Below are 167,484 nucleotides of genomic sequence, written 5' to 3'. Positions count from 1 at the left end.
CCCGCCACCGCCTGGGACGGCGCGGATTGGCTGCCGATCGGCACGCCCGTCGGCGCCCGCACCGCCCACGTCCTCGACGAGACGCTGCAGGAGGTCGGGATCGGCGTGCCGGGTGAGCTTTACATCGGCGGCTATGGCCTCGCCCGCGGCTATGTCGGCGCGCCGGCCGAGACCGCCGCGCGCTTCGTGCCCGACCCGTTCGGGGCCGCGGGCGGGCGGCTCTACCGCACCGGCGACCGGGTGGTGCGGCGCGCCGACGGCTCGCTGAGCTATCTCGGCCGGATCGACGCGCAGGTGAAGGTGCGGGGCTTCCGCATCGAGCCCGGCGAGGTCGAGGCGCATCTGCTGGCCCATCCGCGCTGCCGCGAGGCGGCGGTGCGCGCGGCGAAACGAGGCGCGGAGGCGCATCTCGTCGCCTACGTCGCCGGGCGGGGCGGGGCGGAGGCGGATCTCGCCGCGGTTCTCGCCGCCCATCTCGCGGAGCGGCTTCCGGCGCATATGCGCCCCTCGCTGATCGTGGTGCTGCCGGCGCTGCCGCGTCTGGCGAGCGGCAAGCTCGACCGGGCGGGCCTGCCGGCGCCGGAATGGAAGGCGGGCGCCTACGCCCCGCCGCGGGGGGCGACGGAAGAGCGGCTCGCCGGCCTGTGGGCGTCGCTGCTCGGTATCGAAAAGGTCGGCCGGGACGACGGCTTCTTCGCGCTGGGCGGACACTCCCTCCTCGCCGCCAAGCTCGTCGCCCGTATCCGTGCCGAGTTCGGGCGCGACCTGCCGCTGCGCGCGGTGTTCGAGACGCCGGGTCTTTCGGCGCTCGCGCTCCATATCGAGGCCGCGCCCCCCGTCGCGCCGACCCCGAGCGTTCCCCCGCCCCCCCGCGACCGGGCGGTTCCGGCCACCGACATGCAGGCCGGCCTCTGGCACTGGCAGCGGCGCCATCCTCACAGCGCCGCCTGGACCATCTTCGGGGCGATCCGCCTGTCCGGCCCCCTCGACACCGACGCGCTGCGGGCGAGCTTCGACCATGTCGCCGCCCGGCACGACGCCCTGCGCACCACCTTTCGCGAGGGCGAAGCCGGCCTCGAACTGGTGGTGCATCCGCCCGAACCGTTGCGAATCGAGCGGCTCGACCTGACCGATCGCCCCCGCCGGGACGCCGAGGCGTACGCCCTCGCCTTCGCCCGCGCGCAGGCGAACCGCCCGTTCGACATGGCGGCGGATCGACCGATCCGGATCGGCCTTGCCCGGCTCGGCCGCCAGGACCATTTGCTGACGCTCGCCGTCCACCATGCCGCGGGCGACGGGCAGGCGATGGCCCTGCTGCTCGACGAAGTCGGCACCGCCTACCGCGCCTTCTCGTCCGGCGCGGAGCCCGGGCTACCCGAACCCGCACGGCAGTCCACCGATTACGCCGCGTGGCGCCGGGCACAGGATCGCACCCCGGCGACGGAGGCCCGGCTCGCGCAGGCGCTGGAGCGCCTGTCCGGCGCGTGGCGGCCCGATCCGGTGCCGACCGACCGGCCGCGCACGCTCACCCTCGGCAGCGAAGGCGCCCGCCTCCGCTTCGAACTGCCCATCGCCACGACGGCCCGGCTGGCAGACCAAGCGCGCGCCGTGAACGCGACCCTGCCGATGGCGGCGATGGCCGCCCTGGGCGTCGCCCTGCGCCGCCGTTGCGACCGCAACGCCCTGAGCCTCGGCCTGCTCGTATCCGACCGCGGGGCGCCCGAGCTGGATTCGGTGGTGGGCTGCTTGGTCGCCACCGAGTTGACGGTGCTCGATGTCGATCCGGCGAAGTCCTTCACGCAGCTCCTCATCGCGGTTCGCGACGAGCGATTGGCCGCTCAGGGCGCCGGACCCTTGCCCTACGCCCGCCTCCTCGACGCGCTCGGGAAGCGGGGTCTGCCGGACCGTGCAGGAGCGCCGTTCCAAGTGCTGTTCAGCTACCTCCGGGCCGAGCCCGAGCACCCGGATCTGTTGACGGGCCTCAGGGCGAGCGACCTGCCGGTCGAGTGCGGCGACGAGAGCTTCGAACTGGAATTCGACCTCAAGGAGCGGCCCGACGGACGCCTCGCCGTCTCGATCGGCTACCTCACCGGCCTGTTCGACGCGGCCACCGTCGCGGCCTTGGCCGACGACTTCGCCGCCGTGCTGGAAGCCGCCGCCCGCGATCCGGACCGCCCGGTCGCGTGGCTCCGGCCGCCTCTTGCTGTGCCATTCGCCCGACCCGGCGCCGCGGCCTGAACGACCTCACGACACCGACGGGCGGCGCCGGACGGCGCCTTCCGCACACGCAACAGCCGATTGAGCGGGATGCACATGACCCACAAGGAGAGAGACCTGATCGGCATCGGCTTCGGGCCGGCCAACCTCGCGCTCGCCGTGGCGCTCTCTGAAATTCCCGGCGCCAAGCGGCTCGACTGGGGCTTCCTGGAGCGCCAGGACGGATTCCACTGGCACCGCGACATGCAGATCGAGGGCAGCACCGTCCAGATCTCGTTCCTCAAGGATCTGGCGACCCTGCGCGACCCGACGAGCCCGTTCACCTTCGTGAACTACCTGCACCACAAGGGCCGGCTCGAGAGCTTCATCAACCTGAAGCAGGACGCGCCGACGCGGGAGGAATTCACCGATTACTTCCGCTGGGCGGCAGCCGCCTTCGAGGACCGCGTCAGCTACGGCGAGACCGTCGAGGCGGTCGAGCCGGTGACGCGCAACGGCACCGTCTCGCGGCTGCGGGTCGTGTCGCGCGACGCCGACGGCACCCGCAGCGAGCGGCTGACCCGCGACCTCGTCGTCGCGGTCGGCGGGCGCCCGAGCATTCCGGCGCTGTTCCAGGGCTTCGGTGACGACCGGATCGTCCACACCTCGTCCTACCTCTCGCGGCGCGATGCGCGGATCGGTTCGCGCGGGCCGGTGCGGGTCGCGGTGATCGGCGGCGGGCAGAGCGCCGCGGAAGTCTTCTACGACGTCACCCAGCGCTTTCCCGAGGCGCAGGCCACGCTGATCCTGCGCGACCACGCCCTGCGCCCGGCCGACGACAGCCCCTTCGTCAACGAGGTGTTCGACGCCGCTTTCGTCGATGCGGTGCATGCGATGGAGGCCGAGGCGCGGCGCGGCCTCATCGCCTCCATGCGCAACACCAACTACGCGGTGGTCAACCACGACCTGATCGAGCGCATCTACGCTCTGCTCTACCGCCAGCGCGTGACCGGCACCGAACGGCACCGGGTGCTGTCGGGGCGGACCATCGAATCCGCGCAGGAGCGCGACGGCCTCGTCCTCGATCTGCGCGACGCGGTGACCGGCACGGTCGCGAGCGAGGGCTTCGACGTGGCGATCCTGGCGACCGGCTACCGTCACGACGGTCACCGACGGCTGCTCGCCGGACTCGCCGCCGACCTCGGCGGTTTCGAGGTCGATCGCTTCTATCGGCTCAAGACACCGGCCTCCTACACCCCGCGCATCTACCTCCAGGGCTGCAACGAAGGCAGCCATGGGTTGTCCGATACGCTGCTCTCCATCCTGCCGCTCCGGGCGTCGGAGATCGTCGGCGACATCCTGTCCGGGCGCAGCTGTCGCTCGCTCGCCTCGGCGAGCTGAAAGCGGAGCCGGGGCTGTGGATACACCGTCAGCGGCTCGTATTCTCGACCATTATTCTTGTCGATGTGACGGCAAAGCCACGATCAGCGCGTTGGTTCGGGAAGAATAGGCAGTCTCTCCATTCGTCGCCAAAAATAGAATGGTTCTAAAAACTGTTCTAGATTTGATCTCATGCATTGCAACGGCGTGTGCGACGGAATAACAAGCTCGACCATAGTTCTATTTCTGCTTCGGGGGTGTTGATGCGTATCTCGGAACGATGCCGGATGACGGTGCTGACGGCCGGTTCGGCCGCGATGCTCGGCGCCGTCGGCCTCGTGGCGCCGCTCGGCGCCATGGCTCAGGAATCCACCCGGCTCGACGAGATTTCGGTCGAGGGATCGGGCCAGGGCCGCGGAGCCGGTCGTCCCGGCGGTCCCGGCCGCAACGTCGTCTCGGTCTCCGGCGACCCGGAGGCCGGCGGCAAGGGCCCGGTCGAAGGCTTGGTGGCCAACACCAGCACCGCAGGCACCAAGACCGCCGCGCCGATCATCGAGACGCCGCAATCGCTCACCGTCATCGGACGTGATCGCATCGAGACCCTACAAGCGACGAGCGCCAGCGAAGTCTTCCAGTATACGCCGGGCATCAACGCCGACACCTACGGCAGCAACTCGCGTTCGGACAGCTACATCACCATCCGCGGCCTGCCGGCCAACTTCTTTCAGGACAATCTGCGCCTGCCACTGACCCGCCCCTATGGCGGCTACCGGGTCGATCCGTTTATGATCGAGCGCCTCGAAGTCTTGCGGGGACCCTCTTCTGTTCTCTACGGCCAGGGCGGCCCAGGCGGCACCATCAACTACGTCTCGAAGCGCCCGACCCCGGTGCCCTTCGCCATGGTCGACATGCAGGTCGGCAATTTCGAGCAGCCGCGCATCGGGATGGATTTCGGCGGGGCGCTCAACGGCGACGGCACGCTGAGCTACCGCATGATCGGCGTCGGCCAGAACACCCAGCTCAACGGCGGCAACCCCTTCACCGGCCAACGCATCGCGCTGGCGCCGTCCTTCGCCTGGAAGCCCGACAACCAGACCTCGCTGATCGTGTTCGGTTCGTTCCTGCAGGACGACACCCATATCGACAGCGACTTCCTGCCGGCCCAGGGCACCGTCCTGCCGAACCCGAACGGGCGCATCTCGCGGCGGCTCTATACGGGCAACACGAGTTTCGACAAGCAGATCCGCACGCAATACGCGATCGGCTACGAGTTCGAGCATCGCTTCAACGATGCCTTCGCCGTGCGCCAGAACCTGCGCTACGCCACCGTCAGCACCGGCATCAACACGGTCTACGGTGCCGGTATCAACTTCGACGACCCGACCTTCCGAACGATCAACCGCTATGCCATCGGCGGCAAGGTCGGTGCCAAGGCCTTCACGCTCGACAACCAACTGCAGGCGGATTTCTTCCTCGGCCCGACAAAGCATACGGTGCTCGTCGGCGTCGATTATCTGAACCAGTACAGCTTCGATCAGCAGAACTTTCGTGACGGCGGACTTCTCGACGTGTTCTCCGGCATCGGCCAGCCGATCGCTCCCGGCGCTCCGCTCCTGCTCCAGGACGAACGGCAGACCATCTCGCAGGTCGGCGTCTACTTTCAGGACCAGATCAAGTTCTTCGATCGCCTCGTGCTGACCGGCGGCTTCCGGTACGACTCCGCCGTCAACGACTTCAAGGACCCGGTGAACGCGGACAGTTCCGGCGTCTCCAAGGACTCGGCCCTGTCGCCGAGGATCGGCGCCGTCTACCTCTTCGACAACGGGTTCGCGCCTTACATCAGCTACTCCGAATCCTTCTCCGTCAATCCGGGTGCCGGCCGGTTCGCCCGGGACGGTGATCTGGTGTCGTCGGGCCCGTTCCGCCCGAGCCTCGGCAAGCAGGAGGAGATCGGCCTGCGATACAAGGCGCCGGGTCTGCCGATCCTCCTCAGTGCTTCCGCCTTCGACATCACGCAGACCAACGTCGTCTCGACATTCGGACTGCTTTCCTATGCACAGGATCTGCGCTCGCGCGGCTACGAGATGGAGGCGCTGGTCGAGTTCGGAAACGGCTTCCGGGCGATCGGCACCTACACGCTTCAGGATGTGCGCGTCATCGGCAGCCCGGACGAGCCGATCGAAGTGGGGACGCGTCCGACGGCGGTGCCGGATCGCATCGCCGCTTTGTGGGGCGACTACACCTTCCTCACCGGCGATCTTCGCGGCCTGAGGCTCGGCGCCGGCCTGCGCTACACCGGCGGCTCGGTCGGCTCGATCAGCCTGACGCCGATCCGCGTGCCGGAATTCTTCCTCGTCGATCTCGGCGTGTCCTACGCCTACGAGAACTGGCGCTTCTCCCTCAACATCCGCAACCTCGCCGACAGGAAGTTCATCAGCGCCTGCGGCGACCCGACCTCCTGCTTCTATGGCCAGGAGCGCAAGGTCATCGTCGGAGCCCGTTACACGTGGTGAGTTCGTTGGACCAGGTCTCGATGCCCTTCACCCTCGTCCTCGCCGACGGACGAAAGGTCTTCGCCGAGGTCGAGGACGAGCGCGCCCGCATCGTGGTTGAGGGGGGCGGCGCGCTGGTCTTTGCCCGGCCCGAGCGGCACGTCTTCACCGCTCTCGACGGGTTCGAGGCGGGGATGCCGCCCGAAGCCCTGCTGCCGCTGCTGGCCCACGTCTTCGCCCGGCGCCCGAAGGCCGAGACGGCCGAGATCACCCTGCCGGCCTCAGACGACTGGGCCCGCGAGGCGATCCGCGCGGGCGTGATCCAGGCGGTCGAGCCGGGGGAGGGGGGCCTGCGGCTCACCGCCCAGCGCAGCGCATTCTGGCAGCATCCCGACCTGTGGCTGAAGGGAAGGGCCAGCGGTCGGACGCCGCTCGCCTATGTCATGAGCGGCGACAAGCGCCATCCGAAGCGGCCGGTGAAGCCGGTCGGCGAGGTCTACCGGCGCCACATGCCGCGGTTCAAAGCGGACTTCTCGATCCGCGCGGTCGATGTCGAGGGTGACCTCGAGACCATCAATCGCTGGATGAACCTCGACAGCGTGGCCGAATTCTGGAACGAGCGCGGCGATCTCGACCATCACCGCGCATATCTGTCCACCGTCGCCGCCGATCCGCATATGGCAAGCTTCGTCGGCTGCTTCGACGACCAGCCGTTCGCCTATTTCGAGATCTACTGGGCGAAGGAAGACCGGGTCTCGCCGTTCTACGACGTGCACGATTACGACCGCGGTCTGCATCTCCTCGTCGGCGATCCGCGCCATCAGGGGCCGGGTAAGGTCGAGGCGTGGTTCCGCGCCGTGCTCCACTACATGTTCCTCGACGATTCCCGCACGACCCGCGTGATCGGCGACCCGCGCATCGATCACGTGCGCTGGATCGAGTACATGCAGAAGCAGGGCTTCGTGCGGCTGAAGGAGTTCGACCTGCCGCACAAGCGCTCGGAGCTGATCTACATCGAGCGCGAGACCTTCTTCGGCCCGCCCCATTCCGGGCCGGCCTGACCCGGCGATTCCGGGGCGTCGCGGACGGTTTGAGTTGCGACTCCACAGGTCTGTTGCATATCGGCGCCGCGCATGGGTTGCGCGGCGCGCCGTTCCTCCCCCTTCATGCTCCGGCGCGCCGCTTTGAGCCGGCGCGCCAAGACAATGATCCGGGAGGAGTTTGGATGGGTCTGTCATCCCTGTCGCGCCGTGCGCTCGTCGTCGGCGGACTGATCGCCGCCGCGCTGCCGCTCGCGGCGCAGGCGCAAGCGCCGGCCTATCCGACACGGCCCATCACCCTCGTGGTCCCCTTCGCCGCCGGCGGCTCGACCGACGTGGTCGGGCGCCTCGTGGCGCAGAAGATGTCGGACATCCTCGGCCAGCAGGTCGTGGTCGAGAACGTGGTCGGCGCGGGCGGCAATGTCGGCGCGGCGCGCGTCGCCAAGGCCGAGCCCGACGGCTACACCATCCTGATGGGCACGGTCGCGACCCATGCGCTCAACCCGCTGATCCTCAAGCGCAAGCCCTACGATCCGGTCACCGATTTCAGCCCCGTGGCCCTGCTCGCGGTCGTGCCGAACGTGCTCGTGGTCAACCCGAACCTGCCGGCCAAGAACGTGCAGGAGCTGATCGCCCTGCTGAAGGCCGACCCGACCAAGTACAACTACGCCTCGTCGGGCGTCGGCACGCCGCTCCACCTCTCGGGCGAGCTGTTCAAGAGCATGGCCGGGGTGAAGATGCAGCACATCCCCTATCGCGGCTCCGGCCCGGCGCTCAACGACGTGGTGGCCGGGCAGGTGATGATCCAGTTCGACAACCTTCCCTCGGCCTCGGAATTCATCAAGGCCGGTAGCCTGCGGGCGCTCGCGGTGACGACGAAGGAGCGCGCGCCCTCCTTCCCCGACGTGCCCACCATCGCGGAATCGGGCCTGCCGGCCTACGAGACCTACACCTGGAACGCGCTGTTCGCGCCGCCCAACACGCCGAAGCCGATCGTCGACGCCCTCAACGCCGCCGCGGTCAAGGCGCTGGCCGATCCAGGGCTCGCCGAGCGGATGAAGGGCTTCAGCGCCAAGCTCACGCCCTCGACCCCGGAGGCGCTCGCCGAGCACGTGAAGTCCGAGATCGCCAAGTGGACTCCGGTGGTCAAGGAAGCCGGCATCCAGGCGGATTGACTCGAAAAGCGGCCCGTCGTGGATGGCGGGCCGCCGGCTCGATAATCGGGCACGACGCGCAGGGCGCGCCGTGGCAGAACGATAAAAAAGCCGCCCTCGATGGCGGTCCGGCTTTCTGGAGGAAACAAGGATGGACGCGCCCCTCGACGGCACGTCGGCGCGCCGCGGTCCGGTGCGGGCCCCGCAGAGCCTGGTCGCCGGCCTCGGCCTGATCGGGCTCGGGCTGTTCGGCGTCTGGGCCTCGAGCGACCTTGATTACGGCTCGCTCCGGGCGATCGGCCCCGGCCTGATGCCGTTCTGGCTGTCCGTCGGCGTCGGGATCTGCGGACTGGCTCTGGCGGTCGCCGGCTTCACCCATGACGGGCACCCGCTGCAATCGGTCTCGTTGCGCGGCCCCCTCGTCATCACCCTGGCTGTGCTCGCTTTCGCGGTCACGATCCGGCCCTTCGCGCTCGGGGGCGTCTCGACGCCGGGGCTGGGCCTCATCGTCGCCGGCCCCCTCGCCATCGTCATCGCGGGCTATGCCGGCACCGAGGCGCGCTTCCTCGAACTCCTGACGCTCGCGCTGTTCCTGACGGCGGGCTGCATGCTGCTGTTCGGCGACATGCTGAACCTGCCGATCCCGATCTTCCCCACCGCCGTGGTCCAGGCGATGACCGGCGTGCTGCCGGCCCGCACCCTGTTGCGGATCGCGGCGGGCGTGATGGCGCTCGTGGGCTCGGGCCTCCTCCTCGTCCAACGCCGCTCGAGCCGGCGCGAACCCATCGAGGTCGCGCGCCACTCCCTGACGACCTGATCTCGGAGCGGTTCTTCGTGCCCGACCTTCTCTCCAATCTCAGCCTGGGCTTCTCGGTCGCGCTCAGCCTCCAGAACGTCGCCCTGTGCTTCCTCGGCTGCCTCGTCGGCACGCTGATCGGCGTGCTGCCCGGCGTCGGGCCGATCGCCACCATCGCGATGCTCTTGCCGATCACCTTCGGGCTCGATCCGGTCGGTGCTCTCATCATGCTCGCCGGCATCTATTACGGGGCGCAGTACGGCGGCTCGACCACGGCCATCCTCGTCAACATCCCCGGCGAGGCGACCTCCGTGGTCACCACGCTCGACGGCCACCAGATGGCGCGCCAGGGCCGGGCCGGCATCGCGCTCGGCACCGCGGCCATCGCCTCGTTCTTCGCCGGCACGGTCGCGACCGTGCTGATCGCGGCCCTCGGCGCGCCGCTGACCAAGCTCGCCCTGATCTTCGGCCCCGCCGAATACTTCGCCCTGATGGTGATGGGGCTGGCCTTCGCCGTCGTGCTGGCCCACGGCTCGGTGCTGAAGGCGGTGGCGATGATCTTCGTCGGCGTTCTGTTCGCCGCGGTCGGCACCGATCTGGAGACCGGCCAGGAGCGGATGACCTTCGGCTTCGCCTTCCTCACCGACGGCGTCGATTTCTCGGTGCTGGCGATGGGCCTGTTCGGCATCGCCGAGATCCTGCGCAACCTCGACCAGACCGAGACCCGCGACGTGGTGCGAGCGCGCATCGGCCGCCTCTTGCCGGGTCTGGCCGACCTCAAGCAGGCGACGCCCGCGACCCTGCGCGGCACCGCCATCGGCGCGATCCTCGGCATCCTGCCGGGCAACGGCGCGGTGCTCGGGCCGTTCGCCGCCTACACGATCGAGAAGAAGCTCGCCAAGGATCCGCGCCGCTTCGGCCGCGGCGCCATCGAGGGCGTGGCCGGCCCCGAGAGCGCCAACAATGCCGGCGCGCAGACCGCCTTCATTCCGCTGCTCACCCTCGGCATCCCGCCCAACGCCGTGATGGCCCTGATGGTCGGCGCCATGACGATCCACGGCATCGTGCCGGGCCCCGGCGTGATGACCAAGAACCCGAACCTGTTCTGGGGCATGATCGCCTCGATGTGGATCGGCAACCTGATGCTGCTGATCATCAACCTGCCGCTCGTCGGCGTCTGGGTGCGCCTGCTGAAGGTGCCCTACCGGCTGATGTTCCCGGCGATCCTGATGTTCTGCTCGGTCGGCATCTACTCGATCAATTCGCTGCCGACCGACGTGATGCTGATCGGCTTCTTCGGGCTGATGGGCTACATCCTGATCAAGTTCGGCTTCGAGCCGGCGCCGCTGCTGCTCGGCTTCGTGCTCGGCAAGCTGATGGAGGAATACCTGCGCCGCTCGCTCACCCTCTCGCGCGGCGACCTGATGGTGTTTCTCGAGCGCCCGATCAGCGCCGTCCTGTTCATCGTCGCCTTCGCGATCCTGGCTGCCGCTCTGTTGCCCTCGTTGCGAAAAGGCCGCGACGAAGTCTTCACCGAAGCCTGAATCGTCGGGATTAAAACAGCGGCGGACTTCGTTCCCAAGGGGCGCATCGCTGCAGCTGCCACCAACCCGGCGGCCGACGCGGCGAATGAGACAAGATCAAGCAGGGGGAACACCGTGAAGAAGGCTCTCGCGTTCGGGCTTCTGGCCGCTCTGACCGCTGTCGGCGCCCGCGCCGATTCCTATCCGCAGCGGCCGATCACCATGGTGGTCCCCTTCGCCGCGGGCGGCCCGACCGACATCGTCGCCCGCATCGTCGCCGACCCGATGTCGAAGGCGCTCGGCCAGCAGGTGGTGATCGAGAACGTGACGGGCGCCGGCGGCACCACGGGCATCACCCGCGCCGCGCAGGCCGCGCCCGACGGCTACACCATCATGATGGGCCATATGGGGACCCACGGCGCCGCGCCCGCCCTGTTCAAGGGACTGAAATACGATCCGGCCACGAGCTTCGACCCGATCGGCATGGCGGCGGGCACGCCCATCGTCATCGTCGCCAAGAAGGCCTTCCCGGCCCCCGATCTCAAGAGCTTCGTCGAGGCCGTGAAGGCGGGCGGCGCCTCGATCAACCAGGCGCATGCGGGCGTCGGCTCGGTCTCGCACTCGACCGGCGTGCTGTTCGATTCGCAGATCGGCGCGAAGCCGACGCTGGTGGTCTATCGCGGCACCGGCCCGGCGCTGAACGACCTGATGGCCGGTCAGGTCGATTTCATGACCGACCAGATCGTCAACGTCGCGACGCAGATCACGGGCGGCACGATCAAGGCCTACGCCGTCGCCACGCCGGAGCGGAATCCGAGCCTGCCCGACGTGCCGACCACCAAGGAAGCCGGCCTGCCGGGCTACGAGGTCAGCGCCTGGAACGCGGTCTTCGCTCCCAAGGGCCTGCCCGAGGACGTGCGCAAGAAGCTGATCGACGCCCTCGACGCGGCGCTCAAGGACCCGACCGCTTCGAAGCGCATCATCGAGCTCGGCGGCACGGTGCCGAAGGGCAACGAGGCCGGCCCGGCCGCTCTGCAGAAGCTCGTCGAGAGCGAGGTCGCCCGCTGGACCCCGGTGCTGCGCAGCGCCGTCGAGAGCAACCCGTAAGCGACCACAACCGGGCTCCGCCGACGCGGAGCCCGTCTCAGAACCGCTTGCAGCGGGGCGGCCCGTCGCCCGCGAGCGAGGCCGGGACGATGCGTCCGCCCGCCGCCGCGCAGGCGTCGCGGAACGGCTTTTCCGGGCGGTGGAAGCCCCAGATCGCGATCATCGGCGCCACCATCAGGAACACCGTCGCGCCCATGATGAAGGCCGGAAACCAGCCCGGCACCCGCCGCGGCGGCTCCGGCCGGATCGGCGTCGGCGGGGCCAGGAAGGCCAGGAGGAGCAGTCCGTCGAGGGCGCTCATCGGTCTGTCCTCGCCATCGTCCTATGGGGGTCGCGTCCGCCTCGATAGTCGGGCTCGGGGAGCGGCGCATCAACATGGGGCGGCTGCCGCGACTTGCCGCATGCCACAGCCGCCCTTCGATGCGGCCGACCGCGCCGCCGAACCCGTTGCGACCCCGGCTCAGCTCCGGCCGAGCGCCCGGGCGCCGAGGGCGGCCGCCGCGGCCCGGTTGGCGACGCCCAGCGCCCGCAGCAGGGCCGCGACATGGACCTTCACGGTGCCCTCGCCGAGGGCCAGGGTGCGGGCGATCTCCTTGTTGGAGCGGCCGTCGACGATCAGTTCGAGCACGTCGCGCTGGCGCCGGGTCAGCGAGGCGGCAGGCACGTCGCCCGGCTCCCGCACCGTCGGCGCCGGTGCCGTGCCGGGGGCGGGGATGTCGGCCAGGAACGGCGGAACGTAGATCGCCCCGCCGAGGATGATTTCGAGCGCGCTGGCCACCTCCGGCGGCGGCAGGGTCTTGGGCACGTAGCCGTGGCTGCCGGCGGCGAGCGCCGTCAGGATATCCTCCCGGTCGGTCGAGCCGGACAGGATTGCGGCCTTCACCGCGGGGAAGCACTCGCGCACGGCGCTGAGCGAAGCGGCGCCCGCCATGCCGGGCATCCGCAGATCGAACAGGGCGAGGCTCGCCTCCGGCGTTTCGGCCAGAGCCGCCAGCGCCTCGTCGAGGGAGCCCGTCTCGACCACGCGGGCGAAGCCGAGGCGGCGCACCAGCAGGGTCGTCAGGGCGAGGCGGAAAAACGCGTCGTCGTCGGCGACGACGGCGACGGGCCCGCCGGCGGGCGGCTGGGGCGGTGGGGCGGTGGCGCTGGACATCCTGATCGGGGCTTCGTGTGTCGAGGTGTCGTTGAGCGGTGCGCGACCGCGAGCATCGCACCATATCGTATATCAATCGTCCCGGCTCCCTCGCCGAGGTCGCGAGACCGTGCGATGGGCGCCGAAATCAGAGCTTGGCCGTTAAGCGCGCGGCACTCCCGGTGTAAAGCCGCGGACGCGCGAAACCCGCCGCTCCGCTCAGTACGGGGGCTTGCGAGCGGGACGACGGCCGCCGAATCGGTCCGGCGGAGGCTCACGATCCGGCCGCCGGCATGGTGGGTGCCGTAGGGCGGTAACGACGCCCATCTTCGGGATGGTGAGGTGGACAAGTCCGGGACGGCGGCGCGTCCCTGATCGGACTCGAGCGCTATGCGGCGGCCTCCGCGCGCCGGGACGCCTCCCAGCCGGCCAGCGCCCGCTCGCGCGCCTCGTAGGCGAGCCGCAGCAGGCTGTGGGGCCGGCCGTGCGCCTCGGGGCACTGCGCCAGATCCGGGTCGTCGGTTTGCCGGTCGAGCAGCCGGGCGGCCTCGGTCCGCCACGTGGCATCGGCCGCGACGAACAGGATTTCCGAGCTTCGCGGGCAGTTCTGATACACGGTACGATCTCTCATCGAAGGGTGTCCCCGACATGGGTCGATGACGGCGACACAAGGTAGAATGGGGACCGTCTCCGCCTTCTCGGGACGATCCCATGAAATGTTAGCGAATAACATTCGACTGAGCGGATCACGAAGGTCAAGGCTTCGCCGTACAGGCTGGCTTCGTGCCTGCCAATTCCCTGCGCATATCCTCGCGAGGATGTGCGCAGGGGATGCCGCATTGCGCGCTAAATCTGAAAGATCATTCTCAAAATGCACACCCATTTAACAGAAGGTGTTTTTCCGGCAGCAAGAAGGTCCCACGAGTGGTATTGCCATATCAAAAATCATATTACTTAGATCGTTGCCGCCGACTGTAGCCTGCAAAAAATTACATATGTTTAATTGTTTGCTCGTGCCTCGGTCGTTTCTTCGCGGTGTGTTCACGGCGAGTGTGCGTTCCGATCGTATCGATCTTCGAAGGTGCCTCGTGATGGGGCTTCCGACCAACACTGTGCCCTCGACTCGATGGGCGCAGCGGAAGTCCGTGAAAGGCATTCAGCATTAGGAGCGGATCGCTCAGGTATGCCCCATCCTCAAGTCTTGCGCGACATGGCCCTTTTCGTCGAAGTGGCCAAGCGGCGAAGTTTCAGCCAAGCCGCACTCGTCCTGGGGATGCCTGTCTCCTCGCTGTCCCGGCGAATTACCGTCTTCGAGACGGCCATCGGCCTGCGCCTGCTCGACCGCACCACGCGGCGCCTGACGCTGACCTCCTACGGCGAGGCCTATTTCGCCCAGGCGACCCGCCTCGTGGAGGAGGCGCAACGGGCCTACGACGACATCATGGCGGAGGCGAAGGGCCCGAGCGGCCTGCTCAAGATCGCGGTGCCCGCCGACCGTGGGGTACAGGAGCACCTCTCGACGATCATCTCGGACTTTGCGAGCGGCAACGAGCATGTCCGGCTCCAGCTCGGGGTCGGGCATGGGCCGGTCGACCTGATGGAGGATCGCCACGATCTGGCCCTGACGGTCGAGACGCCGCGGGAGACGTCGCTGATCGTGCGCAAGGTGGCGGAACTCGCCAACGGCGTCTTCGCCGCGCCGTCCTATCTCGAGGATTGGGGCCGGCCGATGAGCCCGCAGGACCTCACCGACCACAACGTCCTCGTCGCCGGTCAGCCGACGAACTGGTCGTTCGTCCGCAGGGGCGAGACGGCCTCGGTCGCGGTCTCGGGCCAGATCGGCTGCAACGCGCCGAGCCTGATGCGCACCTTCGCGCTCGCCGGCCACGGCCTGTTCGCCGCGAATCTCAGTGCCATCCGTGCCGACGTCGCCAGCGGCGCGCTGGAGCAGGTGATACCGGATTGGACGCTCCAGCCGACACCGGTCTACATCGTGACGACCTCGCGGCTGCTGCCGGCCAAGGTGCGCAGCTTCATCGATTTCGCGACGCGGCGCCTGTCTCTCCTGTCGGACGCGGCCGAAGCGCCGGTGCGGGAAGCGGCGGGGTAATTCTTCGGCGAACGACCGCGCCGCCCCGGATGCGGTGTCCGGGGCGGCTGTCGCGTCTCTTGGTGCTGGCGAGCGGGCTCGGGATCACCCGAGCCCGCCCGTCCGTCTCAGGCGACGAGCCGCAGCTCGGCCTTCGCTTCGGTGTGTCCCTTGTCGACCCAGCGCGGCAGGGCGGGAGCGGCGAGGTCGATGCGCAGGAAGAACTCGTCACGGCAGCCCTGCCACAGGGAGGCCGGCACCCGCGCCCGCGCCCCGGTCCAGCGATGGCCCTCGCCCGCCTCGTAAAAGCCTTCCGCCAGTTCGGGACTCCCGGCCGACAGGGTCCGGCGCAGGCTCAACCCGTCATCCGCCGTCAGGGCGGCGAGGCAGATGCCCAGCGCCCGGTCGTCGGTGCTGGCACCGAGATGGGCCGGGACGCTGGTCTCGCATTCGAGCCAGACATCCTTGGTATCGGCGGGAAGGCGGACGCGGGCGCTCAAGCCGTGGCTTTCCGGCCGCACGATCCGCCCGTCGGCCACGATCCGCAGTTCGGCCAGCGGCGTCTCGACCAGAGTCCAGCCGAGCGTCACCGCCTTCGCATCCAGGCGTTCGCGCAGAGCCTCCACCAGCGGGCCCCCCTCGATCAGCGGACGGCAGAAGGCCTGCGGGCCGCTCGGGCGGGCGTCGGGGGCGGCATCGAGATCGATCACGCCGGTATTGGCGAAGAAGCCACGGTTGCCGCACTCGACGTAGCTCTCGGCCGGCAGACCTTCGGCCAACAGGATGTCGTGGCTGTCGAGCTCGACGTGCCAGTAGGTGATCTCATCGACGGCGATCTGCGTGATCGTGGTGCCGTTGATGAGCCGGCAGGCGGGCACGAGGATCTCGCCGAGGAGATCGACGCAGATCGCGTGGGCGGGGGAGACCAAGAGGTCGCGCGCGGGCCGCCCCTCGCCGAAGGCGTCGCGGGCGATGCGCACCGGCAGCACTTGCGCGAGGTCGGTCCGGCCCGTGCAGGCGATGGTGCGATGGCCGAGCCAGCGGATTGCGCGGCGAGCCCCGGAGGACGTCACGACATCGTCGCCGACGCGCAGCTCCTCGACTCGGATATCGCCCTTCGCAGTGCGGATCCGCGTGCCGGAGGCGAAGCAGACGATGGTCTGGCTGTCGGGCGCGGTGACGGTGGGGGTGGTGTTGACGGGCGCGAGCAGGGTGGCCGTCGAGAGCTGACCGGCGCTGACCGCGACGGTGACGGGGGACGACAGGCCGCCCGGCGAGACGCTGAAGTAGTAGATCGGTTCGGTCACGCCCTGGGGCTGGCTGAAGCCGACATAGGTGCCCTGGAGCCCTGCGCCGACGAGTCCGACGAGGTTGGCGTCGACGGTGACGGGGGAGCCCGGGAGATTCACGTTGCCGTTGATGGTGATCGTCGAGGCGCCGCTGGCGATATTCGTGCCCGTGAAAGTGTTGGCTACCAGTACGCCGGTCGCCGCCTGACCTGTACCGAACGATTGATTGACGAAAGTCTCAGACATCTACGTTCCCCTGCACTGTCCATTGCCAGTGCCCGGAACAATTAACGATTTAGAGATTTCAGTATATCGCCCATTAACCAAAACATCTTCCATTTCGCATAGCGAATGTTTGGGAGGCAGTTTCCACGACCGTTTTCGCAAAGAGTTGCGTGTGGCGATGGGGCCACGCCCTGCGCGATCATCGGAAGTTGCGTGACCGCACCGGCAACGCCGTATCCCGGCCGGGCTCCGGCTCCGGAATCGTGCCCTCCTCTTCGATCTGCATGAGGAGATCGGAGCGGTCGAACAGCTCGACGGCGATCAGGTGGACGACCTCGCCGACCCGCTGGACCCGGCCGCGGCAGGCCATCAGCCGGGCGGCGAGCACGGTGCGGCGGGCGCGCTCGAACAGCTCGGGGCGCACGATCAGGTTGGCGATGCCGGTCTCGTCCTCCAGGGTCAGAAACAGCGTGCCCTTGGCCGAGCCCGGCCGCTGGCGCATCAGCACGAGGCCGCAGACCGTGAACCGCGTCCCGTCGCGGGCTTCGGCCAGCCGGGTGCAGGGCCGGGCGCCCAAACTCGTCAGCGTGTCGCGCAAAAAGCTCAGCGGATGGGCCCGCAGGCTGAGGCCGTTGGCGCGGTAATCGGCCACGACCTCGCCGCCCGCGCTCAGCGGCGGCAGGGCGACCGGCGGCTCGGCGATGGCGGGTTCGGCCGAGCCGCCTTGCTCCGAATCGTTTCGGGTCGCGGCGGCGAAGAGCGGCAGAGCGGCCGGCACCAGGGCGCGCACCGCCCAGGCGGCCTCGCGCCGGTTCAGGCCGAGCGAGCGGAACGCGTCGGCCCGCACGAGGCAGGCGAGCGAGGCGGTGGGCAGGCCGGTGCGCTCCGACAACGCGGCGAGCGTCCTGTATCCTATGGCTTCCCGTGCCGCGACCAGACGCGCCCCGTCGCGCTCTGGCAGGCCGCTGACGAGGCGCAGGCCGAGCCGCACGGCGAGAAGCCCACCCCCGACCCGCTCCAGGGTGCAGTCCCACTGCGAAAAATTCACGTCGACGGGGTGGATCGGGACACCGTGCTCGCGGGCGTCGCGCACGATCTGGGCGGGGGCATAGAAGCCCATCGGCTGCGCGTTCAGCAGGGCGGCGCAGAACACGTCGGGGTGATGGCACTTCAGGTAGGACGAGGCGTAGGCGAGCAGCGCGAAGGAGGCCGCGTGGCTCTCCGGGAAGCCGTAGGAGCCGAAGCCTTCGAGCTGGCGGAAGGTGCGCTCGGCGAAGTCGCGCGCGTAGCCGTTGGCCACCATGCCCTCGATCAGCCGGGCCTCGAAGCGGTGGACGCCGCCCGTCATCTTGAAGGTCGCCATCGAGCGGCGCAGCTCATCCGCTTCCGCCGCGGTGAAGCCGGCACCGACCATGGCGACCTGCATCGCCTGCTCCTGGAACAGCGGCACGCCGAGCGTCTTCTCAAGGACTTTTTGGAGTTCGGGCGTCGGGTAGGTGACGTCTTCGTGGCCCTCCCGGCGGCGCAGGTAGGGATGGACCATGTCGCCCTGGATCGGGCCGGGGCGCACCAGGGCCACCTCGATCACGAGGTCGTAGAATTTGTCGGGCTTCAGCCGCGGCAGCATCGCCATCTGCGCGCGGCTCTCGATCTGGAAGACGCCGACCGTGTCGGCCTTCTGGATCATCGCGTAGGTCGGCCCGTCACCGTGCGGAATCCCGGCGAGGTCGAGCGGGATGCCCTTGGCGCTCTCCAGCAGGCCAAAAGCCCGGCGCAGGCAGCCGAGCATGCCGAGTCCCAGGACATCGACTTTCATGAACTTGAGGGCGTCGATGTCGTCCTTGTCCCACTCGATCACCTGCCGGTTCTCCATCGCGGCGGGCTCGACCGGGACCAGTTCGTCGAGGCGGTCGAGGGTCAGCACGAAGCCACCGGGATGCTGCGACAGGTGGCGCGGCGTGCCGATCAACTCGCGGGCGATCTCCAGGGTGAGGCGCAGGCGCCGGTCGGACGCGTCGAGGCCGAGCGCCTTCAGCTCGCGCTCGCCCGCGCCCTCGCCGCCCCAGGGCCAGGTCAGCCGGTTGAGCGCCCCGGTCACCTCTTCGGGGAGCCCCAGCACCTTGCCGACCTCGCGCAGGGCCCCGCGGGCGCGGTAGCGGCTGACGACGGCGGTCAGCGCGGCGCGGTGGCGGCCGTAGGTTTCGAAGATCCACTGGATCACTTCTTCCCGCCGCTCATGCTCGAAATCGACGTCGATGTCGGGCGGCTCGCGCCGCGCCTCGGAGACGAAGCGCTCGAACAGCAGGCTGCCCTGCACGGGGTCGATGGCGGTGATGCCCAGGCAGTAGCAGACCGCCGAATTAGCCGCCGAGCCACGCCCTTGGCACAGGATTTTTTGAGACTCGGCATAGGCCACGATGGCGTGGACCGTGAGGAAGTAGGGGGCGTAGCCGAGCCGGGCGATCAGCCCGAGTTCGTGGACGAGTTGGCGCGCCACCGTCTCCGGCACGCCTTCGGGATAGCGCCGCTCGGCCCCGGCCCAGGTCAGGAATTCCAGGCGCTCCCGCGCGCTCCGGCCGTCGGGCCCGGATTCCGCGGGGTATTCGTAGGCGAGGTCATCGAGCGAGAAGCGGCAGGAATCCGCGATCTCTTCGGCGCGGGCCAGCGCCTCGGGGAAGCGGGCGAACAGGCGCGCGGTCTCCTCCGGGGCTTTCAGGAAGCGGTCGGCGTGGCGCTCCTTGAGGAAGCCCGCTCGCTCGATGGTGACGCCGAGCCGAATGCAGGTCGCCACGTCCTGCAACCGGCGCCGCTGGCGGGCGTGGTAGAGGATGTCGCCGGTTGCGACGAGGGGCACCCGCGCCCGCCGGGCGGCCTCGGCCAGGGCGTCGAGCCGGGCCGCGTCGTCCGGCCGGAACCGGCGGGTGAGGGCGCAGGAGGCGCGCGCGCCGAATAGGGTTTTGAGGCGGGCGAGGTTGTTTGCCAGATGCGGGTCCGACGTCTCGGCCAGCAGAATCGCGAAAAGCCCCTCCTGCCACGCCTCGACATCCCGCCACGTCAGCACGCAGCGTCCCTTGCCGCCCCGCGCCTTGCCGAGGCTGAGCAGCCGGCACAGCCGGCCGTAAGCCGCCCGGTCGGTGGGATAGACGAGGAGCGGGGCTGCATCCTCCGGATCGAGCCGGCAGCCGACGACGAGGCGCACCCCCGTGACCTTCGCCGCCTGATGCGCCCGCACCATCCCGGCGAGCGAACCGTGATCGGTCACCCCCAAAGCCGGGATGCCGAGCAGGGCGGCCGCCGCGAACAGTTCCTCCGGGCTCGACGCGCCGCGCAGGAAGGAGAAGTGCGTGGTGACGTGGAGTTCGGGGAGGCTCACCGGGCGCCCCGCCTCTCGGTGAACAGGATGTGTCGCCTCTCCTCCCCCTTATGGGGAGGAGGTAGGAGGTGGGGGTGGTTCAGGATGGATCGCTGAGCCCCATCCGGCACCACCCCCACCCCGAACCCCTCCCCACAAGGGAGAGGGGACTCGCGCTCAAGCTTCGTCCGACGGCCCGATCGGGATGCCGCCCCATTGCCACCAGGCTTGACGGCGAAAAACCCAAAAAAACTCACGCCTCGCCGAGCCCGTGCAGCCACCAGCGTCCCTCGGCCTCCATCGGCCCGTCGCGAAACAGCCAGAAGCGCTCGCCTCCTTCCGTCTCGACCCGGTAATAGTCGCGCACCCGGTCGGCCTCGTCGTCGGCGACCCACCATTCGCTTAAGATTCGCTCCGGCCCGTCGGCGCGGGCGATCCGGTGGCGGGCGCCGCGCCAGACGAAGAACAGCGGCGGCGCATCGGGAATCTCGGCCATCGCCGTGACGGGCTCGGGGACGTCGAGGAGGCGGGCCGGGCGCGGCAGATCGGCGGGCCAGAGCGCGCCCGAGGGGGCGCTAAGGGGGGCGACGCGGCGCACCGCGCGCTCGGGCAGGTCGCTCTCGACGGGGCTGAGCCGGTAGACGCGCTCGGGCCCGAGGCGCAGGCGAAGCGTGTCGATGAGCGTCGCGAGGTCGGCGATGGCCGGGCCCTGCCCGAGAACCGCGCCCGAGAGCTGGCGCTCGGCCAGGGGCTCGGTGCGGGAGGCGGTCAGGGTCATCTCCTCGATGCCGAAGCCGGGATCGATCCGCGGCAGGCGCTCCGTGAGGAGGCGGGCGAGATGGGCGGCGTCGCGGCTACCCCGCGCGGTGCCGACGCGGATCGCCTGATCGAGGCGATCGACCCGGCGAAACACGAGGTCGAGGCGGCGCGCCCCGAGCCCGGTCCGCTCCAGATCGGGCACCAGCCGGGCACAGAGTTCGGCGACGATTCGTTCCAGCACCTCCGGGCTACTGACCGGCTCGGCGAAGCGCGCCGCGGCCTGCGGCACGTCGGGGGCGGTGAGGAAGGCGAGCGGCTCCGGCTCGGCGCCGAGCGCCCGGTCGAGCCGCAGCAGCGGCTCAGGGCCGAAGCGGCGCCGCAAGGGGGCGCGGGGCGCGCTCGTCAGACCGCCGACCCGCTCGATGCCGACCTCGCGGAGAGCCGCGACGACCTCCGGCGACAGGCGCAAGGCCGCGACCGGCAGCGGCGACAGGGCCGCGTGCAGGCCGCCCGGCGGCACGATCCCGCCCGGCCCGAACCGGGCGAGCGCCCAGGCGCCGCCGGGCGTGTCGGCGAGCGCGAGGCGCGCGCAAAGGCCGGTGCGCTCCAGCCGCGCGAAAAGGTCGGCGATCAGCGCCGCCTCGCCGCCGATCAGATGAGCGGCGCCTGCGATGTCGATCAGCAGGCCGTCGGGCGGATCGAGGGCGACGAGGGGCGCGTAGCGCAGGCACCACAGCCCGAGCCGCATCAGCGCCGCCGCGTCGGCCTCCGGCTCGGCGGGCACGAGGTGAAGGCCCGGCACCATCGCCATGGCCCGCGCCGCGGGCATGCCGGGCCGCAGGCCGGCGCGGCGGGCGGCGGCATCGATCCCGGCCAGCACCCGCCGGGGGCCGTCCTGGCGCACGGTCGCCAGCGGCTCATCGGAAGGCGGCACGGCGGAGGGCGCGCTCCGGCGCAGCCGGTCGGTTGGCCAGGAGACGAGGCACAGCGAGACGACCCTGCGCATCGCAGGCCTCCACGATCCACGAGCCCGGCGCCCCGCCGCGGCAGCGCTGCAGGTCGAGCCGCCATCGCGGGCGGCCGAGGTGACGATTCGTGTCCATGTCGGACGGGGCCGGGCTCACCCGCCAGCGGGTGCGGGCGGCGGACGGCTCGGGCTCGGCCGCCTCGCCGCCGCAGACCCGGTGCAGCACGAAGGCCGTCACGCCCGAGCCCTCGGCGGCGAGCTGGAGCCGGCGCGAGGGCGTGAGCCCCATGCGGGTCAACTCGCCAACGACGCCCGCGAGCCCGCGATGGCGCAGGCCCTCTTCCATGGCGGGCAGCACCTCGGCGTCGCGCCACGTCTCGCAATAGACCACCCGGTCGGGATGCAGGCCGACGCGGGCGAGGGCCGGGGCGAACAGGTCGCGGCTGTGCAGGCACCACAGCACCGGCCCGTCGAGCCGGGCCAGGATGCCGCCCGCGAAGAGCACGGCGGACGCCGCGTAGCGCCCCCGTGGGCCGCCTTCGTGGATCTGGTGCAGTGCGCCGAGCGCCAACCCGCCCCCCGGCAGGGCCTGATCGAGGCCAGGCGCCCCGAACGGCAGCACCGCGCGGTCCGTGCGGGGCGTCGGCTCGGCGAGCCGGCGCAGTTCGGCCAGGATATTTTTTGTATTTGCCGGGGGATGGCGGACTTGTTTCGGGCTCGTGGGAGCAGAGCCACTAGGTTGAGGCCCCCACAGGCGAACAAGATGAGGCGCTTCTCCTCCCCCCAGATCTTGGGCTTGCCCGAGATCTGTACCTTGCTTGCCCAGATCAGGCAGGCCTGATCTGGGTGGGGAGGAGGTAGGAGGTGGGGGTGGTGCAGGATCGAACGAAGCGGTGCCTTCTGCACCACCCCCACCCCGAACCCCTCCCCACAAGGGGGAGGGGACCCGCGCCACATTCGGCTCCTGCCGGGCCTCGGCGGCCTGGGAGTCCGGCAATTCGGCAAGGCGGGGAGGGGGCATGGGCCAGACGGGTTGAGACTCTAGAACAAAGAGTGAACACGCCGGAGCCGCATCGGGTCAACCGCTCAAGCTCCATCCTCCCTGTTGAAAATGCGGATTTTATTCCGGGCGCAGGCTTGACCTTTGGTCCGGCTTCACGACTCGCCGGAAGACCTGCGCACGGCGCGGGCAATCGCCGCAGGCACCCGCGAAAACCGCATGGGCGCCGTGTGCAGCTGCAACAAATTCGCCCGCTGTTGCCGTGGAATGACAGACCTTTGCGCGCGCCGACCTATCGTGTCTCAGTGCCAGAGACTTGATCGGGGTTTATCGTCTCGCGTGGGCTTGAGGCCCGCATTCCCCGGTTCGGGCTCGCAACTGTGCCAGGGCCATGAGTGACGCACGACCCACGGGCCGCAAGCCCGTCATTCTCGTCGTCGAGGATGAGCCCGACGAGCGCTACCTCGCGGCCGAACTCCTCGAGGAGAAGGGCTTCGAGGTGATCGAGGCCGAGACGGCCGAGCGCGCGCTTGAGATCCTGCGCCAGCGCGGCGACCGGATCGACGTGGTGTTTTCCGATGTCCGCACGCCGGGCACGATCGGCGGCTTCGAACTGGCGCGCATCATCGGCGTGACGTGGCCGCGCATCCGCATGCTTCTGACCTCGGGCGACGCGGGCGACCAGCCGAGCGACCTGCGCGTCACCGCGACCTTCATGCCCAAGCCCTGGCGCGCGCCGGAAATTCTGACGTGGCTGGAGGAAGCCGCGGGCCTGCGCGAGTCTTGAAGCGCTTCAGGTCGATCGCTTCGGAGTGACGCGCATCCCCTCGCCCCGCCGTGCGGGGAGAGGGGGAATGCGGCTGATCCGGCACGATTAGCGCATCATCCTGGATATCGGATCCAAGACGATGGGCTAGGCTCTTGTGCCGCATCGGTTTTTTCCGAAAGCCGGCGACCACCTTTCGGACCGATGCTCTAGTCTTACGGCGCAGAAGCCCTGCGCCGTCATCGTCACGCGTCGGACGCCACCCCTGCGGCCGCGTCCTCGCCGCCCTCGTCCTCGCCCTCGATATGCTCGACCGAGACCACGCGCTCGGCCTTGTCGGTGTTGAACACCGTCACGCCCTGCGAGGCGCGGCCGACGATGCGGATGTCGTCCACCGGCACGCGGATGAGCTGGCCGGCATTCGTCACCAGCATGATCTGGTCGGAGGCCTCCACGGGGAAGGAGGCGACGAGGTTCCCGTTGCGGGCGTTGACCCGCATCGCCGTGATGCCCTTTCCGCCACGGCCGGAGGTCCGGTATTCGTAGGACGACGAGCGCTTGCCGTAGCCGCGCTCGGACAGGGTCAGCACGAATTGCTCGCCCGCGCTCATCTCGGTGTAGCGCTCCTGCGAGATCGCGGCCTCGGCGGTGGCTTCTTCGGCCTCCGGAGCTTCCTCGGCCTCGCCCGCATCGCCGATGACGGCGCGGCGCATCTTGAGATAGCCGGCCCGCTCCTCGGGGCTCGCCTCGAAGGCGTTGAGGATCGCCATCGAGATGACGGTGTCGTCCTTGGCCAGGTTGATGCCGCGCACGCCGGTGGAATCGCGGCCCTTGAAGACGCGCACGTCCTCGACGGGGAAGCGGATGCACTGGCCGAGCGCGGTGGTGAGCAGCACGTTCTGGTCGGGCCGGCAGATCTCGACATGAACGATGTGATCGCCCGGATCGAGCTTCATCGCGATCTTGCCGTTGCGGTTCACCACCGTGAAGTCCGACAGCTTGTTGCGCCGGACGTTGCCGCTGGCGGTGGCGAACATCACGTCGAGGCTGTCCCAGGACGATTCGTCCTCGGGCAGCGGCATGATGGTGGAGATGCGCTCGCCCTCGTTCTGCAGGTGCAGGATGTTGACGAGCGCCTTGCCGCGGGCGTTCGGCGCGGCCACCGGCAGGCGCCAGACCTTCTCCTTGTAGGCCTGTCCTTGGTCGGAGAAGAACAGCACCGGCGTATGCGTCGAGGCCACGAACAGGCGGGTGACGAAGTCCTCGTCGCGGGTCGCCATGCCGGAGCGGCCCTTGCCGCCGCGCTTCTGCGCCCGATAGGTCGAGAGCGGCACGCGCTTGACGTAGCCGGCATGGGACACGGTCACGACCATGTCCTCGCGGGCGATCAGGTCCTCGTCCTCGACGCTCGAATCGGAATCGATGATCTCGGTCTTGCGCGGGGTGGCGAACAGCTCGCGGACTTCCGCCAGCTCGCCCTTGACGATCGTCTGGATGCGGGCGCGGGAGCGCAGGATGTCGAGATAGTCGGCGATCTCGTCGGCGAGCTTCTTCAGCTCGTCGCCGATCTCGTCGCGGCCCAGCGCGGTCAGGCGCTGGAGGCGCAGGTCGAGGATCGCGCGGGCCTGCGTCTCCGACAGGCGATAGGTGCCGTCCTCGGCCACGCGATGGCGCGGATCGTCCACGAGCGCGATCAGCGGAGCGATGTCGTGGGCCGGCCAGTCGCGGGCCATCAGGGCCTCGCGCGCCGTGTTCGGGTCCGGCGAGGTGCGGATCAGCCGGATCACCTCGTCGATGTTGGCGACCGCGATGGCCAGACCGCACAACACGTGGGCGCGCTCGCGGGCCTTGTTGAGCAGGAACTTGGTGCGCCGGGAGACGACCTCCTCGCGGAAGTCGTTGAAGGCCTGGAGCAGGTCCTTCAGGTTCATCAGTTCGGGGCGCCCGCCGTTCAGCGCCACCATGTTGCAGCCGAACGAGGTCTGAAGCGGGGTGTAGCGGTAGAGCTGATTCAGCACGACCTCGGCCATGGCGTCGCGCTTGATCTCGACCACGATGCGCATGCCGTCGCGGTCGGATTCGTCGCGGAGATCCGAGATGCCCTCGACGCGCTTCTCCTTCACGAGCTCGGCGATCTTCTCGACCAGCGTCGCCTTGTTCACCTGATACGGGATCTCGGTGAAGACCAGCGCCTCGCGCTCCTTGCGCAGCTCCTCCACATGCGAGCGCGCCCGCATGATGATCGAACCGCGGCCCGTGGCGTAGGCCTGCCGCGTGCCGGCGCGCCCCAGGATCAGGCCGCCCGTCGGGAAGTCGGGGCCGGGGACGATCTCGTTGAGGGCCTCGATGGTCAGGCTCGGATCGTCGAGGAGGGCGATGCAGGCATCGATCAGCTCGCCGAGATTGTGCGGCGGGATGTTGGTGGCCATGCCCACCGCGATGCCGCCCGCGCCGTTGACCAGCAGGTTCGGGAAGCGGGCCGGCAGGACGGTCGGCTCCTCGTGCTCCCCGTCGTAATTGGCCTGGAAATCGACGGTGTTCTTGTCGATGTCCGAGAGGAGCGCGCTGGCGGGCTTGGCGAGGCGCGATTCGGTGTAGCGCATGGCCGCGGCCGGATCGCCGTCGACCGAGCCGAAATTGCCCTGCCCGTCGATGAGCATCAGGCGCATCGAGAAGTCCTGGGCCATGCGGACCAAGGCGTCGTAGATCGATTGGTCGCCGTGCGGATGGTACTTACCGATCACGTCGCCGACGATGCGGGCCGACTTGACGTAGCGGCGCTCGGGCAGGTGCCCGCTCTCGTGCGCCGCGAACAGGATGCGCCGATGCACCGGCTTGAGGCCGTCGCGCGCATCCGGCAGCGCCCGGCTCACGATCACGCTCATGGCGTAATCGAGATAGGACCGGCGCATCTCGTCGGTGATGGAGACGGGCTTGATGTCGGTGGCCGGCGGCGGCGCGCCCGTGCCGGTCGGATCGTTGTCGTCTGCCAACGTCGCTCTCTCAGCTTTTCGTACGATCGCCCGCGGCCGGAGGGCCGACGAGCGGGGAGATGACCCGGCACGGAACGCCCGTGCCCAGATTTCCCATCCACGACCTCATCCCGAGGTGCTGAGCGTCAGCTCAGCCTCGAAGGAGGGCTCCAGAACTTTCAACGTTCCCTGGAGCCCTCCTTCGAGGCTGCTGCGCAACACCTCGGGACGAGGGATGGGGTGGGACCGGCCATCGCCTTCAAAGGCCGTCGTTTCAGTTACTTAAATATGAAGTGCGGGGCTTGCACACAACAGCGGCGCGCCCGCGATCCCCGCTTTGCGGAAGGCTCAGGGCGTCTGCGCCAAAAGAACCTCCGCCGCCGCCAGATCCTCCGGCGCGTTGAGGTTCAAGAACGGGTCGATCGGCGCGACCGGCCAGGAGACGACATCCGCCCCGTGGCGCTCGATGAACCCGCCGACGCGGCGCTCGCCCACCGTCAGCCACGCCCGCAGATCGTGGCGCAGAGACACAGGCCAGAGCGCGGAGGTGAAGTGGCGCCGCTCGCCCGAGGCCGCGAGCGCGATCGGCTTCTCTCCGGCAGCGGACAGGCGCGCGACGAAATCGGTGGGCAGGAACGGTGCGTCGCCCGGCACGCTGGCAACGTGGGTGAGGCCGATCTCCGCCGCGGCGTCGAGCCCGGCGAGGAGGCCGGCCAGCGGGCCGGGATTGTCCGGCACCGTGTCGGGCAGGACCGGGCCGGCGAAGACCGCGCGGAACCGCTCCGGATCGCCGTTGGCGCTGAGCGCCAGTCGGCCCCCGCATTGGGGCCGAAGCCGCTCGGCGACGCGCTCCAGCAAAGTGCGGCCGGCCAGGATCTTGAGCGGCTTGTCGCCGCCGCCCATGCGCCGCGACAGGCCGCCGGCCAGGATCAGGCCGAGAATCGCCAAAGGATCACTCGATGACGATCTTGGGCGCCGCCCGGCCCGCGGGCGCGCCGTTGAGGTTGCCCCAGAGCTTGTCGGCGATGGCGCGATAGACCTTGGCCTGCGGCCCGTCCGGATCGGTCGCGACCACGGGACGGCCGGCATCCGAGGTTTCGCGGATCGCCATGGTGAGCGGGATCTCGCCGAGGAAGGGCACTTCGAGCCGCTCGGCCTCCTGGCGGGCGCCGCCATGGCCGAAGATCGCGGAGGCCGTGCCGCAATGGGGGCAGATGAAGGTCGCCATGTTCTCGATCACGCCGAGAATCGGCACCGAAACCTTGCGGAACATCGTCACGCCGCGGCGCGCATCGATCAGGGCGAGATCCTGCGGCGTCGAGACGATCACGGCGCCCGAGAGCGGCGTCGCCTGGGCCATGGTGAGTTGCGCGTCGCCCGTGCCCGGCGGCATGTCGACCACGAGTACGTCGAGGTCGCCCCAGGCCACGTCGCGCAGCATCTGGGTGATGGCCGACTGCACCATCGGCCCGCGCCAGATCATCGCGGATTCCGGCTCGATCAGGAATCCGATCGACATGGCCTTGAGGCCGTAGGCCTCCATCGGCTCCAGCACCCGACCCTCGATCACCCGCGGCTTGCCCGACAACCCCAGGAGCTTGGGCACGGAGGGACCGTAGATGTCGGCATCCAACAGGCCGACCTTGAGGCCCTGCGCGCGGAGCGCCAGCGCGAGGTTGCAGGCGGTGGTGGACTTGCCGACGCCGCCCTTGCCCGAGGCGACCGCCACGATGTGGCGCACGCCCGGCAGCGAATTGCCCTGGCGCGGCGGCACCGGGGCGGCGCCGGGACCCGTCGCATTCGGTCCGGGAGCGTTGGGCCCGCGCTCGGAGGTGAGGCTCGCCAGCACGCTCGACACGCCGGGAAGGCCGAGCACCCGACCTTCGGCCTCGCGGCGCACCGGCTCGAACCGCTCGGCCTCGCTCGGATCGACCGAGATCGAGAACATCACCCGGTTGCCCGCATCGATCACCACCTGCGACAGGCGGCCGGAGCCGGGCAGCGTGGTGCCGTCGCGATCGACCGTGACGGTCGAGAGCGCCTTCAGCACGTCGTCGCGGGTGATGGCCAAGGGGAAAGCTCCATCGAGCGGATTTGGGGACCTTGGGTCCATCTAACCGCGCTTGCCGGAAACACCAGCCCGAAGACGCGATCAGCGCCGTCGTCCCGGCGGGATGGCGATCAGGTTGCATTCCTCCATCGGCCCGCGCACGACCGAGCCGTCGCCGCGCCGATAGAAACCGCGGCGGACATGGCGGCAGCCGAGGGGCCCGCGCAGCCGCTTCACCCGCTCGATATGGACGCTGCCGTAGCGCCGGTTGGAAAAATCGTGTCCGCCGATGCGCACGCCGGGGCCGAAGCGCACCTCGGCGCCGGCCGGTCCCGCCAGCATCGCCAGGGCGAGCGCCGCCGCCGCAAGCCTCATCCGCGTGGTCCTCCCCCGCACCAATGGCCCTGAACCAACATCGGCCTCGCTCGTTGTCGAGGCAATCGCCGGGACCGCGCGACGCCCGCGCCGTCTCGAAGCGTATCTGATTGTCTGAGTTGGAGAAGGCCCCCCATGCACCAGGGCAACCATCGCGACCACGAGGGCGCGAAGAAGCTCTTCGAGCTGACCAAGGACGTCAAGGTCGCGATGCTGACCACCGCCGACCAGGACGGCACGCTCAACAGCCGCCCGATGTGGAACAACGATATCGACGAGAACGGCGACATCTGGTTCTTCACCAAGCTGCACTCGCCGAAGACCGCCGAGATCAGCCGCGACAATCAGGTGAACCTCGCCTATTCGGACCCGTCGAGCCAGACCTACGTCTCGATCGCCGGCAAGGCCGAGGTGATCCGCGATCAGGCGCTGATCGACGCGAAATGGCAGGAGAGCCTCAAGACGTGGTTCCCCAACGGCAAGAACGATCCCGAGGTCGGGCTGATCCGCATCCATCCCGAGCAGGGCGAATACTGGGACAGCCCGTCCTCGACGATGGTCCACCTCTACGGCTACGTGAAGGCCACGCTGACCGGCGAGAGCCCCAAGACCGAGACCAAGAAGGTCAACCTCGCCTGATCTTTCCGGACGTTTCCTGAAGCGCCCCCGCCGCTCGGCGGGGGCGTTTTCGTGTTTTCAGAACGCGACGACCGCCATTTCTGTGCCGCGGAGCGGAACCCGGAATCCATCCGTGATGCGACGCTGTACCAACTGTCGCGGCCAGTCGTGGCTGCCGGGTTCGGCTGCGGCGTCCCGGAATGGCGGGGGGACGGCCGTTGATCGCGGCGGCGATCCGGCCCAAGCTTGGCCGCTCGCACCGAAGGAAACGTCCAGGCCGATGACCGACCTCGCGACACGGGTCTACAATCACAATTTCCGCATCGATCCGATCGTCCGCTCGCTGCTCGACACGGATTTCTACAAGCTCCTGATGGCCCAGATGATCTTCCGCCGTCACCGCGACGTCCGGGCGAGCTTCGCCATCCAGAACCGCTCGGTCCAGGTGCGCGTCGGCGACGAGATCGATCTCGGGGAATTGCGCGAGCAGCTCGACCATGCCCGCACGCTCCGCCTCAGCCGCGGCGAGTCGACTTGGCTCAGGGGCAACACCTTCTACGGCAAGCGTCAGATCCTCTCCTCCGACTTCATGGCGTGGTTCGAGGCGTTCCGCCTGCCCGATTACGAACTGGAGACCCGCGACGGACAGGTGGCGCTCACCTTCCACGGCCCCTGGGTCGAGACCACTCTGTGGGAGGTGCCGGCCCTCGCGATCCTCAACGAGCTGCGCTCGCGGGCGGTTCTGCGGGACATGGGGCGATTCGAGCTGCAGGTCCTCTATGCCCGCGCCATGACCCGCGTCTGGGAGAAGATCGAGCGGTTGAAGCGCCTGCCCGACCTTTCCATCGCGGATTTCGGCACGCGGCGGCGCCACGGATTCCTGTGGCAGGACTGGTGCGTGCAGGCGATGAGCGAGGGGTTGGGGCCCAAAAGCTTTCTCGGCACCTCGAACTGCCTCATCGCCCAGCGCCGGGAGGTCGAGGCGGTCGGCACCAACGCCCACGAACTGCCGATGGTGTACGCAGCCTTGGCCGGCGACGACGACGCGGCCCTGGCCGCCGCGCCCTACGCGGTGCTGGCCGACTGGCAGCAGGATTACGAGGGCAATCTGCTGGTCGTCCTGCCCGACACCTACGGCACCACCGGCTTCCTCGAAAACGCCCCCGACTGGCTCACCGCCTGGACCGGCATCCGCATCGATTCGAAGGATCCGATCGAAGGGGGCGAGGAGGCGCTGGCGTTCTGGCGCGCCCGAGGCTGCGACCCGCGCGAAAAACTCGCGATCTTCTCCGATGGGCTCGATATCGAGGAGATCGAGCGCATCCACGCCCATTTCCACGGACGGATGCGGATCGGCTACGGTTGGGGCACGCGGCTCACCAACGATTTTCGCGGGCTGGTGCCGGACGGGCGGCTCGATCCGATCTCGGTGGTCTGCAAGGTCGTCTCGGCCAACGGCCGTCCGGCGGTGAAGCTCTCGGACAATCCGAGCAAGGCGCAGGGGCCGGCGGCGGAAGTCGCCCGCTACAAGCGGGTGTTCGGCATCGGCGAGCAGGCGGCCCTGCCGGTCTCGGTCTGAAGCTCCGGCTACCCGGCGGTTCCGTTCGCGGCCAAAATGCTCTAGGCCCCTTCCCGTGACGACCCGCACCGCGCTCTATGCCGGATCGTTCGATCCGGTCACCAACGGCCACCTCGACGTGGTCCGGCAAGCCTGTCGCCTCGTGCCGCGGCTGGTGCTAGCCATCGGCGTGCATCCGGGCAAGGCCCCCCTGTTCTCGGCCGAGGAGCGCGCGAGCCTGCTGCGCGAGACCTGCGGGCCGCTGGCCGATGCCGAGAGCACTGAGCTGGAGGTCGTCACCTTCGACGACCTCGCCGTGTCGGCGGCGCGGCGCTGCGGCGCCAGCCTGTTCATCCGGGGCCTGCGCGACGGCACCGACCTCGATTACGAGATGCAGCTCGCCGGCATGAACGGCGCCATGGCGCCCGAGGTTCAGACCGTGTTCCTGCCCGCTTCCACCGGCGTGCGGCCGATCACCGCCACCCTGGTCCGCCAGATCGCCGCGATGGGCGGCGACGTCACGCCCTTCGTGCCGCCGGCCGTGGCCGCGCGGCTCGCCGCCCGCTTTTCCAAATCCTGATTCCGACACCGGAGTTGAAGCCCAGCATGAACCGTCGCCACGCCGTCCTTGGCCTCGCGCTCAGCGCCGCCCTCGCCTTCGCCCCCGCCGCGCAAGCCGGCGAGAACACCGTCAACTTGGAGACCAAGGACGGGAAGGTCACGATCGAGCTGCGCCCCGAGATCGCGCCCAAGCACGTCAAGCAGCTCAAGACCCTGATTTCGCAAGGCTTCTACGACGGCCTGAAGTTCCACCGCGTCATCGACGGCTTCATGGTCCAGACCGGCGATCCGAAGGGCAACGGCACCGGCGGCTCCAGCTTGCCCAACATCCCGGCGGAGTTCTCCTCGGCCCCGTTCAAGCGCGGCACCGTCGGCATGGCCCGCTCGGGCGATCCGAACTCGGCCAACTCGCAATTCTTCATCTGCCTGGGCGATTCCGAGTTCCTGAACAACAACTACACCGTCGTCGGCGTCGTCACCTCCGGCATGGACGTGATCGACAAGATCAAGAAGGGGTCCAAGTCGAACAACGGTTCGGTGCAGGATCCGGACAAGATCGTGAAGATGACGCTTGCCAAATGACGCGTCGCGGAGGCAGGCCATAAGGCCTTCAGGCCATCGCCGCCACGCGGCGTTTCTGGCTCTCGCCCTGCTCGTGCCGGGCGGGGCCGATGCGTTCGGGCCGCTTGAACCCTGGCGCACCCTGCCGCAAACCCTCAGGGGCACGCTGCGGGTGCCGCTCTTGGCGGGCGAGACCGGGCCGGGCCCGGTCGATACCCTCAAGGGGCTGTTTCCGGCGCTCGCCGCCTGTTGGGAGGCGCCCGAGGGGCTGGCCAAGTTCGAGCGCACCGAGATCACGGCGCGCCTCGCACTCCGCCGGGACGGCTCGGTGATCGGCACGCCGCGGATCACCTTCTCGAAGACGCCGGGCGACGACAAGGCCCGGGAGATTCTGATCCGGGCGACGCTCGACGCGATCGCCCGCTGCACGCCGGTCCGGCTCACGCCGGGCCTGGGCGGTGCCATCGCGGGGCGCCCCCTGGCGCTGCGCTTCATCTACGACGGACCCAGAGGACAGGGAATCTAACAATGGCCGACACCAACGAGACGATCGTCCTCGAGACGACCAAGGGCCGCGTCGTCATCGCGCTGCGCCCCGACCTCGCCCCGAACCATGTCGAGCGCATCAAGACGCTGGCTTCCCAGGGCTTCTACGACGGCGTGCCGTTCCACCGCGTCATCGACGGCTTCATGGCCCAGACCGGCGACCCGACCGGCACCGGCTCGGGCGGCTCGGAGCTGCCGGACCTGAATGCCGAGTTCAACGCCGAGCCGCATGTGCGCGGCACCTGCTCGATGGCCCGCACCAACTTCCCGCACTCGGCCAACTCGCAGTTCTTCATCTGCTTCGCCGACGCCCGCTTCCTCGACCGCCAGTACACGGTGTGGGGCAAGGTGATCGAGGGCATGGACGTGGTCGACACGATCAAGCGCGGCGAGCCCGTGCGCGAGCCCGACCGGATCGTGAAGGCCACCGTCGCGGCGGCCTGATTCCTTTTCTTTTGCGACTTTGCGGCGCCGGGTCTCACGACCCGGCGCCGCTTCTCTTTCAGCCGGCGGCCTGAGCTGCCCGCTCGGCGTCCGCCTTCAACCGCGCCTTCTCTTGCGCCTTCCTGCGCCACGGCGCGTCGGCCTCCCAATCACCGGCCATGATGCAGCCATAGGGCTCCACCGTGTCGACGACCTCCGCGAGATCGTACTTGGCGATCTGCGCCCGCACCGACTTCGCGTCCTTGTAGGCGCCCGGCAGCTCCGACGGGTCGGCCCGTCCGCAGAAGAAGCGCACGTCGATGCCCGCGGGCGGCGTCGGCGCGTTCTCCCGCAGATACGCCTTGCGGCTCATGTTGCGGCCCGCCCCGTGCGGGGCGAAGCCGAGGGAGCCCGCCCGATCGCGATGGCGGGCGATCAGGATCGGCTCGGCCATGTTGAGCGGGATCAGGGTCCGCCCGTCATCGTCGGCGGAGAACCCCGCCCAGGACGGGGTCGCCCCCTTGCCGTGGTAGTAGAGCCCGTCGTCGCGGCGGAAGACGAAGTTGTGCTCGTTCCAGAGCCGGTCCGCGACCGCGTTGCCGATTTTGCGCGCCACGAGGTCGTGGAGCGCGAAGTGGCTGGCCTTGGTCCAGTCCCGCACGATCTGCAGCGCCTCCCAATAGGCCCGTCCGTCGTCGGATTCCGCCTTGATCCAGGCGTTGTGCGCCGGGATCCGCGGGGCGACGATGGACGTATGCCGACGGGCGACCGCCATACCCTTCTTGTAGAGCTGTGCGCCGAGCCCGCGCGAACCGTGATGGGTGACGAGCGCCACCTGTCCCGTGGAGGCGAGGTGCCCCACGGCGGCGAAGTGGTTGCCGTCGCCCTGGCTCGCGAAGTGGCCGACCGCGATGTTGGCGAACTCCGCGAGGAAGCGGTTGCCCGCGACCCCCGCCGTCACCGCGTCCGGCGGCTTGACCACGCCGGTACGCCCGCCCGGCCCGAAATGCGTCACCGCCTGCATGGCATCCAGTACGCGCTTCGGATCGTCGGCGCGGCGAAACACCGTGATCGCCACTGAGCAGCAGATATCGGCCGAGTGGAAGCCCGGATGGATCGCATCCTCGCAGGCGATCGCGCCGCCGACGGGGATCGTGCCTTCGACGAAGCCCGACGGGCAGGCATCGGGCATCACCGCACCCTTCACGATGGTCGGCACCCGCATGAGCGCATCCATGTGGCGGATGACGGCCGCCGCGTTCGCGCGCTCGGCTTCCGTTTCGGCCTCGAGGAAGACGCCGAATTCAAGGGCGTTGGTGCGCATCGGGATCGGGTTCGCCGAGGGCTCGATGGCCCGCAGGTGGGCGAGGATCGCCGCGTCGTCGGCGCCCTCGGCGCGCATCGCGTTGGCGAGGGCAACCGCCCGCCTGAACCATTCGCCGGGCTCGAAGCCCCAGGCGATAAGGTCACGTCCGTTGATGGCGGTCATGTGCCGCTCCGTCTTCTTTCTTTGTCGTCGGGGGCGGGGCAGGCGGCGTTGGGCCGTCCGCCCCTCGGGTCATCCGCCGCGGAGGAAATCCGCGATCAGCGCGGGGGCGGCCGTGTCGAAGCCGACCACGTCGAGCATGCCGGCATCCTCCGGGTCGGCGATGCTGAAGCCGTTGGAGACGAGCCCCACGACCACGAGCTTCGCGGCGATCCCGGTCCGCTCCCGGTACTGGCGCAACGCCTCGACCGGGTGGACCGGGCCGGCCCAGGTCTCCGAGTCCGTGTAGATCACGAACGCGTCGGCCTTCACGCCCCGCTCCAGCGCCCACCGCATCGGCAGCGAGCAGTCGGTGCTGCCGAACGGCAGGTCGGCGGTCGCCGCCACCGCTTGATCGAGCCGCATCGACGGCCCGATCGGCAGCGGGGTCAGCCCCTCGTTGCGGTTCCGGTCACGGGCACCTGTGAAGCCCACGACCTGCCAGCGCTCCTCGGTCGCCGCGGTGACGAGCGCCATCGCGGCGGCCGCCTCCCGCGGCGTCAGGGCCGAGCCCGCCACCGAGCCCATTCCCATCGAGCTCGACACGTCGAGCGCCAAGACAAGGCGCTGGCCCGTCGGCTCCACCGCCGCGAAGGCGGTGTAGAACGCGGCGTTCAGCGCCTCGACGATGGCCCCGACCGGCTCCCAGGAGAGCCGGCCGCGCTGCCCGTGCCCCGACGCGTAGGTCTTGAGCGCGATGAGCAGGGCCATCGGATGCAGGCGCGCCTTCAACAGGCGCTCCCGGTCTGCGAGAACGGACACAACGTGCTCGGTCCCGGCGGTGAAGGGCGCGAGCACCCCCGCCGCGGTGAGCCGGCCGAGCTGGCGCACCAGGGCACCGACCGGCATGCGCTCGATCAGGGCCTCGTTCACCGCACGGCTCGTGAGCAACCCGGTCGGCAAAGCCTCCCAGGGCAGCCCGTGCGAGCGCACCTGCGCCGCCGCGAAGGCGCCGTCGACGCCCTCGGACTGCACGGCCGCGAAGGCATGGACCAGCGCGGGCGCCTCCTCGGAGAGCGTGCCGCGGCAGATCCAGTCGAACAGCGCCTTGCGGGCCGGCTCGTCCGTCTCCGGATGCGCGAGCCGCAGCAGGTCGCGGTGCGACCAGCCCCCACGCTGCCGATACTTCACGGCCTGGTAGGCGAGCGCCTCCACCGGACGCGCCCGGTACCAGTCGCCGACCGCGCGGCGCAGGCCCCGGCCCCAGCCGCGCATCGCCTCGACGGCATCCGCGAACTGAAACAGGTGCGTGCCGGTGCGGCAGATGCGGGGCAGGGCGGCGAGCGCGAGCCGGCGCGTCGCCTCCGAATCCGCGGAGGCCGCTAGCGCGAGGGCGAAGATCGCCGGGTCCTGCTTCGGAGCCCGGCCCGCCTCGCTCACCGCGACGATCGTGGCGACCGCCCGCGCGCCGTCCTGCGCGATGCAGCGCATTACCGCGGCCGCGTTCTCCCGCGTCAGGGTTCGTTCACCCGCGTAGTACGAGCCGCCCTCGCTGCCGAGCACGAGGAAGCGGTCGAGCCGCGCCCAATCGCTGATCGCGAAGGCATGGCCGCCGGCCGAATTCGGCACGGTGCGGGGAATCGGCTCCGACTGCGGATTGCGCCGGAGCGAGAACAGCTTGCCATAGTTCAACATCACTCGCTCCTTCTCTGCAGCGGGGCGCAGGCCATCTGCGTCCCGTGCCTCGTTGCGGACGCGCGGTCGTGGGAGGGCCAAGCAATTCCGGACGCCTCGCGGCGCCCCCGGGAGTCGAACCCCGGGATCCGGCCGACCCTCGCCCTTCGGCCCGCGCGGCCGGATTTCGTCTTTCTCTTCCGGACCTTGCGGCACAGGCGTGCGATCTCGGGCGACGGACCTCACCGGGTGCCTTATGACGGCCGGGGCTCCGGAGAGCCCGACCCGGTCCCACCGATCACCGTCGCCGTCCGGCCCGTGCCGAACCGTCCGGAGTCGCGCGGTCATGGTGTGAGGAAGGGCGTTTGGCGCTCTACCGACTGAGCTACGGGCCTTACGGCCCGGCGGGGATCGAACCCGCGACAACCCCAGGGTGATGGTAACCCTTCCTCTTCGGCCCGCGCGGCCGGACGATTTTCCTAGTGTTGGCTCGCGAGCGGTCCTGCGGGCGTGGGGGCCGGGGACGGGAAGACTGAGCTACGGACCTCGCGGTCCGGCGGAATTCGAATCCGCGACCTCCGCGAGCCATGCCCGCGGCGCTCTACCGATGACCGTCCCCGATCGGCCCGCAGGCCGTCGAGAGGAGGAGATGGGGAAGGGTGAATCCGGCCCGCCGCCTCGCGAGAGGGCGGCGCGGCGGTCACGCGGGCATGTCGTTGCGGACGGGTATGTCCTTGCGGACAATCGAAACTCCCGCTCGGAAGCGTGAGGCTTTCGACTTTGCAGATAACCGTCCGCTATCGGCCCGCGTTGCCGATACTTTTGCCGGATAGTGGCCGCTCGCGACCCGGACGGGCGCAGGCGGCGACGCTGAGGTCGTTCCTATACATGCGATGCACCGTCGAGGCGGGGCCAGAAGGAGACGCGGGCGTGAGAACGGGCGATCGGGGTTTTCGCATTGCAGGCGGATAACCGAGCGCCCACCGGCCCGCGCCGATGGTATCAGGGTCGAACTGCCGGTCATGAACGATCGAGGCGGACTGGGCATTGCACCCTCGCGGCTAGCAGACCGCGAGCGTCCGGTTGGAGCGATAACCCCGGATCACCGGCCCGGCAGGCCGATGGCGAGGTGGATACGGTCACACCCCTCCGGCGTCAACCCGAAACTTGAAAATTCTTTCAGCTTCGACCATCTCCGGGTCATGGACCTTTCCCACCCGATCACCCCCGCCCAGATCCGCGCCGGCCGCGGCCTGCTCAAGTGGACGCAAGGGGTGCTGGCCAGTCGCGCCAGCGTCTCGGTGGTGACGCTCAACATGATCGAGAGCGATCAGGTGGCGCCCAGGACCAAGACTTTGGCCTCGATCCGCTCGGTGCTGGAAGGGGAGGGCATCCGCTTCATCGGCAGCGAGAGCGAAGGTTTCGGCGTTCTGATGCGGCCGAGGGCCGACACCGAAGAGACCTGCGGGAGTCCGGGCGGCAAAAGTCCCAAAAAAGCGACGTCGAGTTCCATGCGGGCGGCCGAGTGAGCGCCCGCATCGATCTCAACGCCGATCTCGGCGAGGGCTTCGGTCCCTGGCGCATGGGCGACGATGCGGGGCTTCTCGACATCGTCACCTCGGCCAACGTCGCCTGCGGCTTCCACGCGGGCGACCCCGACATCATGGTCGAGACCGCTTCCGCCGCGAAGGCGCGGGGCGTCGCCATCGGCGCCCATCCGGGTTTCTTCGATTTGCGCGGCTTCGGCCGCCTGCGCATCGAGGACAATCCCAGAAAAATCGAGCGCGACATCGCCTATCAGATCGGCGCGCTCCAGGCCTGCGCCGCGCTCGCCGGCGCGCGCGTCACCCACGTGAAGGCGCACGGGGCGCTGGCCAACCTCTCGAACGAGGACGACGCCGTCGCCGATGCCCTTGCCCGCGCGGTCGCGGGGGTCGATCGCAATCTCGTCCTCGTGGTGATGCCGGGCCTGCCGGCCGAGCGGGCGGGCGAGCGCGCGGGCCTGCGGCTCGTGCGCGAAATCTACGCCGACCGGGGCTACGCGGCCGACGGCACGCTGATGCCGCGTGCCATGCCGGGCGCGGTCATCCACGATGCCGGAAAGGCGGCAGCCCGCGTCGTCCGCATGGTCTCAGAGGGCGCCGTCTTCACGATCGGCGGCCAAAGGATTCCGGTCACGATCGACACCGTCTGCGTCCACGGCGACAACCCGGCGGCGCTCACGATGGCGCGGGCGGTGCGCACCGGACTGGAGGCCGCCGGCTTCTCGCTCCGACCTTTCGCGGAGTCGTGACGGACGATGCCGCGTCGCGGGATGATCCGAGGGATCGAAACGGCCTCGCTCACGGTTTCTTGAGCGGCGGCGCCCCGAGGGACGCGGCCGAGCGTGGCAGCGTCGGGACATCCGGGCCGATATGAAGAAGTTCACCTCCGGCGACGGTCTCGTCGTCCCGCCCCGTCCCACTCGCATCACCGCCGCCGAGACCCCCGGCGCCCCGCTGGCCTCCTCCATGGTGGTGTTCGCGATCATCGTCGCCGGACTCTATCTCGGCCGCGAAGTGCTGATCCCGCTCGCGATCGCGGTGCTCCTGTCCTTCGTGCTCGGCCCGCTGGTGAACCTGCTGCGCCGGCTGCGGCTCGGCCGCATCGTCGCGGTGCTGGCGACCGTGCTGTTCGCCAGCGGGGTGATCGGCGGCCTCTCGGCCATCATCGGCGTGCAGGTCGCCGACCTCGTGCAGGACGTGCCGCGCTACCAGAAGACGATCGAGCGCAAGGTGCAGAATCTGCGCGAGGGCTCGCTCGGCCAGACCATGGACTACATCGCCAACATGAACCGGGCGATCCACCAGGGCGGCGAGGAGGAGAAGAAGCCCGAGCCGGAGAAGCGCCAGAACCCGCCGGCCAAGGCGGAACCGCCCAAGCCCGTCATCGTGCAGGTCGAGGAGCGCCGCCCGAGCCCGCTCGAACTCGCCACCACCGTGCTCTCACCCATCATGCAGCCGCTCGCCACCGCGGGCATCGTCGTGGTGGTGCTGCTGTTCGTGCTGATGCAGCGGGAGGATCTGCGCGACCGGCTGATCCGGCTCGCGGGCTCCAGCGACCTCCACCGCACCACCGTGGCGATGGACGACGCGGCGCGGCGGCTGTCGCGCTACTTCCTCGGCCAGCTCGCCCTCAACACCGCCTTCGGCGTCGTGATCGGTATCGGCCTCTGGATCATCGGCGTGCCGAACCCGGTGCTCTGGGCGATCTTCTCGGCGGTGATGCGGTTCGTGCCGTATATCGGCGCCGTCCTCTCGGCGATCCTGCCGCTGGCGCTCGCCGCCGCGGTCGATCCGGGCTGGGGCATGATGCTGGCGACGCTGGTGCTGTTCGCCGTCATCGAGCCGCTGGTCGGCCACGTGATCGAGCCCCTGGTCTACGGCCACTCGACCGGGCTGTCGCCGTTCTCGGTGCTGATCTCGGCGCTGTTCTGGACCTGGCTGTGGGGACCGGTCGGCCTGCTGCTCTCGACGCCGCTGACCGTCTGCCTCGTCGTGCTCGGGCGCCACGTCGACCGCCTCGAATTCCTCGACGTGCTGTTCAGCAACCGCCCGGCGCTGACCCCGGTCGAGAACTTCTACCAGCGCATGCTCGCCGACGATCCCGAGGAGGCGCAGGAGCACGCGGAGATGATCCTGCGGGAATGCTCGCTCTCGGCCTATTACGACGACGTGGTGCTCAAGGGCCTCGAACTCGCCGCCCGCGACGCCGCCCGCGGCGTGCTGACCCCGGACCAGAAGGCCGATATCCGCACCTCGATCACGGCGCTCGTCGAGGATCTGGAGGAGCGCGAGGACGGGCTGCCCGAGCCCGACAAGACGCCCAAGCTCATCCCGCCGGCCGAGGGCGACCTCGCCTGCTCGTCCGAGCCGATCCCCGACCCCTCGCCGGACGACCTGCCGGAGGCATGGCGGCAGGAGGGGGCGGTGCTCCTCGTCGCGGGCCGGGGATTCCTCGACGGGGCGGCGACCGCCATCGCCGACCAGCTCCTGCGCAAGCGCGGCTTCGGCACGCGGCAGGTGCCCTTCGCCGAGGTCGCCCGCGTGCGGCTCGCCGCCTGGGATCCCGGCTCGCCGCAGGCGGTCTGCGTGATCTCGCTGGCGCTGTCGGGCGAGCCGGCGCATCTGAGCCGCCTCGTCGGCCGGCTGCGGCGCAAGCTCGAGGCGGTGCCGGTGGTGGCCGGGCTGTGGCGCCTCGACGAGCCGATGCTGTCCGACGAAACCCTGCGGGCCAAGCTCGGCGCCGACGACCACGTCACCTCGTTGCGCGACCTCGTCGAGACCGTTCTGACGCTGGCCCGCGAGGGGATGAGCCTCGCGGAGCCCGAGCGCCGCGAGGCCGCGACCCCGCCGCGTCAGGCGCTGCCCGAGCCCGCATGAGGCCGCACGAGGCCGCTATCCGAGGATCAATCGCCCCGCCGGGTTGACGCGGCGGCCTCCCGGCGGCTTCGATCATCGGGCAACAGGAGGCCGCCCCTTCGATGAGCGTCGTCGATCTCGCCCGGTTCATGGAAGACCTCGCCACCCAGTCCGGAGCGGCGATCCTGCCGTTCTTCCGGGCGCATTTCGGCCTGGACGACAAGTCCCACGGCACCGGCCGCGCCTTCGATCCGGTCACCGAGGCCGACCGCGCCGCGGAAGTCGTGATGCGGCGGATGATCCAGGATCGGTTTCCGGGCCACGGCATCCTGGGCGAGGAGTTCGGCGCCGAGCGGACCGATGCCGAATGCGTCTGGGTGCTCGACCCGATCGACGGCACCCGCGCCTTCATTGCCGGCCTGCCGACTTGGGGCACCCTGATCGGCCTGACGCATCACGGCGTCGCGGTGCGCGGGTTGATGCACCAGCCCTATCTGAACGAGCGCTTCCTCGGCGACGGCAAGACCGCGAGCGTGCGCAGCCTCAAGGGCGAGCGCCCGCTCCACACCCGCCGCTGCGACGCGCTTTCCGGCGCGATCCTCGCCACCACCGATCCGCGCCTGTTCGCGGACGGGGAAGAGGCCGAGCGCTACCGCTCGGTCGAGGGCGCGGTGCGGATGTCGCGCTACGGCGCCGATTGCTACGCCTATTGCATGCTGGCGGCGGGCCAGATCGATCTCGTGGTCGAGGCGGGCCTCAAGCCCTACGACATCGTCGCGCTGATCCCCATCGTCGAGGGCGCGGGCGGCGTCGTCACCACCTGGGACGGCGGCCCGGCGACCGGCGGCGGCCGGATCGTGGCCGCCGGCAGCCCGCGCCTGCACGAGGCGGCACTCAAGCGGCTCAACCCGTAAGGAAGGCCATCAAGCGGCGTGGACGCGGCCCAGGAAGGCCTCGATCGCGATCCGCAGGCCGTGCGAGCCGGCATTCACCTGCAGCGCGCTGTCGCGGACCTGATCCGCCCGCGCCTCGCTGGAGGCCGCCGCCTCCTGCACCCGGCCGATGCTCTCGGATACGGTCCTGACATCGGCCGCCGCCTTGGCGATGGCGCTGGCGATCTCCTGGCTCGCCTGCCCCTGCTGCTCGGCAGCGACCGCGACGTCGGCGGCGATCTCGCTCATCTGCGCGATGGTATGGCCGATCGAGCCGATCGCCGAGACCGTGCCGTCCGCCGCCGACTGGATCGCGGCGACCTGCCCGGTGATCCGGTCGGTGGCCGCGGCGGTCTGGCCTGCGAGTTCCTTCACCTCGGCGGCCACCACCGCGAAGCCGCGGCCCGCAGGGCCCGCCCGCGCCGCCTCGATGGTGGCGTTGAGCGCCAGGAGGTTGGTCTGTTCGGCCACGTTGCGGATCAGGGTGACGACGAGGTCGATCTCGCTCGCCGCCCGCGACAGCGACGCGACCACGGACTCGAGCCGTTGCGTGTCGGTCATGGCGAGGGTGGCGATCTCGCTGGTGTGGCGCACCCGCTCCTCGATGACGCGGGCGGAACTGGACAATTCCTCGGCGGCGCTGGCGACGCCGTGGACGAGGCCCGCCGATTGGTTCGAGGCCGCCGCCACCCGCACGGCTTGGGCGGTGGTGTCACCCGCCACCTCCGAGAGCGCGTCGGCGGCGCCCTGCATCGTCGCGGCGAAACGGGCGAGGTCCGCGACGGTGCGGCCGGTCTCGGCCTCGAACGCCTGCGTCGCCCCGGCGAGATGCCGCGCGCGGGCCGCGTCCCGCGTGTTGCGCGCCTCGGCCTCGGCGTCGAGCGTCCGCTTCTCGATCAGGTCTGCGCGGAACGCCTCGATCGCGCGGGCCATCTCGCCGACCTCGTCGCGGCGGCCGGTGAAGGGAACGGACAGGTCGAGGCGGGCGGCGGCGAGGTCGCGCATCGTCGCCCGCAGGCGGTCGAGGGGGCGCTGCACCTGCGTGGCGATGATCCAGAACGCCGCCGCCAGCCCGATCACCAGCGCCAGCGCGGGCGCGCCGATCAAGGTCAGCGTCGCCTGCCGCTCCGCTGCCGCCGCTGCGTGGCGCTGCACATCCAGATGGGCGAGCACCTCGCGCCCGACCCGGTTGATCTCGGTGACCATGCGCTCGCGGTTCTTCACCGTCGCCTCGTCGGTCGCCTGGATCAGGGCGGCTTTCGGGGAGACCGTCAGGCCCATCTCGGCCGTCTCGGTCTGGTAGGCCAGGAACTCCTTGACCGCGAGATCGAGGCGGCGCTTGCGCTCGGGGGTGAGCTGCGCGTCGGCTGTCGCGAGGAAGGGCCCACGGGCCTGCTCGACCTCGGCCAGCGCCTCCTGCAACGCCGCGAGATGCGTTTTGGCCTCCTCCGTGTCCCCGGCGGTGTAGAGGGAGGTCGCCTGCACCACGGCGTGCTCGATGGCGTGGGCGAGGGTGCGGGCCTGAAGGGCCGCGTCCCACACCGCTTCTGTCGCGGCGGCGCGCTGGCGTGCCTGCTCGGATTGGCTCAGCGCAAAGGCCGAGATGCCGACGGCGACGAAGCCGAGCAGGCCGACGACGACCGCGAGCTTGTGCCCGAGGGTAATGCGCATCGAAATTCCAGGTGATCGTGGACGAGCGAGGCAGCTTTGTGCGGCGGGCGCTTACCTGGATCTTAAATCGAGCCGGCAAATCTATGATTTTCAGAGCAATAAAAGGCTACCTTGGAGAAACAGGTAAGAATTTCAGAAATTTATTTCCCATGATCGCTTTTATACGCTTTAGCTCAGTAATTTTTTTCAGTGATAGCCTGTTCGGCGACGCCATGCCCGCGCGACGCGCCAGCGCGCCTGGGGTTCCAAGAGTTAGAAGGATACGGCGGCCATGCTCGAAGTCGCCAGCACGAACACGGCCTCCCATCGTCCATCGCGCGTGAGGTAGGTCAGAAACGGCAGCCCCCATGGACGTGCTTGAATCCGTAATCCGCAGCAAGCCAAGCGGCGGTCACGAGGAGCGGCGCGGCAACGCACCAGAGTCCGGGACGGGTCCGGACAGAGCGATCAAAGATCAAAAATCCGAGGACCGCGAAGGCCAGGAAGGGCAAGCCGATGAAGGCACCGACCGTGGCTAGCATGAAACTCCAGCCGCCTCCAATGAACGGTGCAGCAAGGCAACCCGTTGCGACGAAGCTCAGGACGTAGCTGATCGCAAGGGCGATCAGCCCGGAGACCGTTCGTACGAACGATTCCTCGGCCGTTATTTCATCAGCCGATCGCCGCATGTCGCGTTTGTGCTGCATCGACAGGGGGGCGAGCCATCTCGTGCCCCGGAATGAACGCATCGAACGCGGCCCAGAAATCCGCCCGCACGGCATCGCATTCCGTCAGGATCTCGTGGCGGGCGCCGGGCAGGACAATGAGGTGGCCGGTCTTGAGGCGGGCGGCGAAGCGCTCGGTGGCCGGCGTGCTGCAGACAGGGTCGGCGCCTGCGGCGACGATCAGGCAGGGGATGCGGATGCGCCGGATCGTGGCGGGTTTGGCCAGGGCGTGCATCGCCCGGAAGGCCGAGGCGAGCCATGCGATGGTCGGATCGCCGATGGCGCCCGCGCCGACGATGCGGGCGGCCGCGGCGTTGCGCTCGTAGCGGACCGGATCGGTCGAGAGGCGGTTGCCGGGAAACGGCTTCGTCGCGAGCGAGTGCGGCTTGCCGAAGGGGATGTAGCAGCGACCGAGGCCGAACCGGTGTAAGCATCGGGCGAGCAGCGAGGCGCCCGCGGGCCAGCGCACCATGCGGATGCCCAGCATCGGCGCCACGGTGACGAGGCGGCGGAACGGCAGCCAGCCCTCGGCCGCGCCGGTCAGCGCCACCGCGCCGCCCATGGAATGGGCCAGCCCGAAATGCGGCTCGGGCATGGACGGCACCAGCACCTGCTCGGCGACCGCCAGGAGGTCGAGCCGATAATCGTCGAAGTGGCGGACATGGCCCTTGCGGGCGTCGCGCACCTGCCGGCCCGAGTCGCCCTGGCCGCGCCAGTCGAAGGCGACCACGCAGAAGCCGCGGGCGCGCAACTCATGGATCGTCTCGTAATATTTCTCGATGAACTCCGCCCGGCCCTGAATCAGGCAGACCGTGCCCTTCACGGTCCGCGTGGTCGGGCGCCAGGTCGCCGCCCGCAGCGGCACGCCGTCGGAGGTCTCGACCGGCACGAGCCGGGCGCCCGGCGGCACGGGCAGGCCAGGGATGGGTCGCAGCGTCAGCACGGCCGGCTCATCCCTGCATGGTCCTCGCAGAATTCTCGAATCCGCGCCCTTGCGCGGTTTTTCCGCCCCACCAATATCACGGATGCGCCGGCCGATACGGCGGCGCGACGGTCCGGCCCTCGGGCGGACCCGACCATACACAGCATGTTGCTTCTTTCGGAGGATATGTGATGCGTCAGTTCGATCTGGCTCCCCTGTACCGTTCCACCGTCGGCTTCGACCGTCTCTTCGCGGCCCTCGACGGGTTCGTGAGCGCCGAGCAGGCCCCGACCTACCCGCCCTACAACATCGAGCGCACGGCCGAGAACGTCTACCGCGTGACCGTCGCGGTGGCGGGCTTCACCGAGGCCGACCTCTCGATCGAGGTGAAGGAGAACGCTCTCACCATCAAGGGCGAGCGTCAGCCGACCGAGAACAAGGCGGAAGTCCTGCATCAGGGCATCGCCGCCCGCGCCTTCGAGCGCCGCTTCCAGCTCGCCGACCACGTCCAGGTGACGGGTGCGAGCCTGGAGAACGGTCTCCTCCACGTCGATCTCGTCCGCGAGGTCCCGGAGGCGAAGAAGCCGCGCCGCATCGAGATCGCCAGCCGCGCGTCGAGCCAGCCGGTGATCGAGGGCAAGGTGCAGCAGGCCGCGTAATCCCGCGGTCTCCCGCTCAGGGGAATGCCCCGGCCGAAAGGCCGGGGCGTTTTCGTTCGTGCGGATCAAAAATCGCCGAAGCGGTCGTTCCGGCTCGGTTCGTAGCAGGTGAAGCCGACGAAGCAGGCCGGGGTGTCGCGGGCCGGGACGAAGGCGCGGCGGCCGATCTCGGTCGGCTCGCAGAAATTGCGGTCGCGCACGAAGCGGTCGTAGGTCTGGCCGCCGGTGCCGAGCACCGCCGCCCCCTGGCGCAGCACCACGTTGCGGGCCTGGGCGCAGGTCATGTCCACGGTCGAGGGGCGCTGCGCCGCGGCCGGGGCGAGGCCGGCGGCGAGCAGGGCGGTGGCGAGGACGAGGCGCATCGGGAAAGGATCCGAAAGAGAGCGAATTGCCGTCTCAACGGCCTCGCCTCACGGATGTATCCCGTCGAGGTGGGGCAGCAGAACGACGCTCTCCTGCTCGTTCGGATCGGTGCGGGCGATGATCGCCGTGCAGGGCTCGGTCGGGCTCGGATTGTAGGGCAGATGCGGCACGCCCGCCGGGATGTAGAGATACTCGCCGGGCTTCAGCTCGGCATGGTGCTCCAACGCTTCGCCCCACCACATCCGCGAGGTGCCGCTGAGCGCATAGATCGCCGTCTCGTGGCCCTCGTGCTTGTGCGCCTTGGCCCGCGCGCCGGGGGGAAGCGTCACCATCTGCAGGTGGATGCCGGTGGAGCCGGCCGATTCCGCCGAGATGCCGGGGGCGTAGAGCAGCGCCTGCTTGCCGGTGAAGGTCTCGCCCGGGCGGACGACGCGGCAGACGGGCTCGCCCATCGTCTCACAGATCCCCGAAGGCGAACTGGCCCTGCGGCGCCGGCTTGCGCGCGGCCGCCTTCGCACCCGCTTTGGCACCCGACTTGGCCGCCGTCTGCCCCGCCGACTTGCCGATGACTCGCGTCGGACGCGGCTTCGGGTCGGCCCGCATCCGCGCCTTGGCCCGGTCGCGGGCGATGGCCTCGGGGGCGTGCGGATCGTCGTCGAGCCACTTGCCGCGCTTCAGCACCTCGTTGACCCGGCCCTGGTTCACCCCGACCTTGAAGGCGATCTCCTGCTGGGTCATGCCGGTGGCGGCGTGCAGCTCCTGAATCTGCCGGGCGAGTTCAGGAGTCATCTTCTGGCCCGTGAGGCGGCGGGCCGGGCGGATGGTGCGGGTCTGCCGGTCGCGCTCGCGCAGCCGCTCCAGCAGGGCGAGCGCCATGTGCATACCGTGCTCGCGCAGGGCCTCCTCGAACTCCTTCAGCGTCGCCATGTCCGGCTCCTCGCCCGATCCCGAAACGGGCCCGTCGGCGAAACGCCGCGCGAAGGCCCGAGGTTGCCGGCCAAGAGACGCGCGCGGGACGGGCGTGACAAGGGGTAAAACGCGAACAGACGTGCCTTTCCACCACGGATGCCGCCTGCGACCCTGCCGGCTTGGCACCCATCGACCCGCTCGGGTAAACCGCTGACGCCAATGGATCGCGCGAGAGCCGTTTCGACATGATCAGCCCCATCCTCCCGGTCTCCCGTAGCGAGGCGAATCCGGGGGCGCCCGGCCTCGTCGAGGCGCTGGAGAGCGGCTCGGTGCTGGTGTTCCGCGATCTCGACTTCCCCCTCGACGCCTTCGAGCAGCGCTTCGTCGAGCGGCCCTTCGCCGACGGCAAGGCCAAGAACGTCTCGATCCGCAGCGAGAGCGCCGAGTTGCGGGGTGCGGCCGGCAGCGACGAGGAGCAGGCGCGGCTCCGCGCCCTGCTGGTGCGCTATCGCCACTTCGCGGAAGCGCTGATCGCCACGTACCTCCCGGCCTATTCGGGCAAGGTGACGCTGGCCGGCACCTCCTACCGGCCGTTCGATGTCGACAAGCGCAAGCTCAGCTGGCGGCGCGACGACACCCGGATGCATGTCGATGCCTTCCCCTCGAACCCGATCGGCGAGCGGCGCATCCTGCGCATCTTCCGCAACATCAACGCCGAGGGGCAGCCGCGCCACTGGCGCGTCGGCGAGGCGTTCGGCGACATGGCGGAAAAATTCCTGCCGAAGCTCCCGGGCTATTCCGGCCTCTCGGCGAGCCTTCTCGCCGCCCTCAAGATCACCAAGGCCAAGCGCTCGGAATACGACCACCTGATGCTGCACCTGCACGACGCCCTGAAGCGTGACCTCGACTATCAGGCGAGGGCGCCGCAGACGGACGTGCATTTTCAGCCCGGCGAAACCTGGGTGACCTTTTCGGACTTGGTGATGCACGGTGCCATGGGCGGGCGTTACATGCTGGAACAGACCGGCTATCTCGCGGTGGCCGATCAGGCCGACCCGGAGAAGAGCCCGCAGCGGATTCTCGCGAAGAAGCTCGGGCGGCCGCTCAAGCACTGAGCGTCACGGCGGTCACTTCGCTGCGGCGGGCGCGTCCTTGGTGCCGGTAAAGTCCCGCCACAGCAGGATCAGCGCCGCCATCACCGCCGGGCCGACGAACAGGCCGACGAGGCCGAAGGTCTCGACGCCCCCTAGGATGCCGAGCAGCACCCAGAGGAACGGCAACTGGGTGGTGCCGCCGATGAGCGCCGGCCGCACGAAATGGTCGGCCACGAAGGTGATGACGAAGCCCGCCGCCGCCACGACGACCGCCGGCACCACGGCCCCCTTCGTCACCAGCAGCAGGGCGGCAAGCCCGAAGGCGAGGGGGGCGCCGAACGGAATCATCGCGGCGACCGCGGTGACGGCGCCGAACAGCACCGGATGCGGCACGCCGGCGAAGTAATAGACGATCCCGAGCAGCACGCCCTCGCCGAGGCCGACCAGCACGAGGCCGTCGACGGTGCCGTGGACGGAGGCCGCCATCTGCCGGGCGACGCGCTCGCCGTGGGAGCCGAACAGGCGCCGGCTGGCGGTGAGGCTCTGTTCCGCCAGGGCCCGCCCGTCGCGGAACAGGAAGAACAGGGCGAGGAGGCAGAACGCCACGAGCACGAGCCGGTGGACGACGCCCTTGCCGACGTTGCGGCCGAGATCGCGGTTCGAGGCGGTGTTGAGCCGCTCGCTCAGTTCCTGCGCCCAGCCGGCATGGGCGAGATGCGCGTTCCACCAATCGGTCACAGCCTGCGCCCCGTAGGGCAGGTGGGCGACGACATCCGGCACCGGAATGCCGTTGCGCTCGGCCTCGCGCGCATAGGCCAGCACGTCGTGGGCCTCGCGCAGGGCCTCGACGGCGAGCGCCAAAACCGGCAGCAGCAGGGCGAGCGCCACGAGCCCGGTGAAGAGCGCCGGCCACAGGATGTTGTGCCGCCCCGGCGGCGAGAATCGAAGCGCCCGCTGGTAGAGCGGCCACAGGGCAATGCTCAGTACCACGGCCCAGACGAGGGCGCGCAGGAAGTCCGACAGGATATAGAGGCCGAGCCCCAGCAATCCGACCGCCAGGGCGGCGCGGAAGAAGCCTTGCGTCCGCTCGCCGTCGGGGGCGGCCGGGGTGAAGGGCCGCGGCCCTGCTTGATTCTTGGGGGGCATGTTCGCCGCCTCGCTCGGCTCGCCGCGACCACGGCGCGGGGCGCAAGTATGGCGGCGGCCCGCGCGGACCAGTCCCGCTTCTCACGCGGCGCGGTCGCGCCCCTGCGCCTTGGCCCGGTAGAGGGCGGCATCGGCCCGCTCGATCGCCTGGGCGAAATCGCGGTCGCCGGCCTCGATCGCGGCGATGCCGAGGCTGATCGTGCAGGGCGGAAGGTCCGGCATGCGACGGAGCCTGCTCCGCAGGGCGTGGCGGAGCTCGTCGGCGAGCCCGCTCGCCTCGGCGTGGCTCCGCTCCGGGAGCACCATCACGAATTCGTCACCGCCGAGCCGGGCGATCTCGGAACCGGGGCTGTGCAGCACGGTGCGTGCGCTCTCCACCAGAAGGGTCAGAATGCGGTCGCCGACGCCGTGGCCGTGTTGATCGTTGATCGTCTTGAAGTGATCGACATCGAGCACGATCACGGCATTCCCCGGCCGCAGCAGACGGGGCGCGAGCGCCGCGAGGCCGGCGCGGTTCCAGGCGCCGGTCAGCGGATCGCGCAGGGCCGCCTCGCGCAAGCGCGCCTGCGCCCGCTCGCCCGGCATGGCGAGGAGGCCGAGATTGAGGACCGGGAGCAGCAACGGATCGCAGAGCATCGGGATCAGCGCCGCCATGTTGACGTCCGCCGAGCCATAGGCCTCTGCGGCGATGGCTGCGAGGAAACCGGGAATGAAGCCGAGCAGCGCCGAGCCGGCGATGCGTCGGCCCGGTCCTTCACCGCCCCGGTGCCCGAAGAAGAGCAGGCCGCCGGAGACCGCCATCGCCAACAGGTTGGCGCAGGTCCCGCCGATCCGAGCCGGTGCGCTGTCGCTGCCGAAGATCTGCGCCGGCACGGCGTAGAAGAGGCCGGACAGCAGGATCAGCCCGATCAGCCAGGGGGGCACGGGAGCCTGCCCGTCGAAGCGCCGCACGCCGGTGAGCACCGAGAGCGTGCTGGTCGAGAGCAGGGCATAGAGAAGGCCGTCCTCGACCGGCGAGTGGTCCGAGACGTTGAAGCCGAGGATCACGAAAGTGTAGAGCAGAGAGCCCGCTCCCCAATGCAGGAAGTAGCTCTCGTCGCGCCGCCCGACCCAGAGGCACGCGAAGACCCCGAAGAAGGCGAGGCTCGCCAGCATGCTGCAGAGGCGCAGCGTCTGGATGTCCGGTAGATCGAGCATGGACCGGGGCCGAAAACCTCTGCGCGCAACTGCCGAATCGGCCGATGCGGCAGGGTAGACCATCATTCTTAAAAAGTCGGGCGCCGCGCTGTCACGCCCGAACCGGAGACCGATAGCCTTCGCTGCCGGAACTCGGCGCGTGGATCGACCGCCGCGTTGCGGTGATGCGCACGGCTCGAACCTACTTGAAGTTCAGGAAGACAGCGCGCGGATCGCCGCGCCGGCGGACAATCGGAACAGATTGAGAACAAGCCCTTGACCGCGTCGGCGCAGGGAGGCACTGTTCATGGAACGTTCCAGACCCGATTCGCCGCCTCTCGGCGGCGCCCAGGCAGGAGGTTTCCGTGCTCGAGATCGGTTTCGACGGCTATACCTTTGAGCGGACCGAGGATGCGGTGCGGCCACCCGTTGCGCGCCCGAGCGTCGATCCCGACTGGCGCCTGCGTGACGACGGACTGGAGCACAAGGGCACCGGCTATGTCATCGCCCGCGAGGAGATCGACTATCGTCGGAGCGACGGATTGTGGACTTGGCCGATGCAGCTTGCCGAGAAGGCGTGGTGCGCGCCGGCCGGCTTCCGCCGCTCGTTCCTGGCCGCTCTCGACCGGTACGGGATCGCGCCCGATGCGGAGCTGGCCCGCTCCTTCGCCGTGGGCTTCGGTCTCTACGATCCGGGCCAGCGCAAGAACGACGGCTTCGTCGCGCTGGGCGAATTGGTGCGGCCCCGCAGCCCTGAGCGCAAACGCGCCTCTGCGGGCGAGCCCCGCCGCCCGGCTCGCGAACGGCCCCGGACCGAGCCGCGGGTGCTGGCGCACGCGACCTGACGTCTTTTCCGGTCGATGATCTCGGCCTCCGCCCCACGATGACGGAGCGGGCGTATGGACCGGCGCGAAGAGCACCGCGCGTAGCGGCCTCGGCGAAGCCGGGGCGTCGAGCGACGCGGGCAGCCTGAGGCTGCGGCCGCCGGCATGTGAGGCCCACGAGGGAGAGAGTTGCCCGGCCTCGGCTGCTTCGTGTAAGGGGTCGCGATCTTTTCAAGAGCGTCATCGGGAACCGGCGGCGACGCGTGAAGCCGCCGACCGGGTCGGGCGCCGTGGGGGCGTGCCGCGCGACGGGTCGGCGACGCCGGACACGAGAACGAGAAAGCGGCCAGCCTCCATGTCCAACGAGACCGCCACCTTCGACCGCGTCGCGGACATCATCGCCGAGACGGCGGACATCCCGCGCGACAAGATCACCCCCGAGAGCCACGCCATCGACGATCTCGGCATCGATTCCCTCGCCTTCCTCGACATCGCCTTCGCGGTCGACAAGGCGTTCGGCATCAAGCTGCCGCTGGAGCGTTGGACCCAGGAAGTGAACGAGGGCAAGGTTCCGGCCGAGGAATACTTCGTCCTCAAGAACCTTTGCGCGCGGATCGACGGCCTCGTCGCCGAAAAGGCCGCCAAGGCCTGACGGCGGGGCGCCGGCCATGCGGCTCGAATATTTCGAGATGATCGATCAGGTGGTGCGGCTCGACCGCGCCGCCGGGCGGATCGAGGCCCGGGCCCTGGTGCCCGAGGCCAGCCCCGTCTTCGAAGGGCATTTCCCCGGTCACCCGCTGGTGCCGGGCGTTCTCCTGACCGAGACCATGGCGCAGGCCTCCGGCTATCTCGTGCTGGCTCATCTCGACTTCGCCCAGATGCCGTTCCTGATGGCGGTGGACAAGGCGCGGTTTCGCTCCTTCGTCGGTCCCGGCGCCGCCCTCGACATCGAGGCGAGCCTGGAGCACGACGGCTCCGGTTACGCCGTGACCAAGGCCGCCATCCGCCACGAGGGCAAGGCGATCTGCGACGCGGAGCTGCGCTTCCGCACCATGCCGTTCCCCGATGGGCTCGATGCGCTGATGCGCGAGCGCATGCGGCGGATCGGCCTCATCGACGGGACCGCCGAATGAGCCGCCGCACGGGTCGTGACGTCGTCGTCACCGGCATCGGCCTCGTTTCCTGCGCGGGCGAGGGGGTTGAGGCGCATCTCTCGGCCTTCGCGTCCGGCGAGGCGCCGCGGACCGATGCCGAGACCTTCGCCCCATACCCGGTCCACCCGGTCGTCCCGCTGACCCTCGACGCGCAGATTCCCAAGAAATCGGACCAGCGGCAGATGGAGCCGTGGCAGCGGCTCGGCGTCTACGCGGCGGGTCTCGCCCTCGATTCGGCGGGCGTGAAGGGGGATGCCGCGTTCAAGTCGGCGCTCCAGCTCGTCGTCGCGGCGGGCGGGGGCGAGCGCGACTATGCGGTCGACGGGGCGATCCTGTCGGGGTTGCGCGAAGCCGGGGATCCCGGCGCGTTCCTCAACGAGCGGCTCCTGAACGATCTGCGGCCGACGCTGTTCCTGGCGCAGCTCTCGAACCTGCTGGCCGGCAACATCAGCATCGTCCACGGCGTCACGGGGGCCTCGCGCACCTTCATGGGCGAGGAGGCCTGCGGGGTCGATGCGCTTCGCATCGCCCATGCCCGGGTCGCCTCGGGGCAGATCGACACGATCATGGTCGGCTCGTCCTACAACGCCGAGCGGCCCGACGTGATGGTCGTCCACGAGATGGGAGGCTTCCTCGACAAGCCGGTCTACCGCCCGGTCTTCGAGCGGCGCGAGGACAAGGACGGCTTCGTGCTGGGGAGTGCCGCGGCCTTCCTCGTGCTGGAAGCCGCCGAGCACGCCGCGTCCCGCGGCGCCCGCGCGCTCGCCCGGCTGATGCCCGTGGCCAACGACCGCGTGGCGCGCCGGCCCGGCAGCGTCTCGGAGAGCCTGACCCGGCTGATCGGCGAGGCCGGGGTCGAGCGGCCGGACGTGGTCCTGTCCGGCGCGACGGGCATCGCCGACCTCGCGGCCGAGGAGGTCGCGGGCATCCAGGCCGCCTTGCCCGGCGCGGAGATCCGGGCCACCGGCGATCTCGTCGGCCATCCGATGGAGGTCGCGGCGCCGTTCGGCGCGGCGCTCGCCGCCGCCCTCTGCGCCGCCGGTTCGGCCGGTGAGGTCGTCGTCACCTCGGTCGGCCATCGCCGGGGCGAGGGTGTGATCCGCGTGCTGGCCGCCTGAACGACGCCTCCTCGGGGATGCCGACCCGGCGAAAATCTGATTGAAGGCCCGGATGGCAGAATCCCGCTCCTCGTCCCCCCGATCGTCGTCCACCCATGACGGGCAGGGCCGTCCCCTCGTCGCGGTGACCGGCCTCGGCATCGTCACCTCGCTCGGCCAGGGCGCCGCCGCGAACTGGGAGGCGCTCACCGCCGGCCGCTCCGGCATCCGCGCCATCCGCCGCTTCCCGACCGAGGGGTTGCGCACCCGCATCGCCGGCACCGTCGATTTCCTCGACACCGATCCGCTGGTGGCTCCGCTCCTGTCCGAGCGCTTCGCCACCGTGGCGGCGGAAGAGGCGGTGGCGCAGTCCGGGATCGGCGCGTCGTTCCCCGGCGCGCTGTTCGTCGCCGTGCCCCCGGTGGAGATGGAATGGCCCCAGCGCGAGGCCCTGGCTGCCGCCGCCGGCTCGAACGACGGCGCGATCACCTACAGCGCGTTGCAGCGGGCCGCAGCGAGCCGCCGGTTCGACGGGTGGCACGACGTGTTCATCTTCGGCACCGTGGCCGACCGGCTGGCCGACCGTTTCGCCACCAAGGGCTCGCCGATCTCGCTTTCCACCGCCTGCTCGTCGGGCGCCACCGCGATCCAGTTGGGCGTCGAGGCGATCCGCCGGGGCGAGATGGACGCCGCCCTCTGCATCGGCACCGACGGCTCGGTGAATCCGGAATCGCTGATCCGCTTCTCGCTGCTCTCGGCGCTCTCGACCCAGAACGACCCGCCGGAAGCCGCCTCCAAGCCGTTCTCGAAGAATCGCGACGGCTTCGTCATGGGCGAGGGCGCCGCCGCCCTGGTGCTGGAAAGCGCCGAATCCGCCCGCGCGCGCGGGGCGACGATCCTCGGTTACGTGCTCGGGTGCGGCGAGAAGGGCGACGGCTTCCACCGCACCCGCTCCAGTCCCGACGGGGCGCCGGTGATCGCGGCCATGCGCGCGGCGCTCGACGATGCGGGCCTGGGGCCGGAGGCGATCGACCACGTCAACGCCCACGGCACCTCGACGCCGGAGAACGACAAGATGGAGGCGCTGGGCTGCTCGGCCGTGTTCGGCGAGCGGGTGGCACGGCTGCCGATCTCGTCGAACAAGTCGATGATCGGCCACACGCTGACCGCGGCGGGCGCCATCGAGGCGGTGGTCTCGCTCCTGACGATCCGCCACGGGCGCATCCCGCCGACCATCAACTACGCCGTGCCGGATCCCGCCCTGATGCTCGACGTGGTCGACAAGACCCGCGACGTGCGGGTCTCGCGGGTGCTGTCGAACTCGTTCGGTTTCGGCGGGCAGAACACCTGCCTGGTTCTGGGAGACGAGCCGTGAGCCGACCCGTCCTCGTCGTCGGCGGCGCCTCGGGCCTCGGCGCCGCCATCGTCCGCGCGCTCGCGCGCGCCGGTCACGACGTCACCTTCACCTACCGCTCCTCCGCCGCGAGGGCCGAGGCGCTCGCCGCCGAGCTGGCCCAGGCGCATCCGGATCGCAGCATCACGCCGCGCGCGCTCGACCTGTCGGACCGGGCCGCCGTCGAGGCGTTCTGCGATACGGTCGAAGGCGAGGGCTTCTACGGCTACGTCCACAATGCCGGCCAGTCGGCGGACGCCCTCGCGGCGATGCTCGACCGGGACCGTTCCGAGGAGGCGATGCAGGTCAATTTCTGGTCATTGACCCGGATCGCCAAGGCGCTGGTGCGCGGCATGATCCGGGCGCGGACCGGCCGCATCGTCGCCATCGGCTCGGTGGCCGCGCTCCAGGCCAATGCCGGCAACGCAGCCTACGCCGCCACCAAGGGCGCCCTGATCGCCTATTGCCGCACGCTGGCCATCGAGTCGGCCAAGCGCGGGGTGACGGTCAACGTGATCGCGCCGGGCTTCATCGACACCGAGATGCTGGCCGCCTACGCCACCCATCGCGCGGGCATCGAGCGGCAGATCCCCCTCGGGCGTTTCGCCGCGCCGGACGAGGTCGCGGCGCTGGCGGCCTTCCTGATGGGGGAGGGCGGTGCCTACATCACCGGAGCGGTGCTGCCCGTCGATGGCGGCCTGACCGCGATGATGGGCATCCACCGAACCTGATCCGATGAACCTGCCTCCGCCCGCCCTCGCCGCGTTCCTCCTCGTCACCGCGGCCCATCCCGCGGGCGCCGCCGAGCCGTTCCGCGTCGAGGGGCTGCCGCGGGACGACAGCCTGACGATCCGCGAGACGCCGGACGGCAGCGCCCCGGCGCTCGGCCAAATCCCGGTCGGCCGCCGCGTCGTCGGCTTCGGCTGCACCAACGACACCCCGAGCGGGCTCACGTGGTGCCGGGTCAAGTTCGGCCGCACGGTCGGCTGGGCGCGGCGACGCTACCTCACGCCGGATTGAGTGCGCGCACGCCGAGCCTCCGCGCGAGCGTTCCGACCACGCGGCGCAACTCCACCGGCTTGTCCAAGCGCGGCACCTCGGCAAAGTCCGGCGGCAGGTCGCGGATCTCGTCGCCCGAGACGAACACGAACGGCACGCCGCGGGCGGCGAGCGCCCGAGCGAGGGCGAAGGAAAGCCGCCCGCCGAGTTCGAGGTCGATCACCGCCCCGGTGGGGGCCTCGCGACCGAGGCCGTCGAGGGCCGCCGCCTCGCCGGCATAGGGGCCGAGCACCGCCGCGCCGACGGTTTCGAGCGCGCGGGCGATGTCGCCGGCGAGATAGAACTCGTCCTCGGCCACGAGGATGCGCTGCCCGCGCAGATCGGCCTCGCTGCGCAGGTCGAGGCTGCCGCCGAACACGGTCGCGAGTTGCGGCGCCTGCGTCTCCAGCACGCTCGCTCCGATCGTGAGCGGGAATTCGAGATGGCAGCGGGCGCCCTCCGCCGTCAGCTCGATCCGGCCGCGCCCGCTCAGTTCGTAGGGGATCATCCCCTCGATCAGCTCGCTGCCGAAGCCCCGGCGCCGCGCCGCCGCCTCGCCCGGCGGCGGTCCGCCGCTCTCGATCCAGAGGAAGCTCAGCCAGGGGCCGTCCGCCCGCTCGATCCGGCGCCAGCGCACCGAGACCCGGCCGCCGCCGCTCGAGAGCGCCCCGTATTTGAGGGCGTTCGTGGTCAGTTCGTGGATCGCGAGCGTCACCACCTCGGCGGCTTTCGGCGCCAATTCGATCTCGGGGCCGGCGAGATCGTACTGGTCCTCGCGTTCGGCCTGCGCGCCGATCTCGTCGCGCAGGATCGCCGAGATCGCCACGCCGGCATCGGCCGCACGGGTGAGGCGGCTCTGGACGCGGGCCAGGGTGACGAGGCGCCCGCCCACGAGGTCGGCATATTCGGCCACGCTCTCGGCCCACTCGCCGGAGCGCATCACGATCGAGCGGATCAGCGCCATGATGTTGCGCACCCGGTGCTGCAACTCCGCCAGCAGTACCCGCTGGTGGTGCTCGGCTTGGCGCATCTCGGTCACGTCGCTGGTGATGCCGCCGATGCGCCTGACCCGACCGTCCTCGTCGAAGAGCGGGAAGCCGTGGTTGCGCATCCAGCGGAACGTCCCGTCGGACGGGCGCAGGATGCGGAACTCGTAGACCACCGCCTCGCCGCCGCGCACCCGCTCCATCTCGGCGAAGGTCGCCGCGCGATCCTCGGGGACGATGTGGGAGGCCCAGAGCCGGGCGTCCCCCACGATCTCCGCCTCGGACAGGCCGTAGATCGCCTTCAGGGCGGGGCTTGCGAATTCGGACGCGAAGGTCTCTGCGTCGGTGATCCACAGCACGTCGGAGGAGGCCTGCGCGAACTGACGAAACCGCGCCTCGCTCTCGCGCAGGCGCAGGGCGTCGCGCTTGCTCAGGAGCGCGTGGCGGATCGCCGGAGCCAGGATCTCCGCGGCCTCGCGATCCTCCGCCCTGTAGCCCCCCGGCCGACCTGCGAGTCCGATCACGCCGACCACCGCCTCGCCCTCCGTCAGGGGAACGCTCAGGGTGGCATCGGGCGCCGCACCGTCGCCGGCCTCGAGCCCCTGTATCGCCGGATCGTGCCGGCGACGGATCGCGCGTTCCAGCGCGGCGGCCTCGTCGGGCTGAGACCCCTCGACCGAAACCAGGGTGGTCAGCCGGCCCGAGCCGGACTCCGTCGTGGCGATCAAGCCCGCGCGGCTCTCGGTGAGGTCGGCGGCGACGTCGAGGGCGACGCGGGCGAGTTCCTTCTCGCAGGTCGCGCTCAGGGTGGCGCTGAAGATCCGGTTGATTCCCTTCAGGATCGCGTTGTTGCGCCTCAGCCGCTCCTCGGCTTCGCGCCGTTCGGTGATGTCGATCGAGATGCCGACGAAGCGGCTCTGGCCGAGCGGCCGTCCGGAATGGGTCATCCAGCGCGCCTGCCCGTCGGCCCGGATGACCCGGGCCTCGTAGAGAAGGGGCCGGCGCCGGGAGAAGGCGTCGCGGTAGGCCGCGATGTAGCCGCCGTCGTCAAGATGAACGAAGCGCTCCCAACCGTCCCGCACCACGCTCTCCAACGTGGTGTCGAAGAAGTTGAGGTAGTACTCGTTGACGTAGACGTTCCCGCCTGGATCCGTGTCCCAGATCAGCACCGGCGCAGTGTCGGCCATGGTGCGCAGCCGGGTCTCGGCCTCCCGCGCCTGCTTCTCGGCCTCGGCCCGCTCGATCGCCGCCCAGATGCGCTCGCCCGTTTCGGTGACGAGGGCGATCTCGGCCTCGGTCCACGAGCGCGCCTGACCGCACACGACGCTGAGGGTGCCGATCAGTTCGCCGTGCTTGACGAGCGGCACGGCGATCCAGGCCATGACGCCGGCCCCAAGAACGCGGGATTTCCTCGATTCGGGGATGAGATCGGTGCTCTGCGTCTGCGCCACCGCGATCGGTCGCCCCTGCCGGTAGAGTGGGACGACCCAATCGAGGGTGTCGAGGGAATGGGTGCCCACAAACGGCGGCACGCCGCGGGCATGGTCCTGCTCGATCACCGCGACGCCCTCCGCCTCCCGGATCGCCACGTAGAAGGCGTGATCGGTTTCCAGGTGGTCGCCAAGCAGCCGGCAGGCTTCGCCCTGGATCGCGGCCGGATCGGTCAGGGAGCGCAGGGTGTCGGACAGCCGCAGGAGAAACGCCTGCTGCGCCTCGCCCTGCCGCAGGGCCCGTTCGGCCAGGACCCGGTCCGTCGTCTCGAACCCGGCCAAGTAGAACCCGACGACCGCACCGTCTTCGTTCCGAAGAGGAGTCCAGCTCGACGTGAACCAGCCGTAGGGCTGCTCGGTCCGGGCCGGGAGCGGCCAGTAGAAATCGGTGGTCTGGTGGGCCCGCCCCGTCCGCATCACCGACAGGATCTCCGCCACGTACGGATCGGGCCACACCTCTCGCAGGGGCCGGCCCAAGGCGAGTTCGGCCCTTGCGCCCATCAGGGTGGCGACCACGTCGTTGAAGAGAACCGTGAAATCCGGGCCCCAGGCGACGATGCCGACTCCGGGAGCATTGAGCATCAGATCGACGATGGTCCGCAGGTTCTGCGGCCAGGCCGTGATCGGCCCGAGCGGAGTTGAGGCCCAATCGTGTGTGCGGACGCGCCCGGCCATGGTACTCGGGCCGTCGGGCCAAGCCGTCATCGAATTCTCTCGTCGTTTCCCAAGATGACGGACGTCCATGCGCGCGGCCGGCGCGGGGGATAGGCCTTCACTCCTTCGAACAAATCTAGCCTGCAAGGCAACCTTTCGAAACCTGAATTGAGTATTTCTACGCTTGTGTCTTCTCGGTTACCTGCTGTGATCGTATCTTAGGTTGCGGTGACCTTCCGATCGATACACGCGGGAGGTCGCGGCGGTCCGGATTGAGCCCGAACCCGTTTCGACCGATAAGCCCTCGGCCCGGCTTGCCCGGACCCCACGGCAGACGAGATCGATCCTGATGCAAGCCCTCCAGCTGTTCGGCGACCGCGACCTTCGCCTGACCGAGGTCGAGCCGCCGCCCGCGCCGGGACCCGGCGAGGTGCAGATCCGCATCCGCGCGGTCGGGCTCAACTTCATCGACGTGTGGGGCTTCCGCGGCATGGCGTTCGCCAAGCGCAAGCTGCCGCTGACGGTGGGCGCCGAGGCCGCGGGCGAGATCGTGGCCCTGGGCGAGGGCGTCGCGGGGCTCAAGGTAGGCGACAAGGTCGTGCCCTACGGCGCCATGACCTGCGGCAGGTGCCGCGCCTGCGTCGAGGGCCGCGACAACCTCTGCGAGGAAGTCTCCGGCGTGATGGGTTTCCATCTCGACGGGTTCAGCCGTGAACTGGTCAACATGCCGGCTCGGCTCGTCGTGAGCGTGCCGCCGAACGTCGAGGCGGTGCAGGCCGCCTGCGCCGGCATCGCCTTCGGCACGGTGCAGCACATGCTGTTCGACAACGCCAAGCTGGAGCCCGGCGAGTCGATCCTGGTCCATGCCGGGGGCTCGGGCATCGGCACGGCGGCGATCAAGATGGCGAAGGCCATCGGCTGCACCGTCTACACCACCGTCGGCGACGACAAGAAGGGCGAGAAGGCCCGCGAACTCGGCGCCGACCACGTGGTCAACTATCGCGAGGAGCGCTTCGAGGGCGAGGTGCGCCGGCTGACCAAGCGCAAGGGCGTGGACGTCGTGTTCGAGCATGTCGGCGCCGAAACGTGGAACGGCTCGCTGCTCTGCCTCAAGCGCGGCGGGCGGCTCGTCACCTGCGGCTCGACCTCCGGCGTTTCCACGCAGATGAACCTGATGCAGCTGTTCCAGCAGCAATACCGCATCTTCGGCTCGTTCGGCTGCCGCATCGCCAACATGCGCGAGAGTCTCGACAAGATGGCGACCGGCCTGACGCCGGTCATCGACACGGTGCTGCCGCTCGCCGATTTCGCAAAGGGGCTGGAACGGCTGGAATCGCGGCAGGTGTTCGGCAAGATCATCGTGACGCTCTGAAGAACCTCACGCGCTGAAGCGGCGTCAGGCAAACAGGCGCCCGCCGCCGCCCGACATCTCCCGGACGCTTGCCGCCACGTGGCCGGCGAGCGCTTTCGCCGCCGGGCCCGCGCCGTCGCGCAGGCGCAGCAGCACGTCGTAGCCGCCGAGCGGGGGCAGATCGGGCAGGCGGCGGAAGGGCGGGCGCGCGACGTTCATCGGCAGGGGGGCGACCGCGAGATCGGCCTCGACCGCCGCGATCTGCCCCTGGCAATGCTCGCTCGCATAGGCGACGCGGTAGGGGATGCCCGCCCCGTCGAGGGCGTCCAGGGCCGCCGCCCGCCACGCGCAGCCGCTGTTGCACAGAGCCAGCGGCAGGGGGCGACGCGCCTGAGCCAAGCCGCCTTCGAGGCCGACCCAGACCAGATCCTCGGCCTGGACGACGGCGGCCTCGCGGTTCGCCCCGGCGGCGCCGGTATAGAGCGCGAGGTCGAGGGCACCCTCGTGACAGGCCTCCCGCAAAGCGGCGCTCGCATCGAGCCGCACGTCGACCTGAACCTGTGGATGGGTGGCGGCGAAGCGGCGCAGCATCGTCGGCAGGGCGAACAGGCCGGAATCGTTGGGCGCGCCGAAGCGGACGCGGCCCTCCAGCGGCGGCGCATCGAAGAAGGCCACCACCTCGTCGTTCACGGCGAGAAGGCGCCGGCCGAGGCCGAGCAGCGCTTCGCCGTCCGCGGTCGGCACGATGGTCCGGGGGCGCCGCAGGAACAGGGCGCGGCCCAGGCGCTCCTCCAACCGCTTTACCTGAAGGCTGACGGCCGAAGGCGTGCGCCCGACCCGCTCGGCGGCCCGCGAGAAATTGCCCGTCTCGCAGATCGTCACGAAGGTGCGGACCAGATCGAGATCGAGCGGGGTGGGAGGGCGCGGGCTCACGGAGCGATCCTCGGGGATTGCTGTGAGCATCACTCATCGCTTTGCTGAGATCAATTCGTTCGACTCAACGATAGGGGTCGCCCATCCTTGTCCCGAGGACGAGGAGGCGACGATGATCGGATGGATCGAGAGGTTGCGGCGACGGTTGGCGGCCGGCTCCGGGGACGCCCTGGCGAACCTCGACGACAGGCTGCTGGCCGATCTCGGGGTGACCCGTTCCGGCGCGCCGCTGCCTCCGGAGCCGCTGCGGGCGGCCTACCGCCGCGGCATCGGCCGCCAGTCCGGCGGGGCCATCTCGAAGCCGGAAAAGTCGAAGCCGGGTGAGACGGTACAGCTCACCAGCGTCCAGGCGCCGAGGCTGGTGGCGGTCTGCCAGTGACCGGCCGGCACCACGATCTGCGGACGCTGTCCGCGCAGCAGGTCGGGGCCGAGATGGTGAGCCGAGGCGTCGTGGCCGTTGGGGCTCTGGGTGATCACCATCGGGGCGCCCGCGTGCCACAGCCAGATCTCGGCGGCATCGACCCGGTGCCAGGCCGAGGTCTCGCCGACGCCGAGCAGGTAATAGATCGCGGTGCCGACCGAGCGCCCCTCGACCGCGCGGGGATCGCGGAAGGTCTCGCGGTAATGGCCGCCTTCCGGATGCGGCGTCAGCCCCAGCGCATCGATCACCTGGGTCGCGGTCAGACTGTCGGCCATGTCGTCTCCGTGGCGCGCACCGGTGTCAGGGAATCGCCCCCTGCGGCAGGGGGACGGCCGGCGCACGGGGCGCGGCGTCCGGGCGCGGCTCGGCCCGGCGGGGCGGGCGAGTGGTCTTCGTCGGGTCCCTGGTCGTGTCCTTGCCCGTCTCCGGCGCGAGCGCGTCGGCCGTGGGCGCGGTGCGGCGGGGCTTGGGCGCGGCGAGCGTCTTGGCCGCCGGCGCCGTGCCGCAGGCCCGGAAGGTGAAGGCGGCGAGGATGTCGCCGGAATCCGACAGGATCGGGAAGGTGTCGGGCAGGGCGATCAGCGAAGCGTCCCAGCGGATCGCGCCGCCGATCACCCCCTCGAGCACCGCCGGTCCGGCGCCCCGGTGCAGGGATTGGAAGTCCGGCCCGTAGGCGGTGGCGACCTTGCCCCCGATCACCACCTGGAGCACGCGGGTTGTGTCCGGCGTGAGCGGGCGCAGCGGGTTGTCGATGGTGATCAGGCCCGAGCGCGTCACCCAGAGTTCGAGGGGCGCGCCCGGGGCCTTGCCGGCGCGGGCATTGCCTTCGTAGCGCACCGCCTCGCCCTTCTCGCAGGCGACCGGCGGCGCGGCGGCGAGCGCGACGGCGGGTGGGGCCGGTGCCAGCGGCACGGCGGGATCGGAAGCCGGCGCTTCGGCGGCCGCCTTCTCCTCCGCGGGTTTCTCCGCCGCCTTTTCCGGCGGCTTGGGTTTCGGCTTCGGGCGCGGCTTGGGCTTGCGCGGAGCGGGCGCGGCCTCGGGCGTCGCCTCCGGAGCCGGCGCGGCGTCCTGCGCCGCCACCGGGCAGGACAAGGCCGCCAGCAGCGAGAGGCCGGCGGCGGACACGAGACGGCGCATCCTCATCCGGCCTGTCTCCGGCGTCCGGCATCCTCCGGCTCGGCGGATCGGCTTCGGTCCATGAGGCGGTTCAACTCCGCGTCGAGCGTCCTGGTGTCGATGGTCTTGAAGTCGATGGCCTTGAGATCCAGCCCGCCTGCCTCGAGGACCGGCGCACGGCGATCGATCGGGCTCCGGGCATCCGGCGTCAGCTTGCGAATCGTCCCCGCCTCGTCGTCCGCCCAATCCTCTTCCTGCGGCAGGAGCAGCGGCGGGCGGCGCCCAGCACGGAACAGCGCCGCCATCAGGACGCAGCCGATCACCGTCGCCGCGACAGCGGCCAGGACAACCAAATTTTCCATACGGGGCCGACCCTAGACCGGATCGCGGCGCCATGCACCCCGTACAACGCCGCGCCCCGCGAACGCCTGGTCCGGCGAACGGCCGGGACAGCCGCCCGAAAACTCGGGAACGGTCCTTGCGTCGTCCGCTCAATCGGTGAGAACCGGCTGCCGCGTTCGAACGAAGTCCGACCCGGTCGCCGGCCGCTCACGTCAGGGATGCTCGATGCCGCTCGAAGACCATCATTCCGGCTCGCCCGCGCTCGACGCGAAAGAGGCCGCGCCGCAGCCCCACGGTCTGCCGGGAGCCGATCTCGAACGCGTGCTGCTCGACCTCGTGGCCCAGAGCCGCGAGCAGGCGAGCGAGGATCCGTTCCGCAATCCGGTCCTGGCGGTGACGCTGGCGATCACCCGCCGGCTCGACCGCGAGGAGATCGGCGAGGGCGACCTCGACGCCCTGCTGGCCACGCTCCGTCGCCGGGCCCTGACCGAGCGCACGGCGCGGTTGCGCCGCTATGTCGGCCTCGACGGCGAGGACGAGAACACGCTCGCCGGCCTCGCCGGGCGGCTCGTCGCGGCGGTGCCGCGGGGGACCTCGGACTTCGATGCCTTCCGCGAGCGGGTCGGCCGCACGGGCTTTGCCGCGGTGTTCACCGCGCACCCGACCTTCGGCATGCCGCGGGCGGTGGCCGAGATGATCGCGCGGGCCGCCTCGCTCCCGGAGGAGGGGGCCCGCGCCCCGGTTCTCGGCGAGGCCGCCGCGCGCTCCAGCCGGCCCGATCCGGGCATCAGCCTCGACGACGAGTTCGAACAGGCCTGCGTGGCCGCCAACAACGGGCGGGCCGCCATCGACAGCTTCAACGCCGCCCTGCTGGAGGCCGCCCGCGAGCGCTGGCCGGATCGCTGGACCGAACTGGTGCCCAAGCCGCTCGCCATCGCCAGCTGGGTCGGCTGCGACACCGACGGGCGCACCGATATCGGCTGGTGGGACACGGTGCGCTACCGGCTGATCTCGAAGCGCATGCAGTTCGACCGCATCCTACGCGACCTGCCCGACGTGGCGGCGACCCGCGTGGTGCGCGACCTCGTCCAGGGGGCACGCGCCGCGGTCGAGCGTCAGCTGGCGGGTGCGCCGCTGCTCGGAACCAAACCGTCCCTCGAATCCGTCCACCGCTTCGCGCTGGCCCTCATCATCGAGCGCGAGCGGGCCCAGACCGATGCCGGGCCGCTGCTCGCCGGCTTGGTCGCCGCCATCGGCTCCGCGACCTCCGACACGGATCGCCGTGCCATCGCGGTGCTGCGCTCGGGCGTCGCCGCGCACGGCCTGTCGAACGCGCTGCCGCATTTCCGGCTCAACGCCAGCCAGATCCACAACGCGGTGCGCCGCGTCATCGATCTGGAAGGTGAGCCGACCGACGCGGCGCAACGCCGTTCGCATCTCTCCGCGATCAACACGCTCCTGAACGACGTGCGCCCCGTGCCGGTCGATTTCGGGGCGCTCGCCGCCGAGCGGGCCTCGGCCGCGCGGCTGATGATGACGATCACGCAGATCCTCAAGCATGTCGACGGCACCCATCCGGTGCGCTTCCTCATCGCCGAGACCGAGACCGGCTACACCCTGCTCGCGGCCCTGTGGCTCGCGCGCCATTACGGCATCTCGGACAAGCTGGAGATCACGCCGCTGTTCGAGACCGCGAGCGCGCTCGAACAGGGCATCCGCGTCCTCGACGATGCCCTGCGCAATCCGCACTGGCGCGCCCACCTGAAGCGGCTTGGGCGGCTCTCGGTGCAGTTCGGCTACTCGGATTCCGGTCGCTATGTCGGCCAGCTCGCCGCGACCTTCTGGATCGAGCGCTTACGCCTGCGCATCACCGAGCTGATGATCCAGAACGGGCTCTCCGACATCGAGCTCGTCATCTTCGACACCCACGGCGAGTCGATCGGGCGCGGCTCCCATCCGACGAGCTTGCGCGACCGCCTCGCCTACCTCGCCCCGGAGGATGCGCGCCGCCGCCACGCCGAGGCCGGGATCAAGGTGCGGCTCGAATCGAGCTTCCAGGGCTCGGACGGCTACCTGATGTTCGGCTCGCCCGCCCTCGCGGACGCCTCGGTGGCGCGCATCGCCGAGCACCTCTTCGCCGACGCGCTGGCCGAGGACGACGCCTTCGACGACTACGCGCTCAGCGACGGCAAGGCCGCCGACCCCGCCGCCGATCCGATCTACGAGGAGAAGGACTTCGCCGCCGAGTTCTTCCGCTCCGTGCGGCAGGACATGGAGGCCCTGGTCGACGACCGCGGCTACGCGGCGATGCTCGGCACCTTCGGCCCGAGCCTGATCGACCGCACCGGCTCGCGCCCCGTCGCCCGCCAGTCGGATTCCGGCGGGCCGGCGACGATCACCCATCCGCGCCAGATGCGGGCGATCCCCAACAACGCCATCCTGCAGCAGCTCGGCTTCCTGGCGAACTCGCTTCACGGCGTCGGCCGCGCGGCGCACCGGTCGCCGGAGACCTTCCGGCACATGCGGGGCTCCTCGGTGCGCTTTTCCCGCGCCTTCCGGCTGGTGCAGCATGCCGCCAGCGTCGGCGATCTCGACGTGTTGCGCGCCTATATCGACACCCTCGATCCGGCGGTGTGGCTGGAACGGGCCCGCCGCACCCGCCGCGAGGGGCGGCGCGAGGAACTGATGACGGTGGCGGCATCCCTCGAGCGCCTGAGCCTCGCCCCGGACCTGCGACGGCTGTTCGGGCGGCTCACCCGCGACTGGCTGTATCTTCAGGCCGCGGCCCCGGACCTCACCGTGATGTCGGCGCGGCTGACGCTGCTGCACGCCATCCGCCTGGCGCTCATCCACCGCATCTGGTTCCTGGCCGCCCATATCCCGGCCTTCCGGCCGCAGGCCGGGCTCACCCGCGAGATGCTGATGGAGCGCTTCCTGCGCCTCGACATCGACGGCTGCCTGAAGATTCTCGACGAGATCTTCCCCGTGGCTCCCGATCCGACGCTCGGCCTCAATTTCGGCGAGCCGCCGGGCCCGCGGGATGTCGGCACCTACGAAACCGAGCACGGCACCCTGTTCGGGCCGATCCGCCGGATGTTCGAGCGGGTGCGGGAGATTTCGGGCATCATCCAGCACGAGGTCGGCGCGTTCGGCTGAAAGCCGCCGCGCCGCTCCCGGTCAGTGCCGCATCAGGCTCTCGATCCCGGCATCCGGCTCGACCTTGCCGGCGAACCGCGACAGGCGCGACAGGCTGGGTTCCGCGAGTCCCCCGGCATTGGCGTAGGTCGCCAGCGCGAAGCTCACGAGGAACTCGGCCTCCGCGTGGGTCATCGCCCGGCCGCTGAGCGTGCTGGCGGCGCCGCGCACGGCGAGGACGGCTTGGCGGAAGGCAGGGTCGTTCTTCAATTCGTCCAGTCGACTCATCGGGCGTCCTCGGGGCCGTGTCTCGGTGGGGTCGGCGTCACCGCGACCTGTGCGGATTTTCAGGTGAACTCCGCCCGAACGAAAACGTCCCGCTCCCGCCGGTTCCACCGCGCGGCATGAAGGTTCGGCCCCCCTCGCCGCGCCGCCGCCGAGCGGTAGATGAGGGCAGGCCGAGCGGGAGGGCACGCCATGGATGCGAACGAAGGCAAGGGCGAGGGACCGGGGACCGCGCAGGACATCACAAAGGACGCGGTTTACGCCGAAGGCCGCGCGGCCGCCGAGCGCCGCGAGGGGGCCGACAAGAACCCTCACTCGGCCGGCTCGGCGGAGTATCGCCGCTGGGCCGACGGCCACGCCTCGGTGACCGCCCCCGACGCCGTCGCCGACGACCTCGCCGACTTCGCCTGACGGGGAGCGCCATGCGCGTGCTGGAGACCCCGGACGGACGCTACATCGTCGTCCATGGCCGGCTGTGGCGCCGCCATCGGCCGGACCTCGAGCCGCTGCGCCGCGACCGGCTGATCCGCGAATTGATGGATGCCCGCCGTTCGGTCCGCGCGGCCAAGCGATCCGGCGAGGCGGAGGCGTTGCGCGCCGCGCGGGACGCGGTCGATGCCGCCAAGCACGGTCTGGGCGAGCGGGGGCCCGTCTGGTGGAGCGACGGCGCGCCCGATCTCAATCGCCGGATGATCGCCAACACCCCCTATGCCGAATGGTATGCCGGCCTGCCGGAGGCGGCCAAGGCCGATCCCGACCGGCGCAAGGCCGTGAGCTGACAAGACGCGGCGCGGCCGCTGAGGGAAGACGGGTGCGCCTGCCGGAATGGGCCGAGACGCGCTCGCGCCCATCATAAGTTATTGTTTTCGCAGCCCTGTCCCTTCGTCCCATCGTTCGTCCGGGCCGCACGGGCCGGGATAGGATCCGCCTCCATGTGCGCGAACGCACAGACCTCCTTTCCGAAACCTCCCGATCTCGCATCAGGAGCGGATCCGGGGCCGGTGGCTCGCCGGATGCGATTGTCAGGACGGCTACTTCTGACTAATTCCAGATAATGCATGCAGGCAGGGCCGCTCACCGGTCCGGATCGGGCGCGTCCCGGCAGTCCTGACATTCAAGAGCCGGGCGGACGCCTCGTCTTGGGTCCCGCCAAACCGGCCGCCACGGCATTCGGACCGCCCGCCCGATCGGCGCCCGGACCGGTCCGGCCACGGCACCCCATGGGGACGGACAGTCACGATCGGCCTCCCGGCGGGCACGGTTTCGCCTGGGCGGCTTCATCCTGAAACGGCAGATGGCAGCGATGATAAAACTGACGGTCAACGGAGCCGAACGCAGCTTCGACGGCGATCCCGAGATGCCGTTGCTATGGTACCTGCGCGACGAACTCGGCCTCACCGGCACGAAGTTCGGTTGCGGCATCGCGCAATGCGGCGCCTGCACGGTCCATATCGGCGGCACCGCCGCGCGGGCCTGCATCACCCCGGTCTCCGGCGCCGAAGGCCAGGAGATCGTCACGATCGAAGGGCTCTCGCCCGACGGCAACCATCCGGTCCAGACCGCGTGGCGCGACCTCAACGTCGCCCAGTGCGGCTACTGCCAGACCGGCCAGATCATGCAGGCGGCGGCGCTCCTGAAGGACACTCCCAAGCCCACCGATCAGCAGATCGACGAGACCATGAGCGGCAACATCTGCCGCTGCGGCACCTATCCGCGCATCCGCGCCGCGATCCACCAGGCCGCCGGTAACGCGCCCGCCAACAAGGGAGAGCGCCTGTGATTCACGAAGCCAAGCTGATGGCCGAACGCGCCGCGTCGAAGGATGAGGCCGGCCCCGTGACGATCGACAACTTCAGCCGCCGCGGCATCCTCGGCGGTATGGGCGCCCTCGTTCTCGCCCTGTCTCTGTCCGACAAGGCAAAGGCGGACGAAGGTCAGACGGAAGAGCAAAAAGCCAAAAAATTCGGCGCCGACGGCATGCCGAACGGCTGGCGCGACGACCCGAAGATCTTCGTCGCCATCGCCAAGGACGGCACGGTGACGGTGACCAACCACCGCTCCGAGATGGGCACCGGCGTGCGTACCTCCATCGCCTTCACGGTCGCCGACGAGTTGGAGGCCGACTGGTCGAAGGTGAAGGTGGTCCAGGCCTGGGGCGACGAGAAGCGCTTCGGCAACCAGGACACCGACGGCTCGCGCTCGCTGCGCCACTTCTTCCAGCACTTCCGCCATGTCGGTGCGGCGGCCAAGCTCATGCTGGTCCAAGCCGCCGCAAAGCAGTGGGGCGTGCCGGAGGCCGAGGTGAAGGCCGAGAACCACGTGCTGACGCACGCCAAGTCGGGCCGCACGCTCGGCTACGGCGACGTCGCCGAGGCCGCCGCCGCTTTGCCGGTGCCGGCCCGCGAGAGCGTGTCGCTCAAGAAGCCGGAAGCCTTCCGCTACATCGGCAAGGGCCAGGTCGGCCTCATCGACAACCACGACATCACCACCGGCAAGGCGATCTACGCCCTCGACGTGAAGCTCGACGGCATGCTGTACGCCGTGGTGGCGCGCCCGGCGGTGTACGGCGGCAAGGTCAAGTCGTTCGACGACACCGAGGCCAAGAAGGTCCCCGGCGTGGTCAAGATCGTGAAGATCGAAGGGGGTGAAATCCCCTCCGAATTCATGCCGCTCGGCGGCATCGCGGTCGTGGCGAAAAACACCTGGGCGGCGATGAAGGGCCGCGAGGCGCTCAAGATCACCTGGGACGACGGTCCGAACGCCGGCTACGACACCGACGCCTTCCGCAAGGAGCTGGAGGCCGCCGCGCGCAAGCCCGGCAAGGTGGTCCGCACCTCCGGCGACGTGGACGCCGCGATGAAGACGGCCAAGACCAAGGTCGAGGCCGAGTATTTCGTCCCCCACCTCGTCCAGGCGCCGATGGAGAACCCGGCCGCGGTCGCCCGCGTCAAGGACGGCGCCTGCGAGGCCTGGGCCTGCACGCAGGGGCCGCAGGCCGCCCATGACCGCCTCGTCAAGCGCCTCGGGCTGCCTGCCGACAAGGTGCGGGTGAACGTGACGCTGCTCGGCGGCGGCTTCGGCCGCAAGTCGAAGCCCGATTACGTGGTCGAGGCGGCGCTCTGCTCGCAGGCGGTGGACGGCGCGCCGGTCAAGCTCGTCTGGACGCGTGAGGACGACATCCAGCACAGCTACTACCACACCATCTCGGTGGAGCGGATCGAGGCTGGCCTCGACGACAAGGGCATGCCGGTGGCGTGGCTGCACCGCTCGGTGGCGCCGACGATCGGCTCGATCTTCGCGCCCGACCCGAAGCACGAGCTGCCGTTCGAACTCGGCATGGGCCTCGTCAACAACCCGTTCAACCTGAAGAACATCCGGCTGGAGAACCCGGAGGCCGCCGCCCACACCCGGATCGGTTGGTTCCGCTCGGTCTCGAACATCCCGCACGCCTTCGCGATCCAGTCCTTCGTGGCCGAACTCGCCCACGCGGCGGGCCGCGACCCCAAGGACTATCTCCTTGATCTGATCGGCCCGGCGCGAAAAATCGATCCGACCGAGATCGGCGACGTGTGGAACTACGGCGAGGATCCGAAGCGCTACCCCGTCGACACCGGTCGCCTGCGCGGCGTGATCGAGGCGGTGGCCAAGGGCGCCGGCTGGGGCCGCAAGCTGGAGAAGGGTCGGGGGCTGGGCATTGCCGGCCACTACAGCTTCATCACCTACACCGCGGTCGCGGCCGAGGTTGAGGTCGATGCCAAGGGGCAGGTGAAGGTCCATGCGGTCGACATCGCGGTCGATTGCGGGCCGCAGGTGAACCCGGAGCGCATCCGCTCGCAGATGGAAGGCGCGGTGGTGATGGGGATGGGCCTCGCGCTCACCTCCAAGATCACCTTCAAGAACGGGCGCACCGAGCAGTCGAACTACGACACCTACGAGATCACCCGCATCGACGCGGCCCCGAAGGTGGTCCGGGTTCATCTGGTTCCGTCGGGGAACTTCGACGGCCCGCTCGGCGGCGTCGGCGAGCCCGGCGTGCCGCCGGTGGCACCGGCCATCGCCAACGCGGTCTTCGCCGCGACGGGCCGCCGGGTGCGCGAGCTGCCGCTGCGCGATCAGCTCAGCAGCTGAAGCGCGACGCCGAAAACGGGTGCATCCTCCCCCTCAGTGGGGGAGGGTGGCCCTCGAAATGAACGCTCCTGATCCGTCGCTCCCCTGTGCCGTCCGCTCCGCGGACAAAGGCCCCCGCAAGGGGGAAAGGTTCAGCGATGGCGGCGCAACCCGGGGGCCCTTCGCGGATTTCCTGAATATCGTATCCGTACAGGAACCGCTTTCCATGAAGCCGGCCCCGCGTCTGTCGCTCGCCCTCCCGCTCCTCGCCTTGATGGCCGGCCCGGCCCTCGCCTCCCCCTGTTCCGACAAGATCGCCTCCCTCGACGGGCGGGTGAAGGCCGAGGCCCGCGAGGCGATCTCGGCCTCGACCGGTAGCAAGACGGTGGCGGCCCACCGCGAGAGCGAGGGACAGACCGGTACCGGCGGCCAGACCGACCCGCGCGAGGCCCCGCCGGAGAAATCGGCCGAAGCCGGCAAGGGCGGCGATCAGGCCCAGCAGGCCAAGGTCGCGCTGGAAGAGGCCCGAACCGCCGACGGCAAGGGCGACGCCAAGGGCTGCGAGGCCGCCGTCGCCCGTGCGGAAAAGCTCCTCGACGCCAAGCCCTGACCGGGCCCCTCGGTGAATCGGCTTGACCCGACGCGGAATGTCGTAGGTTAAAGCGATCCGTGTCCCAATGCGGACACGCTCGCCTGCGAGGGCGCAAGCTTCATTTCCGCCGACGTCGAGCCGATTCGTCGATGACCGCCACCGCGCCGAATGCGCTTGAACTTCGCCTGCGCCAGCAAGTGATCCTGTCGGATTTCGGCGTGGAGGCCTTGCGGGCGAGCGAGTTGCTGCCGCTGCTCCAGCGCGCGACCGAACTGTGCGCCGCGGGCATGGGGGCGCAATTCTGCAAGGCGCTCGAATATCAGCCGTCGCAGGATGTGCTGCTGGTCTGCGCTGGCGTCGGCTGGGCGCCGGACGCGGTCGGCAAGGCGACGATCGGGGCCGATCTCGCTTCGCCCGCGGGCTATGCCCTGAAGACCGGCCAGCCGGTGATCTCCAACCATCTCGAGAACGAGACCCGCTTCCGCACACCCGCGCTGATGGCCGACCACGGCATCCGCCGGGCGGTGAACGTGCTGATCACCAACCGCGACGGCCATTACGGCGTGCTGGAGGTGGACGACACCCGCGAGGGCGTGTTCGGCGAAGCCGACATCGCCTTCATGCAGGGCTTCGCCAACCTGCTCGGGAGTGCGATCGAGCGGCTGCGCTCGGAGGCGAAACTCAAGGTGGCGATGGAGCGGCAGGATCTGCTGACCCGCGAGATGAGCCACCGGGTCAAGAATAGCCTCACGGTGGTAGCCGGCCTCCTCGCGCTGCAGGTGCGCGGCACCGACAACGCCGACGTGAAGAACGCCCTGTCCGATGCCCGCGCCCGCGTCGAGGCGGTGGCGCAGGTCCACGACCAGCTCTGGCGCCAGCCGGACATCACCCAGATCGACCTCGCCGGCTTCCTCGGGGCCCTCTGCGAAAAGCTCGCCGAGAGCGCCGGGGCCAACGCTCTGCACTGTCATGCGCAGGCCATGACGATCCCGGCCGACCTCGCGATCCCCCTCGGGCTGTTCGTCAACGAACTCGTCACCAACGCGATCAAGTATGCCTATCCCGACGGTCAGGGCGAAATCCGCGTCGAGGCCTTTCCCCGCAACGATGGCGGGCTGACCGTGGCCGTCGCGGACCGGGGCGTGGGCCTGCCGGCCGGGTTCGATCCAGCCAAGGCCCGGTCGAGCCTCGGCATGCGGGTGATCAACAACCTCGCGCGCCAGCTCGACGGCGAACTGGTGCTGGTGCCGGGGCAGGGCGCCCGTTTCGAGCTGCGGATGGCGCCGCGGCCTTAGCGTCGGCCTAATCGGCGGGGGCCGGCTTTCGGAAAAAGACGATGCGATTCAGGGATCTAGAGCCTCGTCCTAGATCCGACATCCAGAACGATCCTCTAGGCGACGATTCCATTAAACCGCTGTTTGCCACTTCTTCACAGCGCCGTTGCGCGATTCTCCCAATGCAATAATTCTCCGATCACAGACCGGGCGAAAAAGTCCGGCGGCATAGGAGATCCGTCGTGTCCAAGAAGTCGCCGATCCTCAAATTCGAATTGAAGGATTTGAAGGACCTGTTCGAGACATCCTTCACCCTCGCCGATCACACGGCCACCGAGTGGTCGTTCGATTTCGGGGCGGGAGCGAGCGTCAAGCATGTCAGCCTGATCGGCACCGGCTTCGGCACGGACGGGACCGGCCCGCTGACCGGCACCGTGACGGGCATCGCCCTCACGCTCGCCGACGGGACGGTCAAGAGCTACGCCGATCTCTCGCTTCCCGCCGTCGCCGTCTCGAAGGGCCTGCATCTCCTCGACGACCATTCGGGCAAGGATCTGAAGGGCGGCGACGGTCGCGACGACCTGAAGGGCGGCAGCGGCGACGACCACCTTCACGGCGGTCGCGGCTCGGATCACCTGCATGGCGGCGGCGGCCATGACGATCTCGATGGCGGCACGGGCGACGACACGCTCGACGGCGGGCTCGGCAACGACGACCTCGCCGGCGGCGCCGGCAACGACAGCCTAGATGGAGGGGGCGGTCAGGACACGGCGCATTTCGACGATTCCGCAAAGGCCGTCACGGTCGATCTCGCCAAGGGCCGTGCGACCGGCGACGGCACCGACACCCTAAAGAACATCGAGAACGTCGCCGGCTCGCATCACGGCGACCGGCTCATCGGCAATGCCGGCCATAACGAACTGCATGGCGGCGACGGCAACGATGTCGAAATCGGCGGCAAGGGGGACGATGCCCTTCACGGCGATGCCGGCAACGACGTGCTGAACGGCGGCGACGGCAAGGACAGTCTGGCGGGCGGGGCCGGCAACGACCTGCTCAACGGCGGCGGCGGCAACGACACCTTCGTCTTCGCCCATGCCAGCGGCGACGGCATCGACCGCATCGTCGATTTCCGGCACGGGCAGGACACGATCGAACTCGATCACGCGGGCTTTACCGCCCTCGGTGCCGCCGGCCCCCTCGACGCCGACGCATTCTTCCTGGGCGCCGCCGCGCACGATGCCGGCGACCGCATCCTCTACGACGCCAAGACCGGTGCGCTCAGCTACGACGCGGACGGCACGGGCGATGCGGCGGCGGTGCAGTTCGCGATCCTGAAGCCGCATCTCAAGCTCACGGCGGACGACTTCCACATCGTCTGACCGCCGGTCGGGTGCGCCGCTCCCCTGAAGGGGGCGGCGCACCCGGCTTATACCAAGTGGTACGGAACCGGACCGATGATCCCGTTCCGTGCGTCCGGCGGACGCCCGCCGCCACGCCGTCGCGGGGGAAATCGGCGATGCGTCAGGATCATCGCCGATTGATATCAGTTCCCGCCGCCCGAAGAGCTGCCGCCGCCCGCGCTGCCCTGGGGCACCGCGCGCGAGGGTTGGCCGGCATTGCCGCCCGCGGCCGAATCCGTCTGCACCGTGTCGGCACCGGTGGCGCCGCGCGGGATCGTGACGTTGCGGTCGTTGCCGGTGTTGTTCTGGCCGCCGGTGACGGGAGCGCCGGGCGCCGCCTGCGGCGTGCTCGTGGTCTGGGCCAGCGCAGGCGAGAGGCCGGCCGCCGCGAGGGCAAGAGTGCCGGCGAAGAGCGAAAGACGCATCGTGAAGCCTTCTGTCGAATGATGGCCGGCGGCGGAACGCCCGCCGGTTCGGTTCGCAGGGCAACCGCCTGAAACCGGAGATGTATCCCTCACGTCTCGTTCGACAGACCGCCCGCGCCGCCGTAACCAGAGCCGAACCAGGCGAGGAGCGGTGACGTGAAGCGAGACGCGACGAATCCGGCACGGGCCCTCGCGGCGGTCTTGCTCGTCCTGCTTGCCCCGGGCGCCCACGCGGCGGATGGCGGCCAGGACTGGCCGGCCTTCGGGCGCGACGCCTCGAACGCCCACCACTCGCCGCTCAAGTCCATCGACCGGGGCAACGTCGCCGGCTTGCGCCCGGCCTGGATCTTCCAGACCGGCATCACCGGCTATTTCCAGGCCGAGCCGGTCGTCGTCGAGGGCGTGATGTACGTCTCGACCACCGGCAACCATGTCGCGGCGCTCGATGCGAAGTCCGGCAAGGTTCTGTGGACCTACACCCACAAGGCCCGCACCGAGAAGATCTTCGGGCCGCCCTCGAACCGGGGCGTGGCGGTCTCGAACGGGCTCGTATTCGAGGCGACCATGGATGGGCGGGTGATCGCGCTCGACGCCGGGACCGGCCGCCTCGTCTGGGACCGCGAGGCGGTGCGCCCGGAGGAAGGCGAGACCGAGACCGCCTCGGCGCTCGCGGCCGGTCTCGGCGCCAAGCCGATCCAGGGATCGAGCCGGCTCGGCTTCAAGATGCCGCCGCTGGTCGCCGAAGGGCTCGTCATCGTCGGCGTCACGGGGGCGGGCTACGGCCTCCATGTCGAGGACGAGAAGGGCGGTCTCGACGGCGGCTCGGTGGTCGGCATCGAGGGCGGTTACGGCCGCCGCGGCTGGCTGGCCGCCTACGACGCGAAGACCGGCGAGGAGCGCTGGCGCTGGTACGTCACCAAGGAGGATGGCTGGGAGGGCGTCTTCGCCGCGACCACGCCGGACGGCTTGCCGCTCAACCGCGACATTCCGGCCGAGAAGGCCGCCGCCGACAAGCACCGCGAGGCCTGGAAGGTCGGCGGCGGCTCGCTGTGGATGACGCCGGCCTACGACCCGGCCTCCGGCCTGATCTTCCTCGGCACCGGCAATCCGGCGCCGCAGAATTTCGGGCTGACCCGGCCGGGCGACAACCTCTACACCATGAGCCTCGTGGCGCTCGACGTGCGCACCGGAAAGCTGCGCTGGCACTTCCAGCAGGTGCCGCACGAGCAATGGGGCTACGACGTCGCCAGCCCGCCCTTCCTGCTCGAGGCCCGGACGCCGGAGGGCTCGGTCAAGGCGGTGGCCCAGGCGAGCAAGACCGGCTTCATCTACCTCCACGACCGGGCGACCGGCCGTCTCCTCTCGCGCTCCGAGCCGCTGATCACCCACAAGAACCTGTTCGCGCCGCCGAGCCCCGAGGGGACGGTGGTGAGCCCCGGCCCGCTCGGCGCGATCTCCTGGCATCCGGTGGCCTACGACGCCGTGTCGAACCGGGCCTTCGCCCAGGTGCGCCACGGGGCGGCGACCTACACGGTCAAGACCGTGCCGGCCTCGGGCAACCGCCCGGAGATCCGCTACACCGAGACCAGCGAGGCGAAGGGAGAGCCGACCTTCTCGACGCTGACGGCGGTCGATCTCGGGAGCGGCAAGGCGGCGTGGTCGAGGAAGGCCGGCAGCCGGCTCTCCGGCGGCACGCTCTCGACCGCGGGCGGCCTCGTCTTCTCCGGCGAGGAGGACGGGCATCTCGACGCGCACGACGCCGCGACCGGCGACATCCTGTGGCGCTTCCAGTGCGGCGCCGGGATCGGCGGCCCTCCGGTGACCTACGCCGTGGACGGGCGCCAATACGTGGCGGTGGCCGCGGGGGGCGCCTCCTTCACCAAAGCCTCGGGCTTCGGCACCGGGGACGCGCTGGTGGTGTTCGCCCTGCCGGACTGAAACCCGCCCCGCCTCGTGCGGCGAAGAGCCGTCACGCCTCCTCGTCCGCCCGGCCGGGAATCGCCTCCACGCTCTCACCGCGCAGGTACTGCGCCTGCAACGCAGCCGCCCGCTGCGCCGAGAGCGCGTGCTTGCGCGAGATCGCACCGCCGGGCCGCACCGCGCCGCCGCGCTTGATCGCCAGCCATTCGGGATCGGCCCAGCGTTCCAGCAACGCCTGGAACGCCGCGAGCCGGCCCGGCTCGAACGGGACGCGCATCCCCATCGTATCCTTGTAGGGGTGCGGGGGGTGGATCGCCCCGCAGGGCACGAGGCCCGCCGGGATCGGCGTCGTCGCGGCATGGGTCCGGCCGCCCTTGAGAAGCTTGGGCAGCACATGGGTGTGCGGCCCCTCCGGACTGGTGCCGCCGGGCCCGGGAATGGGCGAAAACACCTCGATGCGGCCGAAGCGGGCGCAGAAGACGCGGTGCGGGCTCATCGCCACGAGATGCGGGCCGATCGGATTGTCGTCCCCGAACAGCGGCCGGCCGACGCCCTTCCGCAGGCAGGCGAGCGCCGCCGGATCGCGGGTGCGCACGCAGGCATCGATTGCGGCGAGCCCGAGGCCCAGATCGAACAGCACCGCGTCCCGGTCCTCGGCGCGGGCGGCTTCGGTATCGGGGCCGAGTTCGGTGACGACGCCGCGCCGGCCCAGGGCGCAGGAATCCTCCGGCAGGCACAGGGCGACGGCGTGGTTCCAGCCCGAGGAGAACCCGGTCTCGTAGGCGAGCGGACGAAGCTCAGGCAGCACGTGGAGGGCGATGGCACCGCGGGCGGTGGCGAGGCCGAGGCGGGTGTCGGGCAGGGCGATCACCGGCTCGTCGGGATCGCGCAGGAACTCGGCGATGGCTCCGAAGCTGCCGAGGCTCCAGGCGGTACCGGGATCCGCGAGCGCCGTCCGCAGGAGGCCCGCGACCGCCTCGGACTGCGATTCGACCTGCGCGGGCGCCGTCATGGTTCTCCTCCCCGGCCGACCCCCATCGGTACCAGGGCAGGGCATCGCCGGCCAAGCCTCGCGAGGGGTGCTGATGGAAGCGAAGGCGTTGTGCCCGGAACAGAGGCAAAAACACCGCGTTGCCTGCACGATCCGAAGCATCGGCTCCGAACATCGTGTTTCCGGGGCCGTTCAGACAGGGAGAAGGACTTGCGCGACCATAGCCAAACGATCGGCCGCTTCTCCCAATCCGCGCCGAAGCGGACCGGCCGGCCCGCCGCCTCGGCCCACCGCCTCGCCGGCCTCGGTAAGAAGCCCACCTCGCAGGCGACGACGCCCGGCACCACGCCGGAGGGCGGACGCGTGGTCGCGCCGTCCCCGGATTTCGAGGGGTTCGGCTCGTTCAGCTGACGAGGAACGCGACAACAGGCCGGCCCTGTGAACGGTCGAGCGCCGGGCACAGGGCCGGTTCGCGTGTCAACGCCATCCGACCAGGACGACGAAGCCGGAGAAGACGGTGGCGGAGGCCATGACGGCGAGGGCGATGAAATCCATTCCCGGCGCATAACCGCCGTCGGCGGCTGCGGCCACGGAGCGTTCCGCCGCAGCGGCCGAACGCGTCGGGGATGTTGCATCGATGCGTCATACCGAGCGGCACGGAGCCGGACCGATGGTCCTGTTGCGTGCGTCCGGCGGACGCCCCAGCCGCCCCGCCGTCGCGGGGGCCATCGGCGATGCGTCAGGATCATCGCCGCATGGCATCAGACGCGTTTTCGGCCGGGCGGCAGCGCCCGGCCGTCGTCACGCTGGGCGGGGATTCTCAGCCCTGACCGCCGAACCCGAGGCCGCGGATGATGTCGCCGATGGGGTCGATGCGCTTCGCCTCGGCGGGCGGCTGGGCGGGCACGGCCTGCGACGCGGTGGCCTCGACGGCCGGGCGGGTCTCCAGGGCGGCGTGACGGGTGCGGCCGGGGCGCTGGGCGATCTTGCGACGCTGGGTCGAGGCCGCCTTGCGTGGGGCAGGCGTTGCCTGTCGAGCCAGTGCCTGGGCCGCCACCGGTGCGATGGCCTGGGCTACCGGCGAGGCGGCCGCCTCGACCGGCTTGGCCTCGGCCTCGACCTGCGCGCGCTGCGAAGCCGCTTCCATCTGCGGACGGGCCGGCGGATTGACCCAGCCGGTATCTTCCGCGGCCTCGACAGGGGCCACCACCCGCTCCATCCGCGGCGCCGACGTGGCGAAGGGGCCTGCATGCATGATCTGGGCGGCCAGGACCAGCGCGGATATTGCTGCGGCGGTCACGCCGAGGGTGGACTTGTAGTGTTCCATGCTTGCAGAACGTGAAGCCAAGCTTATCGTTCCGCTTGGTCGGCGCGTCCCGCGAAGCTTTCGCACCACTCACGTTCATGGCGGGCGCGGCTTCCGGCAAAGGCGAGGAACGACGCCGAAACCGAGTGGGCGTCGTGGGCCTTGCTCCGTTTCGTGAAGCGCTTCACCTCCAGGATGTCGGCACCGAACGGAACGCCGGGCCGGGCCGGTGATTGGGCGTTACGCAGGCGGGGCGCTGAGTTTCGCGACCCGTTCGCCGTCGTTCCGGAAAGACCCCATCATGGCTGAGCCGAATCGCACCACACCCTTCACCGCAGGACGCACCGCCGTCGTCACCGGGGCGGCGAGCGGGATCGGGTGGGCGGCGGCGCAGGCCTTCGCGGCCCGCGGCCTGCACGTCGTCCTGGCCGACCTGCCGGGCGAGGCGCTGGACCGCGCCGCGTCCGCGCTCGAAGGGACGGGTAGCGCGGTGACGGCGATCCCCACCGATGTCGGCGACGGCGCCGCCATGGAGGCGTTGGCGGAAGCGGCGTCGCAGGGCGGCCCGCCGTCGGTCGTCATGCTGAACGCCGGCATCGAGGCGGGCGGGCGCCTCTTCTCCGACGAGGCCACGTGGCGCCGCATCCTCGACACCAACCTCTGGGGCGTCATCCACGGCATCCGCGCCTTCGCGCCCCGCCTCGTCGCGGGCGGCGAGCCGGGCGCCGTCATCGTCACCGGATCGAAACAGGGCATCACCACCCCGCCGGGCAACGCGCCCTACAACGTGTCGAAGGCCGGCGTGAAGGCCGCGACCGAGGCGCTGGCCCACGAGCTGCGCGAGAGCGGCGCCCCGGTCAGCGCCCACCTGTTCATCCCCGGCTTCGTCTATACCGGTCTGGCCAGGGCCCGCGGCATCTCGGAGAAGCCGGAAGGCGCCTGGACGCCGGACGAGACCGTGGCGTTCATGCTGGAGGGGGTGGAGGCGGGCGACTTCTACATCCTCTGCCCCGACGGCGAGACCACCCGCGCGCAGGACGAACGCCGCATCGCCTGGGCGGCGGGCGACATCATCGAGAACCGCCCGGCGCTCTCGCGCTGGCACCCGGACTGGCGCGAACGCTTCGCCGCCTTCGCGAAGCTGTCCGGGCGATAGGTCGTCTTCCCCTTCGCGCGGCGACGGCGCGCGCCGGTCGACGATTCGCCCAAAAGGAAGGGCGTGGCGGGGTTCGACCCACGCCACGCCGCTTCAGGCGCCGTCAGATTTACCTAGGACCTCAGCGGACACGGTGGGCGAGCCAGCCGGCCGAGAAGGCCAGGGCGGCCAGGCCCAGAAGCGTGCCGGCGCGGTTGGACTCGGCCCTGTGCAGCGCCGCGCGGCCCAGACGCTCGCCGCGGCGGGCGGTCTCGCGGGCGAGGCGGCGGCCGTCGCCGATCCATTCGTCCGCATGGTCGCGGGCCGCGTGAGCGAAGTGGCGCCCGTCCTCGGCGATGTCCTCGGCCCGGTCGCGGGCCCGGCCGTAGGCGTATTGCGCGCCGCCGGCGATCTGGTTGACGGCGCCGCGGATCTGGCGGGCCGGGTCTCCGGTGAGGCCGCCGACCGCAGTCTGGGCACGGCCCTTGAGGTGGCGGGAGGCGCCGCGGAACTGGTCGCGGTTCATGTCGATCTCCTGTCTGGGTAAGGGGGACGGGGCCGGAGCCCCGTTTTCGTCCGTCCGGATCAGCGGCCGGTGATCTTGTCGGCGACGTTCTTGACGCCGTCCTTGGCCTCGCCGACCGTCTTCTGGGTCTCACCCTTCAGCTCCTGGGCCTTGCCCTCGGCGACGAGCTTGTCGTTGTTGGTGGCGTTGCCGATGCCCTGCTTGATGTTGCCGACGGCCTCGTTGGCGAGACCCTTCAGCTTGTCCGTGGTGCTGCTCATCGGATGATCTCCTTCGTCGTCAATGGCCGGCCGACGCCGGTCGGATGAGGCCCCCGCCCGGAGGCGGGAGCCATGGGGATGGGGTCAGATACGGCGGGCGTCGTAGGCGCCGACCAGGGTGACGGGCTTCGGGGCGCCGAGGCGACCGCCGAGGAAGGCGGCGAGCGCACCGAGGACCAGAGCCAACGCGGCGTAGAAGGCGCCCTGGGTCGCGGCCGACTTGGCGGCGATGGCGGTCTCCTCGGCCTTCTTCTTGGCGGTGGCGACGGCCTGCTCGTACTGCTTCTGGTAGTCGTCGATCTGCGTCTTGGCCTGATCCGGCGAGATGCCCTGCGCCTTGGCCAGCGCATCGGCCGCGCGGTTCTTGGCCTCTTCCTTCTGGGCCGCGTCACCGGTCAGCACGGCGCGCACCGCGGCGACGGCGGCGTCACGGGCGGCCTGCGGGTCCTGGCCGGCAGACTGCTCACGCACCTTCTGCTCGATGCCGTCGAGCGGGTTCGAGATCTTCGACAGCGAGGGGGCCGCGGCCTGCGCCGCCGTCTGGATCGTGCCGCCGACGAGGTTGCCCGCGCCGCCCAGCGCGCCCGAGACCGTGCCGAGCGTGCCGCCGACCAGGCCGGTCGCCGCGGAGGTCAGCAGGTAGAGCACCACGAGGGTCGTCACCGCCCAGGAGACGAGGCCGTGCAGAGCGGCCGAGCCCGGCAGCGGCTTGCCCGAGAGGCGGCCGGCGATCAGGCCGCCGACCAGCGAGGCGACGATGCCCGAACCGACGAACCACAGGCCGGCGCCGATGGAGACGGTGGAGGCGGAGGGGTTTTCGGCGGCGTTGGTGCCTACGGCGGCGAGGCCGGTGCCGACGCCGACGAGGTTGATGACGACCTGCGTCACGAGGGCCGTGACGGCACCCGCGAAGATGGCGCCCCAGGACACCGTGTTGAGAAGGACGGCACGGGTATCGGCATGTGCGTCCGCCGCGAGGGGCGCGGTGGCGGGCTTGATGGTGGTCACGCTGTCACTCCGGGTAGGGTAGGTCTTGGTGAGGTCGGTCTTGGGTCAAGGCCGCCTTGGGTGAAGAGAGGGCGCCGGCTCAGTCGCGGTTGGCGTTGACGAGCAGGCCGATGCCGAAGCCGACGAAGCCGGCGATGAGCAGCGAGGCGAGGGGATACTCGGCGACCTGATCGCTCACCTCGCGGGTGCCCCGGCGCAGGGAGCGGGCGCCGCGCTCGTAGGCGTCCTCGGCGTATTCGTAGGCGTCGTCGGCATAGTCGCCGGCCCGGTCGGCGGCGTGGCGGACGGCATCCTTGGCCTGCCCATAGAGGTTCTCGGCAGAGCCCTGGGCCTCGCGCAGGCGGCCCTCGACCGAGTCGCTGCGGCGACCGGTCAGATCTCCGACGGCGCCCTGAATCGAGCCGCCGAGTTCCTTGGCGGCGCCCGTGATCCTGTCGGTATCGACCATGTGAATCTCCTCGTTCGTTTCGAGTGGGTGTCACGGCGCCGGGTGCGCCGGGTTCGCTCAGTCGGCGCGGGGCTTGTCCGCCCGAGGTCCGTCGACCTCGGGCCGGTTCGCATCGCGCTTCTGATGCCGGCCCTCGGCCTCGACCCGGTCGTTGCCGGTGAGCTTGCCGAAGGCCTCCTCCACCGAGACCTTGAGGGCCTTGGTGGAAGTGGAATTCGAAGTCTCGGCCATGGGCATCCCTTGCTTTGGAGAATTCCCTGGACCCGCTTCCAGATGTGTTCGGTCCGGAATAGTTCAATAGTACGAAATTACCGGTACACTAGTTTTTATGTACCGGACGCACTGACCGGAAATCCGTTTTCGCGCCCCCAGACCACGGCTTCGGTGCGGCGGTGGACGCCGAGCTTTCGGTAGAGCGCGGCGCCATGGTTGCGCACGGTGTTGCGGGACAGGCCGAGCTTGCGCGCGATGGCGTCGTCGTCGAGACCGGAGCAGATCAGGTTGAGGATCTGCCGTTCGCGCACCGTCAGGTTCGGTACCGACTCGTCGCCGCTCTCCCGGCCCGGACGACGGAGATTGGCCAGCTTCTCGATCAGGCCCCGGCTGAACCACGAGGTGTCGGCCATCACCGCCTCGATCGCGTCGAACAGCTCGCGCTCGGTGTGCTTGCGCTCGGTGATGTCCTGCAGGACGAGGAGGACGAAGGCGTCGTCGTTGATGTTCACCCGCTCGGCGGAGATCATGCAGTCGAGGTTGGCCGCCTTCGCGTGGCGCAGGCAGGCCTCGATCCCGAGGACGCAGCCGTTCCGTGCCAGCGCCGTCCCGAACCGCTCGCGCTGCTCGTCCGACACCCACAATCCGGTCTCGTCCAGCGAGCGCCCGACGACCTGCTCTTCGTCGAAGCCGAAGACGCGGGCGAAGGCCTCGTTGACGCCCGTGACCCGGAAATCCTCGGCCCGCGCCAGCAGCGTCGGGACGGGCGTCAGCCGGAACGCCTTGGCGAAGCGCTCCTCGCTCTGGCGGAGAGCCGTCTCGGCCTTCTTGCGCAATTCGAGGTCGGCGAAGGTGAAGAGCATGCACGGCTCCTCGCCCATATCGATAGGCTGGCCGGCGACGATGACGAAGCGGGTGCCGCCATCTGGCAGTTCGAGGCAGGCCTCCATCTGCGGGATGGTGCCGCCCTCGTTGAGCCGCGAGACCGCGAGGTCGCGGTTTCGGGCGCCGGCGAGAACGTCCACCTCGTAGACGCTGCGTCCCAGGACGGCGTCGCGGGTGTGGCCGGTCATTTCGAGGAAGCCGATATTGACCTTCACGTGGCGCAGGTCCGACAGCCGGGTGATGAGGGCGGGCGCCGGGTTGGCGTTGAAGGTCGCCTCGAACCGCTCCTCGGCCTCGAACTGGTCGGACACGTCCTTGAGGATCAGCGCCAGGCAGCTCGGCTTGCCGTCGCGGTCGGTCGCCACGATGCTGCGCAGCGAATGGACGAACTCCGTGTCCGGCTGGTCCGTGCGGCGCACTTCGACGATGACGTCGTGAAAGCTTTCGCCGTCCACGACACGCTCGATCGGGTAATGGTTGGGCGTCTTGTTGTTGCGGTAGCGCAGGGCGAACCGCTCACGGTAGGCATCGACCGTGGAACCGAGTTCTTCCAGGCTCCCGGCACCGTGCATCGCCAGCGCCGCCGCGTTGGCATAGGCGATCGTCTGGTCGGGCTCGACCAGGATCACGCCCTCGCTCAAGCCGGCGATGATCTGCCTCAGTTCATGCCTGTCGACGCCCGCGGTCACGGCCAGAAACACCCTTCTGTGTCACGCGCCACCGGTCCGATGGCGGGGCACAAACGGGTTGCGCACGAGGCGGTTCCATCTTTTTCGAATCCCTCACTGGTATATCTGTATCATTGACGCCATCGTGATCGATCAAGGATAACGCGAGGACTTGCCGAACCTGCCTATCGATCCAGCAGACCGCTTCTTTTCGCGGTTATGGGTGCCTCCTTGCAGACATCGGACGACCCGCATGATCCGGTCGGATTCCTCGCCCGGTTGCCGGACGGCTATCCCGCCACACTCGCCCCTGCCGACGAGTCCCGCCTTGGACGGATGCTGGGGCGCCTCGCGGCCGCGCTCGAGGCCGACGGGGTCGCGCGCGCGGTGTCGCCCGGCCTCCGGACCGAACTGATCGCCCTCGTGCCGCGTCTGCGCCGCTACGCCGCCTCCCTCACCTGGGATCCGGTGGAGGCGGACGATCTCGTCCAATCCACCCTGCTCAAGGCCTGGGAAAGCCGCGAGCACCTGCCGGAAGGCCCGCCGCTCGCCGTCTGGCTGTTCGCCGTCCTGCGCCGAACCGACCTGTCCGAGCGGAGGCGGAGCAGAGCGGAGCGCTCACCCGAACACGATCACGCTGCGGGGTCCGGAATGCCGCCCGAGCGGGATGCGGTTCGGGCAGCGGTGGATCGGCTGACGCGGACGCAACGGGAGGCGCTGCTGCTCGTGACGGTCGAGGGACTGTCCCGGGAGGCTGCCGCGGCGATCCTCGACTGCCCGGTGGAGTCCGTGCGGGAACGCCTCGATCAGGCGCACGAGCGACTCGCCCGCGACCTCGGGTCGGTCTGAGGGCGGACTCGACCGGCCGGACGCGAGGGTGGCGGATTTGATCTGCGTTGTGGCGGCCCGCCCCGGTCTCCGCTCCATTCGGTCACGGCGAGGCGGAATCGGACGCGTGTCCGTGTTCCGCCTCGGCCGGAACGGTCGCGCTCCGGTTCGCTCCGGCTTTGCCCGGCCCTGACGCGACGTTTCGATCCGTTTCCAGAGGTTGTGCGCGGCGCCACCGTCCGATCGGTGCCGGCACGGCCGCGAGGCCGGACGCAGCCTTCGGCGCGTCCGGCCCGTTGCCCTTTCGGGCGGAGGTTAGGCCGCCTTCTCGGCGAGGATCGCCCGCGGGCCGATCTCCGGCGCTTCGACCGGGCCGGTATCGAGCAGGCCCTCGTCGAGGCGGCGGTCGATCTCCTCGCGCGGCATCGGCTTGCCGAACAGGTAGCCCTGTCCGTAGTCGCAGCCCTGGTTCGAGAGCCAATCGACGCTGGCTTCGGTCTCGATGCCCTCGGCCGTGGTGACGAGGCCGAGGCTCGAGCCGAGCTTGATGATCGCATCCACGAGCTTGGCCCGCTCGTCGCCCTCGCCGATGGAATCGACGTAGGAGCGGTCGATCTTGAGCTTGTCGAAGCGCAGCTCGCGCAGGTGGTAGAGGCTGGAATATCCGGTCCCGAAATCGTCGAGCGCCACGCGCACGCCGAGCGCCTGGAGGGCGCCGAGCGTGGCGCGGGTCGCCTCCAGATCCTGCACGATCGCGGTCTCGGTGATCTCCACTTCGAGGCGGTGGGCCTGAAAGCCGGTCTCGGTCAGGATCGCCAGGATGCGCAAGGCAAGGTCGGGGTTCTGGAACTGCTGGGGGGCGATGTTGACGGCGAGTTGCAGATGTCCCGGCCAAGCGCGGGCATCGAGGCAAGCGCGGCGCAGGATCAGGTAGCTGAGATCGCCGATCATCCCGGTCTCCTCGGCGACCGAGATGAAGGTCGAGGGCATCAGCAGGCCCTTTTCGGGATGGCGCCAGCGGGCCAGCACTTCGAAACCGGTGACGGTCTGGCCCGGCAGAGCCACGACCGGCTGGTAATAAGGCTCGATCTGCCCGGTCTCGATGGCGACGCGCAGGTCCGCCTCCAGCCGGGCTCGGGCCTTCAGAGCCTCGTCCATGGCGGACTCGAACACGCGATAGGTGCCGCGCCCGTCGCGCTTGCCCTGGGCCATGGCGAGGTCGGCGGCGTGCAGCACCGCGTCGGCGGCGCCGGCCTCGGGATCGGCCGCCGCGATGCCGATGGTGGCGCCGACCTTGATCTCGTGACCCTGCCACGTCACCGGGGCGGAGAGGGCCGCGATCACGGCCTGTGCGAGCCGGGCCAGCCCCTCGCCGCCCGCCCCGGTCTCGACCAGGGCGGCGAATTCGTCGCCGTCGAGGCGCGCGACCGTACTGCCGGCGGGCAGCGTCCGCTCCAGCCGCTCGCCGACGGCGCGCAGCACCGCGTTGCCGGCCTCGTAGCCGTAGAGTTCGTTGACCGGCTTGAACCGGTCGAGGTCGATCACGAACACGGCGAGCCGGCCGCCCGAGCCCGCCACGCGGCGCTCGTCCAGGCGTTCGGTGAACAGGCGGCGGTTGGCGAGGCCCGTGAGCGGATCGTGGCGGGCCGTCGCGGAGGCCTGCGCCTCGGCGGCGTCGCGCTGCTGCATCGCCTTCCGCAAGCGGATCGACTTCGAGACGCTCGCCGCCACCGCGCCGAGGCCCATGAAGAAGCCGAGCTTGAACACGTCGGAGAGGTTGTGGCCGAGGATGAACCGGTCGAGCCAACGGAAGGCGCCGAGCTGCACGCCGAGCAGCCAGACGCAGGTTCCGAGCATCATGAGGCAGAGGAGATCGTAGAGCTCCCCGCTGCCCCAACTGGCCTTTCGTTTGTCAGCCATGCGCTGCTCCTGCCCGGTCTACACACAATCCTCCAATGTCCTAAGGCAGCCTTAATCCGGCTTCGACCGGTATAGCGCGCCGATATCTATGGTGACCGGGCCGGTAACGCTGCCGCGAGCGTATTGGCCTGGGGATGATTCGGCCCGCGGGCCGCGCCCCCAGTTTTGGCGCGTTGTCCCATTGCGGGCATGCGGCACCGGGCACATAGTCGTCTCCGAGCGAGCAAGGGCGGCCGGTCCACCGGAACAGACCCGTTCGAGGGAGAGAAGCGGTGGTGCAGGGTACGCAGATGCGGCGGCATCTGTGCGGAATACAGACCGCGTGGACCGATGCGGAGCAGGCCGGGGAGGCCGTCGCGGCCATCGCCGGAGCGCTCGAGCGCGACGGCATCGGTCACATCATCGTGTTCTTCTCGCCCACCTACGACATCGCCGTCCTCACGGCGGCGCTGGCGGAGCGGTTTCCCGGCGTCGGCGTGAGCGGCTGCACCACCTCGGGCGGGATCAGCCCGGCCGGCTCGATCGACCGCGGGCTGGTCGCCATCGCCTTCCCCCGGCAAGGCTTCCGCATCGTCGCGGGGGTCCTCACCCAGATCGCCCGGCTCGACGTGGAGGGCGCGGCCTCGACCGTGCGGGGCCTGCGCCGCCTGCTCGACCAGGGCCGGCCGGACGGGGGAACGGGCCATCGCTTCGCGATCTCGCTGATCGACGCGCTCGCCAACGCGGAGGAGACGGTGGTCTCGGCGGTGGCCTGGGCCCTCGACGGCATCCCGCTCATCGGCGGCTCGGCGGGCGACGACCTCGCCTTCGCCTCGACGGTGCTGATCCACGAGGGCCAAGCGCATCGCGACGCCGCGATCATCCTGCTGGTCGAGACGGATTTCCCGATCCGCATCTTCAAGAGCGACAATTTCGAGCCGACGAGCCGCCGGTTCGTCGTCACCGCCGCCCGCGAGGAGGAGCGGCGCGTCTACGAGTTGAACGCCGAGCCCGCCGCGCGGGAATACGCCATGGCGGTCGGGCTCGATCCCGAACGGCTGACCCCGATGAGCTTCGCGGCCTATCCGCTCGCGGTGAAGATCGGCGGCGAATACTATTGCCGTTCGATCAGCCGGGTGGAGCCGGACGGCTCGCTGACCTTCTTCTGCGCCATCGGCGAGGGCGTGGTGATGACGCTGGCCCAGCCCCGGGACATCGTCGAGGCGACCCGGGCCGAACTCGACGCCCTCGACGCGGCGCTCGGCGGCCTCGACCTCGTCATCGGTTTCGACTGCGTGTTCCGCCGTCTCGACGCCGAGAGCCGGCAGGTGCGCCACCGCATCGCCGATCTCTACCGCCGCTACGGCGTCGTCGGGTTCGAGACCTACGGCGAGCAGTACCGCTCGATGCATCTGAACCAGACGTTCACGGGCATCGCGATCGGCCGCCGGGCCGAGGTGCCATGAACCGGCCGCTGCCCTGGATGGAGCCCCCCTCGGAGCCCGACACCGTCGAGTCGCTGAGCCGGCGGGTGGCCAAGCTCGAGCGCATCAACGCCTCGCTGATGGCCCATGTCGAGCGGACCATGGACCAGCAGGGCGGTGCCTACTCGCTGTTCCAGACCGCGATCATGCTCGAAGGCCGCGTCCGCGCCCGAACCGAGGAGTTGACCGCGCTGATGCACAGCCTAGAGCGCTCGAACGAGGCGCTGCAGGCCGCCAAGGAGGAGGCCGAGACCGCCAACCGGTCGAAGACGCGCTTCCTCGCGGCGGCGAGCCACGACCTGCTCCAGCCGCTCAACGCCGCCCGGCTCTCGCTCTCGGCGCTGACCGATCTCGCGGCGGGTGCCGAGGCGCAGACCATCGCCCGTCAGGTCGAGCGCGGCCTGGAGACCATCGAGGATCTGATCAAGGCGCTCATCGACATCTCGAAGCTCGATGCCGGCGTGGTGCGCCCCGTCGTCAAATCGGTGCGGCTCGCCGATCTGGTGGCCGGCATCGAGGCGAGCTTCCGGCCTTTCGCCGAGCGCAAGGAACTGCGCCTCGTCACCCGCTGCGACGACCTCGTGGTCGAGACGGACGGGATCTTGATGCAGCGTATCCTGCAGAATCTGGTCTCCAACGCGATCCGCTACACCGAGCGCGGCGGCGTGCTGATTGCCGCCCGCCGACGCGGAGGGGAGGGGGGCGGCGATGCGAGGGGCAAGACCTGCCGCATCGACGTGGTCGATACCGGCCGCGGCATCCCGGAGCACGAGCTTGCGCTGGTCTTCGAGGAATTCTACCGCGGCGGACACGAGGATGGCGGCGTCGGGCTCGGACTCGGGCTCTCGATCGTCCAGCGCATGGCCTCCACCCTCGGCCACGACGTGACGCTCCACTCCCGCACCGGCCACGGCACCCGCGTCAGCCTGACCCTGCCGGTGGCCGCGGGGCGCCCGGATGCGCAGCCCCGTCTCACGCCGCTCGCCACCGCACTGACCGGCGCCCGCGTGCTGGTGATCGAGAACGATGCCTCGACGGCCGAGGCGTTGCAGCGCCTCCTACGCAACTGGGACGCGGAGGTGCACACCTTCGCCGACCTCGCCGGCGTCGTGACGGCCCTGGGGGCGGGGCTCGGGCGGCCCGACGTGATGGTGATCGACTATCATCTCGACCACGGCGCCTGCGGTTTCGACGTGGTCGATTACCTGCGGCGCAACAGGGGCTGGGTCACGCCCGTCATCCTCACCACCGCCGATCACAGCGCCGACATCGAGCGCCAAGCCCGCGCGCACGGCGCGGAGCTCGTCCACAAGCCGATCAAGCCGGCGCAGCTCCGCTCGCTCCTGGCCTACATGCTGGCGTGAACAGCGGGGATAAGTCTGGGGATAACGTTTCGGAGACTTTTCGACGTTCGCGTCAGCTTCGACCACACCGCCTCGCCATGGCGGGACGCCTGATCGCGCGGGCGCAGCTCATCCGGGACGGGAACCGGTCGGACGAGATCAGAGCGCGCTCAGCCGCGGCAGGCCGATCAGCCGCTCTCGCGCCCGCGCGATCAGGGCCGGGCGCATCCGTGCGACGTCTTCGCCGTCGAGCATCGGCGAGGTCGAAAGCGCGGCGAGATAGGCCGCCTCCGGCTCGCGGCAATTCGAGACCGCCTTGGTCGCGGCGTAGCTGCGGCTCGTCGTGCGGGCCTGCTCGGCGAAGGCGTCGTCCAGGCAGGATTGCCACGCGGCGTGGCGCGTGCCGGCGCTCTCGTCGGCCCGGGCGGGGGCAACGAGGAGGGCGAGGGCGATCAGGGGGAGAACGCGACGCATGGGCGGCGAACCGTAGGCAGGACCGGGGTTTTCGGCGCCGTGGGCGAAGAGCGAAAACCTTCCGTCAACCTTCGCCGCCGAACCGTTAAGACCGGATAACGCGCGTCCGCGCCGTTCGGTCCCGAAGCGGGACGGTCAATTTTCAGCGGTTCGCGGCAGTGACCGGCGAGGCGTCCCGGCCGAGCGCCACCCAGCCCACGGCCTCCTGGCTCTCGCGCTTGACGAAGGTGTAGCCGGTCTGGGTCCAGGGCAGGATCGTGCTGGTCTTGTTGTCGAGGATGAGGTCGCCGCGGTTGGTCACGATGGTGAGCACGGCGTGGCCCTCGCCCTTCTCGTCGATGACGACGGTCATCCGCAGGGCCCGGCGGGGCAGCCCGGCCTGGACCAGAAGGCGCCGCTTGAGGAGCTGGAAGTCCTCGCAATCGCCCCGGCCGTCCTCGGCGAGGTCCCAGCGGTCGGCGGAGTGCCAGTGCTGCTGGTCGGTGACCGCGTCGACCGACCGGTTGATGCGGCGGTTGATCGTGTTGATCGTCTGCCAGAGCGCCGGGGTGAGGGTGACGGAGGCCGCCTCGGTGCGGTCGACGGCGCACTCGCCGGGGTAGCGCTCGCAGAATTCCGCCCAGGCGGCGATCGGCCGGGCCGCGCCCGTGGTCGTCGCCGAGAGGCCCATCGTCGGGAGAGCCTGGGCCGCGGCCTCCGTCGTCCCGAGACCCACGGCCCCGAGCCCCGCGGCCAGGGCGAGGCCCGCCATCACGGTGCGGCGGACGATGGAAAAGCGGCGCTGGGCGAACTCGTTACGCATGACCCGACCCGAACTCTTAAGCTCACGTTAATAAGCTCTCACAGGCGGCGGGCAGGGGCAATCGGAAGGTTAAAGATCGGTTAACGGCTTCGGTCGCATTCGAGCGATCGACGCGGCGGATGAAGCAAGGCACGGTCCCTGCTCAGCTTTTTGCAACGACACGACAGCCTCGAGGCCCACGATGACGGACGAGACCCTGGCCCCGCCGACGGAGCACGGACCGCCGGTGATCCGCACCATCGCGATGCCTGCCGACACCAATCCGGCGGGCGACATCTTCGGCGGCTGGCTGATGGCGCAGATGGATCTGGCGGCGGGCAACGTCGCGGCCCGCCGCGCCAAGGGACGCTGCGCCACGATCTCGGTCGAGGCGATGACCTTCCACCGCCCGGTCTTCGTCGGCGACGAGGTGAGCCTCTACGCCTGGATCGTGCGCACCGGGCGCAGTTCCATGGCGATCCAAGTCGAGGTGTGGCGGCGCGAGCGCGAGGGCGAGACCACGATGAAGGTGACGGAGGGGTTGTTCACCTTCGTGGCCATCGGATCCGACCGGCGGCCGCGGCCGATCCCCGAGATTTGAGGCGGGATCGCCCCGCATCCGATCCGGCCGTGCCGCGTTGGAGGCACGGAATGCCGCAGGCGGACCGTCCGACGCCGGTTTGCCCTCAAGGTGACGCGGATTCTCCACGATCTTCGCCGAAGCGCCGGTGACGAAACACGCCCACGGGCCGGAGCACCCCATCGATGTGTCGCTGGATCGCCTATCGAGGCCGCACGATCCCGCTGGAGCACTACATTACGGAACCGGCGCATTCGCTGGTCTCGCAGAGCATCAAGGCGCTCGAATCGACCGCCGCGACCAACGGCGACGGGTTCGGCCTCGGCTGGTACGGCGACCACCCGGAGCCCGGTCGGTTCCGCGAGGTCCAGCCGGCATGGTCGGACGAGAACCTGCGCTATCTCTGCCGCCACCTCACCTCGCACCTGTTCTTCGCCCATGTGCGGGCGGCGACCGGCACGCCGATCACCCGGCCGAACTGCCATCCCTTCGCCTGCGGCCCGTGGCTGTTCATGCACAACGGCTATATCGGCGACTGGGCGCGCCTGCGCCGACCGATCGAGGCGTTGATCCCGGACGAGCTGTACCCGTCGCGCTCCGGCACGACCGATTCGGAAGCCCTGTTCCTGGCGATCCTCGGCCAGGGCCTGATGGCCTCATCGGAGCCCCGCGACCCGATCACGGCCACGGCCCGCGCCCTGGCACGGGTGACCGAACTCGTCGGCGGCATCGATGACGGGCATCCGTTCCGCTTCACCGCGGCGCTCGCCGACGGGCGCGACCTCTACGCCTTCCGCTACGCGGCCAACGATGCCGCCAACAGCATGTATTACCGCCAGTCCGCCGACGGCGTGGTCGTGGTGTCCGAGCCCCTCGACAAGGAGCACGAGAGTTGGACCCCCGTGCCGGACAACAGCGTCGTCGTCGCCCGACGGGACGAGCCGGTGGCGGTGATCTCGCTCAAGGAGTTCGGGCTGGCCCGGCGCTCCGGCCTGCCGCGGTTGCAATTGCCCATGAGCGCCTGACCGGGACCGGTCAGACCATCCAGGCCTGATTGCCGACGGCCGACAGCGTCATACTGTCGGAGCCGACGTCTCCCGCACTGTAGCCGAGGATCTGGGCCAACTGCTCGCGGGCGCGCCAGACCCGGCTCTTCACCGTGCCGATCCGGCAATTCATCACCGTCGCGGCCTCCTCGTAGCTGAGGTTCTCGATGGCGACGAGAATCAGCGCCTGCCGCATCGGCAGCGGCAGTTTGGTCAACGCCGTCTGCGCATCGAGGAGATCGACGTGGCCGGACTGCTCGGGGGCTGCCGCCAGCCGGTCGGCATAGTCGCCGTCGCTGTCGGCGATCTCGCGCACCTCCTTGCGGTGGCGCGAATAGAACGCGTTGCGCATGATGGTGAACAGCCACGCGCCGAGATTGGTGCCGACGGTGAAGCGCGCCCGGCTGCGCCACGCCCGCAGGAAGGTGTCCTGCACGAGGTCGTCGGCAGCCGACGGGTTCTTGGTCAGCGACATAGCGAAATTGTAGAGACGCGGCGTCATCGCGATGATCTCGGAGCGGAACGACTCCTCGTCGCGGCCCTCCTGGGCGACCAGCACGGTCTCCAGCTTGGCGAGCAGATCGCCGAAACGGTCCGAGCCGACCGCGGGACTGCCCGGCATTCGGGCATAGGCTTCGGCGAGCAGGGCGCCGAGTCGGTGCTGAACGTCGAGAGCGATGATGGGCGGCTCACCCACCGGGAGGGCGTCTTCGGCCAGGGCAGTCTTAGGCATCAGGTCCTGTGGCGGTCACGGACATGTGCAAGGGCGCACGCCCTCGCTCTCACTTTGTCCCGCGAACGGATGGCTTCTGCGCCAACATAGATTAGGGGATTAACCCATCGTCGCCGTGTTTCCTCGGTCTCCCGCGAGTGCTGCGACACCACGTTCCAAGATAATCCGCCCCATGGATCTTGAAACGCTCCCGAGAGCTTCCGAACTAATATTTGTTAGGAACAGTCGAACGATTTACGTTTCGCGAAGTTATCGGCGGACGGCGTGGCCGTTGGGGTCAGGGAATCGACGAACGATCATGGGCTGGCCGCTGCGCGTCATCGCCGTATCCGGGGTCGCGGCAGGGGTCGTCCTCGCGGTAGGATTATTCGGTCGCTTCAGCTACGCGCCGATGCCGGACGAGGCCGACGTTCTGAACCGCGACCGCTATGCACTGACCACCGCCTACGATCTGCTCGGTCGCCGCGTGTCCGCGGAGGAGGCCGAGCGGATGAAGGCGACGCCGGAGGGCCGGGCCGCGCTCTTGCCCGAAAAGGGCGCGGTCGCCATCGACGCGGCCCTCGTCAGGCGCGGGCGCGAGGCCTTCTACGGGGAAACCTTCGGCAACGAGGTGTTTCTTTCCGACGTGATGGGCATGCTCGACGGCGGCGTGGGCCCGTTCGAGGTCGCCCGCGCGGTGCTGGCTCTCGGGGGCGGCGCGACGACGAACCTCAAAGTCCGCATGAGCCGCGACGTGACGGTTGGCGATCGGACCTGGCGCAAGGGCGAGGAGGTGCCGACCGGGCTCGACGTCGCCAAGGGTTCGCCGGCGATCATCGGCATCCGCACCTTCTACGACCGCGGCACGCTTCGCATGGGCATCACCTGCGCGCTCTGCCACGCGGCGGTCGATCCGGCCTCGGGCAAGGTGGTGGAGGGCGCGCCCAACACCGACCTCAATGCCGGCCTGCTGATGGCGCTCTCGAAGAACGCCGGCGCCTATTTCATGCACGGCAACATGGACCTCGCCGCCCATCCGGGCGATCCGGCCCGCACGGTGACGCAGACGGATGGCGCCCAGGCGCCGCTGCCCGATCCCCAAAAATTCGAGGCCGCCGCCAAGGTGCAAGTGGCGAGCTGGCCGCCGGGCAGCTTCGACTCGTCGGCCGACCGGATCACCAACCCGACCTCGATCCCGTCGAGCTTCTCGGCCTATGGCGAGCCCTATAGCTGGAGCGGACGGGAGGCGGTCGGCCCTTTCAAGGGCCTGTCCTCGCTCAACAACAACGTTCACGCCGCCAATTCCGATACGACGCAGCAGACCGCCGCGGCCAGGACGCTGTTCGGGCTCGACCCGGAACTCTATCTCGGCACCATCCTCCAGGGCGCGGCGCGCGCGGCGTTCCGCTACGACCCCGCCGGGGGGAAGCGCCCGACCGAGGTGCTGGCGGCCTCCGACCCGACGCCGGAATCGCCCGGTCTCAACCGCTACGCGGTGCTCCCGAGCTTCCCCGCCACCAATTACATGACCGATAACGGCCTGTTCGCCTCGGTGTTGGGCGAGCCCGCCAACCATGCCAACAACGCCATGTCGGCCTTCCAGAATCTTCTGCGCGCACCGGACGCCAAGCCGTCGGACGCGGAGGTGCTGAAAACCGGCCGGGCGGTGTTCGAGCGCGCGGGCTGTGCCGGCTGCCATTCCGGCCCGGCGCTGACCAACAACCGCATCCTGCCGGTGGACGAGATCGGCACCGAGCCGACGCGGGCCAAGGCCGGGGCGAAGATGGAGGCGCGCCTGTCGCCGCCCGCCATGTTTGCCACCGACACGCCGTTCCCGCTGCCCGCCGACCCGACAATCGTGCCGATTCCGCTGGAAGGCGAGGCGCTCGAGCAGGTTCAACTCGGCTGGGGGCATGCCGGCACGAAGGGCGGCTACAAGGTGCCGAACCTCGTCGGGCTGGCCTGGACGGCGCCCTACCTGCACGATTCGGGCGTCGCGGTCGGCGCGGACGCCTCGAATCAGCTCGGCGTGCCCGGAACGGTCGATGCCGGTGTCATGCCCGATCCGGCCAACAGCCTGCGCGCCCTGGTGGACCGCGAGCTGCGCGCCAGAGTGGTCGCGGCTAACGCCCATTCCGAAAAGTCCCGCACCGCCCGCGTCACCGGCGAGGGGCACGCCTTCTGGGCCGACCGTCAGGCCGGCGTCTCCGACGAGGAACAGGCGGCGCTCGTCGCCTACCTGCTCTCGGTCGATCGCCTGACGCAGAACGTTCCGACGCCCTGACCGCGCCGCGCTCGCAGCATCAGCACCCGCGCGGCCTCCACGAAGGCCGCAACCCAGGCGTCGAGCTCGTGATGCGGACGGCCGGCTCTCACGGGTCGCTTCGTCGGCGGCGGCATCGGGATGTGCAGGAACACGGCCGGGCATCCCTCGGCCAGCGCGCGAAAATAGGCGGCGTTGCAGAGATAGCGCCCGGCATCGCGCGAAGCGGCGACATCCAGTCCGGCCCGCCTCAGTGCCACCCGCACCGTCTCGGCGGCCGGGCTGGGCCTTAGGGCCGGCGCCCCCGGCTCGAAGGCGAGGCTACGTGAGACGGCGCCCGCCGCATCCGGAAACAGACGGCTGACACGGTTCACCGCCCGCGTCTCGACGCCGACCCGCCGCCGGCTCGCCGCGACGCCGATCATCAGCAAAGCCGCCGGTCGTCGTGCCAGCGCAGGCGCGAGCTGCGTGTCGAGGGCGGCGTAGCGGGTGTCGAGGACGAGGCAATCCGGCGCCTTGCCGAGGATACGGCGGAGATGCGGTAGTCTGGCGAGGCGCCGCGCCACGCGGGCGCTCGGGTTGTCGGGGACGCGGGGGAACGGGCCGAAGCCGGTGATCAGCAGGCGGCCCGGAGCCCCCGTCACAACCCGATCAGTTCCGCGATCGCCTGCGCTCCCGCGGCGGGCGAATGCTCGCCCGAGGCCACCGACTTCTCCGCCTCGGCGGTGGCCTTGCGCACCTCGGCGGTGCCGACGAGGCGCTGGTGCAGGCGTTCGTGGACCAGCGCCCACATCCACTTCACGTCCTGTTCGCGGCGCTTCTTCTCAATCTCGCCGGTGGCGGTGAGTTTCTGGCGGTGATCCTCGATCTTCGACCACAGGGCGTCGAGCCCCTTGCCGTGAAGCCCCGAGATCGTGACCACCGGCGGCGCCCAGGTGGACGAGGCGGGCGTCAGGATGTGAAGCGCGGCGCGGTACTCGGAGGCCGCGGCGTTGGCCCGGCGCTCGCCCTCACCGTCGTCGGCCTTGTTGACCGCGATCATGTCGGCGAGTTCGAGAATGCCCTTCTTGATGCCCTGCAACTCGTCGCCGGCGCCCGGCAGCATCAGCACGAGGAAGAAGTCGGTGAGGTCGGCCACCGCCGTCTCCGACTGACCGACGCCGACGGTCTCGACGAGGATCACGTCGAAGCCCGCCGCCTCGCAGAGCAGCATCGTCTCGCGGGTCTTGGCGGCGACGCCTCCCAGCGTGCCCGAGGAGGGCGAGGGCCGGATGAAGGCGTTGCGGTCGTGCGAGAGGCGCGCCATCCGGGTCTTGTCGCCGAGGATCGAGCCGCCGGTGCGGGTCGAGGACGGATCGACGGCGAGCACCGCCACCTTGTGCCCCGCCTCCGTCAGCAAGGAACCGAGGGCGTCGATGGTGGTCGACTTGCCGACGCCCGGCACGCCGGTGATGCCGACCCGGATGGCCTTTCCGGTCTGCGGCAGCACGGCGTCGATCAGGTCGCGCACCGCCGCGCGGTGATCGGCCCGGCGCGACTCGGCCAGCGTGATCGAACGGGCCAGGGCGGCGCGGTCGCCGGCGAGCAGGCGTTCACGGAGTTGATCGATATCGGGAAGGACGGCGCTCATGCGGTCTTCATGCCGGGCGCGCGGGCGGGCGTCGAGAGGGGATCGGCGTTCCTGCCCCGCCAAGGCCAAGATCGTGCGCGAAACCCGCCGCATTGCCGGGGGACGAACCGCCCATGACATCCGACGCCACCCGCCGCTCCTTCCTGAGCCTCGCCGCTGCGGCGGGCCTCGCGCCCGCCCTCTCGGGCTGCGTGATGGACGGGCTGGCCACCGGCACGGTCGCCGAGACGCAATCGGCCCTCGACGTCAGCCCGGTGCTGCTGGTGGCCACCACCCGCAAGCCGGTCGGCGGAAACCCGCCCCGGTCGCCGTTCTTCGGCTCCGACCGCGGCCGGGGTCTCAGCTTTGCCGAGGCGCGCATGTCCGCGCCCGACCGCTCCCTGATCGGCAAGGTCTCCGCGGTGGTCTCGGGCGATTGGGGGGTGCGCTCGGTCGGCGAGGTGACGACCGGCAGCGCGGCCGCCGCCGCCTTCGCCCAGGCCACCTTCGGCCGCGACGTGCTGATCTACGTCCACGGCTATCGCGAGAGTTTCGAGTCGGCCGCCGTCAGCGCGGCGCGGCTCTCCGACGGCGTGCGCTTCCCCGGCGCCTCGGCCCTGTTCACCTGGCCCTCGGCCGCCGCGACCTTCGATTACGGCTACGACCGCGAGTCGGCCCTGTGGTCGCGCGACGCGTTCCAGGATCTGCTCAAGGCCTTCGCGACCTCGCCGAGCGGCGGGCGCATCCACATCGTCGCCCATTCCATGGGCACGCTGCTGACCCTCGAGACGCTGCGGATGCTGCGCGCCGAGGCCGGCGAGGTGGCGGTCGCCCGGATCGGCGCGGTGGTGCTCGCCGCGCCCGACATCGACATCGACCTGTTCGCCAACGGCGTCGAGCGCCTCGGCCCCGACGCCAAGCGCATCACCGTGATCTCGGCCACCAACGACCGGGCGCTCGAACTCTCCGGCGCCATCGCGGGCGGCGTCGTGCGCGCGGGCGCGGCCGACCGCGAGCGGCTGGAGGCCCTGGGCGTGCGGGTGGCCGACGCCTCGGACTACGGCGGCGGCATCTTCAACCACGATCTGTTCCTGACCAACAAGGAAGTGCAGGCCGTGGTGAAGCGCGCCATCGCCCGCGGCAGCAGCGGCGGCTGATTTCATAAGGGCGGCCTCAAAGGCCGGCGCCCGCATCCGCGGGCTAGGCTTTGGCTCCGCTCGACGCCTCGGCAGAAAGCCGGGGCCGCTGCGCGGGGCGCTCGTCGCGCCCGGCCATCCGGTTCCATCGCTCGGGTTTGAGCGATGCCCCCCGAAATCGTCGCGCGGCCAATCGACGAATCCGGTGCGCTCGGCCTACAAGCCGGCGGCTCCATCCAGAGAGGCAAGCCCATGTTCACGCTCGAGATCGACGGCACGGCGATCGCGGTCATCAACGGGGACGAGGCGACCGCCCGCGACCTGTTCACCTGCGACGGCTTCAAGGAAGACATCCGCACCCTCACCGTCGACGGTAAGCCGATCTGGAACGGCACCTCCGAACTGAAGGTGCGCGCGGCGAGCCAGGACGAGATCGAAGAGTTCGACGAGGCCATCGCCGCCGACCAGGGCGACGGCGAGTTCGAGCCCGATCCGCAGCACGCCGACGATGCCTCCGACGACGAGGGGGAGGACGAGGCCGACATCGTGTTCCTCGTCGATATCGACGATGAGGACGAGGATCAGGACGAGGCCTGAGGCTCGTCTGCGGCCTGATCGCCTGTCCCCTCTCCCTCGTGGGGAGGGGTACGGGGCGGGGCGGAAGGCACGGCGACCGACGCGATGTTCTCAGTGGAGGTCGCTCACCACCACGCCGTGCCGGCCCCGAGCGGCGGCAAGCCGAGATGCGCCGCGACCGAGGCGCCGATGTCGGAAAAGCTCGCGCGCCGGCCGACCGTGCCGGGCGCGATGTCCGGTCCGAAGCCTAAGACCGGCACCTGCTCGCGGGTGTGCTCGGTGCCGTGCCAGGTCGGGTCGTTGCCGTGGTCGGCGGTGACGAGGCAGAGGTCGCCGGGTCTCAGCGCCGCCCGGATCTCGGGAAGCCGCGCGTCGAACGCCTCCAGTTCGGCGGCGTAGCCCGGCACGTCGCGGCGATGGCCGTGCTCGGTGTCGAAATCCACGAGGTTGAGGAAGACGAGGCCGCCCTCGGGGAGGTCCGCGAAGGCCGCGAGCGCGGCATCGAGGCAGGCGGCGTTGTTGCCGGGTTTGATCTCCCGGCCGGTCGCGCGGTGGGCGAAGATGTCACCGATCTTGCCGACGCTGACGACCGCTCGCCCCGCGGCTTCCGCCACGTCGAGCAGGGTGTCGGCCGGTGGCGAGACCGAGAAATCCTTGCGCCGTCCCGTGCGGCGGAAACCGGTCTCGCCGTCGCCGAGGAAGGGCCGGGCGATGACCCGGCCGACGCGGTAGGGATCGCAGAGCCGGCGGGCGATGCGGCAGGTCTCGTAGAGGCGCTCCAGCCCGAAAACCTCCTCGTGGGCGGCGATCTGGAACACGCTGTCGGCGGAGGTGTAGCAGATGGGCTTGCCCGTCCGGACATGCTCGGCACCGAGTTCGTCGATGATGGTCGTGCCCGAGGCGTGCCGGTCGCCGAGGATGCCCGGCAGACCCGCCTCCGCGACGAGCGCGGCGATCAGTTCCGGTGGAAACGATGGCCGGGTGTCGGGGAAGTGGCCCCAATCCTCGAGCACCGGCACGCCCGCGATCTCCCAATGGCCGGACGGCGTATCCTTCCCGGCGGCGGTCTCGACGGCGTGGCCCCAGAGGGCCTGCACCTTGCCGACGGGCGCGAGCCCCGGCGGCATCCGGCCGGTGGCGCCTTCGCAGGCGAGGCCGAGGCCCAAAGCCGCGAGGTTCGGCAGGCGCATGGGGCCGGTGCGCAGGCCCGGCCGGTCGCCGCGCCCTTCGGCGCAGGCCTGCGCGATATGGCCGACCGTGTCCGAACCGGCGTCGCCGTAGCGGTCGGCATCCGGGGCGCCGCCGATGCCGACGGAATCGAGGACGATGAGGAGGGTCCGGGCCATCGTCAGGCCGGCACCGGCTCGGCGGTGGTCTGCGCGTCGAGGTCGAACGCCGCCGCGAACAGGGTGCGGGTATACTCGGTCTTGGGGGCGTCGAAGATCTCGTCGGCGGGGCCTTCCTCCACCACCTGCCCGTGCTGCATGACGAGCACGTAGTTGGACAGGGCGCGGACCACCTTCAGGTCGTGGCTGATGAACAGGTAGGCGAGCCCGCGCTCGCGCTGCAGGTCGCGCAGCAGGGTGACGATCTGCGCCTGCACCGAGCGGTCGAGGGCCGAGGTCGGCTCGTCGAGGACGACGAAGCGCGGGTTCAGGACGATGGCGCGGGCGATGGCGATGCGCTGGCGCTGGCCCCCGGAGAATTCGTGCGGGTAGCGGTCCATCGCCGCCGGATCGAGCCCGACATCGGTGAGCGCCTTGGCGACCAAGCTGCGCCGCTCGGCCGCCGACTTGACCTGCCCCTGCACCTCCAGCCCCTCGGCGACGATGTCGCCGACCGACATCCGCGGCGAGAGCGAGCCGTAGGGGTCCTGGAAGACCACCTGCATGTCCTTGCGCAAGGGGCGCATCGCCTTGGCGCCGTAATCCTCGATGCGCTGGCCGAGGAAGACGATCGGCCCCTCGGATGCGGTGAGCCGCAGCAGGGCGAGGCCGAGCGTGGTCTTGCCGGAGCCGGACTCGCCGACGACGCCTACCGTCTCGCCGGCCCGCACGAGGAGCTTCACGCCGTCGACCGCCTTGACGTGGCCGACCGTGCGCCGGAGCAGGCCTTCCTTCAACGGGAACCACACCTTGAGCGGCCCGGCCTCGACCATCCACTCGGCCTTCGGATCGACCGGGTTGGCCCGGCCCGTGGGCTCGGAATCGAGGAGCCGGCGGGTGTATTCGTGCTGCGGCCGAGTGAAGACCGTCGCCACCGGTCCCGCCTCGACGATGCGCCCGCGCAGCATCACGCAAACCTCGCCGGCCAACCGCCGGACGATGCCGAGATCGTGGGTGATGAACAGGATCGCCATGCCGAGTCGCTTCTGCAGGTCGGCGAGCAGCGCCAGGATCTGCGCCTGCACCGTCACGTCGAGCGCCGTCGTCGGCTCGTCGGCGACCAGCAGGTCGGGTTCGCAGGCGAGCGCCATGGCGATCATCACGCGCTGGCGCTGGCCGCCGGAGAGTTCGTGCGGATAGGCCCCGAGCCGCCGCTCGGCGTCGCGGATGCCGACGAGATCGAGCAGTTCGAGGATTCTTTTGCGCGCCCCCCGGCCCTTCAGGCCGCGGTGGATTTCCAGCACCTCGCCGATCTGCCGCTGGATGGTGTGGAGCGGGTTGAGCGAGGTCATCGGCTCCTGGAACACCATGGTGATGTCCGCGCCGCGCACTTTTCGGAGTTCCTTCTCGGGCAGCGTGAGGAGGTCACGGCCCTTGAAGACGATCCGGCCCGACGGGTGATGCGCCGCCCCGTCGAGGAGCCGAAGGATCGACAAAGCCGTCACCGACTTGCCGGAGCCGGATTCGCCGACCAGCGCCAGCGTCTCGCCCTTGCCGATGGAGAACGACACGCGGTCGACGGCCAGCGTCTCGCCCTCGCGGGTGCGGAAGGCGACCGAGAGATCCTCGACGGTCAGAAGGGTGTCGCTCATCGGGCCCCGGAAACATCAAGCGGACCGCCCTCGTGCCGGCGGCGCCAGGGCAATTCGGAAGGGGTTATAGCGCGCAGGGCCGGGCACGCGAATCGCGCGGGTCGCCGCAAGGCCAAGCATCGAGACGAAGCATCGAGATCAGGCAGCGGCGACGGTGCTTGTGTGCAACGCACGGCGAACGGCTACGCATCGGCGCGGCGTGTCCTACATGGGCCGGCGTGTCCCCTGTCCTCGCCCCAGCCTTGTCGGCCCTGTTCGCGCTGCTCGCGTTCGCCGGCCCCGCCTTCGCCGTGGCCTCGTCCGAGGGCGAGACGGTGGAGCAGGCCCTCTGCCGGCTGATCGAGGGCTCGGCCAAGGCGCAGAACCTGCCGGTTCCGTTCCTGACCCGGCTGATCTGGCGCGAGAGCAGTTTTCGGGTCGGCGTCGTCAGCCCGGCGGGCGCTCAGGGCGTCGCGCAATTCATGCCGGGCACGGCGCGGGAACGCGGCCTGACCGATCCGTTCGACCCCGAACAGGCGATCCCCCACGCCGCGCATTTCCTGTCCGACCTGAAGCGGCAGTTCGGCAATCTCGGGCTGGCGGCGGCGGCCTACAATGGCGGGCCGGGCCGCGTCACGAACTGGCTCGCCGGTTCCGGCGGGCTGCCGGCCGAAACGCGGGCCTACGTCATCGCCATCACCGGCCGCCCGGCGGAGGATTGGCGCCCCAACGCCACGGTCGAGTTGCCCGAGGGCGGCGACACGAAGGACGAGAAGAAGGCGGAAAAACCGCCCGCGCCGGAGGCCGAGACCCAGACTTGCCTTCAGGTCACGGCGGCGCTCCGCATTCCGTCCCGCGGCGACCGCTTCGCGCTGCCGGTGGAGGGCGGGCCGGCCGCGCCCTGGGGCATCCAGCTCGCCGGCAACTTCTCCAAGTCGCTGGCGCTGGCGAGCTTCCAGCGCGCGCGCTCGCGCTATGCGAACGTGATCGGCGAGGTGCGGCCGATGATCATCGGTACGCGCCTGCGCTTCCGCGGCTCCCGCGCCTTCTACCGCGTGCGCATCCCGGCCGAGAGCCGAAACGCGGCCGACGCCGTCTGCCAGAAAATCCGCAATGTCGGCGGCGCCTGCATCGTGCTGCGCACGTGAGGCTCCGCTTTTTTTCGCCTTTCCCGTTTCGCCGCGCGCGCGCCATGAATCCGCCGCCTGCGCCGCGTCAATCCAAGGACGACATGATCAAAGCGTTCGTCTCCCTCGTCTCGCTGATCTGCCTCGGGCTCACCACCGTGGGCCTGAGCGGCTGCTCGCCGCTCGCGCTGTTCGACGCGCTGGGGCCCCGCGACAAGGGCGGGCGGCTGGTGCTCAAGGACGCCGCCTACGGCGAGGATCCGCGCCAGCGCCTCGACGTGTTCGTCCCGAGCGTCGCCCCCGAGCGAGCGCCGGTGCTGGTGTTCTTCTACGGCGGCTCGTGGAACAGCGGCAGCAAGGCCGATTACGCCTTCGCCGCGCAGGCGCTCGCGGCCCAGGGCTTCGTCACCGTCCTGCCGGATTACCGGCTCTATCCGAAGGTGCGCTTCCCCGACTTCCTTGAAGACGGCGCAGCGGCCATCGCCTGGGTACGGGACAACATCGCGGCTTACGGCGGCGACGCCCACCGCATCGTGCTGGCCGGCCATTCGGCGGGCGCCTACAACGCCGCCATGCTCGGGCTGAACCCCGACTATCTCCGCCGGGTCGGGGTCGATCCGCGCTCGATCCGCGCGGTGGCGGGCCTGTCCGGTCCCTACGATTTCCTTCCCTTCGACCAGAAGACCTCGATCGACGTCTTCGGGCAGGCGCCCGACGCGCCCGCCACCCAGCCGGTCACCTATGCCGGCCCGCATTCGCCGCCGACCTTCCTGGCGACCGGCGACGCCGACACCGTGGTCCGCCCGCGCAACACCGAGAGCCTCGCCGCGCGCCTGCGCACCGCCCGCGTGCCGGTGCAGGAGCGGGTCTATCCCGGACTCGACCATTCCGACACGCTGCTCGCGCTCTCGGTCACCTTCCGCCGCAAAGCGCCCGTGCTCGCCGAGATGAGTGCCTTCCTGCACCAGCACGCGGGCGCCAAGCGCCTGACCACGCTGACGATGCATTGAGGGGCGTCACCGAGGCCGTCCCGGTCCAGCTCCATCGAGGCGGATGACCGGAGACGGCTGCTGCCGCCCCGCTGTCGCGGGGGCAATCGGCGATGCGCCAGGATCATCGCCGATTGGTCTCAGACGCCGTGGGATTGCAGCCACGCCTCCAGCAGCGCGACCTGCCAGAGCTTCGAATTGCCCTTGGGCGTCAACGTCCCGTCGGGATCGGCCAAGAGCCTGTCGACATAGGCGCGGTTGAACAGCCCGCGCTCGCGCGCCACCGGCTTGTCGAGCACGTCGCGCACGAAATCCATGAACGGCCCGCGGATATGCTTGAGCGCGGGCACCGGGAAGTAGCCCTTCGGCCGGTCGATCACCGCCGCCGGCACCACCTGCCGGGCGGCCTCCTTGAGGATGTATTTGCCGCCATCCCGCACCTTCAGCTCGGCCGGGATGCGGGCGGCGAGTTCGACCAGCTCGTGGTCGAGGAACGGCACGCGCGCCTCCAGGCCGCAGGCCATGGTCATGTTGTCCACGCGCTTGACCGGATCGTCCACCAGCATGATCTGCTGGTCGAGTTCCAGGGTCTTGTCGATCGCACTCGCGCTCTTCGAATCGCCGAAGAAGCGGGCGAGGTAGTCGCGGCTATAATCGGCGCCGATCAGATCGGGGGACAGCGCTTCCCGCATCTCCGCATGGTCGCGGTCGTGATAGGCGCGGGCGTAGTCGGCGACCGGATCGGTCGAGCCCATCAGCTTGGGATACCAGTGATAGCCGCCGAACACCTCGTCGGCGCCCTGGCCGCTCTGGATTACCTTCACGTGCTTGGCGACCTCCTGCGACAGCAGCAGGAAGGCCACTGCGTCGTGGCTCATCTGCGGCTCGGCCATGGCGTGGATGGCGAGCGGCAGAGCCTCCAGGGTGCGCGAGCCGTCGACCACGAGCTTGGCGTGGTCGGTCCCGAACTCGGCGGCGATGATGTCGGAATACTTGAACTCATCGCCCTCGACGCCGTTCACCGCGTCGAACCCGACCGAGAAGGTCTTCAGGCCCTTCTGGCCGTTGCGGGCGAGCAACGCGACGATGACCGAGGAATCGAGCCCGCCCGAGAGCAGCACGCCGGTCGGTACGTCGGCGATCTGGCGGCGGGCGACCGCCCGACCCAGCGAATCCAGCACCGCCTCGCGCCAATCGGCCTCGCTCATGCCGCGGTCGTCGTCGCGCGGGCCGATGACCAGCGACCAGTAGGTCTCCTTCTTGCGCGTGCCGTCCGGCTCCAACGTCAGGATCGTCGCCGGGTGGATCTTTCGGATGCCCTTGAGGATCGTCAGCGGTGCCGGCACACCCGCATGCCAGCTCATGTAGTGGTGCAGCGCTTCAGGGTCGATCGAGGTGTCGACGTCGCCTGCTGCCAGCAAGGCCGGCAACGAAGAGGCGAAGCGGAAGCGCTTGCCCGACTCCGAAAAATAGAGCGGCTTGATGCCGAGGCGGTCGCGGGCGAGCACGACGCGGCCGGAATCGCGCTCGTGGACCGCGAAGGCGAACATCCCGAGGAAGCGCTTCACGCAATCCTTGCCCCAGGCATGGTAGGATTTGAGCACGACTTCGGTGTCGCTGGTGGAGAAGAAGCGGTAGCCCTTGCCCTCCAGTTCCGTCCGCAAGTCCTTGTAATTGTAGATGCAGCCGTTGAAGACGAGCGTGAGCCCAAGCTCGGGATCGACCATCGGCTGCTGACCGGCTTCCGACAGATCGATGATCTTCAGCCGGCAATGACCGAACACCACCGCACCCTGGCCGTGTAGACCCGAGGCGTCCGGCCCGCGCGGGCTCAGTACCGCCATCATGGCCCGCACCGCACAGGCATCGGCCGTGCCGCCGAGGCTGATCTCTCCGCAGATTCCGCACATGCCGGTGGCTGGTCCTCGTCGTCTGGGGCTTTGGCCGAACTTGACCGGCAGAACGGGGGTGGGGCCGGGCCGTTCCCGAATGGACCGGAAATCTTCTTCGTCAGGCTCCCCCAAGCGATTTCCGAGCCAGCGCCGGATGGAAGCGCAGCAGCGCGAGTCCCACCGCCATCCAGGCCAACACGACGAGCGGCCAGAGCGGGCCGGGCCAGCCGGGGAGGGGATAGAGGCTGTTGAACAGCGGCCAGCCGAGCATCAGGCTTCCGGCGAGGCCAACGGCGCACCAGCCCCAGGCGTTGATGCGTGCGGCGAGCACCGCCTGGGCGAGCCCGACCGCCATGTAGACGAGGATCAGCGCCAGCGTCGCGACCGTGGCGAAGGCCTCGCTGAAGGCGCGCGGGCTCACGAAGGCGCCGAAGCCGACGAGGAACACCAGCGTCAGCCCGCCGACGAAGCGCAGCGCCCGGGCCGGGACGCCGTGCGCCGGATCGAGTTGAGTGAAGCTCTTACCGATCCCGCGCGAGGCCAGCGCGTAGAGGACGCGGGCGGCCGCCGCCGCGGTGCCGAGCGCGCAGGCGAGCGAACTGATGCCGGCCGCCGCGTCGAGGAAGATGCCGTAGCCGCGCGAGACGTAGCGGATCGCGAGGGTGTCGAGGGGGGCCGGATCGCGGGCGAGATCGGCGGTCCGGTCGAGGCCGTAGCCGAGCACCTGCGCGTAGGAGACGAGGCCGTAGAGCAGCGTCGCCACGGCGAGCGAGCCGAGGATCGCGAGCGGAATCGCCCGGTGCGGGTCGCGGGTCTCCTCGGCCACCGTCGCCGCCCCCTCGAAGCCCGCGAGCGAGAGCACGGCGAAGACCATGCCGTAGCCCAGCCCCGACAGGCCCCGCTCCGGATCGGGCCGCAACGGCGCCGAATCGAGCGGCACCTGCACGAGGATGACGAGAGCGAGCAGCACGATCGCCAGGACGGCAAGCGCTTCGACGACGAGCATCACCGTGGTGGCGATGCGGATCTCGCGCCCGCCGAGTCCGATCACCGCGAGACCACCGAGGAACGCGAGTACGAGCCAGAGTCGCGGATGATCGAGGCCGAGATGCGCCAGCGCGACCGATAGAAAGCCGCCGACGAGGGCCGTCGCCGAAGCCAGGAAGGCGAGGTAGGCCAGCAGCAGACCCCAGCCGGCGAGGAAGCCGAGCCGGTCGCCGAGCACCGCGCTCACGTAGGAGGCGGCCGAACCTGCGCTGGCGATGCGCCGGCTGAAGGCGACGAAGGACAGCCCGATCAGTGCCATCGCGGCTCCGCCGACGAGGAAGGCCAACGGCGCAGCCCGCCCCGCGGCTTGCGCGGCGAGCGGCACGTTGAAGGCCATGGCGAGCGTCGGCGCGATGATCGCCAGCGATAGAACGAAGGCCTGGAAGGCCGAGAGGGTCGGGCGGAACGTCGTCATGCGATGAGGCTCGCAAGGACGCTGCCGCGGGGCAAGGCGGCGAACCCATGCCGGCCCTGCTCCCGCGGGCGCGCACCGGCCCTTACATGCGGGTCAGGGTGTCTCCCACCGGATCCTAAAGGAGAGGACCATGCCTCAATCCCCGACCGAGGCCATCGCCGCTACCGATAATGCCACCGTCGCCATCCTGAACGCGCTCATCGCCTATCTGGAGAAGCAGGGCGTTCTCCGCCGTGAAGATTTTTCGGCTTTCCTCGCCGCCTCCATCGCCGGCTGGCGGGCGGAAGGGGCCGACGAGCGGCTGATGCGGCTCATCGAAATCAAGGCCCGCGGCATGGCACTCGAACCGCCGCCCTCCACGAACAACTGAGATTTTTTCGAGCTACGCGCGGAACCGCATCGAGTTGGGTGCGTTACGCGCGTGCGAGGCTTGTTTCAGAGCTCGCTCGTCGAGGCGCCGGGCAAGGGTGTCCGGCCGACCTCGTGATCATGTTGCTCTTCGGAGGATGTGGTTATGAAGTTCACCAACGTTTCCCCGCTCTACAGCATGACGGTCGGCTTCGACCGGCTGTTCGATCTGCTTGCCCAGGCCGAGCGCACCGAGGCAGCGGCGTCCTGGCCGCCCTACGACATCGAGCGATCGGGCGACGACCGCTATCGCATCACCATGGCGGTGGCGGGCTTCTCTGCCGACGAGATCGAGCTGATCCAGCACGACGCGCAACTCGTCGTCACCGGGCAGAGGAAGGACGCCGAGGATCGGCAGTTCCTCCACCGCGGCATCGCCGGGCGCAGCTTCCGCCAGTCGTTCAACCTCGCCGACCATGTGCGCGTCACGGGCGCGTCGCTGGAGAATGGATTGCTGACCGTCGATCTGGTGCGCGAGGTGCCGGAGGCGCTCAAGCCGCGCCGGATCGCCATCGGCGGATCGACCGCCATGTCCGGACAGGACAACGCCCCGACGGCGCAGATCGAGCGCCATCCCAGAGCGGCGTAAGACCTTTCCCCGGAGCGCGTCCGCCGCGCTCCGGTCCTTCGCTTGAAATCGAGAGGAGGACGAAATGGAACAGACCACGACCTACCGGACGAATGCTTCGTTGCGCGACGTGGGCGAATGCCTGCCAGCGGACGAAGCAAGCGGTCCTGACGCCGTGTTGGCCGATCCCAGCCTGTCGAAGGCGGAGAAGCGGGTGCTGCTCGCCGCTTGGGCCTCCGACGCGAACGCCGCCGAATCGCAGTCGGGCCTGCGCCGCCGGCCCGGCTTCCCCAAAGCGGCGGTGCCGCTGGGCGCGGTGCTCGGGGCTCTGCACCGGCTCGACGACGATCTCGATGGCGACTGGACCGGCGACATCCCCCGCCTTCCGCCCCTCCCGCCGCGGCGGCGGCCCCTGCCGGCGCGGGTCGGGGCAAGGCGGGCGCTGCACTGAGCCATCACCGCATTGGAGATGACACGGTGAAACGGATGCTGCGCCGCCTCGCCGACGTCGCCGCGATCATCGCGCTGGTCCTGGGGCTCACCGCGTCCCTGGAATGAGGCCGGGCGGGACATCGTTCGTCGGCACGACTGTCGTTACGAAAGAGGATTGACCTTCCCGCGCGCATCGCTTAACCCGCCCGCCTCACTTCGCGAAAAAACCGGCAACGGAATCGACGATGCGCACGGGTCTTATCGTAACGGAAGCGCCACGGAACGGGCGGGCCTGATCGCAGGCTCGGAAGACCCGGTCGGTGGCGCATGCAGGGTCCCTCAGGGGCCCTTTTTTGTTGCCGAAACCCGACGCCACCCAAGACATGCAGACGAAGACACCAAGAACGGATTGATGGAGGAGTCGATGAGCGGCGAGGTCATGACCGGTGCCCAGATGGTCATCCGGGCGTTCCAGGATCAGGGCGTGGACACCCTGTTCGGCTATCCGGGCGGCGCTGTGCTCCCGATCTACGACGCGCTCTTCGACGAGACCACGATCAACCACGTTCTCGTGCGCCACGAGCAGGGCGCGGTCCACGCCGCCGAGGGCTATGCCCGCTCGTCGGGCAAGGTCGGCGTCGTCCTCGTCACCTCGGGGCCGGGTGCCACCAACATCATCACCGGCCTGACCGATGCGATGCTGGATTCGATCCCGCTTGTCGCGGTCACGGGGCAGGTGCCGACGCACCTGATCGGCTCCGACGCGTTCCAGGAATGCGACACGGTCGGCATCACCCGGCACTGCACGAAGCACAACTATCTGGTCAAATCGATCGAGGACCTGCCGCGCATCCTGCACGAGGCGTTCTACGTCGCGAGCCACGGGCGGCCGGGCCCGGTCGTCATCGACCTGCCCAAGGACGTGCAGTTCGCCTCCGGCGTCTACGAGCGCCCGACCCATAACGGCCACAAGACCTACAATCCCCCGGTCAAGGGCGACGCGGAGAAGATCCGTGCCGCGGTCGAGCTGATGGCCTCGGCCCGCCGCCCGGTCTTCTACACCGGCGGCGGCGTCATCAATTCGGGGCCGCAGGCCTCGAAGCTGCTGCGCGAGCTGGTCGCCGAAACCGGCTTCCCGGTCACGTCCACGCTGATGGGGCTGGGTGCCTTCCCGGCATCGGACGACAAGTTCCTCGGGATGCTGGGCATGCACGGCACCTACGAGGCCAACCTCGCAATGCACGATTGCGACGTGATGATCTGCGTCGGCGCCCGCTTCGACGACCGCATCACCGGCCGTCTCGACGCCTTCGCGCCGTTCTCGAAGAAGATCCACATCGACGTCGATGCCTCCTCGATCAACAAGGTCGTCAAGGTCGATGTCGGCATCCTCGGCGATTGCGCCGCGGTGCTGGAGGAGATGCTGGCGCAGTGGCGCGCCCTGCCCAAGCAGCCCGACAAGGGCCGGATGACCGACTGGTTCAACACGATCACCCGCTGGAAGGCGCGCGACTGCCTCGCCTACTGGCCGTCGGGCACGATCATCAAGCCGCAATACGCCGTGCAGCGGCTCTACGAGGCGTGCAAGGATCGCAAGACCTTCGTCACGACCGAGGTCGGCCAGCACCAGATGTGGGCGGCGCAGTACTTCAAGTTCGACGAGCCGAACCGCTGGATGACCTCCGGCGGCCTCGGCACCATGGGCTACGGCCTGCCGGCGGCCATCGGCACGCAGCTCGCCAACCCGGACGGGCTCGTCATCGACATCGCGGGCGAGGCGTCGATCCTGATGAACATGCAGGAGCTCTCGACCGCGGTGCAGTACCGCCTGCCGGTCAAGATCTTCATCCTCAACAACGAGTACATGGGCATGGTGCGGCAGTGGCAGGAGCTGCTGCACGGCTCGCGCTACTCGCAGAGCTACTCGGAGAGCCTGCCGGACTTCGTCAAGCTGGCGGAGGCCTACGGCGCCAAGGGCATCCGCTGCGAGAAGCCGGGCGAGCTCGACGCGGCGATCCAGGAGATGCTCGACTACGACGGGCCGGTCATCTTCGACTGCGTCGTGGACAAGACCGAGAACTGCTTCCCGATGATCCCGTCGGGCAAGGCGCATAACGAGATGCTGCTGTCGGACTATCTCGGCGAGACCGGGGTCGAGCTCGGCGACGTCATCTCGGCCGAGGGCAAGATGCTGGTCTGATTGCAGGCCCCTCGCGAACCCGGCGGAACGGCCATGCGCGGCCTTCTCGAACGGGACGCCTCAGGGCGTCCCGCGCCCCGCCCGCCGCAGCCCCCAGGCTGCGGCGAGGCGGGCGGGAAGCGGCGGCTTCGGCAACGCGTCGTGCCGGCGAGGGTCGAGGCGCGGCACGGATGCCCCGCGCGCGGCCGGCGTCCAGTCGCCGCGCTTGCGCAGGAGCACGAAGAACTCGTCCTCGCGCGGGCGCGTCGGCTCCAGGGCGGCGCATTCGAACGGCAGAAGGCCGAGCCTCAGCACCTCCTCGAGCACGGCGGCGAAGCTGAAAGGCGTGAACACCGAACAGTGCACGTCCACATAGGCGTCGTCGCGGGTGATCCGCTCCGCGAGTTCGTACGCGGCGGCCGATCCGCCGCTGAGCGGCCGCGGCGCTACCGGACGGCCCTGCCAGACGGCCCGGCGATCGACGGCGCAGGCGCGGGCGAAATGCTCGTAGACGATCGAGAGCGGCGGCTTGCGCAGGCGCAGCAGCTGGGCGGCCACCAGTGCGCCGACACTCGTCGGGGTGCGAAAATGGTCGAAGGTGAAGCGCTTGTCCGGGACGATCAGGCAGAACACGCCGCCCTCCCTCATCACCTCGGCCGCCCCGGCGAGCCAGCCGAGGGGATCGGGGATATGCTCGATGACGTGCGAGGCGACGATGTAATCGACCGGGCCACGCCCTTCGAGCGCCTGCGCCAGCCCGCCCTCGCCGAGCACGATGTCGACGGGGACGATGCCGTCGACGCCCGCCGGCCCGAGGGTCGGATGATCGCGGTAGTGATGCCGCAGGGCGTCGGTCGGCATATGGTCGGCGTAGAGCACGTCGCCATCGCTCTTGTGGATGAGCGGGTGGGCGAGGGGGCCGATCTCGACGCCGGTTCGTCCGCGCGGCAGGACGAGGTTCAAGACACGCTGGCGCCGTTCCATGGCGGGGCCGGTATCACGCCGCCGGGAGGCGGGTCCAGCATCGAGCACCACCGTCGATCCGGGCGATGGTGCCGTCTTCCGGGCGCGAGAAGCGCCCCGCGAAGCGGCCTCGGCGCAAGCCGAGGCGTCTAGCGAAGCGAGAAGCCTAAGGTCGCGGATGCGACCGCCGGCGCTTGAGGCCGAAGTAAATAGAGAGTCGAGGAACGCGCCGCGATGAACGCCATGAACACCCACTATCCCGAGCCCACCCGGATCGAGACGGTCAACCGCCACACCCTCGCGGTGATCGTGGACAACGAGCCCGGCGCGCTCGCCCGCATCGCCGGCCTGTTCTCGGGCCGCGGCTACAACATCGAGAGCCTGACCGTCTCCGAGACGGAAGAGGCGCGCCACATCTCGCGCATCACCATCGTGACCACCGGCACGAATGCGGTGATCGACCAGATCAAGGCGCAGCTCGATCGGCTCGTGCCGGTCCACCGCGTCGTCGACCTGACCCTGCAAGGTCAGGCCCTGGAGCGGGAACTCTGCCTCGTGAAGGTCGTCGGCCTCGGCGAGCACCGCAGCGAGGCGCTTCGGCTCGCCGCCGCCTTCGGCGCCCGGACGCTGGACGCGACGCTCAACTCCTTCGTGTTCGAGCTGACCGGCTCGACCGAGGAGATCGACCGCTTCATCCGGCTGCTCACCGTGATCGGTCTCGTCGAGATCTCCCGCACCGGCATCGCCGCCATGGCCCGCGGCGCCGAGCCGCTCTGAGCCCGAACCGGGGAAAGCGGGCGCGCGTCAGCCGTTCGCTTTCCCCAGATGCAGGTAGCTCGGGTCGAACTCCGCCGCCTGGCACAGGCCATCCCAGTCGTGGATGGTCAGCGTGCGGCCCTGGAGGGTGATCAGGCCGGACTTGCGCAGGGCGCCGAGCGTGCGGGTGATGTGGACCGAGGTCAGGCCCATGGCGTCGGCGAGGTCGGTCTGCCGCAGCGGCATCGGGGAGTGTCTCGGCTCGGCGAGGCCCACCGCGCGCTGGCGCATATGGAGTTCGCAGAACAGGTGGGCGGTGCGGCCATAGGCCGAGCGGCGGCCCATGGCGGTGACCCAGCCGCGGAACAGCGCCGCGTCGATCATCGTCTCGCGCCACAGCAATGCGGCGAGATCCGGCAGGCGGGCGGTCCGTTGGCGCAGGGCCTCGTGGGGGATCAGCGCGACCGTGCAGGGCGTCACGGCGCTGATGCTGTGGTCCAGCACCCCGAGATGGAGGCTCTGCAGGTCCGGCATGTCGCCGGCGATGTGGAAGGCGATGATCTGGCGTCCACCATCCGGCAGAAGCTTGAAGCGGCAGAGCCAGCCCTCGATCACCGCCGCGCAATGCTCGGGCCGCTCGCCGTCGCGGACGATGTCCTGACCCGGCTCGAAGCTCTTCACCGTGAACGGCAGATCCGCCAACGCCCGGATCACCTCGTCGGAGGGGTTGGCGGTGCTCGTCAATCGGCGGATGAGGGGCTGCACGATTCGGTCGGTCGTCACTGACATGAGGCGTTGTGCGGAAGGTACTCGACGCTCGTTCACGGCGCAGGCCGGGATCGGTCGTCAGATTGCGCGATCGTGCGGGTGAAGAGAAGCCGGAACCGCGATGGGCACGATGCGGGCCCACAGGCCGCGCACGGCGTCGCGTCAGGCCTCACGGGGTCGGACGGACCCTGAAATCGAGCTGGAACAGCACGTTCCGCGCCTCGTCGGTGGCCTCCAGGTGCCAAGTGTCGCCGAACCGGAGGCGGAGGCCCGATTCCTCGAGCAGAGCCCCGGCATACCGGATCGCGACGCACCGGGCGGTCTCGAGATCGGGCAGATCCGTGCCCTCGTCGTCGTGAAGGTTCGTCCCGTCGATCACGTTGAAGAAGTATCGGGGCATCGGCGGCTCCTGCGCTCGCATCCCGGCGGATGCACCCGGTCCCTGCGCGCGCCTGTCTGTGAAGAGCAATTAAATTGCGTGCAAGTCGTTTTTGCGGCCATTCGGCGACCTCCTGAGGACCCGCGTGAAAGCCGGTCGGGGTCAGAGTGTGAAGCGGATACCGGTCATCGCCTCGGACATCGTCCAGAGCCGTGCAGCGTCCGCCTCGTCCAGTGCATGCGGAAAGATGCGGGCGGGCTTCGGCGCGCCGCGCGCCTCCCAAAGGCCGTCGGGTCCATAATAGCCGCCGCCGCGCGCCTCCGGTGCGGTGGCGGCGAAGAGGATCGGCAGGGCGCCGCGAGCCGCCGATTGGCCGACGAGGGAGAACAGGGCGCGCCCCACCGCCCGTTGGACCGGGCCGGCCCGGTCGCCGCGGCGAAACACGTCCGTCAGCGCCAACCCCGGATGGGCGGCGAGCGCCCGTTCCGGCCGGCCCGCCCGGCGCAGGCGCCGCTCCAGTTCGAGGGCGAACATCAACAGGGCGAGCTTGGTCTGGCGATAGGCCTTCTGCGGCCCGTAGCCCTCGCGCCAGTGCGGATCGTCGAAGCGGATCCGCCCGCTGCGATGGGCGAGGCTCGCCACAGCGACGATGCGGGTGTCGGGGGAGAGGCGCAGCAGCGACAGCAACAACCCGGTGAGGGCGAAATGGCCGAGATGGTTGGTGGCCAGCTGTCGCTCGAAGCCGTCCTCGCTGTCCTCGCGCCGCGGCACCGCGGCGATGCCGGCATTCAAGATCAGGAGATCGATGATCGTGCCGTCCGCCCGAAGGGTCTCGGCAAGTGCCCGCACGCTCGCGAGGCGGGCCGTTTCGAGTTCGCGCACGACGAGGTCCGCCTGCGCGTGGATGCGCGCGATCGCCTCCGCCGCGCGCATGCCCTTCGCGGGGTCGCGAACCGCCAGCACCACCCGTGCGCCGGCCCCGGCGAGGGCCAAAGCGGTCTCGTAGCCGATGCCCGAACTCGCCCCCGTCACCAGCGCGACGCGGCCCGCCTGAGAAGGGATATCGGCGCTCGTCCCGTCGCGCTGCGCCATCGAAGGGGTCCTCCCGCCTGAAATGCGGCATGAGGGCGTGCCGATCTCTAGGGGATAACCCGCCCTGCGTCCGGTGGATTGGTCAATCGCGTCGCTTTCGTGCTAATTCCTTGCGCGTCCCGACGATCCTGTCCGCGGACCGATGCCGCCCGTGGCGCCAGATCTTCCGCCGGGCCGCCGCCTGCCGACGCTTCGACGCGGCACGACCCTCATCGAAAGACCCTTTCATGAGCGACGACACAGACGCCAAGACCCGCGCCGCCGAGCGCGCGGAGCGGTCCGAGCGCATGGCGCGCGAGGGGGCGCAGGCCATGGCCGAGCATCTCGCTTCCGTCAAGGCCGTGGACGAACGCACCGTGCGCCTGCGGGCGCTCCGCCTCGCCAAGGAAGCCGAGGAGGCCGCGGCCAAGGCCGCAGAGCCGCCGCCGCCGCCCAAGCGCAGCCGCAAGAAGGTCGCGGGCTGATCGCCATGGCGATGGACCGCACCCGCCGTCCCAGCGACCCGCGTCAGGCCGCCGAGGCCGCGTTCAAGGCCGTGACCCGGAAAGTCCCGGAGGCGCCCAAGGCCGCCCCGGCGCCGGTCGCGATTCCCGGTGCGCGCGAGACCGTATCCCTGCGCATCGACCGGGCCGTGCTGGAGCATTTCCAGAAAGACGGCCCGGGCTGGCAGGACCGCATCAACGCTGCCCTGAAGGCGGCCGCGGGCCTCTGAACGATCAGGCGGACAGGGCCCGCTCCAGCTCGCCCTTGCTCATCTTGGAGCGGCCGGGAATGTCGTGCTTGCGCGCCCGCTCCATCAGCTCCGCCTTGGTGCTGCCGCCGCGGTTCGACGTAGTCCCGGATTTGCCGCCGGTCTTGCGGGCCGTGGCCGCCTTCTTAGCGACATCCGCGGGCTGCTTGGAGTGCTGTCGGCCCTTGGCGGTGTCGGCCCGCTTCTTCTCGGTCGAGCGCTTGTACTCGGCGTCGGACAGCTTCTCCCTGGCCTTCTTGGGCAGGTAGCGCTCGCCGGTTTTACCCGATTCCTTGCCCGACTTCGTGCCCCACTCCTCATCGGTCCATTGCTTGAGGTGGTTGTCGTCGGTCTTCTTCCCCTCGTAGCCGCCGCCCTCCTTCTTGTATTCGGAGGTGGCCATCTGCGCCTTGCGGGCCGACCACTGGCCGGGCTTGCCCCCCTTGGAGGATCGGGTCACCTCCTTCTTCACCTTGTCCCACAGCTTCGGGTCGGTCTTCTTCGCGCGCTCGGCCATCATCGGTCTCCGGTTCGGTTCATCGACATTCGGCTGTCAACAGGAGGCCGTAAGCTCGGTTCCTCATGGGTGCGTCCTGCGCAGTGGACAGGCGCCCATCATCGACGTTGACAGCCGCGCGCGGAGCTTCCACCTGCGCGCCACCAGGGAGACGGCCGGATGCCCGGCCGAGCGAGGATCGCGATGTCCGAGGCGAGCAGGCCGAAGGTTTTCATCGACGGCGAGGCCGGCACGACCGGGCTCGGCATCCGCGAGCGGTTGGAGCGCGACGGCCGCGTCACCCTCGTCAGCATCCCGCACGAGAGCCGCAAGGATCCGAATGCCAAGCGGGCGATCCTCGAAGACGTCGATCTCGCGGTGCTCTGCCTGCCCGACGACGCCTCCCGCGAGACCGCGCAGCTCGCCGACTCCCTGCCCGGTGGCGGCCCGAAGCTTCTCGACGCGAGCACCGCGCACCGCGTCGCCGAAGGTTGGGTCTACGGTTTTGCCGAGCTGACCCGCGATCAGGCCGGCGCCATCCGCGCCGCCAAGCGGGTCGCCAATCCCGGCTGCTACCCGACCGGGGCCATCGCCCTGCTGCGCCCCCTCGTCGAAGCCGGCCTGATCGCGCCCGATACGGCGATCAGCGTCAACGCGGTGAGCGGCTATAGCGGCGGCGGCAAGGGCATGATCGAGGCCTACGAGGCGGGCCGCGCCCCGGCTTTCGAGCTCTACGGCCTGGGCTTCGGCCACAAGCACCTGCCCGAATTGCAGGTCTATGCCCGGCTGACGCGGCGTCCGATCTTCGTCCCCTCCGTCGGTAACTTCCGTCAGGGCATGCTGGTCAGCATCCCGCTCCATCTCGACGCGCTGCCCGCCCGCCCGGCCCCGGGGGATCTCGAAGCGGCGCTGACCGCGTACTACGCCGGCTCCGATCAGGTGCGGGTCGTGCCCGGCGCCGAGGACGGCGCCCATCGTGAGCGCATCGAGCCCGAGGCCCTCAACGACACCGACCGGCTGGAATTGCGGGTATTCGGCTCCGACAGCCATCGCCAAGCGGTGCTCGTCGCCCGCCTCGACAATCTCGGCAAGGGCGCCTCCGGCGCGGCGGTGCAGAATCTCGGGCTGATGCTCGGGCTGAACTGAACGACGACCGATTTCGGTCGGCCGATCCCGAGACGCGGCGCGGTGCTTTCCCGCCCCGTTTCGGGATCCGTGATGACATCGGGCGTGGAGATCCGCGTCTGATCGGCTCCGCTTGGCGTCTCGACCCGATCCTTCGCGTCCGAACCCGTCGGCCATGCCGCGTGGCGCCGATCCGCGGATCGGGAGCGCAACCTTTCGCGTCCGCGGACCGTCGTGCGAGGCCGCAACCGGACCGACGCGTCAACGACGGTCTTGCAAGGCCCCGCCGGCCTGGCTGCGCCATGAGCGCCTTCAGCAGAAATCCACAGAAAATACCGAGGCGTGCGTCGGCCTGCCGCACGCTCCGTCGAGCGGCACTGCAACTTGGCCCTGCCGGTGCGTCCTGCGTCTCGCTCCGCCGGGCGGGTCGGGATCCCGCTCGGCCAGGAATTTATTAAGGCATTGATAATGCAAGAAATTTTTGAACGCGTCCGAATCCATCTTAACATTTGCAATATTGGCCGGGCTTGAAAACCATCGATACCAAGTCGCGAAAATGTCACTTACTACACGCTTGCCCGCTCTTCGTCGAAGCGCGAAGCATGTCAGATACACCCCTCCGCCTCGATTTTCATTGCCCTGCAACCCTAACAGCAATGACACGCAGACTTGCTCTGCAGCGATGCTGAGCTTACCCTGTTTCAAGTAATCAATCGGACCGAGAAGACAGCGCCATGGACACCACCGAACAGGATGCGGAAACCGCACGCCTCATCACTCTGGCTGCCGATGTCGTCTCGGCCTATGTCAGCAACAATCATGTCCAGAGCGCCGATCTGCCGCGCCTGATCGGCGACGTGCACGAGGCGATCCGCTCGGTCACGGTCAGCGCCAAGCCCGCCGATAGCGGTCCGCCCAAGGCCACGCCGCAGGAAATCCGCAAGTCGGTCAGCCACGACTTCCTGATCTCGTTCGAGGACGGCAAGCCGTACAAGACCCTGCGTCGTCACCTGACCTTGCGGGGCCTGTCCCCCGAGGCCTACCGGGCGAAGTGGGGCTTGCCGAACGATTACCCGATGACCTCGGCGAGCTATTCCGAGCAGCGCTCCGAACTGGCCCGCGCCCTGGGCCTCGGCCAGCAGCGGCGGCGCCCCGACGGCGAGACGGTTTCCGAGGCGCCGGCCGCAGCCGAGCCGGAGGCCGAGGCCGCCCCGGCCAAGAAGCCCCGCGCCGCGCGCAAGAAGAAGGACGCCTGAGCCGCGGCGGCGCTCCGGTCGCCGGTTCTGCGATCAGATTGGCCGGCGCGTCGGCGTGAGCCGCACGCCCGGCGCCGGCCGTTCCAGCAGCACCTCGCGGCGGAAGCGCACCAGCCGGGCCGGGCGCCCGGCATTGCCGCTGGTGACGTCCTCGGTCTCCTCGACCAAGCCCTGTTGCGCCACGAGGCGCCGGAAATTCTGCTTGTGCAGCCGCGTGCCGGACAAGGCTTCGACGGTGCGCTGGAGCTGGAGCAGGGTGAAGGCCGGCGGCATCAACTCGAACACCACCGGTCGATACTTGATCTTGCCGCGCAGGCGCCCGATCGCGGTGGCCAGAACCCGGCGATGGTCGAGCGCCATCGGCTGGCCCGTCACGGCGGCATCGTCGGGCACCGCCGCACCGGCCTGCCCACGGGCCTCCGGGATCAACCCGGCCTCGAACAGCAACTCGTAGCGCTCCAGCACCCGTTCCTCGTTCCAGGCGCCGCCGAGGCCGAAGTTCAGGCCGACCCGGTCCTCGCGCAGGCGTCGCAGCTTGGCGTCCGACCCCTTGGCGACCCATTCCATCAGCCGCGGCTCGATCGCCGTCAGCGCCTCCGGGCGTCCTTCGCGAAAATCCTCCCAGGGCAGGTAGCGATACCAGTTGCGCCACGCGGCCTCGGCGAGGCCGGCCGGGCGCAGTTCCCGCACCAGGGCGAGATAGGCCACCGACAGCAGGTGGGCGCCGCGCCCGCCGCCGTCGCGATCCCGGTCGCCGAAGGTGTAGAGCTGCTCGACATAGCCGAGACGCTGGTGGGTCTGCCGCTCGACCCAGGCCCGCAGGCCCCGCTCCAGGGTGGCGTGCTCCGGGACGAGCGGGCCCGCGGGAAGCGCGGTGCTCCGGCCGGCCGCTTGGCCGGCCACCTGCACGGTGAGCGCCCGCGGCTCGCCGTCTGTCGCCGCGACGATGACGGCGACAAGGCCCACCGCCGACGCGTTCGCATTGCGCTCGAGGCCTTCCGTCGCGAAGGCGGCCACACCCGGTTCGGCCGTGCTCATCCCCTCGGCCCCGATGCTCCCCGACAGCCCCGGACATCTTCGGGGCGCCTCGCTCATGCCGGATCGGAACCGGCACCGTCAACGTGAGGCCGGAATGCTTCTAAAGAATCGTCCGGGATATGAGATCCGAATAATTCTTTGGGGGACTGGGCTGCCTCGGCTGTTTCCGAAAACCGGAAAACACCGTTCGGGCCGATGCTCTAATGAACCGCCCGCCCGGTCCCGCGCAGGCGGCGGGCGACCTCGTGGCCGACCTCGGTCGCGATCTTGTCGACCAAGCGGGCGAGCGGTGGGTTGCGCAGGCCCGCCACCAGTCCCTTCATCGCCACGGCGTGGTCGGCGAGGCGGTTGGCACGGCGCTGGTCGAGCCAATCGGCCGGGCCGTCGGCACGTCCCTCGGTGAGATCGAAGGCGAGCCCCTGGGTGGCCCGAAGGCCGGAGGCCGGATCGCGGGCGCAGCGGCCCATCAGCCGAAGCCAGCGCGGGCCGGCGGGACCGGGGCGGGTGCGGAACTCCGCTTCGAACGGGCAGCCGTCCTGGCCCGCCGCCCGCAGCACGCTCTCCAGCCGCAGCGCGTCCTCCGGTTCGATCCGGGCGAGCGCCATCTCCAAAGGTGCGCCCGAGGCCGCTTCCTCGGGAAGGGACAGCACACGCGCGAGTGCCGGGGAAAGGGCGAGCCGGTCGCTCATGGGATCGTGCGCCCAGGCGCCGATGCAGGCCGAACCCGCGAAGGCGGTCGAGAGGTCGGGGTGAAAGGCCGTCATGACGTCACCGGTACGGTTCGGACGTGCGGGAACACCGCGTGAAGCCTTGGCCCCGCACGTCCGTCGAAGATACCTGAGGTAAATTTTATCGGCCGAAGCCGCCCGGTGAAAACCCTAGCGTCATATGACACATCCCGTAAAGCGTTCAGTGCGGGCGGGCAGTTGTATCAACCTGAAGTATGATTCACGGGGCACCCACGGCGCGGCCCGCCTTAACCGCCGGTTAACCATGATGGGATGAGATCGCGGATCAGGGCATCCCGGCATCACAGGACGGACACGTCCGGGCCGGACCCCCGACAGGGGCCGCAGGATGAAAGCGATCACGTTCGTTACGCAGAAGGGCGGCAGCGGCAAGAGCACGCTGTGCATCTCACTGGCGGTCGCCGCCCAGGAGGCGGGCCACAGCGTCTGCATTCTGGAAATGGACCGGCAGGCCACCATCACCGACTGGCTCGACCACCGCACGGCCGAGGGGCCGGAGGTCGCCCAGATCGACGCGACCCAGATCGACGCCGTGATGGAGCGGCTCGCCGAGTCGTCCTACGACTACGTCTTCATCGACACACCCGGGGTCGATTCCACCGGAACGCTCTCGGCGATCCGCGCGGCGGACCTCTGCATCATCCCCTGCCGCCCGACGCCCGCGGATCTGCGCGCGTTCAAGCCGACGCTGGCGGCGGTGTACCGGCTGGAGAAGAAGTTCGCCTTCGTGCTGAACCAGACCCCGCCGCGCTCCTACCGCATCCGCGACGCGGCCGACGGGCTCGCCGTCCTCGGTATCCTGCCTGACGTCAACATCGTCGCCCGCACCGACCATCAGGACGCCATCGGCGTCGGCCAGGGCGTCACCGAGTTCAACCCGAAGGGGCAGGCCGCGGGCGAGGTGCGCCGGCTGTGGAGCTGGATCGAGCGGCGGATGCAGGCGGCACGTCCGCTGACCGGGCTGAACAGGGCGGCGGGCGGTCATGTCCAGGCCGCCTAAGCTCAGCCTCGCCTCGATCGTCGCCGAGGCGACACCGAAGCCGGTCCGGCCGCCGAGCGCCGAGATCGTCACGTTCGACCGCGCCCCGCCATCCTCCGCGGCGAGCGTCGGCACGCTCAAGCAGCGTGCCAAGCAGATGTCGGTCTATCTCGAGCCGCCGGTCTACGACCAGCTGCGCGACCTCGCCTATGCCGAGCGCAGCAAGATGCACGGCCTGATGCTCGAGGCCCTCGACCTGCTGTTCAAGCAGCGCGGCGCCCGCTCGATCGAGCAGATCCTGGGAGAGAAGCCGCGCTGACGGGGGAGGGGAGGCGCGTCTCCCCTCGCTGTCCCAACGAGGCGGGCCTGTCGCCTATGGCGTCTCGCCCACCCCGTGGAGGGCGCCACGGGCTGCCCCGCCAGGGTGCAAGAAGCCTTGCGGGCACCCGGTCGCGACCGGCATTTCCCAACCCTCTCAACCCGTTGTCCCCAACCTCGCGTCCGTCCGACCCGGTTCCGGCGCCGCCGTTCAGCCTTCCTTTACCGCGTCCGGACGATCCTCTGGGGACGGCTGGGCGCGTGATGTCCGGCACGAGCGTGATCCCGACGGCCCCGCTTCCTGCGGCCGGAGGGAACCTTGTGGCGTCGGTGGGAAGCGGGCGGGCAACATGGCGGGTGTCAGGACGGCCGGATTCCCTCCGGTGCAACGGTCCCTGCTGGGTCATGTGCCGGTCGCGCGGCTGGCCGCGGCCTGCGCGGTGGCGCTGCTGACCGCCAACTGCGCCAACAAGCCTCCTCAATTCGCCGGCGCGGGACCGTCCTCCGGCAACGGCGTCGATCCGAAATACGGCGTGCGGGCGAGCCGGCGCGTCTACAACGAGGGTGACGTGATCCCGAAAGGCGGCGGACGCCGCTTCTCGGGCAAGCCCTACGTCGTCGCGGGCAAGACCTACGTGCCGCGCGAGGACGCCCGCGGCTATGTCCGCGAGGGTCTGGCCTCGTGGTACGGCAGCGCCTTCCATGGTCGCGTGACCGCCAACGGCGAGGTGTTCGACCGCCACTCCATCGCCGCCGCCCACCCGACCCTGCCGTTGCCGAGCTATGTCCGAGTGACCAACCTCGACAACGGCTACTCGATGATCCTGCGCGTCAACGACCGCGGCCCCTACCATGCGGGCCGCGTCATGGACGTCTCGGAAGAGGCCGCCCGGGCGCTGGAGTTCCACCGCAAGGGTACGGCCCGGGTGCGAATCGAATATGCCGGCAAGGCCTCCGTCGCTGGCAGCGACGACCGCAAGCTGCTGGCCACGCTCCGCACCGACGGCAGCCCCGCCGCCATCGGTCGTGCGCCGACCATGATGGCCGATCTCGGCCCCTCCGATCCCGAGCCCGCGCAGGAGCGCATCAACGAGCGGTTCGAACGCCCGTCGCGCGCGCTCGCCTTCAAGCCGGCCGAGGAGCGCGACGACGCCCCCGAGGCCGCCCCGGCGCCGCGTCCGGCCCGGCCCGCGCCGATCATGCTGGCGAGCGCCGCGAGCGTCGCCGTGCCGGCGGCAGTGCAGCCGACCGCTGCCCGCGCCGCGCCGTTCCGCCCCGCCGCCGCGACGGCGCCCGCTCTTTCTCCTGCGGCCCATACGCGCGAGCCGCACCGGGCTCTGGCAGAGGCCAAGACCGCCCCGCGCCCCGGCCATCGCGATGCGCCCTTGCGTCTCGCGCCGCCGCCGCTGCGGCTGGCCGCGGCCCCGCTCAAGGTGACGCCGCCGCAGGCGTCTGGGCCGGTGCGCGCGGCCTCCGTCGCCGCCAAGGTGCCCGCCCGGGTTGCGGCGCCGGAACATTCCTCCAGGATGGCGGCGATGCCGTCCGCCTCGAAGCTCGCCATCGCCCGCCTCGCCGCGGTCTCCACCGCGCCGGCCAAACCCACGGCACCGGCCGCTACGCCCGGCAAGGTGCCGGCGAAGACCTCGGCCCGCTCGAAGGTGGCCGGCGTCTACTGAAAAGAAGCGAGGCGCGCCCCCGTCAGGGTGGCCGCGCCTCCAGGTGGTTCCGTGTCTCGGAAAGGAACTGCGCGTTTGATAAGCGCAAGCCTGCGCCGTGTCTGTTGTCGCACCGCAACAGAAGCTTAACAATTGTTATGAATTTCGGCGGGCCGGATCCGGTCGACGGACTATACTTAGCCGGCACTGGAACATGAGATGCGCCCGCCTCCCTTCGGCGGCGATTGCAAGTCCTGTCCCAGTCTTACGTTTTGCGTGCCGCGCCCGGATCGGTTCTGCCTAACGGCGCTCGGCTTCAGGCCACCGTCATCCATGCCGCCTCGAAGCGGGCGCGGGCCTCGGCGACGTCGAACGGCGCGGGCGTGGACAGGCGCGCCAGAGCGGCCTGCGCCCGGCGGGCCGGATCGCCGGCCAGAAGTGGCGCCGCCTCGACGATCTCCCGCATCTCCTCCATGCGGCCGTTGCAGTGGAGCACGATGTCGATGCCGGCCGTGAACGCCGCCTCGGCCCGCGCCCGGAACGGACCCTGGAGGGCGTGCATCGACAGATCGTCCGTCATCAGCAGGCCGTCGAAGCCGATCTCGCCGCGAACGATCTCGCGGATCACCGTCGGCGACAGGGTGGCGGGCCGCTCCGGGTCGATGGCGGTGAAGACGACATGCGCGCTCATGGCGAGCGGCAGGTCGGCCAGCGCCCGGAAGGGACGGAAATCGCTCTGCGCAAGGCTCTCCCGGTCGGCTGCGACCTCGGGCAGGGCGAGATGGCTGTCGCAGGTGGCCCGCCCGTGGCCGGGCATGTGCTTGATCACCGGCAGGACGCCGCCGGCCATGAGCCCCTCGGCCACGGCCCGGCCGGTGGCGATCACCGCCTCGGGATCGGTGCCGAGCGCCCGGTCGCCGACGATGTCGTCGGAGCCGGCCACCGGAACGTCGAGCATCGGCGCGCAATCGACGGTGATGCCGACCTCGGCGAGATCGTGGGCCATCAGCCGGGCGCCGAGCCGGGCGAGGTCGAGGGGGAGCGCGCCGACCCGGCGGCCGGAGGGGTATTTCGGCCAGTGCGGCGGCCCCATGCGCTGCACCCGCCCCCCCTCCTGATCGATCAGGATCGGAGCGTCGGGGCGGCCCACCGTGTCGCGCAGGGCGGCCGTCAGCGCCCGCACCTCGTCCGGCGTGCCGATGTTGCGCTTGAACAGGATGAAGCCCCAGGGCCGCACCTCGCTGAAGAAGGCGGTCTCCTCCGGGGTCAGGCTCGTGCCGGAGCAGCCGAGGATCACGGCGCGGGCGTCTGAGGCGGAGATCATGGGGCCGGTGTCCTGGAAACGAACGGAGGGAGACGAGGCCGACGCGCTCGTGCGGATCCACGGTCCGGGATCACTCTGCCGCTCGCGGCTTGCGCCTGCCCCTTCTTCGAGGGCGGAAATGGCGATGGATTGGGTTTTGAATGAGGTGGAATCGCAGCCGCCCGGCCGATCCATTGGCATATTGAGCCGCATCGGCTTTCCCCCGGAAGCCGGAAACCATCTTTCGGGCCGATGCTCTCACGCCTATCCCCTCCCTGGGATGGGGAGGGGATTGGGGCTCGATTCTTCGTCCGTCCCGTGCCGGCGGGGCGATCGCCGGAAGAGGATCAGTTCTTGGCGACGAAGCACTGGCCGCCGGCGCCCTGCAGCTCGGTGCAGAGGCTCGAGGCTTCGTTCTTGGCGAGCGGCCCGACGCGGACGCGGTAGATCGTCTTGCCGTTGACCTCGGCCTGGCGGATCAGCTCGGGCTTGCCGGAGAGTTGGCTGTACTTGGCCTGCATCTGCTTGAACGCGGCGCGGGCCTCGCTCTCGCTGCCGCGGACGCCGAGCTGGACCGAGAAGCCGCCGACCGGCGCCTGCGACACGGCCGGAGCCGGATCGGCCTGGGTGCTGGCGGTGGTCTCCGGCGCGACTGTGGCGACGCGCTGCGGCGCCTTGCGCGGGGCGGGCGCCGGGGTCGGCTCGGCCTCGGACGGCGTCGCCGCATCGGCGACCGGCATCGGCGCGGCGCTGGCCAGGGTGCGCGAGGGCCGGCGCGGCGTCGCGGCCGGCGTCGAGCCGCCCGCGGCGTCGGGCAGGGTCATGGTCGGGATCGGCGAGGTCGATCCGGCGGTGTCGGCGGGGGCGGGCGCGGCGGCCTGAGCCGGCGGCGGGGCCGGGGGCGGGGTGTCGGGCTTGACCGCGACGGTGCGGACCCGGCGCGGCTCGCCCAGCGAATCGGTCAGCAGGCCGCCCTGACCGGGAGTCGCGCCCCCCTGTCCGGCGGCGGGAGACGGGCCGTCGTTGCGTGCGGCGGCGGTGCGGGCCGCCTGATTCACGTCGAGGGGCTGTTCCTCGCGATTGACGATCTTGATCTGTCCGTCCTTGGCGTTGCGGTCGTAGATCTGCTTGTTCTGATCGGGAATCTCGACACCGTCGGTCGCAGTCGGCTGGACCTTGAGCGGGGTCTGGTCGGCCAGGACCGTGATCGGGCCGGAACTGCCGCCGTGGGTGCCCTTCCAGGCGAGCGCGCCGCCGACGCAGACCGCCAGCACCGCGAGGCCGGCACCGACCTGCACCATCCGGCTGCGCTGGCGCGGACGCTCGATGGGGCCGGCGCGGTAGCCTTCGCCGGCCTCGGCGAAGGCCGCCTGCTCTTCGCTCGCGTTGCCGGCGTAGAGGCCCTGCTCGACCGAGGCGAGATACTGGTCGAAGGCATCCGCAGGGTTGGCGGCCGTCTGGCCGCCGGGGGAGGGCGGGGTCTGGGCGGAGGTCATGGCGGGGCGTCCCTGGGCGGTCGGATCATCCTGCGCCGGGGCGGGCGCGTCGAGGAAGGTCGGCTCGATCCGGCCCGGCCGAGCCTCGGTGACGGCGGCGGACTTCTCCCGCGCCTCCAGCAGCGCCCGGAAGGGATCGTCCTGTCCGACGATGCGGGCGAGTTCGGCCAGCGGATCGGCCTTCGCCGCCCCATTCGCAGCCCCATGGGACGCCGCCTTGGCCGGTCCGCTCTCGCCCGTGCTGTGACGCAGCTCGCGCTCGAAGGCGTCGAAATCGACCGTCGCGCGCGAAGCGTGTCCCGTCATGGCCTAAAACCTCATCAAACGCCTGACGGCGTCACCGCATCTCGTCCGGCGCGGAGACACCCAGAACCGCCAGACCCGAGGCGAGCACGCCGCCGAGGGCCTCAACGAGGGCCAAGCGGGCCCGGGTGGACTTTCTGTCGGTTGGATTAACAATCCGTAATTGCGGCAAGTCTTTGCCCTTATTCCAGAAACTATGCAGCGAACTCGCGGTCTCATAGAGGTAGAACGCGATTCGGTGGGGTTCGTGGGCCGCGGCGGCTGATTCGAGCACCCGCGGATACTGAGCAATAAGCCGCATCATCTCGATCTCGCCCGGATCGGTCAGCGCCGAGAGATCGGCATCCGCCAGCAAGGCCTCGCGCGAAAAATCCTCGCCCGGCATGGCCTCTCGAGCCTGCCGCAGCACCGAAAAGCGGCGGGCATGCCCGTACTGCACGTAGAAGACCGGGTTGTCCTTCGACTGCTCGACTACCTTGGCGAGGTCGAAATCCAGCGTCGCGTCGTTCTTGCGGTAGAGCATCATGAAGCGGATCGCGTCGCGTCCGACCTCGTCGATCACGTCGCGCAGGGTCACGAACTCGCCCGCGCGCTTCGACATCTTGACCGGCTCGCCTGCGCGCAAAAGCCGCACCAGCTGACAGAGCTTCACGTCGAGCCGAGCCTGCCCGTCGCTCACCGCCTGCACCGCCGCCTGCATCCGCTTGACGTAGCCGCCGTGGTCGGCGCCGAGCACGTCGATGAGTTCGGAGGCGCCGCGCAGCCACTTGTCGCGATGATAGGCGATGTCCGAGGCGAAGTAGGTGTAGGTATTGTCCGACTTCAGCAGCGCCCGGTCCACGTCGTCGCCGAACTGGGTCGAGCGAAACAGGGTCTGCTCGCGGTCCTCCCAATCGTCGGGGAGCTGGCCCTTGGGCGGGGGCAGCCGGCCCTCGTAGACGAGGCCCTTCTTCCGCAGGGCGCCCAGCAGAGCGGCGACCTTGTTGCCGTCCTCGCCGCCCTGGAGCGTGGCTTCCGAGAAGAACACGTCGTGGCAGATGCCGATGGCGGCGAGATCCTCGCGGATCATGTCCATCATCGCGTCGATGGAAAAGCGGCGCACCAGCGGCAGCCACTCGTCTTCCGGCTGGTCGAGCAGCGCGCGACCGTGCACCTCGGCGAGCTTCTGACCGACGGGTTTGAGGTAATCGCCCGGATAGAGGCCTTCCGGGATCGTGACGGCCTCGCCCAGCGCCTCGCGGTAGCGCAGGTAGGCGGAACGGGCGAGGACATCGACCTGCGCGCCGGCATCGTTGATGTAGTATTCGCGCGTCACGTCGCGGCCGGCGGCGACCAGCAGGTTGGCCAGCGCATCGCCGAACACCGCGCCGCGCCCGTGGCCGACATGCATCGGCCCCGTGGGGTTGGCCGAGACGTACTCGATATTGACCTTGCCGCCCGGCATCTTGGCCCGGCCATAGGCCTCGCCGTCGCGGAGCGTCGCGCGGATCACCTCATGGAACACCTCGGGCGCGAGCCGCAGGTTGATGAAGCCGGGGCCGGCCACGCTCGCCTCGACGATGCGCGGATCGGCGCGCAACTCGGCGGCGAGCGCCTCACCCAAGGCCTTTGGATTCTGCTTGGCCTCCTTGGCCAGCACCAGGGCGGCATTGGTGGCGAGGTCGCCGTGGGACGGATCGCGCGGCGGCTCGACCAGCACGCGGGACAGGTCGAGCCCGGCGGGCAGCGTGCCGGAGCGGGTCAGGGCCTCAAGGGCCTCCCGCACGCGGGTCTCGAAGAGAGCGAAGATGTTCATGGGGGTCAGACGCATTCCGCTGGCGCGGCCGCGCGGCGAAAGGGTCGGGCGGCCGAAAGGTCAGGGTCGGGCCATAGCAACGGGCGCGGGGGGTGTCACGGCGCCGTGGCCTCCGGCGGCACAAGGCTGGTGAGCACGCTGCGTAGCGCCTCCGGCAGTGGAACCGGCCGGCGCGTCTGCCGATCCACGTAGACATGCACGAAATGCCCCTGCGCGGCGGCCTCGTCCGCACCGGCTGCAAAGATCGCGACCTCGTAGCGGACGCTGGAGCGGCCGAGATGGGCCACCCGCACGCCCGCAACGAGCGCGTCGGGGAAGGCGACCGGAGCGAAGTAGCGGCAGCCGGTCTCGACCACGAGGCCGATGACCGGTCCGTTCGCGATGTCGAGGACGCCCGCTTCGACGAGGATGCCGTTCACCGCCGTATCGAAGAAGGCGTAGTAGACGACGTTGTTGACGTGTCCGTAGACGTCGTTGTCGCCCCAGCGCGTGGCGAGCGGGACGAGGCGGGGATACCGGCCGCGGGTCTCGCGCGGGGCTTTTCCAGGCTCGGTCATGGCATCGCCTCTCGATTCTCGTGCGCTTCGGTCGGGCGGGAGACGGTCTCAGTAGCCTACACCCTTGCTGAAGCGCGATGCGACGCGTCGTTGTGGAGTTCGAGACCTCTCCGGGAGATCGCGATTCCATGAAGTCCCTCGTTCTCGCGGGCGCCGCGCTGGCCGCCCTCGTCACCATCCCGGCCACGGCGCAGGCCGGCGGCTTCGGCCGTCACGGCGGCGGCGTCGGTGGGCACCATTTCGGCGGCCATCACGGCGGGTTCGTCGGTCACCGCGGCGGCCACGGCTTCACGGGCCATCGTGGCTTCGGCCACCCTGGCGGCTGGGGCAGCCGCGCGGGCTGGGGCAGCCGTGCGGGCTGGGGCCACCGCGGCGGTTGGGCCTATCGCGGCGGCTACGGCTATGCCGGTCGCGGTTACGGCCGGGGCGTCGGGCTCGGCCTCGCGGGGGCCGGGGTGGGGCTGGGCCTCGGTCTGGCGGCGGGCGCACTGTCGGCCGGCAGCCCCTACGGTTCGGGCTACGGCTACGCGCCGACCTACGGCTATGGCTACGCCCCGGCGACCTACGGCTACGTGCCGGCCTACGGAGCGGATTACGGCTACGCCACCGGATACGCCCCGGCCTACAACACCGGCTCCAACTGCACCTGCTACTGACGCCGACAATTGCGGAGCCTCACGGCTCCGTCAGCGGAAGCCCGCGGCTCGGCGGGCTCCAGTGAAGATCGGGCGTCTCGGAAAAGAGGCGCCCGTGCTCCAGCACCGCGTAGGTGTCGGTCATGCCGGCGATGTAGTCGGCCACCCGCCGCGCCAAGCGGGACTCGCTCGCGCCGGAAAGGCCCTCCGACCATTCCGGCGGCATCCGCGTCGGATCCGCGCGGAAGGCGGAGAACAGGTCGGCCACGATGACGTTGGCCTTGGCCCGCACCGCCATGACGCCCGGATGCCTGTACATCCGCGCGTAGAGGAAGCGTTTGATCGAGGCGTCGGCCTCGGCGATCGCGGGGGAGAACGCGATGACCGGTGCGTCGGCCCCGCGAATGTCGGCGACGCTCCGCGGCGCCAGGGCGGCAAGCCGGGCCTCGCCCTCGCGGATCACGTCCTCGACGAAGCGGGTGATGACCCGCCGCGCCAGCTCATGGATCTTGCGCGAAACCTCCAGGCCCGGATGGAGCCGTTCGATCTCGTCGAGCAGGTCCGCGAGGAACGGCACGGTGGCGAGGTCGGAGAGATCGAACAAGCCGGCCCGCAACCCGTCGTCGAGGTCGTGCGCGTCGTAGGCGATGTCGTCGGCCAAGGCCGCCGCCTGCGCCTCCGGCCCGGCGAAGCGCGACAATTCGAGATCGTTGAGGGCGTTGTACTCCATCACCGCCGCCGGGATGCCGGTCGCGGCATAGCGCCGGACCGGGGCGCCGCCCGCGTCGAGCAGCGGCCCGTTATGCTTGACCAGCCCCTCCAGCGTCTCCCAGGTGAGGTTGAGCCCGTCGAAGCCGGCATAGCGCCGCTCCAGCCGGGTGACGATGCGCAGGGCCTGGGCGTTGTGGTCGAACCCGCCATAGGCCGCCATGCAGGCGTCCAGCGCGTCCTCGCCGGTATGGCCGAAGCAGGTGTGACCGAGGTCGTGGGACAGCGCCAGCGCTTCCGCCAGATCCTCGTCGAGGCCGAGCGCCCGGGCGAGCGCGCGGGCGATCTGGCTGACTTCGAGGGTGTGGGTCAGCCGGGTGCGGTAATGGTCGCCCTCGTGATGCACGAAGACCTGGGTCTTGTGCTTGAGGCGGCGGAACGCCGTCGAGTGGACGATCCGGTCGCGGTCGCGCTGGAAATCGCTGCGGGTCGGCGAGCCGGCCTCCGGGATCAGCCGGCCGCGGGTCGCGCCCGGATCGGTCGCGTAGGGCGCCCGCCACCGCTCGCCGTTCTGCCGCACTGTCTCGCCTTCCCCGCGTTCGGCCGCGTTGCGGCCCCGGTGATCGCCCCATATCTTGCGTGGAGCACGCCCGCGGCAATCGCGGACGCGACATGACACACAGGTTCGAGACGGGACCGCGACCGCGATGGCCGACATCAATCTGACCGCCCGCGCCGCCAAGCGCATCAACGAGATCATGGGCTCGGAGCCGCCCGGCTCGTCGCTGCGCATCAGCGTGAACGGCGGCGGTTGCTCCGGGTTCTCCTACGCCTTCGACATCACCGCGGCCCGCGAGGGCGACGACGTGGTGATCGAGCGCGACGGCGCCACCGTGCTCGTCGATCCGGTCTCGCTCGAATACATGGGCGGCTCGACCATCGATTTCGTCAACGACCTGATCGGCCAGTCCTTCAAGATCGAGAACCCGCAGGCCACCGCCTCCTGCAGCTGCGGCACGTCGTTCGCGATCTGAGGCGGGCCCGCGGGGCCGGCACAGCGCCGATGAAGAAAAAAGGCCCGCGATGACCGCCCGCACCCTCTACTACGCCCCCGGCGCCTGCTCGCTCGCGGTCCATATCACCCTCGAAGAGACCGGTGCACCGTACGAGACGGTGCGGCTCGACCTCGCCAAGGGCGACCAGCGGGCGCCGGAATTCCTGTCCGTCAACGAGCGCGGACGGGTGCCGGCGCTCTACGAGGACGGTTGGGTGCTCACGGAAGCCTCCGCCATCCTGCGCCACCTCGCCCGCGCCCATCCGGAGGCCGGGCTGATGCCGGACGAGCCACGCCACGCGGCACTCGCCGACGAATGGCTCGGCTGGCTCGCCACCGCGCATCAGGTCGCCTACGCGCAAGTCCGCCGGCCCGAACGCTATGCCGCCGACGAGGCGGCCTTCGATGCGATCCGCGCCAAGGGCGCCGACACGTTCGGCGATCTCTGCACGATGACCGAGGTGCGCCTGTCGAACGGCGGCTGGGCCGTCGAGGGGCGCTACTCGATCGTCGATCCCTACCTGCTGGTGTTCTGGCTGTGGGCGCGGGGGCCGGCGATCGGCTTCGCCATGGACGCGATGTTCCCGGCCTGGACGGCGCATGCCCGCGCCATGGCGGCTCGGCCCGCGGTCCGCGCCGTGCTGGCACGCGAGGGGCTGACGCCGCCGGTGTGAGCCGGATCAGGCCTGTCCGTAGCGCTTGGCCACCAGCGCGTGGACGAGACGGGCCGTCTGCACCTCGCCCCCCTCGGGTCGACCGGGTTTGGTCGAAGGGTTCCAACCGTAGAGATCGAAATGGACATGCGCCTTCGTCTTCGGGGCGAAGCGGCGCAGGAACAGGGCGGCGGTGATGGCGCCCGCGAACGGGCCGCCGGAAACGTTGTTGAGGTCGGCCACTTTCGAGTCGAGCCCGCTGGCGTAGGGCGCGTGCAGCGGCAGGCGCCAGACCGGATCGTTCACCGCAGCCCCCGCCTCGGCGACGCTCGCGGCCAGCCCCTCGTCTCCGGTGAAGAAGGCCGGCAGGTCGGGGCCGAGCGCCACGCGGGCGGCGCCCGTCAGGGTCGCGAAATCGATCAGCAGTTCCGGTTCGTCCGATTCGGCGAAGCTCAGCGCGTCGGCGAGGATCAGGCGGCCCTCCGCGTCGGTGTTGCCGATCTCGACCGTGAGGCCGGCGCGCGAGCGGATCACGTCGCCGGGCCGGAAGGCCTCGCCCGCGATCGCGTTCTCGACGCTCGGCACGATCAGCCGCAGCCGCACGGGCAGCGCGTCGCCCATGATCATCTCGGCGGCGGCGAGCGCGGCGGCGGCCCCGCCCATGTCCTTCTTCATCAGCAGCATGCCGGCGGACGGCTTGATGTCGAGCCCTCCGGTGTCGAACACCACGCCCTTGCCGACGAGGGTGACGCGGGGTGCGTCCGCCGGCCCCCAGGTCAGGTCGATCAGCCGCGGGGCCCGCGGCGAGGCGGCGCCGACCGCGTGGACCAGCGGAAATTCCTTCCGCAGTTCCTCGCCCGCGACCACAGCGACCGTGGCGCCGAAGCACGCGGCCACGTCGCGGATCGCCGCCTCGATCTCGGCGGGACCGAGATCGTTCGAGGGCGTGTTGACGAGGTCGCGCCCATGCGCGACCGCCGCCGCGATCCGGGTGAGACGCGTTCCATCGACGCCGCCGGGCGCGACGAGCCGGGGCCGCTCCGCACCGGGCTTGCGATAGCGCTCGAACCGGTAGGCACCGAGCAGCCAGGCGAGCGCCGCCTCGGCCGGGTCGATCCCCTCGGCCGGCTCCAGGCGGTAGTCACCCGCGGGGAGCGCAGCCGGCAGCTTGCCGGCCAGGAAGCGGTCGAACGTTGCCGAAGCGGGATCGCCGAGGCCGAGCAGCACGCGGGCGAGCGCCCCGTCCTCGGCGGGCAGGAGCGCGAGGCGTCCCGCCTTCGGCGCGAAACCGCTCGCCTTGGCGAAACCCCGCTGGAGCGGCGTCAGCTCCGCCTCCAGGGCCGCCCATCCGGACTCGGTGACGAGGTGGACCGGGATGGCGTCGGTGCCGGGGGCGAGGAGCGCAGAGGTCATGCGGGGCGAGGGCTTAACCGGTGATTAGGGTTAATTCTCTATCACCCCAAGGGTCGGCGAGGCGCAAGCGCAGGCCGGCCGGTGGAGTGGAGAGGCGAGATGACACGGACCGTCGTTGCAACGGAAAGCGCGATCCGGACCGTCCGCTCCCGGCGCCTGATCGCCGCCGCCCTGATCGGCTTGGCGGCCTCGGCCTGCCAGTCGCGCTCGCCCGAGACCACCGGCTCGATCGGCGCCTCGCTGTTCGGTCCGTCCCGACCGCCCGCCGCGACGCGGCCCGACGTCGAGGGGCTGGCGGCCCGCTACAATTCCGATCCCAACGACGTGCGCGCCGCCATGCGCTACGCCGACGCCCTGCGGGCGACCGATCAGCGGTCGCAGGCTGCCGCGGTGCTGCAGCAGGCGGCGCTCCGCAACCCGAAGGACAAGGCGGTGCTCGCCGCCTACGGCAAGACGCTGGCCGAGGCCGGCCGCTATCAGGAGGCCAACGAGGTTCTCCAGAACGCTCATAGCCCGGCCCAACCCGATTGGCGCGTGCTCTCGGCGCAGGGGATGGTGGCCGACCAGACCGGCGACCATGCCCGCGCCCAGGGCCTCTACGAGGCGGCGCTGAAGATCGCCCCCGAAGAGCCGCGCATCCTGTCGAATCTCGGCCTGTCCTACGCGCTGTCGCGCCGCCTCGACGCCGCCGAGGAGACCCTGCGCCGCGCCGCCGCCCAGCCCCGGGCCGACGCGCGGGTGCGCCAGAACCTCGCCCTGGTGCTGGGGCTCAAGGGTCGCTACGACGAGGCCGAGACGGTGCTGCGCCAGGATCTCGGCCCGGCGGAAGCCGCGGCCAACGTGCAATCGCTGCGGGCGATGTCGGGCCGCCCGGCGGGCCTCAAGCCGGCGCGGACGGCCGGACTCCAGCCGGCGCGTTGAGCCGGCGGCACTTTCTCGGCGAGCGGCACCGATAGGCCGCAGCCTGATCTTGACGAATCCGGCGCGCCTCCCCTATAGGCTCGCCACTCCCATAGGACTCCGCCGCAATCGATTGACGCGTGGGTTCGACGCCCGCGGCGCGAGAGCCGTGCGGCTTTGCCGGATACCAAAGCGCCGAGACCCGGCCAAACGTTGACAGGACTGTAACGATGTCGCGTCGCTGCGAACTCACGGGCAAGGCCGTCCAGGTCGGCCACCTCGTGAGCCACTCGAACCGGAAGACCAAGTGCCGGTTCCTGCCGAACCTCTGCAACGTTACGCTGCAGTCGGATGCCCTCAACCGCCGCGTTCGCCTCCGCGTGACCGCCCACGCGCTGCGCTCGGTCGAGCACCGCGGCGGCCTCGACGCCTTCCTCGTGAAGGCCCGCGAGATCGAGCTGTCGCAGACCGCTCGGCTGCTCAAGCGCGACATCGAGAAGAAGCTCGCCGAGACCGCGGCGCCCGCCGCCGCGTAAGGCCCTTGGGCTCGACCGGGCCCAAGCCTCGACCGTGTTCCGAAGGCCACCGCGGGCGTGAGACGCCTCCGGTGGCCTTCGTCGTTTGGGCGATTCGGGCTCCTGGCGGCCGATGACGGCGCTTACCCTCATCCTTCCGATCTTCGGGCTCGTGGTCGTCGGCTGGCTGGCCTCGCTGTCCGGGCTGATCTCCGAGCGCGTCGGCGACGGCCTGTCGGAATACGTCTTCGCGCTCGCCGTCCCGGCGCTGATCGTCGCGACGCTGACCCGACCGGGGCTCTCGGGCGAGGTCGCCTGGGGGTTTTGGGCGAGCTATTTCGGCGGGGCCGCCCTCGCCTGGGCCGCGGGCTCGCTGATCGGTCGGCAATACGAGGGCGTCGAGCGCAAGGGCGCGATCCTGCACGGATTCGCCGCGAGCCAATCGAACACCGTCTTCGTCGGCGTACCGATGATCTTCCAGGCCTATGGCGAGGCCGGGGCGTTCCCGCTGTTCATGCTGCTCGCCGTCCATCTCCCCCTGATGATGGGGGCGGCGACCTTCATGATCGAATCGGAGAGCGGGCGCCCGCTCGGCCAGCGCCTCAAGGCGCTCGGTCTGGTGCTCGCCAAGAACCCGATCTTTCTGGCGCTGCTCGTCGGCGGTGCGATGAAGGCGTTCGGCCTCTCGTTCTCCGGCATCCCCAAGACGCTGGTCGATGGGCTGGCCGGCACCGCCTCGACCTGCGCACTGATCGCCCTGGGCGCCGGGCTGACCCGCTACCGGGTGCTGCACGATCTGCCCGGCGCCAGCGTGGTGGCGGCCCTGAAGCTCGGGCTGCACCCGCTCGCGGTCTACCTCATGGCCTTCCACGTCTTCACGATGCCGCCGGCCTATGCCGGCGTCGCGACTTTGTTCGCCGCGATGCCGGTGGGCATCAACGCCTACCTGCTGGCCGCCCGCTACCGCACCGAACAGGGTCTCGTGGCCGCCGCCGTGCTGGTCTCGACGCTTGCCGCCGCGGGGACGACGGTGGGCTGGTTGATGGTGCTGGGTCGAGGCTGATGCGCCCGTCCTCGCGTTGACCCACGGGGCGCCCCTCCATAGGGTGCCGCCCTTCGCGTCCGACCCCGGTCCGACGCCCGTTCCCGACTGAAAAAAGCCGCTTCCCGAGAAATGTCCGCCCCCCAGCTCGATCCCGACATCCTGGAGGCCGCCGCCTCCGCCGCCGCCTGGCCGTTCGAGGAGGCGCGCAAGCTCGTGGCGCGGCTGGAGAAGAAGCCGAAGGCGGAAGTGTTGTTCGAGACCGGCTACGGCCCCTCGGGCCTGCCGCATATCGGCACCTTCGGCGAGGTCGCCCGGACCTCGATGGTGCGCCACGCCTTCCGCGTGCTGACCAAGGACGCGGTGCCGACCCGGCTGATCGCTTTCTCCGACGACATGGACGGCCTGCGCAAGGTCCCGGACAACGTGCCGAACCGCGAGCTGCTGGCGGGCGCCCTCAACCTGCCGCTGACCAAGGTGCCGGACCCGTTCGGCACGCATGACAGCTTCGGCGCCCACAACAACGCCGAGCTGCGCCGCTTCCTCGACGCCTTCGGCTTCGAATACGAGTTCCGCTCGGCCACCGAATGCTACCGCTCGGGCGTGTTCGATGACGCGCTGCGCCTCGTGCTGGAGCGCTACGAGGCCGTGATGGCGATCATGCTGCCCTCGCTGCGGGCCGAGCGTTCGGCCTCCTACTCGCCGTTCCTGCCGATCCATCCGGTCACCGGCCACGTGATGCAGGTGGCGATCGACGAGGTGCGGCCGGCCTCCGGCACTATCGTCTGGCGCGATCCGGGCACGGGCGAGGCCTACGAGACCCCGGTGACCGGCGGCCACGTCAAGCTGCAATGGAAGCCCGATTGGGCGATGCGCTGGGTCGCGCTCGGCGTCGATTACGAGATGGCCGGCAAGGACCTGATCGATTCGGTCAAGCTCTCGGGTCAGATCGCCCGGGCGCTGGGCGCCGAGCCGCCGGAGGGCTTCAACTACGAACTCTTCCTCGACGAGAAGGGCCAGAAGATCTCGAAGTCGAAGGGCAATGGCCTGACGATCGACGAGTGGCTGACCTATGCCACGCCGGAATCGCTCGCGCTGTTCATGTACAACAAGCCGCGCGAGGCCAAGCGCCTGTTCTTCGACGTGATCCCGCGCCACGTCGATGAGTACGACAATTTTTTGGGGCGCTTCCCCGGCCAGGAAGCCAAGCACCGGCTCGGCAATCCCGTCTGGCACCTGCACGGGGGCAACCCGCCGGCGCCGGAGGCCATCGACGAGGCCGGCACCACGCTCTCCTTCGGCATGCTCCTCAACCTCGTGGCGGTGGCCAACGCCGAGGACGAGACGGTGCTGTGGGGCTTCATCCGCCGCTACGCCCCGAATGTCGGCCCGCAGACGCATCCGCGGCTCGCCGCCCTCGTGACCCGCGCGCTCGCCTATTACCGCGACTTCGTGCGCCCGCAGAAGCAGTACCGCGCCCCGACCGAGGAGGAGGCCGCGGCGCTCCGCGACCTCTCGCAGACGCTCGCCGAGCACGAGGGCTCGACCGATCCGGAGGCCCTGCAGGCGGCGGTCTACGAGGTGGGCCGGCGCCACTTCCCCGATCTCTCCGGCAAGGCCAAGAGCCCGGACGGGCGCCCCGGCGTATCGAAGACGTGGTTTGCCTCGATCTACAACGTGCTGTTCGGCGAGGCGCAGGGGCCGCGCTTCGGCTCGTTCATCGCACTGTACGGGGTGGCGGGCACGCGGGCGCTGATCGAGAAGGCGCTGAGCGGTGGGCTCGTGGCGGAGCACGCGGCGTTCCTGGAGGGGCGGAAGGCGGCGTAAGGCTCACGCCGCGTTCGCCTCACTCCGAGCCGTGGCGCTCTGGATCGCTTCGGCTCCGCCTCGCGATGACGGTGCGAGTTTCTCTCGCCGTCATCGCCGGGTCGCAGCGTCGAGGCCCGCTGCAACTGCGATCCCAACGGCATACGCCACCAGATTCCAAAGCGAGAAAAGCCGCCCTAGCAACAGCTGCCCGGCCAGCGTCAGCCGGAAGGCGTCGAGCCAGGGCGCGTGGACGAGGCGGAAGAACTCGACCGTCGCCGCAATGACGAGGGCGACGAGCGCGAGGCGCCGCACAACCGCGTCCGGCCGCAGGCAGGCGATCAGTCCGTAGACCATCGCGCCCCACAGCGTGGAGCCGGCATACTTCACCACACCCGCGGGAAGCCCGAGCGGCACGAGCCGCACGGCCAGCCCCATCGCGATCACGGCGGCGACCGCGAGGATCAGGGCAGGGCGGCGGGTTCCGGCATCGACCATGGCGGGCGCTTGGGTTAAAGGGTCGGGCACGCCCGGTATCACCCGCGGCTCACACACACGAGTTCCACACCAGATGCGCGCCGAGATCGAACAGGCCTCGGATGCCGCCAAGCAGTCTATAGGGCTGCTGAGGAGGCATCTTTGACTGGGATACCGTTGATAAACGCCTCGCGGAGCTGAATGCCGCGTCCGAGAACCCCGACCTCTGGAACGATGCCGAGGCCGCGCAAAAAGTCATGCGCGAGCGCCAGCAGCTCGACGAGGCCGTCACCGCCATCCGCAAGCTCGAGCAGGATCTCGAGGACGCCGCGACGCTGATCGAACTCGGCGAGATGGAGGGCGATCAGGCCTCCATCGCCGAGGGCGAAGCGGGCATCCGCGCCGTCGAAAAGGAGGCCGCGAGCCGTCAGGTCGAGACGCTGCTCTCGGGCGAGGCCGACGGCTTCGACACCTATCTCGAAGTCCATGCGGGCGCGGGCGGCACCGAGAGCCAGGACTGGGCCAACATGCTCCACCGCATGTATTATCGGTGGGCCGAGCGGCGGAAGTTCAAGGTCGAGATCGTCGAGATGACCGACGGCGAAGAGGCCGGGATCAAGGGCGCTACGCTCTTGATCAAGGGCCACAACGCCTACGGTTGGCTCAAGACCGAATCCGGCGTGCACCGGCTGGTGCGCATCTCGCCCTACGATTCCAATGCGCGGCGCCACACCAGCTTCGCGAGCGTGTGGGTCTATCCGGTGGTCGACGACCGGATCGAGATCGAGATCAAGGAATCGGACTGCCGCATCGACACCTACCGGTCGTCGGGCGCGGGCGGCCAGCACGTCAACACGACCGATTCGGCGGTGCGCATCACGCACAACCCGACCGGCATCGTCGTGGCGTGTCAGCAGGAGCGCTCGCAGCACAAGAACCGGGCCACCGCCTGGAACATGCTGCGTGCCCGCCTCTACGAGGCCGAGCTGAAGAAGCGCGAGGAGAAGGCCAACGCTGAAGCCGCCTCCAAGACCGATATCGGCTGGGGCCACCAGATCCGATCCTACGTGCTGCAGCCGTACCAGCTCGTGAAGGACCTTCGGACGGGCACGCAGTCCACCGACCCGGACGAGGTGCTGGACGGCGACCTCGACCCCTTCATGGAAGCCTCCCTGGCGCAGCGCGTCTACGGGGGCGGGGAAGAGGTCTCCGACATCGACTGACGGATCGGCGGCCCCGGCGGAAACCGGGGCCGCTCTTTTTTAATCCGAAAACACCAACTCCGCCCCCGCGCGTAAGAATCGCTGCGGATCGACCGGCTCGCCGTCGATGCGGGTCTCGTAGTGCAGGTGGCTCCCCGTCGAGCGGCCGGTGGAGCCGACGAAGCCGACGACGCTCCCCGCCTCGACCCGCTGGCCGACGGCGACGGCGTAGCCCGAGAGATGGGCGTAGCGGGTGACGAGACCGCGGCCGTGGTCGACCTCGACCATGTTGCCGTAGCCGCCGGCATACTCTGCCGCGGTCACCCGGCCGGCCGCGGTGGCGCGGGCGGGCGCCCCGGTCTCGGCGCGCATGTCGACGCCGGTATGGAGCGCGGCCGCCCGGGTGAACGGATCGAGCCGCGTGCCGAAGCTGCTGGTATACGCGAGGTCGCCCGGCAGGGGCTGGCGGAAGGGGAGGGCGTCGGCGACCCGGCGCAGATGGGTCTCCTCCTCGATCTGGCGCCGCGCCTCGGCGAGACCCGCCTCGAACGCGTCGCCCGAGAGCGGCACCAGCGGACCGCCGATTCCCCCCACCGTCGGCTCGAACCGGGCGGGACTCAGACCGGTGCGGGCGATGAGATCGCGAAAGCGGTCGGCACTGCGCCCGGCCGCCTGGGCGACGCGGGACACGGCGCGGGCTTGGCTCGCCGCCATCCGGTCCAGCGCCCGTTCGATGCGGGCCAGCCGGCCGGCGAGGGGGCTGTCGGCGGTCTCGGCGCGATCGTCGGACCGCATGCGCAGTTCCGGCGTCGGGAACGGCTTCAGCGTCCGCGGCGGTGCCGGCATCGGAGGTTCGGCGGCGGAAATCGAGCCCGTCACGGACAGGTCGATCTCGGCGGCGGCACCGGGGAGCCCGGCGAGGATGCCCTGGCGCCGCTCGATCAGCGCCTGCCGCTCGGCCAGGGTCGTGAGCTTGGCCTCGATGCCGCCGCGGGTGGCGGCCTGGTCGGCGCCCGCGCGGTCGAGCGCCCGCTGGAGCGTGTCGATCCGCTCCTCGTAGGTGTATTGGATCGCGCTCTGGCGGGAGACGAAGCGGGCCAGCACCTCGTCGTGGAAGATCAGGTAGTAGCTCGAAGCCCCCGCCCAGGCGCTGGTGAGCGCCAGCCCGAGCCCGAGAGCCGCCACGAGGCGGGGCCGGGGGACGGGCTTCGGGCTGCGCTGGGCGGGTGAGGGCATGAGGCGACCGCTTCCGGGGACGCCCGCCATCACACCCGATTAAGGTTAAGGAAGACTTCGGTCGCAGATTCGGCGCCGAACGGGGCCGCCGCCTTTCGAAAAAAAACCGAGGCGCCGGGAAGACCGCCCCTCAGCCCAGCGCCTTGGCGGCCTCCAGCACCTCCTCGACATGGCCGGGCACCTTCACCTTCGGCCACACCTTCGCGATGTTTCCGTCGCGGTCGATCAGCAGGGTGGTGCGCTCCACGCCCATATACTTGCGGCCGTACATGCTCTTCTCGACCCAGACGCCGTAGGCCTCGAGCATCGACTTCGCCTCGTCGGATGCGAGCGGGAAGGTGAGGCCGTACTTGGCGCGGAACTTGTCGTGGCTCTTCACCGAATCGGGCGAGACGCCGATCACCTTCGCCCCGGCCGCCGAGAACGCGTCCTGGGCTTCGTTGAAGCCCTGGGCTTCGAGCGTGCAGCCGCTGGTGTCGTCCTTGGGGTAGAAATAGAGCACGATCGTGTGACCGCGTAAGGCCGCGAGGCTGACGGTCTCGCCGCCCGCTCCAGGTAGGGTGAAATCGGGCGCGGGTTCGCCGGGTGCGAGGGGCATCATGCCTTCCTTTCGGCCGATTGATGGTGTGCCCTCCTGATGCACGGATCGCCCGGCGGACGCCATGCCGGAAGGGCCGATTCCTGAGGACGGGCGCCCGGTGCCTGAGCCCCCGGTGCCGGCCCCCCGGCGGCAGCAGCGAACGAGTGAATGGATCAGGAAACGGCCAGGACCCTGCTTCAGGAAGCGGTCGAGCCTGCACCGTGCAAGGCCGTGCGCCGACGGCGCCGGCCGCTGCTGTGGAGCGCGGTCGCCCTCGTCTTCCTGCTCGGGCTCGGCACCGGGCTCGCTTTCCTGCGTCTGTCGCAGGGGCCGCTGCGCATCGACGGTCTCAGCCAACGGGTGGCCGAAGCCATCGCCGGCAGCGTCGGCCCCGGCTGGCGCGTCACGCTCAACGACAGCGCCCTCGAACTCGACACGGAATCGTCCCTGGCGCTGCGGGTCGGCGGGCTCGACGTCTACAATCCGGAGGGCGCGCTGGTGGTGCGTGCGCCGCTGGCCGTCGTCAGTCTCGACACCTGGGGCCTTCTGCGCCTCTCGGTGCAGCCGCGCTCGATCGAGTTCCGCGATCTGCAGATGACGGCGCTGGTCCATGACGACGGGTCCATCGCCTTCGCGGCCTCGGCCCCGTCGCAGGTCGATGCCGCCAAGCCCCATACGCTCCCGAGCGTGGATGCCGCCCGCGGCCAGGTCTCGCCGGTCTCGGCCGCCGTCGCCTCGATCTTCGGCGTGGTGCTCGACCCTGCGGGCGTGATCGGCGCGCTCGACCGCGCCCGCATCACCAACGGACGCCTGACCCTGGTGGACGACGCCGCCCGTCACCGGGCCACTTTCGAGCAGGTCAACGGCCTGTTCCACCGCGGCGGCGACGGCGACGGGATGCGCATCTTCGAGCTGCGCATCGACGGGCCGAACGGCGAGTGGCGCTTCGGCGGCAAGGTCCACGACGAAACCGCGGGCCGGCGCGCGGGCGTCATCACCCTGGACGACCTGCCGGTCAGCGACCTGCTTCTGCTGTCGGGCCAGTCGAAGATGCCGATCGAGACCGATCTCAAGGTCTCGGCCAAGGCCGATGTGGCGCTCCAGGGCTCGCGCATCGACACCATGACCTTCGAGGTGAAGACCGGCGAGGGGCTGTTCGTCGTCGACGAGAAGGACTTCAACCCGGTCGTCATCGAGCAGGTGCGGGCCGAGGCGCGCTGGGACGAAACCCGCCGCGCCCTCGACGTGACCGCCATCGACTACCGCGGCGGCGGAAACCAGGCCCACGTCACCGGCGCCTTCGCCATCGGGCCGCCCGGCGCCGAGGATGCCTGGACCTTCGATTTCGGCGGCAAGGACGTGATGTTGCGCGGCGCCGCGCGCTACGACCCCTCGTTCCGCATCGGCGAGGTCAAGGGCCGGCTCACCGGCCGGGCGGGAGGCATCAACATCGAGTCGCTCGCCCTCAGCGGCAACGGCATGAACGGCAATCTCAGCGGCACTATCGGCACGTCCAAGGACGACGACGGCATCACGCTCCACATCGTCGCCCACGACACCGACGGGCGCACCGCCCTGCGGCTGTGGCCGGAGAACATCGCGCCGGCCGTGCGCAACTACCTCGTCGACGAATTGCGCGGCGGGCGGCTCGCCAGCGCCGACATCAAGGTCGATCTGAGCGGGAGCGAGCTCGCCGCCGCCACCCGCGGCGATCCGATGCCGGATCACGGCCTCCTAGCCACTTTCGCGGTCTCGGACGCTTCGCTCACCATTTCGAAGGACGCGCCGCCGCTCACCCATGGCCGCGTTTCGGGCGTCGTCACCGGGCGCACCACGACGATCCAGGGGGCGACCGCCGAGGTGCGCCTCTCCGACACCCGCGCGCTGACGATCTCCGACGCCTCGTTCCTGATCCGCGACCCGCAGCCCGACAAGATCGTGGCGCAGTTGGGGCTGCGCCTCACCGGCAGCGCCGACTCGCTCGCCGCGCTCCTCGAGACGCGGATGTTCAAGGGGCTGACCGGCACCGAGATCGATCCCAACGCGCTCAAGGGCAAAGTCGATCTGCGCATCGACGTGCCGATGAACCTCAAAGCCGTGCCCGATCTCGCCGACCTGCCGGTGACGCTGTCCGGCACGCTCACCGACCTTTCGATGGACAAGGCCATCGGCAAGGACCGCTTCGAGGCCGGCCGCTTCGCGATCTCCTTCGACCGCAGCGGCTTCGCCCTGAAGGGGGACGGCCGCCTGCTCGGCGCGCCGATCGCCATCGACCTCAAGCAGCCGAAGCCCGGCGCGCCCGGCGAGGCGGTGGTGACGATGCCCCTCGACGACGCCTTCCGGGCCAAGCGCGGTTTGCCCACTGCGCCCCAGCTCGCCGGCACGATCCCCGCCCGCGTCACCGTGCCGATCGGCCATTCGGCGGGCGGCGCCAAGCCGCCGATGCGGATCGAGGCGGATCTGACCAAGGCGTCCATCGACGGTCTTCTCCCCGGCTGGTCCAAGAGTTCGGGCAAGGCCGGGCGCCTGACCCTGTCGATGATCGAATCGTCGAACGGCCAGATGGAGTTGCGCGACATCGCGCTGGACGCCGCCCCCGCCATGGCGCGCGGCAGCGCCACGGTCTCGGCCGAGGGCGGGCTGGAGCGGGCGGATCTTACCGCCTTCAAGCTCTCGCCGGGCGACGACATGCGGGTGAGCCTCGACAAGGCCGGCAGCGGCTACAAGGTCGCGGTGAAGGGCGCCGTCGCCGATGCCCGGCCCTTCCTCAAGGGCATGACGAGTTCGGACGCGAAGGGCGGGAAGGATTCGGGCAAGGACGTCGATGCCGACATCGCCGTCAACATCCTCTCGGGTTTCAACGGCGAGGCGCTGACCAACGCCGCGCTCAAGGCGAGCATCCGCGGCGGCGATGTCCGCAGCGCCCAGTTCCGCGGCCGGTTCGGCGGTGCCCCCCTCGCCGCCACCGTCGCCAAGGGGGATCGCGGCCAACCGTTGCTCTCGCTCGAATCCGCCGATTCCGGCGCGACGCTCCGCTTCCTCGACATCTACAAGCGGATGTATGGCGGGCGCCTCGCGCTGAGCCTCTACCTCAACGACGGGCCGCAGGCCGGCGTGGTCCAGATCAAGGATTTCGCGCTGCGCAACGAGCCGGCGCTGTCCAGCATCGTGGCGCAGGGTCCAGCCGACGGGCGCCGCGCCGCGCCCAATGCCAACGATGTCGCCTTCGACAAGATGCGCGCCAATTTCACCCGCGCGGGATCGCGGGTGAGCTTCACCGATGCCGCGATCTCCAACGCCGCCATGGGCTTCACCGCAGGCGGCTGGCTCGACACCGCCAAGGAGCGCACGCAGATCGACGGGACCTTCGTGCCGCTCTACGGGCTGAACAACGTGGTGGCGCATGTGCCGCTGGTCGGCCCGCTGCTGGCCGGCGGCAGCAACGAGGGCCTGTTCGCGGTCAACTTCAACGTCTCCGGCCCCATCGCCAAGCCGACGGTCAGCGTGAACCCGCTCTCCGCGGTGGCGCCGGGCTTCCTGCGCAAGCTGTTCGGCGCGGGCAACGGGGAGGCCTTCGCCAACGGCGCGCCGGGGCCGGTGCCGGAGCAGTAGGTTTTCGCCCCCGATCGTTCCGGCCACCGTCATTCCGGGTTCCGCTGTGCGGTCCCGGAATGACGGCCGTGAGGGTTGAAAGGCCTATTCAGGCCGCAGCAGCACGTGCTTCTTGCGGCCGAACGACAGCTTGATCACCCCGTCCGCCGTCGCGTCGCTCAAGCCGAGCGTCGCCTTCTCGTCGGTGAGTTGCACGTCGTTGACGCGCAGGCCCCCGCCCTTGATCTGGCGGCGCGCCTCGCTCGTCGAGGGCACGAGCTTCGCGTAGTCCGGCCCGAAGGCGGTGAGCACGCCGAGGCCCGCCTCCAGAACGGCACGCGGCACCGCGACGGTCGGCAGCGAATCGGCGAGCGTGCCCTCCACGAAGGTCTTTCGCGCCGTCTCGGCGGCCGACTGCGCGGCCTCCTGGCCGTGCATCAGCCGCGTCGCCTCGGTGGCGAGCACCGTCTTGGCCTCGTTGATCTCGGCCCCCTGCAACGCGGCGAGCCGAGCGATCTCGTCCATCGGCAGCAGCGTGAACAGCTTGAGGAAGCGGCCGACATCGGCGTCCTCGGTGTTGCGCCAGAACTGCCAGTAATCGTACGGCGAGAGCATCCCGGCATCGAGCCAGACGGCGCCGGCGGCGGTCTTGCCCATCTTGGCACCCGAGGCCGTCGTCAGCAGCGGGCAGGTCAGCCCGTAGAGCTGGGGCGTCCCCATGCGGCGGCCGAGATCGATGCCGTTGACGATGTTGCCCCACTGGTCCGAGCCGCCCATCTGCAGCCGGCAGCCGTAGCGGCGGTTCAGCTCGGCGAAGTCGTAGGACTGGAGGATCATGTAGTTGAACTCCAGGAACGACAGTTCCTGGTCGCGCTCCAGCCGCAGCCGCACGCTGTCCATCGACATCATGCGGTTGACCGAGAAGTGGCGCCCGACGTCGCGCAGCATCTCGATGTAGTTGAGCTTGGTCAGCCACTCGGCGTTGTCGACCATGATCGCGTCGCCCGCCCCCTCGCCGAAGCGGAGGAACCGGTCGAAGGTCTTGCGGATACCGTTCTTGTTCTCCTCGATCTGCTCCAGGCTAAGGATCTTGCGGGACTCGTCGCGGCCCGACGGGTCGCCGACGCGGGTGGTGCCGCCGCCCATCAGCGCGATCGGCTTGCCGCCGGTCGCCTGGAGCCAGTGCAGCATCATGATCGAGAGCAGGTGTCCGACATGGAGCGAGGCCGCCGTGCAATCGTAGCCGACATAGGTCGTGAGCCGCCCCTCGCGCGCCGCCGCGTCGATGCCCTCGATGTCGGACGCCTGATGGATATAGCCGCGCTCGGTCAGCACCTTCAGGAAGTCGGATTGCGGCGCGAAGCTCTCGGCGGTCATGGCGGTCTCGAACGGCGGCGCGACAGGCGCGCGGGGCCCGTGCTAGCTCGGGCGGACGGGCCGGCTCTTAGCAGGACGGGCCGCGAAACGCGACGGGACAAGCCCACATGACGATGCGGCGCGCGATCGGCCTGATGAGCGGCACGTCTCTCGACGGGATCGACGTGGCCCTAATCGAGAGCGACGGCAAAGCCATCCGCGTGACCCGCAGTGACAACGACCGCGTCGCCGCCCTCGGCCCCACGGCCTATCGCGGCTACTCGGACGAGGAGCGGGCGCTGCTGACGCGGGCGCTCCGCGACGCCGAATCCGTGAGCGCGCGCACCGACCGGCCGGGCTGCCTGCCCGAGGCCGAGGCGTTTCTGACCCGCGCCCATGCCGAGGCGGTCGAAGCGCTCCTCGCTGAGAACGGGCTGACACCGGCCGACATCGCGGTCGTCGGCTTTCACGGCCAGACGGTGATGCACCGCCCGCAGGAGCGGCTGACGGTGCAGATCGGCGATGGCGCGGCTCTGGCGCGGCGCCTCCGCATCCCGGTGGTGGCGGATCTGCGCGCCGAGGACGTGGCGCGGGGCGGGCAGGGCGCGCCGCTCGTGCCGGTGTTCCATCGGGCGCTCGCGGAAGCCGCGGGCTATGCGGGTCCGCTCGCTGTCCTCAATATCGGCGGCGTCGCCAACGTGACGCTGATCGATGCCGAGGGCGGGCTGCTCGCCTTCGACACCGGCCCCGGCAACGCTCCGGTCAACGACTGGATGATGGAGCGCGAAGGCGTTCCCTTCGACCGCGACGGCTCCACTGCCGCGCGAGGGGCGGTGGACGAGGCGCTGGTCGCGTGGCTGCTCCAACATCCATATTTCAAAAAAACGCCGCCGAAATCGCTCGACCGCCACTGGTTCTCGTACCGGCTCGCCGGCCATCTCAGCACCGCGGATGGGGCCGCAACGCTGACGGCCTTCGCGGCCCGCGCGATCCAGGCGAGCCTCGATCACGCCGCCGCGCGCCCGACCCGCTGGATCGTCGCCGGCGGGGGCGTGAAGAACCGGACCCTGATGGCGATGCTCCAGAGCCTGCTCGAGGCCGAGATCGTGAATGCCGACGACCTCGGCTGGTCGGCCGACTTTCTGGAGGCGCAGGCCTTCGCCTACCTGGCGCTCCGCTCCATCGAGGGCCTGCCGCTCACGTTCCCGAGCACGACCGGCGTCTCCGCCCCGGCGCCGGGCGGCGTGCTGCATCACCCGTGAGCCTCGGCCACGCCCTCAGGCGCATCGTCGAGGAATACCCACTCGCGAAAACGGACCCGCCGGCCGGGCACCCGCTCGCCCACGTGATCCGCAAAGGCGCGGCGGACGAACTCCGCGCCGCCTTGGCGCCGCTCGGCGGCACCTTCCTCGTCAAGGGCAGCCCCGGCCGCGGCACCCGCTGGGCCGCCGTGCCCTGGCTCGCGGCCTTCGACCCGGCCGTGACCACCAGCGCGACGCGGGGCTACTACCTCGTCTATCTGTTTCCGACCCATCGCGAGGCGGTGCATCTGTCGCTGGCGCAGGGCACGGTGGCGGCGATTCGCGAGCACGGGCCGCGGGCGGGCGCCCATCTGCGCGCGAGCGGCGCCACCTTACGGGCGCGCCTTTCGGATTTTTCGGAAGAACTGCCGGTGGCCGAGATCGCCCTCGGCACCGCGGGCGAGCTGCCCGAGGGCTACGAGGCCGCCCACATCATGGGGCTGACCTACACGCTCGCCGACCTCGCCGACGAACGGCGGCTGTGGAGAGACCTCGCGAACGGCGTCGCGGCCTATCGGGCGCTGAAGGCGCGGGGCGGGCTTGCGGTCGCGGAAGAGCCGATCAACCGGAGGCCACGGTCGCTGTGAGGCGGACGTTGAGGGCGTTGACCACGCGCAGAGCCGTGTCGAGACTCGGATTGCCCTCGTCCGACAGGGCCCGATACAGGCTTTCCCGGGACAAACCGGTCTGCCGTGCAATCTCGGTCATCCCGCGAGCGCGGGCCGCGACGCCGAGCGCCCGACGGAACAGAGCCGCATCACCCTCCTCGACGGCCGCCGCGAGATATTCAGCGATAGCCTCGTCCGAATCGAGGAATTCCGCGGAATCGTAGGGGCTGGTTTCGGTCATTGAACGATTCCTTGCAGTGCAGCCGCCAGCGCTTGGGCCCGCGCAATGTCGCGATCCTGGCTCTTCTTGTCGCCACCACACAGCAGGATCACCAGAACGCCGCTACGACGTGTGAAGTAGACACGGTAACCTGGTCCGTAATCGATGCGCATCTCGCTCACTCCGCCACCGACCGATTTGACGTCGCCGGGGTTGTCGAGCGCGAGACGGTCGATTCGCAACGCGATCCGCGCCTTGGCGCGCGCGTCCCGCAGCCCGCGAAGCCATTCGGTGAAGACGGGTGTCCGAAGAATCTCGGGCATAATCGAACGTAGCCTATGGGCTACGGTTTTTCCAGCGGGGGCGCTTGGACTTGAGGGGCGCACCTGCCCTCCGCGCGCGTCGCATGGCGAATTTGTGCCCCACGGCATCCCGCGCTAAGGCACGCAGCGCCATGTCCCACAACAGCTTCGGCCATCTCTTTCGCGTCACGACCTTCGGCGAGAGCCACGGCGTCGCCCTCGGCTGCGTGGTGGACGGCTGCCCGCCCGGATTGCCGCTGGAAGCCGACGAGATCCAAGCGGAACTCGACCGGCGCAAGCCCGGCCAGTCGCGCTTCACCACCCAGCGGCGCGAGCCGGATCAGGTAAAAATCCTCTCGGGCGTGTTCAGTGACGACCGCACCGGCGGGCGCCAATTGACGACCGGCACGCCGATCGCGCTGATGATCGAGAACACCGACCAGCGCTCCAAGGATTACTCGGAGATCCGCGACAGCTACCGGCCGGGCCACGCCGATTACACCTATGACGCCAAATACGGCATCCGCGACTATCGCGGCGGCGGGCGCTCCTCGGCGCGCGAGACCGCGGCCCGCGTCGCGGCCGGTGCCGTCGCCCGTAAGGTGATCCCCGGCATCACCATCCGCGCCGCCCTGGTTCAGATGGGCCCGCACGCGATCGACCGCGCCCGCTGGGACTGGGACGAGGTGGGTCGCAACCCGTTCTTCTGCCCGGATGCCGACGCCGCTCGGCAGTACGAAACGTATCTCGACGAAATCAGAAAAAACGGCTCGTCGGTGGGCGCGGTGATCGAGGTGGTGGCCGAGGGCGTGCCCCCCGGCCTCGGCGCGCCGATCTACGGCAAGCTCGACGCCGATCTGGCCGCCGCGATGATGTCGATCAATGCGGTCAAGGGCGTCGAGATTGGCGACGGCTTCGCGGCCGCGGCGCTCCGTGGCGAGGACAATGCCGACGAGATGCGGAGCGGTAACGACGGGCGCCCGCGCTTCCTCGGCAACCATGCCGGCGGCATCTTAGGCGGCATCTCGTCCGGCGAGCCGGTGGTGGTGCGCTTTGCCGTGAAGCCGACCTCCTCGATCCTGACGCCGCGCCGAAGCGTGAATCGCGACGGCCAAGAAATCGATCTCATCACCAAGGGCCGCCACGATCCCTGCGTCGGCATCCGCGCCGTGCCCGTCGCCGAGGCGATGATGGCCTGCGTGTTGGCGGACCACTTTCTGCGCCATCGCGGGCAGGTCGGCGACCGCACCTGACACCCGGAACCACTGGAACGAAGCCCGTGCCCCATTGCAGCGTCACCGAGGCCATCGAGGCCTTCGCCCGCGGCGAGATCGTGGTCGTCACCGACGACGATGATCGCGAGAACGAGGGCGACCTCGTCGTCGCCGCCTCGCTCTGCACGCCGGAAAAGATGGCGTTCATCATCCGCAACACCTGCGGCATCGTCTGCGCGCCGATCACCCTGGCCGAGGCGCGCCGGCTCCACCTCGACCCGATGGTGGCCTCGAACGACGCGCCGCTCGGCACCGCCTTCACGGTGACGGTCGACGTTCGCCACGGGCTGACCACCGGAATCTCGGCCGAGCAGCGCTGCAACACGGTTCGGGCGCTCGCCAACGGCAACATGGGCGCGGGCGATTTCGTGCGCCCCGGCCACGTCTTCCCGCTGATCGCCCGCGACGGCGGCGTGCTGATGCGCTCCGGCCACACGGAAGCCGCGGTCGATCTGTGCAAGCTCGCCAACCTCCCCCCGGTGGGCGTGATCTGCGAACTCGCCAACGACGACGGCACCGTGATGAAGGGGCCGCAGATCGACGATTTTTCGGAGAAGCACAGCCTCAAGCGCGTCTCGGTCGCCGATCTGATCGCCTACCGGCAGGCCCGCGACCGGCTGGTCGAGCGGGTCGGCACCTTCCCGGTCAAGACCGAGTTCGGCCCGGTGACCGGCTACGCCTACGTCACCCCGTTCGAACCGATCCAGCAATTCGCCTTCGTCCACGGCAATATCGGCGACGGCCGCAACATGCTGGTGCGCCTGCACCGTTCCAACGTCGTCGCCGACGTGATTGAGGGCGGGCGCCAGATCGAGAGCGTCATGCGCCGCTTCGCTGCCGAGGGCAGGGGCGTCCTCGTCTACCTGCGCGACGGCACCGCGGGCGTTCCGCTCAGCCGCTACGTCGAGGAGGGCGCCGAGGCGCAGCGCGTGCGCCAGTGGCGCGAAGTGGGCCTGGGCGCGCAGATCCTGCGCGATCTGGGCGTCGTCTCGATCCGCAACCTGTCCTCCTCGTCGCGCGCCTATGTCGGGCTGTCGGGGTTCGGGATCGAGTTGGTCGGCGAGGAGCCGTTGGAGGGCTGACCCCTTGCAGCCAAGCGCGGCCGTTCCCAGGTCCAGTACGGCGGCGCCATCGCCGCCCCTAATGGAAGGGAGCACCGCATGGTCCTTGTCCCCTGTCCTGCCTGCGACCACCGCGTCTCGGAGAAGGCGATCGCCTGTCCGTCCTGCGGTCATCCGGGGGAGCATGAGCGGCACGGCGCCGTCTCGGTCCTCGGGCGCGTCGCCGGAACCTACATCTCCGCCAACGCGCTGGCCGGGCTGGTGCTCGGCAGCGTCATGTTCGTCAGCGTGGCGGCGGTGCTGATCACCCTGATCCTCGCCGGGCGATAGCCGCAAAGCGGGATGTCCGGCGGGAAACGCCGGACATCCTCGATACCCAAGAGAATCAGCGCCCCATCAGCGCGTCCATATGCGCGGCGACCGAGCGGGCGAGGCCGTCGAGGCTGTAGCCGCCCTCCAGGATCGAGACGACGCGCCCGCCCGCGTGCCGGTCGGCGAGCTCCATCAGGCGGCGCGTCGCCCAGCCGAAATCGGCCTCATCGAGCTGGACGTTGGCCAGCGGGTCGAGCTTGTGCGCGTCGAAGCCCGCTGAGATCACGATGAGGTCCGGCTTGAACGCATCGAGCCGGGGTAGGATGCGCGTCTCGAACGCCTCGCGGAACACCGCGCCGTCGTCGAAGGCGCGCAGCGGCACGTTGACGATGGTGTCGTGGTCGCCCCGCTCGCTCGCCGAGCCGGAGCCGGGAAACAGCGGCATCTGGTGGGTGGACGCGTACATCACGTCACGATCCGACCAAAAGATGTCCTGCGAGCCGTTGCCGTGGTGGACGTCCCAATCGACCAGCGCCACCCGCGCCGCGCCGAGATTCTTCTGCGCGTGACGGACCGCGATGGCCGCATGGTTGAACAGGCAGAAGCCCATGGCACGGGCAATTTCGGCGTGATGCCCCGGCGGGCGCATGGCCACGAAGGCGTTGGCGCATTCGCCCTTCATCACCGAATCGACCGCGTGGATCGAACCGCCGATGGCGTGCAGGCAGGTGTTGAGCGAGCCCGGCGACATCAGCGTGTCGGAATCGATCTGGAGCAGGCCCTCCTTCGGCGAGGCCTCGACCAGTTCGGCGACGAAGGCGGCCGGATGGACGAGTTCGGCGACCGAGGGATCGGATTTCGGCGCATGCGCACGCACCAGGGCGGAGAAGCGCTCGTCCTCCAGCGCCCGCTCCACCGCCTGCATGCGGGCGGGGCGCTCAGGGTGCCCGGGCGGGGTCGCGTGGTCGAGCGCGCTCGGATGGGTCACGTACAGAGTGCTCAGGATGATTCCTCCCGGGCGCGTCGTTCAGCGGTCGCCCTGCCTCCGTTGTAGCCGCGCCGCAACAGGCCGGGCAAATGCGTTCACGCCCCCGCGATGACACACCGCCGCCACCGTGTCGGGGATTAAGCTCGGCAATATTGCGTTAACCCGTTCCGCTCCCTGCGGGACCGACCGATTGCCTTCGTCATGCGCCTTGCGTCCGGTTTCTTCCTCGTCACCGGTCTCGCCCTGCTGGCCGGCTGCCAAAGCCGGACGGCGCAGCCGATGCCGCCGACGCAGCTCGCCGTGCTGCCGACCTCACCTGAGGCGAGCCCGGCGATTCCCGCACTGCCGCCGGGTCCCGAGCGGGACGCGGTGTGGATGAAGCTCGCCCCCCAGGCCCCGCGCGATCCGGCGCTCGCCCGCACCACCGTCGATTTCGCCACCAGGGAGCCGGTCGGCACCGTGATCGTGGATGCGGGCGAGCGAAACCTCTACCTCGTCCAGCCCGGCGGCAAGGCGTTGCGCTACCCCGTCTCGGTGGGGAAAGCCGGCATGGCCTGGACCGGCCGGGCGGAGATCGACCGCAAGCTCGAATGGCCCGACTGGAACCCGCCGCCGGAGATGATCGGTCGCCGGCCCGATCTGCCGCCGCGGATGGAGGGCGGGCCGTTGAGCCCAATCGGCGCCCGCGCCCTCTACCTGGCGCGGGATCGGAAGGACACGCTGTTTCGCATCCACGGCACCAACGAGCCGGAGCTGATCGGGCAGGCGGTGTCGTCCGGCTGCATCCGCATGCTCAACGAGGACGTGATCGACCTCTACGACCGCGTCCCCGTCGGGACCAAGGTCGTGGTTCGGTGAACGAAGTCTGACCGCAATACAGCAAGAGTCTCGAAAGGCTCATTCGTGAGCAGGCATTTACCTGAACGCGGGTTCAGACTCTGCCATTAACCTCTTCTGGGAAAGCCGGCGCGTAAGTTCTCCTCACACAGGGACGAACACCGGCGACAACTGGCCGGGGAGGCATCGGATCATGACCAACATTGCTCTTCAGCTGTTCTGCGACCGGATCGTCGAGGCGGGCCGGATCACCGCGGCGGACGTCGCCGAACTTGCCCGCGAAATCTTGGCCGACGGTCTGATCGGCCGCGACGAGGCCGACCTGCTCCTGGCCCTCGACCGGGCGGTGGCCGATCAGCACGAAGGCTTCGCCACCTTCCTCGTCGCCGCGATCATCGACTTCGCCGTCTACGGCGAGCGCCCGACCGGCCGCATCACGCCCGAGACCGCCGCGTGGCTCTCGGCCTCCCTCGCCGGCCGCAAGGGCCCGACCGCGACCGGCGCCCGCATCGCCATGGAGATCGTCCGTGAGGCGACGGTGAGCGACGAGGCCCTGATCGCCTTCGCGCTCAAGGCCAATCGCTGGACCCGTCAGCCGGCCGAAGCCGACAAGGGCACCCTGCCGCTCGCTGCATGATGAATACACGTGCGGCCCGCTTCATAGGCCGGACGGCACAGCTTCCGCTCTTCGCACAACTGCTTTATCGGAATGGGATCGGGCTCGCCTTCGGGAGGGGTGAGCCAAGACGGTCTCCCAAGAAGAAGCGGCTGCAATGTTCGAAAAAATCCTGATTGCGAACCGGGGCGAGATCGCCTGCCGCGTGATCAAGACCGCCCGGCGGATGGGCATCAAGACGGTGGCGGTCTATTCGGACGCCGACCGCGATGCCGTCCACGTGGCGATGGCCGACGAGGCCGTCCATATCGGCCCGGCGCCCGCGGCACAGTCCTACCTCGTCATCGAGAAGATCATCGAGGCCTGCAAGCAGACCGGCGCCCAGGCCGTGCATCCGGGCTACGGCTTCCTGTCCGAGCGCGAGGCGTTCCCGAAGGCTCTGGCCGAGCACGGCATCGTCTTCATCGGCCCGAATCCCGGCGCCATCGCCGCCATGGGCGACAAGATCGAATCGAAGAAGGCCGCGGCCGAGGCCAAGGTCTCGACGGTGCCGGGTTTCCTCGGCGTGATCGAGTCGCCCGAGCACGCCGTGAAGATCGCCGACGAGATCGGTTATCCGGTGATGATCAAGGCCTCCGCCGGCGGCGGCGGCAAGGGCATGCGCATCGCCGAATCGGCCGACGAGGTGAAGGAAGGGTTCGAGCGCGCGAAGTCCGAGGCGTCCTCCTCCTTCGGCGACGACCGCGTGTTCGTGGAAAAGTTCATCACCGATCCGCGCCACATCGAGATCCAGGTGATCGGCGACAAGCACGGAAACGTGATCTACCTGGGTGAGCGCGAGTGCTCGATCCAGCGCCGCAACCAGAAGGTCATCGAGGAAGCCCCGTCGCCGCTCCTCGACGAAGAGACCCGCCGCAAGATGGGCGAGCAGGCGGTCGCGCTGGCCAAGGCCGTGAATTACGACTCCGCCGGCACGGTCGAGTTCGTCGCCGGCCAGGACAAGTCGTTCTACTTCCTCGAGATGAACACCCGCCTTCAGGTGGAGCACCCGGTCACCGAGATGATCACCGGGCTCGACCTCGTCGAGCTGATGATTCGGGTCGCGGCCGGCGAGAAGCTGCCCCTCGGCCAGGACGACGTGAAGCTCAACGGCTGGGCGGTCGAGAGCCGCGTCTACGCCGAGGACCCGACCCGCAACTTCCTGCCCTCGATCGGCCGGCTCACCACCTATCAGCCGCCGGCCGAAGGCCAGTTCGGCGAGGCGATCGTCCGCAACGACACCGGCGTGGAGGAAGGCGGCGAGATCGCGATCCACTACGATCCGATGATCGCCAAGCTGGTGACCTGGGCGCCGACGCGGCTCGCCGCGATCGAATCGCAGGCCCAGGCGCTCGACGCCTTCGCCATCGACGGCATCCGCCACAACATCCCGTTCCTCGCCACCCTGATGGCGCATCCGCGCTGGCGCGAGGGCGCGCTCTCGACGGGCTTCATCAAGGAGGAGTTCCCGGAGGGCTTCACCGCGCCGGAGCCCGAGGGCCAGGTCGCCCTGCGGATGGCCGCGGTCGCGGCGGCGATCGACCACAAGCTCAACACCCGCAAGCGCGGCATCTCCGGCCAGATGCGCGACCCGAGCCTGCTCGCCTTCCAGCGCGAGCGCGTGGTGGTGCTGTCCGGCCAGCGCTTCGCCGTGACGGTGGACACCGTCGGCAGCGACCTTCACGTGACGGTCGAGGACGGCGCGGTGGTGCCGGTGCGCAGCGACTGGCGCCCCGGCGAGCCGGTCTGGTCCGGCACCGTCGGCCACGAGACGGTCGCGATCCAGGTGCGCCCGCTCCTCAACGGCGTGTTCCTGCAGCATCAGGGTGCGGCGGCCGATGCCCGCGTCTACACCCGCCGCGAGGCCGAACTCGCCGACCTGATGCCGGTCAAGGAAAACGCCAATTCCGGCAAGCAGCTGCTCTGCCCGATGCCGGGCCTCGTGAAGCAGATCATGGTCACGGAAGGCCAGGAGGTGAAGAACGGCGAGGCGCTCGCCATCGTCGAGGCGATGAAGATGGAGAACGTCCTGCGCGCCGAGCGCGACGGCAAGGTCTCCAAGATCGCCGCCAAGGAAGGCGACAGCCTCGCGGTCGATGCCGTGATCCTGGAGTTCGAGTGATCGGACCGAAGGGTCCGTGAACCAGATCCACAACGAGCAGACGAAACTGCTGGCGACCGGCGTGAACAACGTTGCGGTCGCCTGCATCGTCACCGGTTTCGTGACGCCGATCAGTGCCATGGGCGTCGGCGCAACCAATGCGCCGCCGCTCGGCCTGGATACGATCGGATTCGCAGTTGCCTGGCTTTTGGCCGGTTCCGGCATACATTGGTTGGCCAGACGTACGCTGCAGAGCCTCAAGCCGTGAGTTCCGGACAGATCTTCGTCACCTTCGTACTGCCGGCCATGGTCTTCGGCCTCTGCTACGGGGCCGTCGTCCTGAACGAGCGGGCCGTGAAGCGCGCGACCGAGCGTGAGCACAGGATGCCGGGCGGGTAACGGCATCACTCGCATCCCCCTCACACAAAGACATGCCGCTCTACTTCGCCTACGGCGCCAACATGGACGCCGCCGCCATGGCCCAGCGCTGCCCGGCCTCGCGGCTGATCGGGCGCGGGCGGCTGCCGCGGCACCGCTTCGTCATCATGCGGGAGGGCTGGGCCTCCGTGGTGCGGGCGCCGTCCGCCACGGTCTGGGGCGTCCTGTGGGAGCTGGCGCTCTCCGACGTGCCGGCGCTCGACCGTTACGAGGGTGTGGCCGGCGGGCTCTACGTGAAGGCGCATCAGCCGGTCGTCACCGACGCCGGCATCAAGCGCGCCCTGATCTATCTCGGCCGCAGCCCGCCGCCGGGCGTGCCCCGGCCCGGGTACCTCGAAGCGGTGCTGGCAGCCGGCGAGGCGGCGCAGCTGCCCGGTCCCTACCTGCAGGAGATCAGCGGCTGGATGCGCCGCGGCCGGGCCTGACCCGCAGCCGGATCGACCCGGCTGGCACCGAACCTGCCTCGTGGAGGAACGAACCATCCTTCCGCGAGGGCAAAACGATGGACTTCGTCAAACCGGCCGAGATGGCCAAGACCATGAGCGACGCCGGCGTGCTGCGCGCCGAACTTCCCGTCCGCGACATGATCGTGCGGGGCATGATGGCCGGTGCGCTGCTCGGCATCGCCACCAGCCTCGCTCTCACCGCCGCGGTGCAGACCGGCGTGCCGCTCGTCGGCGCGATCGTCTTCCCCGTCGGCTTCGTGATGATCGTCTGCCTCGGGCTCGAACTCTGCACCGGCAATTTCGGCATCCTGGCCCTGTCCTTCATGGAGGGGCGGATCGGCCTCGCGCCGATGATGCGCAACTTCGCCTGGGGCTTTTTGGGCAACCTGATCGGCAGCCTGCTCTACGCGCTGCTGCTGGTGATCGCGCTCACGAACTTCTGGCACACCGGCGCCGACGCCAACCCGGTCGCCAAAAAGATCGTCGAGATCGCGCAGGCCAAGACCACCGCCTACGAGGCGATCGGCAGCGCCGGCCTGATCACGGCCTTCGTCAAGGCGATGCTGTGCAACTGGATGGTCTGCCTCGGGGTGACGATGTCGATGATGTCGACTTCGACCTTCGGCAAGATCCTCGGCGCGTGGCTGCCGATCCTGCTGTTCTTCGCGCAGGGCTTCGAGCACGCGGTCGTCAACATGTTCATGATCCCCGCCGGCATGATGCTCGGCGCGCCGGTCTCGTTCGAACAGTGGTGGGCCTGGAACCAGATCCCGGTGACGCTCGGGAACTTCGTCGGCGGCGTGCTCTTCATCTCCCTGGCGTGGTACCTGACCTACCGTCCGCAGGCCGTGCGGCGCCATGCCGAGGCGCCGACCTCCGCCGCCGTGGCCACCCGCTGAACCGAGGCCTCGTGAGGGCGCCCGGTTCGGCCTCGCCGACCGGGAGCCCTTCGCGTTGAGTTCAGAGACCAAGACGATCCGCGCTGTGCTGTCCGGCCGCGTGCAGGGCGTGTCCTATCGCGCCTGGACGAGGAAGCGGGCGATGCATCACGGCGTGGCCGGCTGGGTGCGCAACCGGCCCGACCGCACGGTCGAGGCCCTGTTCTCCGGCCCCCTGGCAGCGGTCGATGCCCTGCTGGCCGAGTGCCGTCGTGGCCCGCTCATGGCCCGCGTCGACGACATCGCGGTCACGGAAGCCGAACCGTTCACGGGTGACGGTTTCGAGATCCTGTCCTGACCCGGGCTTGCCGCTTGGGCCCGCGGCCTGTAGCGGCGCGGGGATGGCACCGAACGGGACCGGGAAGGCGACGCGCTGAACCATGTGGGACATCCGCGCCTTCTCGCCCCTCGACCTCGCCGGGCTCCTGTTCTTCGTCGCGGCCTGGGTCGGCTACAGCCTCGCGGTGCAGCGGCGCCGCGGCGACCGGCTGAGCCTCAGCCAGATCATGAACCGGCAGCGGCGCAACTGGGCGGTCCAGATGATCGCCCGCGACAACCGCGTGGTCGACACCACCATCAACGCCTCGCTTCAGAACGGCACCGCCTTCTTCGCCTCGACCTCGCTGATCGCGCTCGGCTCGGTGCTGACGCTGTCGCGCTCGGGCGACGACGTGCTCAACCTGTTCTCGGCGCTGCCCTTCGGCTCCTCGACGACGCGGGCGACCTGGGAGATCAAGGTCGCCGGGCTCGCGGTCGTGTTCGTCTACGCCTTCTTCAAGTTCGCCTGGGCCTACCGGTTGTTCAATTACGGCGCCATCCTGATCGGCGCGGTGCCGCCGAAGGGCTCGGGCGCCCCGGACGAGGTGATGCGCCGCGCCGCCGAGCGGGCGGCGGCGATGAACGTCGCGGCGGGCTCGCATTTCGCCAAGGGACAGCGCGCCTTTTTGTTCGCTTTGGCCTATCTCGGCTGGTTCGTGAGCGCGCCGGTGCTGATGCTGACGACCGGCAGCGTGGTGTGGGTGATGTGGCGACGCCAGTTCGCTTCGCCGATCCGCGCCGCCCTGCTCGCCGAGGAGGATCGGAATGGCCAGTGAAGCCGAGATCGAAGAGACGATGCTGCGCCTCGTCGCCGAGCGGGGTTCGGACAAGACCTGCTGCCCGTCCGAGGTCGCCCGCGCGCTGGGCGGCCCCCATTCCGACGGTTGGGGCCCGCTGATGCAGCCGGTGCGGCGCGTGGCCGTGCGGCTCACGAAGGACGGCCGGGTCCAGATCGTCCGCAAGGGCAAGCCGGTGGACGACCCGGACGACTTTCGCGGGATCTATCGCCTGAGCCTGCCGCGCAGCTGAAGAGTTACGGCGCCGGCAGCCACGTCTTGGTGTAGCCCGCGAGCTTGTAGGCGATCAGGCCGATCCACTCCTTCACGCCGATGTCGAATTCCGACAATCCGTCCGACGCGAAGGTGGTGAGGCGGGTGGCGTCGCGCGGGCCGCTGGTGCGGTAATCGACCGGATAGGCGGTGACCGGGAAGCCGGCCTCGCGGAAACAGCCCATGGCGCGGGGCATGTGCCAGGCGGAGGTGACGAGCAGCCAGCGCTCGCCGGGCTTCGGCTGGGTCATGCGGGCGGAAAACACCGCATTCTCGCGGGTGTTGCGGGATTGCTGCTCCAGGATCAGGCGGTTGCGCGGCACGCCGAGGCTGTCGGCGAAACGGCTGACGATTTCGGCTTCCGAGATCGGGTGCTCGCGCATGGCGCCGCTGCCGCCGGAGAAGACGAGGCGGGCCTGCGGATAGCGCCGGGCGAGGTCGGCCAGGGCGATTTCCCGTTCGCCCGCATCGTTGACGGTGATCTGGTCGCGGGACATCGAGGTGTCGGCCTCGACCGCGCCGCCGAGCACAACGATGCCGGTGACCGGCGCGCCGTCGTCGGCAAAGACGGGAAACCGGTTCTCCAGCGGCAGCAGCACCCAGGCCGAGAGCGGTCCGAGGCCCGCGATCAGCAGGCCGAGGAAGCCGGCGAGCGCCAGCGCCCGCCCGAGGTTGCGGCCCACTTCCGTGAACAGCAGCAGGCAGCCGAGCAATCCGATGAGGATCAGGAAATTCGACGGCGTGATGACGAAGAAAATCAGCTTCGACAGCGGGAAGAACATCTTACGTCCGGTCGGTCGGGGCGCGGCGTCCGTCATCGATTGACCTCCGCCTTTGAGCATCGTCCCGAAAGGTCGGATCCGGCTTTCGGAAAAAGACGATGCGGCACAAGACTTGAGCGCATCGTCCCGGATTCGATATCCGGGACGATGCGCTCGGGCTCAGGTGAGCGGCAGCGACAGAACGGACGAACCGGCCGAACGTTGCGCCAGCCGGTCGCGCCACGCGACGATGTGCGGGCGCTCCGCCTTCTCGAACGGCAGGATCAGCCAGCGGTGCGCCGCACAGCCCACCGCGATGTCGGCGATGGAGAACGTCTCGCCCGCCACATACGGCGTGCTCGCGAGGTGCCGGTCGAGCATGTCGGCGCAGCGTTCGCCCGCGGCCTGCGAGGCTTCGATCACCGCCGCGTTGCGTTTCTCGGGCGCGACGCGCACGAGTTGGAGGAAGGCGTCGCGCATGGCGGGCGTGAAGGCGGTGGCCTGCCAGTCGAGCCACTGGTCGATCAGGGCGCGGTCGCGCGGTTCTTCGGGGAGCGCCAGCACGCCGCCATGGGCGTGCGCGAGGTAACGCAGGATCGCGTTCGATTCCCACAGGACGAAGCCGTCCTCTTCGAGCGTCGGCACGAGCCCGTTGGGATTCATGGCGCGGTAGCGCGCCTCGCCGACGATGCCGTGGGCGCCGCCGGCCTCGATATGCTCGTAGGGCAGGGCCAACTCTTCGAGCGCCCAGATCGCCTTCTGGACGTTGCCCGAACTCGCCCGTCCCCACAGCCTGCGCGTCATGTCTCGTCCTTCGGCGGATAGGGATGCACCGTGCCCTGCGGATCGGTGACGCGCCAGCCTTCAGTCGACTCTTCGAGATAGCCCGGCCCCACCGGCACCTTGCCGTGGCCGCCGGGGATGTCGAGCACGTAGGTCGGTTGCGCGAGGCCCGACAGGCGACCGCGCAAGGTTCGCATCAACGCCTGGCCCTCGGGGAGGGTGGTGCGCAGATGGCCAGTGCCCGGCGCAAGGTCGCCGTGATGCAAATAGTAGGGCTTGATCCGGTTCTCGACGAAGCGGCGCATGAGGGCTTCGAGCGTGCCCGCGTCGTCGTTGACGCCGCGCAGGAGCACGCTCTGGCTCACCATCGGGATGCCGGCATCGACCAAGCGGGCACAGGCCGCGCGGGCGGCCTGCGAGAACTCACGCGGATGGTTGGCGTGAAGCGCCACGTAGACCGCGCCGGGAAAGTGTTTGAGGGCTGCGACGAGGGCGTCATCGACGCGGGCCGGCTCCACCACAGGCACGCGGGTATGCAGGCGTAGCACCTTCACGTGCGGAATCGCGCCGAGGGCCGCCGCGATGGCCGCGAGCCGCCGGGGCGAGAGGGCGAACGGGTCGCCGCCGGTGAGCACAACCTCCCAGATGTCTTCCCGCGCGGCGATGTAGGCGTAGGCGGCCTGAAGCTCCGCCTCGCTCAGCGTGCCGTGGCCGTCGGGCCCGACGCGCTCGCGGCGGAAGCAGAAGCGGCAATAGACCGGGCATACGTGGAGCGGCTTCAACAGCACCCGGTCGGGGTAGCGGTGGACGAGGCCGGGGAGGGGGCTGTGGGCGTCGTCGCCAATCGGGTCGGCGCGCTCGTCCGGGGTGGTCTCGATCTCTTCCGCGCGGGGAACGAACTGGCGGGCGATGGGGTCCGCGGGGTCGGCCGGGTCGATCAGTTCGGCGATGTCGGGGGTGAGCGAGATGGCGTAGCGGGCGGCGACGCGTTCGAGGGCGGGAAGTCTCTCCGCATCAACAAAGCCGGCTTCTGCGAGGGCATCGACGCTTTTCAGCACGCGCGCCTCCCTCTCCCCCACGGAAATCGGGCTTGCCCGATCTCCGCATTCTTGAGTGCTCAAGTCGGGCAAGGCCGCCTTGAGATGGGAGAGGGTGGCCCCCGAAGGGGGTCGGGTGAGGGGAGCGACGCTTCCGGAGAATTCACCGTCGGCGGCGGCCAAGCGGGACCGTCGCTCCCCTCTCCCGTCTGCTCCGCAGACACCCTCCCCCGCAGAGGGGGGAGGGTTTTCCGATACGCGCCGCCCGAACGGGAAAGCCTTCACCGTCCCGCTCCCCGCGCCACCGGCGTCCACACCACATCGTCGATCCGCGGCGCGCCGGTCGCCAGCATTACCAGCCGGTCGAGGCCGAGCGCGATGCCGCTGGCCTCCGGCATGATCGCCAAAGCCTCCAAAAATTCCTCGTCGATGGGATAGCGCTCGCCGTAGACCCGCGCCTTCTCGGCCATCTCGATCTCGAAGCGGCGGCGCTGCTCGGCCGGGTCGGTCAGCTCGCCGAAGGCGTTGGCGAGCTCGACCCCGCAGGCATAGAGCTCGAACCGCTCGGCCACCCGTGGATCGTAGGGGACGGGGCGCGCGAGCGCCGCCTCGCTGACGGGGTACTCGCACAGGATCGTCGGCCGGTCCTTGCCGAGATGCGGCTCGATCAACCCGACGAGGACGCGGGAGAACAGGTCGGCCCAGGTGTCGTCGGGCGCGACCCGCAGGCCGCGCGTCACCACCTGCGCGGCCAGCCCCTCGCGGTCGGTGGCGCCGTCCGGCGCGATGGTGGCAAGCAGATCGATGGCGGCGTGGCGCTCGAACGCCTCGGCGAGCGTCAACCGCTCGAACGGGGCGAACGGATCGGCCTGCCGTCCGCGAAAGCTCAGGCGCTTGCCCCCCGCGGCCTCGGCGGCGAGCGCCAGCAGGTCGGCGCAGTCGGCCATCAGCGTGTGGTAGGTCTCGCCCGCCCGGTACCATTCGAGCATGGTGAATTCGGGGTGATGCAGCGCGCCCCGCTCGCGGTTGCGGAATACGCGGGCGAGGCTGAAGAGCCGCGTCTCGCCCGCCGCCAGCAGCTTCTTGCAGGCGAATTCCGGCGAGGTGTGGAGGTAGAGCGGCGCGCGCGACCCATCCGGCAGCAGCGCCTCGGTGGCGAAGGCCGAGAGATGCGCCTCGTTGCCCGGCGAGACCTGAAGCGCCGCGGCCTCGACCTCGACGAAGTCACGTTCCGCGAACCAGCCGCGCAAGGACGCGACGATGCGGTTGCGGGTCATCAGCAGGGGCCGGCGATCCGCGTGGACGGACGGCTGCCACCAGGGCGAGGCCTCGGCGCTCACGCGAAAAACCTCGCCGGCTGGCAACGGGAGCCCGGATAGGGTAGGGCCTCGCGGATGATTCCGCTCGCACGGCCGTCCGGCGTGTGGGGCAGTGCCGTTTTCGTCAAGCCTTAAGGTCCACGCTCGTGAAAGTGATCGCCAGTACCCTTCGCAAGGGCAACGTCGTCGAGAAGGACGGCAAGCTCTACGTCATCCTGACGGCGGAGAACATCCACCCCGGCAAGGGCACCCCGGTCACCCAGCTCGACATGCGCCGCATCACCGACGGCGTGAAGATCTCCGAGCGCTACCGCACGACCGAGCAGGTCGAGCGCGCCTTCGTCGAGGATCGCGACCACACCTTCCTGTATCAGGACGGCGAGGGGTTCCACTTCATGAACCCCGAGAACTACGAGCAGATCGCGGTGCCCGAGGACGTGGTCGGCGACGCCGCCCCCTACCTGCAGGAGAGCATGACCGTCACGCTCTCGACCCATAACGGCGTGCCGCTGACGATCGAGCTGCCCCAGCGCGTGACGCTGGAGATCGTCGAGACCGAGCCGGTGACGAAGGGCCAGACCGCCTCGTCCTCCTACAAGCCGGCGATCCTGTCGAACGGCGTGAAGACCAGCGTCCCGCCCCACATCTCCGCCGGCACCCGCGTCGTCATCATGACGGCGGACGGCTCCTACGTGGAGCGTGCCAAGGACTGATCCGGCAACGCCCGCCCTCCGGTCGCGGCCGGGGGCGGGCCATCAATAATGCGGCGGCGGCGGCTCCGGGGCGCCGCTCGCCCCGCGGAAGGCCGTGTCCTCGACCTGCTCTTGCAGCCGTGCCAGCTGGCGTGTGAGCCGATCGATCACACCCCATTGCGCGGTGATCGCGGTGTTCAGATCCTCGATCACCGCCTCCTGCTCGGTCAGTCGGATTTCGAGGCGCGCGAGGCGGTCGGGCTCGGACGGCAGTTCGCTCATGGGACGACCATGCCCGTCCCGACGCGACGCTGACAAGGGCCGGCTCCGCGATCCGGGCAAGGCACACCGCCGCCATTCGCTGAGGGCGGAAAGCCCATGCATCGGGCGCATCGCAGCCATCGGCCAGTTCGGTCTCGGACCGAATTCAAATTTGCCGGCAAAAATCGCTGCAAATCGACCATCGCCGTCCGCGTAGCCGTCAGTCTATCAACCATCAAAATCGGCGAAATATTCCATTACTTACTTTTATGTACCAGGTATATCAAATATTTCTATCGCACATATTTATATTAATACGATAATTTGGCTCTTTATGCGTCAAATATGAAGCGTCTATTGCTTCACCATCGGGAAGACGAGTAAATTTTACGGAAAACTATCCGTATCCGGTCCGCCTTTCGTTGAGGCGCGAGTCTCCATGGTCCGCTCGGATGTCACCGCCGGATCCATGAAAGCCAACACGCCCGCCGACCGCCGCGCATTGATCCTTCCCGCCCTGTGCTGGGGGCGGGAGCATTCGGACTTTTACGCCGTCACCGAGGACATCACCGCGCAGGGCATCGGCTTCCGCTCGGCGGTCGTGCCGGAGATCGACGCGCGGCTTACCTGCAGCATCCACTTCGTCGGCGCGGTCGAGGCCCGGGTCGTCGCCAAAGGCCTCCACAATTTCGGTGTGCGCCTGACGATGCCGCGGGAGCGGGCCGCCGAGATCGCCCGCACCACGATGGAGATCGCCCGCGGGCAGGATCTGGCGACGCCCCTGGAGCGACGGCACCGCCGGATCACGCCGCGGCGGCGGGACGTCTTGGTCACCCTCGACGATGGCGGCGTCGTGCCGGGCCGAATCCTCAACGTCTCGGGCTCGGGCGCCGCCGTGGTCCTGGCCCGCCCGGTCGCCCTCGGGGCGAGTGTCACGCTCGGCTCGACGGCGGGCCGGGTGGTGCGCCTCTTCACCGACGGCATCGGCGTGCTCTTCGACGCCGCCCTCGATCCGGCCCGGATCGATTCCGGCATCAGGCTGTAGGCGGCAGCCCTCGCTTCCAGGCCCGCAAGGGGCTAAACGGAGGTCTATCCCGCATCGCAGCGTCCCAGGCCTCGATCTTCGTCAGACCCGGTCGCGCGATGCATCCGGGTCGGAGAATCGTCTCCGGCCCGAGCAAAGCGGCCGGATGCCTGCCCCGTGACCGATTACGTGAAGAAGATCCTCTCCGCCCGCGTCTACGACGTGGCGATCGAGAGCCCGCTCCATGCGATGCCGCGGCTGACCGCTCGGCTCGGCCGGCCGGTGCTGCTCAAGCGCGAGGACCTCCAGCCGGTCTTCTCGTTCAAGCTGCGCGGCGCCTACAACAAGATGACCTCGCTCTCGTCCGAACAGCTCGCCCGCGGCGTCATCTGCGCGTCGGCCGGCAACCACGCGCAGGGCGTGGCGCTGGGGGCGGCCAAGCTCGGGGTGCGCGCGGTGATCGTGATGCCGCGCACCACGCCGGCCATCAAGGTCGATGCCTGCCGGGCCCGCGGCGCCGAGGTGGTGCTGCACGGCGACGCCTTCGACGAGGCGCTCGCCGAGGCGCGCCGCCTGGAGGCGCAGTGGGGCCTCACCTTCCTGCATCCGTTCGACGACGCCGAGGTGATTGCCGGCCAGGGCACCATCGGCATGGAGATCCTGCATCAGCATAGCGGGCCGATCGAGGCCATCTTCGTGCCGATCGGCGGCGGGGGGCTTGCCGCCGGCATCGCCTCTTACGTGAAATACCTGCGGCCCGAGACCAAGGTGATCGGCGTCGAGCCGGACGACGCCGCCTGCATGAAGGCCGCGATCGAGGCGGACGAGCGGGTGACGCTGCCGAGCGTCGGCCTGTTCGCCGACGGCGTCGCCGTGCGACAGGCCGGCGAGGAAACATTTCGGCTCTGCCGCGAGCTGCTCGACGAGGTCGTCACCGTCGATACGGACGCGATGTGCGCTGCCGTGAAGGACGTGTTCGACGACACCCGCGCGGTCTCCGAGCCGTCGGGGGCCCTGAGTCTGGCCGGTGCCAAGGCCTGGGCGGCACAGAATCCCGGCGCCGGCACGCTGGTGGCGATCTCCTCGGGGGCCAACCTCAACTTCGACCGCCTGCGCCACATCGCCGAGCGGGCCGAGATCGGCGAGCAGCGCGAGGTGCTGCTCGGCGTCACCATCCCCGAGCGGGCGGGTGCCTACCGGGCCTTCATCGCCGCGCTCGGCCCCCGGGCCATCACCGAGTTCAACTATCGCTACGCGAGGGGTTCGGACGCGCGCATCTTCGTCGGCATCAACCTGCCCGGCGGCAAGCCGGAGAAGCGCGAACTCATCGCCGCGCTGGAACGGAACGGCTACGCCGTCACCGACATGAGCGACAACGAGATGGCCAAGGTCCATGTCCGCTACATGGTCGGCGGTCGGGCCACGGGCCTCGCGGATGAGCGGCTCTACCGCTTCCAGTTCCCGGAGCGGCCGGGGGCGCTGATGAAGTTTCTCGACGCCCTCGGCGACGACTTCAACATCAGCCTGTTCCACTACCGCAACCACGGCGCCGATTACGGCCGGGTGCTGGCCGGGATCGAGGTGCCGGCCTCGGAGCGCGCCCGGTTCGACGCGGCCCTCGATGCCCTGGGCTATCCCTGCTTCGACGAGACCGACAACCCGGCCTACCGTCTGTTCCTCGACAACGCTGGCGAGCAGGCTTCCGTCAACTCTCGTTGACCGTGGCGCCGGGGCGCTTCCCGTGCGGGCGATCCGGCCTTAACCTTCATCGGGTCGGCAGGCCGCCGGCTTCGACGGAACGGAGCGATCCGCCGATGCGAACTCTCCTCTGCCTGCTCGCCCTGGCGCTGCCCGGCGCCGCCCTGGCCGAACCCTCGGCTGCGCCCCACGCACGGCCGTCCGTCCGCCCCCTGCTCGACGAGCACTTCACCGACGCCGTCCGGAAGCAGGCCGAGGAATCGGCGGCACGCCAGAGCGACTTCGACCGGCGCATCTCCGAGCGCAGCGCCCGGGCGGCGCGCTCGATCTGCAGCGGCTGCGGCGGCTCGGGCGGTCCGGCCGGTCGCGTCACTCCGCCGGGAATGCGGGGTGAGAGTGCCGAGACCGTCCTGCCGCGCGATCCGGCCCAGGCGCCGTTGGATTGATCCTCAGGCCGCCGTGGCCGGCTTGGCGCGGAACAGAGCGGCGCAGCCGGTGTCGCGGTGCATGCTCAGGATCGAAGCGCGATCGATCTCGGGATTGGCGTTGAGAACCCGGCGCACGTCCTCGACCAGCAACGTGTAGCGCTCGGCGTCGTAGTTCTTCTCCAGCGGGCTGACCGCGATATAGGCCTCGACCACCAGCACCCGCTCGGCGCGTTCCTTGGTGACGTCGACGGCGATCCAGGCGGCTTTGACGAGGCGGTTGGCGGCAAGCATGGGACGACCTCCGATGCCGCCGTGTGCTCCGACGGCTTGTCGAAGCGATCATGGACCCGCCTGCGGACCATGCCAAGTTGTCGAGCCAGCCTTTACAGAGCAAACGCCGGGGATCCGTGCGGTCGTCTCGGATTTCACTCGCGGCGACCCGGCGGACAACGCCCGGCGCGGAGCATGTCCGGCCGGGCGGATTCGCGGTCGTCCCGGCTACGCCGCCGGATTGTTGGCCACCAAGCGCAGTCCGCCGAAGCCGCCGAGGCGGGGCCATTCCGCCGTCGTGGGCGTCGCATCGGCCTCGGCGTCGCGGCCCTTCAGGTTCCGTCGCGCAATCCAGCGGACGACCTTGTTGCCGTCGTATCGGCCGGCCTTGCGGCCTTCCCGGCGCTGGAGCCAGCGCGGCACGTCCTCGTTCTCTCGATTCATTCCGTCCCCCTCGAAGCCGTCCGCCACGGGTCGGCGCGCTTCGTCATTCGGAAGGCGCTGCGCCGTAGCGGCTTGATCGACGGGAGCAGGAGGCACCGAGACCCGGGAGGCGCGCATCCTCCAAATTGGGGATATTTGACAAAAATCGACCTGAGGTTATGCGCGCAACCCGTGTCAGATCACGCAGTTGGCCGCGGAGCGCGGCAACGGGGTGGCGGATCGGATGCGCCGCACGGGAGAGTGCCGGGACCCGGCAGGCCTGCCGATTCATTGCTTGACCGTGCGGAGGCGACTGCGCGACGACGGAGCGATGTTGACTCTCGTTCGTGTGGCGGCCTGGATCGTTGCCGCGATCCTCGTCTTCGTGACCCTCTCGCCGATCGAGGCGCGGCCGGTCGTGGCCTCACCGCATCTGGAGCGGGCGGCGGCCTACGCCCTGTTCGGCTTCCTGCTCGCCCTGTCCTATCCCCGGCACTGGCGGCTCGCGCTGGTGGCGAGCGTCGCCATGGCCGGCCTGCTGGAACTGGCCCAGGGTCTCACCGCGAGCCGGCACGGGCGGCTGTTCGACTTCTCGGTGAAAGGGACGGCGGCGGTTCTGGGCGTGCTCGCCGCGCAGGGATTGACCGCGCTGATCGCCCGCCGCGCCGTCCGCTGAGGGCGGCTGTCCCGGATGAATCCGGGACGGCGGTTCAGGAGCGGGCGCCGGCCGGGGTGGTGCCGATGCCGGTGTACTGGAATCCGTGTTTGTCGGCTTCGGCGGGGGAGTAGACGTTGCGCAGATCGACCATGACGGGGGCGTTCATCAGCCCCTTCAGGCGCGGCA

At 69.8% G+C, this 167,484-nt stretch carries 165 protein-coding genes; 92 read left to right on the top strand and 73 right to left on the bottom strand.

The window, feature by feature from the left end:
• The 8 genes from BM140_RS14705 to BM140_RS14670 form a co-directional block, all read left to right on the top strand.
• Positions 1-2,238, top strand: a 2,238-nt coding sequence (locus BM140_RS14705) for a condensation domain-containing protein (RefSeq protein WP_165616470.1), incomplete at its 5' end; no start/stop codon positions are given.
• Positions 2,239-2,313: 75 nt separating this feature from the next.
• Positions 2,314-3,597 (top strand): lysine N(6)-hydroxylase/L-ornithine N(5)-oxygenase family protein, encoded by a 1,284-nt coding sequence (locus BM140_RS14700; protein WP_165616469.1) that lies wholly within the window; start codon positions 2,314-2,316, stop codon positions 3,595-3,597.
• Positions 3,598-3,863: 266 nt separating this feature from the next.
• The gene (locus BM140_RS14695; protein ID WP_114436000.1) at positions 3,864-6,089 is read left to right on the top strand and encodes a TonB-dependent siderophore receptor; all 2,226 of its coding nucleotides are present in this window, start codon (positions 3,864-3,866) and stop codon (positions 6,087-6,089) included.
• A complete protein-coding gene (locus BM140_RS14690) occupies positions 6,086-7,129 on the top strand; it encodes a GNAT family N-acetyltransferase (RefSeq protein WP_131803840.1) in 1,044 nt (347 codons plus the stop codon). Before BM140_RS14695 ends, BM140_RS14690 begins: the two co-directional genes overlap by 4 nt.
• Before the next feature lie 164 nt (positions 7,130-7,293).
• Positions 7,294-8,283, top strand: coding sequence for a Bug family tripartite tricarboxylate transporter substrate binding protein (locus BM140_RS14685; protein ID WP_091947611.1), 990 nt, complete (start codon positions 7,294-7,296; stop codon positions 8,281-8,283).
• Positions 8,284-8,413: 130 nt separating this feature from the next.
• Positions 8,414-9,079 carry a tripartite tricarboxylate transporter TctB family protein gene (locus BM140_RS14680; protein WP_091947608.1) on the top strand — a complete coding sequence of 222 codons (666 nt, stop codon included), beginning with the start codon at positions 8,414-8,416 and terminating at the stop codon, positions 9,077-9,079.
• 17 nt (positions 9,080-9,096) lie between these two features.
• On the top strand, positions 9,097-10,602 hold the full coding sequence (locus BM140_RS14675) for a tripartite tricarboxylate transporter permease (RefSeq protein ID WP_091947605.1): 1,506 nt from the start codon (positions 9,097-9,099) through the stop codon (positions 10,600-10,602).
• Positions 10,603-10,716: 114 nt separating this feature from the next.
• Positions 10,717-11,688 carry a tripartite tricarboxylate transporter substrate-binding protein gene (locus BM140_RS14670; protein ID WP_091947603.1) on the top strand — a complete coding sequence of 324 codons (972 nt, stop codon included), beginning with the start codon at positions 10,717-10,719 and terminating at the stop codon, positions 11,686-11,688.
• A gap of 37 nt (positions 11,689-11,725) precedes the next feature.
• Here BM140_RS14670 and BM140_RS14665 read toward each other — a convergent pair whose 3' ends face one another.
• From BM140_RS14665 to BM140_RS14655, 3 genes are all read right to left on the bottom strand, one after another.
• Entirely contained in the window at positions 11,726-11,989 is a 264-nt protein-coding gene (locus tag BM140_RS14665) for a hypothetical protein (protein WP_091947599.1), read from the bottom strand.
• A 159-nt stretch (positions 11,990-12,148) separates the two neighbouring features.
• Entirely contained in the window at positions 12,149-12,841 is a 693-nt protein-coding gene (locus BM140_RS14660; RefSeq protein ID WP_091947596.1) for a LuxR C-terminal-related transcriptional regulator, read from the bottom strand.
• Positions 12,842-13,208: 367 nt separating this feature from the next.
• On the bottom strand, positions 13,209-13,451 hold the full coding sequence (locus BM140_RS14655) for a hypothetical protein (RefSeq protein ID WP_131803838.1): 243 nt from the start codon (positions 13,449-13,451) through the stop codon (positions 13,209-13,211).
• A gap of 579 nt (positions 13,452-14,030) precedes the next feature.
• Here BM140_RS14655 and BM140_RS14650 point away from each other — a divergent pair.
• Positions 14,031-14,930, top strand: a complete 900-nt coding sequence (locus BM140_RS14650; RefSeq protein ID WP_244535438.1) for a LysR family transcriptional regulator — start codon at positions 14,031-14,033, stop codon at positions 14,928-14,930.
• Positions 14,931-15,037: 107 nt separating this feature from the next.
• Here the strand turns inward: BM140_RS14650 and BM140_RS14645 are convergent, their stop codons facing one another.
• The 4 genes from BM140_RS14645 to BM140_RS14630 form a co-directional block, all read right to left on the bottom strand.
• Complete coding sequence (locus BM140_RS14645) at positions 15,038-16,444, bottom strand: Hint domain-containing protein (protein ID WP_091947587.1); 1,407 nt, start codon at positions 16,442-16,444, stop codon at positions 15,038-15,040.
• 178 nt (positions 16,445-16,622) lie between these two features.
• A complete protein-coding gene (locus BM140_RS14640) occupies positions 16,623-19,796 on the bottom strand; it encodes an error-prone DNA polymerase (protein WP_091947584.1) in 3,174 nt (1,057 codons plus the stop codon).
• 232 nt (positions 19,797-20,028) lie between these two features.
• The gene (locus tag BM140_RS14635) at positions 20,029-21,540 is read right to left on the bottom strand and encodes a DUF6504 family protein (protein ID WP_165616468.1); all 1,512 of its coding nucleotides are present in this window, start codon (positions 21,538-21,540) and stop codon (positions 20,029-20,031) included.
• Complete coding sequence (locus BM140_RS14630; RefSeq protein ID WP_091947663.1) at positions 21,452-22,177, bottom strand: ImuA family protein; 726 nt, start codon at positions 22,175-22,177, stop codon at positions 21,452-21,454. The genes BM140_RS14635 and BM140_RS14630 overlap by 89 nt, the downstream gene beginning before the upstream one ends.
• A gap of 715 nt (positions 22,178-22,892) precedes the next feature.
• Here BM140_RS14630 and BM140_RS14625 point away from each other — a divergent pair.
• Positions 22,893-23,288, top strand: coding sequence for a response regulator (locus BM140_RS14625; RefSeq protein ID WP_056242755.1), 396 nt, complete (start codon positions 22,893-22,895; stop codon positions 23,286-23,288).
• Positions 23,289-23,512: 224 nt separating this feature from the next.
• Here the strand turns inward: BM140_RS14625 and gyrA are convergent, their stop codons facing one another.
• From gyrA to BM140_RS14605, 4 genes are all read right to left on the bottom strand, one after another.
• Entirely contained in the window at positions 23,513-26,260 is a 2,748-nt protein-coding gene (gene gyrA / locus BM140_RS14620) for a DNA gyrase subunit A (RefSeq protein WP_091947581.1), read from the bottom strand.
• Positions 26,261-26,587: 327 nt separating this feature from the next.
• Positions 26,588-27,187 (bottom strand): molybdenum cofactor guanylyltransferase MobA, encoded by a 600-nt coding sequence (gene mobA, locus BM140_RS14615; protein WP_165616467.1) that lies wholly within the window; start codon positions 27,185-27,187, stop codon positions 26,588-26,590.
• A 4-nt stretch (positions 27,188-27,191) separates the two neighbouring features.
• Entirely contained in the window at positions 27,192-28,310 is a 1,119-nt protein-coding gene (locus tag BM140_RS14610; RefSeq protein WP_091947578.1) for an Mrp/NBP35 family ATP-binding protein, read from the bottom strand.
• 81 nt (positions 28,311-28,391) lie between these two features.
• Positions 28,392-28,664, bottom strand: a complete 273-nt coding sequence (locus tag BM140_RS14605) for a hypothetical protein (protein WP_091947575.1) — start codon at positions 28,662-28,664, stop codon at positions 28,392-28,394.
• Positions 28,665-28,799: 135 nt separating this feature from the next.
• Between BM140_RS14605 and BM140_RS14600 the strand changes: the two genes are divergently transcribed.
• The 6 genes from BM140_RS14600 (at position 28,800) to BM140_RS14575 (ending at position 32,952) form a co-directional block, all read left to right on the top strand.
• On the top strand, positions 28,800-29,303 hold the full coding sequence (locus BM140_RS14600) for a pyridoxamine 5'-phosphate oxidase family protein (RefSeq protein ID WP_091947570.1): 504 nt from the start codon (positions 28,800-28,802) through the stop codon (positions 29,301-29,303).
• 259 nt (positions 29,304-29,562) lie between these two features.
• A complete protein-coding gene (gene pncB / locus BM140_RS14595; RefSeq protein ID WP_091947567.1) occupies positions 29,563-30,861 on the top strand; it encodes a nicotinate phosphoribosyltransferase in 1,299 nt (432 codons plus the stop codon).
• Between the two features lie 55 nt (positions 30,862-30,916).
• The gene (gene coaD, locus BM140_RS14590; RefSeq protein WP_091947564.1) at positions 30,917-31,420 is read left to right on the top strand and encodes a pantetheine-phosphate adenylyltransferase; all 504 of its coding nucleotides are present in this window, start codon (positions 30,917-30,919) and stop codon (positions 31,418-31,420) included.
• Between the two features lie 26 nt (positions 31,421-31,446).
• Positions 31,447-31,983 (top strand): peptidylprolyl isomerase, encoded by a 537-nt coding sequence (locus BM140_RS14585; RefSeq protein WP_091947561.1) that lies wholly within the window; start codon positions 31,447-31,449, stop codon positions 31,981-31,983.
• 73 nt (positions 31,984-32,056) lie between these two features.
• The gene (locus BM140_RS14580) at positions 32,057-32,488 is read left to right on the top strand and encodes a hypothetical protein (protein WP_091947558.1); all 432 of its coding nucleotides are present in this window, start codon (positions 32,057-32,059) and stop codon (positions 32,486-32,488) included.
• Positions 32,489-32,490: 2 nt separating this feature from the next.
• Positions 32,491-32,952, top strand: a complete 462-nt coding sequence (locus BM140_RS14575) for a peptidylprolyl isomerase (RefSeq protein ID WP_091947555.1) — start codon at positions 32,491-32,493, stop codon at positions 32,950-32,952.
• Between the two features lie 58 nt (positions 32,953-33,010).
• Here BM140_RS14575 and BM140_RS14570 read toward each other — a convergent pair whose 3' ends face one another.
• Positions 33,011-34,420 (bottom strand): RtcB family protein, encoded by a 1,410-nt coding sequence (locus BM140_RS14570; protein ID WP_091947552.1) that lies wholly within the window; start codon positions 34,418-34,420, stop codon positions 33,011-33,013.
• A 69-nt stretch (positions 34,421-34,489) separates the two neighbouring features.
• Positions 34,490-36,091, bottom strand: a complete 1,602-nt coding sequence (locus BM140_RS14565) for a TROVE domain-containing protein (RefSeq protein ID WP_091947549.1) — start codon at positions 36,089-36,091, stop codon at positions 34,490-34,492.
• A 1,181-nt stretch (positions 36,092-37,272) separates the two neighbouring features.
• Here BM140_RS14565 and BM140_RS14560 point away from each other — a divergent pair.
• From BM140_RS14560 to hisN, 4 genes are all read left to right on the top strand, one after another.
• On the top strand, positions 37,273-37,599 hold the full coding sequence (locus BM140_RS14560) for a helix-turn-helix domain-containing protein (protein ID WP_091947546.1): 327 nt from the start codon (positions 37,273-37,275) through the stop codon (positions 37,597-37,599).
• Entirely contained in the window at positions 37,596-38,363 is a 768-nt protein-coding gene (locus BM140_RS14555) for a LamB/YcsF family protein (protein WP_091947543.1), read from the top strand. The genes BM140_RS14560 and BM140_RS14555 overlap by 4 nt, the downstream gene beginning before the upstream one ends.
• 121 nt (positions 38,364-38,484) lie before the next feature.
• Positions 38,485-40,491 (top strand): AI-2E family transporter, encoded by a 2,007-nt coding sequence (locus tag BM140_RS14550; RefSeq protein ID WP_091947540.1) that lies wholly within the window; start codon positions 38,485-38,487, stop codon positions 40,489-40,491.
• Positions 40,492-40,592: 101 nt separating this feature from the next.
• Positions 40,593-41,384 carry a histidinol-phosphatase gene (gene hisN, locus BM140_RS14545; protein WP_091947537.1) on the top strand — a complete coding sequence of 264 codons (792 nt, stop codon included), beginning with the start codon at positions 40,593-40,595 and terminating at the stop codon, positions 41,382-41,384.
• Positions 41,385-41,393: 9 nt separating this feature from the next.
• Here the strand turns inward: hisN and BM140_RS14540 are convergent, their stop codons facing one another.
• From BM140_RS14540 to BM140_RS14530, 3 genes are all read right to left on the bottom strand, one after another.
• Positions 41,394-43,073: a methyl-accepting chemotaxis protein gene (locus BM140_RS14540; RefSeq protein ID WP_091947534.1), complete on the bottom strand. Its 1,680-nt coding sequence runs from the start codon at positions 43,071-43,073 to the stop codon at positions 41,394-41,396.
• 329 nt (positions 43,074-43,402) lie between these two features.
• Positions 43,403-43,741 (bottom strand): hypothetical protein, encoded by a 339-nt coding sequence (locus BM140_RS14535; RefSeq protein ID WP_091947531.1) that lies wholly within the window; start codon positions 43,739-43,741, stop codon positions 43,403-43,405.
• Positions 43,725-44,720, bottom strand: a complete 996-nt coding sequence (locus BM140_RS14530; RefSeq protein ID WP_091947528.1) for an alpha/beta fold hydrolase — start codon at positions 44,718-44,720, stop codon at positions 43,725-43,727. Before BM140_RS14530 ends, BM140_RS14535 begins: the two co-directional genes overlap by 17 nt.
• Positions 44,721-44,890: 170 nt before the next feature.
• Here BM140_RS14530 and BM140_RS14525 point away from each other — a divergent pair, with 170 nt between their 5' ends.
• The gene (locus tag BM140_RS14525; protein ID WP_091947525.1) at positions 44,891-45,358 is read left to right on the top strand and encodes an Hsp20 family protein; all 468 of its coding nucleotides are present in this window, start codon (positions 44,891-44,893) and stop codon (positions 45,356-45,358) included.
• A 65-nt stretch (positions 45,359-45,423) separates the two neighbouring features.
• Here the strand turns inward: BM140_RS14525 and BM140_RS14520 are convergent, their stop codons facing one another.
• Genes BM140_RS14520 through BM140_RS14510 form a run of 3 tightly spaced genes read right to left on the bottom strand, consistent with a single transcriptional unit; the run spans position 45,424 to position 46,648 of the window.
• A complete protein-coding gene (locus BM140_RS14520; RefSeq protein ID WP_091947522.1) occupies positions 45,424-45,720 on the bottom strand; it encodes a hypothetical protein in 297 nt (98 codons plus the stop codon).
• Positions 45,721-45,768: 48 nt separating this feature from the next.
• The gene (locus BM140_RS14515) at positions 45,769-46,173 is read right to left on the bottom strand and encodes a cupin domain-containing protein (protein WP_091947519.1); all 405 of its coding nucleotides are present in this window, start codon (positions 46,171-46,173) and stop codon (positions 45,769-45,771) included.
• A 4-nt stretch (positions 46,174-46,177) separates the two neighbouring features.
• Positions 46,178-46,648 carry an RNA polymerase subunit sigma-70 gene (locus BM140_RS14510; protein WP_091947516.1) on the bottom strand — a complete coding sequence of 157 codons (471 nt, stop codon included), beginning with the start codon at positions 46,646-46,648 and terminating at the stop codon, positions 46,178-46,180.
• Between the two features lie 227 nt (positions 46,649-46,875).
• On the opposite strand from BM140_RS14510, the gene kdoO reads away from it, so the two are divergent.
• Positions 46,876-47,745 carry a Kdo hydroxylase KdoO gene (gene kdoO / locus BM140_RS14505; RefSeq protein WP_091947513.1) on the top strand — a complete coding sequence of 290 codons (870 nt, stop codon included), beginning with the start codon at positions 46,876-46,878 and terminating at the stop codon, positions 47,743-47,745.
• A 12-nt stretch (positions 47,746-47,757) separates the two neighbouring features.
• Here the strand turns inward: kdoO and BM140_RS14500 are convergent, their stop codons facing one another.
• Both BM140_RS14500 and BM140_RS14495 read right to left on the bottom strand, forming a co-directional pair.
• The gene (locus tag BM140_RS14500; protein WP_091947508.1) at positions 47,758-48,870 is read right to left on the bottom strand and encodes an AI-2E family transporter; all 1,113 of its coding nucleotides are present in this window, start codon (positions 48,868-48,870) and stop codon (positions 47,758-47,760) included.
• A gap of 81 nt (positions 48,871-48,951) precedes the next feature.
• The gene (locus BM140_RS14495) at positions 48,952-50,067 is read right to left on the bottom strand and encodes a GGDEF domain-containing protein (RefSeq protein ID WP_165616466.1); all 1,116 of its coding nucleotides are present in this window, start codon (positions 50,065-50,067) and stop codon (positions 48,952-48,954) included.
• Positions 50,068-50,411: 344 nt separating this feature from the next.
• Between BM140_RS14495 and BM140_RS14490 the strand changes: the two genes are divergently transcribed.
• From BM140_RS14490 to BM140_RS14460, 7 genes are all read left to right on the top strand, one after another.
• Complete coding sequence (locus tag BM140_RS14490) at positions 50,412-50,891, top strand: hypothetical protein (protein ID WP_244535437.1); 480 nt, start codon at positions 50,412-50,414, stop codon at positions 50,889-50,891.
• 334 nt (positions 50,892-51,225) lie between these two features.
• Positions 51,226-51,522 carry an acyl carrier protein gene (locus BM140_RS14485; RefSeq protein WP_056242804.1) on the top strand — a complete coding sequence of 99 codons (297 nt, stop codon included), beginning with the start codon at positions 51,226-51,228 and terminating at the stop codon, positions 51,520-51,522.
• A 16-nt stretch (positions 51,523-51,538) separates the two neighbouring features.
• Entirely contained in the window at positions 51,539-52,003 is a 465-nt protein-coding gene (locus BM140_RS14480) for a 3-hydroxyacyl-ACP dehydratase FabZ family protein (RefSeq protein WP_091947497.1), read from the top strand.
• Positions 52,000-53,142 (top strand): beta-ketoacyl-ACP synthase, encoded by a 1,143-nt coding sequence (locus tag BM140_RS14475; RefSeq protein WP_091947494.1) that lies wholly within the window; start codon positions 52,000-52,002, stop codon positions 53,140-53,142. The genes BM140_RS14480 and BM140_RS14475 overlap by 4 nt, the downstream gene beginning before the upstream one ends.
• Before the next feature lie 52 nt (positions 53,143-53,194).
• Complete coding sequence (locus BM140_RS14470; protein WP_091947491.1) at positions 53,195-54,496, top strand: beta-ketoacyl-ACP synthase; 1,302 nt, start codon at positions 53,195-53,197, stop codon at positions 54,494-54,496.
• Positions 54,493-55,245: an SDR family NAD(P)-dependent oxidoreductase gene (locus tag BM140_RS14465; RefSeq protein WP_091947488.1), complete on the top strand. Its 753-nt coding sequence runs from the start codon at positions 54,493-54,495 to the stop codon at positions 55,243-55,245. Before BM140_RS14470 ends, BM140_RS14465 begins: the two co-directional genes overlap by 4 nt.
• 4 nt (positions 55,246-55,249) lie before the next feature.
• Positions 55,250-55,534 (top strand): SH3 domain-containing protein, encoded by a 285-nt coding sequence (locus tag BM140_RS14460; RefSeq protein ID WP_091947484.1) that lies wholly within the window; start codon positions 55,250-55,252, stop codon positions 55,532-55,534.
• Here the strand turns inward: BM140_RS14460 and BM140_RS14455 are convergent.
• Positions 55,521-58,733: a PAS domain S-box protein gene (locus BM140_RS14455; RefSeq protein WP_244535436.1), complete on the bottom strand. Its 3,213-nt coding sequence runs from the start codon at positions 58,731-58,733 to the stop codon at positions 55,521-55,523. The genes BM140_RS14460 and BM140_RS14455 overlap by 14 nt on opposite strands.
• 298 nt (positions 58,734-59,031) lie before the next feature.
• Here BM140_RS14455 and BM140_RS14450 point away from each other — a divergent pair, with 298 nt between their 5' ends.
• Positions 59,032-60,054 (top strand): zinc-binding dehydrogenase, encoded by a 1,023-nt coding sequence (locus tag BM140_RS14450; protein ID WP_091947477.1) that lies wholly within the window; start codon positions 59,032-59,034, stop codon positions 60,052-60,054.
• Positions 60,055-60,078: 24 nt separating this feature from the next.
• On the opposite strand, the gene BM140_RS14445 is transcribed toward BM140_RS14450, so the two are convergent.
• The 4 genes from BM140_RS14445 to BM140_RS14430 form a co-directional block, all read right to left on the bottom strand.
• Positions 60,079-60,966 carry a LysR family transcriptional regulator gene (locus BM140_RS14445; protein WP_091947654.1) on the bottom strand — a complete coding sequence of 296 codons (888 nt, stop codon included), beginning with the start codon at positions 60,964-60,966 and terminating at the stop codon, positions 60,079-60,081.
• A 255-nt stretch (positions 60,967-61,221) separates the two neighbouring features.
• Positions 61,222-61,662: a cupin domain-containing protein gene (locus BM140_RS14440; protein WP_091947474.1), complete on the bottom strand. Its 441-nt coding sequence runs from the start codon at positions 61,660-61,662 to the stop codon at positions 61,222-61,224.
• A 25-nt stretch (positions 61,663-61,687) separates the two neighbouring features.
• On the bottom strand, positions 61,688-62,530 hold the full coding sequence (locus tag BM140_RS14435) for a hypothetical protein (RefSeq protein ID WP_244535435.1): 843 nt from the start codon (positions 62,528-62,530) through the stop codon (positions 61,688-61,690).
• Positions 62,527-62,865, bottom strand: a complete 339-nt coding sequence (locus tag BM140_RS14430; protein WP_091947468.1) for a hypothetical protein — start codon at positions 62,863-62,865, stop codon at positions 62,527-62,529. The genes BM140_RS14435 and BM140_RS14430 overlap by 4 nt, the downstream gene beginning before the upstream one ends.
• Before the next feature lie 205 nt (positions 62,866-63,070).
• On the opposite strand from BM140_RS14430, the gene BM140_RS14425 reads away from it, so the two are divergent.
• Positions 63,071-66,001 carry a phosphoenolpyruvate carboxylase gene (locus BM140_RS14425; protein ID WP_091947465.1) on the top strand — a complete coding sequence of 977 codons (2,931 nt, stop codon included), beginning with the start codon at positions 63,071-63,073 and terminating at the stop codon, positions 65,999-66,001.
• 21 nt (positions 66,002-66,022) lie between these two features.
• Here the strand turns inward: BM140_RS14425 and BM140_RS14420 are convergent, their stop codons facing one another.
• Positions 66,023-66,268 carry a hypothetical protein gene (locus BM140_RS14420; protein WP_091947463.1) on the bottom strand — a complete coding sequence of 82 codons (246 nt, stop codon included), beginning with the start codon at positions 66,266-66,268 and terminating at the stop codon, positions 66,023-66,025.
• A 189-nt stretch (positions 66,269-66,457) separates the two neighbouring features.
• On the opposite strand from BM140_RS14420, the gene BM140_RS14415 reads away from it, so the two are divergent.
• From BM140_RS14415 to BM140_RS14385, 7 genes are all read left to right on the top strand, one after another.
• Positions 66,458-66,676, top strand: a complete 219-nt coding sequence (locus BM140_RS14415) for a hypothetical protein (protein WP_091947460.1) — start codon at positions 66,458-66,460, stop codon at positions 66,674-66,676.
• Positions 66,677-66,687: 11 nt separating this feature from the next.
• Complete coding sequence (locus tag BM140_RS14410; protein WP_091947457.1) at positions 66,688-67,044, top strand: hypothetical protein; 357 nt, start codon at positions 66,688-66,690, stop codon at positions 67,042-67,044.
• Between the two features lie 524 nt (positions 67,045-67,568).
• Positions 67,569-68,045: a (2Fe-2S)-binding protein gene (locus BM140_RS14405; RefSeq protein WP_091947650.1), complete on the top strand. Its 477-nt coding sequence runs from the start codon at positions 67,569-67,571 to the stop codon at positions 68,043-68,045.
• Positions 68,042-70,393, top strand: coding sequence for a xanthine dehydrogenase family protein molybdopterin-binding subunit (locus tag BM140_RS14400; protein ID WP_091947453.1), 2,352 nt, complete (start codon positions 68,042-68,044; stop codon positions 70,391-70,393). Before BM140_RS14405 ends, BM140_RS14400 begins: the two co-directional genes overlap by 4 nt.
• 205 nt (positions 70,394-70,598) lie before the next feature.
• Positions 70,599-70,982: a hypothetical protein gene (locus BM140_RS14395; protein ID WP_091947450.1), complete on the top strand. Its 384-nt coding sequence runs from the start codon at positions 70,599-70,601 to the stop codon at positions 70,980-70,982.
• A gap of 131 nt (positions 70,983-71,113) precedes the next feature.
• Complete coding sequence (locus BM140_RS14390) at positions 71,114-72,259, top strand: sensor histidine kinase (protein WP_091947447.1); 1,146 nt, start codon at positions 71,114-71,116, stop codon at positions 72,257-72,259.
• Positions 72,260-72,480: 221 nt separating this feature from the next.
• Positions 72,481-73,620, top strand: coding sequence for a calcium-binding protein (locus tag BM140_RS14385; protein WP_091947445.1), 1,140 nt, complete (start codon positions 72,481-72,483; stop codon positions 73,618-73,620).
• A gap of 164 nt (positions 73,621-73,784) precedes the next feature.
• On the opposite strand, the gene BM140_RS14380 is transcribed toward BM140_RS14385, so the two are convergent.
• Positions 73,785-74,066 (bottom strand): hypothetical protein, encoded by a 282-nt coding sequence (locus BM140_RS14380; protein ID WP_091947443.1) that lies wholly within the window; start codon positions 74,064-74,066, stop codon positions 73,785-73,787.
• A 156-nt stretch (positions 74,067-74,222) separates the two neighbouring features.
• On the opposite strand from BM140_RS14380, the gene BM140_RS14375 reads away from it, so the two are divergent.
• Complete coding sequence (locus BM140_RS14375) at positions 74,223-76,004, top strand: pyrroloquinoline quinone-dependent dehydrogenase (protein ID WP_091947440.1); 1,782 nt, start codon at positions 74,223-74,225, stop codon at positions 76,002-76,004.
• 31 nt (positions 76,005-76,035) lie between these two features.
• Here the strand turns inward: BM140_RS14375 and BM140_RS14370 are convergent, their stop codons facing one another.
• Entirely contained in the window at positions 76,036-76,998 is a 963-nt protein-coding gene (locus tag BM140_RS14370) for a DUF6925 family protein (RefSeq protein ID WP_091947437.1), read from the bottom strand.
• A 189-nt stretch (positions 76,999-77,187) separates the two neighbouring features.
• Here BM140_RS14370 and BM140_RS14365 point away from each other — a divergent pair, with 189 nt between their 5' ends.
• A complete protein-coding gene (locus BM140_RS14365) occupies positions 77,188-77,388 on the top strand; it encodes a hypothetical protein (protein WP_091947435.1) in 201 nt (66 codons plus the stop codon).
• Between the two features lie 409 nt (positions 77,389-77,797).
• Here the strand turns inward: BM140_RS14365 and BM140_RS14360 are convergent, their stop codons facing one another.
• Positions 77,798-78,325, bottom strand: coding sequence for a hypothetical protein (locus tag BM140_RS14360; RefSeq protein WP_131803836.1), 528 nt, complete (start codon positions 78,323-78,325; stop codon positions 77,798-77,800).
• A 259-nt stretch (positions 78,326-78,584) separates the two neighbouring features.
• Between BM140_RS14360 and BM140_RS14355 the strand changes: the two genes are divergently transcribed.
• Entirely contained in the window at positions 78,585-79,439 is an 855-nt protein-coding gene (locus BM140_RS14355) for an SDR family NAD(P)-dependent oxidoreductase (protein ID WP_091947428.1), read from the top strand.
• Between the two features lie 121 nt (positions 79,440-79,560).
• On the opposite strand, the gene BM140_RS14350 is transcribed toward BM140_RS14355, so the two are convergent.
• From BM140_RS14350 to BM140_RS14330, 6 genes are all read right to left on the bottom strand, one after another.
• A complete protein-coding gene (locus BM140_RS14350; RefSeq protein ID WP_091947425.1) occupies positions 79,561-79,944 on the bottom strand; it encodes a CsbD family protein in 384 nt (127 codons plus the stop codon).
• A 59-nt stretch (positions 79,945-80,003) separates the two neighbouring features.
• Entirely contained in the window at positions 80,004-80,204 is a 201-nt protein-coding gene (locus BM140_RS14345) for a CsbD family protein (RefSeq protein ID WP_091947422.1), read from the bottom strand.
• 84 nt (positions 80,205-80,288) lie between these two features.
• Positions 80,289-81,212 carry a PhnA-like protein gene (locus tag BM140_RS14340; protein WP_091947419.1) on the bottom strand — a complete coding sequence of 308 codons (924 nt, stop codon included), beginning with the start codon at positions 81,210-81,212 and terminating at the stop codon, positions 80,289-80,291.
• Positions 81,213-81,291: 79 nt separating this feature from the next.
• On the bottom strand, positions 81,292-81,660 hold the full coding sequence (locus BM140_RS14335) for a CsbD family protein (protein ID WP_091947416.1): 369 nt from the start codon (positions 81,658-81,660) through the stop codon (positions 81,292-81,294).
• A gap of 57 nt (positions 81,661-81,717) precedes the next feature.
• The gene (locus BM140_RS25165; protein ID WP_114435998.1) at positions 81,718-81,891 is read right to left on the bottom strand and encodes a CsbD family protein; all 174 of its coding nucleotides are present in this window, start codon (positions 81,889-81,891) and stop codon (positions 81,718-81,720) included.
• Between the two features lie 95 nt (positions 81,892-81,986).
• Positions 81,987-83,447, bottom strand: coding sequence for a helix-turn-helix transcriptional regulator (locus BM140_RS14330; RefSeq protein ID WP_091947647.1), 1,461 nt, complete (start codon positions 83,445-83,447; stop codon positions 81,987-81,989).
• A gap of 315 nt (positions 83,448-83,762) precedes the next feature.
• Between BM140_RS14330 and BM140_RS14325 the strand changes: the two genes are divergently transcribed.
• On the top strand, positions 83,763-84,275 hold the full coding sequence (locus BM140_RS14325) for a sigma-70 family RNA polymerase sigma factor (protein ID WP_244535434.1): 513 nt from the start codon (positions 83,763-83,765) through the stop codon (positions 84,273-84,275).
• A 294-nt stretch (positions 84,276-84,569) separates the two neighbouring features.
• Here BM140_RS14325 and BM140_RS14320 read toward each other — a convergent pair whose 3' ends face one another.
• Entirely contained in the window at positions 84,570-86,174 is a 1,605-nt protein-coding gene (locus BM140_RS14320; RefSeq protein ID WP_091947410.1) for a putative bifunctional diguanylate cyclase/phosphodiesterase, read from the bottom strand.
• A 272-nt stretch (positions 86,175-86,446) separates the two neighbouring features.
• Here BM140_RS14320 and BM140_RS14315 point away from each other — a divergent pair, with 272 nt between their 5' ends.
• Positions 86,447-87,619: an FIST N-terminal domain-containing protein gene (locus tag BM140_RS14315; RefSeq protein WP_091947407.1), complete on the top strand. Its 1,173-nt coding sequence runs from the start codon at positions 86,447-86,449 to the stop codon at positions 87,617-87,619.
• Positions 87,616-89,001 (top strand): ATP-binding response regulator, encoded by a 1,386-nt coding sequence (locus tag BM140_RS14310; RefSeq protein ID WP_091947404.1) that lies wholly within the window; start codon positions 87,616-87,618, stop codon positions 88,999-89,001. The genes BM140_RS14315 and BM140_RS14310 overlap by 4 nt, the downstream gene beginning before the upstream one ends.
• A 138-nt stretch (positions 89,002-89,139) precedes the next feature.
• Here the strand turns inward: BM140_RS14310 and BM140_RS14305 are convergent, their stop codons facing one another.
• Entirely contained in the window at positions 89,140-89,454 is a 315-nt protein-coding gene (locus BM140_RS14305; RefSeq protein WP_091947402.1) for a hypothetical protein, read from the bottom strand.
• A 142-nt stretch (positions 89,455-89,596) separates the two neighbouring features.
• Positions 89,597-90,256 carry a transglutaminase-like cysteine peptidase gene (locus tag BM140_RS14300; RefSeq protein ID WP_091947399.1) on the bottom strand — a complete coding sequence of 220 codons (660 nt, stop codon included), beginning with the start codon at positions 90,254-90,256 and terminating at the stop codon, positions 89,597-89,599.
• Between the two features lie 181 nt (positions 90,257-90,437).
• On the opposite strand from BM140_RS14300, the gene BM140_RS14295 reads away from it, so the two are divergent.
• Together BM140_RS14295 and BM140_RS14290 are read left to right on the top strand one after the other, a co-directional pair.
• Complete coding sequence (locus tag BM140_RS14295; RefSeq protein ID WP_091947396.1) at positions 90,438-90,836, top strand: acyl-CoA thioesterase; 399 nt, start codon at positions 90,438-90,440, stop codon at positions 90,834-90,836.
• A gap of 164 nt (positions 90,837-91,000) precedes the next feature.
• Positions 91,001-91,840 (top strand): class II glutamine amidotransferase, encoded by an 840-nt coding sequence (locus tag BM140_RS14290; RefSeq protein ID WP_091947393.1) that lies wholly within the window; start codon positions 91,001-91,003, stop codon positions 91,838-91,840.
• Positions 91,841-91,850: 10 nt separating this feature from the next.
• Here BM140_RS14290 and BM140_RS14285 read toward each other — a convergent pair whose 3' ends face one another.
• Positions 91,851-92,594, bottom strand: coding sequence for a sigma-70 family RNA polymerase sigma factor (locus BM140_RS14285; RefSeq protein WP_091947390.1), 744 nt, complete (start codon positions 92,592-92,594; stop codon positions 91,851-91,853).
• Positions 92,595-92,892: 298 nt separating this feature from the next.
• Between BM140_RS14285 and BM140_RS14280 the strand changes: the two genes are divergently transcribed.
• The gene (locus BM140_RS14280; RefSeq protein ID WP_091947387.1) at positions 92,893-94,857 is read left to right on the top strand and encodes a cytochrome C oxidase Cbb3; all 1,965 of its coding nucleotides are present in this window, start codon (positions 92,893-92,895) and stop codon (positions 94,855-94,857) included.
• On the opposite strand, the gene BM140_RS14275 is transcribed toward BM140_RS14280, so the two are convergent.
• Together BM140_RS14275 and meaB are read right to left on the bottom strand one after the other, a co-directional pair.
• Positions 94,809-95,480, bottom strand: coding sequence for a pyroglutamyl-peptidase I family protein (locus BM140_RS14275; RefSeq protein ID WP_091947385.1), 672 nt, complete (start codon positions 95,478-95,480; stop codon positions 94,809-94,811). The two genes, BM140_RS14280 and BM140_RS14275, sit on opposite strands and share 49 nt — an antisense overlap.
• Positions 95,477-96,466 carry a methylmalonyl Co-A mutase-associated GTPase MeaB gene (meaB, locus tag BM140_RS14270; RefSeq protein ID WP_091947382.1) on the bottom strand — a complete coding sequence of 330 codons (990 nt, stop codon included), beginning with the start codon at positions 96,464-96,466 and terminating at the stop codon, positions 95,477-95,479. The genes BM140_RS14275 and meaB overlap by 4 nt, the downstream gene beginning before the upstream one ends.
• 113 nt (positions 96,467-96,579) lie before the next feature.
• Here meaB and BM140_RS14265 point away from each other — a divergent pair, with 113 nt between their 5' ends.
• Positions 96,580-97,602 (top strand): alpha/beta hydrolase, encoded by a 1,023-nt coding sequence (locus BM140_RS14265; RefSeq protein WP_091947379.1) that lies wholly within the window; start codon positions 96,580-96,582, stop codon positions 97,600-97,602.
• A gap of 231 nt (positions 97,603-97,833) precedes the next feature.
• On the top strand, positions 97,834-98,178 hold the full coding sequence (locus tag BM140_RS14260) for a hypothetical protein (RefSeq protein ID WP_091947644.1): 345 nt from the start codon (positions 97,834-97,836) through the stop codon (positions 98,176-98,178).
• A 104-nt stretch (positions 98,179-98,282) separates the two neighbouring features.
• Here BM140_RS14260 and BM140_RS14255 read toward each other — a convergent pair whose 3' ends face one another.
• Together BM140_RS14255 and BM140_RS14250 are read right to left on the bottom strand one after the other, a co-directional pair.
• On the bottom strand, positions 98,283-99,503 hold the full coding sequence (locus BM140_RS14255) for a phosphopentomutase (protein WP_091947376.1): 1,221 nt from the start codon (positions 99,501-99,503) through the stop codon (positions 98,283-98,285).
• A 2-nt stretch (positions 99,504-99,505) separates the two neighbouring features.
• Positions 99,506-101,134, bottom strand: a complete 1,629-nt coding sequence (locus BM140_RS14250; protein WP_091947373.1) for an ABC transporter ATP-binding protein — start codon at positions 101,132-101,134, stop codon at positions 99,506-99,508.
• Positions 101,135-101,352: 218 nt separating this feature from the next.
• Between BM140_RS14250 and BM140_RS14245 the strand changes: the two genes are divergently transcribed.
• Together BM140_RS14245 and BM140_RS14240 are read left to right on the top strand one after the other, a co-directional pair.
• On the top strand, positions 101,353-102,261 hold the full coding sequence (locus BM140_RS14245; RefSeq protein WP_425287065.1) for a lytic transglycosylase domain-containing protein: 909 nt from the start codon (positions 101,353-101,355) through the stop codon (positions 102,259-102,261).
• Positions 102,262-102,344: 83 nt separating this feature from the next.
• On the top strand, positions 102,345-103,250 hold the full coding sequence (locus BM140_RS14240) for an alpha/beta hydrolase (protein ID WP_091947365.1): 906 nt from the start codon (positions 102,345-102,347) through the stop codon (positions 103,248-103,250).
• Positions 103,251-103,369: 119 nt separating this feature from the next.
• Here the strand turns inward: BM140_RS14240 and BM140_RS14235 are convergent, their stop codons facing one another.
• Both BM140_RS14235 and BM140_RS14230 read right to left on the bottom strand, forming a co-directional pair.
• Entirely contained in the window at positions 103,370-105,139 is a 1,770-nt protein-coding gene (locus tag BM140_RS14235) for an N-acetylglutaminylglutamine amidotransferase (RefSeq protein ID WP_091947362.1), read from the bottom strand.
• A gap of 100 nt (positions 105,140-105,239) precedes the next feature.
• Positions 105,240-106,583, bottom strand: coding sequence for an APC family permease (locus BM140_RS14230; RefSeq protein ID WP_091947359.1), 1,344 nt, complete (start codon positions 106,581-106,583; stop codon positions 105,240-105,242).
• 130 nt (positions 106,584-106,713) lie between these two features.
• On the opposite strand from BM140_RS14230, the gene BM140_RS14225 reads away from it, so the two are divergent.
• From BM140_RS14225 to BM140_RS14210, 4 genes are all read left to right on the top strand, one after another.
• Complete coding sequence (locus tag BM140_RS14225) at positions 106,714-106,953, top strand: hypothetical protein (RefSeq protein WP_091947356.1); 240 nt, start codon at positions 106,714-106,716, stop codon at positions 106,951-106,953.
• Positions 106,954-107,097: 144 nt separating this feature from the next.
• Positions 107,098-107,580, top strand: a complete 483-nt coding sequence (locus BM140_RS14220) for an Hsp20 family protein (protein WP_091947353.1) — start codon at positions 107,098-107,100, stop codon at positions 107,578-107,580.
• A 64-nt stretch (positions 107,581-107,644) separates the two neighbouring features.
• On the top strand, positions 107,645-108,010 hold the full coding sequence (locus BM140_RS14215; protein WP_091947350.1) for a hypothetical protein: 366 nt from the start codon (positions 107,645-107,647) through the stop codon (positions 108,008-108,010).
• A 405-nt stretch (positions 108,011-108,415) separates the two neighbouring features.
• Positions 108,416-110,191 carry an acetolactate synthase 3 large subunit gene (locus BM140_RS14210; RefSeq protein ID WP_091947641.1) on the top strand — a complete coding sequence of 592 codons (1,776 nt, stop codon included), beginning with the start codon at positions 108,416-108,418 and terminating at the stop codon, positions 110,189-110,191.
• 60 nt (positions 110,192-110,251) lie between these two features.
• Here the strand turns inward: BM140_RS14210 and BM140_RS14205 are convergent, their stop codons facing one another.
• Positions 110,252-111,154, bottom strand: a complete 903-nt coding sequence (locus BM140_RS14205) for a methyltransferase domain-containing protein (RefSeq protein ID WP_091947347.1) — start codon at positions 111,152-111,154, stop codon at positions 110,252-110,254.
• Between the two features lie 213 nt (positions 111,155-111,367).
• On the opposite strand from BM140_RS14205, the gene ilvN reads away from it, so the two are divergent.
• Positions 111,368-111,910, top strand: a complete 543-nt coding sequence (gene ilvN, locus BM140_RS14200; RefSeq protein WP_091947344.1) for an acetolactate synthase small subunit — start codon at positions 111,368-111,370, stop codon at positions 111,908-111,910.
• A 27-nt stretch (positions 111,911-111,937) separates the two neighbouring features.
• Here ilvN and BM140_RS14195 read toward each other — a convergent pair whose 3' ends face one another.
• The 3 genes from BM140_RS14195 to BM140_RS14185 form a co-directional block, all read right to left on the bottom strand.
• The gene (locus BM140_RS14195; protein ID WP_342030028.1) at positions 111,938-112,654 is read right to left on the bottom strand and encodes a Crp/Fnr family transcriptional regulator; all 717 of its coding nucleotides are present in this window, start codon (positions 112,652-112,654) and stop codon (positions 111,938-111,940) included.
• Positions 112,655-112,826: 172 nt separating this feature from the next.
• Positions 112,827-113,057, bottom strand: a complete 231-nt coding sequence (locus tag BM140_RS14190; RefSeq protein ID WP_091947338.1) for a DUF6894 family protein — start codon at positions 113,055-113,057, stop codon at positions 112,827-112,829.
• A 141-nt stretch (positions 113,058-113,198) separates the two neighbouring features.
• A complete protein-coding gene (locus tag BM140_RS14185) occupies positions 113,199-114,128 on the bottom strand; it encodes an oxidoreductase (RefSeq protein ID WP_091947334.1) in 930 nt (309 codons plus the stop codon).
• A gap of 227 nt (positions 114,129-114,355) precedes the next feature.
• Between BM140_RS14185 and BM140_RS14180 the strand changes: the two genes are divergently transcribed.
• On the top strand, positions 114,356-114,592 hold the full coding sequence (locus BM140_RS14180; protein ID WP_091947331.1) for a hypothetical protein: 237 nt from the start codon (positions 114,356-114,358) through the stop codon (positions 114,590-114,592).
• Between the two features lie 5 nt (positions 114,593-114,597).
• Positions 114,598-114,840, top strand: coding sequence for a BrnA antitoxin family protein (locus tag BM140_RS14175; protein ID WP_091947328.1), 243 nt, complete (start codon positions 114,598-114,600; stop codon positions 114,838-114,840).
• Between the two features lie 4 nt (positions 114,841-114,844).
• Here the strand turns inward: BM140_RS14175 and BM140_RS14170 are convergent, their stop codons facing one another.
• Positions 114,845-115,375 carry a DUF5872 domain-containing protein gene (locus BM140_RS14170; RefSeq protein ID WP_091947638.1) on the bottom strand — a complete coding sequence of 177 codons (531 nt, stop codon included), beginning with the start codon at positions 115,373-115,375 and terminating at the stop codon, positions 114,845-114,847.
• A 183-nt stretch (positions 115,376-115,558) separates the two neighbouring features.
• Here BM140_RS14170 and argC point away from each other — a divergent pair, with 183 nt between their 5' ends.
• On the top strand, positions 115,559-116,500 hold the full coding sequence (gene argC, locus BM140_RS14165) for an N-acetyl-gamma-glutamyl-phosphate reductase (RefSeq protein WP_091947325.1): 942 nt from the start codon (positions 115,559-115,561) through the stop codon (positions 116,498-116,500).
• Positions 116,501-117,213: 713 nt separating this feature from the next.
• Positions 117,214-117,735 (top strand): Ros/MucR family transcriptional regulator, encoded by a 522-nt coding sequence (locus BM140_RS14160; protein ID WP_091947322.1) that lies wholly within the window; start codon positions 117,214-117,216, stop codon positions 117,733-117,735.
• A 33-nt stretch (positions 117,736-117,768) separates the two neighbouring features.
• On the opposite strand, the gene BM140_RS14155 is transcribed toward BM140_RS14160, so the two are convergent.
• A complete protein-coding gene (locus tag BM140_RS14155) occupies positions 117,769-118,773 on the bottom strand; it encodes an NUDIX hydrolase (RefSeq protein WP_425287064.1) in 1,005 nt (334 codons plus the stop codon).
• Positions 118,774-118,973: 200 nt separating this feature from the next.
• Positions 118,974-119,537, bottom strand: a complete 564-nt coding sequence (locus tag BM140_RS14150) for a hypothetical protein (protein ID WP_091947319.1) — start codon at positions 119,535-119,537, stop codon at positions 118,974-118,976.
• Positions 119,538-119,850: 313 nt separating this feature from the next.
• On the opposite strand from BM140_RS14150, the gene BM140_RS14145 reads away from it, so the two are divergent.
• From BM140_RS14145 to BM140_RS14135, 3 genes are all read left to right on the top strand, one after another.
• Complete coding sequence (locus BM140_RS14145) at positions 119,851-120,522, top strand: ParA family protein (protein WP_091947316.1); 672 nt, start codon at positions 119,851-119,853, stop codon at positions 120,520-120,522.
• Positions 120,506-120,820, top strand: coding sequence for a ribbon-helix-helix domain-containing protein (locus tag BM140_RS14140; protein ID WP_091947313.1), 315 nt, complete (start codon positions 120,506-120,508; stop codon positions 120,818-120,820). Before BM140_RS14145 ends, BM140_RS14140 begins: the two co-directional genes overlap by 17 nt.
• Positions 120,821-121,169: 349 nt before the next feature.
• Entirely contained in the window at positions 121,170-122,495 is a 1,326-nt protein-coding gene (locus tag BM140_RS14135) for a septal ring lytic transglycosylase RlpA family protein (RefSeq protein ID WP_091947310.1), read from the top strand.
• A gap of 295 nt (positions 122,496-122,790) precedes the next feature.
• Here BM140_RS14135 and BM140_RS14130 read toward each other — a convergent pair whose 3' ends face one another.
• From BM140_RS14130 to BM140_RS14115, 4 genes are all read right to left on the bottom strand, one after another.
• The gene (locus tag BM140_RS14130) at positions 122,791-123,798 is read right to left on the bottom strand and encodes a glycoside hydrolase family 3 N-terminal domain-containing protein (RefSeq protein WP_091947307.1); all 1,008 of its coding nucleotides are present in this window, start codon (positions 123,796-123,798) and stop codon (positions 122,791-122,793) included.
• A gap of 326 nt (positions 123,799-124,124) precedes the next feature.
• Entirely contained in the window at positions 124,125-125,579 is a 1,455-nt protein-coding gene (locus BM140_RS14125; protein ID WP_091947304.1) for an SPOR domain-containing protein, read from the bottom strand.
• Between the two features lie 31 nt (positions 125,580-125,610).
• Entirely contained in the window at positions 125,611-127,371 is a 1,761-nt protein-coding gene (gene argS, locus BM140_RS14120; protein ID WP_091947301.1) for an arginine--tRNA ligase, read from the bottom strand.
• A 95-nt stretch (positions 127,372-127,466) separates the two neighbouring features.
• The gene (locus BM140_RS14115) at positions 127,467-127,928 is read right to left on the bottom strand and encodes an acyl-CoA thioesterase (RefSeq protein WP_091947298.1); all 462 of its coding nucleotides are present in this window, start codon (positions 127,926-127,928) and stop codon (positions 127,467-127,469) included.
• A gap of 128 nt (positions 127,929-128,056) precedes the next feature.
• Here BM140_RS14115 and BM140_RS14110 point away from each other — a divergent pair, with 128 nt between their 5' ends.
• Entirely contained in the window at positions 128,057-128,584 is a 528-nt protein-coding gene (locus tag BM140_RS14110; protein ID WP_091947295.1) for a hypothetical protein, read from the top strand.
• Between the two features lie 19 nt (positions 128,585-128,603).
• Here the strand turns inward: BM140_RS14110 and BM140_RS14105 are convergent, their stop codons facing one another.
• Positions 128,604-129,851: a deoxyguanosinetriphosphate triphosphohydrolase gene (locus tag BM140_RS14105; RefSeq protein WP_244535432.1), complete on the bottom strand. Its 1,248-nt coding sequence runs from the start codon at positions 129,849-129,851 to the stop codon at positions 128,604-128,606.
• 127 nt (positions 129,852-129,978) lie between these two features.
• On the opposite strand from BM140_RS14105, the gene BM140_RS14100 reads away from it, so the two are divergent.
• Both BM140_RS14100 and BM140_RS14095 read left to right on the top strand, forming a co-directional pair.
• The gene (locus BM140_RS14100; RefSeq protein ID WP_091947289.1) at positions 129,979-130,305 is read left to right on the top strand and encodes a HesB/IscA family protein; all 327 of its coding nucleotides are present in this window, start codon (positions 129,979-129,981) and stop codon (positions 130,303-130,305) included.
• Positions 130,306-130,354: 49 nt separating this feature from the next.
• Positions 130,355-130,999 carry a glutathione S-transferase family protein gene (locus BM140_RS14095; protein WP_091947286.1) on the top strand — a complete coding sequence of 215 codons (645 nt, stop codon included), beginning with the start codon at positions 130,355-130,357 and terminating at the stop codon, positions 130,997-130,999.
• 6 nt (positions 131,000-131,005) lie between these two features.
• On the opposite strand, the gene BM140_RS14090 is transcribed toward BM140_RS14095, so the two are convergent.
• Complete coding sequence (locus BM140_RS14090; RefSeq protein ID WP_091947283.1) at positions 131,006-132,391, bottom strand: leucyl aminopeptidase family protein; 1,386 nt, start codon at positions 132,389-132,391, stop codon at positions 131,006-131,008.
• Positions 132,392-132,490: 99 nt separating this feature from the next.
• On the opposite strand from BM140_RS14090, the gene BM140_RS14085 reads away from it, so the two are divergent.
• From BM140_RS14085 to BM140_RS14070, 4 genes are all read left to right on the top strand, one after another.
• Positions 132,491-133,312, top strand: a complete 822-nt coding sequence (locus BM140_RS14085; RefSeq protein ID WP_091947281.1) for a tetratricopeptide repeat protein — start codon at positions 132,491-132,493, stop codon at positions 133,310-133,312.
• Positions 133,313-133,521: 209 nt separating this feature from the next.
• Entirely contained in the window at positions 133,522-133,827 is a 306-nt protein-coding gene (gene rpmB / locus BM140_RS14080) for a 50S ribosomal protein L28 (protein WP_091947278.1), read from the top strand.
• A 112-nt stretch (positions 133,828-133,939) separates the two neighbouring features.
• A complete protein-coding gene (locus tag BM140_RS14075; RefSeq protein ID WP_091947631.1) occupies positions 133,940-134,869 on the top strand; it encodes an AEC family transporter in 930 nt (309 codons plus the stop codon).
• 111 nt (positions 134,870-134,980) lie between these two features.
• A complete protein-coding gene (locus BM140_RS14070) occupies positions 134,981-136,675 on the top strand; it encodes a lysine--tRNA ligase (RefSeq protein WP_091947275.1) in 1,695 nt (564 codons plus the stop codon).
• A 90-nt stretch (positions 136,676-136,765) separates the two neighbouring features.
• Here BM140_RS14070 and BM140_RS14065 read toward each other — a convergent pair whose 3' ends face one another.
• On the bottom strand, positions 136,766-137,182 hold the full coding sequence (locus BM140_RS14065; protein WP_425287063.1) for a ribosomal maturation YjgA family protein: 417 nt from the start codon (positions 137,180-137,182) through the stop codon (positions 136,766-136,768).
• Between the two features lie 43 nt (positions 137,183-137,225).
• Here BM140_RS14065 and prfB point away from each other — a divergent pair.
• Positions 137,226-138,354 (top strand): peptide chain release factor 2 gene (gene prfB / locus BM140_RS14060; RefSeq protein WP_114435997.1). Its coding sequence is split into 2 segments (ribosomal slippage): positions 137,226-137,294 and positions 137,296-138,354, totalling 1,128 coding nucleotides; the frame shifts between segments, so codons are not numbered across the junction.
• Positions 138,355-138,393: 39 nt separating this feature from the next.
• Here the strand turns inward: prfB and BM140_RS14055 are convergent.
• The gene (locus BM140_RS14055) at positions 138,394-139,569 is read right to left on the bottom strand and encodes a M23 family metallopeptidase (protein ID WP_091947264.1); all 1,176 of its coding nucleotides are present in this window, start codon (positions 139,567-139,569) and stop codon (positions 138,394-138,396) included.
• 130 nt (positions 139,570-139,699) lie between these two features.
• The gene (locus tag BM140_RS14050) at positions 139,700-140,167 is read right to left on the bottom strand and encodes a peroxiredoxin (RefSeq protein WP_091947628.1); all 468 of its coding nucleotides are present in this window, start codon (positions 140,165-140,167) and stop codon (positions 139,700-139,702) included.
• A 150-nt stretch (positions 140,168-140,317) separates the two neighbouring features.
• Here BM140_RS14050 and BM140_RS14045 point away from each other — a divergent pair, with 150 nt between their 5' ends.
• Complete coding sequence (locus BM140_RS14045; RefSeq protein WP_091947261.1) at positions 140,318-143,761, top strand: YhdP family protein; 3,444 nt, start codon at positions 140,318-140,320, stop codon at positions 143,759-143,761.
• Positions 143,762-143,845: 84 nt separating this feature from the next.
• Here BM140_RS14045 and tyrS read toward each other — a convergent pair whose 3' ends face one another.
• A complete protein-coding gene (gene tyrS, locus BM140_RS14040) occupies positions 143,846-145,117 on the bottom strand; it encodes a tyrosine--tRNA ligase (RefSeq protein WP_091947259.1) in 1,272 nt (423 codons plus the stop codon).
• Between the two features lie 107 nt (positions 145,118-145,224).
• On the opposite strand from tyrS, the gene BM140_RS14035 reads away from it, so the two are divergent.
• Both BM140_RS14035 and BM140_RS14030 read left to right on the top strand, forming a co-directional pair.
• The gene (locus BM140_RS14035; RefSeq protein ID WP_091947256.1) at positions 145,225-146,358 is read left to right on the top strand and encodes an anhydro-N-acetylmuramic acid kinase; all 1,134 of its coding nucleotides are present in this window, start codon (positions 145,225-145,227) and stop codon (positions 146,356-146,358) included.
• Positions 146,355-146,984 (top strand): DUF3578 domain-containing protein, encoded by a 630-nt coding sequence (locus BM140_RS14030; protein ID WP_091947253.1) that lies wholly within the window; start codon positions 146,355-146,357, stop codon positions 146,982-146,984. The genes BM140_RS14035 and BM140_RS14030 overlap by 4 nt, the downstream gene beginning before the upstream one ends.
• Here the strand turns inward: BM140_RS14030 and BM140_RS14025 are convergent.
• Both BM140_RS14025 and BM140_RS14020 read right to left on the bottom strand, forming a co-directional pair.
• On the bottom strand, positions 146,959-147,246 hold the full coding sequence (locus tag BM140_RS14025; protein ID WP_091947250.1) for an addiction module antidote protein: 288 nt from the start codon (positions 147,244-147,246) through the stop codon (positions 146,959-146,961). The two genes, BM140_RS14030 and BM140_RS14025, sit on opposite strands and share 26 nt — an antisense overlap.
• Positions 147,243-147,548: a type II toxin-antitoxin system RelE/ParE family toxin gene (locus tag BM140_RS14020; RefSeq protein WP_091947246.1), complete on the bottom strand. Its 306-nt coding sequence runs from the start codon at positions 147,546-147,548 to the stop codon at positions 147,243-147,245. The genes BM140_RS14025 and BM140_RS14020 overlap by 4 nt, the downstream gene beginning before the upstream one ends.
• Positions 147,549-147,679: 131 nt before the next feature.
• On the opposite strand from BM140_RS14020, the gene aroC reads away from it, so the two are divergent.
• The 3 genes from aroC to BM140_RS14005 all read left to right on the top strand — a co-directional run bounded on the left by aroC (position 147,680) and on the right by BM140_RS14005 (position 150,192).
• Positions 147,680-148,780 (top strand): chorismate synthase, encoded by a 1,101-nt coding sequence (gene aroC, locus BM140_RS14015; protein WP_091947243.1) that lies wholly within the window; start codon positions 147,680-147,682, stop codon positions 148,778-148,780.
• Between the two features lie 26 nt (positions 148,781-148,806).
• Positions 148,807-149,883 carry a 3,4-dihydroxy-2-butanone-4-phosphate synthase gene (gene ribB / locus BM140_RS14010; RefSeq protein WP_091947237.1) on the top strand — a complete coding sequence of 359 codons (1,077 nt, stop codon included), beginning with the start codon at positions 148,807-148,809 and terminating at the stop codon, positions 149,881-149,883.
• 78 nt (positions 149,884-149,961) lie between these two features.
• Complete coding sequence (locus BM140_RS14005; protein ID WP_091947234.1) at positions 149,962-150,192, top strand: zinc ribbon domain-containing protein; 231 nt, start codon at positions 149,962-149,964, stop codon at positions 150,190-150,192.
• Positions 150,193-150,247: 55 nt separating this feature from the next.
• Here BM140_RS14005 and BM140_RS14000 read toward each other — a convergent pair whose 3' ends face one another.
• On the bottom strand, positions 150,248-151,177 hold the full coding sequence (locus tag BM140_RS14000; protein ID WP_091947230.1) for a histone deacetylase family protein: 930 nt from the start codon (positions 151,175-151,177) through the stop codon (positions 150,248-150,250).
• A 186-nt stretch (positions 151,178-151,363) separates the two neighbouring features.
• Between BM140_RS14000 and BM140_RS13995 the strand changes: the two genes are divergently transcribed.
• The 10 genes from BM140_RS13995 (at position 151,364) to BM140_RS13955 (ending at position 157,924) form a co-directional block, all read left to right on the top strand.
• On the top strand, positions 151,364-152,020 hold the full coding sequence (locus tag BM140_RS13995) for a L,D-transpeptidase (protein WP_091947227.1): 657 nt from the start codon (positions 151,364-151,366) through the stop codon (positions 152,018-152,020).
• 172 nt (positions 152,021-152,192) lie between these two features.
• Positions 152,193-152,636: a hypothetical protein gene (locus tag BM140_RS13990; RefSeq protein ID WP_091947224.1), complete on the top strand. Its 444-nt coding sequence runs from the start codon at positions 152,193-152,195 to the stop codon at positions 152,634-152,636.
• A 136-nt stretch (positions 152,637-152,772) separates the two neighbouring features.
• Positions 152,773-154,776 (top strand): acetyl-CoA carboxylase biotin carboxylase subunit, encoded by a 2,004-nt coding sequence (locus tag BM140_RS13985; RefSeq protein WP_091947221.1) that lies wholly within the window; start codon positions 152,773-152,775, stop codon positions 154,774-154,776.
• A gap of 16 nt (positions 154,777-154,792) precedes the next feature.
• Positions 154,793-155,023, top strand: a complete 231-nt coding sequence (locus BM140_RS13980) for a hypothetical protein (protein ID WP_091947218.1) — start codon at positions 154,793-154,795, stop codon at positions 155,021-155,023.
• On the top strand, positions 155,020-155,154 hold the full coding sequence (locus BM140_RS26600) for a hypothetical protein (protein WP_280142594.1): 135 nt from the start codon (positions 155,020-155,022) through the stop codon (positions 155,152-155,154). Before BM140_RS13980 ends, BM140_RS26600 begins: the two co-directional genes overlap by 4 nt.
• A 32-nt stretch (positions 155,155-155,186) precedes the next feature.
• Positions 155,187-155,618: a gamma-glutamylcyclotransferase family protein gene (locus BM140_RS13975; RefSeq protein WP_091947216.1), complete on the top strand. Its 432-nt coding sequence runs from the start codon at positions 155,187-155,189 to the stop codon at positions 155,616-155,618.
• Positions 155,619-155,695: 77 nt separating this feature from the next.
• Entirely contained in the window at positions 155,696-156,538 is an 843-nt protein-coding gene (locus BM140_RS13970) for a formate/nitrite transporter family protein (RefSeq protein ID WP_091947213.1), read from the top strand.
• A gap of 55 nt (positions 156,539-156,593) precedes the next feature.
• Positions 156,594-156,875, top strand: a complete 282-nt coding sequence (locus BM140_RS13965; protein WP_091947208.1) for an acylphosphatase — start codon at positions 156,594-156,596, stop codon at positions 156,873-156,875.
• 82 nt (positions 156,876-156,957) lie between these two features.
• Positions 156,958-157,671: a DUF599 domain-containing protein gene (locus BM140_RS13960; protein ID WP_091947205.1), complete on the top strand. Its 714-nt coding sequence runs from the start codon at positions 156,958-156,960 to the stop codon at positions 157,669-157,671.
• The gene (locus BM140_RS13955; protein WP_091947202.1) at positions 157,661-157,924 is read left to right on the top strand and encodes a DUF3253 domain-containing protein; all 264 of its coding nucleotides are present in this window, start codon (positions 157,661-157,663) and stop codon (positions 157,922-157,924) included. Before BM140_RS13960 ends, BM140_RS13955 begins: the two co-directional genes overlap by 11 nt.
• A 4-nt stretch (positions 157,925-157,928) precedes the next feature.
• Here BM140_RS13955 and BM140_RS13950 read toward each other — a convergent pair whose 3' ends face one another.
• The 4 genes from BM140_RS13950 to epmA form a co-directional block, all read right to left on the bottom strand.
• Positions 157,929-158,726, bottom strand: coding sequence for a YdcF family protein (locus tag BM140_RS13950; RefSeq protein WP_091947199.1), 798 nt, complete (start codon positions 158,724-158,726; stop codon positions 157,929-157,931).
• A 159-nt stretch (positions 158,727-158,885) separates the two neighbouring features.
• The gene (locus BM140_RS13945) at positions 158,886-159,509 is read right to left on the bottom strand and encodes a glutathione S-transferase family protein (RefSeq protein WP_091947196.1); all 624 of its coding nucleotides are present in this window, start codon (positions 159,507-159,509) and stop codon (positions 158,886-158,888) included.
• On the bottom strand, positions 159,506-160,546 hold the full coding sequence (locus BM140_RS13940; RefSeq protein ID WP_091947193.1) for a lysine-2,3-aminomutase-like protein: 1,041 nt from the start codon (positions 160,544-160,546) through the stop codon (positions 159,506-159,508). Before BM140_RS13940 ends, BM140_RS13945 begins: the two co-directional genes overlap by 4 nt.
• A 260-nt stretch (positions 160,547-160,806) precedes the next feature.
• On the bottom strand, positions 160,807-161,865 hold the full coding sequence (gene epmA, locus BM140_RS13935) for an EF-P lysine aminoacylase EpmA (RefSeq protein WP_091947190.1): 1,059 nt from the start codon (positions 161,863-161,865) through the stop codon (positions 160,807-160,809).
• Between the two features lie 125 nt (positions 161,866-161,990).
• Between epmA and efp the strand changes: the two genes are divergently transcribed.
• Positions 161,991-162,557, top strand: coding sequence for an elongation factor P (gene efp, locus BM140_RS13930; protein WP_091947187.1), 567 nt, complete (start codon positions 161,991-161,993; stop codon positions 162,555-162,557).
• Positions 162,558-162,599: 42 nt separating this feature from the next.
• Here efp and BM140_RS13925 read toward each other — a convergent pair whose 3' ends face one another.
• Positions 162,600-162,818: a SlyX family protein gene (locus BM140_RS13925; RefSeq protein ID WP_091947184.1), complete on the bottom strand. Its 219-nt coding sequence runs from the start codon at positions 162,816-162,818 to the stop codon at positions 162,600-162,602.
• Positions 162,819-163,266: 448 nt separating this feature from the next.
• Here BM140_RS13925 and BM140_RS13920 point away from each other — a divergent pair, with 448 nt between their 5' ends.
• The 3 genes from BM140_RS13920 (at position 163,267) to BM140_RS13910 (ending at position 165,965) form a co-directional block, all read left to right on the top strand.
• Entirely contained in the window at positions 163,267-163,842 is a 576-nt protein-coding gene (locus tag BM140_RS13920; protein ID WP_091947625.1) for a PilZ domain-containing protein, read from the top strand.
• A 102-nt stretch (positions 163,843-163,944) separates the two neighbouring features.
• Entirely contained in the window at positions 163,945-165,540 is a 1,596-nt protein-coding gene (gene ilvA / locus BM140_RS13915; protein WP_091947182.1) for a threonine ammonia-lyase, biosynthetic, read from the top strand.
• 95 nt (positions 165,541-165,635) lie between these two features.
• Complete coding sequence (locus BM140_RS13910) at positions 165,636-165,965, top strand: hypothetical protein (RefSeq protein WP_091947178.1); 330 nt, start codon at positions 165,636-165,638, stop codon at positions 165,963-165,965.
• 3 nt (positions 165,966-165,968) lie between these two features.
• On the opposite strand, the gene BM140_RS13905 is transcribed toward BM140_RS13910, so the two are convergent.
• Positions 165,969-166,238, bottom strand: coding sequence for a hypothetical protein (locus BM140_RS13905; protein WP_091947175.1), 270 nt, complete (start codon positions 166,236-166,238; stop codon positions 165,969-165,971).
• A 207-nt stretch (positions 166,239-166,445) separates the two neighbouring features.
• Positions 166,446-166,661, bottom strand: coding sequence for a hypothetical protein (locus BM140_RS13900; protein WP_091947622.1), 216 nt, complete (start codon positions 166,659-166,661; stop codon positions 166,446-166,448).
• 310 nt (positions 166,662-166,971) lie between these two features.
• Here BM140_RS13900 and BM140_RS13895 point away from each other — a divergent pair, with 310 nt between their 5' ends.
• On the top strand, positions 166,972-167,316 hold the full coding sequence (locus BM140_RS13895; RefSeq protein ID WP_091947172.1) for a VanZ family protein: 345 nt from the start codon (positions 166,972-166,974) through the stop codon (positions 167,314-167,316).
• Positions 167,317-167,484 lie beyond the last annotated feature (168 nt).

Origin of the sequence: Methylorubrum salsuginis (assembly GCF_900114375.1) — a bacterium.
GTDB classification, from domain to species: domain Bacteria; phylum Pseudomonadota; class Alphaproteobacteria; order Rhizobiales; family Beijerinckiaceae; genus Methylobacterium; species Methylobacterium salsuginis.
This window is presented reverse-complemented; position numbering and strand designations above follow the sequence as displayed.

Excerpts from the sequence above, each read along its gene's own strand:
- BM140_RS14495 (WP_165616466.1), bottom strand. The coding sequence starts at position 50,067 with ATGCTCGATCTACCGGACATCCAGACGCTGCGCCTCTGCAGCATGCTG.
- BM140_RS14700 (WP_165616469.1), top strand. The coding sequence starts at position 2,314 with ATGACCCACAAGGAGAGAGACCTGATCGGCATCGGCTTCGGGCCGGCC.
- BM140_RS14310 (WP_091947404.1), top strand. The coding sequence starts at position 87,616 with ATGAACCGGCCGCTGCCCTGGATGGAGCCCCCCTCGGAGCCCGACACC.
- BM140_RS14320 (WP_091947410.1), bottom strand. The coding sequence starts at position 86,174 with ATGGCTGACAAACGAAAGGCCAGTTGGGGCAGCGGGGAGCTCTACGAT.
- BM140_RS13985 (WP_091947221.1), top strand. The coding sequence starts at position 152,773 with ATGTTCGAAAAAATCCTGATTGCGAACCGGGGCGAGATCGCCTGCCGC.
- kdoO (WP_091947513.1), top strand. The coding sequence starts at position 46,876 with ATGATCAGCCCCATCCTCCCGGTCTCCCGTAGCGAGGCGAATCCGGGG.
- BM140_RS14255 (WP_091947376.1), bottom strand. The coding sequence starts at position 99,503 with ATGGCCCGGACCCTCCTCATCGTCCTCGATTCCGTCGGCATCGGCGGC.
- BM140_RS14605 (WP_091947575.1), bottom strand. The coding sequence starts at position 28,664 with ATGAGGCTTGCGGCGGCGGCGCTCGCCCTGGCGATGCTGGCGGGACCG.
- BM140_RS14540 (WP_091947534.1), bottom strand. The coding sequence starts at position 43,073 with ATGCGCATTACCCTCGGGCACAAGCTCGCGGTCGTCGTCGGCCTGCTC.
- BM140_RS13920 (WP_091947625.1), top strand. The coding sequence starts at position 163,267 with ATGAAAGCCAACACGCCCGCCGACCGCCGCGCATTGATCCTTCCCGCC.
- BM140_RS13960 (WP_091947205.1), top strand. The coding sequence starts at position 156,958 with ATGTGGGACATCCGCGCCTTCTCGCCCCTCGACCTCGCCGGGCTCCTG.
- BM140_RS14240 (WP_091947365.1), top strand. The coding sequence starts at position 102,345 with ATGATCAAAGCGTTCGTCTCCCTCGTCTCGCTGATCTGCCTCGGGCTC.
- BM140_RS14280 (WP_091947387.1), top strand. The coding sequence starts at position 92,893 with ATGGGCTGGCCGCTGCGCGTCATCGCCGTATCCGGGGTCGCGGCAGGG.
- BM140_RS13950 (WP_091947199.1), bottom strand. The coding sequence starts at position 158,726 with ATGTTCTTCCCGCTGTCGAAGCTGATTTTCTTCGTCATCACGCCGTCG.
- BM140_RS14370 (WP_091947437.1), bottom strand. The coding sequence starts at position 76,998 with ATGACGGCGCCCGCGCAGGTCGAATCGCAGTCCGAGGCGGTCGCGGGC.
- BM140_RS14155 (WP_425287064.1), bottom strand. The coding sequence starts at position 118,773 with ATGAGCACGGCCGAACCGGGTGTGGCCGCCTTCGCGACGGAAGGCCTC.
- BM140_RS14350 (WP_091947425.1), bottom strand. The coding sequence starts at position 79,944 with ATGAACCGCGACCAGTTCCGCGGCGCCTCCCGCCACCTCAAGGGCCGT.
- BM140_RS14425 (WP_091947465.1), top strand. The coding sequence starts at position 63,071 with ATGCCGCTCGAAGACCATCATTCCGGCTCGCCCGCGCTCGACGCGAAA.
- BM140_RS14175 (WP_091947328.1), top strand. The coding sequence starts at position 114,598 with ATGGCGATGGACCGCACCCGCCGTCCCAGCGACCCGCGTCAGGCCGCC.
- BM140_RS14085 (WP_091947281.1), top strand. The coding sequence starts at position 132,491 with ATGACACGGACCGTCGTTGCAACGGAAAGCGCGATCCGGACCGTCCGC.
- BM140_RS14235 (WP_091947362.1), bottom strand. The coding sequence starts at position 105,139 with ATGTGCGGAATCTGCGGAGAGATCAGCCTCGGCGGCACGGCCGATGCC.
- BM140_RS14390 (WP_091947447.1), top strand. The coding sequence starts at position 71,114 with ATGACCGCCACCGCGCCGAATGCGCTTGAACTTCGCCTGCGCCAGCAA.
- BM140_RS14180 (WP_091947331.1), top strand. The coding sequence starts at position 114,356 with ATGAGCGACGACACAGACGCCAAGACCCGCGCCGCCGAGCGCGCGGAG.
- BM140_RS14325 (WP_244535434.1), top strand. The coding sequence starts at position 83,763 with ATGCTGGGGCGCCTCGCGGCCGCGCTCGAGGCCGACGGGGTCGCGCGC.
- BM140_RS14220 (WP_091947353.1), top strand. The coding sequence starts at position 107,098 with ATGAAGTTCACCAACGTTTCCCCGCTCTACAGCATGACGGTCGGCTTC.
- BM140_RS14050 (WP_091947628.1), bottom strand. The coding sequence starts at position 140,167 with ATGCCCCTCGCACCCGGCGAACCCGCGCCCGATTTCACCCTACCTGGA.
- BM140_RS14075 (WP_091947631.1), top strand. The coding sequence starts at position 133,940 with ATGACGGCGCTTACCCTCATCCTTCCGATCTTCGGGCTCGTGGTCGTC.
- BM140_RS14475 (WP_091947494.1), top strand. The coding sequence starts at position 52,000 with ATGAGCCGCCGCACGGGTCGTGACGTCGTCGTCACCGGCATCGGCCTC.
- BM140_RS13910 (WP_091947178.1), top strand. The coding sequence starts at position 165,636 with ATGCGAACTCTCCTCTGCCTGCTCGCCCTGGCGCTGCCCGGCGCCGCC.
- BM140_RS14115 (WP_091947298.1), bottom strand. The coding sequence starts at position 127,928 with ATGACCGAGCCTGGAAAAGCCCCGCGCGAGACCCGCGGCCGGTATCCC.
- BM140_RS14585 (WP_091947561.1), top strand. The coding sequence starts at position 31,447 with ATGAACCGTCGCCACGCCGTCCTTGGCCTCGCGCTCAGCGCCGCCCTC.
- BM140_RS14625 (WP_056242755.1), top strand. The coding sequence starts at position 22,893 with ATGAGTGACGCACGACCCACGGGCCGCAAGCCCGTCATTCTCGTCGTC.
- BM140_RS14295 (WP_091947396.1), top strand. The coding sequence starts at position 90,438 with ATGACGGACGAGACCCTGGCCCCGCCGACGGAGCACGGACCGCCGGTG.
- BM140_RS14090 (WP_091947283.1), bottom strand. The coding sequence starts at position 132,391 with ATGACCTCTGCGCTCCTCGCCCCCGGCACCGACGCCATCCCGGTCCAC.
- BM140_RS14055 (WP_091947264.1), bottom strand. The coding sequence starts at position 139,569 with ATGCCCTCACCCGCCCAGCGCAGCCCGAAGCCCGTCCCCCGGCCCCGC.
- BM140_RS13955 (WP_091947202.1), top strand. The coding sequence starts at position 157,661 with ATGGCCAGTGAAGCCGAGATCGAAGAGACGATGCTGCGCCTCGTCGCC.
- BM140_RS14560 (WP_091947546.1), top strand. The coding sequence starts at position 37,273 with ATGGACCTTTCCCACCCGATCACCCCCGCCCAGATCCGCGCCGGCCGC.
- BM140_RS14450 (WP_091947477.1), top strand. The coding sequence starts at position 59,032 with ATGCAAGCCCTCCAGCTGTTCGGCGACCGCGACCTTCGCCTGACCGAG.
- BM140_RS14265 (WP_091947379.1), top strand. The coding sequence starts at position 96,580 with ATGACATCCGACGCCACCCGCCGCTCCTTCCTGAGCCTCGCCGCTGCG.
- BM140_RS14405 (WP_091947650.1), top strand. The coding sequence starts at position 67,569 with ATGATAAAACTGACGGTCAACGGAGCCGAACGCAGCTTCGACGGCGAT.
- BM140_RS14565 (WP_091947549.1), bottom strand. The coding sequence starts at position 36,091 with ATGTTGAACTATGGCAAGCTGTTCTCGCTCCGGCGCAATCCGCAGTCG.
- BM140_RS14225 (WP_091947356.1), top strand. The coding sequence starts at position 106,714 with ATGCCTCAATCCCCGACCGAGGCCATCGCCGCTACCGATAATGCCACC.
- BM140_RS14160 (WP_091947322.1), top strand. The coding sequence starts at position 117,214 with ATGGACACCACCGAACAGGATGCGGAAACCGCACGCCTCATCACTCTG.
- BM140_RS14285 (WP_091947390.1), bottom strand. The coding sequence starts at position 92,594 with ATGCCTAAGACTGCCCTGGCCGAAGACGCCCTCCCGGTGGGTGAGCCG.
- BM140_RS13970 (WP_091947213.1), top strand. The coding sequence starts at position 155,696 with ATGGACTTCGTCAAACCGGCCGAGATGGCCAAGACCATGAGCGACGCC.
- BM140_RS14290 (WP_091947393.1), top strand. The coding sequence starts at position 91,001 with ATGTGTCGCTGGATCGCCTATCGAGGCCGCACGATCCCGCTGGAGCAC.
- BM140_RS14440 (WP_091947474.1), bottom strand. The coding sequence starts at position 61,662 with ATGGCCGACAGTCTGACCGCGACCCAGGTGATCGATGCGCTGGGGCTG.
- BM140_RS14500 (WP_091947508.1), bottom strand. The coding sequence starts at position 48,870 with ATGCCCCCCAAGAATCAAGCAGGGCCGCGGCCCTTCACCCCGGCCGCC.
- BM140_RS14345 (WP_091947422.1), bottom strand. The coding sequence starts at position 80,204 with ATGAGCAGCACCACGGACAAGCTGAAGGGTCTCGCCAACGAGGCCGTC.
- BM140_RS14660 (WP_091947596.1), bottom strand. The coding sequence starts at position 12,841 with ATGTCCAGCGCCACCGCCCCACCGCCCCAGCCGCCCGCCGGCGGGCCC.
- BM140_RS14190 (WP_091947338.1), bottom strand. The coding sequence starts at position 113,057 with ATGCCCCGATACTTCTTCAACGTGATCGACGGGACGAACCTTCACGAC.
- BM140_RS14205 (WP_091947347.1), bottom strand. The coding sequence starts at position 111,154 with ATGGAACGGCGCCAGCGTGTCTTGAACCTCGTCCTGCCGCGCGGACGA.
- BM140_RS14410 (WP_091947457.1), top strand. The coding sequence starts at position 66,688 with ATGCGCGTGCTGGAGACCCCGGACGGACGCTACATCGTCGTCCATGGC.
- BM140_RS14470 (WP_091947491.1), top strand. The coding sequence starts at position 53,195 with ATGGCAGAATCCCGCTCCTCGTCCCCCCGATCGTCGTCCACCCATGAC.
- BM140_RS14125 (WP_091947304.1), bottom strand. The coding sequence starts at position 125,579 with ATGACGGGACACGCTTCGCGCGCGACGGTCGATTTCGACGCCTTCGAG.
- meaB (WP_091947382.1), bottom strand. The coding sequence starts at position 96,466 with ATGAGCGCCGTCCTTCCCGATATCGATCAACTCCGTGAACGCCTGCTC.
- BM140_RS14510 (WP_091947516.1), bottom strand. The coding sequence starts at position 46,648 with ATGGCGACGCTGAAGGAGTTCGAGGAGGCCCTGCGCGAGCACGGTATG.
- BM140_RS13895 (WP_091947172.1), top strand. The coding sequence starts at position 166,972 with ATGTTGACTCTCGTTCGTGTGGCGGCCTGGATCGTTGCCGCGATCCTC.
- BM140_RS14685 (WP_091947611.1), top strand. The coding sequence starts at position 7,294 with ATGGGTCTGTCATCCCTGTCGCGCCGTGCGCTCGTCGTCGGCGGACTG.
- BM140_RS14260 (WP_091947644.1), top strand. The coding sequence starts at position 97,834 with ATGTTCACGCTCGAGATCGACGGCACGGCGATCGCGGTCATCAACGGG.
- BM140_RS14520 (WP_091947522.1), bottom strand. The coding sequence starts at position 45,720 with ATGCGCCTCGTCCTCGCCACCGCCCTGCTCGCCGCCGGCCTCGCCCCG.
- BM140_RS14480 (WP_091947497.1), top strand. The coding sequence starts at position 51,539 with ATGCGGCTCGAATATTTCGAGATGATCGATCAGGTGGTGCGGCTCGAC.
- BM140_RS14395 (WP_091947450.1), top strand. The coding sequence starts at position 70,599 with ATGAAGCCGGCCCCGCGTCTGTCGCTCGCCCTCCCGCTCCTCGCCTTG.
- BM140_RS14570 (WP_091947552.1), bottom strand. The coding sequence starts at position 34,420 with ATGACCGCCATCAACGGACGTGACCTTATCGCCTGGGGCTTCGAGCCC.
- BM140_RS14035 (WP_091947256.1), top strand. The coding sequence starts at position 145,225 with ATGACGATGCGGCGCGCGATCGGCCTGATGAGCGGCACGTCTCTCGAC.
- BM140_RS14635 (WP_165616468.1), bottom strand. The coding sequence starts at position 21,540 with ATGCGCAGGGTCGTCTCGCTGTGCCTCGTCTCCTGGCCAACCGACCGG.
- hisN (WP_091947537.1), top strand. The coding sequence starts at position 40,593 with ATGAGCGTCGTCGATCTCGCCCGGTTCATGGAAGACCTCGCCACCCAG.
- argS (WP_091947301.1), bottom strand. The coding sequence starts at position 127,371 with ATGAACATCTTCGCTCTCTTCGAGACCCGCGTGCGGGAGGCCCTTGAG.
- BM140_RS14230 (WP_091947359.1), bottom strand. The coding sequence starts at position 106,583 with ATGACGACGTTCCGCCCGACCCTCTCGGCCTTCCAGGCCTTCGTTCTA.
- BM140_RS14305 (WP_091947402.1), bottom strand. The coding sequence starts at position 89,454 with ATGCGTCGCGTTCTCCCCCTGATCGCCCTCGCCCTCCTCGTTGCCCCC.
- tyrS (WP_091947259.1), bottom strand. The coding sequence starts at position 145,117 with ATGACCGCCGAGAGCTTCGCGCCGCAATCCGACTTCCTGAAGGTGCTG.
- BM140_RS14355 (WP_091947428.1), top strand. The coding sequence starts at position 78,585 with ATGGCTGAGCCGAATCGCACCACACCCTTCACCGCAGGACGCACCGCC.
- BM140_RS14525 (WP_091947525.1), top strand. The coding sequence starts at position 44,891 with ATGCGTCAGTTCGATCTGGCTCCCCTGTACCGTTCCACCGTCGGCTTC.
- BM140_RS14415 (WP_091947460.1), top strand. The coding sequence starts at position 66,458 with ATGGATGCGAACGAAGGCAAGGGCGAGGGACCGGGGACCGCGCAGGAC.
- BM140_RS14430 (WP_091947468.1), bottom strand. The coding sequence starts at position 62,865 with ATGGAAAATTTGGTTGTCCTGGCCGCTGTCGCGGCGACGGTGATCGGC.
- BM140_RS13925 (WP_091947184.1), bottom strand. The coding sequence starts at position 162,818 with ATGAGCGAACTGCCGTCCGAGCCCGACCGCCTCGCGCGCCTCGAAATC.
- BM140_RS14515 (WP_091947519.1), bottom strand. The coding sequence starts at position 46,173 with ATGGGCGAGCCCGTCTGCCGCGTCGTCCGCCCGGGCGAGACCTTCACC.
- BM140_RS14655 (WP_131803838.1), bottom strand. The coding sequence starts at position 13,451 with ATGAGAGATCGTACCGTGTATCAGAACTGCCCGCGAAGCTCGGAAATC.
- BM140_RS14300 (WP_091947399.1), bottom strand. The coding sequence starts at position 90,256 with ATGCGTAACGAGTTCGCCCAGCGCCGCTTTTCCATCGTCCGCCGCACC.
- BM140_RS14095 (WP_091947286.1), top strand. The coding sequence starts at position 130,355 with ATGACCGCCCGCACCCTCTACTACGCCCCCGGCGCCTGCTCGCTCGCG.
- argC (WP_091947325.1), top strand. The coding sequence starts at position 115,559 with ATGTCCGAGGCGAGCAGGCCGAAGGTTTTCATCGACGGCGAGGCCGGC.
- BM140_RS14665 (WP_091947599.1), bottom strand. The coding sequence starts at position 11,989 with ATGAGCGCCCTCGACGGACTGCTCCTCCTGGCCTTCCTGGCCCCGCCG.
- ilvN (WP_091947344.1), top strand. The coding sequence starts at position 111,368 with ATGAACGCCATGAACACCCACTATCCCGAGCCCACCCGGATCGAGACG.
- BM140_RS14110 (WP_091947295.1), top strand. The coding sequence starts at position 128,057 with ATGAAGTCCCTCGTTCTCGCGGGCGCCGCGCTGGCCGCCCTCGTCACC.
- BM140_RS14005 (WP_091947234.1), top strand. The coding sequence starts at position 149,962 with ATGGTCCTTGTCCCCTGTCCTGCCTGCGACCACCGCGTCTCGGAGAAG.
- BM140_RS14535 (WP_091947531.1), bottom strand. The coding sequence starts at position 43,741 with ATGCGGCGATCGGCTGATGAAATAACGGCCGAGGAATCGTTCGTACGA.
- BM140_RS14650 (WP_244535438.1), top strand. The coding sequence starts at position 14,031 with ATGGCCCTTTTCGTCGAAGTGGCCAAGCGGCGAAGTTTCAGCCAAGCC.
- BM140_RS13905 (WP_091947175.1), bottom strand. The coding sequence starts at position 166,238 with ATGCTTGCCGCCAACCGCCTCGTCAAAGCCGCCTGGATCGCCGTCGAC.
- BM140_RS14215 (WP_091947350.1), top strand. The coding sequence starts at position 107,645 with ATGGAACAGACCACGACCTACCGGACGAATGCTTCGTTGCGCGACGTG.
- BM140_RS14455 (WP_244535436.1), bottom strand. The coding sequence starts at position 58,733 with ATGACGGCTTGGCCCGACGGCCCGAGTACCATGGCCGGGCGCGTCCGC.
- BM140_RS14695 (WP_114436000.1), top strand. The coding sequence starts at position 3,864 with ATGACGGTGCTGACGGCCGGTTCGGCCGCGATGCTCGGCGCCGTCGGC.
- BM140_RS14575 (WP_091947555.1), top strand. The coding sequence starts at position 32,491 with ATGGCCGACACCAACGAGACGATCGTCCTCGAGACGACCAAGGGCCGC.
- BM140_RS14600 (WP_091947570.1), top strand. The coding sequence starts at position 28,800 with ATGCACCAGGGCAACCATCGCGACCACGAGGGCGCGAAGAAGCTCTTC.
- BM140_RS14020 (WP_091947246.1), bottom strand. The coding sequence starts at position 147,548 with ATGCCCGAGATTCTTCGGACACCCGTCTTCACCGAATGGCTTCGCGGG.
- BM140_RS14335 (WP_091947416.1), bottom strand. The coding sequence starts at position 81,660 with ATGGTCGATACCGACAGGATCACGGGCGCCGCCAAGGAACTCGGCGGC.
- BM140_RS14210 (WP_091947641.1), top strand. The coding sequence starts at position 108,416 with ATGAGCGGCGAGGTCATGACCGGTGCCCAGATGGTCATCCGGGCGTTC.
- BM140_RS14435 (WP_244535435.1), bottom strand. The coding sequence starts at position 62,530 with ATGAGGATGCGCCGTCTCGTGTCCGCCGCCGGCCTCTCGCTGCTGGCG.
- BM140_RS14045 (WP_091947261.1), top strand. The coding sequence starts at position 140,318 with ATGGATCAGGAAACGGCCAGGACCCTGCTTCAGGAAGCGGTCGAGCCT.
- pncB (WP_091947567.1), top strand. The coding sequence starts at position 29,563 with ATGACCGACCTCGCGACACGGGTCTACAATCACAATTTCCGCATCGAT.
- BM140_RS14250 (WP_091947373.1), bottom strand. The coding sequence starts at position 101,134 with ATGAGCGACACCCTTCTGACCGTCGAGGATCTCTCGGTCGCCTTCCGC.
- BM140_RS14485 (WP_056242804.1), top strand. The coding sequence starts at position 51,226 with ATGTCCAACGAGACCGCCACCTTCGACCGCGTCGCGGACATCATCGCC.
- BM140_RS14135 (WP_091947310.1), top strand. The coding sequence starts at position 121,170 with ATGGCGGGTGTCAGGACGGCCGGATTCCCTCCGGTGCAACGGTCCCTG.
- aroC (WP_091947243.1), top strand. The coding sequence starts at position 147,680 with ATGTCCCACAACAGCTTCGGCCATCTCTTTCGCGTCACGACCTTCGGC.
- BM140_RS13900 (WP_091947622.1), bottom strand. The coding sequence starts at position 166,661 with ATGAATCGAGAGAACGAGGACGTGCCGCGCTGGCTCCAGCGCCGGGAA.
- BM140_RS14100 (WP_091947289.1), top strand. The coding sequence starts at position 129,979 with ATGGCCGACATCAATCTGACCGCCCGCGCCGCCAAGCGCATCAACGAG.
- BM140_RS14070 (WP_091947275.1), top strand. The coding sequence starts at position 134,981 with ATGTCCGCCCCCCAGCTCGATCCCGACATCCTGGAGGCCGCCGCCTCC.
- BM140_RS13975 (WP_091947216.1), top strand. The coding sequence starts at position 155,187 with ATGCCGCTCTACTTCGCCTACGGCGCCAACATGGACGCCGCCGCCATG.
- BM140_RS14130 (WP_091947307.1), bottom strand. The coding sequence starts at position 123,798 with ATGATCTCCGCCTCAGACGCCCGCGCCGTGATCCTCGGCTGCTCCGGC.
- rpmB (WP_091947278.1), top strand. The coding sequence starts at position 133,522 with ATGTCGCGTCGCTGCGAACTCACGGGCAAGGCCGTCCAGGTCGGCCAC.
- BM140_RS14550 (WP_091947540.1), top strand. The coding sequence starts at position 38,485 with ATGAAGAAGTTCACCTCCGGCGACGGTCTCGTCGTCCCGCCCCGTCCC.
- BM140_RS13945 (WP_091947196.1), bottom strand. The coding sequence starts at position 159,509 with ATGACGCGCAGGCTGTGGGGACGGGCGAGTTCGGGCAACGTCCAGAAG.
- BM140_RS14145 (WP_091947316.1), top strand. The coding sequence starts at position 119,851 with ATGAAAGCGATCACGTTCGTTACGCAGAAGGGCGGCAGCGGCAAGAGC.
- BM140_RS14150 (WP_091947319.1), bottom strand. The coding sequence starts at position 119,537 with ATGACGGCCTTTCACCCCGACCTCTCGACCGCCTTCGCGGGTTCGGCC.
- BM140_RS14185 (WP_091947334.1), bottom strand. The coding sequence starts at position 114,128 with ATGGCGCAGCGCGACGGGACGAGCGCCGATATCCCTTCTCAGGCGGGC.
- BM140_RS14645 (WP_091947587.1), bottom strand. The coding sequence starts at position 16,444 with ATGTCTGAGACTTTCGTCAATCAATCGTTCGGTACAGGTCAGGCGGCG.
- BM140_RS14140 (WP_091947313.1), top strand. The coding sequence starts at position 120,506 with ATGTCCAGGCCGCCTAAGCTCAGCCTCGCCTCGATCGTCGCCGAGGCG.
- BM140_RS14170 (WP_091947638.1), bottom strand. The coding sequence starts at position 115,375 with ATGGCCGAGCGCGCGAAGAAGACCGACCCGAAGCTGTGGGACAAGGTG.
- BM140_RS25165 (WP_114435998.1), bottom strand. The coding sequence starts at position 81,891 with ATGGCCGAGACTTCGAATTCCACTTCCACCAAGGCCCTCAAGGTCTCG.
- BM140_RS13990 (WP_091947224.1), top strand. The coding sequence starts at position 152,193 with ATGACCAACATTGCTCTTCAGCTGTTCTGCGACCGGATCGTCGAGGCG.
- BM140_RS14420 (WP_091947463.1), bottom strand. The coding sequence starts at position 66,268 with ATGAGTCGACTGGACGAATTGAAGAACGACCCTGCCTTCCGCCAAGCC.
- BM140_RS13995 (WP_091947227.1), top strand. The coding sequence starts at position 151,364 with ATGCGCCTTGCGTCCGGTTTCTTCCTCGTCACCGGTCTCGCCCTGCTG.
- BM140_RS14380 (WP_091947443.1), bottom strand. The coding sequence starts at position 74,066 with ATGCGTCTTTCGCTCTTCGCCGGCACTCTTGCCCTCGCGGCGGCCGGC.
- BM140_RS14680 (WP_091947608.1), top strand. The coding sequence starts at position 8,414 with ATGGACGCGCCCCTCGACGGCACGTCGGCGCGCCGCGGTCCGGTGCGG.
- BM140_RS14025 (WP_091947250.1), bottom strand. The coding sequence starts at position 147,246 with ATGACCGAAACCAGCCCCTACGATTCCGCGGAATTCCTCGATTCGGAC.
- BM140_RS14460 (WP_091947484.1), top strand. The coding sequence starts at position 55,250 with ATGAACCTGCCTCCGCCCGCCCTCGCCGCGTTCCTCCTCGTCACCGCG.